The following is a 196315-nucleotide window of genomic DNA, read 5'->3' on the forward strand; positions in this document are numbered from 1 at the left end:
GCGCGGCGGCAACGCACAGCAGGGACAAGAGTCGGGGCAGGGGGTGCGGGCGGCTCATAGCTGTGACCTGATGGGAAGGATGAGGGTTTCGAACAGTTTCTCCCGCAGCGGCCGTGTACGCCAGCGCTGCAGTGAATAAGGCGTGGCCTTGGCCAGATCGCTCTCGTACAGCGCTGTCATGCGTTCGGCCAGCGCCGGGTCGTAGACGTTGAGGCTGGCTTCGTCGTTGAGCCGGAACGAGCGGATGTCGAAGTTGGTCGAGCCCACCGACACCAGCAGGCCATCGACGATCAGCAGCTTGGTGTGCAGCATCGTCGGCTGGCACTCGCTGATCTGGATGCCGGCTTCCAGCAGCGGCCCCCAGCTGGCCCGCGAGGCCAGCCGCACCGACAGCGAATCGATATGCGGGCCGGGCAGCAGCACACGGATGGCCACGCCGCGCGCCCGCGCCTCCAGCAGCGACCGGGTGATCAGCGCATCGGGAACGAAGTAGGCCGCGGCTAGGTCGATCGTGCGCGTGGCCGCGGCGATGGCCAGCAGATACATCAGATGCATGCTCTCGCTGCCGCCGGAAGGCGAGGCCAGGAACAGCTGCGCCGGACTCTCGCCGACGGGATCCAGCGGCGGGTAGAAGGCCTCGCCATCGAGCACCCGGCCGGTGGACTTGATCCAGTTGTCGTTGAAGGCGGTCTGCACCTGCGCCACCACCGGGCCTTCGATGCGGTAGTGGGTATCGCGCCAGTGCTCCGGATCCTGCGCCTGTCCCAGCCACTGGTCGGCCACGCCGACTCCGCCGGTGAAGCCGATGCGGCCATCGATCACCAGCAGCTTGCGATGGGTGCGGTTGTTGATGCGCTGCAGGTTATACCAGACCAGCGGGCGGTAGCGATGGACCTCCACGCCGGCCTGTTCCATCTCCTCCACCAGGCGCCGGTCCATCTTCAGGCTGCCGCCCCAGTCGATGGTCACCTTGACCTGCACGCCTTGCCGGGCGCGCTCGGCCAGCGCCTGACTGAACTCGCGTCCTATCCGGCCCGACCAGTAGATATAGGTCTCGAAGGTGATGGTCCGCCGGGCGCCGGCGATGGCGTCCAGCATCGCCGGGAAGATCTCGTGCCCGTTGTTGAGCACCTCGATGCGGTTGCCCGGGGTGATGGCCGGGCCGAGCAGCACGGACATCTCGCGCATGAACTGCGGATCGTCCACACCATGGCGATGCGGCGGCACGTGCTCGAGTTTTTTCTCCGGCGTGGCGAAGTTCAGCGCGAGCAGCACCACCACCAGCGTCAGCACCACCGCTGCCGCGATCATCCAGGTCATGCGACCGACATCCCCAATCCCCGCAGGCCGCCCTGGGCCCAATGCGGCGGGATTCTGGCAAAGCCGCCTTCACGCGTTGCGTGAAGGCGTTGGGACCTTCCGGGAGATCGAGGGCAGGCCTAGTAGAACCAGGCGATCAGGAACACCGCCAGCATGGCGAAGGCCAGGCCCACCTTGAGCACCACGCCCACCACTAGCCCGACCCAGGTCGCCAGCCCGACCTTGCCGGCCTGGCGCAGCTCGCGCCCGTGGATCAGCTCACCCACCAGCGCGCCGGCGAAGGGCCCGACCAGTAGTCCCAGCGGCATGAAGAACAGGCCCAACACGGTGCCGATCACCGAGCCGATGATGGCCAGGCGACTGGCGCCGACCCGCTGCGCGCCCATCGCGGTGGACAGCACGTCCACCACCAGAGACAGCGCGGTGAGCAGGCCCAGCACGGTCAGCGTGACCCAGCCGACCTGCTCGAATCCGCCGGCCCATGCCGCAAGCAGCATGCCGGCGAAGGCCAGTGGAAGTCCCGGAAGTACCGGCAGCACCACGCCGAGCACGCCGGCCAGGATCATCAGCGCCGCCAGGACGTACATCACCGTCTGTAATTCCACTTATTTTTCCTTTAGGAACATGGGGTTATGATTTTATGAACGTGCGTTGAAGGGCGTTGCTTTTTCATATTGGCCGCGCTACTGTCAAGCCGCTGCGTTTGCCAAGGTCACCGTGAATCGTGGCCTGATGCGGTAGATCCAAAGATCCGCTACATCGTCGTACCTCGGCTCCTCCTTGCAACCAGCCGCCCGACCCGGCGTACCCAACCCCTGTTCCAAGGAGATCCGCAATGGCAGACCGCGAAACCGGAACCGTGAAATGGTTCAACGATGCGAAGGGTTTTGGCTTCATCAGTCGTGAGAATGGCGAGGACGTGTTCGTGCACTTCCGTGCCATCCAGACGCAGGGCTTCAAGAGCCTCAAGGAAGGCCAGAAGGTGACCTTCACCGTCGTCCAGGGCCAGAAGGGCCTGCAGGCCGACGCTGTCCAGCCTGTCTGAGCCCGCGCGGGTCGTTCCCCCGCGACCAGGCGCAAACGAAAAAGCCCGGCGGAAGCCGGGCTTTTTCGTGCCTGCCATTCGGCTGCCGACAGGTCAGCGGATCACCACACGGCCATTGACCACGCGCACGTAGGTGTTCTCGGTCACGCCGCCCAGGTCGCGCTGGTTGATCACGATGGTGCGGCCATCGTCCATGCGCACGGTCACGTCGTAGGTATCGCCGGTGACGCGGTCCTGGATCGCGTTGCCGGCCAGCGCGCCGCCCACCGCACCGGCGACGGCGGCCACATTCTTGTTGCCCTTGCTGCCGCCGGTCTCCTTGGAGATCTCGCGGCCGGCGACCGCGCCGACGATGCCGCCCAGCACCGCACCGGTGCCGGTGGGCGCGCCGCGGTTGGAGGAGACCGGATCGATGCGGGTGACGATGCCGCAGTCGGCGCAGTAGCGCGACGAGGCGGGCGGATAGGAGGAGCCGCGGTAATCATCACGGTAGCCATAGTTCGGGCTGGTGGTGGCGCAGCCCGCCAGGGTCAGCGCGCCAGCGCTCATCAGGACGAGAGTTTTGAACTGCATCGGATGACTCCTTCGCCCCGCGGGCGTGCCAGGTGGGATGCGGCCAGCGCCGCGTGCCCGGCATCGTGTTGTCATCGCCATGAACGCGGCATCAATTGAAACCGCTTGCCACGGGCCCGCCCGAAGGCCTCATCAGACGCCGTTCATCCTTCGCCGCCGGTCAGTGCGCGAAGTCGTCGTGGCAGGCCTTGCAGGCCTCGCCGATGCGCGCGACCACGGCCTTGGTGTCCGGGCAGCCGACCGGCGGCGCCGACAGCGCGCCGTCCAGCGTCGCCCGCAGCTGACCGGCATGGGTCACGAACCTGGAGTCCTCGGCCAGATCGGGGAACGCCGTTTCCAGGTCGTTGCTGACCGCGCGCAGCGTCTGCAGCCGGGGCAGGGCGTCGCTGGCCGTGCAGCGGTTGGCGGCCAGGTTTGCCTTGAGCACATCGGTCTGCTTGGCCATCACGTGCATCACGCTGTGCGGGAACGGATCCTGCCGCGCCTGCAGCGCGCGCATGCCCATCACCGTGATCACCCCGCCGACCAGCAGGCCGAGCAGGAACAGGAACAGGAAACGGGATGCTTGGCTGGCCACGGGGCGTGCTCCTTGGGACGGTGTGATCGATGGTACGACGGCCGAAGCCGCGCTCCTACAATAGCGGCATGAACGCCGCCGCCTCGCCAACTGTCAGCCCTGTCACCACCCTGTGGAAGGAACGCTTCGCCGGCGTGGACCGCCTCTACGGCGTCGGCGCGGTCGAACGCCTGTCCCAGCGCGTGGTCGCGGTGATCGGCATGGGCGGGGTCGGCTCGTGGGTGGTCGAGGCGCTGGCACGCAGCGGCGTGGGCAGGCTGGTGCTGATCGATGCCGACGACATCTGCCTGTCCAATACCAACCGCCAGCTGCCGGCGCTGGACGGGCAGTACGGCCGCAACAAGGTCGTGGTGATGGCCGAACGCTGCCGCGCGATCAATCCGGAGATCCAGCTGGAGGTCGTCGAGTCGTTCCTGACCTCCTCCAACCTGGAGGCGCTGCTGGGACAGCCGCTGGATCTGGTGATCGATGCCTGCGACAGCTTCCGCACCAAGGTCGAGACCATCGCCTGGTGCCGCCGCCGCAAGCTGCCGATGATCACCGTGGGCTCGGCCGGCGGGCGGACCGACGCGACCCAGGTCCGCGTGCGCGATCTCTCGCGCACCGAGCACGATGCGATGCTGGCGCTGGTGCGCAAGAAGCTGCGCGCCGAGTTCAACTTTCCGCGCAATCCGCAGCGCTACTTCGGCGTGTCGGCGATCTACTCCCTGCAGAACGTCCAGTACCCGCAGGCCGATGGCAGCGTCTGCGGCCTGCGGCCGGTGCTGGGCGCCGAGGCGGCCTTGAAACTGGACTGCGGCGCCGGCCTGGGCGCGGCCACCCATGTCACCGGCACCTTCGCCTTCGCCGCCGCGGGCCGGGCCCTGGAGCTGCTGCTCAAGCCGCGCAAGGAAGCAGCGCCCGCGACGACGTAAGCGCATGCCGTCTTCGCCATCGATGGCCGGGACATCGTGGAGCTACGCGGGAACCGTGAGCCTTGGGCGCCGGCAGTTGGGACCCTAGGCAGGGCTCAGTCCCGAAGTCCGAACAGCCGCGTGGCGTTCTCGGAAGTCACCCGCGCGACCTCTTCATACGGCTGGTCGCGCAGCTCGGCGATCACCTCGCACACGCGCGCCAGGCGCGCCGGCTCGTTGCGCTGTCCGCGGTGTTCGGCATCGGGCTGATCGGGTGCATCGGTTTCCAGCAGCAGATGCTCCAGCGGCATGCGCGCGGCCAGGCGGCGCAGGCGCTGGGCGCGCTCGTATGTCACCGGTCCACCCAGGCCGATCATGAAGCCGTTGTCCCACAGCTGCCGGGCTTGCTCCTCGCTGCCGGCATAGCTGTGCACCACGCCACGCAGCCCGCCGACCTTGCGGATCGCTACGATCACAGCCTCCACCGCGCGCCGCGCGTGCACGATCAGGGGCAGGTCGAACTCCCGCGCCAGCGCCAGCTGGCCCTGGAAGTAAAGCTGCTGCATCTGGTGGTCCAATCCCTCGACGAAGAAATCCAGCCCGCACTCACCGATGGCCACAGGGCGCTCGCGCTCGATCCATTCGCGCAGCAGGTCCAGATGCTCCGGCGCGTGGGCCTGCAGGAACATCGGATGCAGGCCGTAAGCCGGGTACAGCCCCGCGTGCTGATTGCACAGCCTGCGCAGCGCCGGCCAGCCAGCCGCATCGATCGCCGGAACGACCTGGCGTTGCACGCCGGCCGCCAGGGCACGGGCGATGACTGCGTCGCGATCGGCGTCGAACTCTGCGGCGTCGAGGTGGCAGTGGCTGTCGGTCAGCACGCGATCAGCGTGCCGAGCGCGGCCGGGTGTCCAGCGACGGCTGTGCGCGGCGGTCCTTCCAGTTGGCCAGCAACAGCGTGCCCAAGCCCAGCAGGATCTCGTCGACGAAAGGAATGAAGTCCGGCACCGCCAGGTCCACCACGAACAGCAGCGCGGTGAGCTTGAACAGGGCGGGGTGGCGCAGCCGGCGCGCCCAGCGCAGCAGCGGGGAAACGAGAGGGCTTGGCATGACGGCCTCGCAGCGATCTGGATCTGGAAACGCTAACACGGCGCCGCTTGGCCCGGCGTTTAGCCGCTAGCGGGGTTCCGGCTGTGTCGTTCGGTGCCTTGTTCAGCTTCATGCGACAACAATCCAGGCCAACATAGTGCGGGCAAGGCCCGTGATGGAGAGGCGTCATGAAGAACACCACCACCCTGATCCTGGTCGGCGCTGGGGCGCTGCTGTTCGGCGGCGTTGCCACTGCGGCTTACATGAACCACCGGAGTTCGGCGGAGACCTTCGCCACCGCGCCGCAGGGCGAGCTGGCGGCGACCACGCCGCTGGAGAACGGCGATGCCTTGCCGGCCAGCGCGGTGCCCACGGGCACGCGGGTCGATTACGCCGATATCGTCAATGTCGTGCCGATCACGCAGAAGGGCACGCTGTACGCCACGGTGATCGGCACCGACCCGGTGCGCGAGACCACCACGACCACGACCCCGCGTGAGGTCTGTGAGGACGTGGTCGTCAACGACCGTCTGCCCGAGCGCGACGGCAATGTCGGCGGCACCGTCGTCGGTGCGCTGGTCGGCGGCCTGGTCGGCCACCAGATCGGCGGCGGTCATGGTCGCGACCTGGCGACCGCCGCCGGCGCCGTGGCCGGCGGCTTCGCCGGTAACCGCATCGACCGCAACCACGTCGGCGGCCGCGTCGTGCAGCGCACCGAGCGTCAGTGCCATACCGAGAACGCCACGTCCGAATCCTCGCGCGTGACCGGCTACAACGTGACCTATCGCAACCCAGATGGCACCACCGGCACCATGCGCATGGACCAGAAGCCCGGCAGCCGCATCGCCATGGGCAAGTCCAGCGAGGTCACCGGCTACAACGTGACCTACCGCTACGACGGCGCCGAGAAGACCGTGCGCCTGGACCGCAAGCCCGACTCGGACCGCCTGCCCGTGATCGACGGCCGCGTGGTCACCCAGACCGCCGCACTGGATTCCAGCCCGCGCGGCTGAGGTTCCCAGACAACAAGGGCGACAAGCAGGGCCGGCTCGAAAGAGCCGGCCCTTTTCGTATGGGGCAGGTCGGTCGCCCAGGGCCAGACGGTCCTACAATGAAGCGCGCGCCGTGGGGACGGCGCATCGGCGTCGGGATGATTCGGCGGCCTTGGGCGCACCAACAGGAACTGCCCGCCATGACGCGGGCCACGGGGAAGGGATGATTGGCAAGGTGTGGTTTGGCATGGCGCTGTGGCTGGCGGTCGCGGCGGCGGCAGGGGCGATCGATCGTCCGGACATGGCGGCAACGCCGGCCTGGGTCGCCGATGAACCGACGGAGACCGGTCATCCCGCACCGGCTGTGGGCAATCTCCGGTATGAGGTCGTGTCCGACCAGGTCGATCTGACTGGCGCGAAGCCGGTCTGGTATCGGCATATCGGATTCACCGTACTGCGCGAGCAAGGGCTGACCGACGGCGGAAACTTCAGCGTCGATTACCAGCCGGAGTACCAGCGCCTGGTGCTGAGCGAGATCGAGGTGCTGCGCGACGGCCGCCGCATCGACATGCGGGACCGCGCCAGCTATGCCCGTCTGCGTCGGGAGCAGCAGCTCGACTCGGGATTGCTGGATGGGCGGGTCACGCTGAACGTCACGGTGCCCGACCTGCGGGTCGGTGATCGGCTCGACTACAGCTTCATGGTGATCGGGCAGAACCCGATCTTCGGGTCCGCTTACTACGACGACTTCGGGGCGCGCTACAACGTGCCGGTCGGCTGGCGGCGCGTGCGGGTGCGCTACCCGCAGATCCAGCCGGTCTTCGGGCAAGTGAGTGTTCCGGGATTCGCGACCTCCAAGACCGGTGCTGGCGGTGTGGAGACGTTGGATATCACCGCGCGCAACCTGCCATCGGTGATCGAGCCGGAGCAAACGCCGGCAGGCTATGACAGCTTAGGCACCATCCGCTTGTCCACGGCCAGGAGCTGGGCCGACATCGTGGCCTGGGCGGCGCCCCTGTATCCACGCAGCTTCCGTGATCCGGCGGTGGCCGCCGCGATGGCCTCGCAGCTTAAGTTGGATTCGGCCCAGCCGGAGGCGTCGCTGCAGCGCGCCGTTGCGTTCGTGCAGGGCCAGATCCGTTACACGGGCCTGGACATGGGCGTCAATTCGCATGCGCCGCACGCGCCGGAGGCGACGCTCGCCGACCGTTTTGGCGACTGCAAGGACAAGACCACCCTGCTGGTCGCCCTGCTCGGGCTGGCCGGCGTGCGCGCCGAGCCGGTCCTGGTCAACACCCAGCCGGGGAAGGGACTGCGCGAAGCACAGCCATCTGCGAACCTGTTCGATCACGTGGTCGTGCGTGCGCATCTGCCTGGCGGCGAGGTGTGGATCGACGCCACGCGCGACCGCGAGTTCGGCGCCCTGGACGAGCGCCTGGCGCTGCCTTATCGCGTCGGCTTGCCGCTGGTGGCCGGTGGTGGTGCCCTGGTCGACATTCCATACCCTCTGCCGGCCAAGCCGCAGATCGAGGTCGCCGAACGGGTGCAGGTGCGCTCGACCGATGATGGTTACGAGGCCACGTTCGATCTGTCCACCCGCTACCGGCAGGGAGAGGGCGATTCGGTCGCGTCGGGGTATCGGCGCAACGGCGACCAGGCCACCGGCGAGCGCTATCTCAGGTACATGCAGGATTTTTACGAAGGCCTTTCAGCACTAGGCAAACCCGTCATGCAGGAGCCCGGCGAGGGCATGGTCGACATGCATGAGCGATATCGCCTGATGTGGAAACGCGTCGACGGGACCGTGCTCGATCTCTGGCTGTTCCAGCTCAACGACTGGATGACCAAGTTGCCCAATCAGGCGCGCAGCACGCCGTACGCGCTGGGCGGTCCCCGCTTCGCGGTGCAGACGATGGAAGTGCAGGCCGGGAACGGATTCGACATTCCGGATGCGCGCGAGGTTGTCGAAAACCCCTGGTTCCGCTTCGTGCGCAGCACGCGCGTGGAGGGCAAGACACTGCACATCACGGGGGAGTGGACGCGCCTGGCCAAGCAGATTCCCGCGAGCGGCATGGAGCGTGCGGCGCGGGACATGGCGCAGGCACGCGACCTGCTGGTGTTTCCGCTGGAACTGGAGTCCCGGCAGTCGCTGTGGGGGAGCTGGCGGGACTGGCGCTGGCCGTTTGCCGGCCTGCTGCTCGCCGGCCTGCTGGTCCTGGCCTGCTATCCGTTCCGCCGCGGCAGTCTGCCGATGTCGGTTCTGTTCGCCCCGCGTCATGCGGCCCTCGCGGTCCCGGCAAGGCCCTGGAGCATGGCCTGTGCCTGGCTCGCCTATTTCGGTCTGACCTACTTCGACATGGCGGCCGACAAGCTGGTTCCTGGCACGAAACTTCCGATCCAGGCGGTTGCGCTGGTGCTGATCTTTGCCGCCGTCATCGGCGGCTGGCTGCGGGCCGCGATCAGCGCTGGCCTGCTGCGGATGGCGCTCGGTTGGCTCCGGTGCAAGGCCGCGACATTCGACGGCATTTGCCAGGCGCTGGTGGTCGCAACGTTCTCGGCGCTGCCCTTCAGTCTGGGCGCACTGGTGGCGCTGCAGGGCCATGTCACCTGGCTGAACAGCGAGGCGGAGTTGGACAGCGCGCGATTCCCCGGCCTGATGTCGGCTGGCCTGCTCATGCTGTGTGGATGCGGATGGGGGATGGTTTCTGCGATCAACGCGGTCGCGGCGAGCGCCGCGACGTCGCGGCGGCGTGCGCTGGCGGGCATGGCCATCGCCGCAGGCATCGTGCTGTTATTGATCGGGGTCGTCGTCGGCATCGTGAGGCTGGCGCGCTGAAGGCGGGTAAGCCAGCGCGGGATTGATCACCTCGACGGTGGCTCAAAGCTCAGCCACCCAACCAGGCGGTGGATCCTGCCGGCACAATAGGTCCGGGCCGACCCATGGGGGCAGTGATGACGATCAAGGTGTATGGCATGTCCTCTTCGGGCAATTGCCACAAGGTGCGCATGGCGCTGACGCTGCTGCAGCGTCCGTGCGATTGGGTCGAGGTGGACAGTGCGGCCGGGCAGACGCGCACGCCGGAGTTCCTGGCCAAGAACGCCAATGGGCGCGTGCCGATCCTCGAGCGCGAGGACGGGCGGGTGCTGGCCGAGTCCAACGCGATCCTGTGCTGGCTGGCCGAGGGCAGTGCCCTGATGCCGGCCGATCCCTGGCAGCGGGCGCAGGTGCTGGCGTGGATGTTCTTCGAGCAGTACAGCCACGAGCCCTATGTGGCCGTGGCGCGCTTCATCTGTGGCTGGATCCCGCCGGACTCATCGCGCCACGCGGAGCTGCCGCGGCTGCGCGAGCGTGCCGCCGATGCGCTGGCGGTGATGGAGCGTCACCTGCAGGCGCAGGCCTGGTTCGGCGCGGAGACGATGTCGATCGCCGATCTGGCGCTGTTCGCCTACACGCACTGCGCCGACGATGGCGGTGTGTCGCTGGAGGCCTTCCCGCAGGTGCGCGCCTGGCTGGCCCGGATGCTGGCCGTCGATGGCATCACGCCGATGCCCAAGCCGCCGCTGCTCGCCCACGCCTGAGCGAGGGCGTCGCCTCAGCGCGCCAGGCCGTCGAGCAGGACGCGCTGGGCCAGGCGCTGGTCGCCGCTGTACAGGTCGGTGGCAGGGAGCTCCAGCGGCAGGATCGCCAGCACCGGGCCGGGGGCGCGATGGCTGGCGCAGACCACCTGGCCGACTTCGCGTTCGGCGTCCGCGACCGGCGCCCCCGCCTGCAGCAGGGTGTCGCTCTCCAGCAGCGCCAGACCGCGCTTGGCCTTGCCGAGGAAATGCGTGCGGGCCACGATCTCCTGGCCGGGATAGCAGCCCTTCTTGACGCTGAAGGCGCGCAGGCGCTCCAGTGAGAGCTGCTGTGGCGTCCATTGTTCGCGCTGGCTGGCCTCCAGGCGCGGCAGGCCGTGCGCCAGATCCAGGTCGCGCCAGCGCTCCAGCGCGGCTGCATCCGCTTCGCCCGCGGTCTTGGCCAGCAGCAGCGTGCGCGGCTGGTGGGTGCTGCCGACATCCATCGCGATGCCGGCGTCGTCGTGGGCGAGCAGGGCGCCTTGCGCGTCCGTCCAGGCGGCGAACATCCCCTGGGCATGCAGGTCGGCGGGCACGGAGACGACGACCTTCTTGCGGAACACGAAGCGCTTGAGCGCGGTGGCCAGTTCGATGGCCGGCACATCGGGCACGACCAGCACCAGTCGGTCCGTGGCCAGACGTAGCACGGCGAAAACGGCGATCACCCGGCCCTTGGGCGTCAGCCAGGCGTTCCACTGCCAGCGACCGTCCTCCAGCGCATGCAGATCGTTGGCGAACTGCGCCTGCGCGAACGCCACCGCATCCGGCCCCTCCAGACCGACCACGCCGTGGTCGGGGAGGGCAAAGGCCCGTTCACTGGGATTTGCGTGGTTGTCAGTCAAGATCGTGAGGATTAACATTTTGTGCGTTGCGAGACTCACATGATAGGCCAAACCCCTCCCACCCCCGTCCCCGAGCCTGAAACGCAGAAGCCCGAACAGGCTCCCGCGCAGAAGGAGATCGGTGGCCGCGACGGCCCCGAGCCGACTCGCTACGGGGACTGGGAAAAGAACGGGCGCTGCATCGACTTCTGAAAGTCGAATCCACGGCGCCTTCCAGCCAACGCGGCCTTTCCCGACCGCCCAGCCGAGACTAAGAGCCACTCCAATGGCGACACGTCAACGTCCGCTTTCCCCGCACCTGCAGGTGTATCGCTGGCAGATCCAGATGGCCACGTCCATCCTGCATCGCGCCACCGGCGTCATCCTGTCCCTCGGCGCACTGCTGATCGCCGCTGCGCTGGTCGCCCTGGCCTCCGGCCCCGATGCCTGGACCTGGATCTCCGCCCAGGCGAGCACCTGGTACGGGCTGGTCTTCCTGTTCCTGTGGACCTGGGCCTTCACCTACCACCTGCTCAACGGCATCCGCCACCTGGCGCAGGACGGCGGCCTGGGCTATGCGGTCTCGGCCTTCGTGCGCAACGGCTGGCTGGTCAGCGCCGGCAGCCTGGTCCTGGCGCTGCTGGTCTGGGGCGGCGTGCTGGCCAAGGGAGGTGTGGCATGAGCTTCCGCAACCCGCTCAAGCAGGCCAAGGGCCTGGGCTCGGCGCACGCCGGCCTGCATCACTGGGTGGTGCAGCGCTATACGGCCGTGGCCCTGATCTTCCTCGGGCTGTGGTTCGTCTATTTCGTGGTCGGCCTGATCCACGCCGACTACCTGGCCGCCACCGACGCCATCGCCCGGCCCTGGAACGCCACGCTGCTGGTGGCCTTCCTGGTGGCGATGTTCTGGCACGCGCAGCTGGGCCTGCAGGTGATCCTGGAGGATTACGTGCACACCCCGCTGACCGCCTTCGTGTCGCAGCTGCTGGTCCGCTTCGTCTGCTTCCTCGGTGCGCTGGCCAGCGTGTTCGCCGTGGTCCGCATCGCCTTGGGGAACTAACGCCACCATGTCTTCCGCATACAAGATCACCGAACACAAGTACGACATGGTCGTGGTCGGCGCCGGCGGCGCGGGCCTGCGCGCCACCTTCGGCCTGGCGGCCAAGGGCCTGTCCACGGTCTGCCTGACCAAGGTGTTCCCGACCCGCTCGCACACCGTGGCCGCGCAGGGCGGCATCTCCGCCGCGCTCGGCAACATGGGCGAGGACGACTGGCGCTACCACTTCTACGACACCATCAAGGGCTCGGACTGGCTGGGCGACCAGGACGCCATCGAGTACATGGTGCGCGAGGCGATCCCGGCGATCATCGAGCTGGAGCACTACGGCGTGCCGTTCTCGCGCACCGAGGCGGGCAAGATCTACCAGCGTCCGTTCGGCGGCATGACCACCAAGTACGGCGAAGGCCCGGCGGCGCAGCGCACCTGCGCGGCGGCCGACCGCACCGGCCACGCCATGCTGCACACGCTCTACCAGCAGTCGCTGGCGCACAACGCGCGCTTCATGATCGAGTACTTCGCGCTCGACCTGATCTTCGACGAGGAGGGCGTGTGCCGCGGCGTGCTGGCCCTGGACATGGCCGAGGGCACGCTGCACCTGTTCCGCGCCCATGGCGTGGTGCTGGCCACCGGCGGCTACGGCCGCGCCTACTTCAGCGCCACCTCGGCCCACACCTGCACCGGCGACGGCGGCGGTCTGGCTATGCGCGCTGGCCTGCCGATGCAGGACATGGAGTTCGTGCAGTTCCATCCGACCGGCATCTACGGCGCGGGCTGCCTGATCACCGAGGGCGTGCGCGGCGAAGGCGGCATCCTGCGCAATTCTAGCGGCGAGCGCTTCATGGAGCGCTATGCCCCGCACTACAAGGATCTGGCCTCGCGCGACGTCGTGGCGCGCTCGATGACCATCGAGATCCGCGAAGGCCGCGGCGTGGGCGAGCACAAGGACCACATCCTGCTCGACCTGACCCACCTGGGCCCGGAGGTCATCCACGAGAAGCTGCCCGGCATCGCCGAGAGCGCGCGCATCTTCGCCGGCGTGGACGTGTCCAAGGAGCCGATCCCGGTGCTGCCGACCGTGCACTACAACATGGGCGGCATCCCGACCAACTACCACGGCGAAGTGGTGCGCAAGGTCGGCGACGATCCGGATGCGGTGGTGCCCGGCCTGTACGCCATCGGCGAGGCGGCCTGCGTGTCGGTGCACGGCGCCAACCGTCTGGGTTCCAACTCGCTGCTGGACCTGGTGGTGTTCGGTCGCGCGGTGGCCAACCGCTGCGCCGAGACGATCCAGCCCAACCAGCCGCACAAGACCCTGCCGTCGGACGCCTGCGACAAGGCGCTGGGCCTGCTGGACAAGCTGCGCCACGCCAATGGCGACACGCCGACCTCCGTCATCCGTGACAACATGCAGCGCACGATGCAGGCCGACGCGGCCGTGTTCCGCACCAGCAAGACGCTGGCCGAGGGCTGCGAGAAGATGGCCAAGGTGTTCGACAGCTTCCAGGACGTGAAGGTCTCCGACCGTTCGCTGGTGTGGAACTCGGACCTGATCGAGACCTACGAGCTCAACAACCTGCTGCTCAACGCGGTGGCCACGATCAACTCGGCCGAACAGCGCCACGAGAGCCGCGGCGCGCATGCGCACGAGGACTACCCCGAGCGCGACGACGTCAACTGGCAGAAGCACACGCTGGTCAGCGTCGACGAGCAGGGCAAGTGCAGCTTCGACTACCGCCCGGTGCACATGTACACGCTCAGCAAGGATGTTGACGTGGTTCCGCCCAAGCCGCGCGTTTACTGACCAGAGCCGGGATTCGGGATTGGTGATTCGGGATTCGAAGACGCTTCGGATCCTGCTTTCAACCCATCCCCAATCCCTAATCCCCAATCCCGGATTTTAAAGCCATGGCTGAGTTTGCACTCCCCAAGAATTCCAAAATCGGCAAGGGCAAGCATTTCCCCGCCAAGGGCGCCAAGAACACGCGCACCTTCAAGATCTACCGCTGGAGTCCGGACGACGACCAGAACCCGCGCACCGACACCTACGAGGTGGATCTGGACAAGTGCGGCCCGATGGTTCTGGACGCGCTGATCAAGATCAAGAACGAGATCGATCCGACGCTGACCTTCCGCCGCTCCTGCCGCGAGGGCATCTGCGGCTCGTGCGCAATGAACATCAGCGGCACCAACACGCTGGCCTGCACCAAGGCCATCGAGGACTGCGGCCGCGGCGAGGTGCCGATCTATCCGCTGCCGCACATGGACGTGGTCAAGGACCTGGTGCCGGACCTGACCCACTTCTACGCCCAGTACGCCTCGATCAAGCCCTGGCTGCGCACGCAGAGCCCGGCGCCGGACCGCGAGCGGCTGCAGTCGCCCGAGGACCGCAAGAAGATCGACGGCCTGTACGAGTGCATCCTGTGCGCGTGCTGCTCGACCAGCTGCCCGAGCTACTGGTGGAACGGCGAGCGCTACCTGGGCCCGGCGATCCTGCTGCAGGCCTACCGCTGGATCATCGATTCGCGCGATGAGGACACCGGTGCGCGCCTTGACGATCTGGAAGATCCGTTCAAGCTCTACCGCTGCCACACCATCATGAACTGCGCGCGCACCTGCCCCAAGGGTCTGAACCCGGCCAAGGCGATCGCCGAGATCAAGAAGCTGATGCTGGCCCGCGCGGCCTGATCGCTTCGACTGCTGCACGCACGGCGCCCTCCGATGGAGGGCGTTTTGCTTTCCACGAACTGGACACGCCCATGAGCGATGCGAGCGACCCCACCTTCGACCCGGTGATCAAGCGCCTGCGCTGGCGCAGCCGACGCGGCATGCGCGAGCTGGACCAGCTGTTCGAGCGCTACCTGGACCACGCCTGGCAGGACGATTCCGAGGAACAGCGGGCGGTTTTCCTAGCGCTGCTCGAATGCGAGGACGATAAGCTCTGGCGCTGGTTCATGGGCTACGAGGAATGCCCCGATGCCGCGCTCGCCCAGCTCATGGAACGCATCCGCCAGCTGCCGGCTTGAGTGGCGCCCCTCGCGCCTGCTGGGCGCGACGCTGGCGCTCATCGGCGTGCTCGCGGTCTGCGCGGTGCTGGCCAGCGCCCTGCCGGGCTGGGGGATCGCGCTGCTGGGGCCGTGCAGCGCGGCGCAGGCGAGCGTGTCGTTGCGGCGCTATCTGCGGCGGCCATCGTGCCTGCTGGTCATCCCCGGCGGCGACGCCGCGCCCACGCTGGATGGCGTAACGCTGACGCGCTGCCAAGTGCAGTGGCGCGGACCGCTGGCGTTTTTGGCCTGGCGCGACGCCACCGGCCGGCGCGGTCACCTGGTCTGGTGGCCCGATACGCTGGAGGCGCGCGCACGACGTGAACTGCGTCTGGCCGCCGAGGGGCTGGCCGTTTCCGCGCGCGGCGCGGCGATGGCACCATAGCGCACCGCCAGGCCCGCGACGGCCTGGTTCACCTCACCGCAGGCCGCAATGTTCAAACCCATCCCGGTCGCCATCGGCCTGCGCTATCTGCGCGCCAAGCGACGCAACGGCTTCATCTCCTTCATCTCGATGGCCTCGATCATCGGCATCGCGCTGGGCGTGATGGTGCTGATCACCACGCTGTCGGTGATGAGCGGCTTCCAGCGCGAGATCCGCGACCGCCTGCTGCAGATGACCGCGCACGCGACCGTGTCCTCGACTGGCGAGCCCATGCGGGATTGGCAGACGGCGGTGAAGCTGGCGATGGAGGACCCGCGGGTGGCGGGGGCGGCGCCGTATGTGGATGGCGAGGGCCTGATCGCCGGCAACGCGACGCAGAACATGCCGGCGGTGGTGCGCGGCATCGTGCCCGACCAGGAAGCGCACGTTTCAGTCCTGGCCAAGAAGATGGACCAGGGCTCGGTCGATTCGCTGCAGCCGGGTAAGTTCAACATCCTGCTGGGCAGCGAGCTGGCGCAATGGTTGAACGTGCGCGTGGGCGACAAGGTCAACGTGCTGACCAGCGACGTGCAGAGCACGATCGTCGGCGCCCTGCCGCAGACCAAGCGCTTCACCGTCACCGGCATCTTCACCGTCGGCTACAACGACATCGACAAGGGCATGGCCTTCGTCGACATGCAGGACCTGCAGCGGCTCAAGCGCATGGGCGACGGCGTCACCGGCGTGCGTCTGATGCTGCACGACATGGACCAGGCGTCCGATGTGGCGCGCGACCTGGCCATGCGCCTGCAGCAAGTGAACCCCTATCCATACCGCATCAGCGACTGGACCAGCGACAACGCCAACCTCTACCAGTCGTTGAAGATGGAGAAGACGGTGATGGGCGTGCTGTTGTCGCTGATCATCCTCATGGGCGCCTTCACCCTGGTCAATTCGCAGGTGATGCTGGTGACCGACAAACAGGCCGACATCGCCATCCTGCGCACGCTGGGCCTGACCCCGCGCGGGGTGATGCAGGTGTTCATGGTGCAGGGCTCGCTGATCGGCGTGATCGGCACCGTGGTCGGCGTGATCAGCGGCATCGTGCTGACCATGAATCTGGAGCGCATCCTGGAGCTGATCGAGCACACCTTCCACGTGGTCCTGCTGCCCTCGGACGTGTACTACATCACCGGCCTGCCATACGTGCTCAACCCGCACGAGATCGTGGTGATCGCCCTGGTCGCGCTGACCATGAGTTTCCTGGCCACGCTGTATCCGGCCTGGCGCGCAGCGCGCACCGACCCGGCCGAGGCCCTGCGCTATGAGTAAGCCGATGCAAGACAGTAGCGTGATCCGCGCGCAGGCGCTGGCCAAGACCTATGCCGAAGGCAAGATGAAGACGCCGGTCTTCGACGGCTTGGATCTGGACGTGCAGGCCGGCGAGACCGTGGCCATCGTCGGTGCGTCCGGGGCCGGCAAGAGCACGCTGCTGCACCTGCTGGGCGGCCTGGACACGCCGACTTCGGGTGAGGTCTTCGTCGCCGGGCAGAAGATGTCGGGCCTGTCCAATGCGGCGCGCGGCAAGCTGCGCAACCGGGCGCTGGGCTTCGTCTACCAGTTCCATCACCTGCTGCCCGAGTTCACCGCGCTGGAGAACGTGATGATGCCGGTGGCGCTGGGTGGCGGCGATCTGAGCGAGGCGCGTCAGCGCGCGACCACGCTGCTCGAGCACGTCGGCCTGGGCCATCGCCTGGAACACAAGCCGGGCGAGCTCTCCGGCGGCGAGCGCCAGCGCGCGGCCGTGGCCCGGGCGCTGGTCAACAACCCCGGCTGCGTGCTGGGCGACGAGCCGACCGGCAACCTGGACGACAAGACCGCCGAGACCGTGTTCTCGCTGATGCTGGACCTCAACCGCGCCCAGCGCACCAGCCTGGTCCTGGTGACCCACGACCGTGGCCTGGCCGCCCGCCTGGACCGCACGCTGGAGTTGCACCAGGGCAAGCTGCGTCCGATCGCGCTCTGAGTCCAAGACGCGCGCAATAAAAAAGCCCGCCGATGGCGGGCTTTTTCTTGGAACTTGGTGGGCCAGGGTCTCCCGAATAATAGCCGCAACCCACTGTAATGCAAGAGGTTGTAGAGTTATAAGCTCGCCTGTTACCGCCATAGTTACCGTCAGGGTCATGCGGCTAGGCCCTGCGTGGCATCGCGTGTAGCTACTGCTGCTTCCATCCATGCGGCTACTTCGGTGGACATCCAGGCCGCGATGTTGCCACCGGGGAATTGTACTGGCTTCGGGAATTTGCCCGCAGCCGCCCAAGCATAGAGCGTGGACTTGCTTACGCCGACAGTCGCGATGACCTCGGGCAAGCGCATGAAGTGATACGGCAGCGTCGTCTGTGGTTGAGTTGTCATGGCTTCCTTGAAATGAGAAAGGCCCGCTGCGCGTGTGCGCAGAGAGCCTTGGGTAGGGAGACGCCTATCGCCGGAGTAGCCCCCATTCGATGGAGGGGCACGGGGACGGAGGGGTCTTTAGTTGTTTGAGTGAGGGGCGCGCAATTGCGCAGCAAAATTTGGTTCGACTCTCCACCAGCGAGGTGGCCGAGCCGAGCTAGTGCTCTCAGCTGTCCAGATGCAGTAGTTGCGCTGGGACAGCGGGTGGGTCAATTGGGACAAGATAGGCGTGGTGCAGGGCTGAGGCGAGCGAGCAGCTCCACGGATGCAAGTTGGTCAGTGGCATCCACTTCGTCGTTTGCCAGCATCTCTAGTGCTCTGGCGCGCACGGCTGGGGATGAGCCATCCACGAGTTTGACGATGTTGCGCGCGACCCTCTCCGCATCCCTGTCGAGCTTCTGCTGGTCAGAGCTGGGCAAGTTTGTCTGCCACGGGCTGTTGGCCTCCCGCACGTATCGCCATCTCGGCCAGCCAGTGCCAGGATCAATTGACAGTGAATTGAATTCCGTAGGAACCACGCGGGGCAGATAAGTCAGCATGCTGCTGACCGTGTTCTTGCTGATGCCAAATCGGCCTGCGACCGAGCGTAAGGACTCGCCCTTTGGAAGGTCGTTGGTGCCACGGTTCGTAAGGATGGCAAGGTACTGCCAAGCGGCATCGCGACACTGCTCTTTGTGAAGGGCAAGCGATCTGCCCGTGCAGTTCACCAGCTTCGAGACAGTAACGGCCGCGTGCCACTCCATCGGCAAGATGCTCGCGGGGATATCGTCTCGCCCTGCTTGCTTATAAGCAGTCAGGCGATGATGACCGTCAACAAGATATAAGCCTTCGGCTACCGGCGCAGGCTGCTCGATGAGTGCTATCCATACCGGATCAAGTTGCGTCTGTTCGGACGCTTCTAGCGCCAGTCGGAGGGTGGCGATGTGCTGCTCGCGGCTCTGCTCCACCCGGCCCTTGTCTCGAATTGGAACGATGCGGGCCACCCTGGGCTGCAAAGCGTCAGCGAGCCGAAGGTCGCTGGTGGGTAGAAGCTGTTGAGGGTTGCGCCTGAATTGCTCAAGCGCGGCGTCATAATTCATAGCTGGTCTCCAAATTGAGTCATGGGAGACGCGCATGGCTTGGGCTCGGCGGCATCACACCGCTGAGTTTGCTTCGTGTGCCTAGGGCAAGCGCGCCAAGAGGAGCGTTTCTCCCCTCCTAGGTGTACTGAAACGCACTGACTATATAAATCAGTCGTTTAGCGAGGTCAGTTGGAGGCTCTCAGGCCGGCTTGTCTTCGGAGGGGGAGGCTCCAGCAGAGAGGCAGGAGGTACCCCCAGCGCATCGGCGAGGCGGCAAATGTTCAATAGCGCGATGTTGCGCTGCCCGCGTTCAACCCCGCCCAGATAGCTGCGCGCAATCCCGCTCTCCAGCGCAAGGCGCTCTTGGGAGAACCCTCGGGCTCGTCTCAGCTCGGCAAGGCGGAGGCCGAACAGGGCTCGCGGATCAGTGGGCATCGCGTTATCCGGCATTTGAGAACGATGCCGGTGCAGCCTCTATCGGGCCACGCCCTATGAGTTCACCCTCTATGAGTGACAGTGGGGCAAGGTGGTCCTATCATTCGACTTGAGCGCGAGGGCTGGCTCACGGATAACGAATCTAGGACAAGGGGATCCACAGTGAAGTTGAAGCTTTGCAGCGCGGCCGGGGTCGTGCTTCTCCTCAGTGCGTGCGCCACTCACGCGGACTGGCTTGTTACCAAAGCGAGTCGCGCAGACGGCGTCGTCGCGCTTTCGTATGAGCGCAACGAGTTCCAGCGCCCCGACATGAGCGATCAGCAGGCAATCCAGCTTGCCGAGCAGAAGTGCAAAAACTGGGGATATAAGGGAGCGGAGCCGTTCGGATCGCAGAGCACGGAGTGCCTTTCACGCCGTGGCTTTGGCAACTGTGGATCAAGACGTGTCACAGTCGAGTTTCAGTGCACCGGTTCCCCAGGCCAGCAGTAGTCGCAAAACGATACAGATGCCGTCGACGCAGGAGGCGCAATGCTTGAGTTCGTGGGAACAGTCGCGATATGTGCGGCCTGTCTTTGGCTTGCGCGTTACCTCTGGAACTTCTGGAGGTTCCGCCAAAGCATCAATGCCGTTGAGGCGCTTGCTTCAGCGGTAAAGGCTAAAGCGGATTTTGTTGCTGCTAGTGCAGGGCATGATGCAGCAGAGAAGACCTATTTTATCGCAATATGCCTGAAGAGCCTCGCGAATTCTCTCAGTTATGGGAAGGTCGCAAACCCATTAATCGCTGGGACTCAGCTTGAGGTGCTGGATGGCATGATCGGATCCCCTGGCGATATGGCGTTCTACATGGATAGGCCGGTAGATTCACTTACGGATATGCGGCTGGGGCTTGTGCGTGCTCGTGAGTCATTCGTCTTGCTGCATCGTGCCATGGGAAGTAATCCTATTATTTAGGGGGGGCTTGTGTTTAATATTTTCCGTAGGAAGAGGCGGCCTGATAATGCGCTTGATGCGCTGATATTTGCAATGTATGGGAATCCCCCTCCGCCAAAGCGTGCGAATGTTGATCTTGCTGCCTCGCTAGCAGGTGACGATTTACTGGCGCGGACGATTGCTGCGAACAGCGTTCAAGAGCAGGCGCGAGCCCTAAATTCGGGGCCTGTGCCTTACTCAACTCAGGACTTGGCGCTTTCCGTCGCCCTGCATTTCTTTAAGCAGCCGCAGTTTATTCCGCATTTGAGTCACGCTCAAATTGGGGCGCGTTTAAAATCATTGCAGTGGCTGCAGCAGGGGCTAGTGGCGCCCCTGCTTGTTAAAGCATTCGAGGATGAGCTTTATTCAATTTATAAGCCGGATTGATTCATTTGTTGGCATGAGCTAAGCGGCAAGCTCTATCTTGGGCCCGTATTTGAGTGATTTGCTGTGCTTCAGCGAGTCTAGGTGATCCGCCCATTTTTGCATCATATTTTTGCGTTCATCAAGATACTGGGCTTGATTATATATTCCGCGCACGCCGGGCATTTTATGGGTTAGTGCCGACTCAATCGCATCCGGATTCCATCCGCCCATTTCATTGAGGAGAGTGCTTGCCATGTGTCGGAAGCCGTGAATGGTGCTCTCGTCCTTCTCGATGCCGCAGCGCCGTGCAGCTACAAGAATGGCGTTAGCTGACATGTGCTTGCGCGGGTCGCGCCCGCCAGGAAAAACGAACTCGCCGCGCCCGGTCAGGGGATGCAGTTCGCGCAGGATTTCAAGCGCTTGCGAGGAAAGGGCAGCGATGTGGGTGCGCTTAGTCTTGGTCACAAAATAGCGCCATTGGCCCGCATGCAGGTCCAACTCGCTCCATCGCATCCGAACAAGTTCGCCGGGTCGAGCGAAGAGTAATGGGGCTAGTCGCAGTGCGCTACGAACAACGGGTCTGCTGGTGCTGCTGTCGATTTTCTTAAGGAGGGCAGTTGCCGCTGTCGGAGTCGTTGCGGAGGCGAATGGCATAGGGCGCCACGGCGTCAGCGCTCCCTTTAGTGCTCCTGTTGGATCGCCGTCAGCTCGCCCGGTCCTCACGGCATAACGAAAGACCGCTCCGCAGGTCTGTAGAGCGCGGTGGGCAGTTTCGATGGCCCCTCGCTGCTCGATTCGCTCAAGGTGCTTCAGCAGCTCTGAGGCTGTGATGGCTCCGACTGGACGGGCACCGATCCAAGGGAAGATGTCGCTTTCCAAGCGTCGGATGATCTTGTCCGCATACTGGACGCTCCAATCTTTCTGCTGCTTGGCGAACCATTCGCGGGCTACGACCTCGAAGCTGTTCGCTGCTGCGGCCTCTCCGGCGGCTCGGATAGCCTTCCGCTGTTCGCCGGGATCGATCTTGGCCGCAAGTTGGCGGCGTGCTTCTGCAAGCCGTTCGCGCGCGTCTGCGAGGCTTACCTCTGGGTAGGTGCCGAACGAGAGCGTATTGCGCTTGCCGGTGATTGGGCGTCGGTAGTCATAGCGCCACCAGCGTGCGCCATCCGGGCGCAGCAGTAGATACAGGCCGTTGCCATCGCGCAGTTTCTGAGGCTTATCAGCTGGTTTGGTTTTGCGGATGGCGGTATCGGTGAGAGGCATTGGGCAGCTCCTTGACGGTAACAGGCTAAGGGAGTGCCCCGGCTACCGCCAAATCTACCGCCTCTTACCGCCGGATTTGGCTGGTCTAGGCTGGACTTCGCTGGATACAAAAAAGGCCGGGAAGCCCTTAGAATAAGGTCTTTCCAGCCTTGGTCGCACCGTCTAGGACGGAAATTTGGTGGAGCCAGGGAGGATCGAACTCCCGACCTCGTCATTGCGAACGACGCGCTCTCCCAGCTGAGCTATGGCCCCAAGGGGAGCGCCATTCTAGCGATGCGCCTGCGGATTGCCAACCGGTCTGCGTGCGATCGCCGGGCGATAGCGCGGAGGCGTTCCGGGGCGGACCGGACACGCGCCTTGCTGGCGCTCAGCCCTCCCGCGGCGGGTCCAGGGCGGGCAGGGGGCGCTCGCCCGGGGCGCGGATGGCCTTGGTGACCACGTAGGTGGAGTAGCGGGCGATGCCCAGGTCCTCGCGCAGCAGTTGCTCCATGAAGGCCTGGTACTGGGCGATGTCGCTGCACTCGATCATGGCGATGTAGTCGATGCCGCCGCCGGTGGCGTAGCAGAACGCCACTTCCGGGGCGTCGGCCATGCGCTGGGCGAAGGTGCGCATCGAGGCGGCGGTGTGCTGGCCCAGCACGATCTGCACCAGCACCTGGCTGGTCTTGAACAGGCGTTGCCAGTCGATCACCGCGCGGTAGCCGCGGATCAGGCCGGCGGCCTCGAGCTTGCGCACGCGCTCCCAGGTCGGCGTGATCGACAGGCCGATCTCGCTGGCCAGGGTGGACTTGGTCACGCGCGCCTGGCGCGAGAGGATCTGCAGGATCCTCAGGTCGTCCTGATCCAGGCGCAGGCCCGGATCGATGCGCAGCGGCCGGGCGGCCGCCTCGGGGGGGACATCGGAAGACATGCGGGGGATGCTAGCGTCGGCTTGCGCAAGGGCACGGCGGCGTCGAATCGACGCCGCCGTGTTGCATCACTTGATGCCGCTGACCACCGGCAGCAGCACCGAACTGGCCTGCGCGCCGCCCAGCTTCACGCTGATGGTGGCCTCGCGGTAGTCCTTGGGCTGGGCCAGGAAGATGTTGGGCACGAAGGTCTGCGGATTGAGGTCGTACAGCGGGAACCAGCTCGACTGGACCTGCACCATCACCCGGTGCCCGGGCAGGAAGGTGTGGTTGGCCACGGGCAGGTCGAAGCGGATCGGCACGGTGGTGTTGGACGGGATCGCGCTGGGGTGCTCCAGGCTCTCGCGATAGCGCCCGCGCAGGATGTCGGCCGAGACCATCAGCTGGTAGCCGCCCAGCTTGGGATCGTCCGGCACCACGTCCGGATAAACATCGACCAGCTTGACCACGAAGTCGCCGTCGCTGCCGGTCGTGGACAGGCGCAGGTCCACCTTGGGCGTGCCGCTGATGCGCAGCGGCGCGTCCAGCACCTCGGTGACGAAGGTCAGCACGTCCGGGCGGGCGGCGGCCTGGCGCTGGTCGCTGACCAGCCAGCTCGGCCACGGGTTGTCGTCGTAGCCGGTGGCCGGCAGCGGCCGGGGCAGGAAGGGCACGGGGTTGGACGGATCGGACACGTATTCGTCGCTGCCGGCGGTGGCCTGCGCATCGAACCCCGCGGTGCCGTTGTCCTTCAGATACAGCGGCTGCTCGGCGATGCGGCAGCCCGAGGCACAGCCCTGCGGCCAGGACTTCAGGTGCTCCCAATGGTTCTCGCCGGTGCGGTAGACGGTGACCGGCGAGACCTGCATCGGCGGCGCGTCGTCCATCAGATAGTGGTCCAGGAACGGGCGCAGCACCTCGCGGCGGAAGGTCGCTGCGGTGTCGGTGTCGAACTTGATCGCGCCCAGGTGGGTGCCGTCCTCGCGCTGGCCGCCATGGTTCCACGGGCCCATCACCAGGAACACCTTGTCGTTGCGCGTGTCCTTGGGTTCCAGCGCCGCGTACACGGCCATGTCGCCGTAGATGTCTTCCTGGTCCCACAGGCCGTGCACCAGCATCACCGGGATGCTGAGCGGCTCCTTGGCGAGCAGCTTGTCCACCGCCTGTTCCTGCCAGAAGGCGTCGTAGGACGGGTGCGCCAGCAGCTTGCGGAAGAAGCCGAGCTGGTCCATGCCGCGGCGCTTGCCGATCAGGCCGGCCGCGCCGCCCTTGAGGTAGAAGTCGTAGTCGTCGGCGTCGGTCTGGATCCAGTGGATGGTGTTGCCGCGCGTGGCCTCCTGCTCGTAGATGTAGGGCAGGTTGGTCTGGCGGAAGGCGCCGTTGTGGAACCAGTCGTCGCCGCGCCAGCCGTCGACCATCGGGTTCATCGGGATGGCCACCTTGAGCGCCGGATGCGGATGGAACAGCGCCATCAGGCTGGTGAAGCCGTCGTAGGAGATGCCCAGGATGCCGACCTTGCCGTTGGACTCGGGCACGTTCTTGGACAGCCAGTCCACCGTGTCCCAGGTGTCGGTGGAATGGTCGACGTTGCTGTCGTTGAGCGGGCCGATCTGCGGCCGGTTCATGACGTAGTCGCCCTCCGAGCCGTACTTGCCGCGGATGTCCTGGACCACGCGGATGTAGCCGTGCTTGTTGAACAGCTCGGGGAAGTTGTCGTAGCCCTGCAGCACGGCGGCCAGGCGGTTGCTCTTGGCCAGCGTGGTCATGCCATCGGCGTCGTAGGGCGTGCGGGTGAGCAGCATCGGCGCGCGATGGGCGCCCTTGGGCACCAGGATGACGGTATGCAGCTTGACCCCGTCGCGCATCGGGATCTCGACCTCGCGGCGGACGAAATCCGCCTCCGGGTCGTCGGGCACGACGAAGTGCGCGGGGCGATCGGGCTCGGGCTTCTGCTGCGCCAGCAGCGTCGGCATGGCCAGCAGCGCGGACAGCAACAGCGTGGTGCTGGCGAAGAACAAGGCAGGACGGTGCAACCGAGACATTAGCTTCTCCGAGGCGGGCGACGGGGCGTCCCGCGCCGGGCTCGCATTCGCAGCGCGAGGCCGCGCGTGCGAAGGACCGGTCCGGAGGACGTCGTAGCGTAGCGCCTGGCCTGCTGGCGCGATAGCGGGATTCGCGCTCTCGGACGGGCCTGCCGTCAGGCCCGTGGCGAGGCCAGCAACGGCGCCAGCACCGGTTCGAGCTGGGCGCGGCGCCAGCCTTCCAGCGCAGCCGGCCACTGGCCGTGCTCCATCAGCGCCTCCAGCCAGCGGCGCGAGGCGAGGATGCCGTCGGGCAGGCCGAGCGCGGCCGAGTGCGCGGTCACGGCGTCCTGCAGCTTCTTCAGGCGCTGCTTGTCCTGGTCGCCGTTCTTCGCCAGCGGGGCGTCGGCTTCGTCCGGCAGCGGCGTGGACAGGGCCTGCCAGAGCGCGTCGGCCAGTTTGCGCGGCGACTTGGGCTGGCGTTCGAGCCAGTCGATCAGCGCCTCGCGCGAGGCCATGGGCGTGCGCGCCAGGGTCACGGCCAGCTCGTTGTCCAGGATCCAGCTCTTGGGCCGGTCGCTGGCGCGCGCCTGCGCCTCGCGCCAGCGCAGCAGCCGCAGCAGGCGATGCTGCGCCGGCGCATCGAGGAACTGCGCGCTGCGCAGCGCCAGATGCGGCCAGCGCTCGCCGCCATCGTCCTCGCCCTGGGCGATCAGCCGTGCGCCATCGGCCTGCAGCCACTCCAGCCGGCCCAGCGCCTGCAGCTTCTCGGTCAGCGCCGCGTACAGCGCGCCAAGGTGGACCACATCGTCGGCCGCGTATTCCAGCTGCGCGGGACTGAGCGGGCGCTTGAGCCAGTCCGAGCGGGTCTCGCCCTTGGCCAGGGTGACCCCGGTGATCTGCGCCACCAGCTTCTGGTAGCCCATGCCGCCGCCGATGCCGGCCAGCGCCGCGGCGATCTGGGTGTCGAACAAGGGCGAGGGCAGCACGCCGCAGGCGCAGCGCAGCGCGATCAGGTCCTCGCTGGCGCTATGCATCACCTTGACCACGCCAGAATCGGACAGCAGCGGCGCCAGGGCCTGCGGCATGCCGGGCACCAGCGGGTCGACCAGCAGGATGGTGTCGCCGATGGCGATCTGGACCAGGGCCAGCTGCGGCCAGAAGGTCTTCTCGCGGATGAATTCGGTGTCCAGGCCCACCCAGGCGGGCAGCTGCTGCAGGTGCGCTCGCAGCGCGTCGGGGGTGTCGATCCAGAGGGGCACGCGGGTCTCGAGGTTGGGAACCAGGGGGGGCGCCCCGTCGCGCAGGCTTGCACACGCCTTGGCGCGGTTGGGGCGACAATAGCCTAACGTCCCCGGCCATCGGCCGCCTTTGGATCATGACGGGAGGAACCTTGCGGCGATTCGCCCCGGCGCTGCTGGCGCTGCTGCTGACAGCCTGCGACCGCGCGCCCGAGCCCGCCGCGCGGCCGGCCGCGCCCGTGGCCAGCCCGGCCCCCGCGTCCGGCCAGGCGCCGGCGCGCATGCCCAGCGTGACCATCAGCGACAGCAACGGCGATGCCGCGCTGAACTGGTCGCCGCCCGCGCTGGCGCTGGAGCCGGGCCAGGTGCGCCAGGCGCGCCGCGAGGCCGCCGCCGCGCTGCGCGCGGGCGACCTGTTCGAACAGCCGCGCGATGCCATCCCGCTGTACCTGGCGCTGCTGCGCCTGAATCCCAGCGACGCGGTCGCCAAGCGCGGCCTGGCCAACGCCGGCACCGCCCTGCTGGCCCAGGGCCGGCGCGCGGTCGCCGCCGCCCAGGACGATCCGGAGGCGCTGGCGCGCGCGGTGCGCATCGCCGCGGTGGTGCGCACCGTGCTGGCGCAGGATCCGCGCGCCGAACCGTATCTGGAGCAGGTCGATCTGGCCGAGCAGCTGGCCCGGCTCAACGCCACCGGCGAGAGCCAGCTGCGCCAGGGCCTGCTGGGCGAGGGGGGCAAGGATGGCGCGCTGAGCACCTTCCGCGCCGTGCTGGCGCAGGCGCCGGACCAGCCGCGCGCCCTGCAGGGCATGGCGGCCACGGAGAGCGCCTTCATCCGCCGCGCCGAGGACGCCGCGCGCGCCGGCGACTTCGACGAGGCCGCCCGCTGGATGGGCTTCGCCAACGGCGTGCGCGAGGACGCGCAGACGGTCAAGGACGGCTACGCGCGCATCGAAGCCGAGCGCACCCGCCAGATCGCCGCGCTGCGCGACGCCGGCGTGGACGATCTGGTCTCGCCGCTGGGCCTGAAGGACGCGCGGCAGAAGCTGGAAGCCGCCCTGCGCATCGCCCGGCCGGGCGATCCGGTGGCCGCCGACCTGCGCCAGCGCATCGATCTGGCCACGCACTACGGCCTGTTCCGGCCCGGCCAGTCCTTCACCGATGCCATGCGCGGCGGTGGCCGCACGCCGGTGATGGTGGTGGTGCCGCATGGCGCCTTCCGCATGGGCGCCGACGAGGACGAGCCGGGCGCGTCCGAGGCCGAGCAGCCGGCGCATTACGTGCGCTTCGACCGCGGCTTCGCCGTCTCGCGCACGGCGGTGACGGTGGGCCAGTACCGTCGCTTCGTGCAGGCCACGCAATACCGGTCGCGGGCGACGCGGCGCGGGCATTCGATCGTCTACGACGAGCGCAGCGGCAACTTCGTGCGCCGCAGCGGCGTGGACTGGCAGTCCGACTACGCCGGCGCCAAGGCGGCCGACGACATGCCGGTGCTGCACGTCAGCGTGCGCGACGCGGAGGCCTACGCCGACTGGCTGGCCGAGCAGACCGGGCACGCCTACCGCCTGGCCTCGGAGGCCGAGTTCGAATACATCCTGCGCGCCGGCAGCCAGGGGCGTTATTCGTGGGGCAACTCGACCCCGCCGCCGGCGGGCGTGGGCAACCTGACCGGCGGCAACGACGTCTCGCCCAGCGGTCGCCACTGGGGCAACGCCTTCGTCGGCTACGGCGATGGCTGGTGGGGCCCGGCGCCGGTGGCCACGTTCAAGCCGAATGCCTGGGGGCTGTACGACGTAGGGAGCAACATCAGCGAGTGGGTCGCCGACTGCTGGCACGCCAGCTTCCGGCGTGCGCCGGGCGACGGCGCGGCGTGGTTCAATCCCGGCTGCCGGGCCCGGGTGATCCGGGGAGGCGGGTGGGCTTCCTCGCCGCAGCAGGCGCGGGCGGCGTGGCGTGCCTCGCAGGACTCGGACATGACCAGTGCGCGGGTAGGCTTCCGCGTGGTGCGCGGCATCTGACAAGGATCAAGGCATGAATGCGGCTTATGGCAATGGGGGCATGCAGCGGCGGCGCGGATTCGGGATCCGCTGGTGGATCCTGTTGCTGTTCGCCGGCTATGCGGCGTTTCAGTGGATCTCCAGCCGCCAGACCGATCCTTACACCGGCCAGGACGCGCATTACGGCGCCACGCCCAGCGAGGAATCCGAGCTCGGCGTGCAGGCCTACCAGCAGGTGCTGGGCGAGGCGCGCCAGCAGGGCGCGCTGCTGCCGGCCAGCGACCCGACCAGCCAGGAAGTGGCGACCATCGCCCAGCGCCTGATCGCGCGCGTGCCGCAGGTGGCGGCCGACCTGGCCAAGCAGCACGACCAGCCGGCGCCGGACCTGTCCGGCTACGACTGGCAGGTCAGCGTGCTGCGCTCGGACGAGGCCAATGCGTTCTGCCTGCCGGGCGGCAAGATCGCCGTCTACACCGGGCTGTTCCCGATCGCGCAGACGCGCGATGCGCTGGCGGTGGTGATGGGGCACGAGATCGCCCACGCGCTGCTGCGCCACAGCTCCCAGCGCATGGCCCAGCAGAAGCTGGTGCAGATGGGGCAGGTGGCCGCCGGCATGTCCGGCATGGACCAGCAGACCATGGCCGCGCTGGGCGCCGGCGTGCAGTACGGCATGGTGCTGCCCTACGGCCGCAACCACGAATCGCAGGCCGACGAGGTCGGCCTGATGCTGGCCGCGGCGGCCTGCTACGACCCGCAGCAGGCGATCCCGCTGTGGGAGCGCATGTCCCAGCTGGGCGGCGGCGAGCGTCCGCCGGAGTTCGCCTCTACCCACCCCGACCCGTCCAACCGCATCGCTCGCCTGCAGCAGCTGATGCCCGAGGCCGAACAGTTCCGCGCCCGCTACTGCGGCGGCCAGCCGGCGAGCGACCAGCCGCTGTAGCGCGTCTTCAGAAGCCCATGTACAGCCCGCCGTTGACCGGCAGGTTGGCGCCGGTGATGTAACCGGCCGCGTCCTCGGCCAGGAAGCGCACCGCGCGGGCGATGTCCTCCGGCTCGCCCAGCCGGCCTACCGGCACCAGGCCCGTGGTGCGCTGCAGGACCTCGGCCGGCATGGCCGCCGTCATCGGTGTGCGCACATAGCCCGGGGACACGCTGTTGACCGTGACGCCCTTGGAGGCGACCTCGCGCGCCAGCGACATGGTCAGCCCATGCAGGCCGGCCTTGGCCGCCGCGTAGTTGGCCTGGCCGAAGTTGCCGGTCTGGCCGCTGACCGAGCTGATGTTGACGATGCGGCCATGGCCGCGCTCGACCATGCCGGCGACGGCGTGGTGGCACAGCTGGAAGGCGCTGGTCAGATTGACCTGCAGGACCGCGTTCCACTGCGCCAGGTCCATCTTGCGCAGGGTCGCATCGCGGGTGATGCCGGCATTGTTGACCAGGATGTCCAGCGCGCCGTGCGTGGCCTGGACGCGGGCGATCAGCTGCGCGCATTGCGCATCGTCGCCGACATCGGCCGGTTCGAAGGCCACGCGCCCGTCGGTGGCCGCCTGGAAGGCCTCAAGGCGCGCAGGCTCGGCCGGCAGGTCGGTGGCGATGACGGTGTGGCCGGCCTCGGTCAGGGCGCGGCAGATCGCCGTGCCCAGGCCGCCGATGCCGCCGGTCACCAATGCGATGCGTGGAGTCATGGATGCAGGATCGATGAAGGACAGCGCGCAAGGATACTCCGCAGGCTTGCGGCCCCGTCTGTGCGGGTCTTGTCTTAGTGATGCGGCAATCCATGCTGCGCAGCATGGCGCGGGGTAGAGCAATACCGAAGGCGTCGCCTTCCTGCCCTCAGTCGCATTCACCGCGAGGCCGCGATCAATGCGAGGCCTGCCTGATTAATCGCTGAGATTCGTACAGGCACCCTGAGCAGATAGCGCTTGCTGCGCGTGCCGCCTGGTTATTGCTTGAAGAAATCCGGCTCGCGAGCTCGGCGTTGCGGGAGTGCGCGACGCACGAATGACTTGAGCCGTATTGCCGGCGCCATCGCTGCCGGTCGGATCTGACGCCGCGGGCCAGGCCGGGGCGTCGGTCGGTCGAAGCGGATCGGCCGCTTCGCAGTGCGAAAAACGCCGCGCTTTTAGCGGCGCGTGGACTTGCTGGAGCTCTCGCGCGTCGTCGGGCCATCCTTCGCGCCGTTGCTGCCGCCCGTGCCGGTCGTGGAAGTCGGACGCGTGGGCCCACGGCTCAGGCCGCTGGTGAGATTGCGCTGGAAGTCCTGCCAGATCTCCAGGTTACGCTCGGTGAGCTGGTTCATCATCGCCCACGGCGTCTGACCCAGCAGGTTGCCCATCTGCTGGCGGAACTGCGCCTGCTGGTCCATGAACATCTGCATCGAGCGCTCCAGGTAGTTGCCCATGAAGCCCTGCAGCGAATCGCCGTAGAAACGGATGATCTGGCTGAGCAGCTGGGTGGACAGCAGCGGCTCGCCGTCCTGCTCCTGGTCGCTGATGATCTGCAGCAGCACCAGGCGGGTCAGGTCCTCACCGCTCTTGGCGTCGCGCACTTCGAACTCTTCGCCATCGACGATGAGCTGGCGCACGTCCTCGATGGTGATGTAGCTGGAGATTTCGGTGTCGTAGAGACGACGGTTGGGGTACTTCTTGATGATCCGGATCGCAGCCATGGAGCAGTCACCTCAATCAATGTGCGCGGAGCATGCGCCCGGGTTTTTTGCGGCGCAACCATACTTTGGGAGCGTTTGGGGTGTGGAGTGGCACTGTCGGGCGAGGCCGCCCGGGCACGCGCCGGGCACCCTGGTCGGACTCACCAGCCCATGTACTGACCACCGTTGGCCGACAGGTTGGCGCCGGTGATCCAGGCCGCCTCCTCGGCCACGAAAAAGGCCACCGCATAGGCGATGTCCTCGGGCGAACCCAGACGGCCGGTGGGGATCTGGGCCACGATCTTGTTGCGGATCTCCTCGGGCACGGCCATCACCATCTCGGTGGCGATGTAGCCGGGCGAGACGGTGTTGACGGTGACGCCGAACTGCGCGTTCTCCTGCGCCAGGGAGATGGTGAAGCCATGCATGCCGGCCTTGGCCGCGGCGTAGTTGGCCTGGCCGTACTGGCCCTTCTGGCCGTTGATCGAGCTGATCTGCACGATCCGGCCCCAGCGCCGGGCGCGCATGCCGGCGATCACCGGCCGGGTCATGTTGAACACCGAGGACAGGTTGGTGTCGATCACCTCGTTCCACTGCGCCGCGTCCATCTTGTGGAAGGTGGTGTCGCGGGTGATGCCGGCGTTGTTGATCAGGATGTCGACCGGCCCCAGCGTCGCGGTGACCTCATCGACCATGGCCTGCGCCTGCTCGGGATAACGCACGTCGCCCTGCACCAGGGCGATGTCCACGCCCTCGTCGGCCATGCGCTGCTGCCAGGTGCGGGCGCGCACCGGGTCGCGGTAGTTGGTGGCCACCCGATGGCCCAGACCCGCCAGCTTGCGGCAGATGGCCGTGCCGATGCCGCCGGTCCCGCCGGTAACCAGTGCAACGCGAGGAGTCATGGAGAAGTGCATCTAAGGAGGCAAGGGGCTGGCGATTCTAGTCAGCACCTGCAGCATTTTTGTTGTGCGGCGCAGCATGGATTCCCGCAGAAGCGGGCAGGCGCGCGGGGTCGAAGCCATGCTGCGCCGCATGCAGCAGCGTGTCCACCGTCTCGGCCCCCTCCAGCACGCTCGCCGCCTGGCCCAACTGGACCCAGGCCGAACGCAGCGCGGGCAGCAGGTTGTCGGCGTCCAGGGCCTGCGCGCCTTTGGATTTGGACAGCTTGTGCCCGTGGGCATCCAGCAGCACCGGCAGGTGCAGGTAGCGCGGCGTGGGCAGGCCCAGCGCCCGCTGCAGCAGGATCTGGCGCGGCGTGGAGTCCAGCAGGTCGGCGCCGCGCACGATATCGGTCATGCCCTGGTCCGCGTCGTCCACCACCACCGCCAGCTGGTAGGCCCAGGGCCCGTCGGCGCGGCGCAGGACGAAGTCGCCGACCACGCGCCCGACCTCCTGGCGCTGCGGGCCCTGCAGGCCGTCGTCGAAGGTGACAATGCAGTCACCGGGTACGCGCAGCCGGATGGCCGGATCGGGCCGCCGGGCCCGGGCGACGCACTGGTGATGGACCCCGCCGGTGGCAGCCAGGTCGGCGCGGCTGCAGTGGCATTCGAAGGCCAGCCCGCGCGACAGCAAGCGCTCGAGCGCGACAGCGTAGGCATCGCCGCGCGTGTGCTGCCAGCGCACCGGTCCATCGCTGCGCAGGCCGAGTTTTTCCAGCAATTGCAGCTGTGACTGCGCGGCGCCGGGGACTTCGCGCGGCGGGTCCAGGTCCTCGATCCGCACCCACCACTGCCCGCCGGCGTGGCGCGCCAGCAGCCAGCTGCCGAACGCGGCCAGCAGCGAGCCGGCGTGCAGCGGGCCGGTGGGCGAGGGCGCGAAGCGGCCGCGGTAGGAGCTTGATGACATTGACGAAATCGACGCGCAATCGCTGAACAACCGGTCAGCCGGCAGCTTGAAGTCAAACCGGGGCGTCCACAAGATTCATCTCGTTCCCCCTCATTCCTCTTTCCCTGGAGTCGACCGTGTTTACCCGCATCGCATTGTTCCTGCTGACCAACCTGGCCGTGTTGGCCCTGGCCAGCGTTGTGATGTCCCTGCTTGGGGTCAATTCGGCCAGCATGGCCGGCCTGCTGGTGATGGCCGCGCTGTTCGGCTTCGGCGGCTCGATCATCTCGCTGCTGATGTCCAAGTGGATGGCCAAGCGCGCCACCGGCGCGATGGTGATCGAAACCCCGCGCAACGAGGCCGAGCAGTGGCTGCTGGAGACCGTGCGCCGCCAGGCCCAGGCCGCCGGCATCGGCATGCCCGAGGTGGCCGTGTACGAGGCGCCGGAGATCAACGCCTTCGCCACCGGCGCCAACCGCAACAACGCGCTGGTGGCCGTGTCCACGGGCCTGCTGCGGCAGATGAGCCGCGACGAGGCCGAGGCCGTGCTGGGCCACGAGGTCAGCCACGTCGCCAACGGCGACATGGTGACCATGGCCCTGCTGCAGGGCGTGCTGAACACCTTCGTGATCGTGCTGGCGCGCGTGGTCGGCGGCGTGATCGACAGCTACCTGTCGGGCAACCGCGAAGGCAACAGCCGCGGCTTCGCCTATTACATCATCGTGTTCGCGCTGGAGATGGTGCTGGGCCTGTTCGCCACGATGATCGCGATGTGGTTCTCGCGTCGCCGCGAGTTCCGCGCCGACCACGGCGGCGCCACGCTGGCCGGCCGGCAGAAGATGATCGCCGCGCTGGAGCGCCTGCAGGCCAACCACAGCACCAGCACGCTGCCGGCGCAGGTGGAGGCCTTCGGCATCGCCGGTGGCATGGGGCAGGGCCTGAAGAAGCTGTTCCTCAGCCACCCGCCGCTGCCCGAGCGCATCGCCGCCCTGCGTGCCGCGCAGGTCCAGCAGCGCGCCGGCACGGTGATGTAAGCCGGCTGCCCGCCATGCTTGGCAACGAAAAGCCCGCCTTTCGGCGGGCTTTTCGCATCCTGCGGCGCCTTCGCTGTAGCCTTCAGGCGTTGAAGTCGAAGCTCATCTCCGGCATCGCGTTGGCGACGAACGAGCCTTCCACGTAGTCCAGCCCGGCGCCGAACAGCAGCGACATCGTCCCCGGGTCCTGCACGTGCTCGGCGATGGTGGTGATGCCGTCGCGCTGCGCGCGTGCGGTGATCTCGCGGATCTTGTCCTGGTTCTCGGCCACGCGGGTGTGGTCCTGGGTGAAGCTGCGGTCCAGCTTGAGGAAGGCCGGGGTGAAGTGCGCCAGTAGCTGGAACGAGTCCAGCCCGGTGCCGAACTGTTCCAGCCCGACCTTGCAGCCCAGGCGCGCCGCCGACTGCAGCAGCTCCTGCGCCGCGCGCAGGTGGGTGAAGACCTTGGCCTCGGTGGTCTCCAGCCAGAGCCGCTCGCCCGGCAGCCCGGTGGCGGCCAGTTCGTGGGCGATGGTCTCCACCAGGCGCGTATCGCCGAAGGAGGCCTGGCTGATCTTGACCATCATGCGCGTGGGGCGCCCGGCGCGTTCGCGCGCGGCCAGTGCGGCGATGGCCGCGCGCACCACCCAGCGGTCGATGTCGGCCAGCAGCCCGGCTTCCTCGGCGATGGCCAGGAAGGTCACCGGCTTGATCCGCTCGCCGCTGCCGTTGTCCAGGCGCAGGAAGCCTTCGTAGAAATCGCCCGGCGCGCCGAGCAGCGGGATGATCGGCTGGTAGTGCAGGGCGAAGCCGCTGCCGGTCAGCGCCTCGCGCACCAGGTCCAGGATGCGCTGGGCGTACTCGGCCTCGGCGCGGTCCACCGCGGCCGGGTCGAAGATCAGCACGCCGTTGCCGCCGACGCTGGCCACCGACTGCAGGTTCTCGCTGGCCCGCGCCAGCACCTGGCTGACGCTGGCGATCTTCTCGCCGATCTGCACGCCGCCCACGCTCAGGGTGGCGGTCACCGCGTGGCTGCCGATCTCGAACACATGCGCGGCGAAGCCGGCGCGCAGGCGCTCGGCTAGCGCCGCGGTGTCGGCATGGCTGCAGTGGCACAGCACGGCGAAGCCGTGTTCGCTGAAGCGGGCGGCGACCATGCCTTCGCCGATCAGGCTGGAGAAGCGCGCCGCCATCGCCGCGATCAGCGCATCGGCCGAGCCCAGCCCGATGTCCGGCAGCAGGCGCGCGTAGTGATCCGGTTCGACCAGCAGCAGGCCGTACTGCTGCTCGCCTTGCCCGACCTGGGCCACGGCATCCTCGAGCGCGTGCAGGAAGGTGGGGCGGTTGAGCAGGCCGGTGACCACGTCGCGCTGGCGCAGGTCCTCGACCTCGCGCGCCAGTTCGGTATCCAGCTCGCGGCGGCGGAACACCACCTGCACGCAGGCCTCGCCCTCGTAGGTGGCGGTGGCGAACTCCATCACCGCCGGGAAGGCCTCGCCGTCGAGCGTGCGCGCCTCGCACTCGTAGCGCGGCGGGGGCGGCTCGCCCTTGCCGATGCGCTTGAGCAGCTGCTTGAAGTCTTCCACATCCTTGGGCGCGATCAGGTCCAGCAACGACAGACCCTCGATGTCCTCGAAGGAGGCGAATCCGAACATGTCCAGATACGCATCGTTGGCGCGGATGTGCATGCCTTCGTGCACATAGGCGATGGGATCGCGCGAGGAGGCGATCAGCGCATCGCAGCGGCGCTCGGTCTCGCGCAGCTGGGCCTCCAGGCGGCGCAGGCCGCGGCGAGCCTCCAGGTCCTCCCATTCGGCGCGCAGCACGCTGAGCAGGTGATCGGGACGCGAGCGCACGGCGACCGCGCTGGCGCCGTTGATCAGGTCGTCCACGACCGAAGGCGTGCCGGAGGCATCGACCATCACCACCACCGGGATGTCCTTGCCGACGGCGGCGACCTGCTCCAGCACCGCGGAGACCGGGAGGGTGCGGGCGGTCTTGGCCACCAGGATTAGGTCGACCGGCTGGCTGGCCAGCTGCTGGACCAGTTCCTCCGCATCCAGCGGGCGCAACGGCCGCACGGCGATGCCGTCGTTGCGGAACGTGCTGACCACGCCCTCGGCCGCCTCACCGCTGTCGTCGATGATCATCAGCCGCACGGGCGTGTCTTTGCCGATCTGCATGGCGCTTCGTGCTGGGAGCGGGGGACGGCGTTTAATACAGCATGGTCACCGGAGCGTCCATCCTGACCATCGGCTGGCTTGCGGATTCGTGAAGGCCGTCCTGTGCTACGGCCGCGCGCGCTCAGCGCAGCGGGCGCTTGCCGGTGTCGCCCGGGATCTCGCGCACCAGGCGCGGCACCAGGTAGCCGGACAGGCGCGCGGCCAGCTCGGCATGCAGCGCCAGCGCGGTGGCGTCGTCCACCTCGAAGTGGGCCACGCCCTGCACACGGTCGAGCTGGTGCAGGTAGTAAGGCAGCACGCCGGCGGCGAAGCCGCGTTCGGACAGCGCAGCCAGCGCATCGACGCTGTCGTTGACGCCGCGCAGCAGCACCGCCTGGTTGAGCAGGGTCGCGCCGCTGCCGCGCAGCGCGGCCAGGGCCGCATCGACGCTGGCATCGAACTCGTTGGCGTGGTTGGCGTGCAGGACGAAGGCCACCGGCCAGGGCAGCGCGCCCAGCCACTGCAGCAGGGCGGCATCGACGCGCTCGGGCAGGACCACGGGCAGGCGGCTGTGGATGCGCAGGCGCTTGAGGTGCGGCACCTGGCGCAGGGCATCGGTCAGCTCGGCCAGCTTGGGCGTAGACAGCGACAGCGGGTCGCCGCCGGACAGGATCACCTCGTCGATGCTCGCATCCTCGCGCACCCGGGCGATGGCCTCGGCCCAGTGGTCGCGCGCGGCGGTCTCCTCGCCATACGGGAAGTGCCGGCGGAAGCAGTAGCGGCAGTGGATCGCGCAGCTGCCGGTGGCCACCATCAGGGCGCGGCCCTGGTACTTCTGGATCACGCCGGTGGCCGAGCGCGCGGCCGCGTCGCCGACCGCGTCCAGGCCGAAGCCGGGCAGCAGGCGCAGTTCCTGGTCCAGCGGCAGGACCTGGCGCAGCAGCGGGTCGTGCGGGTCGCCGTGGCGCATGCGCGCCACGAAGCCTTCGGGCGCCAGCAGCGGGAACTGCGCCGCGGCCTGCTGCGAAACCCCCAGCGCGGCCGCGTGCAGGCCCAGCCGCGTGAGCAGTTCGCCCGGATCGCGCACGGCCCGACGCAGCGCCTGCTGCCAGCCCGAAGGCTGCAGCGGCGCGGGGGCGGTGGCGCTGGCGGCGGGGGCCGGCTGTCTGGAAAGGGGTGCTGCAGGTATCATGAGCGTTTGAACGAAGCATGCGCTCGCCGGTTGCGGCGGGCGTCCCCATTGTATCCGGCCGCTCGCGCATGGCGGCGGGTCTGTCTTATCTCCAGGAGTTTGCCCATGGCCACCTACGGCATGAACGACGTCAAGAACGGGATGAAAATCCTGGTCAACAACGAACCCGCCATCATCACCGAGACCGACTACGTCAAGCCCGGCAAGGGCCAGGCGTTCACCCGCATGCGCTTCCGCCTGATCCGCTCGGGCCGCGTGCAGGAACTGACCCTCAAGAGCACCGACTCGATCGAGGCCGCCGACGTGGTCGATACCGACATGCAGTACCTGTACAACGATGGCGAGTACTGGCACTTCATGCAGCAGGAGACCTTCGAGCAGGTGCAGGCCGACGAGGCCGGCGTGGGCGATGCCAAGAAGTGGCTCAAGGGCGAGGAGGCCTGCGTGGTGACCCTGTTCAACGGCAACCCGATCCAGGTCACGCCGCCGAACTTCGTCGAGCTGAAGATCACCGAGACCGATCCGGGCGTGAAGGGCGACACCGCCGGCACCGGCGGCAAGCCGGCCACCCTGGAGACCGGGGCGGTGGTGCGCGTGCCGCTGTTCGTGGGCACCGACGAGATCATCAAGGTCGACACCCGCACCGGCGAGTACGTCAGCCGGGTGAAGTAACTCCCATCCAGCGCGCAGGGAGCGTCGCATGCAGGATCTTGGCTTGGTGCAGGAACAGCAGGGCGATGCCCCGGCGCGCGCGGATGTGTTTCCGCACGACCGGGTGGTGTTCTTCAGCGATGCGGTCTTCGCCATCGCCATCACCCTGCTGGCCATCGAGCTCAAGCTGCCCGACGCGGAAATGGTCGAGCGCCTGGGCGAGGGCGCGGCGAACGGCCATACGCTGGCGCTGTTCATCGCCTACTTCGTCAGCTTCCTGGTCACGGCCACCTTCTGGATGAGCCATATGCAGACCTGGCGCCACGTGCGCCATGTCAGCGGCCGGCTGGTGTGGGGCACGATCTGGCAGCTGATGTTCGTGGCGCTGATGCCGTTCGCCACGCGCGAGTACTCCGAGTCGGTCAGCAGCGCCTCGCCCGGGCGCTTCGCCTTCTACGCGGTGGTCTTGGCGACGATCTCCTTCTTCGGCTTTCTCACCCGGGTGTGGGTGGCGCGGCAGGAGTCGCTGGCCGAGCGCCTGGGCGCGGCCCAGGCGCGTTGGTTCGTGGTGCGCAGCACGGTGTCGATCGCGGTGTTCCTGCTGGCGATCCCGCTGGCCTACCTGTGGCCCAACCCGTACTCGGCGTTCTTCTTCATGCTGATCTGGCCCGCTTCGTTCCTGACCCGGCGCCTGATGCTGGGCAAGGCCGGCTGATCCTCTTTGGTAACCAAGGCACCCGTGAATCCGTCCGACGTTGAATCCTGCGACCTGTTGATCGAAGCCGGCTATGTGGTGCCGGTCGAACCGCACGCGATGGTGCTCGAGCAGCACGCCGTGGCCATCACCGACGGGGCGATCGTGGCCATCGCGCCGATCGCGCAGGCCCGCACGCGCTTTGCCGCCAAACAGGTCGTGCAGCGGCCCGAGGCTGCGCTGATCCCGGGCCTGGTGAACGCCCACACGCACAACCCGATGACCCTGCTGCGCGGCATCGCCGACGACCTGCCGCTCAAGGTCTGGCTGCAGCAGCACATCTGGCCGGTGGAAGGCGCGGTGATGGGGCCGGAGTTCATCGCCGACGGCATCACCCTGGCGATCGCCGAGATGCTGCGCGGCGGTACCACCTGCGTCAACGAGAACTACTTCTTCCCCGACGTGCAGGCGGCCACCTACAAGCACCATGGCTTCCGCGCGCGCATCGGCCTGCCGGTGATCGACTTCCCCACCGCCTGGGCCAGCAGCGACGACGAGTATTTCGACCGTGCCGGGCAGGTCCACGACCAGTGGCGCGACGATCCGCTGATCGCCACCGCGTTCGCGCCGCATGCGCCGTATACGGTCAACGACGCCAACTTCGAGCGGGTGCGCATGCTGTCCGACCAGCTCGACGTGCCGGTGCACCTGCATCTGCATGAGACGGCGCAGGAGGTGGAGCAGTCGCTCAAGGAATACGGCCAGCGCCCGATCGCGCGCCTGGACCGCATGGGCCTGATCAACGACCGCCTGATCGCCGTGCACATGACCCAGCTGACGGAAGGCGAGATCCACCTGTGCGCCGAACGCGGCGTGTCGGTGGTGCACTGCCCGGAATCCAACCTCAAGCTCGCCTCCGGCTTCTGCCCGGCCTGCGCGCTGGCCCGCGCCGGAGTGAACCTGGCCATCGGCACCGACGGCTGCGCCTCCAACAACGACCTGGACATGTTCGGCGAGACCCGCACCGCGGCGATCCTGTCCAAGGCCGTGGCCCAGGACGCGGTGGCGCTGGACGCCTTCGCCGCCCTGCGCGCGGCCACGCTGGGCGGGGCCAGGGCGATCGGCTTCGACCATCTGGTCGGCACGCTGGAGGTGGGCAAGCAGGCCGACATCGCCTGCGTGGACCTGTCCGCGCTGGAGACCCAGCCGCTGCACCACGTCGTCTCCCAGCTGGTCTACGCCACCGGCCGCCACCAGGTCACCGATGTGTGGATCGCCGGGCGCGAACGCCTGGTCGACCGCCAGCCGGTCGGGATCGACATGGCCGGCGTGGTCGCCAACGCGCGCCAGTGGCGCCAGCGCATCGCCGGCCTGCATCCGGCCTGACCCCTCACGCTCCCTGATGCGGCCCTTGCGCATGCTGGCCGCTGTTTCCCGCGGCCCCACGGCCGCGAGGCCTTCGAAAAGGAACGCGCCATGACCCCCGCATCCAACGCCAATTTTCACCAGGCCGAGCTGGACAAGTTCGGCGCCCTGGCCACCCGCTGGTGGGACCCGGACGGCCCGCAGAAGGCGCTGCACGCGCTCAACCCGGTGCGCCTGCAGTACGTCGCCAGCCGCCTGCCGCTGGCCGGCAAGCGCGTGCTGGACGTGGGCTGCGGCGGTGGCCTGCTGAGCGAGGCGCTGGCCGCGGCCGGCGCCCAGGTGGTCGCCATCGACCTGGCGCCCGAGCTGCTGAAAGTCGCGCGCCTGCACAAGCTCGAATCCGGCGTGGAGGTGGACTACCGGCAGATCGCCGTCGAGGCGCTGGCCGAGGAGAAGCCGGAAAGTTTCGATGCCATCACCTGCATGGAGATGCTCGAACACGTGCCCGATCCGGGCGCGGTGATCGACGCCTGCGCGCGCCTGCTTAAGCCCGGCGGCCAGCTGTTCATGTCCACGCTCAACCGCACCCCGGCCGCGTTCGCGCTGGCGGTGGTCGGGGCCGAGTACATCGCCAAGCTGCTGCCCAAGGGCACGCACCGCTATGCCGATTTCATCAAGCCGGCCGAACTGGCCGCCTGGGCGCGCGCCAGCGGCCTGCAGATGCGCGATGTCAGCGGCCTGGTCTACGAGCCCTGGCGCAGCGCCGCCCGCCTGAGCCGGCGCACCGAAGTGAACTACCTGGCGTGCGCGGCGAAGGCATGAGCGCCGGGACCGGGGACCGGGGACCGGGGACCCGGGAAAGCAGAGCGACCACTTCCGAAGGGAGCGGGCATGGTCCGACGCGGGGAACTGCGCTTTCCCCGGGTCCCCGGTCCCCGGTCCCCGGTCCCGGCTTTCCGCCTGTGGCGTTGTTCGACCTCGACGGCACGCTGCTGGACAGCGCGCCGGACATGCTGGCCACGGTCAACCGGATGCTGGCCGCGCGCGGCCGGGCGCCGATGGTGTTGGCCGACATCCGGCCCCACGTGTCCAAAGGCTCGAGGGCGATGTGCGGGGCGGCGTTTCCCGAACTATCGCCGCAGGCGCGCGAGGCGCTGGTGCCGGAGTTCCTGCAGGTCTATGCCGAGGAGCTGGGCCGGCATGGCGCCCCGTTCGACGACATCGAGACGATGCTGGCGGCGCTGGAGGCCCAAGGCAGCCGCTGGGGCATCGTCACCAACAAGCCCGAGGGCCTGGCTCGCGACCTGATGCCGCTGCTGGGCTGGCAGACGCGCTGTGCCGTGCTGATCGGCGGCGACACGCTGGCCGAGCGCAAGCCGCATCCGCTGCCGTTGCAGGAGGCCGCGCGCCTGCTCGGCGCGCGCATCGACGATTGCGTCTATGTGGGCGACGACGCGCGCGATATCCAGGCCGCGCGCGCCGCCGGCATGCCCGCGATCGCCGCGCTGTGGGGCTATCGGCTGGACGACGACGATCCGGTCAGCTGGCAGGCCGAGGTAATGCTCGACACGCCGGCGCAGCTGCTGGACCCCGCGCATTGGCCGCAGGTCGGCGGGCGCTGATGTCCACCGCCCTGGACAGCTTCCTGGACAAGTGGCGTGCCCGCTGGCCCGAGTGGCCGCTGGTGCAGGCCTTCGTGCCCGCCGCGCAGCGACCGCTGGCAGAGGCCTGGTTCGCGCTGCTGCAGGAGCTGTTCGATGCGATGAACATCGCCGGCGATCCGCTGCCTGCCGATGCCAAGCTGGCCTGGTGGGGCGAGGAGCTGCGCGACTGGTCGCGCAGGCGTTCGCGCCATCCACTCGGCCGCGTGCTGGAGCCGGTGCCGGCGCCGTGGGAGGTGCTGGCCGATGCGCTGCCAGGGCTGACCCTGATGCGCTCGTTGCCCGAATCGCCCGATGCTGCGCTGCCGCTGGTGATGCCGCTGGCCAATGCGATCCAGCAGGTTGAGGCGGCGCTGTTCCCCGGCGCGCGCAGGGTCAACGCACTCGAGCCGATGGCCGCGCAGCTGCTGTTCCTGCGCTGGATGGAAGTCCCGCCGCACGCCGATACCTTCGCCTGGCGCGATGCGCTGCTGGCCCGCTGGCCCGCGCGTGTGGACGGACCGCGCCCCCGGCGCCTGATCGCCGCGCTGCTGCGCCTGCGCCTGGCCAACCTGCATGCCGATGCGCAGGGCAGCACGCCGGCGAGGCCCGCCAGGCTGGTGTGGACTGCGTGGCGCGCGGCGCGTGGCGGTCACTGAAGCCGCGATTGCGGTAATCGCTGCCGCGCGACGCTCGGTACATCAGGTCAATCGAGAGAATTCGATTGTCGTTTCCGCGAAGGCGGGAACCGAGTGTCTTGGCTTCGGCTTGCGAAAAGTCCATGGATTCCCGCGTTCGCGGGAATGACGGACCTTTTTCTGATCGTTCGCGATACTGGCTTTTAGACAGTGGGTCGTTTGGGCGCAGACCGTGTCCGCGTCCATCGAGCGATAGAGGATCTGCACAGTGATCGCCTAAACCCGTCATTCCCGCGAACGCGAGAATCCATGGACGTTGCACCCCGGTCGTCAGGAGCACAGGCCTCCCCGCAACGCCTGCGGTCCGCGGTGCCAAGGTCGCCTCAATCCTTCCCCGGCAACAGGAAGTTGCCCGGTCGCGGCCCATCGCCCTCCAGCAGCACCGGCGTCTGGGCCTCGTCCTTGAGCTGCACGCCGGAGAGCTGGCGGCGCATCGCTTCGCCCATCAGATAGGCGAGCTTGTGCATGGCCGTGTCGTAGGACAGGCCGGCGGCGCGGATGTTGGAGATGCAGTTGCGCGCCGCATCGGTCAGGTCCACGCGCGGGGCGAAGGTCAGGTAGGCGCCCAGGCTGTCGGGCGAGCTCAGGCCCGGGCGCTCGCCGATCAGCGTCACGCACAGGCGCGCGCCGAGCCGTTCGGCGATCTCGTCGCCCACCGCCACGCGGCCCTGTTCGACCACGCAGATCGGGGCCAGCGACCAGGCCTGCGTGCGCGCGTGGTCGCGCAGGCGCTGCAGCATGGGCGCGGCATGGGTGTGCACGGCCAGGGCGGACAGCCCGTCGGCGACGACGATGCAGACATCGCAGCTGCGCGCCTTCAGCGCCGCGTGGGCGCGCAGGGCCTCGGCCGAGGCGTCGTCGAGGCGACGGCCCAGGTCCGGACGCTGCAGATAGGTCTCGCGGTCCGCGGCGGCGCTGTGCAGCAGCAGCACGTCCAGCGCCAGCGCGCCGGCGGCCTGTGCGAGCGCCGCGTTGTCCAGCGGCAGATGCACCGCATCGCGGGCCTGCGCATGGGCGAACTGGAACTCCAGCTGCGCGCGCGTCGGCAGGCTGGTGCCGGCGCGGCCCAGGGCGATGCGCGCCGGCGTAAGGCGGCGCAGCGCGGCCCAGGCATCGGGCGCGGTCGGCGAGGGTGGGTCGTCCTGCGCGCTCACAGTTGCGTCAGCGCCTTGCGGAACGGTGCGGGCACATCGCGCCCGAGTTCGAAACGTCCCTCGCGCAGGCGCAGGATCTGCATCTTCTCCAGCCAGGCCTCGAACTCGGGCGCGGCGCGCAGGCCCAGCACCTGGCGCGCGTAGAGCGCATCGTGGAACGAGGTGGTCTGGTAATTGAGCATCACATCGTCGCTGCCGGGGATGCCCATGATGAAGTTGATCCCCGCCGCGCCCAGCAGGGTCAGCAGCACGTCCATGTCGTCCTGGTCGGCCTGCGCATGGTTGGTGTAGCAGATGTCGCAGCCCATCGGCACGCCGAGCAGCTTGCCGCAGAAGTGATCCTCCAGCCCGGCGCGGATGATCTGCTTGCCGTCGAACAGATACTCCGGCCCGATGAAGCCCACCACCGTGTTGACCAGCAGCGGCTTGAACTGACGCGCCACCGCGTACGCCCGCGCCTCGCAGGTCTGCTGGTCCACGCCGTGATGCGCCTCGGCCGACAGCGCGCTGCCTTGCCCGGTCTCGAAATACATCACGTTGGCGCCGACGCTGCCGCGGCCCAGCGCCAGGCCGGCCTCGTGGCCTTCCTGCAGCAGCGCGAGGTTGACGCCGAAGCTGGCGTTGGCGCCTTCGGTGCCGGCGATCGACTGGAACACCAGGTCCACCGGCGCGCCGCGCTCGATCGCCTCCAGCGTGGTGGTGAGATGGGCCAGCACGCAGGACTGGGTGGGGATCTCGTAGCCGCCGATCACGCCGTCGAGCATCTTCAGCAGCTCGACGATGTCGCCGGTGCTGTCGCTGGCCGGGTTGATGCCGATCACCGCATCGCCGTTGCCGTACAGCAGGCCGTCCAGCACGCTGGCGGCGATGCCGGCCGCATCGTCGGTGGGATGGTTGGGCTGCAGGCGCGTGGACAGCCGCCCGCGCAGGCCCAGCGTATTGCGGAAGGCGGTGGTCACGCGCACCTTGGCCGCCACCAGCACCAGGTCCTGCACGCGCATCAGCTTGGATACCGCGGCGACCATCTCTGGGGTCAGCCCCGGCGCCAGTGCGGCCAGGCTGGCCTCGGTCGCGGCCTCGCCCAGCAGCCAGTCGCGGAAGTCGCCGACGGTCAGGTGCGCGACCGGCGCGAAGGCCGCGGCGTCGTGGCCATCCATGATCAGCCGGGTGACCTCGTCGTCCTCGTAGGGGATCACCGCCTCATCGAGGAAGTGCCGCAGCGGCAGCTCGGCCAAGGCCATCTGCGCGGCCACGCGCTCGCGGTCGGTCTGCGCCGCCACGCCGGCCAGGCGATCGCCCGAACGCGCCGGCGTCGCCCGCGCCAGCAGGGTCTTGAGATCGGCGAAGCGCCATTGCGCCCCGCCCACGCTGTGGACGAATCCGCTCATTCGGGCAGCATGCCGATGGGCGGATTCAGGCCGCGTCGACCGCGCGGTCCGGCTGCGGGCCGCCGCCGCGCAGGCTCAGCCGGCACACGCCCATGCCCAGTGCCATCAGCAGCACGAACACGCCGGCGATCTGCGGGTTGAACCACACCATCGCCACCAGGCAGACCACCGCCAGCAGCAGCGCGATGCCCGGCACCACGGGGTAGCCCGGCGCGATGAAGCTGCGCGCCAGCCCGGGTTCGCTGCGACGCAGCTTGAACAGGCTCAGCATGCTCATGATGTACATCACCACCGCGCCGAACACCGACATGGTGATCATCGCCGCGGTCAGGCTCATGCCCTGCAGGCTGACCAGCCCGTCGCTGTAGATCGCCGCCACGCCGATCAGACCGCCGGCTAGGATGGCCCGGTGCGGCGTGCGGAAGCGCGACAGCTTCGCCAGCCCGTGCGGCAGGAAGCCGGCCCGCGCCAACGCGAAGAACTGGCGCGAATAGCCCAGGATGATGCCGTGGAAGCTGGCGACCAGGCCGAACAGGCCGATCCACACCAGCATGTGCAGCCAGGTCGAGCTGTTGCCGACCACCGCCTTCATCGCCTGCGGCAGCGGATCGTTGATGTTGCTCAAGGCGCGCCAGTCGCCCACGCCGCCGGCGAACAGCATCACGCCGAACGCCAGCACCACCAGGGTCAGAATCCCGGCGATGTAGGCGCGCGGGATGGTGCGCCTTGGGTCCTTGGCCTCTTCCGCGGCCATGGCCGCCCCTTCGATCGCCAGGAAGAACCAGATCGCGAACGGGATCGCCGCGAAGATCCCGGCCAGCGCCGCGGCGCTGAAGCGGTCCGAGCCCGCCCAGCCACCGGCGGCGAAGTTGGCCAACGAGAAGCCCGGCGCGACCACGCCCATGAACACCAGCAACTCCAGCACCGCCAGCACGGTGACCACGACCTCGAAGGTGGCCGCGATGCTCACGCCCAGGATGTTCAAGCCCATGAACACCACATAGGCCCCGACCGCGGCCAGCTTGGGATCCAGCGCGGGGAACTGCACGTTGAGATAGGCGCCGATGGCCATCGAGATCGAGGGCGGGGCGAACACGAATTCGATCAGCGTGGCGATGCCGGCGACCATGCCGCCGGTGGCACCGAACGCGCGCCAGCTGTAGGCGAACGGACCGCCCGCGTGCGGGATGGCGGTGGTCAGCTCGGTGAAGCTGAAGATGAAGCAGGTATACATCGCGGCCACCAGCAGCGTGGTGACCAGGAAGCCCAGCGTGCCGGCCACGCCCCAGCCGTAGCTCCAGCCGAAGTACTCGCCGGAAATGACCAGCCCGACCGCGATGCCCCACAGGTGCAGCGTGCCCAGCGTGGGCTTGAGTTGCTCGTTGGACATCGCGCATCTCCAGGGGGGAAGGGCTGTGGCGCTGCGAGCGATGCGCCGCGCCGCAAGCTTGGGCGAGGTCGCAGCACCGCAGGCCACGCATCGCGACCCGGATCCACGCCACAAGGCCGCAGACGCCGGGCGCTGACGATCCGGTTATACCGGCAATGCCCGGCCGGTGGGCCGACAGCGAAGGGTAGGGGGTAGGCCGGCGCGCTATGACACCAGGCTTCGCCGCCGCTGTATTTGAATCTGTGGGAGCCGCCATGGCGGCGATAGGGCTTTACCAGTAGAGCCCCCATTGCCGCCATGGCGGCTCCCACACCTTGCTCGGCGGTCAGGAGGCCTCGCACGCCCGAGACGACAAGCCGCAGGCCTTACTTCCCGCGCTCCAGCACCAGCAGCGGATCGATGCGCACATCGAACCAGTTCATGCCCCAATGCAGATGCGGCCCGGTCGCGCGCCCGGTGGCGCCGACCGCGGCGATCACCTGGCCCTGCCGCACCACATCGCCCACCTTCACGTCGATGCGCGAGAGATGCAGGAAGTTGGAGCTCACACCGAAGCCATGGTTCAGCACCAGCGTGCCGCCGGTGAGGTACAGGTCGGGCGCGGCGAAGGTCACCACGCCGCCGGCCGGCGCCTTGACCGGCGTGCCGGTCGGCACGGCGATATCCATGCCCGAATGCCCGGCGGGCGAGGGCTGGCCGTTGTAGACCCGGGCATTGCCGAAGCGCCCGCTGATCCGCCCCTGCACCGGCCAGATGAAGGGCGTGGCGAAGTCGGTGCGGTCATCGTCGCGCGCGCGCACCGCCGTCACCGCGGCCTGTTCGCGCTCGATGCGCGCGGCGATCTGCGGCGGCGGGTTGACGGACTTGGGCGGGACGCCGTTGACGCGCTCGGTCGGCCAGTCGCGCGGCGTCACCGCGATCTCGACGGTCTGCGCAACCGCGCCCGGCGCGCTCACCTGCACGCGCAGCGGCCCGGTCTCGTTGCGGCCCACGCCGAACACCACCGTGCCATAGCCGCTCACCCGCAGCGTGCGTCCGCCGTAGCGCACCACGCTGCCTGGCGCGACCTTGCCGAACACCAGCGCGCCCTGCGACACCGACGCGGGGAAGGTCGCCGCTTCAGCCTGCTGCGCCTGCGCCTGCGAGGCGGGCCCGCCCATGACCGTGGCGCCGCCGGCCAGCGCCAGCAGCGCGGCCAGCCACAGCCGCCTCAACGCTCAAACTCCAGGCGCATGCCGCGCGGCGTACCGACCAGCTGCTCGCCGTTCCACACCATGCGCCCGTTGACCCAGGTCGCGTCGATCTTGTGGTGGAAGGTGGTGCCCTCGAACGGCGACCACTCGCACTTGGACAACACATCCTCGCGCCTGACGGTGAAGTCCTCGTCCTCCACCAGCACCAGATCGGCCCAGTAGCCCTCGCGCAGGAAGCCGCGCTCCTTGATGTCGAACAGCTGCGCCGGCGCATGGGCGAACTTCTGCACCACCTGGGCGATGCTGAGCTTCTTCTCGTGCACCAGCTCCAGCGCGGCCACCAGCGCGTACTGCACCAGCGGCAGGCCGCCGGGCGCCTTGGTGTAGTCGGTCTGGGACTTCTCGTCCAGAGTGTGCGGCGCATGGTCGGTGGCCAGCACGTCGATGACGTTCTCGGCCACGGCCTTGATCAGCGCGACGCGGTCGGCCGGGTCCTTGATCGCCGGATTGCACTTGATCAGGTTGCCCAGGCGCGCGTAGTCGGTGCGGTCGAAGCGCAGGAAGTGGATGCAGGTCTCGGCGGTGATCTGCTTCAGGCGCTTGCCGGCCTTGTCCACCAGCGGCCCGGCGCTGAACAGCGCCAGCTCGTCGGCGGTGGACAGGTGCAGCACGTGCAGGCGCGTGCCGTGCCGCTTGGCCAGCGACAGCGCCAGTCGCGTGGAGGCGATGCACGCCTGGCGCGAGCGGATGTCGGGATGGAACTCCACCGGGATCTCATCGCCGTACTGCGCGCGGTAGCGCGCCAGGTTGGCGTTGATGGTCGGGGTGTCCTCGCAGTGGGTGATGATCGGCACCGGCGCGTCGCGGAAGATCGCGTCCAGCGTGTCCGGATCGTCCACCAGCATGTTGCCGGTCGAGGCGCCCATGAACACCTTCACCCCGGGCGTGGCGCGCGGATCGACGCGCTGGATCTGCGCCAGGTTGTCGTTGCTGGCGCCCATGTAGAAGCCGTGGTTGCCCCAGGCCCGCCCCTTGGCCAGCGCGTACTTGGCCTCCAGCGCCTCGGCGGTGAGGGTGGGCGGGTTGGTGTTGGGCATGTCCATGAAGCTGGTCAGCCCGCCGGCCACGGCCGCGGCCGACTCGGTGGCCAGATCGCCCTTGTGGGTCAGGCCCGGCTCGCGGAAGTGCACCTGGTCGTCGATCATGCCGGGCAGCAGCCAGCGGCCGCCGGCCTCGATCACCGTCTGGCCGGCGTTGATCGCGATCTGCGGCGCGATGCGCGTGATGCGGCCGTTCTCGATGCTGAGATCACCTGTGGTCTCGCGCCCCTCGTTGACCATACGGGCGTTGACGATCACGGTGGCGGGCATCGGCAGGATCCTGAATGCGGTGAGGAGGCGTGGGGCGCGGGCGGCACCGGGTCGTCGCCGCCCGGATGCAGCGGATGGCAGCGGCCGATCCGGCGCAGCGCCATCCAGCCGCCGCGCAGCGGGCCGAAGCGCTCGATCGCCTGCATGGCGTAGACCGAGCAGGTCGGCTCGAAACGGCAGCGTGGGCCCAGCAGCGGGCTGATGAAGCGCTTGTAGCCGCGCAACAGGGCGATGAGTCCGCGTTGAAGCATGGTCCGATGATAAGCCATGGTTTTGCGCGCCTGTGATTGGTGCGGTTGCCGCACCTGTCCGGGTAGGCTATAAAGGCCCGCTTTTCCCGGCCCGGGAATGATTCAAGGACGCTGTTCGTGGCAGCCAAGAAACCCGCAAAAAAGGCCGTCAAGGCCGCCAAGACCGCTGTCGTCGCCAAGAAGGCGGCCGTCGCCAAGTCGCCGGCCAAGGGCGTGGTGGCCAAGAAGGCCGCGCCTGCGCCCGCCAAGAAGACGGCAGGCAAGACCGCACCCGTGAAGAAGGCCACGAACCCCAGCACCGCCGCCAAGACCACGGCGGCGAAGAAGCCGGCGCCCGCGCCGGCCAAGAAGGCCACGGCAGGGAAGGCCGCGCCGAAGACCGCTCCGCAGCCGGCTGCCAAGCCCGCTCCGGCTAAATCCGCTCCCGCCAAGGCGACCAGCCCCAGCAAGGCCCCCGCAGTGAAGACCGCCGCGACATCGGCCCCTGTAGCGTCGGCTGCCAAGGCTGCCCCTGCAAAGAACACAGTGCCCGCTTCCAAGACCCCTTCGAAAACCGAAAAACCCGCCGCCCAGGCCAAGCCCGCCGTTGCCCGCGTGACCGGCAAGATCGCCGTCGCGGTCACCGGACGCACCCCGGAACCCGCCCCCAAGGGCAAGGTCCGCAAGGTCGAGTACACCGTCGATGAGGCCACCGGCCGCCCCGTGCTGCCGGCCGGCTACAAGCCCAAGGCCGACGAGGAATACATGGGCCCGCTGCAGTTGGAGTACTTCCGCCAGCGCCTGCTGCAGTGGCGCGCCGACCTGGTCGAGGAATCCAAGCAGACCATCGAGAACCTCAAGGACGAAGTGCGCGACGTCGGCGACGAGGCCGAGCGCGCCACCCGCGAGACCGAGAACTCGCTGGAACTGCGCACCCGCGACCGCTACCGCAAGCTGATCGGCAAGATCGACAGCACGCTCAAGCGCCTGGACGCCGGCGACTACGGCTACTGCGTCGACACCGGCGAGGAAATCGGCCTGGAGCGCCTGGAGGCGCGCCTGACCGCCGAGCGCACCCTGGACGCGCAGGAGCGCTGGGAGCACCTGCAGAAACAGCAGGGCGACTGACGCCTGACCCGATTGTCATCAAGAAGCCCCGCTAACGCGGGGCTTTTTTTATCGATGAACGATGCGAGCTTTGTGGGAGCCGCCCTTGTGGCCTCTTTGGCCAATGGCGGCGATGAAGCTTTCCCAGCGAAGCTCCATCACCGCTACTCCGGGTCGTAATCCAGGTTCGAAGCCAGCCAGCGTTCTGCCTGGGCCAGATCCACGCCCTTGCGCCGGGCGTAGTCGGCGACTTGTTCCTTGGAGACGCGGCCGACGACGAAGTACTGCGCGCCGGGGTGGCTGAAGTAATAGCCGCTCACCGCCGCGGTGGGCAGCATGGCGAAACTCTCGGTCAGGGTCATGCCGGCGTTCCGGGGGGCGTCCAGCAGCTCGAACAGCAGGCCCTTCTCGCTGTGCTCCGGGCAGGCCGGATAGCCGGGGGCAGGGCGGATGCCGCGGTACTTCTCGGCGATCAGCGCGGCGTTGTCGAGCGCTTCGTCGGCCGCATAGCCCCAGAACTCGGTACGCACACGCTGGTGCAGGCGTTCGGCCAGGGCCTCGGCCAGGCGGTCGGCCAGGGCCTTGAGCAGGATCGCGTTGTAGTCGTCGTGGGCGGCCTCGAAGCGCGCCACGTGCGGCTCGATGCCGATGCCCGCGGTCACCGCGAACGCGCCGATCCAGTCCTGCTTGCCGCTGTCCTTGGGCGCGATGAAGTCGGCCAGGCAGAAGTCCGGACGATCGGCCGGCTTGTCGACCTGCTGGCGCAGGAAGCGCAGGAAGTGCCGGGATTGGGGATTCGGGATTGGGGATGGGGCTGGCTGCGTTGAATCTCCAATCTCCAATCCCGAATCCCGGTGGTCCCCCACGACCACCTCGACATCGTCGCCCACGCTGTTGGCCGGCCACAGGCCGAACACGGCCTTGGCGGTCAGCCATTTCTCCTCGACGATCTGCTTGAGCATGGCCTGCGCATCGCGGAACAGCTCGCTGGCCTGCGCGCCGACCACGGCGTCGGTCAGGATGGCCGGATACTTGCCGAACAGCTCCCAGGCGTTGAAGAACGGCGTCCAGTCGATGCAGTCCACCAGCTCGGCCAGCGGATAGTCGTCCAGCACGGTGATGCCCAGGCGCCTGGGCGCCGGCGGGGTGTAGTGATCCCAGCCGCCGTCGAACTTCTGCCCGCGCGCCTTGGCTAACGTGACCAGCCGCTTGGCGTTGCCGCGATTCTTGTGGCGCTCGCGGATCTCGGCGTAGTCGGCGTCGTTGGCGGCGACGAAGGCGCTGCGCATGTCGCGCGAGATCAGCGACTGGGCCACGCCCACCGCGCGCGAGGCGTCCTTGACCCAGATCGTCGGCGCGCTGTAGTGCGGGTCGATCTTCAGCGCGGTGTGCGCGCGCGAGGTGGTGGCGCCGCCGATCATCAGCGGCATCTCGAAGCCCTGGCGCTGCATCTCGCGCGCCACGTGGGTCATCTCCTCCAGCGAGGGGGTGATCAGGCCGGACAGGCCGATGATGTCGGCATTCTCGGCACGGGCGCGGTCCAGGATGGTCTGGGTCGGCACCATCACGCCCAGGTCGACCACGTCGAAGTTGTTGCAGGCCAGGACCACGCCGACGATGTTCTTGCCGATGTCGTGCACGTCGCCCTTGACCGTGGCCATGATGATCTTGCCGTTGGACTTGCCCACATCGCCGGTGCGCAGCTTCTCCTCTTCGATGAAGGGCAGCAGATAGGCCACCGCCTTCTTCATCACCCGCGCGGACTTCACCACCTGGGGCAGGAACATCTTGCCGGCGCCGAACAGGTCGCCGACCACGTTCATGCCGTCCATCAGCGGGCCTTCGATCACATCCAGCGGACGCGCGGCCTGGGCGCGCGCCTCCTCGGTGTCGGCCTCGACGTAGGCATCGATGCCGTTGACCAGCGCGTGGGCGAGGCGGTCGCGCACCGACTTCTCGCGCCAGGCCAGGTCCTCGACCCGCTTCTCGCCCTTCTTGCCCTTGTAGCGTTCGGCAATCTCCAACAGGCGCTCGGTGCCGTCCTTGCGGCGGTTGAGGATCACATCCTCCACGCGCTCGCGCAGCTCCGGGTCCAGGTCGTCGTAGATCGGCAGCGCGCCGGCGTTGACGATGCCCATGTCCATGCCGGCCCTGATGGCGTGGTACAGGAACACCGAGTGGATCGCCGCGCGCACCGTCTCGTTGCCGCGGAAGGAGAAGGACACGTTGGACACGCCGCCGGACACGTGGCAGTGCGGCAAGGTGTCCTTGATGATGCGCGTGGCCTCGATGAAGTCCACCGCGTAGTTGTCGTGCTCCTCGATGCCGGTGGCCACGGCGAAGATGTTGGGATCGAAGATGATGTCCTCGGGCGGGAAGCCGACCCGCTCGGTGAGGATGCGGTAGGCGCGCGTGCAGATCTCGACCTTGCGCGCGCAGGTGTCGGCCTGGCCGGTCTCGTCGAAGGCCATCACCACCGCGGCGGCGCCGTAGCGCAGCACCTTGCGCGCGTGTTCGATGAAGGCGTCCTCGCCTTCCTTCAGCGAGATCGAGTTGACCACGCCCTTGCCCTGCAGGCACTGCAGGCCGGCCTCGATCACGCTCCACTTGGAGCTGTCCACCATCACCGGGATGCGGGCGATGTCCGGCTCGGAGGCGATCAGGTTGAGAAAGCGCACCATCGCCTGCTCCGAGTCGATCAGGCCCTCGTCCATGTTGACGTCGAGGATCTGCGCGCCGTTCTCCACCTGCTGGCGGGCGACCTCCACCGCCTCCTCGTAGCGCTCCTCCTTGATCATCTTGCGGAACTGCGCGCTGCCGGTGACGTTGGTGCGTTCGCCGACATTGACGAACAGCAGCTGCGGGGTGATGACCAGCGGTTCCAGGCCGGACAGGCGGGTGTAGCGGGGCGAGGGTGCAGCAGTGGACATCACCAGACCTTGTAAATCTGTCCGGTCTGCACGCCCTCGATGCTGCGCTGGAAGGCCAGCGCCGCGCGGGCGGCGGGGACCGGCTCGAAACCGGGGAAGAAATCGGCGTAGGCGTCCCACGCCTCGGCCAGGACCGTGGGGCTGACCGCGTTGATGCGCAGGCCGCGCGGGAGTTCGCAGGCCGCCGCGCGCACGAAGCCCTCCACCGCCGCGTTCACCGCGGTGGCGTTGACGCCCTGGGCGATCGGCTGTTCGGCCAGGATGCCGGTGGTCAGCGTGATCGAGCCGCCGTCGTTGAGATGCCGCTGGCCCAGCAGCGCCAGGCGCACCTGGCCGAGCAGCTTGTCCTGCAGGCCGCTGTCGAACTGGGCCGCGGTCATCTGCGCCAGCGGGCCGAAATGCACGTTGCCGGTGGTGGAGACGATGGCGTCGAGGCGGCCCACGCGTTCGAACAGTGCCAGCACGCTGGCCTCGTCGCGCAGGTCGACCGGGTGGGTAGCGTCGTGGCGCGAGGCGGCGATCACCTCGTAGCGCGGCGCGAGCAGAGCCTGCACGGCACGACCGAGCGTGCCGCTGGCCCCGATGAGCAGGACCTTCTTCATGCCCATCTCAGGCCGCCTGCGCCAGGCGCTGCGGCAGCTGGCGCGGCGCGATGCCGGCCACGACCTCGGCGATGGCGCGGATGTGGTCCGGCGAGGTGCCGCAGCAGCCGCCGACCAGGTTGAGCAGGCCGGCGGTGGCGAACTCGTGCAGCGTCTCGGCCATTTCCTCCGGCGTCTCGTCGTACTCGCCGAAGGCGTTGGGCAGGCCGGCGTTGGGATGCGCGCTGACATAGCAGTCCGCCACGGTCGCCAGCGTCTCCACGTGCGGGCGCAGATCCTTGGCGCCCAGCGCGCAGTTCAGGCCGATCGACAGCGGGCGGGCATGCATCAGCGAGGTGTAGAACGCCTCGGCCGTCTGCCCGGACAGCGTGCGCCCGGAGGCATCGGTGATGGTGCCGGAGATCATCACCGGCAGCCGCGCGCCACGCCCGTCGAAGGCTTCCTCGATGGCGAACAGCGCGGCCTTGGCGTTGAGCGTGTCGAAGATGGTCTCGACCATCAGCGTGTCGGCGCCACCGTCGATCAGGCCTTCCACCGCCTCGCGATAGGTCTGGCGCAGGGCCTCGAAACTGGTGTTGCGAAACCCCGGGTCGTTGACGTCCGGGCTGATCGAAGCCGTGCGGCTGGTCGGCCCCAGCACGCCGATCACGAAGCGCGGCTTGTCCGGGGTTGTGGCCTCGATGGCGTCGCAGCACTGGCGGGCGATGCGCGCGCCTTCCTTGTTCAACTCGTAGACCAGGTGTTCCAGGTGATAGTCGGCCTGGCTGACGGCGGTGGCGTTGAAGGTGTTGGTCTCCAGCAGGTCGGCGCCGGCCTCCAGGTAGGCCGTGTGCACGCCGGCGATGACCTGCGGATTGCTGAGCAGCAGCAGATCGTTGTTGCCCTTGAGGTCGTGGCCATGGTCGCAACCCGGCCCATGCGCGTGATCCTGCGCCTGAAGGCTGTCGAAGCCGCCGGCGAAGCGCTCGCCGCGGTAGTCGGCCTCTTCCAGCCTGTGGCGCTGGATCATGGTGCCCATCGCGCCATCGATGATCAGGATGCGGCTGGCCAGCGCGTCCAGCAGCAGCTGGGTGCGGGCCGGGTTGAGCCAGGGCAGGGATTGGGTGGTACTCATGCGGCGCTCCTCACGGCTTGATGCCGGTCAGCGAGATGACTTCGAAATGCGGCGGGCGGCGTTCGCGCGTGACCACCTGCAGGCTGGCCACCTGCAGGCCGCTCTTCTCGGCGAACCGGCGCAGCTCGGCGTCGGTGAAGCCCAGATTGACGTGGCCGTAGGCGTTGACCACCGACTGGTGCTCGTGCCGGCCCAGGCTGGACAGCAGCAGCTTGCCGCCCGGGCGCAGCACGCGTGCGGCCTCGGCCACGGCCTTGGCCGGGCGCTGCGAATAGGTCAGCGCATGCATCAGCACCACCAGGTCGAAGGTGCCGGCCTGGAACGGCAGCGCATGCATGTCGCCCTCGCGCACCTCCACATTGGGGAAGCGGCGCAGGCGTTCGCCCGCGGCGGCGACCACACGCGCACTGGTATCCACGCAGACATAGCGGTGCGAATGCGGCGAGAGCAGCTCGGCCAGCACGCCGTCGCCGGAGGCGATGTCGAGCACGTCGCCGGTGTGCAGCAGCGGCAGGGCGGTGCGCGCCAGCGCCTCCCAGGTGCGGCCCGGCGAATAATGGCGCTCCATGTCGCCGGCCACGCTGTCGGCCCAGTTCTGCGTGGCGGCGCGTGCGGCCAGCACCTCGGCCACGCGCTCGGCGTCCTGGCGCAGCAGCGGGTCGTCGCTACCGGCGCGCAGGCTGCGCCACAGCTCGCGCTGGGCCGGATCCAGGTTGTCCTCGTCGAAGCGGTAATACGCCGACACGCCGGCGCGGCGGTCGCGCACCAGGCCCGAATCCTTGAGCTTGGCCAGATGCGTGGACACCCGCGGCTGGGCCAGCCGGGTGATGGCCGACAGCTCGGCCACGGTCAGCTCCTCGCCGGCCAGCAGGGCCAGCAGACGCACGCGGGTGGCGTCGGCGAAGACCTTCAGGCGCGCCGACCAGGCTTCCAGATCCATATTTATCTCTATATCAAGATATGGAGATATTTTGCCGGCGCTGCCGCCCCCGGTCAATTCCATACGCAACCGCATGGTGGTTCGCTACAATCGTTGCCATCACCCAATGGGAGGGGAACGACCGTGGATTTCGGATACACCGACGAGCAGCTGATGATCCAGGATGTGGCCCGCCGCATCGCCCAGGAAAAGATCGCGCCCAGCGCCGAGCACTTCGACAAGACCGGCGAGTTCCCGCTGGAGAACATCCAGCTGCTGGGCGAGAACGGCCTGATGGGCATCGAGGTGCCGGACGAGTACGGCGGCGCCGGCATGGACCCGATCAGCTACGTGCTGGCGATGATCGAGGTGGCGGCCGGCGACGGCGCGCACTCGACCATCATGTCGGTCAACAATTCGCTGTACTGCACGGGCCTTTTGAAGTTCGGCAGCGAGGAACAGAAGCAGACCTATGTGCGCGCCATCGCCGACGGCAGCCGGATCGGCGCCTTCGCCCTGACCGAGCCGCAGTCCGGCTCGGATGCCACGGCCATGCGCTGCCGCGCGGTGCGGCAGGCCGACGGCAGCTTCGTGATCAACGGCAAGAAGAGCTGGATCACCTCGGGGCCGGTGGCCAAGTACATCGTGCTGTTCGCCATGACCGACCCGGACAAGGGCGCGCGCGGCATCACCGCCTTCATCGTCGACACCGACAGGCCCGGCTTCCACCGCGGCAAGACCGAGCCCAAGCTCGGCATCCGCGCCTCGGCCACCTGCGAGATCGAGTTCGCCGACTACGTGGCCCAGCCGGCCGAGGTGATCGGCGAGGAAGGGCAGGGCTTCAAGATCGCCATGGGCGTGCTGGACGCCGGCCGCATCGGCATCGCCTCGCAGGCCATCGGCATCGCCCGCGCCGCCTACGAGAAGACCGTCGAGTACGTGAAGGAGCGCAAGGCCTTCGGCGCACCGATCGGCACCTTCCAGATGACCCAGGCCAAGATCGCCGACATGAAGTGCAAGCTGGACGCTTCGCTGCTGCTGACCCTCCGCGCCGCGTGGCTCAAGGGCCAGGGGAAGCCCTTCAGCAGCGAGGCGGCCATCGCCAAGCTCACCGCCTCGGAGGCGGCGATGTGGATCACCCACCAGGCCGTGCAGATCCATGGCGGCATGGGGTACTCCAAGGAGATGCCGCTTGAGCGCTACTTCCGCGACGCCAAGATCACTGAGATCTACGAGGGCACCAGCGAGATCCAGCGCCTGGTGATCGCGCGCGCGGAGACCGGATTGCGCTGAAAGCCGCGCGGGGTGCTGGCCGCCCCGGGCGTGCCGGCGGCTTTGCATTTGCAATCGGCACCAACGCTCCTACCGTCGTTCCCGCGCACGCGGGAACCCAGGGACTTTCGCGCGGACAAGCGCAAGGCACTGGATTCCCGCGTTCGCGGGAATGACGGGTCTGGTTGATGCTGGCTGATTCGAAATTCAGGAGTTACAAGCGGCGCCTTTCACAAGAGAGAGGCCGGGCGCTTGGCACCACCGTGGGAGCCGCCATCGCGGCGATGAAGCTTTCCCGGTAAAGCCCCTCGCCGCCATGGCGGCTCCCACCAAGCAAGACCGACCCCAAGCAACACCCGGCCCCAAACAAGAAGCCCCGGCATCACCGGGGCTTCTTGCGTTTCAGGACCTCAAGGCAGGCGGTCAGTGACTGCCGTGCCCCTGCGGTGCGTCCTGAAGCGGCGGCTGGCCGTCCTGCCCGCCGTCCTGGTGCGAGGCTAGGTATTCCTTGGAGGGCTCGTCCATCTTGTCGCCCAGCAGGCGCCGCACCACGATGAAGAACATCGGGATCAGCAGCAGGCCCAGCACGGTGGCGAACACCATGCCGCCGATCACGCCGGTGGAGATGGCGTGGCGGGCGTTGGCGCCGGCGCCGCTGGACAGGGCCATCGGCACCACGCCCATGATGAAGGCGAAGGAGGTCATCAGGATCGGGCGCATGCGCAGGTGCGCGGCGTTGACGATGGCGTCGTGCAGCGTGCGGCCCTGCGCGCGTTCCATCACCGCGAACTCCACGATCAGGATCGCGTTCTTCGCCGCCAGGCCGATCACGGTGATCAGGCCGATCTGGAAGAAGATGTCGTTGGACAGGCCGCGCAGCATGGTGAAGGCCAGCGCGCCCAAGGCGCCCAGCGGCACCACCAGCAGCACCGAGACCGGGATCGACCAGCTCTCGTACAGCGCCGCAAGGCACAGGAACACCACCACCAGCGACAGCACCAGCAGCAGGGTCTGGCTGTTGCCGGCCAGGATTTCCTGGTAGCTCATGCCCGACCAGTCGAAGCCGAAGCCGGCCGGCAGCTTGTCGCGCACGATGCCTTCCATGGTGGCCATGGCCTGGCCCGAGGAGCTGCCCGGCGCCGGCGAACCGTTGATGTTGACCGCCGAATAGCCGTTGTAGCGCGCCAGCGACGGCGGCAGCGAGGCCCAGCTGGTCGACACCACGTTGGACAGCGGGATCATCGACGGATTGCCCTGCGCATCGCTCTCGGTGCTGCTGGGCACGTAGAACTGCTCCAGCGACTCAGGACCGGTGCGGAAGGGCGCGTCGGCACGCATGTTCACGCGCTTGATGCGGCCACCGTAGAAGAAGTCGTTGACGTACACCGGCGCCAGCATCAGCTGGATCGAGGTGTAGATGTCGCTGACCGACAGGCCCATCGACTGCGCCTGCACGCGGTCGACCTTCAGCTGCAGCTGCGGGGCGTTCTCCAGCGTGTTGGGGCGCACCTGCATCAGCGACTTGTCCTGCGAGGCGATGCCCAGCAGCTGGTTGCGCGCGGCCATCAGCGCATCCTGGCCGGCGCCGGTGCGGTCCTGCAGCCACATGTCGAAGCCGCCGAACTGGCCCAGGCCCTGGATGGTCGGCAGGTTGACCACGAAGATCTGCGCGCCCTTGATGCCCTGCAGCGCGCCGTTGGCCTGGCCGATGAACTGCGTGGCCACCGGGCGATCGTCCCAGGGCTTGAGGCGGATGAAGGCCATGCCCACGTTCTCGCCCTGGCCCAGGAAGCTGAAGCCGGTGATCTGCATCATGCCTTCGAAGCCATCCAGCTTGCCCAGCGTGCCGCGGATCTGGTCCATGACCTCGTTGGTCTTCTGCATCGGCGTCCCCGGCGGGGTCTGCACGATGGCCAGTGCGTAGCCCTGGTCTTCCTCGGGGACGAAGCTGGTGGGGATGCGCGTGAACAGGAAGCCGGTCAGCACCACCAGCACGGCGAACAGCAGCATCCAGCGCGGCGCGTGGCGCACCTGCCGGCCGATCATCCCCACATAGCCCTTCTCGGTCTTGCCGTAGTACTTCTCGAAAGTGCGGAAGACGATGTTCTTCTTCTTCTCGTGGCTGTTCTCATCGTGCTGCTTGAGGAAGCTGGCGCACAGCGAAGGGGTGAAGCCCAGCGCCAGGAACGCCGAGAAGCCCATGGAGATGGCGATGGTCAGCGCGAACTGCTTGTAGATCTCGCCCGAGGCGCCGCCCTGCAGGGCCGACGGGATGAACACGGCCGCCAGCACCACGGTGATGGCCACCACCGCGCCGGTGATCTGCTCCATCGCCTTGATCGTGGCCTCGCGCGGCGGGAGCTTCTCCTCGGCCATGATGCGCTCGACGTTCTCGATCACCACGATCGCATCGTCCACCACGATGCCGATCGCCAGCACCATGGCGAACATGGTCAGCTGGTTGATGGTGAAGCCGATGATGTCCAGGCCCATGAAGGTGCCCAGCAGCGCCACCGGGATCACCAGGGTGGGGATGATCGTCGCGCGGAAGTTCTGCAGGAAGATCAGCATCACCAGGAAGACCAGGATGATGGCCTCGATCAGCGTGTGGACCACTTCCTCGATGGAGATCTTGACGAAGGTGGTGGTCTCGTACGGCGTGAACCAGGTGACGCCCGGCGGGAAGCTGGCCGCCAGGTCGTTCATCTTGGCCTCGACCGCCTCGTACACGCTCAGCGCGTTGGCGCCGGGCAGCAGCTGGATGGCGAAGGCGCCGACCGGCTTGCCGTTGTACTTGGTGTCAAAGCCGTAGTTCTGCGCGCCGAAGGCCACACGCGCCACGTCCTTCAGGCGCACGGTCGCACCGTCGTTGTCCGCGCGCAGGATGATGTTCTCGAACTGCTCGGGCTCGGTGAAGCGCCCCTCGGCCGAGACCGTGACCTGGAAGGCCTGCCCTTCCGGCGCCGGGTCCGAGCCCATCGAGCCGGCGGCGAACTGCACGTTCTGCGCCTTGACCGCCGCCAGCACCTGGCTGGCGGACATGTTGTAGCCCTGCAGCTTCAGCGGATCCAGCCAGATGTTCATGGCGTACTCGGAACCGAAGTGCTGGGTGCTGCCCACGCCCGGCACGCGCGAGATCTGGTCGAGCACGCGCGAGGCGATGATGTCGTTGAGGTGGTTGCGGTCGATCGAGGCGTTCTCGGACTGCACGCCGACCACCATCAGGAAGCCGGCGTTGGCCTTGGCCACCACCACGCCCTGCGCGGTCACCTCACTGGGCAGGCGCGGCTGGGCCAGCGACACCTTGTTCTGCACCTGCACCTGGGCGATGTCCGGATTGGTGCCGGTCTCGAAGGTCAGGGTGATCGTGGCGAGGCCCGAGGAGCTGGACGTCGAGCTGAAGTACAGCAGGTTGTCGATGCCGGTCAGCTGCTGCTCGATCACCTGGGTGACCGAACGTTCGGTGGTGCTCGCGCTGGCGCCGGGGTAGGTCGCCTGCACCGTGATCTGCGGCGGCGCCACGTTGGGGTAGGACTCGATACCCATATTGAGGATCGAGATCACGCCGGCCAGCGAGATCAGGATCGCGACGACCCAGGCGAAGACCGGGTGATTGATGAAGAACTTGGGCATGGGGGTGAATCCTTACTTGGCCTGGTCTTGCGCAGGCTGCTGGGTGTCGCCCTGCTTGGCGTCGGCGCCCGCGGCGGCGGGCTGCTGGGGCTTGCCGCCGGCCTGCTGCTGGCTGGCCGCCAGGGCCTGCGCGTAGGGCACGGCCTTGACCTGGCCGCCTTCCTTGGCCTTCTGCAGGCCGACGCCGATCACGCGGTCGCCGGTCTTCAGGCCGCCGGTGACGACCCACTTGTGGTCCACCGAGGTGGTTTCCATCTGCACGTCCTTGCGCACGACCTTGCCGTCGGCACCGACGACCAGGGCGTAGGCGCCATTGGTGTCGCGCTGGATGGCCTCCTGCGGCACCAGGTACACGCCGCTGCGCGTGCCCAGGTCGGCCTCGACGGTGACGAAGCTGCCGGGCAGCAGCGCCTTGTCGGGGTTGGGCACGGTGGCGCGCAGCGAGACCGTGCCGGTGGCCTGGTCGACCACCACGTCGGAGAAGCCCAGCGTGCCGACCTGGTCGTAGACCTGGCCGTTGGGGAGCTTGATCTTGACCTTGGTGTCCTTGGTGTCGGTCAGGCTGACGCTGCCCTGGCCCTGGGCCTGGCGCAGCGACTGCAGCTCGGAGGAACTCATGGTGAAGTTGACGTAGAGCGGATCGATCTGGTCCACGGTGGTCAGCAGGGTCACGCCCTCGGCGCCGACCAGCGCGCCCTCGGTGACCTGCTGCTTGCCGGCGCGGCCGGAGATCGGCGCGGTGACGTTGGCATAGCCCAGGTTGATCTGGGCGTTGGTCACCGCGGCCTTGGCCTGCTGCAGGGCGGCCGCGGCGCTGCGCTCGGCGGCCTCGGCGTCGTCCAGGTCGGACTGGGACACGTACTGCTGCGGGGCCAGCTTGCGGGCGCGCTCGGCGGCGATGTGCGCGTTGGTGTAGGTGGCCTGGGCCGAGGCCTGCTGGCCCTGGGCCGAGCTGAGGTCGGCCTGCAGCGGCGCCGGGTCGATCTTGAACAGCACCTGGCCTTCCTTCACGTCGGTGCCTTCCTCGTAGACGCGCTTGAGCAGCACGCCGGGCACGCGGGCACGCACGTCGGCGCTTCGCACCGGCGCCAGGCGACCGCTGAGCGCGCGGGTCAGCGGCACGCTGGTCGGCTGCACGTCGATCACGCCCACTTCCGGCGGCGGCGGAGCCTGCTGCTCCTCCTTCTTGCAGGCGGCCAGGGCCAGCATGAGAGCGAGGCTGAGCAGGAGCGGGCGGGTTGGGGCGGTCATGGGAGAGGGCTCCGGAAAAACTGAAGGGTGGTGAGGTGGCAGGAAGTGGGCGGCGCTAGCAGCGGCAGCGGGCGGCGTGTGCGTCGGGCGCGAAGGCGCGCAGGAAGGCGTCGACCGCGCGGCTCGCCCAGGCGCGGCGCGCGGCGGGCAACCGCTGCGGCTCGGCGAAGCGCACGCGCTCCAGGTCCAGGCCGAGCAGCATGCCGAACAGCAGTTCGGCCGACGCGTGCGGATCGTCATGCCTCAGCAGGCCGGCCTGCATGGCCTGGGACAGCCATTGGGCCAGATGCTGATGCAGGCGCTCGCCGCCATCGCGCCAGATGCCGCGGGCTTCGTCGGGGAACTGCGGCGACTCGGCGCTGAACAACCGGCAGGCCGCGACCACGTCGGGCTCGGCCAGCCGCTCGAGATATTCCTCGGCGAAGGCCAGCAGCGGCGCACGCACGCCATCCTCGAAACTTCCCAGCCGCGCGGTGGTCAGCTGCAACTGCTCGTGCATCAGATCCCGCAACAGCGCGTGCTTGCTGCCGAACTGCGAATACAGCGTCTGCTTGGAGCAGCCGGCGCGCTGGGCGAGCGCATCCATGCTCACGCGAAAACCTTGCTCGGCCATCAGGGCGCGCATGGCAGTAAAGACCCGCTGGCGTCGCTCGGCTGCGGTCGGAGTGGCGTCAGACAGGCTCATGGGGGCTGGACTATACCGTCCAGTTCAGAATTTGAATACCCCGAAAATGCAGTCGCGAGGCGGTTTATCCGCGCTTGTGAAGATCAAGTGATGAGGCGGTGACGGGATCGACATGCAATGACCGTTTATCCGCGCGTCGAGCAAACGCGTCAGCGCCTGACGCACGGCTTCCAAGGCTTGCAAACGCGCTGGAAGTGTGAGCAATCGGCATGCGCTCAAGTCGATCGATCATGATGCCGCGCAACACGAAGGTTTAAGAGAGCAGGCCTACAATGCGCGATTAACTTCCTCGATGTAAGCGACTGTATGAGCACCACCGGCAGCAGGCTCCGCAATAAATCCGCTTCGACCTCCAAGGCCGCCTCGGCCCCGCCCTCAGGCAAGTCCAGCAGCAAGCCCGCCAAGGCCATCGCGCCGTCGGCCAAGCCCGTTCCCGCAACCCCGCCCAAGCCGCGCGCTACGAAGGCCGGCGCGTCCACCCCAGCGTTCTCGCTGCAGCCCATCCACGACGCCTTGAAGACGCTGGTGCCCAGCGCCAAGCGCGAGCAGGCCAAGGTCTTCGCCGATGCCTTCTACCGGCGCATGGAGCAGGACGAGTTCCCGCACCACAGCGCGCAGGGCTGGGCCGCGATGGCGGTGGACATGCTGGAGTTCGCCCGCGTGCGCAAGCCCGGCACGGCCAATGTGCGCGTGTTCAACGCCAGCGCCAAGGCCAATGGCTGGGAGTCCTCGCACTCGGTGCTGCAGATCGTCAACGACGACATGCCCTTCCTGGTCGATTCGGTGAGCATGGCCCTGGCCGGCATGGGCGTGGGCGTACATGTGCTGGGCCATCCGGTGGTGCGTTTCGAGCGCGACAAGTCGGGCAAGGCCACGGCGGTGGGCGAGGGCAAGGCCGAGTCGCTGATGATGCTGGAGATCGACCGCCAGCCGGCCGAGGCGATGCCGCGCATCGAGGCCGAGATCCGCCGCGTGCTGGCCGAGGTGCGTCAGATCGTCGGCGACTGGAGCGCGATGCGCGAGAAGATGCTGGCCGTGGCCGAGGACCTGGCCACGCGCCGCATGCCGGTCTCCGATGGCATGCGCCGCGAGACGCAGGAATTCCTGCAGTGGGCCGCCAACGACCACTTCACCTTCTTCGGCTATCGCGAGTACCGCGTGCAGAAGCAGGGCGGCGAGGAAGTGCTGGTGCCGCAGGAGGACACCAGCCTGGGCCTGATGCGGGGCCATGCCTCGGGCAAGCCGCGCGCGGTGCGCTCGCTGGCCGCCAACCTGCTCAACGAGGCCGGCGAAGCCGAGGCGATGATCCTGACCAAGACCAATGCGCGCGCCACGGTGCATCGCAAGGGTTACATGGACTACATCGGCGTGCTGTCCTTCGACGCCAACGGCCGCATCACCGGCGAGCAGCGCTTCCTGGGCCTGTTCACCTCCAGCGCCTACAACCGCCGCCCGTGGGAGATCCCGCTGGTGCGCGAGCGCCACGAGCACGTCATGCGCCAGTCCGGCCTGTCGCCCAACAGCCATAGCGGCAAGGCGCTGCGCCATATCCTGGAGACGCTGCCGCGCGAGGAACTGTTCCAGTCGCGCCAGGACGAGCTGGCGCGCACCGCGATGGGCATCCTGGGCCTGCAGGAGCGCGTGCGCAGCAAGCTGTTCCTGCGCCGCGATCGCTACGGGCGTTTCTGGTCGGCGCTGGTCTACGTGCCGCGCGACCGCTTCAACACCCAGCTGCGCCTGCGCATCGAGACGCTGATGAAGGAGGCCTTGCACGGCGACGCGGTCGACACCACCGTGCAGCTGGGCGAATCGCCGCTGGCGCAGCTGCACCTGACCGTGCGCCCGCGCCCGGGCGAGGAGGTCAGCGTCGATGCGGCCGAGCTGGAGTCGCGCCTGTCGCATCTGCTGCGCAACTGGCAGGATGACCTGCGCGAGACGCTGATCCAGCGCCACGGCGAGGCGCGCGGACTGGCGCTGGCGTCCAGCTTCGGCCGGGCGCTGCCGCAGTACTACATCGAGAACGTGTCCACCGAGCTGGCCGCCGACGACGTCGAGCGCCTGGCCCAGCTCAAGGACGCCGACGACCTGCGCCTGAGCCTGTACCGCTCGCCGCGGCACCGCGCCGGCGAAGGCGCGCTGCGCCTGAATCTCTATCACCTGGGCATCGACATCCCGCTGTCCGACGCGCTGCCGCTGATGGAGAACATGGGCCTACGCGTGATCTCCGAGCATCCCTTCCGCCTCGATCTGGACGGGCGCGTGGCCTACATCCAGGAGTTCGAGGTCGAGCCGGCCGGCGGCGACATCGACGTGGCCGCGCGCGCGGAGGATTTCGACGAGGCCTTCGCCCGCGTCTGGCGTGGCGACGCCGAGAACGACCGCTTCAACCGCCTGGTGCTGCGTGCCGGCCTGAGCTGGCGCCAGGTCGCGGTGCTGCGCGGTTACACCAAGTACCTGCTGCAGACCGGCGTGCCCTTCACCCAGGCTTCGGTCGAGGACACGCTGGGCCGCTACCCGCTGCTGGCCGCGCTGCTGGTGCGGCTGTTCGAGGTGCGCTTCGACCCGACGCTGGACGGCAAGGCCAAGGCGCGCGACAGCAAGCGTGCGCAAGAAGCGGCGCAGGCGCTGCTGGCCCTGGCCGACACGGCCGACGAGGACACGCACAAGGCGCTGCAGGCCCTCGCACAGGCCGCCACCCAGTCGCGCGACGCGCAGACCGAGGCCGTGCATGCGGCCATGCTCAAGCTGCTCGACGGCGTCTCCAGCCTGGACGACGACCGCATCCTGCGCAGCCTGATGGGCACCATCGAGGCCACGCTGCGCACCAGCTACTACCAGGTCGACAAGGACGGCGCGCCGGCGCACACGATCAGCTTCAAGTTCGATTCGGCCAAGGTGCCCGACCTGCCCAAGCCGCGCCCGTACCGCGAGATCTTCGTCTGCGGCCCGCGCGTGGAAGGCGTGCACCTGCGCTTCGGCGCGGTGGCGCGCGGCGGCCTGCGCTGGTCCGACCGCCGCGACGACTTCCGCACCGAGGTGCTGGGCCTGGTCAAGGCGCAGATGGTGAAGAACACGGTGATCGTGCCGGTCGGCGCCAAGGGCGGCTTCTACGTCAAGCAGTCGCCGGCCAGCGGCGAGCGCGACGCGGTCATGGCCGAGGGCATCGCCTGCTACAAGATGTTCATCCAGGGCCTGCTGGACATCACCGACAACATCGTCGGCGGCAAGATCGTGCCGCCGGTGGACGTGGTGCGCCACGACGCCGACGACCCGTACCTGGTGGTCGCCGCCGACAAGGGCACGGCCACCTTCTCCGATATCGCCAATGGCCTGGCCATCGACCACGGCTTCTGGCTGGGCGATGCCTTCGCCTCGGGTGGCTCGGTGGGCTACGACCACAAGGGCATGGGCATCACCGCCAAGGGCGCGTGGGAATCGGTCAAGCGCCACTTCCGCGCCCTGGGCCGCGATTGCCAGACCCAGGACTTCACCGTGGTCGGCATCGGCGACATGTCCGGCGACGTGTTCGGCAATGGCATGCTGCTGTCCGAACACATCCGCCTGGTGGCCGCCTTCGATCACCGCCATATCTTCCTGGATCCCAATCCGGATGCGGCCAGGTCCTTCGCCGAGCGCGCGCGCATGTTCAAGCTGCCGCGCTCGTCCTGGGCCGACTACGACACCAAGCTGATCTCGGCCGGCGGCGGCGTGTTCCCGCGCACGCTCAAGACCATCCCGCTGAGCCCGCAGGTCAAGCAGGCGCTGGGGTTGGACGCGGGCATCGCCGCGCTGTCGCCGACCGAACTGCTCAGCGCCATCCTCAAGGCGCCTGTGGACCTGCTGTGGAACGGCGGCATCGGCACCTACGTCAAGTCCGCGCAGGAGAGCAATGCCGATGTCGGCGACCGCGCCAACAACGCGCTGCGCGTCAACGGCGGCCAGCTGCGCTGCAAGGTGGTGGGCGAGGGCGGCAACCTGGGCCTGACCCAGCTGGGCCGCATCGAGGCGGCGCAGAACGGCGTGCTGCTCAACACCGACTTCATCGACAACTCCGCCGGCGTGGACACCTCCGACCACGAGGTCAACATCAAGATCCTGCTCGACGGCGTGGTGCGGCAGAAGAAGCTCACCGAAGCGGCGCGCAACACCCTGCTGGCCAGCATGACCGACGAGGTGGGCCAGCTGGTGCTGACCGACAACTACCGCCAGAACCAGGCGCTGAGCCTGATGGAGCGCATGAGCGTCTCGCGCCTGGGCTCCAAGCAGCATTTCGTACAGGTGCTGGAGGCGCGCGGCCTGCTGGACCGGCAGATCGAATACCTGCCCAGCGACGCCGAGTTCGCCGACCGCAAGGCGCGTGGGCTGGGCCTGACCCGGCCGGAGCTGTCGGTGCTGCTGTCCTATTCCAAGCTGGTGGCCTTCGCCGAGCTGCTGCACACCGACATCCCCGAGGATCCGTACCTGTCCAAGGAGCTGCAGCGCTACTTCCCGCAGCCGCTGCAGAAGAAGTACGCCGCGCAGATGGAGCAGCACCGCCTCAAGCGCGAGATCATCGCCACCGCGGTGACCAACTCGACCATCAACCGCATGGGCGCCACCTTCCTGCTGCGCATGCAGGAGGACACCGGCCGCGACATCGGCGAGGTCGCCAAGGCCTACACCATCACCCGCGAGACACTGGACGCGCGGGCGCTGTGGGCGCAGATCGATGCCCTGGACGGCAAGGTGGCCGAGGCGGTGCAGATCGACGCCCTGCAGGTGATCTGGAAGCTGCAGCGCAGCTTCACCCGCTGGCTGCTGACCCGCACCGGACCGATTCCGGCCATCGCCACGGCGGTGGAGCGCTACCACGCCGGCTTCAACGACATCCGCGCGGCCGACGGCGTGCTGCCCGATTCGCTGCGGCCGGCCTACGAGGCCGCGCTGGCCGACTGGAAGGCCAAGGGCGTGCCCGATGCGCTGGCCGGCCAGCTGGCGGCCCTGCCGTACTTGGAGCCTTCGGCGGACATCATCGAACTGGCGCGCGCGCACAAGCTCTCGGCCGTGGCGGTGTCCAAGGTGTACTACCGCCTGGGCGATGCGCTGCACCTGCCTTGGCTGTTCGCGCAGATCGACGCGCTGCAGGTCGACGGCCGCTGGCATGCGGTGGCCCGTGGCGTGCTGCGCGACGAGCTCTCCGCCCATCTGCGCGCGATGACCGCGCAGGTGCTGGCCCTGCCCGGCGACAGCGCCGAGGCCAAGGTCGGGCGCTGGATGCAGCGCGACGATCCCACCCTGCGCTTCACCCGCTCCATGCTCGACGACATCGCCGCCCAGCGCACGCTGGACTACCCGACCGCCTCGGTCGCGGTGCAGCGCCTGTCGCAGCTGACCTGATCCAGGCCAGCCGAGAAAGGCATGCGGGGCCGGGTGGCGACACCTGGCCCCGCTTGTTTTGGGTCGGTTGAAAACGCAACACGCGCCGCGGGCGGGCGCCGGGTATCCTTCACCGCATGACCGCGCCGCGCCTTGCCTTCCTCGCCAGCCATACCGAAGCCGCACAGCAGGCCCTGGCCGAACTGAGCCAGCGCTACGGCCAGCATGCCCCCGACCAGGCCGACATCCTGGTTCCACTGGGCGGCGATGGCTTCATGCTGCAGACCCTCCACCGCCACGGCCTGCTCGGCAAGCCGGTGTTCGGCATGAAGCTGGGCACGGTCGGCTTCCTGATGAACCACCACCGCGACGACGATCTGCCGGCGCGCATCGCCGCGGCCGAGCCGACCAAGCTGCGCCCGCTGGAGATGCGCGCGCAGACCGAGTCTGGCATCGAGGTGACCTCGCTGGCCTACAACGAGGTCTCGCTGCTGCGCCAGACCCGGCAGGCCGCGCAGCTGCGCGTGGATCTCAACGGCCAGACCCGCATCGAGGAGATGACCGGCGACGGCGTGCTGGTGGCCACGCCGGCCGGCAGCACGGCCTACAACTATTCCGCGCATGGCCCGATCCTGCCGCTGGGCAGCCACACCATCGCCCTGACCCCGATCGCGCCCTACCGCCCGCGGCGCTGGCGCGGGGCCATCCTCAAGGCCGACACCGAGGTGCGCATCCAGGTGCTGGACCCGTACAAGCGCCCGGTCAGCGCCACCGCCGATTCGCACGAGTTCCGCAACGTCACCGAGGTGACCATCCACGAATCGCGCACGCACACCGTGACCCTGCTGTTCGACCCGGAGCACAACCTGGAAGAGCGGATCCTGAGCGAACAGTTTCTGGTTTGAGGCGGTGCCAGCGGCAAGGGCCCAGAGGCCAGAGCCCGCAAAAACACCGCGACCACTGGCAGCTCGACCATTCGCAGCCACCAACCAAATCCTTCTGATCCCTAATCTCTAATCCCAAATCCCGAATCCCTGCTAGATGCCCGACAACAGCCCCCGCCTGCTCACCGTCGCCGTCACCTCGCGCGCCCTGTTCGACCTGGAGGAGAGCCACGCCCTGTGGCAGGCCGAAGGGCTGGACGCGTACGCCGCCTACCAGCGTGCGCACGAGGACGACGTGCTGGGGCCGGGCGTGGCCTTTACCGTGGTGCGCAAGCTGCTGGCGCTCAACCAGGGCGCGCCGGCCGATACGCCGCGCGTTGAGGTGATCCTGCTGTCGCGCAACTCGGCCGACACCGGCCTGCGCATCTTCAACTCGATCCAGCACTATGGCCTGGACATCGTGCGGGCCACCTTTACCGCCGGCGAGCCGACCTGGCCTTACATCAAGCCGTTCGGCACCGATCTGTTCCTCTCGGCCAACCCCGACTCGGTGCGCAGCGCGCTCAGCCACGGCATCGCCGCTGCCACCATCCTGCCCAAGCCACCGGGCGAACGCGCCGAGGAGGCCGCCGCGGCGGCGGGGGAACTACCGGCGGGACGGCTGTCCAACCAGCTGCGCATCGCCTTCGACGGCGATGCGGTGATCTTCGGCGACGAGAGCGAACGCATCTCGCGCGAGCAGGGCGTGGAAGCCTTCGGCCGCCACGAGCAGGAGAAGGCGCGCGAACTGCTCTCCGGCGGCCCGTTCCGCGGCTTCCTCGCCGCGCTGCATCAGCTGCAGGCCGCCTTCCCGCCCGGCGAGCACGCGCCGATCCGCACGGCCCTGGTCACCGCACGCTCCGCGCCGGCGCATGAGCGCGTGATCCGCACCCTGCGCGAGTGGGGCGTGCGTCTGGACGAGGCGCTGTTCCTGGGCGGCCGGCACAAGGGCCCGTTCCTGGCCGCCTTCGGCGCCGACATCTTCTTCGACGACTCGCAACACAACATCGACAGCGCCCATCCGCACACCGCGGCGGGGCATGTGCCGCATGGGGTGGCGAACGAATAGGTGCGGAGCGTGATCGGTGACGGTCCATCGGCTTGAAATCTTCGCGGATTATTTCCAGTTCTACCTGCAGGACGAATGTTCGTCGGGCGACCTCTCGGCGGCTTGGGACCAGCAGTCGGTGGACAGGAAGTTGGCGGTGTCGTCTGGTGTCGTGGGCATCCGCACGGTCCGCAACGTGACCGTTCCGGTGGAACTGGAAATACTTGAATCCGAACCCCTACCGGGCCGCGATGGATTCGACCATGTCGTGCAGGGCACGCTGGTTCTTCAAAGTTCGCGGCTCATTGTGGCCGGCTGGGCCGATGATCTTGCCGATGCGCCACGCTTTGACGTCGCGCCAGACATCTATCGCGTGATGCTGTCTGCGTCAGGTCTGACCACATTGTCCCCGGACGGTCTAGAGGGCGAAGACCGCTATCTGGTTCAACTTTGGCCGGCCTCGCCGATTGATCCTTTCGTACTCAAGCAACACGCCTGACGTCGAGATCTGGCCCTATCCGGGGCGTTATAGAGGCAAGCGGATGTCCGTCAGCTTCCACACCAGGCCCTGGCGCTCGAACACCAAGGTGATCGGGGCGCCGCTGTCGGTGTGGGTGGTGGCGGTGAAACGCGAGAGCGACGCGTAGTGGTGCTCGGCACCCTTGAGCGGTTCGGCCGGCGCGGGCGGGCCGTAGGTATCGCCGTTGGCGGTGTCGCCGAGGGCGCGCTTCCAGACCGAGCGTCCCTGCAGGAGCGCGGCGATGCCGGTCGGGGTGACCATGGCATCGACGCCGACCCCTGCCGCGCCGCCGGCCAGCAAGAGCGCCAGCGCGCCAAGAAAGCTGGACTGCGCGTCCACGCCGGCGGCGCGGACCATGCGGTCCTGCAGCTGCGCGCGCAGATTGAAGCGCAGGGTGGGGAAGTCGACGTAGCGGTCCAGCTTGCCCGTGTCCTGCTCGGCCAGCGCGTCGCGGATGCCGTGGATGGCGATGTACGGCCCGGCCGCGACGAAGCCCGCCAGCAGCAGCAAGGCCAGCAGGGGCACAGCCAGCATCCACTTTCGCATCGCGTTACCCGGCGCTTGGAGTGAGTTGAAGAGTACAGAGCGCGGCAGGTGCGGCCGTCAAGGCGCGTGGCCCGAGGACCCGCCTCGGGCTTGTGATCGAAGGCGGCCGATGAAACCATGGGCCGGTTCCATGCGAACCCGGGGATCTGCATGTCGAAGATGGGGTGGGGACTGGTGCTGGCCTTGGCCTGCACCGGTGCGGCGACGGCGGCCGTGCCGGCTGGTCAACGGATCGAGGTCGTCGACCGCGATGTCGCACTGTTCTGGCAGGCCTACGATCAGGTCAAGGGTCTTCCGGACCGGGCGCAGCAGATCCAGGTGCTGCAGACGACCTATCTGGATCGCGGCAGCCAGGGGCTGGCGGCCTTCGCGCTCGCCAAGGACTACGACGCGGCGACCTATGTCGATGCGATCCGCGCCTATCCGCGCTATTGGGATTCGGTGCGGCCTCGCACCGCCCTGGCCGGGGCGGCGATGGACAAGGTGCAGCACCACCTGCGGCGCTTCGCGCAGCTGTATCCGGCGCTGAAGCCGGCCGGCATCTACTTCGAGGTCGGCGCGCTGCGCTCGGCCGGCACCACGCAGGAGGACAAGGTCCTGATCGGCGTGGAGATGGCCACCGGCGATGAGCGCGTGGACCTGTCGCAGATGCCCGAACGCCTGCAGCGCTTCTTTCGCGGCTACTTCGCCAGCCGGCCGCTGGAGAACCTGGACCTGCTGGTGATCCACGAGACCGTGCACACGCAGCAGCGCGGCGCACGCGCCAGCCTGCTGGCCCAGGCGGTCTATGAGGGCGTCGCGGACTTCGTGGCCGAACAGGTGACCGGCCGCCTGCCGGACCTGCCTTATGTCGCCTACGGGCCTGCGCATGACGCCGCGATTCGCGCGGCCTTCCGCAAGGACATGGGCGGCAACGACTACAGCGCCTGGCTCTACAACAACACCGACAACGGCTTCGGCACCCGCGACCTGGGCTATTACGTCGGCTATGCCATCTGCCAGGCGAACTATCGCCGCAGCGCGGACAAGGCCAAGGCGCTGGCCGAGATGATCGAGCTGGACTATGCCGACGCCGCGGCCGTCCAGCGCTTCGTCGATGCCTCGGGCTACTTCGCGCAGGATTCCTAGCGCGCCGGGACTTTCAGAACTCCAGGTCCAGCGCCGCGCACAGGTAGTCCATGAACGGGCCCAGCGCGGCCAGGTCCGCGGCCAGGGTCTGGCGCAGCCGCGGCCCGGTCATCGTCGCATCGTCCAGCGAGCGCCAGAACACGAAGTTCTTGTGCTTGAGATCGTCGATGAACTCGAACTCGGCCGGGAACCCGCGCGGCGCACGGCTGAGCATCTCCGATTCCTCGAACTCGAAGCGCTTGCGGAAGGCCGGCGCATGCGCGGCGGCCTTCCAGGTCATCGGGTTGTCGAAGATGAACTGCCGCAGCTTGCGCAAGGTGTCGGGCTCCGGATGCCACAGGCCGGCGCCGACGAAGCTCTCGCCCGGCTGCAGGTGCACATAGAACGAGGGCGCGGGCACCTGCTTGCGGCGCTCGTGGTACAGCCGCGCGCCCTGCCAGAGCTTGTAGGGCGACTTGTCGTTGGAGAAGCGCGCATCGCGATAGATGCGGAACAGCGAGCCGCCGACCGTCTTCGGATCGGAGCGGAACTTGTCGCTGACCGCGGCCAGATCCGGCTGCAGGTCGGTCAGCAGGCGCAGGAACGGCTGGCGGACATGATCCTCGTACTGCTGCTTGTGTGCGGCGAACCAGGTCTTGTCGTTGTGGCGCGCCAGCGCCTTGAGGAACTTGAAGCTGGCGTCGGAGAAATAGGGGCTCATGCAGCGAACGGGTCTCGGATCAGGTCGGCAGCGTGGCGGCCGGGCGGCTAAGGCGGCGTGCAGAGGTTACAGCCCGATCTGCAGTTCACGCCCCCAGACCTCCAGGCGGTCCAGCAGCACCTGCTTGGCGCCGTCGGTGGTGGGCTCGGCGCGCAGCTGCGCGATCTGCGCGAAATAGTCGGGCAGGCTCTGCTCGGCCAGTACCGTGCCCGGCGCCAGGCGGGCGTGGCGGTAGTCGTCCCAGCGTGCGCGTTCGGCGGCGTCGAGCGTGTCGGGCCAGTTGCGTGCGCGATAGCGGAACAGCAGCTCCTGCAGCCGCGCATCCTTGAAGCCGAAGTCGCGCGTGCCCAGCTGCGCCGGCGGGGTGCCGCGCACCTCGGCCAGCTTGCGCCGCTCGCCCTCGGCCAGGAAGCCGTGGTACAGCGAGGCATCGGCGTCCGGCGTCTCCTGCGCGCGCTCGCTGGCGAATACCTGGCGCACCTTCTCGGCCACCGCCGGCGCATGCGCGCGCAGCAGGTCGGCCTGGGCCTGCACGGCCTCGGGGACGATGCCCAAGCGCGCGAAGTCGTCCGCGCGCAGGTAGTGCCAGGGCACCAGGGCCGGGCAGCGGTTGAGGTGCACTTCCTTGAGCGGCACGCGGCGCACGTCCTCGGGCAGGTCGCCGCGCGGGGTATAGAGCCGGTCGGCGATGTCCTGCGCATCCAGGTCCAGCAGCGCCTGGGCATCGCCGTCCAGGTCGAGCACGATGACGCGGCTGTCGATGCGCGGATGGCGCGCCACCGGCAGTACCGGCGCGGCGCACAGGCGCTGGGCCGGATAGCGCTGCGAGACGTGCAGCAGTGGCGTCATCCCGACGGTGTCCATCAGGCCGGCGGCGAAGCGCTTGTTGCGCAGCTGCAGCGCGTAGTCCCACAGGCGCGGCTGCGCGCGGCGCATGGCGCGGGCGATGCCGAGCGTGGCGCGTACGTCGGACATGGCCTCGTGCGCCTCGCCGACGCGCACGTCGTTGGCCAGGGCCAGGTGTTCGAGCTTGAACGAGGTGCCCTTGCCGTCCTCGCGCTGCGGCCAGTGCACACCCTCCGGGCGCAGCGCATGGAACAGCCGCGCCACGTCCAGCAGGTCCCAGCGGCAGTTGCCGCCGCGCCACTCGCGCTCGTAGGGATCGAAGAAGTTGCGGAACAGCCCGTGACGCACGAACTCATCGTCGAAGCGCAGCGTGTTCCAGCCCAGCGTGCAGGTCTCCGGCCGCGCCATTTCCTCGAAGATGCGCGCCATCGCCTCGCACTCGCGCACCCCGTCGGCCAGCGCCTGCTGCGGGGTGATGCCGGTGATCAGCGTGGCGATGGGCGAGGGCAGCAGGTCGTCGGCCGGCTGCACGTAGAAGGTGACCGGGTCCTCGATCGGGTTCAGCGCCGCATCGGTGCGCTGGGCGGCGAACTGGGCGATGCGCGTGCGGCGCGGGTCCTGACCGAAGGTCTCCAGGTCGTAGAAGAAGAAACTCTCAGCCATTGCGGATACGGCACGACGAACGGCCGCACAGTATGCCGCCGGCGCACACCGGCGGCCGAGTGTCGCGCTTAGAGGCTGAGATCGAACCTCAGTCCCGCGACCCAGGCATTGGGCAGATCCTGCAGGCGGCCCGGCGCGTTGAACTGGTCCGGATGCATCACGTAGTGCAGGCTGGGCGCGATGCGCAGGTGCGGATTGACCGCAAAGCCATAGCTCAGCTCCATCATCGTCTGGCCGCTTTGCGGGGTGCCGACGCCGCCGGCCGCGGCGCGGGCCAGGCGCAGGTTCTCCAGCGCCGCGTCGCTGTACTGCTGGCGGGTGACCACCAGCGCGACATCGTCGTGCGGGCGGCTGGCGAAGGTGCCCTTGTGCACCAGGCCGGCCTGGGCGAACCAGTCCTCGATCAGCTGGCCCGAGGTGCCCTTGAGCACGGCGCCGAACAGCGTCAGCCCGTGCGTGGCGTCCGGCCCGCTGACCTGCTGCTCGAAGCGCGCGTACACGCCGGAGCGGCCATGCCGGCTGGCGTAGTCCGGGCCGCTCAGCACCGCCGGCGTGCCGGCGGCGTCGTACAGCGGATCGCGGTAGGGGGCGTTGTCCTGCCAGCCGCCCAGTTCGTACATCGCCTTGTGGCGCGCGTCGGCCGAGCTCTGCCAGCCGACCGCGTAGGGCACGATCCAGCCGGTCGCCTCGCGCGTGCTCCAGCGCAGGCCGTGCTCACCGTCCTCGGCCTGGCTGGGGTCCACCTGGTAGGCGCCGACGTGCACGTAGACCTGCGGCGTCACCCAGGCCTTGGCGTCGGCCATCCAGCTGGAGACCGGCCACCAGGTGAAGCTGCTGGTCCGGAACACGTAGGTCGGATTGCCGCAGGCCGAGTTGCCCTGGAAGTACTGGCACAGGTCCGAGCCCAGGAAGTGGATGTTGGCCACGCTGCGCCCTGCCTCGAGCACCAGGCGGTCGTCGAGCAGCTTCTGTTCCAGCGTCAGGTTGGCCAGGCGCGTGCCCTGGCCGCCGTAGATCTCCTGCACCGAAGTGCTGTTGCCCAGGCTGCTGTTGACCAGGTTGGTGCCATGCCGGTTGATCACATAGGCCTTGAGCGTGGCGCCGGACCAGCCGAAGGCCTTGTCCAGATCGACATCCACACCGGCCATCGCTTGGCCCGCATAGGCGCTGCCCGAACCCTCGCCGCCGCCGAGCATCGCGGCGGCCTCGCCGGTGTAGGACAGTTTGGGCGTCACCGCCTCCTGGGCATGGGCCAGGGAAGCGAGAGCCAGGGTGAGCGCGGCCGGCAGCACGCGATGGAGGAGGGTGGACATGCGTCGGGTTCCTGATCAGGAGAACGGCGTGGGTGAGGACGCGCGGCTGCGGCGCCGCGCGAGGCAGTCGAAGCGAAGCGGGTCGGCGCGGGCGGGTCAGCCCTTGGCCACGACCGGCTTCTTGAACAGGCGCAGGGCCACGGCCGTGACGACCACGCCCACGACCAGGGCCAGCAGATAGGTGCCCAGGTGGGTCACCGCGTTGGGGATCGGCAGGACGAACACGCCGCCATGGGGCACCTTGAGTTCGGCCCCGGCCGCCATCGAGATCGCGCCGGCCACGGCCGAGCCGAGCACCAGCGCGGGGATGGTGCGCAGCGGATCGCGCGCGGCGTAGGGGATGGCGCCCTCGGTGACGAAGGCCAGGCCGAGCACGCCGGCCGCACCGGCGGTGCCGCGCTCCTCGGCGGTGAAGCGATTGCGGAACAGCCAGGTCGCCAGCGCGATGCCCAGCGGCGGGGTCATGCCGCCGATCATGGTCGCGGCCATCGGCGTATAGACCTGGCTGGAGATCAACGCGGTCGAGAACGCGTAGGAGGCCTTGTTGACCGGCCCGCCCATGTCCACCGCCATCATCCCGCCCAGCAGCAGACCCAGCAGGATGGCGCTGGTGCCCTGCATGCTGCGCAGCCACTCGGTTAGCCAGGTCAGCAGGTGCGCCACCGGCGTGCCGATCACGTACATCATCAGCAGGCCGACCAGCAGCGTGCCCAGCACCGGCAGGATCAGGACCGGCTTGAGGCCCTGCAGGCTGCGCGGCAGGCGCAGCACGCGGTTGATCCACGCCACGCCGTAGCCGGCGACGAAGCCGGCCAGGATGCCGCCGATGAAGCCGGCGCCCATGTTCGCCGCGACCACGCCACCGATCATGCCCGGCGCGATGCCCGGCCGGTCGGCGATGGAGTAGGCGATATAGCCGGCCAGCGCCGGCACCATCAGCAGGAAGCCGCCCTTGGCGCCGATCTGCAGCAGGCTCCAGGCCAGCGTGCCGCGATTGGCGTCGTCGCCGGCGTAGATGCCGCCGATGGCGAAGGCCAGCGCGATCAGCAGGCCGCCGGCGGTGACGAAGGGCAGCATGAACGACACGCCCGTCATCAGGTGCTTGTACGGGCCGGCGCTCTTGGTCTTCTCGCTCGGCGCGGCCTGCTCGGCGCCGCCGGCCTGCATGCTGGCCTGCATGCTGGCCTCGGCCAGCGCCTTGCGGATCAGCGCCTGGCCATCGTTGATGGCCGGCTTGGTGCCGCTCTTGAACACGCGCTTGCCACCGAAGCGCGACAGCTCCACCTCGCGGTCGGCCGCGATCAGGACCACGTCGGCCTGGGCGATCTCCTCCGCGGTGAGCGTGTCCTGCGCGCCGACCGAGCCCTGGGTCTCCACGCGCAGGTGGTAGCCCAGCGCCGCAGCGGCCTGCTGCAGGCCCTCGGCGGCCATGAAGGTATGCGCGATGCCGGTCGGGCAGGAGGTGATGGCGACGATGTGCTTGCTGGCCTGCGCCGCCGGCGCGGCGGCGGCCGCGCCGACCCAGCCGGCCAGCACGCCTTCGGGGTCGTCCAGCACCGCATCCAGGCCGACCTCGGTGATCGCGGCCTGGCCGAAGCGCGCGCGCTCGGCATCGCCGTCGCCGACCAGCAGCACGGCGCTGGCGCCGGCGCACTGCCCGGGCGGCAGCGCCCCGGTGATGCCCTGGTCGCTGCGGATCTCCACGGCCGGCTCCAGGCCGCGCTGACGCGCCGCCCGGCGCAGCGCCTCGGCGGCGAGGACCGCCTCGGTGCTGCGCGCACCGGCAGCGATGACCACGATGGAAGCTTGCATGGGAAAACTCCTGGGACTCTGGGATGTGCCGGGCCGCGAAGGGTCAGGCCACGCGTTCGATCCGGACCTCGCCGGCCCAGGCGCGGACCTGGGCCGGATCGAGCCGGCGGGCATCGCCGCTGTGCAGGCGGCTCATGGAAAAGGCGGTGGCCCGCTGCGCGCAGCCGGCCAGGTCGAAGGACGGCTCCAGCAGCGACGCGGCGATGCCGGCCACCATCGCGTCGCCCGCGCCGACGGTGCTGCCATCGGCCAGGCGCGGCGGCCGGGCGAGCAGGGCGCCGCTGCGGTCGAGGAACAGGGCCCCGTCGCTGCCCATGGAGATGGCGACCAGCGACACCCCGCGCGCCAGCAGGGCGCGGCCGGCGTCCAGCACCGCGTCGCGATCGTCCAGGGACTGGCCGGTCCAGGCTTCCAGCTCGTGGCGGTTGGGCTTGACCGCGAACGGCACCGATTCGCCGTCCAGCGCGGCCACCAGCGCCGGGCCGCTGCTGTCCAGCAGCACGCGCGCACCGGCCGCGTGGACCTGGGCCTGCAGCTGCGCCCAGGCGGTGGGCGGCAGGCCGGCCGGCAGGCTGCCGGACAGGACCACCGGCATCTGCGGCGTCAGCAGCGCCGCCAGGCGCTGGCCGACGGCGTTCAGGGCACCGGCGTCCAGGCACAGGCCGGGCAGGTTGATGTCGGTGGTGCGGCCGTCCCGCTCGACCAGCTTGATGTTGGTGCGGGTCAACCCCGGCACGCGCAGGCAGGCATCGGCAATGCCGCGCAGCTCGAACAGGCCGCGGAACACCGCCTCGTTGTCCACGCCGATCACGCCCAGCGCCGTGGTCGGCACGCCCCAGTCGGCCAGGCAGGCGGCCACGTTGATGCCCTTGCCGCCGGCGTCGTCCCGGCTGCGCCCGGCGCGGTGCACGTGGCCCGGCTCCAGCGTATCCAGACGCACGGTCTGGTCGATCGCCGGATTCAGGGTGACGGTCAGCACGCGTGGGCTCATGCGCCGGCTCCCTCGAGCGCGCGCACCTGGGTGGCGTCGGCGCAGGCCAGGGCCTGTTGCGCCAGCGCCTGCAGATCGGCCAGCGCCGCGGCGCGCAGGCGCGCCTTGACCGCCGGGATGTCGTTGGGCGTCATCGACAGCTCGTCCACGCCCAGGCCGGCCAGCAGGCAGGCGCCGAACGGATCGCCGGCCAGGCCGCCGCACACGCCGACCCAGCGCCCGTGGGCGCGGGCGCCTTCGACCGTGCTGTGGATGGCGCGCAGCACGGCCGGATGCAGGCTGTCGGCCTCGGCGGCCAGCTCGGGGTTCTGGCGGTCGATCGCCAGCACGTACTGGGTCAGGTCGTTGGTGCCGATGGAGAAGAAGTCGGCGTGCTGGGCCAGCAGATCGGCCTGGGCGGCCGCGGCCGGCACCTCGATCATGATGCCGATCGGCACCTGCGGGGCGTCCAGCTCGGCGCGCAGCCGCTCGCAAATGCCGCGCAGGGCGACCAGCTCGGGCACCGAGGTGATCATCGGGAACATGATCGACAGGCGCGCGCCTTGGGCGGCGGCGCGATACAGCGCGCGCAGCTGCGGTTCGAGCAGGTCGGGACGGCGCAGCAGCGCGCCGCGCACGCCCAGGAACGGATTCTCCTCGTGCGGCAGCTCCAGGTGCGCCACCTGCTTGTCGCCGCCGATGTCCAGGGCACGCACGATCAGCGCGCGCCCGTCCAGCGCAGCGGCCATGGCCACATAGGTCTGGAACTGCTCTTCCTCGTCCGGCGTGCTGCTGCGCTCCAGGAACAGGAACTCGGTGCGCATCAGGCCCACGCCCTCGGCGCCCTGTTCCAGCGCCAGCGGCACCTGGTCGGGCAGGTTGACGTTGGCGCCGATGTCGATGCGATGGCCATCGGTGGTCTGCGCCGGCTGTGCCCGCTGCTGGGCCTCGCGTTCGCGCACCTGGCGCTGCTCGTCGATCCAGGCGCGCGCGGCGGCCAGGTCGTTGGCCGAGGGCGACAGGTACAGGCGCCCGCTATTGCCGTCGAGGATGGCCTCGGTGCCCGGCGCCACGGCCAGCAGGTCGGCGCCGCCGGCCACCAGCGCCGGCACGCCGAGCGTGCGCGAGAGGATGGCGGTATGCGAGGTCGGGCCGCCCTGCGCGGTGGCCAGGCCGAGCACGCGCTGCGGATCCAGGTTGGCCGTGTCCGACGGCGACAGGTCGGCCGCCAGCAGGATGCAGGGATGGTCGGGCAGGTCGGCCAGGCCGCCGCCGGCGGCGCTGGGATCGAGCTGGGCCAGCACGCGCCGGCCGACATCGCGCAGGTCCGCGGCGCGTCCGGCCAGCACCGGGTTGCCCAGCGCCGCCAGGCCAGAGGCGGTCTGTTCGATGGCCTGATGCCAGGACCAGGCCACGCCATGGCCTTCGACCATCAGCTGGCAGGCACGGGTGATGAGATCAGTGTCGTCCAGCAGCGCGCCCTGGGCCTTGAAGATCGCCGCGTCCGCCGCGCCCAGCCGGCGCTGGGTGTCGTCCTCCAGCGCCCGCAGCTGCTGGCGGGTGCGGCTGAGCGCCTGATGCAGCCGCGCGCCGCCTTCGCCCAGCGGCGTGGGGCGGTCGGCCACCTCGGTCTGCGCGCCGGCCAGCACATGCACCGGCGCGATCGCCAGGCCGGGGCTGGCGCCGATGCCGACGATGGCCGCCTGCGCCTCGGGCGGGGTCCAGCCGTTGACCGGCGCGGCGCGGCGCTGGGCGGCGCGCTCGGCGTCGGCCTTCTCCTGCAGGATCAGCCCGTCCATCGCCTTGCGCAGGGCGGCCAGGGCGGGCTCGGCGTCCTGACCCTCGGCCGAGACCACGATCGCATCGCCCTGGCGCAGGCCCAGCTGCAGCAGCGCCACCAGGCTCTTGGCGTCGGCCGCCTGGTCGCCGGCGCGGACCTGCAGGCGCGCCACGAAGCGGCGCGCGGCCTCGGCCCAGCGCGTGGCGGGGCGCGCATGCAGCCCGTTGGGGTAAGCGATGGTCCAGTCGAAGCGATGCTCCAGGTCGCTGACCGGCGCGGCCGGCTGGCTGGCCGTCTCGCCGGACAGCGCGGCGACGATCTGGTCCGCCTCGGCGGTGGTGAACAGGCGCTGCAGCGTCGCCTCGTCCTGGATCAGCCGCGTCAGCCGGCGCAGCAGGGTGATGTGCGTGTCGGACTGGGCGGCGATGCCGACCACCAGATGGGTGATCTGGCCCGGATTCCATTCCACGCCCTGCGGCAGCTGCAGCACGGCGATGCCGTCGCGGCGCACCAGGTGACGGTCCTCGCCCAGGCCGTGGGGGATGGCCACGCCGTGCCCGAGGAAGGTGTTCGCCAGCTCCTCGCGACGGGACATGCTGGCCTGGTAGCCCTCGGCCACGCAGCCGCCCGCGGTGAGCAGCTGGGCGACCTGGGCGATGGCATCGGCCTTGTCGCGCGCCTGGGCATTGAGGCGAACGAGTTCCAGCGCGACCGGTGCGGGGGAGGGTTGTGGCGACACGAGGAACTCCAAGCAGATCTCTTGGGAAGCAATTGGGAACGTTCCCAGCCGAAATTTCAATGTGCACTGCACAAAAGCGAAAGGCCACGGCCGCGCTACGCTGTGACCGGGCCACGGCAGCCGGAACCGGCGAGGAAGCGAGGGAAACGATCCCAGTGAGCATCAGCATCAACGACGTGGCCCGGGTGGCGGGCGTGTCCAAGTCCACGGTCTCGCGCGTGATCGGCGGCGGCGCGGTCAGCGCCGAGGTGCGCGCACGGGTGGAGGCGGCCATCGCCCAGACCGGCTACCGGCTCAACCTGCAGGCCCGGCGCCTGCGCTCGCGCCACAGCGGCATCGTCGGGGTGATCGTGGCCGACATCCGCAATCCCTTCTTCACCGCCCTGATCCGCGCGGTGGAGGCGGTGGCCTATCAGCAGGGGCTGCGCGTCATGCTGTGCAACACCGACGAGGATCCATCGCGCGAAGCGCTGTACCTGCAGATGATGCAGGAGGAGCGCATCAGCGGCCTGATCTTCGCGCCCACCCGCACCACCGTGGGCCGGCTCGAGCGCATGCAATGGGACTATCCCACCGTCCTGGTCGACCGCGCGCCGGCCAGCGGACGGCACGACAGCGTGGTGATCGACAACGCCGCGGCCATGACCGAGCTGGTCGGGCATCTGCTGGCGCAGGGCTATCGCCGCATCGGCGGCCTGTTCGGCAGCACCAGCACCACCGCGACCGAGCGCCGCGACGGCTATCTGGCCGCGATGCAGGCCCACGGCCTGGCGCCGGACTACCGCGAGATCGAGCCCACGGCGGAGGCCGCCATCGCCGAGGTCGGCCCGTGGCTGGCGCAGCCGGACCGGCCGCGGGCGCTGGTGACCAGTAACAACCTGCTGCTGATGGGCGCGCTGCGCGCCGCGCGCGCGGCGGCGCTGTCCATTCCCGATCAGCTGGCCCTGGCCGGCTTCGACAACGAGCGCTGGACCGAGCTGGTCGAGCCCGGCATCAGCGTGGTCGAACAACCCGTTGAGGAGATGGGCCGGGCCGCCATGTCGCTGCTGCTGGAGCGGATGAAGTCGCCCGAGCTGCCCGTGCGCCGGCTGGTGATGGCCACGCGCTGCGTGCTGCGCGGTTCGACCGGCCCGACGCCATAAGCCTGCACCTTGTGCTTCAGGCGCTGTCGGTCAGCACGCTCAGGCGCGCCCGCACCTGCGCGTCCACCCAGTCCCAGTCCACCTGCGCCAGCGCGCGCCTGCCGGCGGTGGCCTCGATCAGCAGCTGGCGCTGGAGCTCGCTGCGTTCCAGCGCCACCGCGTAGGGGATGCGCATGAAGGTGACCATCGTGTAGTGCGGCACGAAGCGGTCCGGGTGGCGCTGCTGCAGCGCCTGCTCGAGCTGGCGCTGCAGCAGGAAGTCCGCATCGTCCACGCGGTCGCGCATCTCGATGTAGTTCTCCAGGGCCATGGCCTGGATCGCCGCGGCATTGGGCTTGCGCTGGGCCTCGAAGGCCGCATAGGCCTGCGCCAGCGAATCGGCCCGGTCCAGCTGCTCGGCCAGCGCCACGCAGTCCTCGAAGGCGCAGTTCATGCCCTGGCCGTGGAAGGGCACCATCGCGTGCGCCGCATCGCCCAGCAGCACCGCGCGTCCACCCAGGTGCCAGCGGTCCAGATAGAGCGTGCCGAGCAGGCCGGGCGGATGCGCCTCCCAGTCGTGGACCAGGTCGGGGATCAGGGGCAGGGCGTCGGGGAAGTCGCGTTCGAACAGGGCGCGGGCCTGCGCGCCGCTGGCCACCGTGGCGAAGCTCGTCGGCCCCTCGTTGGGCAGGAACAGGGTGACGGTGAAGGTGCCCTCGTCGTTGGGCAGGGCGATGCACATGTAGTCGCCGCGCGGCCACAGATGCAGCGCGTTGGGCTCGATGCGGAAGCCGCCGTCCTCGGCCGGCGGGATCTCCAGTTCCTTGTAGGAATGCCCCAGGAACTCGGTGCGCGCGCCCAACGGACAGGCGCGGTCCATCGCCGCGCGCAGCGCCGAGCCGGCGCCGTCGGCGCCGATCAGCGTGTCGAAGCGGATGTCGTGCGGCGAGTCGTCGCGATCGTCGATGAAGCGCGCATAGCCGGCGGGGAAATCGACCGTGTGCAGGCGCCGGTAGAACTGGATCTTCGCCCCGGCCGCCTCGGCCAGGTCGAGCAGGGCGATGTTGAGGTCGGCGCGGTGGATGGACCAGATCACCTCGCTGTCGTCGCGACCGTAGCGCTGCAGCTGCGGCGCTTCGCCGAGCGCATGCACCATGCGCCCGCGCATCATCACCGCGCGTGACATCACCGCGTCCTCGGCACCGGCCTGGCGTAGGGCATGGCGGCCGCGTTCGGCCAGGGCCAGGTTGATCGACCGGCCCGACTCGTAGCCCTTGATGCGCGGATCGCCGCGTCGCTCGAACAGGGTCACCTGCCAGCCGCGCTGCGACAGCAGGATCGCCAGCAGGCTGCCGGCCAGGCCGGCGCCGATCAGGGTGATGGGGCGTGCCGAGACGTTCAACGCATGGCGCCCGCGGTGGCGACCGGGCTCATACGCCGCGCCACAGTTCCACTTCCTCGACGAAGCGATAGACGTCCTTGAAGCTGTTGTACAGCGGCACCGGCGAGATGCGGATCACGTCCGGCTCGCGCCAGTCGCCCAGCACCCCCACAGAGACCAGGTAGTCGAACAGCTCGCGGCCGCGCTCGCGCCCGCCGGCCACGCGCAGCGAGAGCTGGCAGCCGCGGCGCTCGGGCTCGGCCGGGGTGATGATCTCCAGCGTGTCCAGCACGCGCGCCTCGATCAGCTCCTCCAGGAAACCGGTCAGCTGCTCGGACTTTTCGCGCAGCGCCGCCATGCCGCCGGCGCGATCGACCAGCGCCAGCGAGGCCAGCAGCGGGGCCATCGCCAGCACCGGCGGATTGCTCAGCTGCCAGCCTTCCGCGCCCGGCGTCGGCGTGAACTGCGGCGCCATCAGGAAGCGGGTCTGCTTCTCGTGTCCCCACCAGCCGGCGAAGCGCGGCCGGTCGGTGTGCGCATGGCGCGCATGCACGAAGGCGCCGGCCACCGCGCCCGGCCCGGCGTTGAGGTACTTGTAATGGCACCACACGGCGAAGTCCGCATCCGCATCGTGCAGCGCCAGCGGCAGGTTGCCGACCGCATGGGCCAGGTCGAAGCCGGCCACCGCCCCGGCCGCGTGCGCCAGCCGCGCCACCTCGGCCAGGTCGAAGGCCTGCCCGGTGCGGTACTGGATGCCGGGCCACAGCACCAGCGCCAGGCGATGGCCGTGCATGGCGATGGCCGCCTCCAGCGCCGCCATCGAGATGGTGCCTTCGGCCTCGTCCGGCTCCAGCTCGATCAGGTCGGTGGCCGGGTCGAAGCCATGGAAGCGGATCTGCGACTCGACCGCATGCCGGTCGGAGGGAAACGCGCCGGCCTCGATCAGGATCGCCGGGCGCTCGCGCGTGGGCCGGTAGAAGCTGACCATCATGAAGTGCAGGTTGGCGGTGAGGGTGTTCATCGCCACCACCTCGCTGGGCAGCGCGCCGACCACGCGCGCCAGCGGCTCGCGCACCTGCTCGTGGTAGGTCATCCACTGGCCCTGGCCGCGGAAGTGGCCCTCCACCGCCTCGTGCGCCCACTTGTCCAGCACCTGTTCGACCGCCTTGCGCGCGCCCTTGGGCTGCAGGCCGAGCGAGTTGCCGCAGAAGTACACCTGTTCGGTGTGCTTGTGCCGGGGGATCAGGAATTCCTGGCGGAAGCCGCGCAGCGGATCTGCGGCGTCCAGGGCGATGGCGTGCGTGCGGGCGTCGGACATGGAAGCTTGGGAACTTGAGCGAATCGAGGAAGCACCGGCGTCCGACAGCCTCGGAGCGCGCGGCGAAGCCTCGGAGTCTACCCGGGCGCGCCGCCCGCCGCCGCGACCGGGGCCGCAGAAGACCGGGCATGGCGGCGGCGCAGCAGGTGGGTGACGGTATCGACGCTGTCGGCGATGCGGTCGGCCGCATCGAGCAGGGCGAAGGCAGTCTCCTGCTCGTGCGGCACCGCCTCGGCCAGGCGGCGCTCGTCCGGGCGCAGGGTGGGGATCTCGGAGAACTTGCCGGTCTGGCGCAGATAGCGCACCTGGGCGCCCAGGGCCGCGTCCAGCGCCTGGGCGAAGGCGCCAAGCTCAGGCAGATCGGGCAGCGCGGCGCCCTCGCGCAGCTGGGCCTCCAGCGTCAGCGGCGCGCGCATCAGGCGCGTGGCGTTGGCCAGCAGCGATTCGGCCAGCTGCGCCTCGTCGCGGTTGCCGTGGCGGCGCGGCTCGGCGCGCAGCCGGTCGATGGAGGCCTGCACATTGGTGCGCGCCGCGCGCGCGGCCACGCGGGTGTCGTCCAGCACGTCCACGCGCCCGGCCAGCAGCGCGCTGAGGTGCCGCTGGTCGGCCTCCAGCAGCGTCGCCAGTGCGGTGCGGGTGCGCTTGCCTTCCCAGGTGGGCCACAGCGCATAGGTCAGCATCGCCAGCGCGCTGCCGATCAGCGTGGCGACCACGCGCGCGCTCAGCGCCTCGCCCGGCGCATAGCCCTCGAAGGACAGCAGCATCACCAGCATGCCGGTCAGCAGGGCCACGCCCAGGCCGTAGTTCATCTGCGTGGTCAGGCGGAAGCCGAAACAGAACAGCCACAGCAGCAACAGGCGCACCACCGTGCCGTCCATCGCGTAGTGGATCAGCGCCGTGCCGACCACCAGCCCGGCCAGGGTGCCGACCACGCGCCCGGCGCCGAAGCTCAGCGTGCCGCCGAAATCGGGCTTGAGCACGATCGCGGTGGTCATCGGGATCCAGGTCCCGTGCGGCAGCTTCAGCGTCTTCTCCAGCACCAGCGCGACCATCAGCGCGGTGGCGCAGCGCAGCGCGTGGCGGAACGCGGCCGAGGACAGCGTCAGGTTGGCGCGCAGCGTCACCCAGGGCGAATCGGGCCGCATCGACGGCGGCAGCCGCGCCTCGACCTGCTGGGCGTTGATCTGGCCCTGGCTGCTGGCCCAGTAGCCGTTGCGCACCAGCGCACGCAGCTGTCCGGCCAGTCCCGCGGCGCGGCCGCTGGCCAGGCGCAGCAGGCGCTGATCGCGGGTCGTGGCGGCCTGCTTGCGCGCGGCCTCGACCGCCGGCACCAGCGCCTGCAGCCGGGCCACGTCGCCCTCGGCGCGCTGCGGCGAGGCGGCCTCGCGCAGCGCCGCGGCCAGATGGTCGAGCACCAGGGCGGCCTGCTTGAGCACGGTCTCGAGCAGCTCGCGCGCCTTGGCGTCCTCCAGGCGCGCATGCACATCGGCCAGCGCCAGCAGGTCGATGCGGGTGCGCTCGCACAGCTCGGCCATGATGCGGAACGACTGCAGCGCCACCCCGCGCGTGTGGTGCTGGCCGTGCAGCAACAGCAGCGTGTCCTGCGCCGCCTGCAGGGTGGGCGAGGGCTGGCTGGCGTCGGGACGGGTGCGCGCGGTGATGGCCAACTGCTGCAGGATGGTCGCCAGGGCGAAGCGCTCGGGCCGGTAGCGCTGCAGCGGCCAGGCCGCCACCGCCATCACCATCTGCAGCAGACCGCCGGCGAAGATCAGCAAGGCCACGCCCGGCGCCTGCGCGGGCGACAGGCCCATGTTGGCGCAGACCATCAGCAGGATCATGCTGGCCAGGCCGTTGCGCGCGGCCAGCGGCCCCAGCGCCACCACCAGGCCGCCGGCGAAGCCCACCGCGAACACCGCCACCGCCAGCAGCGCCAGGTGCTGGCCGACCAGGATGCCGACCGCCGCCGACAGGCCGGCGATCGAGGCGGTCATCAGCATGCGCCGCATGCGCAGCCCGTAGGCGCCGGGCTGGTCGGCGAACATGGTCTGCAGCGCGCCGATCGCCATGCCGAGGCCGATCGCCGGCTCGCCGGCCCACACCCCGCCGGCCAGCGAAGCGAACACGGCGAAGGAGTTGCGCAGCGCCACCCGCACCGGGATATCGCGGGGCTTGAGGCGGATCAGGCTGCGCAGGAACGGGGACATGGTGGGGCGAGGCGTGAGCGCGAAGGCGTGAGGAGTGAGTAAAGCGAAGGCAAGCGCGCGAGGCCTAAGCCGCTACCGCTCACTCCTCGCCGCACCACCCACTCCTGCTCACGTATCCGGCATCACATAGCGCGTCGGCGCCGGGTTGAGGTGACCGCAGGCCTGGCAGGTACGGTGCTCGCGCGAGGCGTAGAAGCGGTCGAACACCGGCGGGAAGTCGGTCTCGATGTTGCGCAGGGGGAAATACTCTTCATAGAGCTTGTGGTTGCAGCGCTCGCAGAACCACAGCAGCCCGTCCTGCTCATCCGGCAGACGGCGGCGCTCGATCACCAGCCCGACCGAGTGTTCCATGCGCTGCGGCGAATGCGGCACGCGCGGCGGCAGCAGGAAGATCTCGCCGGCGCCGATCGGGATATCGCGCGGCGCGCCGTCCTCCTGGATGCGCAGCACCATCTGCCCCTCGAGCTGGTAGAACCACTCCGGCCCCTCGTCGTAGTGGTAGTCGGTGCGCGCGTTCGGCCCGCCGACCACCATCACGATGAAGTCGCCTGCGTAGATCACCTTGTTGCCGACCGGCGGCCTGAGCAGGTGGCGGTGTTCCTCGATCCAGGCCTGCAGGTTGAGCGGGGCGGGCAGCATGGCGGACTCCTGGGAACGAGGCGGGGCAGGCTAGGCGTCGCGCTTGCCGGTGGTCGGCATCGCCGCCAGGGCGCGCGCGTAGGCCGGCTGCAGATCGTCGGGGCCGGCCACGTCCATGCCCAGCTCGCGCACGCGGCCGTCGGACAGGCTGTAGCACCAGCCGTGCACGGCCACCTGCTGGCCGCGCGCCCAGGCATCCTGCAGGATCGTGGTGTGGCACACGTTGGCGACCTGTTCGATCACGTTGAGCTCGCACAGGCGCGCGTGGCGCAGGGCCTCGTTCTCCACCCGCTCCAGGCGCGCCGCGTGCTTGCCCGCCACGTCGCCCACATGCCGCAGCCAGTTGTCCACCAGGCCCATCCGCGCCCCGGTCATGCTGGCATGCACGCCACCGCAGCCGTAGTGGCCGACGATCAGGATGTGCTCGACCTTGAGCACATCGACCGAGAACTGCACCGCCGAGAGGCAGTTGAGGTCGCTGTGCACCACCACGTTGGCCACGTTGCGGTGGACGAACACCTCGCCCGGGTCCAGCCCCAGGATCTGGTTGGCGGGCACGCGCGAATCGGAGCAGCCGATCCACAGATAGCGCGGCGACTGCTGCTTGGACAGACGTTCGAAGAAGCCCGGATCGTCCTTGCGGACCCTGTCGGCCCAGTCCAGGTTGTTGCGCAGCAGGTCTTTGAGATCGCTCATGCCCGCGATTATCGCAGAAGCCCCCGCGAAGACGGTATGGAAGCCCCTGCTCAGGCGCTTGTTGGGAACTTAGTGGGAACTTGGTGAGCTTGGTGGGAGCCGCCATGGCGGCGATGGGCTTTACCGGTAAAGCTTCATCGCCGCCATGGCGGCTCCCACCTGTAGAGCGGAGCTTGCTCCGCTCGGGCCTTACCCACGAACCGAACAAAGAGCAGCGGAGTCCCCAAAAGGGGATAGCCAAAAGCTCCGCGCTACAGGTAGGCCACTGCGAGATGTGAGGAGACAGTTGCCCTCACCCACAGCAACACAAGGCTACCGCTGGCAGTGCGCGCAGTCGTACAGCCGCCGTCCCGCCAGCTCGCGGCGGCGGATCAGCGTGCCGCAGTCCAGGCACGGCTCGCCCGCGCGGTCGAAGACCTTTAAGGCGAAGCCATCGGGCGTATCGGTCAGGTAGTCGGCACGCATGCCCGCCGCCTTGCGGATGCCGCGGCTACGGTAGCTGCGGCGCGGCACATCCAACAGCGCCCTGGCCAGCAGCCGGCGCTCGTCCGGGTTCAAGCCCGCCGCGGCGCGCGTGGGCGCGATGCCGGCCTCGAACAGCACCTCCGAGCGCAGGTAGTTGCCCATCCCGGCCAGGAAGCCCTGGTCCAGCAGCAGCGCGGCCAGCGACATGCGCATGAAGCGCGGCTCCTGCAGCCGCCGCTCCACCGCCGCCGCGGTCAGGCGCTTGTCCAGCACGTCCGGCCCGAGCTTGGACAGGAAGGGATGGCGGGCTAGGTCCGCGTTCTTCCACAGCGCGATGTCCGAGGCCGAGTACAGCAGGATGGCCTTGTCGGCCGTCTCCAGCGCCGCGCGCAGGCTGCGGGTAGTCTCCGGCCGCTCGCCGGCCTCGGCGATCCGCCACACCCCATAGAGCTGGTTGTGCGTGTACAGCGTGGTGCCGTTGTCGAAGCGCGTCAGCATCGCCTTGCCATGCGTCTCGATGGCGGTAATGCGCGCGCCGATCAGCCCGCGCTGCTTGGATTTGAGCGAAGGCGGGTAGAACCACACCTGCTCCAGGGGCTGGTTGCCGACCGCCTCGAACAGGCGATCGGCGGCGCGACGGATCTCGGGACCTTCAGGCATGGGCGGATTCGATCAGGGCAAGGGTCGCGGCCGCGTGCAGGCGCTAGATCGACTGCAGGCGGCCGCCGTCCACGGCCAGGCTGACGCCGGTGATGTAGCCGGCGGCGGGGCTGGCGAGGAAGGCGATGGCCGCGGCGATGTCGGCCGCCTCGCCGATGCGGCGCACGGGCACGCCCTGCGCGATGCCGTCCAGGATCTGCTCGGCGCTCTGGCCGCTGGCCTGCATCCGGTCCTGGACGATGTGATCCATGCGCGCGGTGCGGGTGAAGCCGGGCAGCACGTTGTTGATGGTGATGCCATCGGGCCCCAGCTCGCGCGAGAGCGTCTTGGCCCAGCCGGCCACCGAGGCGCGGATGGTGTTGGACACGCCCAGGTTGGGGATCGGCTCGTACACCGAGGTCGAGACCACGTTGACGATGCGGCCCCAGCCGGCGGCGCGCATGCCCGGCAGCACCGCCTGCACGCGCACATGGTTGGCCAGGGTGTGGTGGCGGAAGGCGGTGAGGTAGGCGTCCAGATCCGCGTCGATGGCGCGCCCGCCCGGCGGCCCGCCGCCGTTGTTGATCAGCACGTGCACCGGCTTGCGCGCGGCCAGGCCGACCACATCGGTGGAGAGCATCTCGGTCTTGCCGTCGTCGCCGAACAGCCAGCCATGCGTCTGGCCTTCCTGCACGACAGGCAGCTCGGCCACCAGCTGCTGCAGCATGGCCTGGCGCCTGGCCAGCACGGTGACATCGCAGCCCAGCAGCGCCAGTTCGATCGCGGCGGCCCGGCCGATGCCTTCCGAGGCGCCACAGACCAGCGCATGGCGGCCGGAAAGGTTCAGGTCCATCGCAGTGCTCCGATTCGGATCGCGGGGCGTTACTGTGACGCCAAGCGTGTTATGGTGTCGCGTTCTGCCTGGTGGAAGCAACGGCGCTCACATCAAGCCGCAACCTCCTTGTAGAGCGGAGCTTGCTCCGCTGCGGCTTGCCGACGATCCGGCCGAAAGGCAGCGGAGCAAGCTCCGCTCTACGGCTTGCCGACGATCCAGCCGAAAGGCGGCGGAGCAAGCTCCGCTCTACATATGGGCGCCGCTCCGTCAGTCTGCGGTATCGGTCAGGCCCGCATCGCCACGCATCAGCGCGGCAACCTCGCGCGCCCCCGGATCGGCACGCGCGGCCAGATCCTCGATCACCGCCTGCTGATTGGCGCGCGGATGGTTCTGACTGAGCTTGAACTTCAGCTCGGCCCGCTCGACCACCAGCCGAAAGCCGACGATGCCGGCCAGCTGCCGGGTCAGGCGCGGGTCGTCGTGCTCGAAGCGCCAGTCGCGGCCGACACTGGCCTCGTAATGCGCGCTGAGCCGGTCGACCAGGTCGGCCAGGGCATCGGTGTCCTCGATGCGTTCGAGCACCCCGTGCAGATGGGCGACGGCGTAGTTCCAGGTCGGCACCCGCGCGGCCTGCGCCTTGTCCGGATACGCCGAAGGCGAGACATAGGCATGCGGGCCGTGGACGATGGCCAGGGCCTTGCCCGCGTGGCGCGCCTGCGGGTTGGGCTTGGCCCAATGGCCTTCCAGCACGATGCGCGCGCCGTCGCGGGCGTAGAGCACCGGCAGATGGCTGACCTCGGGCGTGCCGTCTTCGTGCTGCGTGATCAGGGTGATGAAGGCATCGCGCGCGATCAGCCCATCCAGCCGCGCCAGGTCGGTCTGCGCGAAGGCGCGCGGGGTGTACATGCCGCCCTCGCTCAGGCGTGCCCGCCGCCCAGCCGCTGCACCATCAACGGCTTGAGCGCGGCATCGTCGTCGGCGTGCGGCGGGACGACCTCGCGCAGGGAAAAGCCACGCAGCAGCGCGTCTTCCTCGTCCAGGCCGTCGTAGGCGACGAATTCGGCGTCGAACAGCGCCCCGCGGGCGCTGTCCTCGCTGTCGTAGGCCAGCGTATTGCCGTCGCTGTCCAGCACCTCGGCGGTGCCGGCCTCCTTGATCCGCAGCCGGGCCCAGATCAGGGTCTGGCCCAGGGTGGCCAGCCACCACTGGACGCGTGTCGTCTCGCTCATTTCACTACCTCGTAGGCCAGCCACAGCAGCCCGGCCATGGCCAGGCCGCACACGATCACCAGCGCGGCGATGCGCGCCGGGGTGGCCAGGCCGTTCAGTGCGCCGTCCCGGCGCTGCAAGTAAGTGCCGCGCAGCAGCCAGGCCAGCGCGGCGGGTTTCATGAAGGCGCCCGGACCCAGTTCCTCGGCCACCTGCGGATGGCGGTCGCGCACGTGGATCAGGGTCAGCGGCCAGAAGATCACGAAGGCGCAGAACCCGGCGATCGCCGTGGCCACGAACAGCAGGGCGAAGAACAGGATCACGCCAGCACCAGTCGGGCCAGCGAGGGCAGCGCCACCGAGCACACGGCCAGCACCGTGGCCCACAGCAGCGGCGCGCGCAGGCCCTGCATCGCCGCGCGCACCTGCGGGTCGGCCTTGGTGGCGCGCACGTCCAGCCCCTGTTCCTGCTTGGCCATCAGCAGCTTCTGCAGGCGCAGGCTGCGGGCGATGCCGACCAGGCCGAAGCCGAAGGCCGCGAACCCGGCGATGAACGTCGCCACCTGCACCACCAGCTGCGCATGCATGGCGCTCAGAACTCCGCGTTGCCCGGCGCGCGCGGGTAGGGGATCGCGTCGCGGATGTTGGACAGGCCGCAGACGTAGACCACCAGGCGCTCGAAGCCCAGGCCGAAGCCGGCGTGCGGCACCGTGCCGTAGCGGCGGAAGTCGCGGTACCAGCCGTAATGCGACGGATCCAGGCCGAACTGCGCCATGCGCGCGTCCAGCACGTCCAGGCGCTCCTCGCGCTGGCTGCCGCCGATGATCTCGCCGATGCCGGGCGCCAGCACGTCCATCGCCGCGACAGTCCGGCCGTCGTCGTTCAGGCGCATGTAGAAGGCCTTGATGTGCTCGGGGTAGTTGGTCACCACCACCGGGCGGCCGACGTGTTCCTCGGTCAGCCAGCGCTCGTGCTCGGTCTGCAGGTCCAGGCCCCATTCGACCGGGAAGTCGAACTTCTTGCCGGACTTGCGCAGCAGCTCGATGGCATCGGTGTAGTCGATGCGTTCGAACGGCGCGTTGATGAACGCCTCCAGCTTGCTGATCGCGGTCTTGTCCACGCGCTCGGCGATGAAGCTCAGATCGTCCATGCGCTCGTCGAGCACGGCCTTGAACAGGTATTTGAGGAACTCCTCGGCCAGACGCGCGTCCTCGGCCAGGTCGGCGAAGGCGATCTCCGGCTCGATCATCCAGAACTCGGCCAGGTGCCGGGTGGTGTTGGAGTTCTCGGCGCGGAAGGTCGGGCCGAAGGTGTAGACCTTGCTCAGGGCCAGGCAGTAGGCCTCGACGTTGAGCTGGCCCGACACGGTCAGGAAGGTCTCCTTGCCGAAGAAGTCGCGGCCGAAGTCCACCTCGCCGGCGGCGTTGCGCGGCAGGTTGGTCAGGTCCAGTGTGGAGACGCGGAACATCTGCCCGGCGCCCTCGGCGTCGGAGGTGGTGATGATCGGCGTGGAGATCCAGTTGAAGCCGTTCTCATGGAAGAAGCGGTGCACCGCTTGGGCCAGGCAGTTGCGGATGCGGGTGACCGCGCCGAACAGGTTGGTGCGCGGGCGCAGGTGCGCGACCTCGCGCAGGAACTCCAGCGAGTGCGCCTTGGGCTGGATCGGATAGGTCTCCGGATCCTCGACCCAACCGACCACCTCGACCGATTCGGCCTGGATCTCGAAGCGCTGGCCCTGGCCCTGCGAAGCCACCAGGGTGCCGGTGGCGATCACCGCGCAACCGGCGGTCAGGTGCTTCACCTCGGACTCGTAGTTGGGCAGGGTGTTGGGCGCCACGACCTGAATGGGGGCGAAGCACGAACCGTCGCTGACGTTGACGAAGGACAGGCCGGCCTTGGAGTCGCGCCGCGTGCGCACCCAGCCGCGTACCGTCACCTCGCCGCCGGCCGGGAGCTTGCCCGCCAGCGCATGTTCGACGCTCACCACCGTCATGTCTTGAATCCCGGCCCGTTCGGCTCGATCTGAATGAACGCGCAAGTCTACCGGTTGGCGCACGCGGCGGGCACGCTCCGTTCGCTCCGTGGCGCCACCGGCGGCGCACCCACACCTTATAATTCCGGTCCGCAACATCGCAGGCATCGTCATGGCCATCACTCTCACGCCGCTCGCCCACCAGCGCGTCCAGCGCTTCGTCCAGTCCACGCCCGGCGCGCTGGGCCTGCGCTTCGGCGTGACCCGCACCGGCTGCTCGGGCTGGGGCCATGTGACCGACCTGGCCCGCGAGCAGCGCGAAGACGACACCGTGTTCGAGCAGGACGGCGTGCGCATCTATGTCGATGCCGACAGCCTGCCGCTGGTGGACGGCACCCGGATCGACTTCGGCAAGCGCGGTCTGGGCGAGGAGTTCCTGTTCGCCAACCCCAATGCGACGGCCGAATGCGGCTGCGGCGAGAGCTTCACCACCGACGCCAACGCGGCCTGAGGCATCAGGGAGCGGCAAGCGGGGCAGGGGGCAAGCGCGTCGCTGACGCCGCCTGCGCAGCCTTGGTGCTAGCTCCGGGTTACGGGCCGGTAGCCGCCCGAATCGCGCCCAATCCCCGCGCGATTGCACGCAACCCCTTGACCTGACATAATTTCCTGCTCCCTGCTGGCCGCCAGGCCGTCGGGGCTCTTGCTCCACCGCATCGGCGGGGGGCTGTCCGGCCGGCGGCATCGCGCCTTCGGCCATCATCCGAAAGGGAACGACAATGCGTTTTTACGAAATCGTGTTCCTGGTCCACCCGGACCAGAGCGAGCAGGTGCCGGCCATGGTCGAGCGCTACAAGGTCATCATCGAGAACGGCAACGGCAAGATCGTGCGTCTGGAAGACTGGGGCCGCCGCCAGCTGGCCTATCCGATCCAGAACCTGGTCAAGGCCCACTACGTGCTGATGAACGTCGAAGTCGACCAGGCCACCCTGACCGAGCTGACCGAGACCTTCCGCTTCAATGACGCCATCCTGCGTCACCTGATCATGAAGCGCGACGGCGACGTGGCCGACACCGAGATGTCGATCATCATGAAGAGCAAGGACGAGAAGGGCGACAAGCCCGAGCGCGGCGAGCGCCGCCGTCGCGACGACGAAGGCGACAACGCCAAGTCCGACGACGATTCCGACTCCGCCGAAGCCGCCTAAGGAACCCTGACCATGTCCAAGTTCTTCCGTCGCCGCAAGTTCTGCAAGTTCACGGCCGAAGGTGTCAAGGAGATCGACTACAAGGATCTCAACACCCTGCGCCAGTACCTGACCGAGACCGGCAAGATCGTCCCCAGCCGCGTCACCGGCACCAAGGCGCGCTACCAGCGCCAGCTGCAGACGGCCGTCAAGCGCGCCCGTTTCCTGGCCCTGATCCCGTACACCGACAACCACGACGTCTGAGTGCGGAAGTGAGTGGCGGCTAGCGCCGCAGGGAGTGCGTAGTGAGCAAAGCTTCGGCTGTCGCTCGCTCCTCGCTCCTCTCCACTCACCCCTGCTTCAACGACACCCGTCCTATTCGGACAGCAACCGTTGCGGCGCTCCTGCGCCGCTAACGAATAACGGAGCAAAGAAATGGATCTGATCCTCCTGCAGAAAGTGACCAACCTGGGCGTCCTGGGCGACAAGGTCAGCGTCAAGCCGGGCTACGGCCGCAACTACCTGGTGCCGCAGGGCAAGGCCGTGCCGGCGACCGCCGCCAACGTGGCCGAGTTCGAGGCCAAGCGCGCCGAGTACGAAGCCAAGGCCAAGGCCATCCACGACGAGGCCTCCGGCCGCGCCGGCAAGTTCGAAGGCGCCAGCGTCACCGTCAAGGCCAACGCCTCGACCGAAGGCAAGCTGTTCGGCTCGGTCGGCCCGCGCGACATCGCCGAGGCCTTCACCGCCGCCGGCCTGCCGCTGGAGAAGAGCGAAGTGGTCATGGGCGAAGGCCCGCTGCGCAACATCGGCGAGTACGACGTGCTGCTGAAGCTGCACGCCGACGTGGAAACCACCGTCAAGGTGGTGGTCGAAGCCGAAGCCTGATCCTTCAGGCAACGCGGTTCGATACGACGGGCGCCGCGAGGCGCCCGTTTTCGTTGGGGTCTTCTTCGCAAGGTTGGTTGATCGCGACGTGCGTGCGTGGGACTTCGGAAGGGGCAGCGGTCCGGCGGGCGGTGGCCGCTTATCCCTCGATCAGGGCATCCTGACCTGCCTTAAGGCGCTCGGCATCCTGCCTCGCTAGGCGCGGCCACCGCCCGCCGGCCCGCTGCCTCGCGCGTTGAAGTGCTCGGCTTCGTTCTAGAAGAAGTCCCGATCTACGGCCGCATTGCTTCGACTCGACCGGGCGCAGCGCTCTTAATCTCCAGCCCTCCAAGACCAACGCACTCCGGTTTGGGAAAGATCGACCACACCGCTTGCTCCAGTGGCTCTTGGGTGCTGTGGCTTCGGTTGGGAGCAACTGTCTCCTCAAATCTTAGCGGCCTGCCTGTAGAGCGGAGCTTGCTCCGCTGCTTTTCGGCCGGATCATGGGAAGGCCCCAGCGGAGCAAGCTCCGCTCTACAGGTGGGGGCCGCCATGGCGGCGATGCGGCTCTACCGGCAATGCCTGAGCCGCGATGAAGCTTTGCCGGGAAGGCCCCGTCGCCGCCATGGCGGCTCCCACGGTCGTGGGGCCGGACAAGCAATGTTGCCCTCAGCATCTTCAGCATTTCAGGCGGGGCTGAGGCCCGGCGGCCGATGGATCGTGACTTCTGTCGAATCGAAGCCTTGAATCTCAACGCGGCCCACCCGAAGTCAGGACGCCGACACACGCAGATTCGATAGAGAGCTATCTCGACCTGCACCGCGCGCTCGCAGCCGATGAGACGGGCAGCGCACATCTTCTCCACCACTTGTCCACAGGCTTATGCATACCGGTCGAGCGGCCGGCTGACTAACATGGGCGCGCGCGTTGGCGCGTTCGCCCTTCGAGACCTCACACCCATGGCTGCACCCCGTCGCGATCGCGAATTCCGCAACGATCCCACCGATACGCGCATCGAACAGCTGCGCATGCCCCCGCACTCGATCGAGGCCGAGCAGGCCGTCCTGGGCGGGCTGATGCTGGTGCCCGATGCCTACGACCGGGTCAACGACAAGCTCACCCCGAACGACTTCTACCGCCGCGACCACCAGCTGATCTACCGCGCCATCAGCGAGCTGGCCGAGCGCAGCCGCCCGTTCGACGCGGTGACCCTGGGCGAATGGTTCGAAGGGCAGGGCCAGTCGGACCTGATCGCCGGCGGCGCCTACCTGATCGAACTGGCCAGCTCCACGCCCTCGGCCGCCAACATCACCGCCTACGCCGAGATCGTGCGCGACAAGGCGGTGATGCGCCAGTTGATCGACGTGGGCACCGAGATCGTCAACAACGGCTTCCAGCCCGAAGGCCGCGAGAGCGCCGAACTGCTGGCCGCGGCCGAGCAGAAGGTGTTCGCCATCGCCGAGGCCGGCGCGCGCGGGCGCAGCGACTTCGTGGCCATGCCCAACGCGTTGAAGGACGCGTTCTCGGTGCTGCAGGACCGCTACAACAACGGCGGCACCATCACCGGCCTGCCCACCGGCTATACCGAGTTCGACGGCATGACCGCCGGCCTGCAGCCGACCGACCTGATCATCCTGGCCGCGCGTCCGGCCATGGGCAAGACCACCTTCGCGCTGAACATCGCCGAGTACGCGGCGATCAAGTCGAAGAAGGCCGTGGCCGTGTTCTCGATGGAAATGTCCTCGGCGCAGCTGGCCCTGCGCCTGATCTCCTCCAACGGGCGAATCAACGCCCAGCGCCTGCGCAACGGCCAGCTGGAGGACGAGGACTGGAGCCGCGTCACCGCGGCCATCCGCATGCTCAAGGAGACCAAGATCTTCATCGACGACACCCCGGGCCTGTCGCCCGAGGTGCTGCGCTCCAAGTGCCGCCGCCTCAAGCGCGAGCACGAGCTGGGCCTGATCGTGATCGACTACCTGCAGCTGATGAGCGTGCCGGGCAACAGCGAGAACCGCGCCACCGAGATCTCCGAGATCAGCCGCTCGCTCAAGGGCCTGGCCAAGGAACTCAACGTGCCGGTGATCGCCCTGTCCCAGCTCAACCGCTCGCTGGAAACGCGTACCGACAAGCGCCCGGTGATGGCCGACCTGCGCGAATCCGGCGCCATCGAGCAGGACGCGGACATGATCGTGTTCATCTACCGCGACGACTACTACAACAAGGAAAATTCGCCGGACAAGGGCCTGGCCGAGATCATCATCGGCAAGCACCGCGGCGGCCCGACCGGTTCGTGCAAGCTGAAGTTCTTCGGCGAGTACACCCGCTTCGACAATCTGGCGCACGATTCGGTGGGCAGCTTCGAGTAAGCCCGTCGGCGCGCGGCTTCACCGCCCCGCGCCGGCCGGGCGTGCACCATCGCGGGCGTCTCCTTCCGCCCCAAGGCCCGCATGCCCGTCGCACTGGTCTGGTTCCGCAACGATCTGCGCCTGGCCGACAATCCGGCCCTGCACATGGCGCTGGAGGCCGGCTTCGATCCGATCCCGGTCTACATCCACGCCCCGCACGAGGAAGGCCGCTGGGCGCCCGGCGCGGCGTCCAACGCCTGGCGCCACCGCTCGCTCAAGGCGCTGAGTGCCGATCTGCACGCACGCGGCTCGCGCCTGGTCGTGCGCCAGGGCGACAGCAGCCGCGTGCTGGAGGCGCTGATCGCGCAGAGCGGGGCACAGGCGCTGTTCTGGAACCGCAAGTACGAGCCGACCACCCAGGCGCGCGATGCCACGATCAAGCAGGCGCTGAAGGACCAGGGCTTCGATGCGCGCAGCTGCAACGCCGCGCTGCTGGCCGAGCCCTGGGACGTGACCACCAAGAGCGGCGGGCCGTACAGGGTGTTCACGCCTTACTACCGCAGCGTGCTGGCCGCGCTGCCGCAGCGTGCGCTGCACGACGCCCCGCGCACGCTGCCGTCGGTGCCCGCGCGCATCGGCAGCGACGGCGTCGATTCGCTCGGCCTCAAGCCTCGGCTGGGCTGGGATGCGGGCTTCTGGGCGCATCACCAGCCCGGCGAAGCCGGCGCGCACGAGGCGCTGGAGGTCTTCGTCGACGGTGCGCTGTCGGGCTACCTGGACCAGCGCGACCTGCCGGACCGGACCGGCACCTCGCAGCTGTCGCCGCATCTGCACTTCGGCGAGATCGCACCCTGGCGGGTGATCGCGCGGCTGGAGCAGGTGCGCAGCGCCAAACTGGAGCGCGACATCGACGGCTTCATCCGCCAGCTGGTGTGGCGCGAGTTCGCCTATCACCTGATGCACCACTTCCCGCACACGATCGAGGACAACCTCAACCCGCGCTTCGACGGCTTCCAGTGGGCCAGGGCCGATGCCAGCCGGATGCAGGCGTGGCAGCGCGGTCGCACCGGCGTGCCCATCGTCGATGCGGGCATGCGTCAGCTGTGGCACACCGGCGTAATGCACAACCGCGTGCGCCTGCTCGTGGCCAGCTATCTGACCAAGCACCTGCGCGTGCACTGGCTGGAAGGGGCGCGCTGGTTCTGGGACACGCTGGTCGATGCGGACCTGGCCAACAACACGCTGGGCTGGCAATGGGTGGCCGGCACCGGCGCCGACGCCTCGCCGTACTTCCGCATCTTCAATCCGGTAACCCAGGCGCAGAAGTTCGATCCGAAGGCGCACTACATCACCCGCTGGGTGCCCGAACTAGAAGCGTTGCCGCTGCAGGCGCGCTTCGCGCCATGGGAGTCGCCCGACCTGCTTGAGCGCCTGGCGCCCGAGTATCCGCGCCGGCCCCTGGTGGATCTGTCCGAAGGGCGCGAGGCCGCGCTGGCCGCGTATGCGGCGACGCGTTGAACCTGACAGGACTACGCGCCGCTGAACCTCTCCAGGCTCGGCACTGCGCGATTCATCGGAATTTGTCGCGGTGGGCGTTAGCGTGCGCACACCGCAACACACCCGGATCCACCCCCGGAAAGGTTCTCTCACCATGAACACCTCCAAGCTGCTCTCCCGCACCCTGCTGTGCGGCGTCCTCTCCGCGACCGTGCTGGCCGGCTGCGCCACCTACACCGGCCAGACCAGCGACCCGAACGATCCCAACCGCACCCGCAACAACGCGCTGATCGGCGCCGGAATCGGCGCGGCGGTGGGCCTGCTCAGCGGCCACGATGCGACCTCGCGTCGCCAGCACGCGCTGATCGGCGCCGGCGTCGGCGGCCTGACCGGCGGCGCGATCGGCGTCTATCAGGATCGCCAGGAGGCGCAGCTGCGTCGCCAGACCGCCGGCACCGGCATCGACGTCAGCCGCGACGGCGATGTCATCAAGCTCAACCTGCCGGACGGGGTGACCTTCGACTTCGGCAAGTCCGCGCTCAAGCCGCAGTTCTATCCGGCGCTCAACAACGTGGCCGCCACGCTGAAGGAGTTCAACCAGACCATCGTGGAAGTCAGCGGCCACACCGACAGCGTGGGCAGCGATGCGGTCAACCAGACCCTGTCCGAGGCGCGCGCCAATTCGGTCGCCGACTACCTGATCGGCCAGGGCCTGATGCGTCAGCGCTTCGAGGTGATCGGCATGGGCAAGCGCTATCCCATCGCCAGCAACGACACCGAGGCCGGCCGCGCGCAGAACCGCCGCGTCGAGATCCGCGTGCTGCCGGTCGAGCAGGGCGGCTGACGAACCGCAAGTTCCACACGTCGCACGACACAACGGGCCGCATCGCGGCCCGTTGCTTTTGTGACAGCGCGCCCGCGATGGTCTCCCGCGACACCGCGCGCCGTGGAAAGCTGCGTGTGATCAGGTCGATGTTGCGGCGCGTCATAATGCACGGCCTTCCGCATCCGCCAGGCATCCCCCATGGCCACTGCGCCCACGCCCGTCACCGCGCCGGCCGCGCCCGTTTCCCGCCGCGTCTATGTGCTGATCCTCTTCGCCCTGTCGATGGGCGGTTTCGCGATCGGCGTGGGCGAGTTCGCCTCCATGGGGTTGATGCCCCATATCGCCCGCGGGCTGTCGATCAGCGAGCCGCAGGTCGGCCATCTGATCAGCGCCTACGCGCTGGGCGTAGTCGTGGGCGCGCCGGTACTGGCGATCCTGGGCGCGCGCCTGCCGAGGCGCACGCTGCTGCTGCTCCTGATGGGGTTCTATGCGCTGGGCAACCTGGCCAGCGCGCTGGCGCCGAACTACGGCGTGGGGCTGGTATTCCGCTTCATCGCCGGGCTGCCGCACGGCGCCTACTTCGGCGTGGCCGCGCTGGTGGCCGCTTCGATGAGCCCGCCCGACCGCCGCGCCGCCGCGGTCAGCCGGGTCATGCTCGGCCTGACGGTGGCGATGCTGATCGGCAATCCGCTGGCGACCTGGCTGGGCCAGGTGCTGAGCTGGCGCTATGCCTACGGGCTGGTCGGGGCGCTCGCGCTGCTGACCGTGGCGCTGGTGGCCGCCTTCCTCAAGCCGAACCCGAACGAGCCGCGCCAGGATCCGCTGCGCGAACTGCGCGACTTCCACCGCCCGCAGGTCTGGTACGCGCTGGCCATCGGCGCGATCGGCTTCGCCGGCATGTTCTGCGTGTTCTCCTACCTGGCGCCGACGCTGCTCGAGGTCACCCGCCTGGACGAGCGCTGGGTGCCGGCGGCGATGGTGGCCTTCGGCGTCGGCGGCATCCTGGGCAACGTGGGCGGCGGCTGGCTGTTCGACCGACTGCAGTTCCGCGCCACGCCGGTGGTGCTGACCTGGTCGACGCTGGTGCTGCTGGCGTTCCCCGCCAGCGCCCATTCGGTGTGGACGCTGCTGCCGGCGGTGATCGCGGTCGGCACCATGGTCAGCCTGGCGCCGGTGCTGCAGACCCGGCTGATGGACGTGGCTTCCAGCGCGCAGACCCTGGCGGCCGCGTCCAACCACGCCGCCTTCAACGTGGCCAACGCGCTGGGGCCGTGGCTCGGCGGACTGGCGATCAGCGCGGGGCTGGGCTGGACGGTCACCGGCTATGTCGGCGCGGCCACCGCCGCGGCGGGCCTGGCGCTCTACGGTCTGGCGCGCCGCGCCGAGCGGCGCGAGGCGGGCGAGGGCGCGGCCGAAGCGGCAGGCTGAGTCGGGTCGGGCGAGTGGCGCGCACCTTGCGCGTCACCTAGGCTGGCGGCTCCGACCGGCTTTCGCGCGCCTTGGTGCTGCGCTGCGGGATGCAATCCAATGCGCGGTATGCGAAATTTCAATCGATCTAAATCGGTTGAACACGGCCAAATGGCGATTCAGTCTCACCTCCCGCGCGCCCCTGCCGCGCCGTGTGCGCCAGCGCTGGCTCCCGCGCGCATGGCCGCACTGCAAGTCCGTCTCTTCCCGCTCTCTTCTGCGAATTCCCAGCATGCCGCATGACGCTGCGCCCGGCCGCCCGGCCTCTCTAGTCTGCTTCGGCGAAGTGCTGATCGACCTGCTGGCCCAACCGCCGGTCGAAGGCCAGGCCCGCGCCTTCGAGCAGTACGCCGGCGGCGCGCCGGCCAATGTCGCGGTGGCCGCCGCGCGCCTGGGCGCGGACAGCCAGTTCGTGGGGATGCTGGGGCAGGACATGTTCGGCGACTTCCTGCATGAGGCGCTGGCTGGCTTCGGCGTCGGCGTCGGCCATACCGTGCGTACCGCGCAAGCCAAGACCGCGCTGGCGTTCGTGGCCCTGGACGAGGCGGGCGAGCGCAGCTTCAGCTTCTATCGCCCGCCTGCGGCCGACCTGCTGTTCCGGGCCGAGCATTTCGACGCCGACTGTCTGGCGCGCGCCGATGTCTTCCATTTCTGCTCCAACAGCCTGACCGACACGGACTGCGCGCAGGCCACCTTCACCGGCGCGCAGCGCGCGGGCCAGGCCGGTGCCGTGGTGAGCTTCGACCTCAACCTGCGCCCGGCGCTGTGGCCGGAGGGCGTCGATCCGACGCCCACGCTGTGGCAAGGCCTGGCGCTGGCGCAGGTCGTCAAGCTCTCTCGCGAGGAGCTGCAGTTCCTCGCCGGCCACGATGCGCAGGCCGAGGCCGGCGTCATCGCCCGCCTGCTGGCCGGGCGCACCGAACTTCTGGTGATCACCGACGGGCCCGGCGAGGTGGTGTGGACCACACGCCAGGCGCAAGGACAGGTGTCGGGCTTCGCCGTGCAGGTGCGCGACACCACCGCCGCGGGCGATGCCTTCGTCGGCGGGCTGCTGGTCCGGCTGGTCGAACTGGGCGGGGCGGGCGCGGGCTTCAGCGCGTTCTGCGCCGACCCGGCCCGCGTGGAAGAAGCCGTGCGCTTCGGCACCGCCACCGGCGCGCTGGCGGTCACGCGCAAGGGCGCGTTCGCGGCCATGCCGACCCGTGCCGAAGTCCTGTCTCTGCTGTGATCAATCCGATGGACGCTGCCCCGATGCCCAACTTCCGCTCCACCGACTTCCTGCGCGAGCACATCGCGCAGACGATGGCCTTCTACCACCCGCGCGCGATCGATCCGGCCGGCGGCTTCTTCCAGTACTTCAAGGACGACGGCACCGTCTACGACGCCGGCCACCGTCACCTGGTCAGCAGCACGCGCTTCGTCTTCAACTACGCCATGGCCTGGCGCGAGTTCGAGCGTCCCGAATACCGCGAGGCGATGCTGCACGGCCTGCGCTACCTGCGCCAGGTGCACCGCAACCCGGCCAACGGCGGCTATGTCTGGACCCTGCGCGATGGCGTGCCGGAGGACACCACCAACCACTGCTACGGGGTGGCCTTCGTGCTGTTGGCCTACGCCTGCGGGCTGAAGGCCGGCGTGGAAGAAGCGCGCGGCTGGATGGACGAGACCTGGAACCTGCTCGAGCAGCGCTTCTGGGAGGCCGGCCCCGGCCTGTACCGCGACGAGGCCGACGCCGACTGGAACTTCAGCACCTACCGCGGCCAGAACGCCAACATGCACATGTGCGAGGCCATGCTCGCGGCCTGGCAGGCCAGCGGCGAGCGCCGCTACCTGGACCGCGCCCTGCTGCTGGCCGACCACATGACCCGCCGTCAGGCGGCCAAGGCCGGCGGCCTGGTCTGGGAGCATTACGACACCGACTGGAACGTGGACTGGGAATACAACAAGGACAATCCCAAGCACCTGTTCCGCCCCTGGGGCTTCCAGCCCGGCCACCAGACCGAATGGGCCAAGCTGCTGCTGATTTTGGACCGCGAGCTGGACGGCGGCATCGACTGGCTGGTGCCGACCGCGCGCCACCTATTCGACACCGCCGTGGCGCGCAGCTGGGACGAGAAGCGCGGTGGGCTGTATTACGGATTCGCACCGCTGGTGACGCCACTGCCCGCCGACGGCGGCGACATCGCGCAGCAGCCCACCCAGGTCTGCGACGACGACAAGTACTTCTGGGTGCAGGCCGAAAGCCTGGCCGCCGCCGCTTTGATCGCCCTGCGCACCGGCGATGCCAGCTATTGGGACTGGTACGACCGCCTGTGGCAGTTCTCGTGGGCGCACATGATCGACCACACCTACGGCGCCTGGTACCGCATCCTGGATGCGGACAACCGCAAGTACAGCGACGAGAAGAGCCCGGCCGGCAAGACCGACTACCACACCATGGGCGCCTGCTACGAAGTGATGGATCAGCTGCGCGCGCACGGCGCAGGTTAGTCAGCGGCTGGGTCGCTTCCCTAGCGGTCGCGGAAGCCGGTCGGACGCCAGTCGCCGCCCGGGACGAGGGCCGGCGCACCTTGCGGCGCCAGAATGAGGACCAGGTTGCGGCGGCCATGCGGCGCGGCCTGCGGATGCGGGCCCGCGGTCACGATGTAGGTCCGCCCCGCGGCGAGCACCCGTCGATCGGTCGGCGTTTCAATGTGATGGCCCGGAAACGAAGAAGGCCGCCCTCGCAGGCGGCCCGACTCGTTGAATCCCTTCAAGTGTTTGGTGGAGGTGGGGGGAATTGAACCCCCGTCCGAAGGCACTCCATGCCCGGTACTACATGCTTAGCTCACCGTTGGATCTCGCCCCGGAGCAGCACGGCGTGCGAAGCGCACCCCAGGACCAGCCTGTTTTGGTTAAGCGATGACTGACAGGCAGCCGTCAACGCCGGTTCCGTGATAATGACCCTACACCTACGAGCACGGGCACAAGTAGGTTCGGGGGTTCGCCTTAGGCGGCTTTAGAACTACAACTCAACGCTGCTTTTAGGCGGCGAGAGCGAAGTCCGAACCGTAGTTGTCGTCGTTGGCAACTATGATTTTGCCGCTGGATTTACGAGGAAAGCTGCCCCCTCGGCATGCACCAGACAATTTCGCAACCCCCGTCGAAGCCAGTGCACCCCCGGTTCGAACTGGGTCGGAAGATCGTTCCGATGCAGTCAGTGTAGGGGCGCAGGACACCGGTCACAAGGCGTGCGACGCGGCCCGGTTAGCCTGCAGTGGCCTGACCGCACCGGCTAAGGGCCGGCGTTGGCACGGATATCCATCGCCAGGAGATGCGCATGGCCAGCAAGCCACCGGCCCGCGGGGCCACCCCGTCCAAGTCCAGGTCCCCCGGGCGCAAGGCCGGCGGCACGCCCAAGGCCACGGCCGCGCCGGAGACCCCGCTGGCGCGCAGCGGCTACATGGCCGGCGCCCAGGGCAAGGCGATGACCGTGGTCTACATCCACGGCATCGGCAACAAGCCGCCGGCCGAGGTGCTGCGCTGCCAATGGGACCAGGCGCTGTTCGGCCGGGCCATGGGCGAGCGCACGCGCATGGCCTACTGGTGGACCGCAAGCGCTATCCGGTGTCCGAGGCCGGCACCTGCAGCGATCGCGACGAAGGCCCGACCATCAGCCAGGCCGAGCAGCGCGTGCTATCTGCCTTCGGCCTGCCGCCCGCCGGGGGCGATCTGCATGCGCTGGTCGATGCGCTGGCGCGCAGACCCCGCAGCAGCGTGCCCAGCTGGAAGCGGTGCTGGATCAGGTCCAGAACGGTGCGGCGCTCGAGGCGGCCGCCGGCCCCGGCGCGCGCGGCCTGTGGTCGGGTCTGAACGAGATCCTGCTGCGGCTGGTCTCGGCCGCGCTGCTGCAGGATGTGCACGATTTCTTCTTCGTCCCGGCGCGGCGCGCGGCGATGGAAGACAGCCTGCGCGAGCGGCTGATGTCCGGCGGCGGGCCGTTCGTGGTGGTGGCCCACAGCCAGGGCTCGATGATCGCCTACGAGGTGCTGCGCAAGCTCAAGGCCAGCCAGTGCGATGTCGCGCTGCTGCTGACCATCGGCTCGCCGCTGGGGCTGCCGGCGGTGCGCAGCATGTTCAAGCAGGACATCAAGCAGAAGAAGCTGCCGTTCCCGCCGTGCGTGCGCGCCTGGTTCAATGTCGCCGACCGCCGCGATCCGGTCGCGCTGGATGCCGACCTGTCCGACGACATCGCCGGCGCCGACGGCCGCTTCAGCAACTACGCCGCGCCGGGCATCAATCCGGACGGGCCGCGCAATCCGCATTCGGGCTCGGGCTATCTGTCCATCGCGCAGGTGCGCAGCCGGGTCCGCGACGTGGTCGGGGCCGGCTTCGACCAGCCGGTGACCAGCACGGTGGTGCTCAAGGACCTGTCCGACCGGATGGAGGCGATGGGCGGGGCGACGCGGCACGAGGCGCTGATCGAGCTGGACCAGCTGCCCTCCGGCCTGCGCCCGGCCGAGGTCAAGGCGGACCTGGTGGCGCGGATCCGGGCGCTTGCCGCGCCGCAGACCGGGCTATCGGGGCCGGCGCTGGATGAGGCGATCGTGCTTGAGGACACGCTGGACCGCTTCGTGTCGGCGCAGCTGACGCGTTTCGAGATCGAATCGCTGCGCAACGACTTCAAGGCGCTGAGCTTCAAGCGGCTGTGGCGCGACGCGGGCAAGCGCGCCCTGCTGGACCGCTCGCGCAGCGTGATCCAGGCCGACGCCGCGCAGAGCGCCTATCATGCGTTGGGGCAGGGCATCGGCTGGGCGGTGCTGGACACCGGCATCGCCGCCGGCCATCCGCACTTCTACCAGGCCGGCAAGCGCGACCTGGTGCCGGCGCAGTGGGACTGCACGGTGCGCGGCGCGCCGAAGCTGCTGCGACGCGCCGACGGGCGCGCCTTCACCCACATGGACCGCAGCGGCCACGGCACGCACGTGGCCGGCATCATCGCCGGGCAGTGCAGTGCGCCGTATCCGGGGCAGGACGGTGGAGCGAAGGTCGCATTCACCGCGATCGCGCCGCAGGCCCAGCTGTACGGCTTCAAGGTGCTCGACGATGAAGGCCGCGGGCGCGACTCGTGGATCATCAAGGCGATCCAGCAGGTTGCCAGGATCAACGACGAGGCCGGGCAGCTGGTGATCCACGGCGTCAACCTGAGCCTGGGCGGCTGGTTCGACGCCGAGAGCTATGGCTGCGGCTTCACCCCGCTGTGCAACGAGCTGCGCCGGCTGTGGCGGCAGGGCGTGGTAGTGGTACTGGCGGCCGGCAACGAGGGCCTGGCCTGGCTGGTCCAGCAGGACGGCGTGCCGCTGGCGGCCAACATGGACATGACCATCGGCGATCCGGCCAACCTGCAGGAGGCCATCGCGGTGGGATCGGTGCACAAGACCAACCCGCACAGCTATGGCGTGTCCTACTTCTCCTCCAAGGGCCCGACGGCCGACGGACGCTGCAAGCCGGACGTGGTGGCCCCGGGCGAGAAGATCATCTCGGCGCACTACGACTACCGCCTGCGCGAGCCGTCCACCTGGATGCTGGAAATGAGCGGCACCAGCATGGCCGCCCCGCACGTGTCCGGGCTGGTGGCCGGCTTCCTGTCGGTGCGGCGCGAGTTCATCGGCGCGCCCGACCGGATCAAGGCGTTGCTGATGGCGCACTGCACCGACATCGGCCGCGATCGCTACATGCAGGGCTGCGGCGTGCCCAACCTGGTCAAGATGCTGGCGGCGACCTAGCGTTTGGAGATCTGCGCGATCAAGGCGTTCTTGTTCACAATCTGTCGCGATGCATGCGCAGCAGGCACGACGACTGCAGGTAGAGCAGCAGCTGGGCGGCGTTGAACGCGGCGCCGGCCAGGGCGTCGGCGACCGGGCCATGCAGCAGCCGCGGCCCGCCGATGGCCAGCAGGCCGAGCAGCACGGGATTGGACGTCAACGCGAACCAGCGCGGATAGGCGCTGCGCCCGCTCGCCACGGCCAGCGAGAAGACCAGCAGGCCCAGCGCGGTGCAGGCCACCGATGGCACATAGACCAGCAGCAGCGCGTGGCGGAACTCGGCCGCCAGCGCCAGCAGCGGCAGGTGGCTGGCGGCGGGGCTCTGCAGGAGCGTCTGGTAGACCGCGCCGACAAAGTAGAACGCCGCATGCGCCAGCGGCGACCAGGCATAGCCGAGGGCCAGCAGCACCGTCGCCGGTAGCGCCCATCGCGGTCCGGCCGGACGCAGGCCACGCCACAGGTGCCAGGCGCCGAGCAGATACAGCGGCATCGCGAACACCGCCACCAGCGCGCCGGCGAGCAGCCGCCCGCGCGGCACATCGACCAGGCGTTCGGCCATCTCCGGATCGACGCTGCCGGCGTAGACCTCGAACATCAGCGGAAATTCGTCGCGGGCCGCGACATGGCCGACGATCAGCACGTCGCCGACGATCCAGCCCAGGGCGCCGAGCACGCCGGCCCAACCGGCCCACCATACCCAGTCGGGCCCATCGGCGCTCGCCTTCATCGCCGCGGTCTCGCCGCGTCGCGGCGCGCGCGACGCATCCGCCAGCCGCAGCCTGCCCCGACCAGCAGCGGTAATGCGGTCATCGCGAAGCCGACCCTGTCCCAGGCGCCCTCGGCCAGCAGCATGCCGACGATGCCGCCGATCGCGACCAGCGCCAGCGCCAGGACGAGGCAGAGCGCGCGTGCGCCGGTCATCGTCTGTCTCCCGGCGTCCACGGCCCGCTCATGATCGGGCCTCCTGCCGACGCCGGCGACGCCGGTTCCACCACAGCCAGGCGCCGTTGGCGGTCACGAACAGCGTCAGCCAGGCGCACAGCGTCCACAGGATCTTCAACGGCAGGCCGCCGTAGTCGCCGAAATGCAGCGGCTGGGACAGCACGATCGCCTTGATGTAGCCCGGCAGCTCGGCCACCACCGGCACCTGGCCGCTGACGGCGTCCACCAGGACGACCCGGAACAGGCGCTGGTCCAGGCCCTGGCCGCCGACCAGCACGGTGTAGTGGCGGTTGGTGGAGAAATCCGTGTCCGGGAAGATGATCGAGAGCACGTGCCAGCCGGCCGGCATGGCCGCCAGCGCCGCGTCGTGGGCGCGGTCGACGTCCAGCGGCGGCCGTATGCGATCGACCGGCGCGCCCGCGTACTGCCGCTGCAGCGCGCTGAGTTCGGTCTTCTGCCACAGGCCCTGCGCCAGCGTGCCGAACCCGAGCAGGAAGCCCGTCATGCTGACCACCAGCGCCCAGCCCAGCACCACCGCGCCGATGGTGTTGTGCAGGTCGAGTTGCCGCAGGCGCGGCCCGCGCCCGCGCCGCAGCAGGCCGAAGGCGACCTTCTTCACGTGCGGCCAGTACACCACCACGCCCGACAGCAGCGAGATCAGCACCAGCCCGGCGATCAGCGCGCCAAGCAGTTCGCCGGGCATGCCGAGGAACCAGTGCGCATGCAGTTCCAGCAGGAAGCCGGTCAGGGTCGAGGTCGCGCGCGTCGGCGCATCGGCCACCGGCTGCGCATCGGCCAAGCGGGTATAGCGCAGCCGATAGTGGTCGAACCCGCGTTCTGCCTTAGGCGCGGTCAGCAGCAGCGCCACGCCGGGATGCCCCTGCGCATCGATGCCGACGCTGAGCACGCGCTCGTCGGGGAAGGCCGCCAGCATGTGCTCGACCGACTCGCGCAGCGGCCGCTGCGACGCCAGCTCCGCGCGCTGCGCGGTGGGCACGGTTCCCAGCGCCGCGTCGATCTCTTCATGGAAGATCAGCACCGTGCCGGTCAGGCACAGGATCAGGAAGGGCAGGGTGGCCACCAGGCTGCACCAGTGATGCAGCCACAGGTTGCCTCGATACCAGCGCGACATGCGCGCGTTTCCAGGATCAGCCATCATGCGCTGGTCCACTGCGATATGCGCTGGTGGCGAGGCCAGCGCCGTCGAACCGTGCTTCCCCGCGCATCAGCGGAAGTCCACCCGCACGCCGGCGTACCAGGTGCGCGGTTCGGGCATCGTGCCGGTGTTGTAGGCCGAATACGCGCCGGTGTTGGCATAGACATAGATCGTCAGCGGATCGCGATGGTCGAACAGGTTGTTCACGCCGGCGAACACATACGCGCTGCCGAGGTGGTAGCCGCCATTGATCCGCCCCATCCAGTACGGGTCGATGTGCGCCATCGGCGTGTTCTGCACATCGGAGTAGTACGACCCGCTGTAGTGCGCATCGAAGTTCAGCTCCACGCCGCCGGCGCCGCGCCAGCTCGCGCCCAGGCCGCCGGTGAGCTTGGGCGCATCGGAGAAGTCATGGCCTTGCGTGCCCCAGCCGGCATCGTCGGTGATGCGCGTGCGCAGCACCCCGAGGCTGGCGTGGACGTCGAGCTCGGGGCTGGCCCGCCAGCGCAGGCCAAGCTCGGCGCCGGTGTTGTAGGCACGGTTCGCGTTGCGGATCACGAATTGGTAGTACGGCTCCATGCTGGTCAGGAAGGGCAGCTGCAGGCCCTTGTAGTCGCCGTAGAACAGATTGCCGTTGAGCTGCAGCCGGCCGTCGGCCAGCTCCGCGCGGAAGTAGGCCTCGTAGTCGCGCACGTACTCGGGGTCGTAGGTATAGATCGTCGCGCTCGGGAAGCCGAGCGTCACGCCGCCGCCGCCGGCGTTGTAGCCGCGCTGGGCGAGCAGGCCGAAGGTCCAGGCCGCGTTCGGATGCCAGGCCAGGTCGAGCTTGGGCAGGAAGGTGTGCCAGGTCTTGTCCAGGTCCAGGGCGATGTAGCGGTAGGCATCGCCGCCGTCGCGGCGGTGGCGCTCGCGCTCGTAGCGCGCGCCCAGGGTCAGGTCCCATTGCTCGCTCAGCGCCAGCGTGCCTTGCGCGTAGAGCGCTTCGGTGTCCACGCGGTCGTGGAAGCGCTCGTCGAAGGGATAGTCGATGGTCTCGTCCTGGCGCGACCGGAACAGATAGAGCCCGGCGATCCCGCTGAACGCCGAGTCGCCGCGGTCCAGCACCAGGTTCGGCTCGAGCGTGTACTGCCTGGCGTCGATATGCGCGATGCCCGAGCCGGGCAGCGCGTAGCGGTCGACATTCAGATCGGTCGCGGTGAACAGATTGCGCAACTGCAGCCGCTCGCCGCGCCGCCACTGCGTGTCGGACACCAGTGCGTTCGCGCGGGTCTCGAACACCGGCATCTGCGGCGTGCTCGCCTCGTGGGAGGTGTACGGATAGTGGGTGGTCTCGGACTGCGGGGCGAGCGAATCGGTGTGCTGCAGCGTGATCAGTTGGCGGAAATCGGGATAGGCCTTGGGCGTGTAGAGCAGCTTGGCGCGGACGTTGCGAGTCTCGAACCGGCCTGGATTCTTCGCGCCCGGGACGCCGGTGTAATCGAGGAAGCTGTCGTGATGCTGCAGATCGGCGGCGACGCGGAACGCCAGTTCGTCGTCCACCAGCGGCGCGGAGAAGTAGAACGCGCCCTGATAGTGATCGTAGTTGCCGGCCGACAGCAGCGCGCCGCCCTCGGTGCTGAAGGTCGGGTCGTTGGTCTTGATCGCCAGGGTGCCGGCGATCGCGTTGCGCCCCTGCAGCAGGCTCTGCGCGCCGCGCAGCAGCTCGCTCTGGGCCACGTCCCACAGGGCCGTGTCGGCGAACACGATCTCGTTGAAGCTCAGCGGCCGCCCATCCAGGGTGATGCCCAGGCGCGCGCGCGAACCGGCGAAGTAGGCATCGACGCCGACCGCCGCGCCGGAGCCGTCGATGCCGCGAATGGCCGGCGCCGCATTGTCCTGGCCGAGGTAGGTGACGTTGGCCGCGCCGGTGAAGACATCGCGGCTGCCGGTAAAACCGCGCTGGTCGATGTCCTGGCCGCTCAGCACCGCAGTGCTGGTTGCGGTGTCGTGCTGGGAGCGTCCCTGCTTCTCGGCCGTCACCACGATGCGCTCCAGAGTCGCCGTGCGCGGGTCGGTCTGCTGGTCCTCGTCGGCGGGGCGCGCGGCGGCAGCGGTGCAGGCCAGGCCGGCGGCCAGCGCGCAGCCCAGCGGCGCCACGCGCAAAGCGCGAGGATGAAGAAAGGGAAGTCGCGCGCGCGCAACGGACATGAAAGACCTCATCGGAAGCGGGGACACTGGCTCGCGACGAGGGGCGCTGGCTGATCCGATCAGGTTACCGGCAAGACGCCGGCGCGCGGTTTCGCGCGACGCAGCTTGGGTTTCGCGACACGCAATTCCTGCTGAGGCCCGCTCACTGCGCTGGCGGCAGGCCGCGCCTGGCGGTCATCGGCGGATGCCCGAAGCGCCGCCTGTAGGCCGTGGCGAAGGCCGCCGGACTGGAGAATCCCACCCGGCGCCCAATCTCGGCCGCGCCCTGGCCGCTCTCCTGGAGCAGGACGCGCGCCATCAGCAAGCGCTGCTCGCGGACATGGCCGAACAGGGTGGTCCCGTACACGCGCTTGAACTCGGCCTGCAGCGTGGTGACGTTGACGCCCACCTGTCGCGCCAGTTCCAGGGTGGAAGGCGGCGAGGCCATCCGCGCATCGAGGATGGCGCGCGCCAGGGCGATCTGGTCGTAGCGACGTTTCGCCATGCCGGGGACGCGCGTGCGCTCCTGCCCGATCAGTGCGGCCACTTCGACCACCAGGGCCAGGGCGCTGCTCTCCAGGAACAGCCGCCCCAGGTCGCCGTTATAGGGGCAGGCCAGGATGCTGCCGGCGATGCCGAGCAGGCGCGGCGAACGCGCCAGCGTCGTGGCGCGATAGTCCGCGCGGGCGAACTCGCGCAGCAGGCACAGGCCGTCGTCGGCCACGTCCTCGCCGAAGCGATCGAAGAACGCCGGCTTGAGCATGAAGCCGGCATCGCAGCTCCGATACGGGGCCTCGATTTCCGGCCGCTCGACCCGCACCCGCCGGCCGTAGCCGATCAGGACCGGGCGCTCCAGGCACTTGGAGACGTAATCGTGCCGGTCGATCCGCATCCGGTCCGGGCGGCCGGCGAGCAGCACGCTGCAGCACAGGGCCGGATCGGATTCCAGCAGCGTGCTCGGGTTCTTGAAATGCGTCATGTCGCTGGCCGTGACGACCAGACCGGGCTGCACCTCGTGCATGAGCAGCCGGCCGGAGGAGAACGGCGTCTTCATCGCGTGCGCCGAGGTCTCGACGGGCACGACATGCAGAGCCAGTTCGGCGGCCCTGCGCAGCACACGCTCGGCGGTGAAGCGCTCCTGCGTGTCCCACAGCCCCGTCTCCATCCTTCCACCAGCGGTTGCCGCGTTCGCGCCAAATGATACCCGCTCTCATTTGCGCGGCAAGAAAGGCCGGGGCGAGGGATCACTGGCTCGGCATCCGACCGCCGCCGGGACCTTCAGTAAAGCCGTCTGCCCGGCGGCCGTAGCCGACATTGCGAGCGCGCTGCAGGCATCGCGGGCCCAGGGGCGATCAGGCGTCGCGGTTGTGCCGGCGCATCACGCGCTGCTTGTCGCGCGCCCACTCGCGGTCCTTCTCCGAGGCGCGCTTGTCGTGGGTCTGCTTGCCCTTGGCCAGCGCCAGCTCCAGTTTGACCTTGTTGCCCTTCCAGTACATCGCGGTAGGGATCAGGGTGTAGCCGTCGCGCTCGACCTTGCCGATCAGCGAGTCGATCTCGCGCCGGTGCAGCAGCAGCTTGCGGGTGCGGCGGTCGTCGGCCACCACGTGGGTGGAGGCCTGGATCAGCGGGGTGAACTGCGCGCCGAACAGGAACAGCTCGCCCTGGCGCACCACCGCGTAGCTCTCGCCGATGTTGGCGCGGCCGGCGCGGATCGACTTCAGCTCCCAGCCCTGCAGGGACAATCCGGCCTCCATGCGCTGCTCGAGGTGGTACTCGTGGCGCGCGCGCTTGTTCAGCGCGATGGTGCCCGTGCTGTTTGCTTTATCCTTGTCCGACTTCTTTGCCATCCGTCCATTATCGCCGATGGAGCCGGTCGGGGCGAGCCCGCCCTGTTTTCCCGCTCACTCGCACCTCACACACGATGCCCACCATCCGCCGCAGCGCCCTGGTCGAACACCCGGCCGAGTACATGTTCGATCTGGTCAACGACGTCCGCGCGTATCCGCGCCGCTTCAGCTGGTGCGACAGGGCCGAGGTGATTTCCGCCGACGAGGCGCACATGGTGGCGCGGCTGGACCTGGGCCTGGGCGCGCTGCGCACCTGGTTCACCACCGAGAACACGCTCGAGCGCCCGCGGCGCATCGACATGCAGCTCAAGGACGGCCCGTTCCGCAAGCTGCACGGGCTGTGGGAGTTCCAGGCACTGGGCGAGGGCACCAGCAAGGTCAGCCTGACGCTGGACTTCGAACCGTCCAGCCGGCTGCTGGGGCCGGCGTTCACGCTGGGCTTCCAGACGCTGGCCGACCGCATGGTGGACGATTTCGTGCGCACCGCCGACCGCGGCGACTAAAGGCGATGAAGGTCGAGGTGGTGCTGGCCTGGCCGCGGCATTACCGCGCCGCGACGCTGGAACTGCCCGAGGGCGCCAGCGTGGCCGATGCACTGCGCCAGGCGCGGCTGGAAGGTCAGGATCAGGCCACGGGCGTGGCGGTGTTCGGCGTGCAGGCCACGCCGCAGACGCTGTTGCACGAGGGCGATCGGGTGGAGCTGCTGCGTCCGCTGCAGGTCGATCCGAAGGATGCCCGCCGGCGCCGCGCGGCGACGCCGTAAGGCGTCGCGCTCAGGCGCGGATCAGCCGCCGCCTTTCTTCTTCTTGTCCTTGGCCAGGTTGGGGCCGAACTGGCGGACGCTGTTGCGGGCCAGTTCCTCGTCCTGGTTGGGGAAGTAGTCGCCTTCCCACTTGCTGACTGCATCGCCATTGAAGAACACGGTGAAGTTCTTCATCTGGGTGTGGCCCAGGCGGTCGGTGCGCTCGGTGGCGGTGTAGTCCCAGCGCTGGGCATGGAACGGGTCGGCCACCGACGGGGTGCCCAGCAGGGCGAGCACCTGCTGCTTGCTCTGGCCGACGGCGAGCTTGTCCACGTCCTGCTGACGCAGCAGGTTGCCCTGGTAGATCGGCTGCTTGTAGATGATGCCGCAACCGGAAGTGGCCAGGCCAAGGGCGGCGATAAGCAGGAATTTGCGCATGAAGGACGGGTCTGCAAAGGTCGGGAACAAGCCCGTCGATGATACACTGCGCCGCGTCGCCGCGACCCAACCGCAAGGCAGCTGGCGTTAAACCGCCAATGAATGGGAGCCCCCCGATGGAATCGCTCGATCTGCGCAAGGTCGGTTTGAAGGTCACGCATCCGCGCCTGCGCATCCTGGCGCTGCTGGAAGAAGCCAAGCCCCGGCACATGACCGCCGAAGACATCTACCGCGCGCTGATGGGCGTGGGCGATGAGATCGGCCTGGCAACGGTCTACCGCGTGCTGACCCAGTTCGAGGCCGCCGGCCTGGTGCTGAAGCACAACTTCGAGGGCGGCCAGGCCGTCTACGAGCTGGACCGCGGCGAACACCACGACCATATGGTCGACATCGACACCGGCAAGGTCATCGAGTTCTCCAGCGACGAGATCGAGGCGCTGCAGGAGAAGATCGCCGCCGAGCATGGCTACGAGATCGAGGAACACTCGCTGGTGCTTTACGTGCGCAAGAAGCGCAAGTAAGCCGTCTTACTGGATGTGGGGGAAAAGGCCGGGAAATCCCGGCCTTTTTTCCGCCCCCCTATTTATTGAAGGGCGCGGAGCGTGAGCGCTTTGGCTTCGGGGGGCAGCGGTCCGGCGGGCCGCTGCCCCGCACGTCGTGTGGGAGGCTTCGGGCCGGCAGAAGTCCTGATCCATGCGCGGTGGGAGCAGCTCTCTCTTCCGATCACCTCGCGGCTTACCTGTAGAGCGGAGCTCGCTCCGCTGCTCTTCGTTCGGTTCGTGGGGAAGGCCCCAGCGGAGCAAGCTCCGCTCTACAGGGCGGCGTCACGCGCGGTCGGTGCTTTCCCATCCAACAGGACGGGGCGGCGTCAGTCCACCGCTTCTAGGAGCTTGCCGGCGGCGGCGCGGGCCTCGGCGCTGACCTGGACGCCGCCGAGCATGCGGGCGAGCTCTTCGCGGCGGGCGGCGGCGTCGAGGGACTCGACCGAGGACTGGGTCATGCCGTCCACCGGCGCCTTGCTGACGCGGTAGTGGGCATGGCCCTGGGCGGCGACCTGCGGCTGGTGGGTCACGCACAGCACCTGGCGCGCGCGGCCCAGGTCGCGCAGCTTCTTGCCGACGATGTCGGCCACCGCGCCGCCGATGCCCGAGTCGACCTCGTCGAACACCATGGTCGGCACCGCGTCCGAGCCCAGCGCGGCCACCTCGATGGCCAGCGAGATGCGCGAAAGCTCACCACCGGAGGCGACCTTGCGCAGTGGCCGCGGCGGCTGGCCGGCGTTGGCCGCCACCAGCAGCTCGACCCGCTCGGCGCCCTGGGCGTCGGGGCGTTCGGTGTCGATGGGTTCGAGCTGGACCTCCAGCTTGCCGCCGCCCATGCCCAGCTCGCCGATCAGGGTGCTGGTCTGCTTGGCCAGGCTGGTGGCGGCCTTGGTGCGGACCTTGGTCAAGGCCGCCGCGGTGGCCTTCCAGGCCTGGCGGGCGGCCTCGATCTCGGTATTCAGCCCGGCCAGGCGCTCGCCGGCGCCGCGCAGGCCGTCCAGCTCCTGTTCGATGCGGGTGGCGACCTCGTCGAGCTGTTCGGGTGCGACGCGATGCTTGCGCGCCAGGTCGTGCAGGCGGCCCAGGCGGCGCTCGGCGCGCTCGAACTGGGCCGGATCCACGTCCAGATCGTCGCGGACCTGGTTGAGCAGGGCCAGGGCCTCCTGCAGCTGGATCTGGGCGCTGTCGAGCAGGCTGTCGACCTCGCCCAGGCGCGGTTCGTGGCTGAGCACGCGCGCCAGTTCGGCGCGGGTCTGCAGCAGCAGCCGGCTGGCCGAGGGACCTTCGTCGCCGGACAGGCGGGTCAGGCCGTCCTCGCAGGCCTGGATCAGGCTGGAGGCGTGGGCCTGGCGGCGATGCTGCTGGGACAGGGCCTCGATGGCGTCGGGGCTGAGGTCCTCGGCGCGCAGCTCGTCGAGCTGGTGCTGCAGATAGTTGAGCCGGTCGGAGACATCGCCCTGCGCGGTCAGGCGCTCGCGCTCGGCCAGCAGCGCCGACCAGGCGGCCGCGGCCTGGCGCACCTTGGCCAGCTGCGGCGCGCTGCCGGCGAAGGCGTCCAGCAGATCCAGCTGGCGCGGCTTGGACAGCAGCGCCTGGTGCTCGTGCTGGCCGTGGATCTCCACCAGCAGGCCGGCCAGTTCGGCCAGCTGCGAGACCGGCACGGCGCGGCCGTTGATCCAGGCGCGCGAGCCGCCGTCGGCGCGCAGCACGCGGCGCAGCTGGCAGGCGCCGGCCTCGTCCAGGGCGTGCTCGGCCAGCCAGGCCAGGGCAGGGGCGGCCGGCGCGAGCTCGAACTCGGCCGACAGCTCGGCGCGCTGGGCGCCGTGGCGCACCACGCCGGCATCGGCGCGCGCGCCGGACAGAAAGCCCAGCGCGTCGACCAGCAGCGACTTGCCGGCGCCGGTCTCGCCGGAGATCACCGTCATGCCGGGGCCGAATTCCAGGTCCGTGGCGCGCACCACGGCGAAGTCCTTGATGGTCAGGTGTCGGAGCATAGTGGCCGGCATTGTAGGGGCAGCCGGCGCAGCGGTTGAGACAGGCGCGGCCCGGTTGCAAGGGCGGCGGCGGGACGCTATCTAAAGCGTCATGAAACCCTCAAGTCCGGACCTCGATGCGCGCTCGCGGCAGCTGCTGCGCACCCTGATCGCCCGCTACATCCAGGATGGCGAGCCGGTCGGTTCGCGCACGCTGGCCCAGCACGCCGGCCTGGACGTCAGCCCGGCGACGATCCGCAACATCCTGGCCGACCTGGAGGACGCCGGGCTGCTGGCCTCGCCGCATACCTCGGCCGGGCGCATTCCCACCCCGCAGGGCTACCGGGTGTTCGTCGACAGCCTGGTGCAGATGCAGCCGCTGGCCGAGCGCGAGGTCGCGCGCCTGCGTGCCGAGCTGCCGGCCGGCACCGGGACCCAGGCGCTGCTGGGCAACGCCTCCGAGCTGCTGTCGGCCATGACCCGCTTCGTCGGCGTGGTCGGCGCGCCGCGGCGCGAGCAGTTCGCCTTCCGCCACATCGACTTCGTGCCGCTGGACGGGCGCCGGGTGCTGGCGATCGTGGTGTTCGCCGACAGCGAGGTGCAGAACCGGGTGATCGAGCCGCGCCGCAACTTCGACCCCTCCGAGCTGGAGCGCGCGGCCAACTACCTCAACCACCATTTCGCCGGCCGCCCGATCGCCGACATCCGCGCCACGCTGCTGCGCGAACTGCGCGCGGCGCGCTCGGAGATGGAAGGCCTGCTGGCCCACGCGGTCGAGCTGGCCGACCACGCGCTGACCCCTTCGGACGATGACATGGTGCTGGCCGGGCAGACTCGGCTGATGGGCGTGCAGGACCTGTCCGACCTGGACCGGCTGCGCGAGCTGTTCGAGGCCTTCGCCCGCAAGCGCGAGATCCTGCAGCTGCTGGAGCGCACCATGAACGCGCCGGGCGTGCGCATCTTCATCGGCGAGGAAACCGGCCTGGCGCCGCTGGACGGGATGTCGCTGGTCGCCGCGCCGTACCGGGCCCAGGCCAGCGGCCAGGTGCTGGGCGTGCTGGGCGTGATCGGGCCCTCGCGCATGGCCTACCAGACCGTGATTCCGGTGGTGCAGGCGGCGGCCGATGCGCTCGGCGCGGCAATGCTGCGTCCCGGCTATGACTTGAATCCGTCCGCGCCGACCCCATAGGTGGGGCTTGCGGCGGACATCCGACCGCCAGGACGGAAACCACAGACATGACTTCTAACGAACATCCGGGCGGCGAGCAGGCCGCCGCGCACCCCGACGCCCAGGCTTCCACCGAGGCGCTGCTGCAGGCCGAACTGCAGACCCTGCGCAACGAACTGGACCAGCTGCGCGCCTCGGTCCTGCTCGAACGCGCCGACCTTGAGAATCAGCGCAAGCGCGTGGCCCGCGACGTGGACAATGCCCGCAAGTTCGCCAACGAAAAGCTGCTGGGCCAGCTGCTGCCCGTGTTCGACAGCCTGGACGCCGGCCTGACCGCCGCCGGCGCCGAGCGCAGCCCGCTGCGCGATGGCCTGGAGCTGACCCAGAAGCAGCTGCTCAAGGTCGCCGACGACAACGGCCTGACCGTGCTCGACCCGGTCGGCAAGCCCTTCGATCCCGAACACCACCAGGCCATCAGTCAGGCCGACGCCAACGGCGCCGCGCCGGGCAGCGTCGTGCAGGTGTTCCAGAAGGGCTATCTGCTGGGCGGCCGGCTGCTGCGTCCGGCGCTGGTGGTTGTGGCCCGCCACGACTGAACGCGTCCGGCGGACCTGTCCGGATCGAGATTTTGTGTTCCACGGGCGCTTGAAGCCCACCATCACATCCCTATATCGGGTTCATCGGCAGGCGCGATCCGCCCGCCACACCCCGACAACCACGCTTCCTAACGGAGTCACATCATGGGCAAGATCATCGGCATCGACCTCGGCACGACCAACTCGTGCGTGGCGATCATGGAGGGCGGCAAGGCCCGCGTCATCGAGAATTCCGAGGGCGACCGCACCACGCCTTCGATCGTGGCCTACACCAAGGACGGCGAAGTCCTGGTCGGCGCCTCGGCCAAGCGTCAGGCGGTCACCAACCCCAAGAACACCTTCTATGCGGTCAAGCGCCTGATCGGCCGCAAGTTCACCGACGCCGAAGTCAAGAAGGACCTGGACCTGGTGCCGTACACCATCCTGGCCCACGACAACGGCGATGCCTGGGTGGCCACCGCCGACGGCAAGAAGATGGCCCCGCAGGAAATCTCCGCCCGCGTGCTGGAGAAGATGAAGAAGACCGCCGAGGACTTCCTGGGCGAGAAAGTCACCGAGGCCGTGATCACCGTGCCGGCCTACTTCAACGACAGCCAGCGCCAGGCGACCAAGGACGCCGGCCGCATCGCCGGGCTGGACGTCAAGCGCATCATCAACGAGCCCACCGCCGCGGCCCTGGCCTACGGCCTGGACAAGGGCGACACCAAGGACCGCAAGGTCGCCGTGTACGACCTGGGCGGCGGCACCTTCGACGTGTCGATCATCGAGATCGCCAACGTGGACGGTGAGAAGCAGTTCGAAGTACTGGCTACCAACGGCGACACCTTCCTGGGTGGCGAGGACTTCGACGCGCGCGTCATCGACTACCTGGTGGACGAGTTCAACAAGGACCAGGGCATCGACCTGCGCAAGGACCCGCTGGCCCTGCAGCGCCTGAAGGACGCCGCCGAGCGCGCCAAGATCGAGCTGTCCTCCTCGCAGCAGACCGAGGTCAACCTGCCGTACGTCACCGCCGACGCCTCCGGTCCCAAGCACCTGAACATCAAGCTGACCCGCGCCAAGCTCGAGGCCCTGGTCGACGACCTGATCAAGAAGTCGATCGAACCGTGCCGCACCGCGCTCAACGACGCCGGCCTGCGCGCCAGCGACATCAGCGAAGTGATCCTGGTCGGCGGTCAGACCCGCATGCCCAAGGTGCAGTCGGCCGTGGCCGAGTTCTTCGGCAAGGAGCCGCGCAAGGACGTCAACCCCGACGAGGCCGTGGCGCTGGGCGCCGCGATCCAGGGCGGCGTGCTGGCCGGCGACGTCAAGGACGTGCTGCTGCTGGACGTGACCCCGCTGTCGCTGGGCATCGAGACCCTGGGCGGCGTGTTCACCAAGATCATCGAGAAGAACACCACCATCCCGACCAAGGCCTCGCAGACCTTCTCCACCGCCGAGGACAACCAGTCGGCCGTGACCGTGCACGTGCTGCAGGGTGAGCGCGAGCAGGCCCGCTTCAACAAGTCGCTGGCCCGCTTCGACCTGTCCGGCATCGAGCCGGCCCCGCGCGGCCTGCCGCAGGTGGAGGTGTCCTTCGACATCGACGCCAACGGCATCCTGCACGTGTCGGCCAAGGACAAGAAGACCAACAAGGAGCAGAAGGTCGAGATCAAGGCCGGTTCGGGCCTGTCGGACGAGGAGATCCAGCGCATGGTCGCCGATGCCGAGGCGCATCGCGACGAGGACAAGAAGTTCCAGGAACTGGTCGGCGCCCGCAACCAGGCCGACGCGCTGATCCACTCGACCCGCACGGCGATCACCGAGCACGGCGCCAAGGTCGGCGGCGATGTGATCGGCAAGGTCGAGGCCGCGCTGGCCGACCTGGAGACGGCGATGAAGGGCGACGACAAGGCCCAGATCGAGGCGCGCTCCAAGGTGCTGGAAGAGGCCGGCCAGTCGCTGTACGCCGCCGCCGCGGCGGGCGAACAGGGCGGTCCGGGTGCGGACGCCGGCGCCCAGCAGGCGCGCGGTGCGGCCGACGACGTGGTCGACGCCGAGTTCACCGAGGTCAAGGACGATAAGAAGTAAGCAGGGATTCGGGATTGGGGATTGGGGATTCGCAAAGGCCTTGGCCTGCGGATCCTCGATCCCGATCCTTGTCCCTTCCTTAGGTGCAATAGGAGCGGAAGAGACAGGATCTCTCCGCTTTTGCCTTGAACGAATCCCGATTCCCGAATCCCCAATCCCCGCCTATGAGTAAGCGTGACTATTACGAAGTCCTGGGCGTGGCCCGCAACGCCAGCGACGAGGAGCTGAAGAAGGCCTATCGCCGTTGCGCGATGAAGTATCACCCCGACCGCAATCCCGGCGACCACACCGCCGAGGTGATGTTCAAGGAGTGCAAGGAGGCCTACGAGGTGCTGTCCGACGGCGGCAAGCGCCGCCTGTACGACCAGCACGGCCATGCGGCCTTCGAGCACGGCATGGGCGGCGGCGGTGCCGGCTTCGGCGGGCCGGACATGGGCGATATCTTCGGCAACATCTTCGGTGGCGCCGGCGGCGCGCGGCAGGCCCGTCGCGGTGCCGACATCGGCTATGTGATGGAGCTGGACCTGGAAGAGGCCGTGGCCGGGGTCGAGAAGCGCATCGAGATCCCGACCATGGCCGTGTGCGAGCCCTGCCACGGCAGCGGTTCGGAAGATGGCAAGGTCGAGACCTGCACCACCTGCGGCGGTCGCGGCCAGGTGCGCATGCAGCGCGGCATCTTCACCATGCAGCAGGCCTGCGCGCACTGCGACGGGCGCGGCCAGATCATCCGCAACCCCTGCCGCGTCTGCCATGGCGCCGGGCGCGTGGAGGAAGAGCGCGTGCTGTCGGTCAAGATCCCGGCCGGCGTGGACACCGGCGATCGCATCCGCCTGGCCGGCGAGGGCGAGGCCGGCCCAACCGGCACCCCGCCGGGCGACCTGTATGTGGAGGTGCGCGTGCGCGAGCACGCCATCTTCCAGCGCGACGGCGACGATCTGCATTGCGATGTGCCGATCCGTATCTCGCAGGCCGCGCTGGGCGACACCGTGCGCGTGCCGACCCTGGGTGGCGAGGCCGAGATCCGCGTCCCGGCCGAGACCCAGACCGGCAAGCTGTTCCGCCTGCGCGGCAAGGGCGTCAAGTCGGTGCGCAGCCGCGCCACCGGCGATCTGTTCTGCAAGGTCGTGGTCGAGACGCCGGTCAACCTGACCCAGCAGCAGCGCGAACTGCTCGAGCAGTTCGAGGCCACCTTCGTCGGCGAGGACGCGCGCAAGCATTCGCCCAAGTCGGCCACGTTCCTGGATGGCGTCAAGGGCTTCTGGGACCGCATGACGTCGTGAGCCTGGGGTCCTGAGTCGGCTCGCCGACTCAGAACCTCCGCGCCATACCCGCAATCCACAGAAACTCGCAAAGCACCCTGATCCGCCCCCTCCCTTGCGCCCAGCGTAGGGGAGGGCCGGCGAGGGGTGCTTTTGCTTTTGGCGTTGCTCGCAAGCAGCGACAGCAACAACAAAAGCAAAAGCAAAAGCGAACCCCTCCCCCTCAGTCGCTAGCCGCGACTTCGAGCTCCCCTGCGCTGCGCGCAAGGGAGGGGGCAGGAGCGGGGACGCTTTAATCCCCAATCCCCAATCCCCAATCCCCGCCCCACCATCCACTTACAATGCGCGCATGACCCAAAACACGCGCGAAAGCCATCTCGTCCACGGTCGACGCCAGCGCCCGGAAGGGCCGGCGCCGGTCGATGTCCTGACCGTGCAGTCGCAGCTGGTCTATGGCCATGCCGGCAACAGTGCCGCCGCGCCGCCGCTGCGCGCGCTCGGCCTGCGGGTGGCCGAGGTGCCGACCACGCTGCTCAGCAACACGCCCTTCTATCCGACCCTGCGCGGCCACATCCTGCCGGCGCAGTGGTTGGCCGATCTGCTGCTCGGCGCCAGCGAGCGCGGCCTGCCGCAGCGCGCCCGCGCCCTGGTCTCGGGCTACTTCGGCAGCCTGGCCAACGGTGAGGCCTTCGCCGACTGGCTGGCGCGCACCCAGGCGCAGGCCCCGGCGCTGCGCTACGTACTCGACCCGGTGATCGGCGACACCCATACCGGCCCTTATGTCGAGCCGGCGCTGGAGACGGTCTTCGTCGAGCGTCTGTTGCCGCGCGCGTGGATGGTCACGCCCAACGCGTTCGAGCTGGGCCGCCTTACCGGGCTGCCCAGCCTGGCCCAGGACGATGCGCTGGCCGCGGCGCGGCAGCTGCTGGCGCGTGGGCCGCAGTGGGCGCTGGTGCACAGCGTCGAAGGCGCACCGGGCGAACTGGTCACGCTGCTGGTCGGGCGCGAGGCGGTGTATCGCTGGGCCACGCCGTGGCTGCCGGTGGACGTGGCCGGCACCGGCGATGTGCTGGTCGCGCTGATCCTGGGCCTGCATCTGCGCGGTGAGCCGCTCGAGAGTGCCATCGGCAGCGCCCTGGCCGGCGTGCATGCCGCGCTGGAGGCCACCCTGGCCGCGGGTGTGGAGGAACTGGACGTGCACGCCGCCGCGCCCGCGGCGCTGGCCACCCCGGCGCGCTTCCCCGCGCAGCGGCTGGCATAAGCCCCGTGTCCTGCGTCGGCATCGTCGGCAGCGCCGGCGCCTATGGCCGCTGGCTGGGCGCCTTTCTCGAGCGGCACCTGGGCGTGCGCGTCATCGGCCAGGATCCGGCCGATCCCGCTTCGCACACGCCGCAGGCGTTGATCGAACAGGCCCAGGTGCTGGTGTTCAGCGCGCCGATCCGCATCACCGAGCAGGTGATCGGCGACTACGTGCGCCTGGCGGCCGGGCGCGAGGCCGGGCAGCTGTGGATCGACCTGACCTCGATCAAGACCGGCCCGGTCGCCGCGATGCTCGCCTCGCAGGCCGAAGTCGTCGGCCTGCATCCGATGACCGCGCCGCCCAAGTCGCCCACGCTCAAGGGCCGGCCGATGGTGGTGTGCGAGGCGCGCCTGGACGCCTGGCGGCCCTGGCTGCAGCGGCTGCTCGACGCGCTGCAGGCCCAGTGCGTGCGCACCACGCCCGAGCACCACGATCAGGTCATGGCGCTGGTGCAGGCGCTGGTCCATGCCACCCATCTGGCCCAGGCCGGCGTGCTGCGCCGCCATGCCGAACACGTCGGGTCGCTGGTCGAGCTGTTCCCGTATCGCTCGGCGTCCTTCGAGATGGACGGCGCGATGATCGCCCGAATTCTTGCGCTCAATCCGGCCATCTACGAGGACATCCAGTTCGGCAATCCGCATGTGCCGCAGGTGCTGGACACGCTGGTCGAGGAGGTCACGCGGTTGCGCGATCTGGTCGGGCAGGGCGATGAGGCGGCGCGCGGCGGGTTCCGCCAGGACGTGCTGGCCGCCAACAAGGCCGCCATCGGCGCCACGGCGCTGGCCGAGGGCAACTACCGCTTCGAGCGCATCGGCTACCTGCTGGCCGACCTGGCCGAGACGCGCAGCCTGTCGGTGCATCTGCCGCTGGATCAGCCCGGCTCGCTGCGGGCGCTGCTGCACGTGTTCGAGCGGCACGGGGTGAGCATCGCCTCGCTGCATTCGCTGCGCAATCCAGCGGGCGAGCTGCACTTCCGGCTTGGGTTCGATGCGGATGTCGACCTGGGCGCGCTGGCGCGGGCGGCGGCCGAGGTCGATGCCAGCGGCATCGGCCGCGTGCTCGACGGGGCCTCGTCGATGGCCGCGCTGTCGCCGGCGCGGCGCCTGGCCGCCTCGCTGCAGCGGCGCGCGGCCACGCCGGACGACGTACCGGCGCTGCTGGCCCTGCGCGAGGCGACCATGCGCGAGCACATGCGCAATTCCGGGGTGGATACCTCGCCCGGCAGCATGCTGGCCCGCCTGTTGAACGGCTACCAGCATGCGCAGGTGCTGCTGCGCGAGGAGCGTATCGTCGGCCTGCTCAAGCTCGATCGCAGCGGGCCGGACCATGTGGTGATGCAGATCCAGGTCGCCCCCGAGCTGCAGGGGCAGGGCCTGGGCCGGGCGCTGCTGGAGGAGTACATCGAGCAGGCGCGCGACGCGGGCAAGGACGTCACCCTGCACGTGCTCAAGGCCAACCCAGCGCGCGGCCTGTACGAGCGGCTGGGCTTCGTGGTCGAAGGCGAGGATGCGCACGAGTTCCACATGCGCCTGTCGCATCGCTGAGGTTTTCCACACCGCCTGTGGATGACCGGCGGCACAACCCTGTGGACAACCCGGCGGCAGGCGCGCCGGACAAGGCCCGTTTCCGCATTGGTGGATTTTTCGCCAGCAGGACGGCCAGCGCCCACTCAGGCCTTCCGCGTCGCAGCGCGATGCGGCACCGGCGCGCGCGGTATCCTTGGCGGCATGAGCACCCAGATCACCCTGTCCCAGCGCGCCCTGGCCCTGACCAGCTCGGCGATCCGCGAAATCCTCAAAGTGACCGAGCGCCCGGAGGTCATCTCCTTCGCCGGCGGCCTGCCGGCCGCCTCGACCTTCCCGGTCGAGCGCATGCGCGCAGCCACCGACAAGGTGCTCACCGAGGCGCCGCAAGCCGCGCTGCAGTACGGTCCGACAGAGGGCTACGGCCCGCTGCGCGAGTGGGTGGCGCAGCGTCTGGCCGCCGCCGGCGCGCCGGTGCCTGCCAGCCGCGTGCTGATCGTGACCGGCTCGCAGCAGGGCCTGGACCTGCTGGGCAAGACGCTGATCGACGAGGGCAGCAAGGTGCTGGTGGAGACGCCGAGCTACCTGGGCGCACTGCAGTCCTTCTCGCTGTTCGCGCCGGCCTTCGCCGGCATGCCGTCGGACGAGGACGGCATCGATGTCGACGCGCTCACGCCCGCGCTGCTGGACGGCGCGCGCTTCATGTACTGCCTGCCCAACTTCCAGAATCCCACCGGCAAGCGCCTGCCGCTGGCCCGGCGCAAGGCGCTGGTCGCCACCGCGCTGGCCGCCGGCGTGCCAGTGGTCGAGGACGATCCCTACGGCGAGCTGAGCTACGGCGGCGAACACCTGCCCAGCCTGCTCTCGCTCAACCCCGAGGGCGGGATCTACATGGGCTCGTTCTCCAAGGTGCTGGCCCCGGGCCTGCGCCTGGGCTATGTGGTCGCGCCCGAGCCGCTGTTCTCCAAGCTGGTCCAGGCCAAGCAGGCCGCCGACCTGCATACGCCGTCCTTCAGCCAGCGCATCGTCTACGAGACCGTGCGCGACGGCTTCCTGGACGAGCACATCCCGACCATCCGCGACCTCTACGCGCGCCAGTGCCAGCTGATGCTCGATGCGCTCGAGCGCTACTTCCCAGCGCAGGCGCACTGGACGCGGCCGCAGGGTGGCATGTTCGTCTGGGTGACCCTGCCGCACGGCATCGACACCACCGCGCTGTTGGCCAAGGCGATCGCGCGCAACGTGGCCTTCGTGCCGGGCGCGCCGTTCTACGCCACCGATCCGCAGATCAACACGCTGCGCCTGTCGTTCGTGACCGTGCCGGGCGAGAAGATCGAGGCCGGCATGAAGATCCTGGGCGAACTGGTGTCCGAGGCCATCGCCGCCCTGCCAGCCGCCGCGGCCGCATGACGGTGAAGGGCGACCGCACGAGCCCGCCGCTGCGGGTGCTGATTCACGGTGCCTCGGGCCGCATGGGCCAGGCGCTGCTGCGCCTGGCGGTCGGCGAGCCTGCGCTGCAGGTCGTGGCCGCGGTGACCCATCGCCCGCCGGCCACGCGCGTGGTCGATGGCGTGGCGTATTTCGCCGCCAGCGAGCTGCCTGGCGCGCCGGTGTTCGACGTGGCCATCGACTTCAGCCTGCCGGAAGGGTTCGACCCGATCCTGGCGCTGTGCCTGCAGCGCAAGGCCGCGCTGGTCTCCGGCACCACCGGGCTGTCCGAGGCCCAGCGCGCCGCGCTGCAGCGGGCAGGCGGCGACATCCCCGTGGTGTGGGCCTCCAACTTCAGCCTGGGCGTGGCCGTGCTGGCCGAGCTGGTCGAACGCGCGGCCGCCGCGCTGCCCGGCTGGGACTGCGACATCATCGAGTCCCACCACATCCACAAGCAGGACGCCCCGTCCGGCACTGCCCTGACCCTGGGGCAGGGCGTCGAACTGGCCGGCGCCACGCCGCGTTACGCCAGCCTGCGCGCCGGCGACATCGTCGGCGAGCATCTGGTCCAGTTCACCGGCCTGGGCGAGCGGGTGGAACTGACCCACCGCGCCACCAACCGCGACATCTTCGCACGCGGCGCGCTGCATGCCGCACAGAGGCTCACGGACCGGCCGCCGGGCCTGTATCGCGTGCGCGATCTGCTGGACTGAAGCGGTACCGCGGCCGCGGCGTCGCTCAGTTGTTCATCGCGATCATGCCGAAGCACGCCGCCGCCAGCAGGAGAGTCAGGCCGCCGATCGTGGCCAGGATGCCGATGATGACCTTGGCCCAGACCGGCAGGCCGCCGCGCTGCGGCTCGGGTGCGGGCGGCAGTTCAGGCGGCTGTGCCTGCGATGGCGAGGTGTCGTCTTGGTCCGCGGTGTTCATGCCGTTGCGTCCTTGAGCGGGGTGCCGTCGACCCAGGCGCGCAGCGCTTGCAGCTGCTGACGCCGGTCGTCGCGGTAGAACAGGTTGAAGGTGTCGAACGGCACGATCGTGCCATCGGGCTGGGCGATGTGGACGCAACTCTTCTTCACCGAGCGCAGGTCGAAGCCCTCGGCGTCGATGAAGGCCATGATCAGCACGCGGAACACGTTGCGGTAGTCCAGCCCCTGCGGGGCCTGCACCTGCGGCAGGCAGCAGAGCAGGTCGGACAGTGAGCAGGCCTGCGACTGCGGCGAATGGTTGGTGGCGAACAGCTTGAACACGGCCTCGCGCAGCTGATCGTCCTTCTCCACCACGATGCTGTTGCGGCCGCCCTCGATCAGCACCTCCGGCGGGATCAGACCGGTCAGCGGCACGACGCGGTCCTCCAGCTTCAGCGCGTAGGCCATCGCCAGCGCATCGGGATGGCAGGGGACCGGGATCAGGTCCTCGGGCCGGAACAGCGCGCTCTGCTCGAGGATGCCGCGCCGCACCTCGGTCAGCGTCAGACGGTCGCGCGCCGGGTCGTAGCCCTCGGTGCGGCCTGCGTGCTGGATCGGCTGGAAGGTGACCCCGCGCACGCAGGGCTGGCGCCGGGCGAAGTCGATGATCTCGCCCAGCTCGCCATCGTTGAGGCCCTTCTTGACCGTGACCACCAGCGTGGTCGAGATGCCGAGCCGGTTGAGCGCCTCCAGCGCCCGGCGCCGGACCTCCACCAGGCGCGCCCCGCGCAGCTCCTGGTGGACCTCGTCGCGCAAGGAATCGAACTGCAGGTACAGCTCGAAGCCGGGCATGTAACCGGCCAGGCGCTCGACGAACGCCGGGTCCTTGGCGATCCGCAGCCCGTTGGTGTTGACCATCAGATGGCGGATGGGACGGGCCTTGGCCGCATCGAGGATCTCGAAGAACTGCGGGTGCAGGGTCGGTTCGCCGCCGGAGATCTGCACCACGTCCGGCTCGCCCTCGTTGGCGACCACCGCATCGAGCATGCGCTCGATCGTGGCCAGATCGCGAAAGCCGGGGCGATGCGGGCCCGAATCGGCATAGCAGATCGGGCAGCGCAGATTGCAGTGATCGGTGACCTCGATCAGGGTCAGGCAGCTGTGCTGCATGTGCTCGGGGCACAGCCCGCAGTCGTAGGGGCAGCCCCAGCGTCGCTCGGTGTTGAAGCGCTGCGGCAATTCGGGCGGCTTGATGAAGCGCTCGCGGCACAGCCGGTAGTACGCGATGTCGTCGGCCACCAGCACGCGCTCGCGGCCATGCTGCGGGCACCACTTCTCCAGGTAGACGCCGCCGTCCTTGAACAGGATGGTCGCCTCCACCCGGCGCAGGCAGGTCGAGCACACCGACACCGCGGTGTCGTAGAACAGGTAAGGCCTTACTTTTGCCGCCATGCAGGGGTCCATGCGATGCGTGGGAGGTCGCGCACATGGTAGGCCACGCCCAGGACGCACAGCAGCTGCAGGCCGGACAGCACACCGAAGTAGTGCAGCGGGATCGGCCGGATCGACTCGACCGCCAGGCGGTAGAGCAGGTAGCCGACCAGGAACAGCTTGAAGCGGTCGCCCGGGCGCGGCAGGCGCCCGCCATAGCGGGTCAACAGCCCGCCCCACAGTGCGACGAAGACGATCTCGTAAAGCTGGGTCGGGTGGCGCGCGATGCCATCGCCGAAGTCAACGCCCCAGGGCAGGGTGGTGGGGTTGCCGTAGGTATGGTCCGCCAGCCCGCCCAGGAAACAGCCGATGCGCCCGATGATCATGCCCACCGTCAGCGGCAGGACGAAGGCATCGCCGGTCGAGCCGCGGATCCCCGCCAGGCGCTTGGCGAGCTCGACGCCGGCCCAGCCACCCAGCAGCGCACCGATGATGGACTTGCCTTCCAGCAGGCGACGGAACGAGGGGAAGTCGGCGAGGGCATACGCAGGATCGTAGAGCCAGTAGGCGATCTTGCTGCCGACGGCCGCGCCCAGCACGGTGCCGGCCACCAGCAGCAGCGCCTGGACCCGGTCGGTCTGCCCGGGATAAGGCAGGCGGCGGCGCTCGCGCAGATAGAGCTGGAAGCCCACCGAATAGGCGGCCGCCTCCATGAGGGTATGAAGCCAGTAGGCGTTCAGTGTCATCAAGGCCAGTGTAGCCGCCGGCGTGGCGTGTCGAGCTCCCGATCGCCGCGTGAAGCACGCCACATCCTGCGGCCTTGCGTGGCAGGCGAGGAGGTTGCTCGTCCCGCCACAACCTTGAGCGAATTTCGTCAGGCCAGGGCACCGTGCGAAAAAAGCGGCTGGCGCGGGGGGCGCCGGGTCCGTACAATTCGCACTCGCCTGTTAACCCACATCGCCTCGGACCGGAGAAGCGCCGCGTCCGCGGTTTCTTGCAGCCGCAAGTTGGACGTGGGCGCAGGGTTCCTCCCATCCCCAAGGCGAACCTGCAGTGACCCAACCCGCAATCCTGGTCCTCGAAGACGGCACCGTATTCGAGGGTGAATCGGTCGGCGCGAACGGCCTGTCCGTCGGCGAAGTGGTGTTCAACACCGCCATGACCGGCTATCAGGAGATCGTCACCGATCCGTCCTACGCCCGTCAGCTCGTCACGCTGACCTATCCCCATATCGGCAACACCGGCTGCACCGACCAGGACGACGAGGCCGCCAAGGTCTGGTCGGCCGGCCTGATCGTGCGCGACGTGCCGCGCCGTCCCAGCAACTGGCGCAGCCAGATCTCGCTGCAGGACTGGCTGGCCGCGCGCGGCGTGGTCGCCATCGCCGGCATCGACACCCGCAAGCTCACGCGCATCCTGCGCGAGAAGGGCGCGCAGAACGGCGCGCTGATGGCCGGGCAGATCGATGTCGAGCAGGCACTGGAAGCCGCGCGCAAGTTCCCCGGCCTCAAGGGCATGGACCTGGCCAAGGTGGTCTCCACCGACAAGACCTATCCGTGGACCGAGGGCCAGCTTGACCTCGACACGGGCAAGCCGGTCCAGGCCGCGGCCAAGTTCAAGGTCGTGGCCTACGACTACGGCGTCAAGCTCAACATCCTGCGCATGCTGGCCGAACGCGGCTGCGAGGTGACCGTGGTGCCGGCGCAGACGCCTGCGGCGCAGGTGCTGGCGCTCAATCCCGACGGCGTGTTCCTGTCCAACGGCCCCGGCGATCCGGAGCCGTGCGACTACGCCATCGAAGCGATCAAGGAATTCGTCGCCAGGAAGGTGCCGACCTTCGGCATCTGCCTGGGCCATCAGCTGCTGGCGCTGGCCGCCGGGGCGAAGACGGTGAAGATGGGGCACGGCCACCACGGCGCCAACCATCCGGTCATCGACCTGGACTCGGGCCGGGTGATGATCACCTCGCAGAACCACGGCTTCGCGGTCGACGAGGCCAGCGTGCCGGCCAATGTGCGCGTGACGCACCGCTCGCTGTTCGACGGCACCAACCAGGGCATCGCGCTGACCGATGCGCCGGCGTTCTCCTTCCAGGGACATCCGGAAGCCTCGCCCGGCCCGCATGACGTGTCGCCGCTGTTCGACCGGTTCGTCGAGCTGATGGAAACCCAGGCGCGCGGCTGAGTCCGCGCATCTGATCGCCTTGTCGGCATGGCCGCGGCCATGCCTTCCGATTCCAGCGTCGCCGCCGCCTGCGCGACGCCAACACGAGTAGCGAAATGCCAAAGCGCACCGACCTCAAGACCATCCTCATCATCGGCGCCGGCCCGATCGTCATCGGCCAGGCCTGCGAGTTCGACTACTCCGGCGCACAGGCCTGCAAGGCGCTGCGCGACGAGGGCTACCGCGTGGTGCTGGTCAACTCCAACCCGGCCACGATCATGACCGACCCGGAGATGGCCGACGCGGTCTACATCGAGCCGATCAACTGGCAGACGGTCGAGAAGATCATCGCCAAGGAGCGCCCCGACGCGCTGCTGCCGACCATGGGCGGCCAGACCGCGCTGAACTGCGCGCTGGACCTGGCCGATCACGGCGTGCTGGAGAAGTACGACGTCGAGCTGATCGGCGCCAAGCGCGACGCCATCCGCATGGCCGAGGACCGCGAGCTGTTCCGCGTGGCCATGGGCGAGATCGGCCTGGAATGCCCCAAGGCCGAGGTGGCGCGCAGCTTCGAGCAGGCCGTCGAGATCCAGGCCAAGGTCGGCTACCCGACCATCATCCGGCCGTCCTTCACGTTGGGCGGCACCGGCGGCGGCATCGCCTACAACAAGGAAGAGTTCGAGGAGATCATCAAGCGCGGCCTGGAACTCTCGCCGGTGCACGAAGTGCTGGTGGAAGAGTCGGTGCTGGGCTGGAAGGAGTTCGAGATGGAAGTGGTCCGCGACACCGCGGACAACTGCATCATCGTCTGCTCGATCGAGAACCTGGACCCGATGGGCGTGCACACCGGCGACTCGATCACCGTCGCCCCGGCCCAGACCCTGACCGACAAGGAATACCAGCGCCTGCGCGATGCCTCCATCGCGGTGCTGCGCAAGATCGGCGTGGACACCGGCGGCTCGAACGTGCAGTTCGGCATCAGCCCGACCACCGGCCGGGTGGTGGTGATCGAGATGAACCCGCGCGTGTCGCGCTCCTCGGCGCTGGCCTCCAAGGCCACCGGCTTCCCGATCGCCAAGGTCGCGGCCAAGCTGGCGGTGGGCTATACGCTGGATGAGCTGAAGAACGAGATCACCGGCGGCCTGACCCCGGCCTCGTTCGAGCCCTCGATCGACTATGTGGTCACCAAGATCCCGCGCTTTGCCTTCGAGAAGTTCCCGCAGGCCGATGCGCGCCTGACCACGCAGATGAAATCGGTGGGCGAGGTGATGGCCATGGGCCGCACCTTCCAGGAATCGGTGCAGAAGGCGCTGCGCGGCCTGGAGACCGGCAAGGTCGGCTTCGACCCCACCGGCCTGGACCTGAGCAGCGAGGACGATCTGGCCACGCTGCGCCGCGAGCTCAAGGCCCCCGGCCCGGAGCGTCTGTTCTACGTGGGCGATGCGTTCCGCGCCGGCATGAGCGTGGAGGAGATCTACGCGCTGTCCTTCATCGATCCGTGGTTCCTGGACCAGATCGAGGAGATCATCGCCGAGGAGCAGCGCGTGGCCGCCGAAGGCCTGGGCTCGCTGGACAAGGCGCGCATGCGCAGGCTCAAGCGCGCCGGCTTCTCCGATGCGCGCCTGGCCCAGCTGGCCGGCACCGACGAGGGCGCCGTGCGCGTGCTGCGCAAGGCGCTGGGCGTCAAGCCGGTCTACAAGCGCGTGGACTCGTGCGCGGCCGAGTTCGCCACCAGCACCGCCTACCTGTACTCGACCTACGAGGACGAGTGCGAGGCCCAGCCGACCCAGCGCGACAAGATCATGATCCTCGGCGGCGGCCCCAACCGCATCGGCCAGGGCATCGAGTTCGACTACTGCTGCGTGCATGCGGCGCTGGCGCTGCGCGAGGACGGGTTCGAGACCATCATGGTCAACTGCAACCCGGAGACCGTCTCGACCGACTACGACACCTCCGACCGCCTGTACTTCGAGCCGCTGACGCTGGAAGACGTGCTGGCCATCGTCGAGCTGGAGCAGCCCAAGGGCGTGATCGTCCAGTACGGCGGCCAGACCCCGCTGAAGCTGGCGCGTGCGCTGGAAGCCAACGGCGTGCCGGTGATCGGCACCTCGCCCGATTCGATCGACCTGGCCGAGGACCGCGAGCGCTTCCAGCAGCTGGTCGACAAGCTCGGCCTGAAGCAGCCGCCCAACCGCATCGCCCGCAACGACCAGGAAGCGCTGCTGCTGGCGCGCGAGATCGGTTATCCGCTGGTGGTGCGCCCGAGCTACGTGCTCGGCGGCCGCGCCATGGAAATCGTCTATGGCGAGTCGGACCTGGCGCGCTACGTTCGCGATGCGGTCAAGGTGTCCAACGATTCGCCGGTGCTGCTGGACCGCTTCCTGGACAACGCGGTCGAGTGCGATGTGGACATCATCGCCGACAAGGATGGTGAGGTCCTGATCGGCGGCGTGATGGAGCACATCGAGGAAGCCGGCGTGCACTCGGGCGACTCCTCGTGCTCGCTGCCGCCGTACTCGCTCTCCGCCCAGACCCAGGCCGAGCTGCGCCGCCAGGTGGTGGAGCTGGCCAAGGCCCTGAACGTGGTCGGCCTGATGAACACCCAGTTCGCCATCCAGACCGGCGACGACGGCCAGGACGTGGTCTACCTGCTGGAAGTCAATCCGCGCGCCTCGCGCACGGTGCCGTTCGTGTCCAAGGCCACCGGTGTGGCGCTGGCCAAGATCGCCGCACGCTGCATGGCCGGCAAGACGCTGGCCGAGCAGGGCGCCACGGTCGAGGTCGTGCCGGACTACTACTCGGTGAAGGAGGCGATCTTCCCGTTCGCCAAGTTCCAGGGCGTCGATCCGATCCTGGGGCCGGAGATGCGTTCGACCGGCGAGGTGATGGGCGTGGGCCGCAGCTTCGGCGCAGCGATGGCGCGCGCGCAGGAGGCCGGCGGCATCAAGGCCCCGCAGCCGGGCAAGGCCTTCGTCTCGGTGCGCGACCCGGACAAGCAGCGCGTGCTGCCGGTGGCCCAGGCGCTGGTCGAGCGTGGATTCACGTTGGTGGCCACGGTCGGTACGGCACAATGGCTGCGCGCGCACGGCTTCGAATGCGCGCAGGTCAACAAGGTCACCGACGGCCGCCCGCATATCGTGGACCTGATCAAGAATGGCGAGATCGTCTACATCGTCAACACGACCGAGGGCCGTCGCGCGATCTCCGACTCGTTCTCCATCCGTCGTGAAGCGCTGCAGCAGCGCCTCACGTATTCGACCACCATCGCCGGCGCGCGCGCGCTGGTGAATTCGCTGGAGTTCCGCGGCACCGGCCCCGTGCTGGCGCTGCAGGAGCTGCACAAGGAGTTGCAAGCATGAGAGCCCCCATCACCAAACAGGGCGCCCAGCGCCTGCGTGACGAGCTCGACCACCTCAAGTCGGTCAAGCGTCCGGAAGTGATCGCCGCCATCGCCGAGGCGCGTGCGCACGGCGACCTGAAGGAAAACGCCGAGTACCACGCCGCCCGCGAGCAGCAGGGCTTCATCGAAGGCCGCATCAACCAGCTGGAGAGCGAGCTGTCCACCGCCGAGGTGATCGACGTGGCCGCGCTCAACGCCGGGACGCGCGTGGTATTCGGCGCCACCGTGGTGCTGGCCGACGTCGACACCGACGAGGAGAAGAAGTACCAGATCGTGGGTGACCTGGAGGCGGACATCAAGCAGTCGCTGATCGCCATCTCCTCGCCGATCGCGCGCGCGCTGATCGGCAAGAACGAGGGCGACAGCGTCACCATCCAGGCGCCCGCGGGCGAGCACGAGTACGAGATCGTCAGCGTCTCCTACGGCGCCTGAGCGCGTGGGCGTGCCGATGCGCGGCGTTGATCGCCTGCGGTGCGATGGCGCGATCGCGCGGCATGGCTTCGGCCGGGTGTTGAAGCACGCCGCGCGTCTTCGCTCGATGCGTCACGTGCGCCTCGACCTTGGTCCGTCGCACTAGCATGGCGTCCGCGACCTTGCTGCTGCCGGCGCGTGCCCAGCTCGCCGGCGAGCTGCCGCCCCAGGCCGGCAAGGCCCTGGCCCGCGCCGACCGCGACCAGGGCGAGGTGGGCGAACGCGCCCAGCTGCGCCGGCATTTCCGGCTGGTGCCCGATCACTGGCCGGTCGCGGCGCTGACCCGGCAGCTCGACGCCGGCGATGCCGCCCAGGCGCGCTGGCTGCGCGCAGATCCCGCCTTTCTGGCGCTGGACATGACCGGCGCGCGCCTGCTCGCGCATGGACCCGCGCTGGGCCTGGAACAGGCCGACGTCGATGCGCTGATGCCGGCGCTCAAGCCGCTGTTCGGCGATGCCGGCTTCCTGCTGGACGCGCCGACGCCCTCGCGCTGGTATCTGCGCCTGCTGAGCGACACGCCGCTGCCCGAATTCGCCGCGCCCGAGCAGGTGCTGGGCGACGACCTGTTCGGCCATCTGCCGCATGGCGATGCCGGGCGCCGCTGGCGCGCGCTGTTCACCGAAGCCCAGGTGCTGCTGCACCAGCACCCCTGGAACGCCCAGCGCGCCGCGCAGGGCAAGCCGGCGGTCAACGCGCTGTGGTTCTGGGGCCCCGGCGTGCTGCCGCAGGCGGTTACCACGCCGTATCGGCAGGTGCGCAGCCGCGACGAGCTGCTGCTGGCGCTGGCGCGACAGGCCGGCACCTCCGATGCCCTCGAACAGGGCGTCGACGCGCTGGTCGACCTGCGCCATCTCAAGTCGCCGGCGATGTTCACCGACCAGGTGCTGGCGCCGCTGCTGGCCGAACTGCGCCGCGGGGAGCTGGCGCGCGTGGTGCTGGACTTCCAGGACGGCGCGCGCTTCACGCTCACCGCCGGCCAGCGCTGGCGTCTGCTGCGCCGCGCGCTGACACGCCTGGACGCATGAGGCCGGCTACCCGCATCACCCGACGCAGCGTCGCCGCCGGCGGCCCGTGGTCGGACGCCGTGCCGCCGCTGTTGCAGCGGATCTACGCCGGGCGCGGCGCCCTGGCCGAAGCCCAGGCGCGCCCGCGCCTGGCCCAGCTGCATCCACCGGAGCTGCTCGGCGGCATGGACGCGGCAGTGGCGCTGCTGGCCGAGGCCATCGCGCAGGACCGGCACATCGTCGTGGTCGGCGACTTCGACTGCGATGGCGCCACGGCCTGCGCGGTCGCCGTGCGCGGGCTGATCCTGCTCGGCGCGCGCCACGTCACCCCCGCGGTGCCCAATCGCGTGACCCACGGCTACGGTCTCTCGCCCTCGCTGGTGTCCGAGCTGGCCGCGCTCAAGCCCGACCTGCTGGTCACCGTCGACCACGGCATCGCCTGCCATGCCGGCATCGCGCAGGCGCGTGCCCTGGGCTGGCAGGTGCTGGTCACCGACCACCATCTGCCCGGCGCCGCGCTGCCGCCCGCGCACGCCATCGTCAATCCCAACCTGGCCGGCGACGGCTTCCCCAGCAAGGCCCTGGCCGGGGTCGGGGTGATGTTCTACGTGCTGCTGGCGCTGCGCCGCAGGCTTTATGGCGATCATCCCTCGAGCGAGTCGAGGCCAGGCGCTGATCGCGAGCATCAGACGGCGGACCTCCATGGCCGCGTTCCTCCGAAAAACCGGCCCGATCTGACTGCACTGCTAGACCTGGTCGCCGTCGGCACCATCGCCGACCTGGTGCCGCTGGATGCCAACAACCGTGCGCTGGTCGCCGCCGGCCTGCGCCGGCTGCGGGCGGGGCAGGGTTGCGCCGGCCTGCGGGCGCTGATCGAGGTCTGCGGCCGCCGCGCCGAGACGCTCAGCGCCGCCGATGTCGGCTTCGCCGTCGCACCGCGTCTGAACGCCGCCGGCCGGCTGGAGGACATGGCGCTGGGCATCGCCTGCCTGCTGTGCGACGAGGACGGCCCGGCGCGCGAGATGGCCGGCGTGCTGCATGCGATCAACGCCGAACGCCGCGGCGTGCAGCAGCAGATGACCGATGCGGCCGAGGCCGCGCTGTCCAAGGTCGCCGCACTCGATGGCGAGGTGCCGATCGCGGTGTGCCTGTTCGATGCCGACTGGCATCCGGGCGTGGTCGGCCTGGTCGCCTCGAAGATGAAGGATCGCGTGCATCGCCCGGTGATCGCCTTCGCCCCGGCCGAGCCCGGCAGCGACGCGCTGCGCGGGTCGGCGCGCTCGATCCCCGGCTTCCACATCCGCGATGCGCTGGCGGCGGTCGATGCCCAGCATCCGGGGCTGATGCAGAAGTTCGGCGGTCATGCGATGGCCGCCGGCCTGAGCCTGGAGCGCGCGCAGCTGCCGGCGTTCGAGGCCGCCTTCCGCGCGTACGCCGCCGCCACGCTCGATGCCGCGCTGCTGCAGGCCGAACTGCTCAGCGACGGCGAGCTGCTGCCGCACGAGTTCGACCGCGCCCACGCCGAGGCCCTGCGCGACGGCGGGCCATGGGGACAGGGCTTCGCCGAACCGCTGTTCGACGGCGTATTCGACGTGATCGACTGGCGGCCGATCGGCGAGCGCCATCGCAAGCTGGTGCTGCGCTGCCCGCAGCGCAGCAAGCCGCTGGACGCGATCCACTTCAACGGCCTCACCCGCGAACCGCCACCGCCCCGGCTGCACATCGCCTATCGTCTGGCCCCGGACGACTATCGCGGCGGCGAGGCGATCCAGCTGATCGTCGAGCACTGCGTTCCAGCCTGAACCAGGCCGCGCTCCCGCGCCGCTCAACCGAACCGCGGCTTGACGCCCCAGATCTGCGGCCAGATCGGCGGGATGTCGCGGCAGACGAAGATCGCGTAGCCGTTCGCCGACTCCTCGTTGGCTACGCCCTCGCGGTTGCGGAAGACGCCGTGTGAGGTGCATCTGGCGACGCTGCCGCGCTGATCCTCTTCGGTATTGCCCAGTTCGATGATCACGCTCGGCGGCGGGTTGCCATAGCCGCGGTACCAGGCCGAGTTGGTCCGGCTGATCACCGGCGGCAGGCCGAGCGCCGGGCCGTACAGGGCCATGGCGCCGGCTTCTCCATAGTTGTTGGCCAGGATGGCGGTGTGGGCCCGCTCGGCCTCGGGCAAAGCGCGGTAGACCGTGGCCACGCGCTGGGCCAGTTCCTGCCAGCCCACCTGCTCGGCATAGTCGCCGTGCAGGCCCCGGTTGAAGTGCCAGAGCGGGGAGTTGATCGGCGCGATCGGCAGATGCAGCGATGCGCCCAGCGGCAGGCCGGCCGCCAGCAGGGCGGCCACGGCGATGCGCAGTCCACGCGCGCGGCCCGCCGGCATGGAGGCGCACCAGCGCTCGATGGCCACATAGCCGGCGGCCAGCAGCATCGGATAGCCCGGTGCCATGTAGTAGCCACGGCCTCGCGAGAGCGCGAACAGCAGCAACGGCACCGCATACATCCAGGCCAGCACGCGGTACCGGCGCATCGAACCGGCCAGCGTCAGGAACCCCAGTCCCGCCAGCCAGATCGGCAGGGTCAGCGCGCTGGCATTGGCATACAGTTGCTCGGGAAAGAACAGATCCGTGCGGCCGATGGCCACATCGCGCGCATGGATGTGGGCGACGAAGTCCAGGTAGACGAAGTTGTGTCGTACCTGCCAGATCAGATTGGGCAGGAAGACCGCGAAGGCCACACCCACGCCCAGCCAGGGCCAGCGCGTGCGCAGCTGCGCGCGCATCGGTCCGGCCAGCACGCCCGCGGCCAGGCCGATGGCCCAGTACACGATGGTGTAGCGCGTCATCAGCCCAAGGCCGAAGACCGCGCCAAGCGCAAGCCACAGGCGCAGATCGCTGCCCTTGGCCAGGCGCAGCACCAGCCACGCGGCCGCCACCACCCACAGCAGGTCCGGGCCGCAGTACATGAGGATGCTGCTGTTGACCAGGCCGAACGGCATGCACGCCGTGGCCAGCGCCGCGCAGACCTGGGCGAAGCGCCGGCCGCCGAGCTCGGCGGCGATCAGTCCCGCCAGCACCATCGCACCGCACTGGGCGAGCACGGCCACGATGCGGAAGCCGATGAGCGAGGTCCCGAACACGGCCAGCTCCAGCCGCGCCAGCCATGGCACCAGCGGCGGGTAGGGCACATAGCCCCAGTCCAGGTGCCGAGCGTCGTCCAGCACCTGCAGTTCGTCCCGGTGGAAGCCATAGGCGCCGTTGAGCCACAGATGGACGATCAAGCGCACCAGCCCCAGCGCAAGCAGCAGCATCAGATCGGCACGGCGGTCACGCGCACTGACCGGAGTAGCCGCAGACAGCTCGGAGCCATCGGGGTGGTGATCGGAGAGAGGAGCAGGCAAGGGCGTGGTCATGGCAGAGCGTCGGCCGGGATGTTGCTCAGTGTTTCCCCTGCGTCCTGGCCGGACCAGCCGAAAGTGACAACACCCCGCGGGTTTGGGACCAACCGCGGGTCTGCGGGGACGGGCCTGCTGCGCCTGACCAACGCAAAGCTGGCGCCGTGCGGCACCAAGTGGCCGCAGGGGCGGGAGCACCTGGCCTGCCGACCTGGGCAGGACGACGATCATGGCGTTCAGGCTACGCCAGCGTGCGTGGCGCAACGACGGGCCGTGGCACGGGGGTGTTCTTCCATTTGAGCCCGAACAGCGGACGCAGCAGGGGCACGCGACGGATGACTTCGTAGCCGCCGAAGCACAGCGCAAAGGTCAGCAGCACCAGTAGCGGGCCTTCCAGCAGCGGCGGCAGGTTCAACGGCTTGGCATCGTGCGCCAGCACCACCAGGATGGTCTGGTGCCGGATGTAGACCGGGAACACCGCTGGCGCCAGGTAGCGCAGCGCCGCGTTGTCGGCGCCGCGCAGCCGCCAGGCGAACCCGAACGCCGCGGCGATCGCGCACCACTGATTCGCCGCCCAGGCCACGCGCAGCGCCAGGCCGCAGGGCCTGCGGGATCGGGTGGGCATCGTCGTAGCCGGAGAAGTACCAGACCTTGACCATCAGCGCGTAGCCGACCGCCGCGACCGTCAGCGCGATCCACGGGCGGCGGTGCACACCCTCCCAGAAGCCGTCGGCGAAGGCGAGCAGGAAACCGAGCAGGAACATCGGCAGATACTGCGCATGGTTGTACCAGTCGTCGACCAGCGCGTGGGTCTGATCGAAGCGGTCGACCAGCGCCAACCGCGCCACCGCGAGCAGCAGCACGGGCCAGCCCAGCACGCCCCAGCCGGAACACGCGCGGGCGGTCACGGCGCGCAGGCGCCTCCAGAAGGCGGCCGGCAGCAGGCGCCAGGCCAGCCAAAGCACGAGCGTGTAGACCCACACGTAGACCAGGAACCACAGATGATTCCAGGTCGGCAGCGCCAGGCAGCCGCCGTCGCGGCCGCAGAAGCCGTGGTAGCCGCTCAGGTACCGCGTGTAGAACTGCAGGTAGGACGCGTGATAGCCGCCCGGCAGCTGCTCCACCACTTGGTAGTACGACTGCGGCGGCACCACCACCAGCATGCCGAAGATCAGCGGCACCAGCAGTCGCCACGAGCGCTGAGCGAAGAACCCGCGTGGCCGGCGCTGCAGCAGGAAGGCGGTCGCGACCCCGGAGATGACGAACAGCAGGGACATGCGCCACGGACTGCTGAGCAGCATGAGCGGCTCCAGCGTCGCGCTGGCATACGCGCTTTTGACGTGGTAGCCCCAGGTCACGTAGTACATGCCCACGTGGTAGAAGACCAGCAGGCCGAAGGCGAGAACCCGGACCCAGTCGATGTCATGGCGGCGTTGCATGGGAAGCCTTGCATGGCGAAGGAGGCTTCAGCGTCGACCGCCGGCGCAGTGCCGGCGACCGCGAAGTGACCATCCGCCGGACATCCGGGACCAATCGCCTGTGCGTTGGGACGAACCAAGCCGGGTGGCCCGCTAGAATGGCCGGATGTCTGCAGCACCCGCACCGACCGCCTACGAACGCTTCCTGCCGTGGAAGCGCTGGTTCGAGATCGGCTTCTGGGTGCTCAACGCGGTGGTGGGGGCGACCTTCAGCAGCGTCACCGTGATCATGGACATCCACAAGGTCGGGCTGCACTTCGCCGACTGGGAGCCGGTGGTCTGGGAATGCTCGAGTCACCTGATGTGGCTGGCGATGGTCTTGCCGATCGCCTGGTTCTCCCGCCGCTATCCGTTCCACTGGGACACCTGGCGCAGGCAGCTGCCGCGGCATCTGTTGTTCAGCGTGGCGGTCTCGGTGACGCACGTGTCGGGCATGGTCGCCCTGCGCACGCTGGCCTACTGGTGGATGGGCGGTCACTACGACTTCGGCGACTGGCCCAAGGGCCTGTTCTACGAGTATCTCAAGGACGTGCGCGGCTACTTCTGGTGGGTGCTGCTGATCGAGCTCTATCGGCTGGCCATGCGCCGGCTGCAGGGCGAGGCCAGCCTGCTGGCCCCGCCGGACGAGGGCCAGCCGCTGGAGCCGGTGGACCGGCCCGAGCGCTTCCTGGTGCGCAAGCTCGGGCGCGACTTCCTGGTCGCCACCGATGAGGTCGAATGGGTCCGTGCGGCGGGCAACTACGTCAACCTGCGCGTGCGCGGCCACGACTACCCGCTGCGCAGCACGATGACCGAGATCGCCGCCAGACTGGACCCGGACCGCTTCGTGCGCATCCAGCGCAGCTACATCGTCAACCTGGCCCAGGTGGCCTCGATCGAACCCATCGACGGGGGCGAGGCCCGCCTGCATCTGAAGGACGGCACCACGCTGCCGTGCAGCCGCACCTACCGCGCCGCGCTGCGCGAGAAGCTGGGCGTGGGCGAGGGCTGAGCAGCGGCACCGGTCCTGCGCGCCTGCGCGTGCAGGGGAGGGGCTTTCAGCCCCACGCTCAGCCGTGTCGCTTGCGTGTAGCGAGTTGAGATATTTGAGCCCGAAATTTGAGATAAATGGGTCAGGGGTCAAATTGCATCAGGCGCAAGGAAATTACGCCACGCGCAACTAAAAAGGCGTCACGGCAGCGAGCCGGACGCCTTTTTCGGCCCCACGATGGGCTCATTCGATCACGTTGCGGCGCTGTCTTCGGGGTCCAGCAGGGCCATCGCGTGACGCACGGCCAGCGCGTCGGTCAGGTCGCGGGCGAAGGCCTCCACCGCCGCCACACCGATGGGGTGACCCTGCTCCTGGAGCCAGGCCGCGTTCTCCACGTTGCGTTTCCAGCCGCCCGCCAGCAGGCGCGCGGCCAGGCCGCGCTGGAGCTTGGGCGGAAGCCTGCGCCAATCGCGGTCGGCCTTGTTGCGCAGGGGGCGACGCGTGGTGGGCCGGATGCCGGCGGCCTTCATCAGCTGCTGGCCATAGGCGGCCACCACGGACTTGCCGATGGGATGGCCTTGGCTGGTCAGCCAACGGGCGATCACCACGTAGTTGGAGTAGCGGTTGAACCGGATGAGGTTGTCCAGCTGCTCGCGCAGGGGATCAGGTAGCAGGTCGATCCTGGATCGCGGCGGCATCGGGCGCTCCTGGCGGCTCGGCTCGGGCGAGCGCGTCAGTGACTGGCTTCACGTACGGCGGCACGCCGCAGCAGGGCGCGCAGGCCCTGCTGGGACATGCCGTACTCCCTGGCCAGCGCCGCCACGGACGTGCCGCTCCGGTGCGCGTCCAGGATGGCGCGCTCGCGGGGGGACAGTCTCTTGCCCACGCAGTTGGGCACGTAGATGTTCTGGCCGCCCCAGTGCTCCATCAGGTGATCGGCCAGCGACTCGCCCAGCTGCTCGGCGCGGTCGGTCGGAAGCCCAAGGTCTTTGCCCAGGTTCGCGGCGGTGGCCGCCACGTCGTCGAACAACTCGTTACGCAGGGCTTTCATGGAGCACATGGGGGAACCTCGCGGGCTGGGATGACGCGGGCCAGGCCGCCCGAGGCCTGGCCCGCGAGGCGTCAGGACGCCCGGAAGCGAGCGCCAGGCCCGATGCCCTGCGGCGCGTCGGTCTCACTGGCAGCGGCCGCCAGGCCGCGCGCCGTGGCCACCACGTGCCAGCCGGCGGTGTCATCGCGACGCGCCAGGCCCTCGGCGACCAGGTGTTCGGCTGCCCGGCGCATTTCGGCGGCGGTGACATCGGCATAGAGCGCCTGCGCCAAGCTGATCAGAAGGACTTCGCCGAGGCCGAGCGGCGCGGCGGCCTGGAGGCCGCGCAGGGCGATCCAGGCCAGCGCCTGGACGCGCGTGGCGGCCAGGTCGAGCGCGCCGGGCACGCTGGGTGCGGCCGGGGCGTGGGTGGAGCGCGGGAAGGAGAACAGGCCGGCCGGGAAACGGGCGGCAGACGGGGCAACGGCGGCAATCGCGGTCATGGTGCGGTCCTCGGAAGTTGAGTGACCGCCACCTCGCTTCCAAACGAGGTGGCGGACGGTACGCGGTTGGAAGACCGGCCGAGGACCGGCGGTCCTTTCGGACCCCGCGCACCGCCCGCCGTTGACTCGGCTGGCTGCGTGCCCAGCACGGTGCCAGGCATGAAAAAAGCGCCTGACATCGAGCGATGGGCGCTTGTGCGCCTCGGTTTCGGGCTTCCACACCCGGTCGCCGATTTGGCGGCGACGGGCCCAGTATGCGACGGCCGCGCGGCCGCCGCAACCTGGGTGAAGGAATGGGCGGTCACCACGTAGGACGGCTCTTCATCCCCGCAGCCAGAGCGCGGTAAAGAGGCGCCAGACGGCGCATGAACGTGGCCCGCCCTGCGGTCGTTGTTCGGGCTTGCGCCCACGGACACGCACCGCTTGTCCGCTATGGCAGTGGGGGAGCGCTGGATCATCGTGCGCGGTAGCTGACTTCGCCGGTGAGAGGATCGACGTGCTTGTTCATCGATACGCCGTTGACCCGAACCACTTCATCGGGTTGCCGACTCGTCATGGCCAGCCAGCGCTTGTGCTCAAGCTCACTCTCGGCTCTCACTTTTTCCAGCCATGCAGCATGGTCCACCACCGTATCCACCTGGATGACGCGCTTGGGCAGGGACAGGCCGATGGCGCTGGCCTGCCGGTTGATCGCGTTCAGCTCCTCGGCGATGGACGTGATTTCGGCGTCGATCTGCGCCAGCCGCGTGAGGGTATCTTTCAGCGGCTGTGCGTCCGGCCACGGCCACGGCTCGATGCTGTTGATGACCTCAGCCACGGCCACCTGCATCGCATCGAGATTGAAGAACAGGGCGGCGAGCTGCGGCAGCGGGTCACGGTCGTGGTCACCACCGAACACATTGCGCAGGTCGCCAGGCAGCACGTTGTTGCTGACCGACTTCCCAGCGCTGACGTCCAGCGCCTTGGCGACCGTCGCGGCGAACGGCGGCGCTTCCATGCTGTTGGTGCGGCCTCGCATGGATCGCTCGAAATTGGACTTCAGCTGCGCCGCATAGCTGTCGGCCTTGCGCTCCATCTCGGCCCACAGGATCGTTATGTAGTCCGCGCGCGGCAACGGGCTGGAAATGATGCTCGCACGCTCGCGGGAGAGTTCATCCAGGCGTGCGTGCTTCTCCTGCACTACGCTGTTGATGCGAGTGGAGAGTTCGGACACCTGCGAGGCGGCATCGCCCAGGCTGGAAAGCAGTTCGTCGGTCATGAGATTTATCGGGCCAAGTGGAGGGCGCGTTGCGCCATAGCGGCGGCCTGGATCAGGCCGAGCGAAGGAATCGCACGCCGCAACTCGTGCGCGTGCGCATACAGGTCGAGCGCATCCGGATCGCAACGCCAGCCGCCAGGTGGCAGCGCGAAGTCAACCGCGCGCGCCGCTGGCGCTTCGGCGAAGGCCAGCGGTTGCATCTGCTTGACGGCAGGCGGGAATGCACCGAGGAACCCGACATGCCGCAGGGCATGCCGACCAGGCGTCGGATTGCCGTCCGAGTCCGGGCGATAGATGGAAGAGGACACGTGCTTGTAGCGACCGGCGCGCACGGCATCCACCAAGGCATCGCTCACATCGGCGAAGGCGTACAGGCCTTCGCCATGCGCGACGACGGCTTGCACTTCACCGAAGCTGTCGCGGTCGCTTTCGGGGTGGCCCAGCACCAACTTGGCCGGATGCTTCGCACGGTCGTAGCCGTTGGCGATCTCGCTCAGATGGCCAGGCGTGAACGACAAGGTTCGGCCGTCCACGGCGGTGTGGGTGCCTGCACGGAAGATCTGGAAGGCGCGCACGGTCACGGCGCGACCTGTCGGCGCGCCCGCCGCAACGCGCGGCGGATGGTGGCTTCGCTGACGCCGTGCTGACGCGCCAGTGCGCGCAGATTGCGCCCGTTGTAGGCGGCCAGGATCAGCGCGTCGCGGGCCATGCGCCGCGCCTGCGTGCCCATCGGCATGTAGATGACCTGACCACCCCAGTAGCAGGACAGCGCATCGGTCAGGTGATGGCCCAGCCGATCCGCATCGGCGGCGGCGATGCCCTGCTCGCTGAGGGTGCGCACGATGACGCGCTCCATCTCTTCCAGCACACCGGACTCGGCCGGCATCGCCGCCGCTTGCGCTACCGGTTCGCGCTCGCCAGGCGCTCGGCGCGCGCAGCCTCGCGCATCCGCTTGAGGATGCGATTGACCATCTGCACGCTGATCTGGTGCTGCCGCGCCAACTGTGCGCTGGGCACGCCGCGCTGGTGCGCGGCGAACATCGCAGCATTGCGCTGCTGGATGAGGCGTCCGTCCGCCTTGGGCACATACAGCTGCTGGCCGCCCAGGTAATGGGTGATCGTCTCGGTCACGCCGTGCGCCAGCTCGGAGGCTTCCTTCTCCGGCAATCCGCGCTTGCGTTGGAAGTGATCGACCAGACACCCGTGAAGCTCCTGCATCAGCTGGCCGCGCAAATCGTGTTGATTGCGGAGAGGGGCCGTTGTGTGCAAGGACCTTTGCATTCCGGATAGAAACCTTTCCATGAAAGAAGTTTTATAGAGGCGCTGCCCGCCGCGACATCGAGCGATGCGTGTGCTGGCTTACCTGATCAGGCGTTCTAAGAGGACGGTTCCGGCGGGAATCTGCTTCGACCGCCTGTAGCGCGCTCTGCGCGCCGTTATGTGTCGCAGTGGTGCGTGGGCTCGCGAACGCGATGCGTGCCGCGTTATAACGCTCCCCAGGTGGCTTACCGCACGCGCGGAAGCTGGTCGGTCGGCGTCGCAAAGTAGGCTGGCGGCCAGGATCATCAATTGATCCCCAGCAGTTGCTTGAGCGTCTCGGTGTTGCGCCCGGCGTGGAACAGGAAGGATTCCTCGCCGACCTCGCTCTTGAGCGCGGCGGGAATGCGGTTGGGATCGTCCACCACCACCAGGCGCAGGCGCTGGTTGAGGCTGGAGGAACCGCCGCCCTTGGGCATGCCATCGGCGCCATAGCGCGGCGCGGGTGCGTCGTAGATGGGTGCAGCGCCGGCGACCAGGCCGCCGTTGGCGTAGCCGCGCCAGTCCTCCAAAGCCCGCATGCCCCGGCGGTTGAAGTCCCACAGGAAGGGCAACGCGCCAGGCTGACGCACCACCTCGCGGCGGTGAACGAATTCATCGGCATGCACGAAGCCGGCGACCTGGTACTTACTGCCCGGTCCGGTCCAGCCGCCCGAGGCGTAGCCGGTCGCGCTGCCTGCGACGTTGGCCACCAGCATCGCCTGCGCGGCCTGCCACAGCTGCAGGGCGGCCTGGATGACCGCCGAGGCGCCGGGCGACAACCCACCGGCAGCGGCAGCCAGCTGCACGGCGCTCTGGCCAATCGCGGTTGCGCCCGTGTTGATCGAGTCGCCCGCGCCCTGCATGGCGGCTGCACCGGTCGCCAGGCTATCGCCGCTGCCGCCCTGCCAGCCGGGTTGCGGCGCGAACGCGCCCCAGCTCGCGCCCGACGCGCCGCCGCCGGCATTGGCGGCCGAGATCGCACCGGCCACAGTGTTGCCCGCCGTCACGATAGCCTGCGCGGCGCTGGTGCCTGCGTTGGTGATCGCCGCCGCACCGGTGGCGCCGTCCTCCTTCGCATCGCCGCCGAAGAAGTCGCCGAACTTGCCTTTCGCCCAGCTGCCGACCTTCTGCGACAAGTCAGATGCTGCCCACTGCGCCATGCCCTTGATCAGCGTGACCAGGAACGACTGCACCGCCTTGTCCAGCGTGATGGTGCCCTCGATCAAGCCATCCAGCGTGCTGTTGAGCGACTGTTGGAACGTGGTGCCGAACGCCTGTTGGATCGCGTTCGTCGTGGTCTCCATCTCGCGCAGCTTGACCTCGATCTGATCGAGGGTGCTGAGCGCCTCCTTGCCGATCACGCCGGGGGTCGTGGCGACCTGACGCAGCTGAGGCAACAGGTCGCTCAACACACGTTGCCAATTGCGATAGATGTCCACGACGCGCTGCTGCGCGTCGGCGTCGGTGATCAGGCCGGCCTGTTGCTCTACCTGGACACGCTGCAAGTCCAGACCCATCTGGCCCATCGTGTCGTTGTAGACCTGCTGGAGCTTGCGCAGATTGCTCTGCGCATCCAGCAGGCCCAATGCCTTGCTCACATCCGCCGCTTCGTCGGGATGGTTCGTCTGCGCCAGCAGGGCGCGATACTGTTCAAGCTCCGAACGCAGCTTGGCCTCTTGCTTGGCGTCGCTGCCACCTTCGAGCTGGGTGATCAGCTGGCGGACCTCCACCATCTTGCGCTGGGCCTCGGCGCGCGCGTTTGACGCATCGGCGAGCTTGGCTTCGTCGCGCAGTTGCTGCTTGTACGACGCGTCAGCCGCTTTCGCTGCGCCCTCGGTGATCTCGGCCTCGATGCGGGCCGCCTGCGTGGCCTTGGTGCGCCCATCGGTCAGCGAGTCCTGGACCATGATCATCTGCTTGAGATTGGCCAGCTCGCGCTGCGCCGCCTCATTCGCCTTTTCCCGCTCGGTCTGCGGTCCCTTGGCGGCCTTGGGCAGGCTTTCCAGATAGCGGGCACGCGCCTGCGCCACCTGCTCATCGATGGTCGCTTGATCCTTGCCTGCGGCCAGGCCGACCTGGCGGATCTGCTTGATCTCTTCTTCGAGCTTGGCCTGCTTGGACAGGTTGGCGTTGTGCAGCTGTGCCGCATCGCCTGCTTGTACTGCGCGTCGGAGATGCCGTTCGCGCCGGTGGTGGCCGGCGTCTTGGCTGCCTCCTGGCTCTGCTGCTTGCGTGCCCGCACGTTGCGCTCGCGGGCCTTGGTCTCGCGCTCGGTCGCCTGCGCCGTCTTGTCCGCCGCTGCGGCCTCCTTGGTGCCGGAGTTGGCGGAGGCGTCGGCGGCTTGGGCGGCTTCCTTGGCCGCTGCCGCCGCCTTCTTGGTCTTGGCGGCTTTGCGATCCGAGGCAGCGGCAGCGGCGTCCAGCGCCTGGCCCTCGGCCTTGGCGGCGGACGCGCCGTCGCTCAACGCCTTTTCGAGATCATCCAGCGCCTTGGACGCATCGGCCACGTCGGCGCGGATGCGCAGGGCGAAGTCAAGATTCCGGGTCGTCATCGCCGCGCCCCTCGATCAGCATTCGCCTTTCGGCGGCGCTTCGCTGGCATGGTGGAATGCCAGGTAATCGGTCAATCGGCGTGGCAGCGGGGTGGGTACGGCGAGCAACGCTTCCAGCTCGGCAAAGCCATCGCGGGTGTCTTGTGCCACAAGCGCGAGCGCTTGCTTGATTTCGTGGTCGCGATCTGGATCGGGCTGCATGCCGGACCTACCCTGAAACTGATTCCTTGTAATGAGTTTCTGCCGCGCGCCCCGGCTTTTCGCCTTGCATCGGTCTTAGGAAAATGCAAATGTGGCGACATCGACGTATTTGCATGGGGGAAGCTCGCATCAAAATGGACATAAAGTCCCTTTTGATCCGGGGACGACGGCCGCGAGCGGCAACGCGACACGTTGTCGCTTTTGCTCCGGCGTGCTGGCGGCAAGAGGCGCAAATTCCTCGACGTCGAGCAATTTGACCCGGTCGCACCCGCCAAATGTTGCGACGTCGCAACGTTTGGGCCAGGTGTGCGGGCCTCAAATGTCGCGACGTCGCGACATTTTGATTTCCTATAGCGCAATAGCATTGCGGCAGGGGAAACCAAATCGTTCGCGCGCGAACGATTTGACAGCGCCATTATTCATCGCCTCGCCAGCGCATCACGGCCGGTCAAATCGTGCGACGTCGCACGATTTGATTGCACCTAATGCAAAGGCATTGCGTATGGGGAAACAAAATCGGTCGACGTCGACCGATTTGACAGGGCCATGACTCACCGCCTCGCAGGCGCATCACGGCCTAAAATGTTTCGACGTCGAAACATTTGACGGGCCATGCGCTCCCCTCTCAAATTCCTCGCGGGCGAGGAATTCAATGCGTTCGGGAGGGTGCAGGCGCTAACTTGGCCGACGCCGTGCCCCGGGAAATTCTTGGGCATATACGTCGCGTGCGACGCATTTTGTTTCCCTAGCGCAATCACTTTGCACTGTGCGCAATCAAATCGGTCGCGCGCGACCGATTTGGCTACCCTTAGGCTAGGTGCGCAAATGTTGCGCGGGCGCAACATTTTGTTTCCCCTAGTGCAATCACTTTGCACTGTGCGCAATCAAATCGGTCGCGCGCGACCGATTTGGCTACCCTTAGGCTAGGTGCGCAAATGTTGCGCGGGCGCAACATTTTGTTTCCCCTAGTGCAATCACTTTACATTGTGCGCAATCAAATCATTCGACGTCGCATGATTTGACTACCCTCAGGCTAGGTCGAGGCGGCCCGCCGCCGCAGCCGAGCGCTCACATCGCCCCGCTTCTGTCCTGGCCGCAGCCACGCATTGGGGCGCCTGCTTTGGTAGCATCCACCCGCGCGGTAGTTTCCTAGTGGAAAGGTTGGGGCGGCCGGAGGCCGCGTCATTATCCGGTTCGAGTCCGGCGCCGCGTTCCTACTTTGGCCTCGCAACCGTGGCGCGGGTCTGCCCGGCGGCGGCGCACGGGTTGCGTACCTTCCGCCTTGACATGGCGACGCTGTGCCCTAGGCCCTCCCTCGGGTCGCCAGCTTGCTGAACTTACCCCCGCTGGGGACCAGCTCAAGTTCCTCGAATCCAAGGAGTTTGTCAGCCCTCACGCCCGGCGGTTCGGCTCCGTCATTGAGCAGGCGTGCTGGCACCCGGTGACCTTGCACTCGCGATTGCGCCCAGCGCAACGCCATTGCATCCGCCATCCGCCACGTTCCCCGGACGGACGATATCTTCCGGCGTTTATCTCAACTCCGCCCCCTGATTTATCTCACCCCTGTACACTTGCGTGCCGCCTCGAACGCGGCCAGCTGCTCGGCCGTGGCCTCGGGCTGGTGCCTGGCCTTCCATTCGGCGAAGGGCATGCCGTAGACCGCCTCGCGGGCCTGGTCCTTGGTCATCGGCGTGCCGGCGGCCTCGGCCGCCTCGCGGTACCAGTCCGACAGGCAGTTGCGGCAAAAGCCGGCCAGGATCATCAGGTCGATGTTCTGCACGTCCGGCCGCTCGACGTTGAGATGCTGCAGCAGGCGGCGGAAGGCGGCCGCTTCGAGGTGCGTGGTGTCGGTCATGGTGCCAATCGGGGACAATAGGGGGCCTGCACTCTATACCGCGCCTTCGATGACCGCTTCCGCCCCCGCCCGCATCCTCGACGGCCGTCGCATCGCCGAGGACCTCCTGGACCAGCTCAAGCAGCGGGTCGACGCGCGCGTGGCCGCCGGCAAGGGCGCGCCGGGCCTGGCCGTGGTGCTGGTGGGCGGCGACCCGGCCAGCACGGTCTACGTGCGCAACAAGCGTCGCGCGGCCGAGAAAGTCGGCATCGTCGCCCACGACTACGATCTGCCGGCCGGCACCACGGAAGGCCAGCTGCTGGCCCTGATCGACCAGCTCAACGCCGACCCGAAGATCCACGGCATCCTGGTACAGCTGCCGCTGCCGGGCATTCCCGACGCGCGCCGGCTGATCCACCGCATCGACCCGCGCAAGGACGTGGACGGCTTCCACCCGGAGAACGTGGGCCACCTGGCCCTGCGCGAATTCGGCCTGCGCCCCTGCACCCCGCGCGGCATCGTCACCCTGCTGGGCCACACCGACCAGCCGGTGCGCGGGCGCAACGCCACCATCGTCGGCGTGTCCAACCACGTGGGCCGGCCGATGGCGCTGGAACTGCTGATCGCCGGTTGCACGGTGACCTGCTGCCACAAGTTCACCCCGGCCGATGTGCTCGAAGCCAGCGTGCGCAACGCCGACATCCTGGTGGTCGCGGTCGGCCGGCCGCAGCTGATCCCGGGCGAGTGGGTCAAGCCCGGCGCGGTGGTGATCGACGTGGGCATCAACCGGCTCGAGGACGGCCGCCTCACCGGCGATGTGGGCTTCGAGGCCGCAGCCCAGCGCGCCAGCTGGATCACCCCGGTCCCCGGCGGCGTGGGCCCGATGACCGTGGCCACGCTGATGCAGAACACGATCGAGGCTGCTGATGCGGCGGGGATTGGGGATTCGGGATTCGGGATTGGTTGAAAGCGAGGGCAAAAGGCATGCGTTGGCCGATTCCGTTTGCGTCCGGGATCGGACGGCAGCGGGACGCTTTGTTGTGGCCAATCCCCAATCCCGAATCCCCAATCCCCGCCCCAATACGTTAAAATGTCGCGCTTCCCTAGAACCGGTTAGGTGAGCCGATGCTCCGCATCCTGGCTGAAGCACTGACGTACGACGACGTTTCCCTGGTCCCCGCGCACTCGACCGTCCTGCCCAAGGACGTGAACCTGGAAACGCGCCTGACCCGCGACCTCAAGCTCAAGCTGCCGCTGCTGTCGGCGGCCATGGACACGGTGACCGAGCATCGTCTGGCCGTGACCATGGCCCAGCTGGGCGGCATCGGCATCATCCACAAGAACCTCACCGTCGAGGCCCAGGCCGCCGAAGTGGCCAAGGTCAAGACCTTCGAGGCCGGCGTGATCACCGAGCCGTTCACCGTCGGCCCGGACACCACCATCGCCGAGGTGCTCAAGCTCACCCGCGCGCGCAACATCTCCGGCGTGCCGGTGGTCGACGGCCACCAGCTGGTCGGCATCGTCACCAGCCGCGACATGCGCTTCGAGAAGAAGCTCGACGATCCGGTCCGCCACATCATGACCAAGAAGGATCGCCTGATCACCGTGCGCGAAGGCGCCAGCGACGAGGAAGTGCTCGAGCTGCTTCACAAGCACCGCATCGAGAAGGTCCTGGTGGTCAACGACGCCTTCGCCCTGCGCGGGCTGATCACGGTCAAGGACATCCAGAAGAAGTCCGACAGTCCCAACGCCGCCAAGGACCGCGACAGCCGCCTGCTGGTGGGCGCCGCGGTCGGCGTCGGCGGCGACACCGAGCAGCGCGTCGAGGCGCTGGCCGCCGCCGGCGTGGACGTGATCATCGTCGACACCGCGCACGGCCATTCGCAGGGCGTGCTGGATCGCGTGGCCTGGGTCAAGACGACCTATCCGCAGCTGCAGGTGATCGGCGGCAACATCGTCACCGGCGACGCCGCGCTGGCGCTGATGGACGCCGGCGCCGATGCGGTCAAGGTCGGCGTGGGCCCGGGTTCGATCTGCACCACGCGCGTGGTGGCGGGCGTGGGCGTGCCCCAGATCACCGCGGTCAACATGGTCGCCGAGGCGCTGGCCGACCGCATCCCGCTGATCGCCGACGGCGGCATCCGCTACTCGGGCGACATCGGCAAGGCGCTGGCCGCCGGTGCCTCCACGGTGATGGCCGGTGGCCTGTTCGCCGGCACCGAGGAAGCCCCGGGCGAGGTCGAGCTGTTCCAGGGCCGCAGCTACAAGAGCTACCGCGGCATGGGCTCGCTGGGCGCGATGGAGAAGGGCTCCAAGGACCGCTACTTCCAGGACGCCTCCGACGCCGACAAGCTGGTGCCCGAAGGCATCGAAGGCCGCGTGCCGTACCGCGGCCCGCTGAGCGCGATCATCCACCAGCTGATCGGCGGCCTGCGCGCCACGATGGGCTACGTGGGCTGCGCGACCATCGAGGAGATGCGCACCAAGCCGCAGTTCGTGCACATCACCGGCGCCGGCCAGCGCGAGAGCCACGTCCACGACGTGCAGATCACCAAGGAACCGCCGAACTACCGCGCAGGCTGATGCTTGCCCGGGAATGGGGAATCGGGAGTCGGGAATCGATGAACCAGCGCCTTCACCGCTTTACCCATTCCCGATTCTCCATTCCCGATTCCCGGCCCCGATGACCAACATCCACACCGACAAGATCCTGATCCTCGATTTCGGCGCGCAGTACACCCAGCTGATCGCCCGCCGCATCCGTGAGATCGGCGTGTACTGCGAGATCTGGGCCTGGGATCACGACCCGGCCGAGATCGCCGCGTTCCAGCCCAAGGGCATCATCCTCTCCGGTGGTCCGGAATCGACCACGCTGCCGGGCGCGCCGGCCGCGCCGCAGGAAGTGTTCGATTCGGGCCTGCCGATCTTCGGCATCTGCTATGGCATGCAGACCCTGGCGGCGCAGCTGGGCGGGGCGACCGAAGCGGCCGATCAGCGCGAGTTCGGCCATGCCGAAGTCAACGTGATCCACGCCGATGCGCTGTTCAAGGGCCTGAGCGACCACGGCGGGGAGCCGCGACTGAATGTCTGGATGAGCCATGGCGACCATGTGTCGGTCGCGCCGCCGGGCTTCACCATCACCGCCACCACCGACCGCATCCCCGTGGCCGCCATGGCCAACGAGGACAAGCGCTGGTACGGCGTGCAGTTCCATCCGGAGGTCACCCACACCCTGCAGGGCCAGACCCTGCTGCGCCGCTTCGTGGTCGACATCTGCGGCTGCCAGACCCTGTGGACCGCGGCCAACATCATCGAGGACCAGATCGCCCGCGTGCGCGCCCGGGTCGGCGAGGACGAGGTGATCCTGGGCCTGTCCGGCGGCGTGGATTCGTCGGTGGTCGCCGCGCTGCTGCACAAGGCGATCGGCGACAAGCTGACCTGCGTATTCGTCGACACCGGCCTGCTGCGCTGGCAGGAAGGCGACCAGGTGATGGCGATGTTCGCCGAGCACATGGGCGTCAAGGTGGTCCGGGTCAACGCCGCGCAGCGCTACTTCAAGGCGCTGGAAGGCGTCAGCGATCCGGAAGCCAAGCGCAAGATCATCGGCAACCTGTTCGTTGAGATCTTCGACGAGGAGTCCAACAAGCTCAGCAACGCCAAGTGGCTGGCCCAGGGCACCATCTACCCGGACGTGATCGAATCGGCCGGCAGCAAGACCGGCAAGGCCCATGTCATCAAGAGCCACCACAACGTCGGCGGGCTGCCCGAGCACATGAAGCTGGGCCTGGTCGAACCGCTGCGCGAGCTGTTCAAGGACGAGGTGCGCCGACTGGGCGTCGAGCTCGGCCTGCCGCGCACCATGGTCTACCGCCATCCGTTCCCCGGCCCCGGCCTGGGCGTGCGCATCCTTGGCGAGGTCAAGCCCGAGTACGCCGAACTGCTGGCCAAGGCCGATGCCATCTTCATCGACGAGCTGCGCAAGGCCGACCTGTACGACAGGACCAGCCAGGCCTTCGCCGTGTTCCTGCCGGTGAAATCGGTCGGCGTGGTCGGCGACGCCCGCGCCTACGAATGGGTGATCGCCTTGCGCGCGGTGGAGACCATCGACTTCATGACCGCCCACTGGGCGCACCTGCCGTACGACTTCCTCGGCACCGTCAGCAACCGCATCATCAACGAGCTGCGCGGCGTCTCGCGCGTGGTCTACGACATCTCCGGCAAGCCGCCGGCGACGATCGAGTGGGAGTGAAATCGAGTCCTTCGGGGACTATCGCCAGTTATCGAGAATCTGACGTAACGTGTTGATTTAAAAGGAAATACGTCACGTAAGCTATCGGTGGCTATCGCCGGCCAGCAAAACCGGTTGACGGTAGAGCTGACGGTAAGAACCGGAGGTCCGATCAAGACCCTCCCGTTTACTATTGAGACCAAACCGGTCTTTGACGGTAAAACACTCCCCTGGAAAGCTTGTTTCATGCGGCTTTCCGGGCATCGACGGGTCTCCTGACCCCTGACGGTAAAAGCCGTCACGAAACAGGAGGAAAACCTCGATGCTTACCGACACAGCACTGCGCAACTTGAAGCCTAAGTCCTTGACTTATAAGGCTTCTGACCGGGATGGGATGTACGTGACGGTATCGCCCGCCGGTACCGTCACCTTCCGCTACGATTACCGTCTCAACGGGCGCCGTGAGACCCTGACCATCGGTCGCTATGGCCCTGGCGGCATCTCCTTGGCTCTGGCCCGCGAAAAGCTGCTCGACGCCAAGAAGGCCGTCGCTGCTGGCCGTTCCCCGGCACTGGAGAAGCAGCGCGAGAAGCGCCGGCTGACCGCAGCCAAGAACTTTGGTGATGTCGCGCTTAAATGGCTGGCGGACGCCAAGATGGCCGACAGCACGCGCGCGATGCGCAAGCATGTCGTCGACCGCGACATCCTGCCGGTGTTCAAGAGCCGGCTGCTCAATGAAATCACCGCTGATGACCTGCGTGCCTTGTGTAACAAGGTGAAGGCGCGGGGCGCTCCTGCCACTGCGGTGCATGTCCGCGACATCGTGAAGCAGGTCTATGCCTTTGCCATCCTGCATGGGGAGAGGGTGGACAACCCGGCCAACGACGTGGCGGCCGCCTCGATCGCCACCTTTGTACCGAAGGATCGAGCACTGTCGCCGGGTGAGATCCGGCTGGCGTTCCATCAGTTGGAGTCCATCGCGACCTACCCGACGATCCGCCTGGCGCTGCGCATGGTCCTGCTGACCATGGTGCGCAAGAGCGAACTGATCGAAGCCACCTGGAGCGAGATCGACTTCGAGCACGCGACCTGGACGATTCCGAAGCAGCGCATGAAGGGGCGCAATCCGCACGTGGTCTATCTGTCGCGGCAGGCCATGGACATCCTGGTGGCGTTGCATACCTGCGCGGCGGGCTCGAAGTTCGTGTTGCCATCGCGCTACGAGCCGACCCGTTGCATGTCGCATGCGACCTTGAACCGCGTGACCCAGCTCATCGTGTCGCGAGCCCAGGCCGCAGGCCTGCCGTTGGAGCCTTTCACAGTGCATGACCTTCGCCGCACGGGCTCGACGCTGCTCAACGAAGTGGGCTTCAACGGCGACTGGATCGAGAAGTGCCTGGCGCACGAGGAAGGGCGCTCCTCGCGCTCGATCTACAACAAGGCCGAATACGCCGAGCAGCGGCGGCACATGCTGCAGGAGTGGGCGGACATGGTCGATGCCTGGATCGACGGGCGCACCCATGTGCCGAAGCTGCTGCCGGAGAACACATCGGTTCCGGTTCTCAGCGCGGCTTTGTGAAGGGAGGGCCGCATGATGACCGTATCGAGACTCTCTGTCGGCGACGAGTGCAAGGTTTGCTGGCATGGCAAAAAGATCACTCTGAGTGATCCTTTGTGGCCCTTGTCAAACTGGCCTATCTTGGCGAAGGTTTATAAATCTGTTATTTTGAGCACTATGGATGCTCAAAACTCAGGAAAGCTGAACCGTTTGCTGGCCGAGCTTGGCGATACCCGCCTAGTGTCCAGCCGCTGGCTCCGGGCGCACGGCTACTCCAATAGCCTTGTGGCGCGCTATGTGGGCAGCGGCTGGCTGGTGTCGCCAGCGCGTGGTGTCTACATGCGCAGAGGCGGGCGGCTGCAATGGGATGGTGTGGTCCGCAGCCTGCAGGTCGGCGAGGGCATGCCGCTGCACGTCGGGGGACGCTTCGCGCTCGGCCTGCAGGGCCACGAGCACTACCTGCGCCTGGGGGATGCTGGCACGATCACGCTGTACGGGCCACAGCAGCCACCCGGCTGGTTGGGCAAGCTGTCACTGGAGCAACGCTTCGAGTACCAGGGCAAGGGTCCGCTCGATCTCCCGGCCGTGCCTGTCACTGCGGAAGTCTCCGAGAAGGCGTTGTCGGAAGCGGGCCTGGCTTGGCATTCAGCAGCACCTGGGACCGATGCGCTGGTCTGCTCGACGCCCGAGCGGGCCATGCTGGAACTGTGCGACAGCGTGTCGGATGCGGCAGGGGTCTACGAGGCCGATGCGCTGATGCAGGCCATGACCACGCTACGGCCGCAGCGGGTCGGACTGCTGTTGCGCCACTGTCGCAGCATCAAGGCGAAGCGGCTGTTCCTGGCCCTGGCCGAGCGCCATCGGCACGCGTGGCTGTCGCACGTGCCCCTGGAGGGCGTTGATCTCGGCCGTGGCAAACGCGCGCTGGTGCCCGGCGGGCGCCTGCATCCGACCTACCAGATCACCTTGCCGGGAGACCTCGATGAGCACCTGGCTTGACCATTGGGACGGGCGCTACACGGACAGGGTGCGGCTGCTGGTCGAGATCCTGCCGGTGTTGGCCTCGGAGCCGGGCTTTGCACTCAAGGGCGGCACGGCCATCAACCTCTTCGAGCACGATCTGCCACGCCTGTCGGTGGACATCGATCTGGCCTGGTTGCCGGTGCACGACTACGTGGAAGATGCGAAGCTGATCGCCGAATCGCTCGGGCGGTTGGCCGATACGCTGCGCGCCCGGCCTTTGCAATTGCAGGTCCAGACCTCGGCGGGCGAGGGCGGGGTGGTCACCCGGCTGGTGGCCAGTCGCGGTCGTGCGCGCGTGCAGATTGAGACGACGCCCGTCATGCGTGGCACGGTGCATCCGGTGCGAGCCATGGTCGTGCGGCCACGGGTGGAGGAAGCGTTCGGCTTTGCCGAGGTGCAGGTGCTGGCGTTCGCCGACCTCTATGCCGGCAAGCTGGCGGCGGCGCTATCGCGCCAGCACCCGCGCGATCTTTTCGACGTGGGTCTGCTGCTGCAAGATGAACGAGCGGACGAAGTGCTCTGGCGCACCTTCCTCGTGTACCTGACGTGCAGCCCCAAGCCAGCCTGGGAGATGCTGGCGCCGCGCGTCCCGGGGGATTTCGAGGCCACCTTCGAGGCCCATTTCAATGGCATGACGTCCAAGCCTATCAGCGTGGCGTCATTGCTTGAAAGCCGCGAGCGCCTGCTGGCGCGCGTAGCGCATTGGCTGGATGGGCCGTCGCGCGCCTTTCTGCAATCCGTCGAGGATGAGAAGCCGGATTTCAGTTTGATCGGGTTGGCCCATGCGGCCGAGTTACCTGGAGTGCGACGCAAGCTTCACAACCTGGCGCAGCGCACGGCCGCCAAGCGTGCGGCAGATCGTCAGCAGCTTGACGAAACGCTCGCGCGGATCGCCGGTGCCAGATGACGAAGGAGGCTGACGCGATGGTTCACGATTTCACACTGGTCTATGCGCTGGATTCGGGCATGGGATCGCAGGAGGATGTCCTTCGCCAGTTGGCGGGCAGCGATTGCGCCGATGCCACGGTCGGCTGGGGACGGCCGGGTCATGTCGGCCTGGCTTTCAGCAGGGAGGCGAGCGACCGCGATGCTGCGGTCAAGCTTGCAACGGTGCAGATGGCGCAGGCGCTGCCCGGGGCGGTACTGGTCCGGGTGGATGCCGCGTAGCCGCTACAGCCATTTGATGGTGACGTCATCCTCGAACAGGGCGGTGCCGGCGCAGCCTCACGTCCGGTCCGCCGGATGAGTTGGCCTTCGCTGATCGAGAGGCTTGCTTGCGGTCTTCGATCCAGGCTTCGACTTCCTCCAGGTCCCAGACGACGCAACGGGCGGTGAGACGGAAGCGGCGCGGGAACTCGCCGCGCTGTTCCATTTCGTAGATCGTTGTTTCCGCGAGAGGCACGATCTGATGCAGCTCGTGACGGCGGATGGTACGGCGGAAAGGCAAGGGCGCCTTCATCGGGAACTGGGGGACGTCGTCGTAGCCAGGCATGCCCGGATGGGGCAAGGATGAAAGTCTGTCCGGGGCGGGAAGCGAAGAGGGCGGCATGGCAGTGACCGTGATCGGATGCGTTGGTGCCCATGGTGGCTATCGCGGGTGATCGGTACAACCTGTTGGGGCGAAGCCGGTCGTGTTCTGCGATGCCTATTCGCTCTGCTGGCCTTATTTGCTGTGCAGTGAATCTCCGCGGCGTTCCGCCGCTAGGTCCGCGGGCGTGCATCACGCTTTGAGCCCTGACGGCTCCGCAACATGGCCGTTGCGCGCTACGCTTGGTCAGGAAACGGATGTTGGCAATGACCCCAGAAGAACACGAGTCGTTTTTGAGAGAAGCATTCGATGCCTATCTTTCGGTGCGCAGCCAACCTGGCTGCATCCCGTGCCGACCCTATCTCCCTTATGGCGCAGTCGACTTGAAAGGCCTGCGATGGCCCACCATGGGCGACATGCTGATCGAGGACGAGCTTCGAGAGCTGACCAACAACCTGAATGCGTGGCTCGGGGCGCTGCGGCGTTGGCACGCCTGGCAAATAGTCATGGGCGACTACTCGGAGGATGAGCGCTGGGAACTGGAACATGAGTTCGTCACGCCGCTGGCCACCTACTGCCTGTTCCAACCGAGCGCACTGCGCGACGCGATCACCTTCGTGGTCACGAACGGCATGCATCAGGTTCTACGGTCTGTCGACCGTTCCTATCCGGACCGTCTGCCGCTCGACCAGGCGCCGTGGGAGAAGCCAAGCTATCCCACGCGCCGCAGGAAGGAGGCGCAATTTGCGCACATCGTCGCCAGATGGCCGGAAGGGATGCTTCTTCTGACCGCACTGAGGAAACTGGACGATCAATCCAATCGTCATGCGACGTTGGATTTCCGCAATCGTGCCAGCCACAGCATCGCACCGAGGTTCTCAAGGGGGATCACCCGGGCGGTGACACGGACTGTCGTACAGAGAACCCGTCTGGAGCCTAGGGAAGACGGCTACGTGAACGACGTTCCGGTACCCGGTGAGGTCTCCATCGGCTACAGCTTCGGTGGAACGGATCCGCTTGACTTGAACCAGGTGCGAGAGGTCAACGTCCAACAGTTCGAAGTGGCAGTGGCCTGCTTTGATCACTACGTCACCCTCTTGAAAACAACGACTGGATAGGCAGGCACTGAAGGGGATGGTGCAGCCTGTCATGAGGACGACATGCATGTTCCCAATCATTCAGGGATGTAGCCGTTCTCAAAAAGAGGTTGGGCGCGCGGGTGCTGAATCATGCTGGACTGGACAGTGATGGTGATTCAGGGGAAGCCGGTATTCCGGTGGCCCAGTACGTTCGCATGTCCACCGAACACCAGAAGTACTCGACGGAGAACCAGGCCGAAAGGATTTCGGAGTACGCAACCCGCCACGGCATGCGGATCGTCCGGACCTACACGGACTCCGGCAAGAGTGGCCTGAACCTCAAGGGTCGCGGCGGCCTGCAGTCGCTTCTGCGCGACGTCAAGCAGCCCAACCCTGGGTTCAGCGCCGTGCTGGTGTACGACGTGAGCCGATGGGGGCGTTTCCCCGACCCCGACGAGGCGGCGGTCTATGAGCATGCGTGCAAGAGCCGCGGCATCCGCGTGATCTATTGCGCCGAGCCGTTCAACAACGACGGCTCTCTGCCTTCGACGGTGTTCATCGGCATCAAGCGCAGCATGGCGGCGGAGTACAGCCGAGAGTTGTCGGTCAAGGTGTTCGCCGGGGCCTGCAACATCGTTCAGCACGGCTATCGGCAGGGAGGCGCGCCCGGCTACGGGCTGCGACGGCAGTTGATCGACGAGCAGCACAACGTCAAAGGGCTGCTGTCGCGCGGTGAGAAGAAGAGCATCCAGACCGACCGCGTGGTGCTGGTGCCCGGTCCGCCCGAAGAGATCGCCGTAGTGCTCCGCATCTACCGGCTCTTCCTGGAGGAAGGCATGCCCGAGCGCGTCATCGCCTCGGTCCTGAATCGCGAGGGCATCCTGTCGGATGCCGGCACGCTCTGGTCGCGCGGCTCGATTCACCAGATCCTGACTAACGAGAAGTACATCGGGAACAACGTCTACAACCGCACGTCGTTCAAGCTCAAGGTCAAGCACGTGCGCAACCCGCCGGACAAGTGGATCCGACGGGATGGTGCATTCGAGGCGATCGTTCCCGTGCACCTGTTCCTGCAGGCCCAGACGATCATCATGGCCCGCTCCCGCCACCTGGATGACGCGCAGTTGCTGGACCTGCTACGCCAGACGCTGGAGAAGCACGGTGCGTTGTCGGGCATGGTCATCGACGAGGACGACGATGCCCCTTCCAGCTCGGCCTACCGAAGCCGGTTCGGTAGCCTGCTGCGGGCCTACAGCCTCATCGGCTACACGCCTAGGCGTGACTACGCCTACCTGGAGATCAACCGTTCGCTGCGCCGGCGCCATCCGGAACTGATTGAAGAAATGGCGGCCAGCATCCAGACCGCGGGTGGCTGGACGGTGCGCGATCCCGGCACCGACCTGCTCACCGTCAACGGCGAGTTCACGGTCTCGCTGGTCATCGCACGGTGCAAGCCAACGCCTGCTGGGTCGCACCGCTGGCGCATCCGGTTCGATGCCAGCCTCCGGCCCGACATCACGGTGGTGGCGCGCATGGACCCTGGGAATCAGCGAGCCTTCGACTACTACGTGTTTCCGGCCATCGACTTCTCGGCCGAGGCGTTGCCGACGCTGGAGGACAACGGCTTCACGCTGGATGCGTACCGCACTGATTCCCTGGATTTCTTCTTTCAGCTGGCGGGGCGTGTTTCCCTGCAGGAGGCCGCATGACGTCATCTTCCGCACGCATCGAGATGATCCCGATCAGCGACATCGCGGTGGCGAACCCGCGCGTGCGCAACGCGAAGATCCACAAGACGATCACCGACAGCATCGACCAGGTGGGGCTCAAGCGGCCTATTACGGTGCGCCGTGTTTCGTCAGGGGAGGGGACCACGCCCTACGCACTCATCTGCGGACAAGGGCGGCTGGAATCCTGCAAGATGCTCGGGCAGACCGAGATTGCCGCGCTGGTCGTTGACGTGGACGAAGAGACAGGCCACGTCATGAGCATCGTGGAAAACGTCGCGCGGCGAACGCCCCGGGCGGTGGAGACGTTGGAGCAGGTTCGCGTGCTGAAGCAGCGCGGCTACACGGACAGCGAGGTCGCGGGCAAGCTCGGCTGCACCGCGTCCTGGGTCAACAACGTGGCCAATCTGCTGGAACGCGGGGAGAAACGCCTGCTGGCGGCAACGGAGGCCGGCCACATCCCACTGCACCTGGCGGTCAGCATCTCGCGGGCCAGCGGCAGCGAGGCTCAGCAGCTTCTGCTGGATGCCTACGAGAGTGGCGAACTGAAGGGCCGCAAGGTCACTGTCGTTCGCAAGATCCTGGAACAGCGGGAGCGCAGCGGAAAGAAGGGCAACAACTCTTTCGCCAAAGGGCCCTCCCGGCGACAGATGAGTCCGGAGGAACTCACGAAGCTCTATCAGCGTGACGTGGACATGCATCGTCGTATCCAGAAGAAGGCAGAGTACACGCAGAAATCACTGCTGCTGGCGCGGCAGATCTTCAAGGAGCTTTTCGCCAGCAAGGACTTCTGCGCCCTGTTGAAGGCGGAGAAGCTGGGTAGCGTTCCGCAACCACTGGCGGAACTGGCGCCACGCGGAGGGTTCGCGCGATGAGCAAGAAGCCGCCGAAGTCGGTGCGGCTCGGGTTCGAGCGCGACTGCATGGAGATCGCACTGGACCTGCTCCATGTGGAGATACCGCTGCCGACCGGAATCAAGGAGACCGTCAAGTACAAGCAGGTGTGCACCTCAGTGCAGACCATTGGCTTGGTTGAGCCGATCGTCGTTGCCCACAGCCGGCAGAGCGTCGGCTCGTTCATCGTGCTGGATGGCCGCATGCGGCTGGAGGCATTGCGAGACCGGGGTGCGCAGAAGGCGCTGTGCCTGATTTCGACGGACGACGAGGGCTATACCTACAACAAGCGCGTCAACCGTCTCTCGGTGGTGCAGGAGCACCGGATGATCGTCCGGGCCGCCGAGCGGGGCGTGTCGGTGCAGCAGTTGGCCGACGTTCTGGATGTGACGCCTGGTGCCATCCGCCAGCAGTTCAAGCTGCTGGACGGCATCTGCAGCGAAGCTGTGGCGCTGCTGGCGGACAAGCCGGCCACCTATGCCGTGTTCCGCGCGTTGAAGCAGATGAAGCCGTTCCGGCAGATCGACGTGGCACAGGCCATGATCAATCTTGGCAACTATTCCGCGAAGCTGGCACTGGCGATGCTGCAGGCGACGTCGCCCGACCAGTTGACCGAGGAGGCGTCCGCCAAAGCGCAGCGGGGAGGGCCGACGGAGGCGCTCCAGCGCCTGGAGCGGGAGTTGGCGGCCGTGCAGGCGGACACCCGGTTGCTGGAAGAGGGCTACGGCCCGGCCAACCTGCAGCTTGAGATCATCAAGACGTACATCGGAAAGACGCTTCTGGAGAACGCCGCCGTGGTCCGATGGCTGGCAAAGACCCATTCCGAGTACCTGCAGCAACTGCAGTTCATCGCGGAAATCAAGCAGTTGCCATCGCAGTAGCCAGGTTCGGGCCTCCCCGGCGATGCCGGGCCGCGCTGTCCGTGCTGTGCATCGAGCTTCCTGCGTCGTCTCGCCCCTTCGGCTCCCATCACTGATGCCTTCGCGGCGTTGCCGATGCGCGCTGCGCTTGCCCGTGCAATGCGGGCGTGGTGGTGGGCTGGCTTGCTGTTCCCTTCATCCTTGCACACCGTTCTCGCAGTCAAGGTCTGCGCGCACTCCTGCGCTTGCGGCCTGGCGGCCGTCGTTGAACCTGTGACAGCTGCGCTGCGGCGTGCCGGTTCCGGTCTCGGGCAATCCCGCCCGATCACCGGAGTTCGTCATGTCGCACGATCTGTTCTCTTCCCTCGATTCCTTCGCTGCCGTTCCTTCTGCTGCTGGTTCACTGCTCGTTCGTGATGTTGCGGGTGAGTACTGCTCGGTCGCCCCTGCGGAAGTGCTGCAGGCGGCGTTGCGGGTGCTGGCGGGCCAGTTGCGCGGGACCGAGTTGCTGTCGTCGCCGCAGGCGGTGCGCGACTTCCTGCGCATCAAGCTGGGCACGCTGGAGCACGAGGTGTTTGCGGTGATCCACCTGGATGCGCAGCACCGGGTCATCGAGTACGTGGAGATGTTCCGCGGCACGGTGAGCCAGACGTCGGTGTACCCGCGCGAGATCGTCAAGGAAGCCCTGGCGCGCAATTCGGCGGCGCTGATCCTGGTGCACAACCATCCACCGGGGGTGGCCGAGCCGTCGCGGGCGGACGAGATGCTGACGCAGACGCTCAAGAGCGCGCTGTCGCTGGTGGACGTGCGGGTCATCGATCACCTGATCGTGGCCGGGCCGACGATCCTGTCCTTTGCCGAGCGCGGGCTGATCTGAACCCGCGCAACCGGGAACCGCATAGGCTCCCGGTTTTTCCTGTTCCGTGAACAGCGTGCCATGGCATGGCACGAGGCCGTTGCAGGACGGAGGTGGGGCTGGCTTGCTGTTGCACCCAGCGTGCCACGTCGTTCTCGCCGTCAAGGTCGGCGCGCATCGGCGATGCGCTGGCGGCCTGGGCGGCCGTCTTCGAACCTTGACCGCTGCGCTGCGCCGTGACCCAGAGGCTGCGGGCAATCCCGCCCGGCATTTCTTCTGGAGTTCACCATGAACGTACTCATCACCGACGCGCAACGCGTGCTGCTGCTGGCCAACGGCCGCGAATCGCTGCAGGACGCCGACTTCGATCCGGCGCCCGTGGTCAAGCTGTTCACGCCCGATGCGGGCGCGACCTGGCTGCTGACCGAGATCGATCCCGACGACCATGACCATGCCTTCGGTCTTTGCGACCTGGGTCTGGGTGCCCCGGAGCTGGGCTGGGTCAGTCTGCAGGAACTGGCAACCGTGCGGGGGCGGCTGGGCTTGCCGGTCGAGCGTGATCTGCACTTTCGCGCGGAGAAGCGCTTGAGCGCCTACGCGCGTGATGCGCGGCTGGCCGGGCGGCTCATCGTCTGACCCACCATCAGGGCGTCATCGACGCCCTGACTTTCAGGGCTTGAGCAGATCGGGCAGGCAGTCGGCAAATGCCGGCTGGATCTTACTCATCGGCTTGGTGATGGCTTCATCGCCGGTGAGGATGGCCATCGTCATGGCGGTCATGGTGCTCAGCCCGTTCGAGTTGCGCAGCACCTGCAGGGCCAGGTGCACCGGGAAGCCATCGGCGTTGCGCCGCAGGGGATGGATGCCGCCGTGCACGAACGAGTTCATGGCGTTCCAGGAGATGTCCTTGAAATGGACCAGCATCTGGTGGGCTGCTGCCGGCGCATCCTGTCCGACGCGCTTGCCGATCTGATCGATCATCTCCTTCGCGCTGGGCAGGTTCTTGGCGGCCTGTTCGGCCTCCAGCGTGAGCGGGGCCGAAAGCTTCTCGATCGCTGTGTCGGGGGCCGCATAGATGAGCCACATCGCGCGGGTCAGCGCTTCGAACTGCAGCCGCATCAGGCTGACGGCCGAGGTCGGCATGCGTAGCGCCATCAAGGCATGCAAGGCCGTGGCGTGTTCCATGGCGACCAGGCACATGCCCAGAGCTGCTTCGCCGCGTGGAGAGCCGTCAAATTCGGCGTCGTCCAGCAGTTCGTTGAATCGTTCGTGCAGGGCCTCCGAGCGCCGGAGCATGTGTTCCAGGGGGTCGTCGGAACCGGCGTGTTCTGTCTCGGGCATGGCGTCATCGTAAAGGCCACTTTGCGTTCGGGCGTCCCCAGCCACCTGGGAGATGGCCGGTCGCGCTGTCGTGCTTCGCATCGAGTCGCCTGCGGCGTCTCGCCCCTTCGGGCTCCCATCGTTCCCTCGCTCCGCTCGGCTGACGCCTCCGGCCCGGCTTCCAGCTTCGGGCCTGCGCGCTTCGCTTGCCGTGCGGTCGGCGTGCTGCAGGGCCGTTGCCTTGTCCAGCCGTCTTTCCTGACTCCATCACCTTGTCCGCGAATGTGGCCCGCGGCCGTGTGCCGTCAAGGCGCGCAGGGCCGTGTCCTCGCTGCGCTGCGGGCCGCACCAACCCCGCGCTTGTTTCCTTGACGGCCCCCGTCCACGGGCTCCCGTTCGTCGCGGGCGATGAACTCAGGAAAGACGGTGGCAACAGGGCCAACCGGGTTCCTCGTGCCGACCGCACCAAACAGCCGAGAGGCTGGGCTCCGAATCTAGGAATTCGGTGTGCGGTGTGAACAGCAAACCTATTTTTTTTTTATCAGGAGAAATGCCATGCAACTCGCTTCCCGCTTCGCTTCCAGTTCCCCGGTGCTGCGTTCGGAACGTCCCTTGTCCGATGACCAAATCCGGGCCGTGGCCCCGTCCATCTTTGCAGAGGCTCCACACGAAAGCCGGTCAGAGCGGTACAGCTACATCCCCACCGCCACCGTGCTGCAAAAACTGCGCGGGGAAGGCTTCGAGCCTTTCATGGTGACGCAGACCCGCGTACGCCACGACGACCGCCGCGACTACACCAAGCACATGATCCGGCTGCGCCACGCCAGCCAGATCAACGGCCGCGAGGCCAACGAAATCATCCTGCTGAACTCCCATGACGGCACCAGCAGCTACCAGATGCTGGCCGGGATGTTCCGCTTCGTTTGCAGCAATGGCCTTGTCTGCGGCGACACCGTGACCGACGTGCGCGTGCCGCACAAGGGCGACGTAGCCGGGCACGTCATCGAAGGCGCTTACGAAGTCCTGCACGGCTTCGACCGAGCGCAGGAATCGCGCGATGCCATGCGCGCGATCACGCTGGACGTCGGGGAATCGGAAGTGTTCGCCCGCGCTGCGCTGGTGTTGAAGTACGACGAGGACAAGCCCGCGCCCATCACGGAATCGCAAATCCTGATGCCGCGCCGCCATGACGACGACCGCCGCGACCTGTGGAGCGTGTTCAACCGCACGCAGGAGAACTTGACCAAAGGCGGCCTGTCCGCCCGCGCCGCGAATGGCCGCCGCCAGACCACCCGGCCCGTGCAGGGCATCGACCAAAGCGTTCGCCTGAACCGCGCCCTGTGGCTGCTGGCCGATGGCCTGCGCCAGTTGAAAGCCTGAATCCCCACGCGGCAGGGGCAGGCAGCAGCCCTTGCCGCTTCTCTCGCTGCTGCATCCCTGAACCGATAGGAGTTATCACCATGAACGCCGTACTCAAAACCGAAGCCGTCGCCATCGAAGCCGCCGGCCCGCTAGAAATGGCCGACCCGTCCAAGAACCTGATTCTGGTTCCGCTCTCGCAGTTGCTGCCGCGCCGCTCCAAGCGCAACGCCCGCAAGATGCCGCGCCTGTCCATCCCTGAACTGGCCGCGAGCATTGCCCGCATCGGCCTGCTGCAAAACCTTATCGTCATCCTTTCCGCCGATGGCCAGACTTACGCGGTAGTGGCCGGTGATCGCCGCCTGACCGCCTTGAAGCTGCTGGCGAAGAAGAAGCGCATCCCCGCCGACTACGAAGTGCCGTGCCTGCTGGTGCCCGATGCTTCGGCCCGCACTGTCAGCCTCGCGGAAAACCTGATGCGCGAGCAGATGCACCCCGCCGACCAGTTCGAGGCGTTCGCCGCGCTGGTCAAGGACGGCCGGCCCATCGAGGACATTGCCGCCGACTTCGGCGTGTCCCCGCTGGTGGTGCAGCGCCGCTTGAAGCTCGCCCACATCGCGCCGCGCCTGATGGCCGACTACCGCGCCGGAACCGTCACGCTGGAACAGTTGATGGCCTTGACTATCACCGACGACCACGCCGCGCAGGAAGCCGCATTCTATGGTGCGCCGGAATGGCAGCGCAGCCCGTCCAAGCTGCGCGAGCGCCTGACCGAGCGCGAAATCGACGCCACGCACGCGCTGGTGCGCTTCGTCGGGCTGGACACCTACCGGCAGGCAGGCGGCGGCACCCGAGTAGCCGCCGCACGCGCCGCAGTGCAGGGCGCTGGCATGTGGATTGTTGACCACGTTGGCGCCATGGCCGGCGAGGATGACGAGCCTGGCGAAGCCGGTGGTGAGCGACATGGCCTTGAGCACGCGGGTGGCCATGGTCAGTCGCGTCTCGAGGTCGAGACTGCTGGCCGGATGCGGTGGGGGATCGTTCGACGCGCGATGCCGCGTCAGCGCTAGCCCGTCGCGCAGCAGCTTGGCGACGTAGACCGGGCCCGTGGCCTCGACGAAGGCGAAGGAGGAAATCACGGCCAGCTTGAAGCGGCCCCAGGCGCGCTTGGTCCGCGCCTTGATGCGAGCGCGCAGGTCCGCAGCGGTCAGCGCAGGTGTGGCCTCCCCGGAGCGGGTGAAGACAGCCGGCGCCAGCAGCACGGGCAGCCGCGCCTCGACCACGTCCGAGGCGAAACGCCGATGGCCGATCCCCAGCCCGAAGAAGCCGGCGAACCCGAGCGTCTGGATGCCGGGATCCAGGCTTTCCAGCGCACGGCGGAACACCTCCGAGCGCACGTCGATGCAGAAGGCCATCTGCAGCTGCGCACGGCCAGCGGGCGGACGCGCCGGGGATGCGTCTGCAAGCAGGGCGCCGAGCCGCCGCTGCGCCGCGCACTCGGCCGCCTCCTGCAGAAGACTGTCGACGAGGTCCCCCGACGTCGCGGACACCGGCGCGGCGTAAGCGCAGAGGGCCATCTGCCATCGGGACGCCAGCTGTGCGCCGAACTTGCGCAGCAATGCCACCTCCCAGGCCATGCGGATGGCGAGCAGGTCGATGACGGACGCATCGTGGCCTCCGTTCAACTCCGCTTGCCACAGTCGATACCGGGCCAGCTGAGCCCAGCCGCCGAGCGTGCTCAGCAGCCGGTGGAAGTAGCTCTCCAGCGCGTCCTGGGAGAGCCCGAGGCTGACAGCGCCTTCGACGATCGCGTCCTCGGCGCTGACGGGCATCTGCGCCATGTGCCGCGCGAATCCCGTCAGGCCGGCGACCTCCGGGCTCAGGTCGTGGGTCGCGATGACGCGCCACGCGGCATAGGCGCCGCCGGATGGCCCAGCGCTCCACAGCGCCTGGCCCTGATCGAAGTAGCTCGATGCCCAGTGCCCGATGCGCTCGTTGACGATGCCCGGCCAGTCGATGGTCGCGACCTGGCGTGCCAGATCGGCCACGGTCGGGATCGCCTGCGGTGCGCCGCGCGCGCCTTGCATCGCGTGCTTGAGAGTGGACAGGCTGGGTGGGCACGGCGCAGCCGGAGCGCGTTGCAAGGCCGCCTGCAGGTCCGCCTCGGCGATCTCGCCGGCGTGCCAGCGCTGCGCATACCAGGCCCGCGGCATGGTCAATGCGATGCCGGCCGTGCGCCGCAGGCGTGCCGCCGCGGTCGCCAGCGGCTCACCCGTCTGGCCGAGGAAGGGATTGACCGCAACGCTCGAGGCCAGCGGCCAGAGCGGGGGGATCGCGCGCGCCGCGCGATGCGCTGCCTCGATGATCCCGTCGTGGGACAGGCGCGGCGATTCGGTCGAGGTCATCGGCATGAGCAGTGTCCTGTCGCTTGTGGGGTCACGAGGCCTTGGAGACCGACCAGCCGCCGAGCAGGCGGTCGAGCGCGGCGTTGACGTACAGGCCATTGGAGAGGTGGACGCGCAGTCCGGCGGTCGCCGGATGCGAGGCCCACAGCGGGAACAGCGCCTGCGCCACGGCGACCAACCCGAAGCTCAGCACCGCCAGCGCCAGGAGCGTCCACTCCAGTCGACCCGGCGCCGGCGTGGCGGGCAGAACGCCCGCGGTCAGCCACTCGGCGACACTCTGCAGCGCGAAGTAGCCGACCGCCGCGGCGCAGGCGTAGAGCGCCGTCCTGCGCGTCAGCGCGCGCGGCGCCGCGTCGGCCAGGCCCTGGGCCAGCAGATAGGCCACCCCGAAGATCAGGATCGCGCCCAGCGCCAGCGCCTGGGGCGACTTGTGCCCGAAGCCGAACGTGAGCCCGAAGACCGCGCCGATCCCGACATAGATCGCCAGCGCGATCAGGAAGGCCCGACCGACCGCCGACACGCTGGGGACCGCGACCGGCCCAGGCCGGCGCGTGGCCGCCACCTGCTCGACCGCGTCGCCGGAGGCGAGAAAGGCATGGGCCTTGTAGAGCGAGTGCGCCACGATATGCAGCAGCGCCAGCGGAAACAGCGCAAGGCCGCACTGCAGGATCATGAAGCCCATCTGCGCGACCGTGGACCAGGCCAGCGAGGTCTTGACCGCGGGCTGGGTCAGCATCACCAGCGCGCCGAACAGCGCGGTGAAGCCGCCCAGCATGGCCAGCACGGCGAGCACGCCGGGGCTGAGCAGCATCAGGTCTGCGAACCGGATCAGCAGGAAGCCGCCGCCGTTGACCACACCGGCGTGCAGCAGCGCCGACACCGGCGTGGGCGCCTCCATCATCTCGGTCAGCCAGCCATGGGTCGGGAACTGGGCGGACTTCAGCACCGCGGCCAGCGCGAGCAGGGCGGCCGCCACGACCAGGATCCAGGCGTGCGCTCCCGCGCGGGCCATCGCATTGATCGTGGCGATGTCGGTGGTGCCCTGGCGCATCCAGATGAGGGCGGCCGCGCCGATCAGCGCGACGGCGCCGAGCGTGGAGAACAGCCGCTTCTTGCGTGCCGCACGCCGCGCGGCCACGCGCTCGGGATAGAACAGCAGCAGGCGACGCAGGGCGAGGCTGGTCGCGATCCAGGCGACCACCAGCTGGACCAGATTGCCGGCCTGGACGAGCAGCAGGACCGCCGCGAGCGCGGCGCAGAGCCAGCCGATGAAGTAGCCCTGACGCGCCTCGCCGTCCAGATAAGTGCGGGCATAGCGCACCACGATCCAGCCGACGAAGGCCACCAGCAGGAGCATCGTCGCGCTGACCGCATCCAGCCGCACGGACAGGCCGATGCCGCCCCAGCCCAGCAAGGCGCTGGTGCCAGCGCCTTGCACGATCAGCAGCGCAAGCGAGGCCAGCGCGATGAGCAGGGCGCCAAGCGCCGCGCCTTCGGCGACCAGGGGCAGCAGGGGCGGGCGTCGACCGCTGCGGAGGCCGCCAAGACCGGCGGCAAGAAGTAGGAGGAGCGGGGCAGAGAGCGGCAGCAGATAGAGCGACAAGGCGGTCCCCTGGATCGAGCGCGGTGGCAGGCGGGCGCCACGATAGGGATCGACGGGGACGAAAAAAATTCATTGTGTTCGCCACTTCGTTCGCTAATATCGAACGATATGGCCGCGTTGAACTACAACCACCTGCGCTACTTCTGGGCGGTCGCGCACGACGGCAACCTCACCCGTACCGCGGAGCGGCTGCACCTGACCCAGTCGGCCCTGTCGGTGCAGATCCGCAAGCTCGAGGAGCGTCTGGGGCATGCGCTGTTCGAGCGGCGAGGGCGGCAGCTGCATCTAACCGAGGCCGGGCAGATCGTGCTCGACCACGCCGACGCGATCTTCGCCACCGGCGACGAGCTGCTGGGCACGCTGCGGCAGACCGGTGCGGCACGGCAGGCGCTGCGCGTGGGTTCGCTTGCCACGCTGTCGCGCAATTTCCAGATGGAGTTCCTGCGCCCGGTGCTTGGCCGCACGGACATCGATCTGATCCTGCGCTCTGGCAGTGCGGGCGAACTGCTGCGGGCGCTGGAGGCGCTCAACCTGGACGTCGTGCTGCTCAATCAGGCGCCGCCCGGCGACGCGCTGACGCCCTTCGTGACCCACCGGCTGGCACAGCGCCCGGTCAGCCTGGTGGGCACGCCGGACCGACTTGGCCATGCCGCGAGCCTCGCCGAGCGCCTGCGAGACCACCCCATCATCCTGCCGACCGTGGACAGCAGCGTGCGCACCGGCTTCGACGCCCTGGCCGATCGCCTGGGCGTACGGCCGCAGATCGTGGCGGAAGTGGAGGACATGGCGATGATGCGTCTGCTCGCGCGCGAGGACATCGGCCTGGCGGTCCTGCCGCCCATCGTCGTCAAGGACGAGATCGCCGCCGGCGTGCTGGTCGAAGGCGATCAGCTGCCCGACATCGTGGAGACCTTCCTCGCCGTCACCATGTCGAGACGCTTCCCCAATCCGCTGGTGCGGCTGCTGCTGCTGCCTGCGGACGCGTCGGCGGAGCGCTAGCGAAAATCTTTCAGGGCCGACTGCTGGCGGTCCTGGCGAGTCGCCCGTTCCGCCAGCCTTGCGTCAACGCCTGATCCCGTTCGTCAATGCGCTGGATCGGACGCTAGCCGTTCGCTGGTTGGAGCACGTAAGGCCTACGCGCCGCGGGATGGTTGCGGCGCGCGCTGGTGGAGCCTTTATTGCGCGTAGCGGGCCAGGTCGAGATCGGCGAGCAGCGTCGGCCCCGTCGGATGCCAGTGCAGCCGCGCCTGGGTGAGGGCACTGGAGGCCGGCATGTCCTGCGCGGCGAAGTGCATCAGCCAGCCGAAGTAGGCCGGGGCCTCTTTCGGCGCGACCGACACCACCGGCAGCTTCAGCCCGCGACCGAGCGATTCGGCGATGTCGCGGCTGCTGACGCCTTCCTCGCCGACCGCGTGATAGCGCGCCCCGCGAACGGCCGCCTCCACGGCAAGCCGGTACAGGCGCACCACATCGGCAAGATGCCCGGCCGACCAGCGATTGCGGCCCTCGCCGACATAGGCGACGTAGCCCTTGTCGCGGGCAACGGCGATCAGCGGCGAGACCAGGCCCTGCCGGAGCGGATCGTGGACCTGCGGCAGCCGCACCACCGACACATTCACGCCAGCCTCCAGCAGGGCATTGCCGGCCAGCTCGGAGGCGACGCGCGGATTGGGATGATCGGGATTGAAAACGTCCTCGCTCGCCAGTTCGCCGTCCCGGGCGATGCCGAATCCCGTTCCCGAGGTGATGACCAGCGGACGGTCGGAGCCCTTGAGCGCCTCGCCGAGCGCGGCGATGACGCGCCCGTCCTTCTGGCAGTTCTCGACGAAGCGCGAGAAGTCGTGATCGAACGCGGTATGGATCACGCCGTCCGCCTGGGCGGCGCCGGCACGCAGGCCTTCGGGATCTTCGAGCGTGCCGCGATAGACCTCGGCGCCCGCGGCGCGCAGCGCCTGGGCACCCGCGTCGGAGCGGGTGACGCCGATGACCTGGTGGCCTGCGCCGATGAGTTCGGGGACGAGGGCCGAGCCGATGAAGCCGGTCGCGCCGGTAAGAAAGATGCGCATGGTGCGGTGTCCTGAGCGTGGAGCTGCGCACTATCTGGCAGATCTCCATACCGGTAAATTAGTGATCTCATCCTAGTAAAGCGACTAACAGGCTCCGCATGCCCGTCGGCACGGCCAAATCCCTGGGCGATTTCCTGAGAAGCCGCCGCACGCGCCTGGACCCGGCCAGCTTCGGCTTCACCGGGCGCAGGCGAACGCCCGGGCTGCGCCGGGAAGAGGTCGCGCAACGCGCCCATATCAGCCCGACCTGGTACACCTGGCTCGAACAGGGCCGCGGCGGCGCGCCATCGGCTGAGGTCCTGGACCGCGTGGCCAGCGCGCTCATGCTCACCGAGGCCGAGCGCGAACATCTGTTCATGCTCGGCCTGGGGCGGCCGCCCGAGGTCCGCTACAAGGCGGTGGACAGCGTCAGCCCCCGCCTGCAGCGGTTGCTCGATCTGCTCGACGCGAGCCCGGCGATCATCCGCACGGCCACCTGGGAGATCGTGGCCTGGAACCGGGCCGCCACCGTCGTGTTGACCGACTACGGCGCGCTGCCGGTGGGCCAGCGCAACATCCTCTACTTCCTGTTCCGCGATCCGGCCGCGCGCGCCAAGCAGCACGACTGGGACAGCGTGGCCCGCTTCGTGGTGGGCGGCTTCCGCGCCGACGTGGCGCGCGCCGGCCTGGCCTCCGAAGTCGGTGAGCTGGTGGACGAGCTCTGCAGGCTCAGCCCGGAGTTCGAAGCGCTGTGGCATGACAACGAAGTGCTCGACGCGGGCGGCGGCGAACACCTCAAGCGCCTGCTGCATCCGGAGCTGGGGCCCATCGCACTGGAATACTCGGCCTTCGCCGTCGACGGTCGGCCGGACCTGAGCATGATCGTCTACAACCCGACCGATCCCGAAGTCGCGCAGCGCATCAGGGCGCTTGCCAACGCGTCCGGCTGACGCGGACCGAAAGCCGGATCGGGCAGGCCCACTACAAGAGGGCAGGGCAACCGCCCCGGACGCCCGGCCTCACCCGGCCAGCACCTCGGCGAACAGCGGCGCATCCACATTGCCGCCGGTGAGCGCCACGCCGATGCGCTGCCCCGCCCAGAACCTGCGCTGCTGCATGGCCGCCGCCAGCGCGGCGGCGGCGGCGCCCTCGGCCACGTTGTGGGTGGCGGTGTAGAGCAGGCGCATCGCGGCGGCCACCTCATCGTCGGTGACCGCGACCACGTCCTCGGCCTCGGCACGCACCACCGCCATCGCCTCGGCCACCGGCAAGCGGCAGGCCATGCCGTCGGCGAGACGGGTGTTGGCGGGCGACTCCACCAGCATGCCGCTGCGCCAGGACTGCAGGCTGGCATCGGCATGCGCCGAGACCACGCCGACCAGCCGCGTGCTCACGCCGCAGTAGGCGCGCGCAGCAGTCGCGCCGGCGAAGCCCGAGCCCAGGCCGATGGGCACGAACAGCACATCCGGCGCCCCGCCAGCGGCCTTGGTCGCCTCGAAGAACTCCACATAGGCCGTGGCCACGCCGCGCACCAGCTCGCGATGGAAGGAGGGGATGCGGTGCAGGCCATGCGCGCTCGCCAGCGCGGCGGCGTGGTCCGACGCGGCCTGGAAGTCCTCGCCATGCTCGACCAGCTCCACGCCCAGCGCCCGCATGGCCGCGTTCTTCTCCACCGAGTTGCCATGCGGCACCACGATGGTCGCCTGCAGGCCGTGGCGGCGCGCGGCAAAGCCGACCGACTGCCCATGGTTGCCGCGGGTGGCGCTGATCACCTGCCGCACCTCCGGCTGGGCGCGGCGCAGCTCCTCGAAATAGGTCAGCCCGCCGCGCACCTTGAAGGCGCCCACGGGCGTGTGGTTCTCATGCTTGATCCAGACCTCGGCGCCCAGCGCCTGTTCGATCTGCGGCCAGCGGTACTGCGGCGTCGGCGGCAGGGCGGCGCGCACGGTGGCAAGCGCTGCGGCGATCTCGTCGGAAGAGAAACGCATGGCGGACCAAGGAAACGGGCAGGTAGGAGAACTCGAAGGATATCGACGAAATCAGCGGAATGGAGCGCGCGGCCGAGCAGGATGCGGGCGCCGAGGGGAAGTCTTTCGGATCGTGCAGCCTGGCCGAGGCAGGCTCGGCATGCGCGAGCGCGCGGCTCAGGAAGATGCGGCAGCGCGCCGCCGGCCGCGCCGATCGCTTGGCGCAGGCGGACTGCACTCGGCCTGCGGAAACACACGCGCGCACAGGAAGTCGACCAGGGCCCGGAACTTTGGGGGGAGGGATGCTTGCCTGCCGGCCACAGCACGTGGAATACCCCAGTGCGCTCCACATGCTCGCTGAGGATCGACTTGAGTCGCCCCTCTGCCAACAGCGCATGGATGGCGAAATCCGGCAGGTGGGCGATTCCCAGGCCCCGCAGGGCGAAACACAGGCGCGCCTCGATGTTGTTGCAGATCATCGAGGTGGGCAGCTGCAGCTCGGGCTCGCCCGGGGCCGGCCGCAGCGCCCAGGTCTCCAGCTTGCCGCTGTTGGGATAGCGATAGTGCAGGCAGGTGTGCCCACGCAGATCGGCGCGCGTCATCGGCGTGCCGCGGCGCGCCAGATAGTCCGGCGAGGCCACCAGCCGCATCTGGAAGCTGCCCAGGCGCCGGGCCGACAGGCGCGAGTCGGCCGGCTGGCCCGTGCGCACGACGGCATCGAAGCCTTCCTCGACCAAATCGACCATCCGGTCGGTGAAGTCCAGGTCCAGCTCGATCTCGGGATACGCGCGCATGAAATCGCCCAGGACCGGCAGCACCAGCGAGCTGACCAGGGGCAGGCTCACCCGCAGACGGCCGCGCGGCGCGGCCGACGCCTGCGACAGCTCCAGCTCGGCCGCCTCGATCTCGGCCAGGATGCGGCGGCTGCGCTCCAGGAACAGCAGGCCCTCGGCGGTCAAGGTGACGCTGCGCGTGCTGCGATGGAACAGGCGCACCTCGAGCTTGTCTTCCAGCCGCGCCACGCGCTTGCCGACGGCCGAGGCCGACACGCCCAGCAGCCGGCCGGCGGCGACGAAGCTGCGCGTCTCGGCGACCTGCATGAACACCGCAAAGCCCGTCAGGCTTTCCACGTTCGGCTCTCCTCGAGGATTGCGGACATTTGATTCCGCACATCGAGGAACTGTAGCCCGCTTTTTCTCCAATCAAGGGATTCCTATCGTCGCGGCATTGCCCACCCGATCAAGGCCCTGCCATGACGCGTTCCGTACTCCTTCAACCCCAGGATGCTCCACCTGCGCATCTGCCCGAGGGTCTTCAGGCCGTCAGCAAGCCGGCGTGCGCCGCCGCATGCCGGGCGCTGTCCGCACGCCAGTGCCAGGCGCGGCCATGATCGGCACCCGGCCCTTGTTCTTCATCGCGCTGGGCCTGTTCGGCCTCTATGTGGTCGAGTTCGGCGTGGTCGGCATCCTGCCGGCCGTGGTCCAGCGCTACGGTGTCGGCGTGGCCCAGACCGGCGGGCTGGTGGCGCTGTTCGCGACCGTGGTCGCGGTGTGCGGGCCGGCCATGGTGCTGTGGCTCTCGCGCCTGGACCGGCGCAAGGTGCTGGCCGCCTGCCTGCTGGTCTTCAGCCTGTGCAGCCTGTTGTCGGCCTGGGCGCCCAGCTTCGGCGCGCTGATGGCGCTGCGGGTGCCCTCGGCGCTGCTGCATCCGGTGTTCTTCTCGGTGGCCTTCGCTGCGGCCGTGTCGCTGTACCCGCCGCAGCGCGCCGCGCACGCCACCTCGATGGCCTTTCTCGGCACCACGCTGGGGCTGGTGCTGGGCGTGCCGCTGGCGACCTGGATCGAGGTCACGCTGTCCTACGAGGCCTCGTTCTACTTCTGCGCCGCGGTGAGCCTGGTGGCCGCCGTCGGGGTGTGGAGCATGCTGCCACCCAGGCATGAGGCCAGGCCCCAGGCCCCGGGGACGGTGCTGGCGGTTCTGCGCAGGCCGGCGGTCTGGCTGTCGGTCGCCGCGACGGTGTGCGTGTTCGCCGCGATGTTCTCGGTCTACAGCTACGCCGCCGAATACCTGGCGCGACGGGCGCACCTGGGCGGTGAGGCGATCGGCCTGCTGCTGGGCGTGTTCGGAGTGGGCGGCGTGCTGGGCAACCTGCTGGCCGGACGCGCGCTGGGCCGTCGACTGGCCGGGACCGTCTTGCTCTATCCCGTGGTCCTGGCGGCCGCCTATGGCGTGCTGCTGACGTACGCATCGGCCTCGTTGGCGATCATGCTGCCGCTCTGCCTGCTGTGGGGCGCCGCGCATACCAGCGGCCTGATCGTCAGCCAGCTCTGGATGACCTCGTCGGCGCCGGACGCGCCCGAGTTCGTCACCAGCCTCTTCGTCTCCGCCGCCAACCTGGGTGTGGTGCTGGGCGCGGCCGTTGGCGGCGGTTTCATCGATGCGTTCGGGATGCAGGGGACGGTCTGGAGCGGCTGGCTGTTCGCGGCGTTGGCCGCTTTCGCAGTGCTGGCGCGGAGGCCCTGGCGGATAAGCCAGCCCTGAGTGCGGCGCTCCGGGAACGCGGACGTGGCGGGGAGTCGGTTGGGCAGGGCAGGCGACACCGAACCTGCACCGCCAGCGCCATTGCCGAGCCATGCCCGACAAGGAGACGGAACGCAGGACGGCCGGGTCGCCGTGCACGCTGTCCAGACACCGCCAGTCCCTACGATGTGCGCCCCCACACCCTGGATCACCGCCATGGCCGAACCGGTCGCGGAGCTGGACAATGTCCGCGAGGAAGAGCTCGAGGAACGCGCGCCGTCCAAGGCGGCCGCGGTGCACGAGCGCATCAGCCGACAGGGCGAGAAGGAGCTGGCGCGCGACTTCTTCGCGCTGTTCTGGTCGGCCATCGCCGCCGGCATGACGATGAGCATGTCCTTCCTGGGCCGGGCGCTGCTGCAGGCGTATCTGCCGGATGCGCCGGCCGCGTTCCTGATCGAGGCCGCGGCTATGCGCTGGGCTTCGTGTTCGTCATCAGCGCCGGGCAGCAGCTGTTCACCGAGAACACCATCACCCCGGTCCTGCCGGTGATGCGCAACTTCAGCCTGTACAGCCTGGGCCGACTGCTGCGGCTGTGGGGCATCGTGCTGCTGGGCAATCTGGTGGGTGGCTTCATCGCCGCGGCGGTGTTCGCCTGGCTGCCGATGTTCACGCCCGAGGTGGACAAGGCGCTGCTGGAGATCGGCCTGCACCTGGGCCAGGTGCCGCTGGCCACGACCTTCGGCACCGCAGTGTTGGCCGGCTGGCTGATCGCCACGCTGGTGTGGATGCTGCACGCGATCGAGCAGAACAAGCTGGCGATGATCGTGATCGTGACCTGGCTGATGGGCGTGGCCGGCGTGGCCCACGTGGTGGTGGGCACGATCGAGGTGATGTATGTGATCCTGCTCGGCCAGGCGCAGGTCTGGCCCTCGCTCGTCGGCGTGGTGCTGCCGGCCCTGGTCGGCAACGTGCTCGGCGGCACCTTCATCTTCGCGCTGATGAGCCACGCGCAGGTCAAGGCGGACGTGGAATAGCGAGCCGCCTGGCGGGTGCCGGACGCGACCAGGCCGCGTCCCGCAACACGCGATGGAAGCGGTGGGCGCGCCATCGCAGCGCGTCCGCCGCAACAACTCAGCCCTGCCTGGCGGCCTGGTAGCGGCGCGCCACCTCGTTCCAGTCGACCACCTTGTAGAAGGCCTCGATGTATTCGGGCCGGCGGTTCTGGTACTTGAGGTAGTAGGCGTGTTCCCACACGTCCAGGCCCAGGATGGGCGTGAGGCCCTGCATCAGCGGGCTGTCCTGGTTGGCGCTGTTCTCCACGCTGAGCTTGCCGGCCTTGTCCACGCACAGCCAGGCCCAGCCGCTGCCGAAGCGGGTGATCGCTGCCTGGGTGAAGGCCTTCTTGAACGCCTCGAAGCCGCCCAGCTCGGCGTCGATCGCCGTAGCCAGTTCGCCGCTGGGCTCGCCGCCGCCCTGGGGCGACATCACCGTCCAGAACAGCGAATGGTTGGCGTGGCCGCCGCCATGGTTGGTAACCGGGCCCTTGAGCTTGTCGGGCAGCTCGCCGATGCGCGCCACCAGTTCCTCGACCGGCAGCTCGGCCCACGGCGTGCCTTCCACCGCCGCGTTGAGCGAGTTGACGTAGGTCTGGTGGTGCTTGCTGTGGTGGATCTCCATCGTCTTGGCGTCGATGTTGGGTTCCAGCGCGTCGTAGGCGTAGGGGAGATCGGGCAGGGTGTAGCTCATGGTGCCTCCATGGGGTGGATGAACGGGAGGGCAGGCCGGATCGAGCGCGCCGGGCCACGACCGGCTGCCAGACGCAGTGCAGGACTTGCCTGGAGAACCGGGGTCGAAGGAGTGAGCTGATCGATCATGACGCTGCGCTAGAGGGGCCGCGCGTGGGCGGCATTCGCGTTGCGTCTGCGGCGGGGTCGTTGGCCCGGGGCCGCACGTCAGCGGTGCTGGTGCAGGTTGAATTGTCGCCGCATCCGGGTAGCGCGGCGTGAACGGCGCCGGGGCGCCGCGTAGAATCGCGCCCTTGTCCCCCTCAAGAGACCGTGTCGTCATGGATCCCGCCGCCGAGGCCATCGCCCGCGCGCCCGATGCCCAGGACGAAGCCTGGATGCGTCAGGCCTTCGCCGTGGCCGATATGGCCCAGCACGAGCTGGACGAGATCCCGGTCGGCGCGGTGCTCATCGATGCCGACGGCCACTGCATCGGCCAGGGCGGCAACCGCAACCGCTGCGACCACGACCCGAGCGCGCACGCCGAGATCGTCGCCATGCGCCAGGGCGGGGCGCACCTGCGCAACCATCGGCTGGTGGGCTGCACGCTCTACGTCACGCTCGAACCCTGCGCGATGTGCGCCATGGCCATGGTCCATGCCCGGCTGGCGCGCGTGGTCTATGCCGCCTCCGATCCCAAGACCGGCGCGGCCGGCAGTGTGTTCGACCTGCTCGCAGACCCGCGCCACAACCATCGCGTGCAGGTCACCGGCGGGGTGCTGGGCGAGGAGGCGGGCCGCCGCCTGACCAACTACTTCCGCGCCAAACGCGGCAGGCCGCTGCTGGACTGACCGGCAGACCGGCCGCGGCGCCGATCCGCGCCCTCAGCCTGCCGGGACGGAGTGCGATGCGCCCAGCCGGCGGGTTACCCAGCGCCGCGCAGGTGTCTCGATCGCCCGATTGACCAGCGCGGCCAGCGCCACGCTCGCCAGGACGCAGCCGATGCCGGCGACCCAGGGATTGATCCGGCCGAACAGGCCCAGCGCCTGCATCGCGTCCAGCACCGGCATGTGCAGCAGGTAGAGCGAGAAGCTGATGCGCCCCAGCTCGCGCACCGCGGCATTGGCCAGCAAGGCGTCCGACACGCGGGTGCGGAAGGAGAAGGCCAGCACCGCCAGGGCCGCCATCAGCGTGCGCGCCAGATCGGAGTAGTACCAGTGCTCATGCTCCGCGACCTCGCCGGCCGGGAACAGCGGCAGCAGCATGTGCTGATAGGGGATCAGCAGCAGCACCACGCCCAGGCAGGCCAGCAGCTGCAGGCCGCCGATGGTCGCAGGCCGCAACAGCGCCTGGCGCTGCAGCAGACGCCAACGCAGCATGGCCACTGCCACGCCGGCAAGGAAGATATGCAGCTTGGTCACGAACAGCACGCCGGGCAGGGCAGGCGAGGTGACGTAGCTGGCTACGACGAACAGCCCCAGCGCGCACAGCGCCAGGGTCCGCGGCGTGCCCCGCAGCAGCGCCAGCCCCCAGAGCAGCACGAAGAAGCCATAGAACTGGAACTCCGGCCCCACCGACCAGAACACCCCGACCGAACCGACGAAGGCCAGATGCCGCACCAGCTGCGCCGCATCCATCTGGTAGTGGAAGCCCTGGTGGACGAAGTGCGAGACCAGGAACGACAGCACCACCACCAGGTAGTACAGCGGCACGATGCGCGCCACCCGCGCCACGCAGAAGCGGCGCACCGTCTGCGCGTTGAAGGCCTGGTGCAGGTGCAGGTAGGCCATCAGAAAGCCGCTGAGCGCGAAGAACAGCAGCACCCCGCACGCACCGAAGTTCACCCGATCCCAGGCCGCCGACTTGCCCGGAAGATGCGAGACCACCACCGCCAGCGCCGCCAGCCCGCGCACGCCATCCAGCGCCGGCATGTGCTCCTTGCCGACGCTCGCAACGCGCCGTTCCGCTTCCGTGGGAGCCGCCACGGCGGCGATGAGGCTTTCCCGATACAGCCCTGTCGCCGCCGTGGCGGCTCCCACATTCCCACCATCGCGCTGATGCGTCGCTGCGGGGATAGGACTTGTGGACAATGCACCGGCGTCCGCCGCGGGCTGCAAGTAAGGCGGGTTGCGCACGCCGGGCTCCGTAATGGCTGATCTGCATCGTCCATAACGCGAGCGCGTCCCTGCACCGGACAGCCGGCGCCGACGGCCGCGCAGAGGCGCTGCGCTATGATGAACGACTGTTCCGCTCACTTCTTCGCCATGACCACAGCCCTCAACGCCAGCCACCTGATCTGGATCGATCTTGAGATGACAGGACTGGACACGGACCGCGATTCGATCCTGGAAATCGCCACGGTCGTGACCGATTCCCAGCTCAACATCCTGGCCGAGGGACCCGAGTTCGCCATCGCCCATCCGCTCGACGCGCTGGAGCGCATGGACGAATGGAACCGCAACCAGCACCGGCGCTCCGGGCTGTGGGACCGGGTGGTGTCCAGCACCGTGACGCCGGGCCAGGCCGAGGCGGCGACCGTGGAGTTCCTGGCGCGCTGGGTGCCGGCCAACGCCTCGCCGATGTGCGGCAACTCGATCTGCCAGGACCGCCGCTTCCTGCACCGGCTGATGCCGCGCCTGGAGCGCTACTTCCACTACCGCAACCTGGACGTGAGTACGCTCAAGGAACTGGCGCGGCGCTGGGCGCCGCAGGTGCTGGAAGGCGTCAAGAAGCAGTCCTCGCACACGGCGCTGAGCGACGTGCACGACTCGATCGCCGAGCTGCGCCACTACCGCCGCTACCTGGCGCAGCTGGCGCTGCCAGAGCAGGGCTGAGCACGCTGCAATCTCGCGGCGAACTTAGCTCGGTGGGAGCCGCCATGGCGGCGATGAGGCTCTACTAGGAAAGCCCCGTCGCCTCCATGGCGGCTCACACAAGGGCGGTGACTGACAGACGCCAGCCACTTCCTACCGTCATTCCCGCGAAGGCGGGAATCCAGGGACTTTCGCGCGGTGGATCAAGACGCCGGTTTCCAGCGTTCGCGGGAACGACGGTGGGTTTCCTCAGGAAGGGAAGGCTAAGGTCTAGGTGCAGCTAGGGGGCCGAGAAACCGGGGAAAGCCCGTCGCCGCCACGGGCGGCTCCCACCTGTAGAGCGGAGCTTGCTCCGCTGATCTTCGTTCAGTTCGCGGGAAAGCCCCAGCGGAGCAAGCTCCGCTCTACAGGCGGACCGCCTCAAGATTTGAGGAGACACCTGCTCCCACCCAGCTACAGATAGCAGGAAGGCGGCCTTGGCCGCCTTATTGCTGTTCAACTCACACGATGAAGCCGCGCGCTAATTGCCCTTGGCCGCACCAGGCCCCGCGCCCGTGTCGCCATCGTCGGTCACCGCCTTGGTCAGCACCTCGGCCAGCGGCCGCCCGTCGGCGTCGTGGTGATAGACATGCAGATCGCGCTGCGGGTAGGGGATGGACAGGCCCTGCTCCAGCAGCTGGTTGCGGATGGCCTCGATCACCGTGCTCTTGGCGCTGCCGAAATCGCCGTTGCTGGCATAGGCGAACAGCATCAGGTCCACGCTGCTCTCGCCCAGGTTGGTGACCTGCACGAACGGCTTGGGGTCCTTCAGCACCAGCGGATTCTGCTCGGCGATCTCCAGCAGGATGCGCTGGGCCTGCTTGAGGTCGTCGTCGTAGCCTACGCCCACCGTGATCTCCAGCCGGCGCGTGGGCAGGGTGGAGTAGTTGATGATCGGCGCGGTGGTGATGGTGCTGTTGGGCAGGGTGATCACGCGCTGGTCGAAGGCGCGGATGCGCGTCTGGAACACGCGGATCTCATCGACGATGCCCTCCTGGCCGGCCGCGACCACGTGGTCGCCGTCGCGCATCGGCCGCAGCACGATCAGCATCACGCCCGAGGCGATGTTGGACAGCGAGTCCTTCAGCGCAAGGCCGACGGCCAGGCCGGCGGCGCCCAGCACGGTGGCCAGCGAGGTCGCCGGCACGCCGATCTTGGTCAGCGCGCTGACGAACACCAGCACCAGCAGCACCGCATAGGACACGTTGCGCAGGAAGCTGCTGAGCGTGCTCTCCACGCGGGCGCGGGTCAGGGCACGCTCCAGCGCCAGGCTCAGGCGCTTGGACAGCCACATGCCCACCACCACGATGACCAGCGCGATCCCCCAGTTGAGGAGGATCCCGGCCCAGTCCACCGTGCTCCAGTCGAACGCCGGTGCGCCGGCCGCCCTGGCCGGTGCCGGCGAGGCGGTCGTCGCGGCCAGCAGCGCGTGCATCGCCCCCATCATGCGGCCTTGGTCTTGGCCAGCGCCAGCCAGGTATCGACCACGGTGTCGGGATTGAGCGAGACCGACTCGATGCCTTCCTTCATCAGCCACTCGGCCAGGTCGGGGTGGTCCGAGGGGCCCTGACCGCAGATGCCCACGTATTTGCCCTTGGCCCGCGCGGCCTTGATCGCCATCGACAGCAGCTTCTTGACCGCCGGATTCCGCTCGTCGAACAGGTGCGCGACGATCGACGAGTCGCGGTCCAGGCCCAGGGTGAGCTGGGTCAGGTCGTTGGAGCCGATCGAGAAGCCGTCGAAGATCTCCAGGAACTCCTCGGCCAGCAGCGCGTTGGACGGCACCTCGCACATCATGATGATCTTCAGGCCGTTCTCGCCCTGCTTCAGGCCATTGTCCTCCAGCACCTCGACCACCTTGCGGCCTTCCTCCAGCGTGCGCACGAACGGGATCATGACCCAGAGGTTGTCCAGGCCCATCTCGTTGCGCACCTTCAACACCGCACGGCACTCCAGCGCGAAGGCATCGGTGAACGAGGGATCGACGTAACGGCTGGCGCCGCGGAAGCCGATCATCGGGTTCTCTTCCTCCGGCTCGTAGCGCGTGCCGCCGATCAGGTTGGCGTACTCGTTGGACTTGAAGTCCGACAGGCGCACGATCACCGGATTGGGCGCGACCGAGGCGGTCAGCGTGGCGATGCCCTCCGCCAGGCGGTTGACGTAGAAGTCCACCGGCGCGCCGTAACCGGCGATCTTGGCGTCGATCTTCTTCCTGGTCGCCGCGTCCTGCTGGTCGTACTCGAGCAGCGCCTTGGGATGGATGCCGATATGGCTGGCGATGATCATTTCCAGGCGCGCCAGGCCGATGCCGGCGTTGGGCAGCTGGCCGAAGTCGAACGCGCGCTCGGGGTTGGCGACGTTCATCATGATCTTCAGCGGCGCCGGCGGCATATTGCCCAGGTCCGTGGTGGTGCGCTCGAACTCCAGCACGCCGTCGTAGATGAAGCCGGTGTCGCCCTCGGCGCAGCTGACGGTGACTTCCTGGCCGTCCTGGACCAGCTCGGTCGCATTGCCCGAGCCGACCACGGCCGGCACGCCGAGCTCGCGCGCGATGATCGCGGCATGGCAGGTGCGGCCGCCGCGGTTGGTGACGATGGCGCTGGCGCGCTTCATCACCGGCTCCCAGTCCGGATCGGTCATGTCGGCGAACAGCACATCGCCCGGCTGCACGCGGTCCATGTCCTCAAGCGAGCGCACCACGCGCGCCACGCCGGCACCGATCTTGGCGCCCACCGCGCGGCCCTCGGCCAGCACCTTGGCGCCCTTGGCCGAGAGCGCGAAGCGCTCGATCTGGGTCGCATGGCTGCGCGACTTCACCGTCTCCGGGCGCGCCTGCACGATGAACAGCTTGCCGCTGACCCCGTCCTTGGCCCATTCGATATCCATCGGGCGCTTGTAGTGCTTCTCGATGATCAGCGCCTGCTTGGACAGCTCCTGCACATCCTCATCGCTGATGGAGAAGGTGTTGCGCAGCTCGCCGGGCGTGTCCTCGATGCGCACGCGCTCGCCCGGCACATCCGAATAGACCATGCGCACCTGCTTGCTGCCCAGCGAGCGGCGCAGGATCGCCGGCTTGCCGGCGCTGAGCGTGGGCTTGTAGACGTAGAACTCGTCCGGGTTGACCGCGCCCTGCACGACCATCTCGCCCAGGCCGAAGGAGGAGGTGACGAACACCACGTCGCGGAAGCCGGACTCGGTGTCCAGCGTGAACAGCACGCCCGATGCGCCCACATCCGAGCGCACCATCAGCTGCACGCCGGCCGAGAGGAACACGTCCTCGTGCTTGAAGCCATGGTGCACGCGGTAGGCGATCGCGCGGTCGTTGTAGAGCGAGGCGAAGACTTCCTTGACCTTGTGCACGACATCGTCGGCACCGGTGACGTTGAGGAAGGTCTCCTGCTGTCCGGCGAAGGACGCATCGGGCAGGTCCTCGGCGGTGGCCGACGAACGCACGGCCACGGCCACATCGCCGCCGCCGTTCTCGGCGGACAGCTGCGCATAGGCGCTGCGGATGTCCTTGTCCAGCTCGGGCTGCAGCGGGGCATCGATGACCCAGCTGCGGATCTCCTTGCCGGCCGCGGTCAGCGCGCCGACGTCCTCGACATCCAGCGTCTCCAGCTTGTCGAAGATGCGCTTGGACAGATCGTTGTGCGCGATGAAGTCCTTGAACGCCTCGGCCGTGGTGGCGTAGCCGCCAGGTACCGACACGCCCAGCTGGGCCAGGTTGCCGATCATCTCGCCCAGCGAGGAATTCTTGCCGCCCACGCGGGCCAAATCCGACAAGCCAAGCTCATGCAGCCACAGGATGTTCTGGTTCAAGCGCTACGCTCCGATAGCAGCCGTTGCCACACCCGGTGGGGTTGCAGCGTCGGGCCGCGTCCTAGGGGGAAAGGCGGTTATGATGCAGTGCCAAAACAAGCATCACAAGCTTGAATTGGCGGGGTTTTCAGTTTCAACAGACAGGATGAAGGCAATGTCGAGTGTCCGGCCGGTGTTCTATGTCTCGGATGGAACCGGTATCACCGTTGAAACCATTGGGCATAGCCTGCTCACGCAGTTCTCCGGGTTCTCCTTCATCACCGACCGGATTCCGTTCGTCGACGATCCGGAAAAAGCCAGCGATGCGATCGAACGCATCCGCGAAGCGGGCCTGCGCCACGATGCGCGCCCGATCGTGATCCACTCGATCGTCGATCCTTCCATCGCCCAGGCGCTGGCCTCCAGCGGTGCGCTGATGCTCGATGTCTTCGCGCCCTTCATCGATCCGATGGAGCGCGAGCTGGGCGCGGTACGCCAGTCGCGCGTGGGCCAGGCGCACGGCATCGTCAATTTCGAGGCCTATCACCGCCGCATCAACGCGATGAACTTCGCGCTGACCCACGACGATGGCGTGGCGATCAACTACGACGAGGCCGACCTGATCCTGGTCGCGGTGTCGCGCGCGGGCAAGACGCCCACCTGCGTCTATCTGGCGCTGCATTACGGGGTTAAGGCGGCAAATTACCCGCTCACCGACCAGGATCTGGAAACCGACCGGCTGCCCGCCAGGCTGCGCCCGTACCGCAAGAAGCTCTTCGGCCTGACCATCGACCCGGACAGGCTGTGCCAGATCCGCCAGGAGCGCCGGCCCAACTCGAGCTACGCCAAGTTCGAGACCTGCAAACGCGAGGTCGCCGCGGCGGAGGACATGTTCCGCACCGAGCGGCTGCCCACGCTGAGCACCACGCACACTTCGATCGAGGAAATCGCCAGCAAGGTGATGTCCACCCTGGGCCTGCAGCGCGAAATGCTCTGAAGCCGCTGGCATCTGCCCGGCTTTACGGCGCTGGAAACGGTGCCGGCCCGGCGGTTGGAAAAGCGCGGGCGGACCTCCACGTTAGGTGCACAACCCACCGGGCGTCAATGCTGCCGCATGCGCCTGCCAGCGTGTAGGATCACCCCCATGGCATTGACGCTCTCCCGCGCCGCGCACCTCCCCAAGCTGGGCCGCTTCGGCTGGCTGATGGGGCTGTACGCGGAAAACTACGGCCGGTTGGCACGGCTATTCGCTCCGATCGACCTGGCGCCGGGCCAGTACGTGTCCAGCATCGGCGATGGCCTGGATCTGCGCGTGGACGTGATCGAGACCCACCGCTACACGGTCGAGCTGCGCCTGACCTACGGCCTCATCGACCCGCAGACCGGCGAGCCGGATCCGTCGGCGTTCGTGCGGGTGTACCGCGATGCGCGCCAGGCCGAGGCCACGCACTGCTACGTGGGGCGCCGCTGGCAGGACGTGATCGGGCTGTTCCCGCCGCCGGCCGAGCTGATCAGCCACCGCATGCGCATGAACACCTTCCTGGGCAAGTGGCTGGAGTATCTGTCCGAGCGCGGCCACGGGGTGGCCACGCTGCGCCGCGTCGACGCGGTCGATGCCGAGGCGTCCGCGCTCGCCTGAGGCGGGCGCTTACCAGAAGTCGGGCAGGGGGCGCTTGACGATCGCGTCGGCGCAGTCGATCTGCGACTCCACATGCATGCGCGCCAGCGCCAGATAGTTGGCCTTCGGGCCGCTGCCGCTGCCGGCCACTTCGACCAGATACTCGCTGCCCGCCCACACGCGGCCGATCCACTCGGCCTTGTCTTCGCCGATGGTCATGGTGATGGTGTAGCGCAGCCGGCGCCCCTGCTTGTCGGTGCACAGATACACCGTGGGGAACTGCATGGCGAAGTGGTGCTCGGTGCTGAGCTTGCTCAGAAACACGCGGGTCTGCTCCACCAGCTCCGCACGCTGCTGCGCATCCAGATGCTCGGTCTCGCCCTTGAAGTAGGGCGAGTCGTTCAAGAAGTACTCGACAGCCTCCGCGGGCGCATAGCCGTTGCGCCGGATCCAGCTGGCGAAAGCGGTTTCATGGCGGGCGAACAGGGCACTGGCTGGCTTCGACATCGAGACTCCTAGGGATCGGCAGGCGGAACGCGGGGCGACATCGCAAGCACGGCGTTGCGCCTGTTTATTTTGATGAAACCGGGGTGGTCTGGGCATGAAGATCCGGGCGCGTTCGCCTTCATGCGGGGCTAATGCTTGCCGACCTCGCGCGCTCGCGACTTGCAAGCTGAACTTGCATCCCGCGCTTGTGCGGTGAGCGCTATGGCCCCGACTTTGAGCGCTATGGCTTCGGAAGGGCATCGGTCCGGAGGGCGGCGTCCGCTTTTCCCTCGGTCAGGGCATCCTGCCCTGACTCGGGCGCTCGGCATCCTGCCTCGCTAGGCGCGGCCACCGCCCGCGGCCCGCTGCCGCGCGCGTCAGGTCACAAGGCTTCGGTTCGCGGGGTGTTCGAACCCCAGCCTTGCGCGCACTGCGATCAGTGTCAGGAGACCATCGACTTGAGGCCCCCTCCCTTTCGCCATAGGCGAAGGGGAGGGATGGGGAGGGGTCGGGGCTTTCCCGATCAAGCCACCGAAAGCGAAGAGCAAAAGCCCCCTCAGTCGCTGGTTCGCGACTTCGAGCTCTCCTCCGCCTGCGGCGAAAGGGAGGGGGCAGAGCATGTGCTCGATGCCTTCGAGTCGAAAGAAGTCCTGATCCATCAGCCGCAGCGCATCGACCCGTGCTCATGACCTCGACACTCTCACGCACCGCAGCGTGGCAAAAAAAAGCGCAGCGGGTGAGCGCTGCGCTTCTCGTAAAACTGGCGTCCCCACGGGGATTCGAACCCCGGTCGCTACCGTGAAAGGGTAATGTCCTAGGCCTCTAGACGATGGGGACGCGTCTGGAACATCTGACGCGAACGGGTCGGTCTTCCGACCCGCGCGTCTTGGATGCGGCGATGAAGTGGTGGAGCCAGGCGGGATCGAACCGCCGACCTCCTGCATGCCATGCAGGCGCTCTCCCAGCTGAGCTATGGCCCCGAACTTCAAGAAAAAGCGCAGCCGGACAACGCTGCGCTCTTCGTACAACTTGGCGTCCCCACGGGGATTCGAACCCCGGTCGCTACCGTGAAAGGGTAATGTCCTAGGCCTCTAGACGATGGGGACGCGGTGAAACCTGTGTTGCTTCGCAGACGGGCCTAACGACTGCGATTGAAACGTGGTGGAGCCAGGCGGGATCGAACCGCCGACCTCCTGCATGCCATGCAGGCGCTCTCCCAGCTGAGCTATGGCCCCGGTGTCTTGGGAGCCCGGCATTCTAATGACGCCCCGGGCCTTCCGCAAGCATCACGCGAAGGAAATCGCACAGGGCATTGCCGGGCTTGGCATCTGCCGCGCGAACCCGCTCGCGCGCTTCCCAGGACGACGCCGCTGCACCAGAGCCGTCGCGACAGATCTCGCGAAACGATCAGGCCGCCGGAGCGGACACGTTCCAGCGCAGGATCACCGGCACGTTCGCGTGGCGGGCGTCCAGATCGAGCACGCACAGCGTGGCCGGATCCAGGATCAGATGCTGGCCCAGGTCGACCGGCCGCTGCAGCCAACGCGCGGTCAGCACACGCCCGAAGTGGCCGTGGCTGAAGACCGCCACATCGCCCGGCAGCGCACGCAGACGCGCGACGAGCCGGTCGGCGCGCGCGGACACGGCCGCCGGCGATTCGCCGCCGGGGCAGCCATCGCGCCAGATGTCCCAGTCGGGTCGCGCGGCCTGGATCTCGGTCGAGCGCAGGCCTTCGTAGTCGCCGTAGTCCCACTCGGCCAGATCCGGCTCGATCTGCGCATCGCGCCCCAGACCAGCGAGCCGGCAGGTGTCCTGGGCGCGCTGGCGAGGGCTGACCAGCAAGCTGACGAAGTGCACACCGGCCAGCAGCGGCGCAAGCGCGCGCGCCATCTGCGCGCCGTGTTCGGTCAGCGGGAGATCGGTGCTGCCAGTGTGGCGGCCGGATCGCGACCATTCGGTCTCGCCATGCCGGATGAGATAGATCGCCAAGGCCGTCTTTCCTGGAAGGGGGACGGCATCGTAGACAGTTCCACGCGAGGCGTGCACGCAATGCGGATGACCCGTCTTCTAGCCGCCGCCAGCCACGGATGCGGACAGGGCAGGGTAGTCGGTCAGGCCATGCGCCCCGCCGCCGAACAGCGTGTCCGGATCGTGCGCGTTGAGCGGCGCGCCGGTGCGCAGACGCTCGGGAAGATCGGGGTTGGCCACGAAGGGCCGGCCGAACGCGATCAGATCGGCCCAGCCTTCCTCCAGCGCGGCACGCGCACGCTCGGCGGTGTACTTGCCCGCGTAGATGAGCGCACCGGGGAAGGCCGCGCGCAGCTGCTGCTTGAACGCGAGCGGCATATGCGGCGCATCCTCCCAGTCGGCCTCGGCGATATGCAGGTAGGCAACGCCGATCTCGCCCAGCCGCTTGGCGGCGGCCAGGTAGGTGACCTGCGGCTGCGCGTCCGAGCAGCCGTTGAGCGTGGTCAGCGGGGCCAGGCGGATGCCGACGCGGCGCCTGTCCCCAGTGCCTTCGACCAGCGCCGTGGCCACTTCGTCCAGGAAGCGCAGCCGGTTCTCCAGCGAGCCGCCGTAGGCATCGGTGCGGTCGTTGGCGTTGGAGTCGATAAACTGGTTGACCAGGTAGCCGTTGGCCGCGTGCAGCTCGACGCCGTCGAAACCGGTGGCCATCGCATGGCGCGCCGCCTGGCGGAACTCGTCGACGATGCCGGGGATTTCCCCGGTGGTCAGCGCACGCGGCATCGAGGCCTGGACGAAGCCGGGCTTCCCGTGGCGCTCGGCCACGAACACGTTGACGCCTTCGGCCTGGATGGCCGAGGACGACACCGGCGAGCGCCCGTCGAGCAGGCTGGTGTGGCTAAGCCGACCGACGTGCCAGAGCTGGGCGAAGATCCGCCCGCCGGCGGCGTGCACGGCCTCGGTCACCTGGCGCCAGCCTTCCACCTGCGCGGGACTGTGGATGCCGGGCGTCCAGGCATAGCCCTTGCCCAGCGGCGCGATCCAGGTGCCTTCGCTGACGATCAGCCCGGCGCCGGCGCGCTGGGCGTAGTACGCAGCCATCAGCGCGTTCGGCACATCGCCCGGCTGGCTGGCGCGCGAGCGCGTCATCGGCGGCATCACGACGCGGTTCTGCGTAACGCTCAGCCTGGCGGTATTCGTGGACATAGGCTGCACCGACAATGCCAGGCGGGCGTACACGAGCAGGGCAGGTCAGGAAGAGATCAAGGCGATCACCGACCCTGTAGACGAAGGAGTAATTAGGGCAGCATCGAGGACTGCGGCTGCGCTTCACGGTCTTCATGTTACGAGACGGTAGCGGGCCGCTGACTCCGCCACACGCTGGCGCTGAGGCTGTGCCAGCGGCCCCGATCGGGACTGTGGCATCGAGTGCTTGCTTCATGCCAAGCGCAGATGCAAGGAGGCCGGGAAGTGGATCGACAGACGGTTGGCAGGGAGCCTGCGATTGAGGTCGATCGCCAGAGAGGTACTGAGACACAGCCATGGAGACCAGGGCGTTGAACGATACGCCCATCGACCTGGCTGCAGCTTCGGCCTGGCTCTTGATCGGATCGACCAAGCGAACATTGGGGCTGGTCTTGCGGGTGGTAGCCTGGGGAGCGCTCATGCGGTCCTCCAGGTGCGTCTACGGACCTTTTGGCCCGTGTTACTGCTCGGGCCAACCGCACGTGGTGTGCGGACTGCATCGCTACGAAGAGCGGTGGCGATCTTGTTGACCGGCCACAGCGGTGAAAAGTCCCCAGATGTGTCGACACTCTGCCGACACACCTGGGTCTCCCTAGACTGTACCAACGCGGCTGGAGCTCGACAATGCGAGAGCATGGCAGCGGCTAGAGGCTGGACATGGCGGCCAGTGGCCACTGCGCGCTGGTGGCGATACTCCTGGGCTTGAAGAACCATCAGGGACCACCAGGCGAGGTCTGAGGCATGCAGCTCACGACCTTCGGGTGTGCACAGCCGGGAGCCACGAATCGAGAACCCAGACCACTCAGGACCTAGCAGCTTGGATCCACGCAGGACACGCATGAGCTTGTACGACGCGTAGGGGATGCGAACCTTGCCAGCTTCCCAGTTGGAGACTGTCCGCGGACTGACGCGGAGAAGCTCAGCGCAGGCTGGAATAGTAAGTCGGAGGGTCAGGCGTTCGACACGGAAGCGGTCAGCCTGATCCCGCACGCGCCGCCGACCAGCGGCACGTGCAACTTCGCAATCTTGGTATATATCTATAGTGTTGCGTGGTCAGAAGGTGCGCAATTACTACATCTCCTGCAAAATCAGGCGTATCCATCGTTGCATCGCAAGTCCAACCGGAATCGTTGCGAGCCAAGACGGCGGTGGGCGCAACACGTAACGCGAATCCCGCCAGCCCTGTTGCCCAGCAGTGTTGCGTTGCAAGGTAGCAATTTACGTTAGCGCACTGCACGAGGGGAAATCCTCGCACCCAGCCATGAACATCTCAAGCCATAGTCCTGCGGGGCCAAGGCAAGGGAGCTTCTCACTCCAAGAATGAGTTGACAAATCGAGAAATCGGCTCAATTATTGACTTGACAAAACCGGTTCTGGGAACAGACAAGTGGAAAAACTGGCAAGCCCCGCAGAAGTCTCCGCCGAGTTGGCCCCAGAGCGGTTGAGCATCATTGCTCACCTCATGCTCGAGGTCCTCCACAAGGCACTCCTCGACACTAGTACTGAACACTACTGTGCTTACACCCGGGCACCCTCCCGTGGGGCCGCATTCGTAACGCACTGACGCAACTGGCTGGATCGCGACGCTACCCATGGTTGACCATCAAGCATGCCGGTAACGATCTACTGATCGGCATCGGCCCGCACCCGGTGCGCTTCTTTTTGGATGACCACCTTAATCCTCGCAAGCTCCGCGTGCTGAATCCGACTGATAGCGAGATGCAGCAGTTGGAACTGTTGCCCGCGACCGGTGACAAGTCGGTGGACCTCTGGCGCTTCATCGTGGAGCGCGCACTCACGGAAGACGACGAGCACAGCGTCTATTTTGTGGGTTACAACCGGGTGCGTGAGGTTGTCGCGCAGTGGCAGTACAGCGACTCGGCTCGCACCTTCTTCGCCGTGGACGACTACATCCCGGCCGCGGCTGAACTCCCACCGATTGATCTGACTCCAATTTACGACGACGCGGCTGCGTCCGGTGACACCTATGAGCCCAACCCACACGCCACCGCAGGCGGTGACCGAGACGTTTAACGGGGGACAGCTTCGACTCGCACGTCACTTTTGGGGCAAAACACTCAACGACGTAGCGGTCGATATCGACAGAACCCGGCAGTACGTCTCCCAACTAGAAACCGGAAAAGCAAAACCCCGATCAGATGACCCGATAGTTCTTTCGTTAGCGGATTCGCTCCAGGTCATGCCGGCATTCTTCTACAAGTCTGCCGGTACTGTATTGTCCGAGGACCAGGCGCACTTCAGGAAATTGGCCACCACCAAGACCAGCACGCGGCAACGGGTGCTGGCGATGGGCACCATCTTCGACCAACTCGTGGAGTTCTTCGACACGAAGGTGAGGTTGCCGAATGTCGATTTTCCGGATGAGTCCGGCGCTCACACGGCGGAAGAGATCGAGCTTGCGGCGGAAAGAGTGCGTCGCCATTGGTCGCTGGGCGTAGGCCCAATCGCCCATATGGTGCGCGTGGTGGAGAGTGCAGGCGCCGTTGTGGCGTTCTTCAAGGACGCCTCGACCGAGGTTGATGCGCTCTCGATCACGTCGCGGCGCCCGGTCATCGTCCGCAACGACGCCAAAGCCAGCCCCTTTCGGATGCGTTTCGACATAGCCCACGAGCTGGGGCACTTGGTCTTGCACGAAGGGCATGTAACCGGGGATCGTAAGACCGAATCGGAAGCCAATCGATTCGCTTCGGCGTTCCTCCTTCCCCGATCAACATTCCTGAAGGTTTTCCCCAAACGCGGAACCCGCATCGACTGGGCCGGTATTCGTGCGCTGAAACTAGAGTTCCAGGTCAGCAAAGCGGCGATCTTGTATCGGGCCAAATCCTTGGAACTGCTCGACGACGATCAGTACCGAGGCGCTGTAATCACCCTGAAGAACCGCGGCGAGGCGATTCAGGAGGCCGAAGACGCGTTCTGCCAGAAGGAAGAAGCGGAGATCGTAACCAAAGCGTTGGAGGTCCTTCGCGTCCATCACAAGCTCAGTCGTGAGGCGGTAGCCAAGCAGCTGGACGTTAAACCTGCGCTACTCGCTCAAATTTTGCCCGTTAGCCCGGAGATTGCCGAACCACCGCGGGCGAAACCCGTGTTGCAGCTAGTGAAGTAAACCCACCAGGAGCATCGCAATGAGCAAAGGCCGAGACAGAACCGTATACCGCCGCGACGATGGTTCGTGGGCGAACAAGCGCAACGACGCAGACCGTGCGTCTAGTGTCCACTCCACCCAGAAAGCGGCGGAAGATGCGGCTCGGGGGATGCTTAACAGGCAAGGTGGCGGCGAACTCACAACCAAGGGCCGCGATGGCTTGATCCGGAGCAAGGACACCATTTCGCCAGGGCGCGATCCGATCCCGCCAAGGGATCGCGAGCATTGAGACGGCCAGAAAGAAATAACAGCCGGTCTATCGGCTGATGAGCTGGAACAGAGCCACAGAATGCCAGTGGACGCACCGGTCAGCCGTCGCGGAGACGAGCGGACGCCTTGTCGATGAAGAGTGACATCTCCAACCGGGAGGACAATGCCCCGGGCGGGACTTCTGTAGCTAGCTTTTGGGCTAGCACCGACGCCAGAGCCATCTGGGCATCAGTTGGTGCCTTGATGTCCCAGTCCAAGGCTTCAGACAGTGCGCTGGTCACGTGTTTGCCAAGCCTGACGTTGAATCGCTCACGCGCAGCAGTCTCTCGCAACCGGGCCCATTGACGAACGAGGGCGCGCTCGTCCGACTCCGAGATTGGGACCTCGAGGGTTACGCCGTGCTCAGGTGCGACCAGATAGAGGCCCATGGAACAGTTGCATCCTTGAAGACTTGACCGAAAACTAAGGATATCTTAGTGTGAAAGCATAGACGCTTGCACCATCCTATGGTTCCAACCGTAGGGGGCCCAGTGTCCGATACCACGCGTCCAATCTTTGCCCAGAGACTGGCCGAAGCCCGTAGTCGTGCGGGCCTTTCTCAAGCTCAGCTTGGCGTTCTGGCCGGTATGGAGCCTGAAGTGGCGAGCCCTCGCGTCAACCAGTACGAACGCGGCGTGCATGAGCCCCGCGCCGAGATGGCGAAGAGGCTTGCGGAAGCCTTGAATGTCCCTGCCGCGTTCTTGTATACGGAGGACGAGATGCTGGCTAAATTGCTCATGCGCTGGAACGACCTCAGCAAGACGCAGAAGCGCGATCTGGTTAAGCAGATCGAGCAGTCAACTGCTACAAGCAAGTGACGCCCGAACTGACGGTGCGCGCGCCGTCTATTCGGACGGTAGCTCGGGAGATGTGAATGCGTGACGTCCGGAACGAATCCGTGAGCGTCGCCTTTACGTCCGAGGAGAAGCGCAAGCTCGTCGAGTCCGCCCGCGTAGAAGGCAGATCACTCGCTGACTACATCCGCGAACGGGTCCTTGCGGAATGCCGAGTAGAGGACGAGATGTTTCATCTGCTGCTAGACGACCTGGCTGGCGCAGCGGCGCCGCTGCAAGGTGCTGGAATCGGCCAGCCAGACCCAGAAGACGCTAGTACGCCACTAGAGCTGCCGGAGCAGCAGCGCGCCCGCATAGCCAAGGAAGTGCGGGCTTCATTGTCTGGCGAGCAGATCGAAGCCTTGTCCCAGTTCTTGAGTCCTGCGTTCGAGCGAGGGCTTTGGCCTGGCCCCATGCCGCGAAATGAGCGGGTGGAAGATGATGCGCCAGGGGCTGATTGACGCCGTGTCCGATGCGTCCAATGAGCTTCATCTTCATCCGGTAGACGGTGGTCGTTGGGTCGGGGTTATATACCTGAAAGATGCCAAGCGGATCGAAATTGCGCCGCTGTCAAATATCGACGCCGGCAGGTCCGAGATTGCCAAGCGCGTTGAGGGTCAGCTGAAGAACGTCATGTGGGCACAAGATGGTGGGATGATCCTGAGTGAGGACTGGTGTCGGAAAGATCGTTGTTGATCCGCGGCGTTCCTAGCAATCAGGTGCTCATCGCCGTCGGCCAGCCCAAAGAAAACGCGTACGTCGAGCTTGTGTTGGACAGCAGACCTGCTTGCTGCGGCCAATTTATCGCTTCGGCCATCTCCCAGATGCTGCAACCATGCGCGATCAGGGAAGTTTATCGATGGCGGGGAAGGGTCGCTACCGACCCAAAGCGGACGATGTGTCGTGGCCCTCTGCAATTCTGTCGGGACGCCCACGGAGACGTGACTCACGCCAACGAGCCTCCGGGAATCCCGGGGCGATTCAGGCTTACGCTACACCGGTCCAAGGAACTGCGGTCAAGACAGGAGGGCCTCCGCGCTGGGAAGAACTCCCAGGCGTATCGTGCGCACAGCTACCATACGAAAGTCCCACCCGAGGCTATTGAGAAACTCATTCGTCATCACACGAATGAGGGGTCGCACGTAGGGCTGTGTGACCCCCATCCTGCAGCGTGAGCTGATTGGGTCAAGGCCGAGTTGTCATGCAGGCAGTTTGGCTGCAAGAAGTTCGACCTTTGGACCGGCCAGCCTTTCGTAGACATCCGGTTGCCATAATTGATGGCAATGACCGAGGTGTTTATGGGCAACAGCAAGCAGTACACGGATGAGTTCCAGGCCGAAGCGGTGAAGCAGGTGATCGAGC

At 68.2% G+C, this 196315-nt stretch carries 182 protein-coding genes, 5 tRNA genes, 1 other RNA gene and 5 pseudogenes (1 of these 193 only partly in view); 94 read left to right on the plus strand and 99 right to left on the minus strand.

Annotated elements, in window-relative coordinates; genetic code table 11:
* The 3 genes from EAT51_RS11335 to EAT51_RS11345 form a co-directional block, all read right to left on the minus strand.
* Positions 1 to 58 carry the 5' end (the start) of a phospholipase A gene (locus EAT51_RS11335; protein WP_130561634.1) on the minus strand. The gene continues 1079 nt to the left of window position 1, outside the view, so 58 of the gene's 1137 nt are visible here — the first part of the coding sequence; the start codon lies at positions 56 to 58; the stop codon falls past the left edge of the window.
* Positions 55 to 1320: a phospholipase D-like domain-containing protein gene (locus EAT51_RS11340; RefSeq protein WP_165422707.1), complete on the minus strand. Its 1266-nt coding sequence runs from the start codon at positions 1318 to 1320 to the stop codon at positions 55 to 57. Before EAT51_RS11340 ends, EAT51_RS11335 begins: the two co-directional genes overlap by 4 nt.
* A gap of 119 nt (positions 1321 to 1439) precedes the next feature.
* The gene (locus tag EAT51_RS11345) at positions 1440 to 1925 is read right to left on the minus strand and encodes a DUF456 domain-containing protein (RefSeq protein ID WP_165422708.1); all 486 of its coding nucleotides are present in this window, start codon (positions 1923 to 1925) and stop codon (positions 1440 to 1442) included.
* A gap of 230 nt (positions 1926 to 2155) precedes the next feature.
* Here EAT51_RS11345 and EAT51_RS11350 point away from each other — a divergent pair, with 230 nt between their 5' ends.
* Entirely contained in the window at positions 2156 to 2365 is a 210-nt protein-coding gene (locus EAT51_RS11350; RefSeq protein WP_130518035.1) for a cold-shock protein, read from the plus strand.
* A 93-nt stretch (positions 2366 to 2458) separates the two neighbouring features.
* On the opposite strand, the gene EAT51_RS11355 is transcribed toward EAT51_RS11350, so the two are convergent.
* Together EAT51_RS11355 and EAT51_RS11360 are read right to left on the minus strand one after the other, a co-directional pair.
* Positions 2459 to 2938, minus strand: a complete 480-nt coding sequence (locus EAT51_RS11355) for a glycine zipper 2TM domain-containing protein (protein WP_130561635.1) — start codon at positions 2936 to 2938, stop codon at positions 2459 to 2461.
* Positions 2939 to 3098: 160 nt separating this feature from the next.
* Positions 3099 to 3515: a hypothetical protein gene (locus tag EAT51_RS11360; protein WP_130518039.1), complete on the minus strand. Its 417-nt coding sequence runs from the start codon at positions 3513 to 3515 to the stop codon at positions 3099 to 3101.
* A 68-nt stretch (positions 3516 to 3583) separates the two neighbouring features.
* On the opposite strand from EAT51_RS11360, the gene EAT51_RS11365 reads away from it, so the two are divergent.
* Positions 3584 to 4429 carry a tRNA threonylcarbamoyladenosine dehydratase gene (locus tag EAT51_RS11365; RefSeq protein WP_130561636.1) on the plus strand — a complete coding sequence of 282 codons (846 nt, stop codon included), beginning with the start codon at positions 3584 to 3586 and terminating at the stop codon, positions 4427 to 4429.
* 95 nt (positions 4430 to 4524) lie between these two features.
* On the opposite strand, the gene EAT51_RS11370 is transcribed toward EAT51_RS11365, so the two are convergent.
* Positions 4525 to 5286, minus strand: a complete 762-nt coding sequence (locus EAT51_RS11370; protein ID WP_130561697.1) for a TatD family hydrolase — start codon at positions 5284 to 5286, stop codon at positions 4525 to 4527.
* Positions 5287 to 5293: 7 nt separating this feature from the next.
* A complete protein-coding gene (locus tag EAT51_RS11375; protein WP_130561637.1) occupies positions 5294 to 5518 on the minus strand; it encodes a DUF6116 family protein in 225 nt (74 codons plus the stop codon).
* Positions 5519 to 5685: 167 nt separating this feature from the next.
* Between EAT51_RS11375 and EAT51_RS11380 the strand changes: the two genes are divergently transcribed.
* The 3 genes from EAT51_RS11380 (at position 5686) to EAT51_RS11390 (ending at position 10068) form a co-directional block, all read left to right on the plus strand.
* On the plus strand, positions 5686 to 6510 hold the full coding sequence (locus EAT51_RS11380; RefSeq protein WP_130561638.1) for a glycine zipper 2TM domain-containing protein: 825 nt from the start codon (positions 5686 to 5688) through the stop codon (positions 6508 to 6510).
* Between the two features lie 226 nt (positions 6511 to 6736).
* Positions 6737 to 9325, plus strand: coding sequence for a DUF3857 domain-containing protein (locus EAT51_RS11385; RefSeq protein ID WP_165422709.1), 2589 nt, complete (start codon positions 6737 to 6739; stop codon positions 9323 to 9325).
* A 116-nt stretch (positions 9326 to 9441) separates the two neighbouring features.
* Positions 9442 to 10068: a glutathione S-transferase family protein gene (locus EAT51_RS11390; protein WP_425478187.1), complete on the plus strand. Its 627-nt coding sequence runs from the start codon at positions 9442 to 9444 to the stop codon at positions 10066 to 10068.
* Between the two features lie 14 nt (positions 10069 to 10082).
* On the opposite strand, the gene ygfZ is transcribed toward EAT51_RS11390, so the two are convergent.
* A complete protein-coding gene (gene ygfZ, locus EAT51_RS11395) occupies positions 10083 to 10946 on the minus strand; it encodes a CAF17-like 4Fe-4S cluster assembly/insertion protein YgfZ (protein WP_228257899.1) in 864 nt (287 codons plus the stop codon).
* A 39-nt stretch (positions 10947 to 10985) separates the two neighbouring features.
* Between ygfZ and EAT51_RS11400 the strand changes: the two genes are divergently transcribed.
* From EAT51_RS11400 to lolD, 9 genes are all read left to right on the plus strand, one after another.
* The gene (locus tag EAT51_RS11400; RefSeq protein WP_130518053.1) at positions 10986 to 11138 is read left to right on the plus strand and encodes a DUF1674 domain-containing protein; all 153 of its coding nucleotides are present in this window, start codon (positions 10986 to 10988) and stop codon (positions 11136 to 11138) included.
* A 73-nt stretch (positions 11139 to 11211) separates the two neighbouring features.
* Positions 11212 to 11607 (plus strand): succinate dehydrogenase, cytochrome b556 subunit, encoded by a 396-nt coding sequence (gene sdhC / locus EAT51_RS11405; RefSeq protein ID WP_130518055.1) that lies wholly within the window; start codon positions 11212 to 11214, stop codon positions 11605 to 11607.
* The gene (gene sdhD, locus EAT51_RS11410) at positions 11604 to 11984 is read left to right on the plus strand and encodes a succinate dehydrogenase, hydrophobic membrane anchor protein (RefSeq protein WP_130518057.1); all 381 of its coding nucleotides are present in this window, start codon (positions 11604 to 11606) and stop codon (positions 11982 to 11984) included. The genes sdhC and sdhD overlap by 4 nt, the downstream gene beginning before the upstream one ends.
* A 7-nt stretch (positions 11985 to 11991) precedes the next feature.
* Positions 11992 to 13785 carry a succinate dehydrogenase flavoprotein subunit gene (gene sdhA, locus EAT51_RS11415; protein WP_130532072.1) on the plus strand — a complete coding sequence of 598 codons (1794 nt, stop codon included), beginning with the start codon at positions 11992 to 11994 and terminating at the stop codon, positions 13783 to 13785.
* Positions 13786 to 13889: 104 nt separating this feature from the next.
* Positions 13890 to 14669, plus strand: a complete 780-nt coding sequence (locus tag EAT51_RS11420) for a succinate dehydrogenase iron-sulfur subunit (protein WP_130518061.1) — start codon at positions 13890 to 13892, stop codon at positions 14667 to 14669.
* Between the two features lie 71 nt (positions 14670 to 14740).
* A complete protein-coding gene (locus EAT51_RS11425; protein WP_130518063.1) occupies positions 14741 to 15007 on the plus strand; it encodes an FAD assembly factor SdhE in 267 nt (88 codons plus the stop codon).
* On the plus strand, positions 14958 to 15410 hold the full coding sequence (locus EAT51_RS11430; RefSeq protein WP_130518065.1) for a hypothetical protein: 453 nt from the start codon (positions 14958 to 14960) through the stop codon (positions 15408 to 15410). Before EAT51_RS11425 ends, EAT51_RS11430 begins: the two co-directional genes overlap by 50 nt.
* A gap of 48 nt (positions 15411 to 15458) precedes the next feature.
* Positions 15459 to 16721: a lipoprotein-releasing ABC transporter permease subunit gene (locus EAT51_RS11435; RefSeq protein ID WP_130518067.1), complete on the plus strand. Its 1263-nt coding sequence runs from the start codon at positions 15459 to 15461 to the stop codon at positions 16719 to 16721.
* On the plus strand, positions 16714 to 17415 hold the full coding sequence (gene lolD / locus EAT51_RS11440) for a lipoprotein-releasing ABC transporter ATP-binding protein LolD (protein ID WP_130518069.1): 702 nt from the start codon (positions 16714 to 16716) through the stop codon (positions 17413 to 17415). Before EAT51_RS11435 ends, lolD begins: the two co-directional genes overlap by 8 nt.
* 155 nt (positions 17416 to 17570) lie before the next feature.
* On the opposite strand, the gene EAT51_RS11445 is transcribed toward lolD, so the two are convergent.
* The 3 genes from EAT51_RS11445 to EAT51_RS11455 form a co-directional block, all read right to left on the minus strand.
* On the minus strand, positions 17571 to 17804 hold the full coding sequence (locus tag EAT51_RS11445) for a helix-turn-helix transcriptional regulator (RefSeq protein ID WP_228257900.1): 234 nt from the start codon (positions 17802 to 17804) through the stop codon (positions 17571 to 17573).
* A gap of 248 nt (positions 17805 to 18052) precedes the next feature.
* Positions 18053 to 18922 carry a ParB N-terminal domain-containing protein gene (locus EAT51_RS11450; protein ID WP_228257901.1) on the minus strand — a complete coding sequence of 290 codons (870 nt, stop codon included), beginning with the start codon at positions 18920 to 18922 and terminating at the stop codon, positions 18053 to 18055.
* A gap of 150 nt (positions 18923 to 19072) precedes the next feature.
* Positions 19073 to 19354: a helix-turn-helix domain-containing protein gene (locus tag EAT51_RS11455; protein ID WP_425478189.1), complete on the minus strand. Its 282-nt coding sequence runs from the start codon at positions 19352 to 19354 to the stop codon at positions 19073 to 19075.
* A gap of 180 nt (positions 19355 to 19534) precedes the next feature.
* On the opposite strand from EAT51_RS11455, the gene yecR reads away from it, so the two are divergent.
* Genes yecR through EAT51_RS11470 form a run of 3 tightly spaced genes read left to right on the plus strand, consistent with a single transcriptional unit; the run spans position 19535 to position 20695 of the window.
* Positions 19535 to 19828 carry a YecR family lipoprotein gene (gene yecR, locus EAT51_RS20905; protein ID WP_425478211.1) on the plus strand — a complete coding sequence of 98 codons (294 nt, stop codon included), beginning with the start codon at positions 19535 to 19537 and terminating at the stop codon, positions 19826 to 19828.
* Positions 19829 to 19867: 39 nt separating this feature from the next.
* Entirely contained in the window at positions 19868 to 20290 is a 423-nt protein-coding gene (locus EAT51_RS11465) for a hypothetical protein (protein ID WP_130518075.1), read from the plus strand.
* 9 nt (positions 20291 to 20299) lie between these two features.
* Positions 20300 to 20695, plus strand: a complete 396-nt coding sequence (locus tag EAT51_RS11470; protein ID WP_130518077.1) for a hypothetical protein — start codon at positions 20300 to 20302, stop codon at positions 20693 to 20695.
* 18 nt (positions 20696 to 20713) lie between these two features.
* Here EAT51_RS11470 and EAT51_RS11475 read toward each other — a convergent pair whose 3' ends face one another.
* The 5 genes from EAT51_RS11475 to rnd all read right to left on the minus strand — a co-directional run bounded on the left by EAT51_RS11475 (position 20714) and on the right by rnd (position 26107).
* Positions 20714 to 21937 carry a tyrosine-type recombinase/integrase gene (locus EAT51_RS11475; protein WP_130518079.1) on the minus strand — a complete coding sequence of 408 codons (1224 nt, stop codon included), beginning with the start codon at positions 21935 to 21937 and terminating at the stop codon, positions 20714 to 20716.
* Positions 21938 to 22113: 176 nt separating this feature from the next.
* Positions 22114 to 22189, minus strand: a tRNA-Ala gene (locus EAT51_RS11480).
* A gap of 115 nt (positions 22190 to 22304) precedes the next feature.
* Positions 22305 to 22847: an Lrp/AsnC family transcriptional regulator gene (locus tag EAT51_RS11485; protein ID WP_130561640.1), complete on the minus strand. Its 543-nt coding sequence runs from the start codon at positions 22845 to 22847 to the stop codon at positions 22305 to 22307.
* Between the two features lie 66 nt (positions 22848 to 22913).
* Positions 22914 to 24866 carry a CocE/NonD family hydrolase gene (locus tag EAT51_RS11490; protein WP_130561641.1) on the minus strand — a complete coding sequence of 651 codons (1953 nt, stop codon included), beginning with the start codon at positions 24864 to 24866 and terminating at the stop codon, positions 22914 to 22916.
* Positions 24867 to 25021: 155 nt separating this feature from the next.
* Positions 25022 to 26107: a ribonuclease D gene (gene rnd / locus EAT51_RS11495; protein ID WP_130561642.1), complete on the minus strand. Its 1086-nt coding sequence runs from the start codon at positions 26105 to 26107 to the stop codon at positions 25022 to 25024.
* Positions 26108 to 26223: 116 nt separating this feature from the next.
* Between rnd and EAT51_RS11500 the strand changes: the two genes are divergently transcribed.
* Complete coding sequence (locus tag EAT51_RS11500) at positions 26224 to 28101, plus strand: formylglycine-generating enzyme family protein (RefSeq protein ID WP_130561643.1); 1878 nt, start codon at positions 26224 to 26226, stop codon at positions 28099 to 28101.
* Between the two features lie 13 nt (positions 28102 to 28114).
* Positions 28115 to 29020, plus strand: a complete 906-nt coding sequence (locus EAT51_RS11505) for a M48 family metallopeptidase (protein WP_130561644.1) — start codon at positions 28115 to 28117, stop codon at positions 29018 to 29020.
* Positions 29021 to 29027: 7 nt separating this feature from the next.
* On the opposite strand, the gene phbB (EAT51_RS11510) is transcribed toward EAT51_RS11505, so the two are convergent.
* The 4 genes from phbB (EAT51_RS11510) to gluQRS all read right to left on the minus strand — a co-directional run bounded on the left by phbB (EAT51_RS11510) (position 29028) and on the right by gluQRS (position 32572).
* Positions 29028 to 29765, minus strand: a complete 738-nt coding sequence (phbB, locus tag EAT51_RS11510; RefSeq protein WP_130561645.1) for an acetoacetyl-CoA reductase — start codon at positions 29763 to 29765, stop codon at positions 29028 to 29030.
* 437 nt (positions 29766 to 30202) lie between these two features.
* Positions 30203 to 30748: a polyhydroxyalkanoate synthesis repressor PhaR gene (gene phaR, locus EAT51_RS11515; protein ID WP_130561646.1), complete on the minus strand. Its 546-nt coding sequence runs from the start codon at positions 30746 to 30748 to the stop codon at positions 30203 to 30205.
* Between the two features lie 140 nt (positions 30749 to 30888).
* A complete protein-coding gene (gene phbB / locus EAT51_RS11520; protein WP_130518095.1) occupies positions 30889 to 31629 on the minus strand; it encodes an acetoacetyl-CoA reductase in 741 nt (246 codons plus the stop codon).
* 37 nt (positions 31630 to 31666) lie between these two features.
* Complete coding sequence (gluQRS, locus tag EAT51_RS11525) at positions 31667 to 32572, minus strand: tRNA glutamyl-Q(34) synthetase GluQRS (protein ID WP_130561647.1); 906 nt, start codon at positions 32570 to 32572, stop codon at positions 31667 to 31669.
* A 116-nt stretch (positions 32573 to 32688) separates the two neighbouring features.
* Here gluQRS and htpX point away from each other — a divergent pair, with 116 nt between their 5' ends.
* On the plus strand, positions 32689 to 33585 hold the full coding sequence (htpX, locus tag EAT51_RS11530) for a protease HtpX (RefSeq protein ID WP_130532063.1): 897 nt from the start codon (positions 32689 to 32691) through the stop codon (positions 33583 to 33585).
* A gap of 82 nt (positions 33586 to 33667) precedes the next feature.
* On the opposite strand, the gene EAT51_RS11535 is transcribed toward htpX, so the two are convergent.
* Positions 33668 to 35746, minus strand: coding sequence for a GGDEF/EAL domain-containing response regulator (locus tag EAT51_RS11535; RefSeq protein WP_130532062.1), 2079 nt, complete (start codon positions 35744 to 35746; stop codon positions 33668 to 33670).
* A gap of 121 nt (positions 35747 to 35867) precedes the next feature.
* Positions 35868 to 36917 carry an EF-P beta-lysylation protein EpmB gene (epmB, locus tag EAT51_RS11540; RefSeq protein WP_130561648.1) on the minus strand — a complete coding sequence of 350 codons (1050 nt, stop codon included), beginning with the start codon at positions 36915 to 36917 and terminating at the stop codon, positions 35868 to 35870.
* Positions 36918 to 37022: 105 nt separating this feature from the next.
* Here epmB and efp point away from each other — a divergent pair, with 105 nt between their 5' ends.
* From efp to EAT51_RS11570, 6 genes are all read left to right on the plus strand, one after another.
* Complete coding sequence (gene efp / locus EAT51_RS11545; RefSeq protein ID WP_130518105.1) at positions 37023 to 37589, plus strand: elongation factor P; 567 nt, start codon at positions 37023 to 37025, stop codon at positions 37587 to 37589.
* Positions 37590 to 37617: 28 nt separating this feature from the next.
* Entirely contained in the window at positions 37618 to 38283 is a 666-nt protein-coding gene (locus tag EAT51_RS11550; protein WP_130518107.1) for a TMEM175 family protein, read from the plus strand.
* A gap of 24 nt (positions 38284 to 38307) precedes the next feature.
* Positions 38308 to 39648 carry a TRZ/ATZ family hydrolase gene (locus tag EAT51_RS11555; RefSeq protein WP_130561649.1) on the plus strand — a complete coding sequence of 447 codons (1341 nt, stop codon included), beginning with the start codon at positions 38308 to 38310 and terminating at the stop codon, positions 39646 to 39648.
* Between the two features lie 90 nt (positions 39649 to 39738).
* Positions 39739 to 40449 (plus strand): bifunctional 2-polyprenyl-6-hydroxyphenol methylase/3-demethylubiquinol 3-O-methyltransferase UbiG, encoded by a 711-nt coding sequence (ubiG, locus tag EAT51_RS11560; RefSeq protein ID WP_130561650.1) that lies wholly within the window; start codon positions 39739 to 39741, stop codon positions 40447 to 40449.
* A 140-nt stretch (positions 40450 to 40589) separates the two neighbouring features.
* Entirely contained in the window at positions 40590 to 41249 is a 660-nt protein-coding gene (locus EAT51_RS11565) for a phosphoglycolate phosphatase (protein WP_228257903.1), read from the plus strand.
* Complete coding sequence (locus tag EAT51_RS11570) at positions 41249 to 41926, plus strand: phytoene/squalene synthase family protein (RefSeq protein ID WP_130533188.1); 678 nt, start codon at positions 41249 to 41251, stop codon at positions 41924 to 41926. Before EAT51_RS11565 ends, EAT51_RS11570 begins: the two co-directional genes overlap by 1 nt.
* Before the next feature lie 362 nt (positions 41927 to 42288).
* Here the strand turns inward: EAT51_RS11570 and eutC are convergent, their stop codons facing one another.
* The 6 genes from eutC to yidD all read right to left on the minus strand — a co-directional run bounded on the left by eutC (position 42289) and on the right by yidD (position 48729).
* Complete coding sequence (gene eutC / locus EAT51_RS11575) at positions 42289 to 43119, minus strand: ethanolamine ammonia-lyase subunit EutC (RefSeq protein WP_130561652.1); 831 nt, start codon at positions 43117 to 43119, stop codon at positions 42289 to 42291.
* Positions 43116 to 44507, minus strand: a complete 1392-nt coding sequence (locus EAT51_RS11580; protein ID WP_130561653.1) for an ethanolamine ammonia-lyase subunit EutB — start codon at positions 44505 to 44507, stop codon at positions 43116 to 43118. Before EAT51_RS11580 ends, eutC begins: the two co-directional genes overlap by 4 nt.
* Positions 44508 to 44532: 25 nt before the next feature.
* On the minus strand, positions 44533 to 45897 hold the full coding sequence (gene eat / locus EAT51_RS11585; protein ID WP_130561654.1) for an ethanolamine permease: 1365 nt from the start codon (positions 45895 to 45897) through the stop codon (positions 44533 to 44535).
* Positions 45898 to 46262: 365 nt separating this feature from the next.
* Complete coding sequence (locus EAT51_RS11590; RefSeq protein ID WP_130561655.1) at positions 46263 to 47111, minus strand: M23 family metallopeptidase; 849 nt, start codon at positions 47109 to 47111, stop codon at positions 46263 to 46265.
* Positions 47108 to 48460, minus strand: a complete 1353-nt coding sequence (locus EAT51_RS11595) for a dihydroorotase (RefSeq protein ID WP_130522677.1) — start codon at positions 48458 to 48460, stop codon at positions 47108 to 47110. Before EAT51_RS11595 ends, EAT51_RS11590 begins: the two co-directional genes overlap by 4 nt.
* A complete protein-coding gene (gene yidD / locus EAT51_RS11600; protein WP_130518129.1) occupies positions 48445 to 48729 on the minus strand; it encodes a membrane protein insertion efficiency factor YidD in 285 nt (94 codons plus the stop codon). Before yidD ends, EAT51_RS11595 begins: the two co-directional genes overlap by 16 nt.
* Before the next feature lie 99 nt (positions 48730 to 48828).
* On the opposite strand from yidD, the gene dksA reads away from it, so the two are divergent.
* Positions 48829 to 49818 (plus strand): RNA polymerase-binding protein DksA, encoded by a 990-nt coding sequence (gene dksA, locus EAT51_RS11605; protein WP_130518131.1) that lies wholly within the window; start codon positions 48829 to 48831, stop codon positions 49816 to 49818.
* Between the two features lie 143 nt (positions 49819 to 49961).
* Here dksA and metH read toward each other — a convergent pair whose 3' ends face one another.
* Genes metH through EAT51_RS11625 form a run of 4 tightly spaced genes read right to left on the minus strand, consistent with a single transcriptional unit; the run spans position 49962 to position 55383 of the window.
* Positions 49962 to 52727: a methionine synthase gene (metH, locus tag EAT51_RS11610; RefSeq protein ID WP_130561656.1), complete on the minus strand. Its 2766-nt coding sequence runs from the start codon at positions 52725 to 52727 to the stop codon at positions 49962 to 49964.
* A complete protein-coding gene (locus EAT51_RS11615) occupies positions 52727 to 53329 on the minus strand; it encodes a short chain dehydrogenase (RefSeq protein ID WP_130518135.1) in 603 nt (200 codons plus the stop codon). The genes metH and EAT51_RS11615 overlap by 1 nt, the downstream gene beginning before the upstream one ends.
* A 7-nt stretch (positions 53330 to 53336) precedes the next feature.
* Positions 53337 to 54443: a homocysteine S-methyltransferase family protein gene (locus tag EAT51_RS11620; protein WP_130561657.1), complete on the minus strand. Its 1107-nt coding sequence runs from the start codon at positions 54441 to 54443 to the stop codon at positions 53337 to 53339.
* Between the two features lie 10 nt (positions 54444 to 54453).
* A complete protein-coding gene (locus EAT51_RS11625; protein WP_130561658.1) occupies positions 54454 to 55383 on the minus strand; it encodes an ArsR/SmtB family transcription factor in 930 nt (309 codons plus the stop codon).
* 123 nt (positions 55384 to 55506) lie between these two features.
* Here EAT51_RS11625 and EAT51_RS11630 point away from each other — a divergent pair, with 123 nt between their 5' ends.
* Positions 55507 to 56655 carry an acyl-CoA dehydrogenase family protein gene (locus tag EAT51_RS11630; protein WP_130532046.1) on the plus strand — a complete coding sequence of 383 codons (1149 nt, stop codon included), beginning with the start codon at positions 55507 to 55509 and terminating at the stop codon, positions 56653 to 56655.
* A 402-nt stretch (positions 56656 to 57057) separates the two neighbouring features.
* On the opposite strand, the gene EAT51_RS11635 is transcribed toward EAT51_RS11630, so the two are convergent.
* The 3 genes from EAT51_RS11635 to EAT51_RS11645 are packed head-to-tail and all read right to left on the minus strand — an operon-like array spanning position 57058 to position 62197.
* Positions 57058 to 60267, minus strand: coding sequence for a multidrug efflux RND transporter permease subunit (locus EAT51_RS11635; protein ID WP_130561659.1), 3210 nt, complete (start codon positions 60265 to 60267; stop codon positions 57058 to 57060).
* A 12-nt stretch (positions 60268 to 60279) separates the two neighbouring features.
* A complete protein-coding gene (locus tag EAT51_RS11640; RefSeq protein WP_130518146.1) occupies positions 60280 to 61518 on the minus strand; it encodes an efflux RND transporter periplasmic adaptor subunit in 1239 nt (412 codons plus the stop codon).
* Between the two features lie 55 nt (positions 61519 to 61573).
* Positions 61574 to 62197, minus strand: coding sequence for a TetR/AcrR family transcriptional regulator (locus EAT51_RS11645; RefSeq protein WP_425480324.1), 624 nt, complete (start codon positions 62195 to 62197; stop codon positions 61574 to 61576).
* Positions 62198 to 62509: 312 nt separating this feature from the next.
* On the opposite strand from EAT51_RS11645, the gene EAT51_RS11650 reads away from it, so the two are divergent.
* The 4 genes from EAT51_RS11650 (at position 62510) to EAT51_RS11665 (ending at position 70028) form a co-directional block, all read left to right on the plus strand.
* A complete protein-coding gene (locus tag EAT51_RS11650) occupies positions 62510 to 67579 on the plus strand; it encodes an NAD-glutamate dehydrogenase (RefSeq protein ID WP_130522668.1) in 5070 nt (1689 codons plus the stop codon).
* 116 nt (positions 67580 to 67695) lie between these two features.
* Entirely contained in the window at positions 67696 to 68463 is a 768-nt protein-coding gene (locus EAT51_RS11655) for an NAD kinase (protein WP_130518151.1), read from the plus strand.
* A 136-nt stretch (positions 68464 to 68599) separates the two neighbouring features.
* The gene (locus EAT51_RS11660) at positions 68600 to 69550 is read left to right on the plus strand and encodes a 5'-nucleotidase (protein WP_130518153.1); all 951 of its coding nucleotides are present in this window, start codon (positions 68600 to 68602) and stop codon (positions 69548 to 69550) included.
* Between the two features lie 16 nt (positions 69551 to 69566).
* Entirely contained in the window at positions 69567 to 70028 is a 462-nt protein-coding gene (locus EAT51_RS11665; RefSeq protein ID WP_130518155.1) for a hypothetical protein, read from the plus strand.
* A 27-nt stretch (positions 70029 to 70055) separates the two neighbouring features.
* Here the strand turns inward: EAT51_RS11665 and EAT51_RS11670 are convergent, their stop codons facing one another.
* The gene (locus tag EAT51_RS11670) at positions 70056 to 70595 is read right to left on the minus strand and encodes a DUF2939 domain-containing protein (protein ID WP_130518157.1); all 540 of its coding nucleotides are present in this window, start codon (positions 70593 to 70595) and stop codon (positions 70056 to 70058) included.
* A 150-nt stretch (positions 70596 to 70745) separates the two neighbouring features.
* On the opposite strand from EAT51_RS11670, the gene EAT51_RS11675 reads away from it, so the two are divergent.
* Positions 70746 to 71723, plus strand: a complete 978-nt coding sequence (locus EAT51_RS11675; protein ID WP_228257904.1) for a DUF2268 domain-containing putative Zn-dependent protease — start codon at positions 70746 to 70748, stop codon at positions 71721 to 71723.
* A gap of 13 nt (positions 71724 to 71736) precedes the next feature.
* On the opposite strand, the gene EAT51_RS11680 is transcribed toward EAT51_RS11675, so the two are convergent.
* The 6 genes from EAT51_RS11680 to ptsP all read right to left on the minus strand — a co-directional run bounded on the left by EAT51_RS11680 (position 71737) and on the right by ptsP (position 80546).
* Complete coding sequence (locus tag EAT51_RS11680) at positions 71737 to 72423, minus strand: DUF2461 domain-containing protein (protein WP_130518159.1); 687 nt, start codon at positions 72421 to 72423, stop codon at positions 71737 to 71739.
* 66 nt (positions 72424 to 72489) lie between these two features.
* Positions 72490 to 73932 carry an exodeoxyribonuclease I gene (sbcB, locus tag EAT51_RS11685; protein WP_130518161.1) on the minus strand — a complete coding sequence of 481 codons (1443 nt, stop codon included), beginning with the start codon at positions 73930 to 73932 and terminating at the stop codon, positions 72490 to 72492.
* Between the two features lie 68 nt (positions 73933 to 74000).
* Positions 74001 to 75245 (minus strand): carbohydrate porin, encoded by a 1245-nt coding sequence (locus EAT51_RS11690; protein ID WP_130518163.1) that lies wholly within the window; start codon positions 75243 to 75245, stop codon positions 74001 to 74003.
* 96 nt (positions 75246 to 75341) lie between these two features.
* On the minus strand, positions 75342 to 77057 hold the full coding sequence (locus EAT51_RS11695; RefSeq protein WP_130561660.1) for a PTS fructose transporter subunit IIC: 1716 nt from the start codon (positions 77055 to 77057) through the stop codon (positions 75342 to 75344).
* 43 nt (positions 77058 to 77100) lie between these two features.
* The gene (gene pfkB / locus EAT51_RS11700) at positions 77101 to 78048 is read right to left on the minus strand and encodes a 1-phosphofructokinase (RefSeq protein WP_130561661.1); all 948 of its coding nucleotides are present in this window, start codon (positions 78046 to 78048) and stop codon (positions 77101 to 77103) included.
* Positions 78045 to 80546 carry a phosphoenolpyruvate--protein phosphotransferase gene (gene ptsP, locus EAT51_RS11705; RefSeq protein ID WP_130561662.1) on the minus strand — a complete coding sequence of 834 codons (2502 nt, stop codon included), beginning with the start codon at positions 80544 to 80546 and terminating at the stop codon, positions 78045 to 78047. The genes pfkB and ptsP overlap by 4 nt, the downstream gene beginning before the upstream one ends.
* A 155-nt stretch (positions 80547 to 80701) precedes the next feature.
* On the opposite strand from ptsP, the gene EAT51_RS11710 reads away from it, so the two are divergent.
* Positions 80702 to 81688, plus strand: a complete 987-nt coding sequence (locus EAT51_RS11710) for a LacI family DNA-binding transcriptional regulator (RefSeq protein WP_130518171.1) — start codon at positions 80702 to 80704, stop codon at positions 81686 to 81688.
* 16 nt (positions 81689 to 81704) lie between these two features.
* Here EAT51_RS11710 and EAT51_RS11715 read toward each other — a convergent pair whose 3' ends face one another.
* The 12 genes from EAT51_RS11715 to asnS form a co-directional block, all read right to left on the minus strand.
* The gene (locus EAT51_RS11715) at positions 81705 to 83069 is read right to left on the minus strand and encodes an FAD-dependent oxidoreductase (RefSeq protein WP_228257905.1); all 1365 of its coding nucleotides are present in this window, start codon (positions 83067 to 83069) and stop codon (positions 81705 to 81707) included.
* A gap of 28 nt (positions 83070 to 83097) precedes the next feature.
* Positions 83098 to 84366: a kynureninase gene (gene kynU, locus EAT51_RS11720; RefSeq protein ID WP_130518173.1), complete on the minus strand. Its 1269-nt coding sequence runs from the start codon at positions 84364 to 84366 to the stop codon at positions 83098 to 83100.
* A gap of 77 nt (positions 84367 to 84443) precedes the next feature.
* On the minus strand, positions 84444 to 86570 hold the full coding sequence (locus EAT51_RS11725; RefSeq protein ID WP_130518175.1) for an FUSC family protein: 2127 nt from the start codon (positions 86568 to 86570) through the stop codon (positions 84444 to 84446).
* Positions 86571 to 86678: 108 nt separating this feature from the next.
* Positions 86679 to 87209, minus strand: coding sequence for a 3-hydroxyanthranilate 3,4-dioxygenase (locus EAT51_RS11730; protein ID WP_130518177.1), 531 nt, complete (start codon positions 87207 to 87209; stop codon positions 86679 to 86681).
* A 30-nt stretch (positions 87210 to 87239) separates the two neighbouring features.
* On the minus strand, positions 87240 to 87905 hold the full coding sequence (gene can / locus EAT51_RS11735) for a carbonate dehydratase (protein WP_130518179.1): 666 nt from the start codon (positions 87903 to 87905) through the stop codon (positions 87240 to 87242).
* Positions 87906 to 88217: 312 nt separating this feature from the next.
* Complete coding sequence (nei, locus tag EAT51_RS11740) at positions 88218 to 89030, minus strand: endonuclease VIII (protein ID WP_130561663.1); 813 nt, start codon at positions 89028 to 89030, stop codon at positions 88218 to 88220.
* Positions 89031 to 89073: 43 nt separating this feature from the next.
* Entirely contained in the window at positions 89074 to 89862 is a 789-nt protein-coding gene (locus EAT51_RS11745; protein ID WP_130518183.1) for an SDR family oxidoreductase, read from the minus strand.
* Positions 89863 to 90111: 249 nt separating this feature from the next.
* Entirely contained in the window at positions 90112 to 90750 is a 639-nt protein-coding gene (locus EAT51_RS11750; RefSeq protein WP_130518185.1) for an FMN-binding negative transcriptional regulator, read from the minus strand.
* A gap of 11 nt (positions 90751 to 90761) precedes the next feature.
* On the minus strand, positions 90762 to 91073 hold the full coding sequence (locus tag EAT51_RS11755) for a hypothetical protein (protein WP_130518187.1): 312 nt from the start codon (positions 91071 to 91073) through the stop codon (positions 90762 to 90764).
* The gene (locus tag EAT51_RS11760) at positions 91070 to 91375 is read right to left on the minus strand and encodes a hypothetical protein (protein ID WP_130518189.1); all 306 of its coding nucleotides are present in this window, start codon (positions 91373 to 91375) and stop codon (positions 91070 to 91072) included. The genes EAT51_RS11755 and EAT51_RS11760 overlap by 4 nt, the downstream gene beginning before the upstream one ends.
* Positions 91372 to 91638 carry a hypothetical protein gene (locus EAT51_RS11765; RefSeq protein ID WP_130518191.1) on the minus strand — a complete coding sequence of 89 codons (267 nt, stop codon included), beginning with the start codon at positions 91636 to 91638 and terminating at the stop codon, positions 91372 to 91374. Before EAT51_RS11765 ends, EAT51_RS11760 begins: the two co-directional genes overlap by 4 nt.
* A 5-nt stretch (positions 91639 to 91643) precedes the next feature.
* Positions 91644 to 93044 carry an asparagine--tRNA ligase gene (gene asnS, locus EAT51_RS11770; protein WP_130518193.1) on the minus strand — a complete coding sequence of 467 codons (1401 nt, stop codon included), beginning with the start codon at positions 93042 to 93044 and terminating at the stop codon, positions 91644 to 91646.
* A gap of 151 nt (positions 93045 to 93195) precedes the next feature.
* Here asnS and EAT51_RS11775 point away from each other — a divergent pair, with 151 nt between their 5' ends.
* The 10 genes from EAT51_RS11775 to EAT51_RS11820 all read left to right on the plus strand — a co-directional run bounded on the left by EAT51_RS11775 (position 93196) and on the right by EAT51_RS11820 (position 103696).
* Positions 93196 to 93534, plus strand: a complete 339-nt coding sequence (locus EAT51_RS11775) for a HesB/IscA family protein (RefSeq protein WP_130518194.1) — start codon at positions 93196 to 93198, stop codon at positions 93532 to 93534.
* Between the two features lie 265 nt (positions 93535 to 93799).
* Positions 93800 to 94228 carry a 30S ribosomal protein S6 gene (rpsF, locus tag EAT51_RS11780; protein WP_130518195.1) on the plus strand — a complete coding sequence of 143 codons (429 nt, stop codon included), beginning with the start codon at positions 93800 to 93802 and terminating at the stop codon, positions 94226 to 94228.
* A 12-nt stretch (positions 94229 to 94240) separates the two neighbouring features.
* Complete coding sequence (gene rpsR / locus EAT51_RS11785) at positions 94241 to 94471, plus strand: 30S ribosomal protein S18 (RefSeq protein ID WP_093137332.1); 231 nt, start codon at positions 94241 to 94243, stop codon at positions 94469 to 94471.
* Between the two features lie 171 nt (positions 94472 to 94642).
* On the plus strand, positions 94643 to 95092 hold the full coding sequence (gene rplI, locus EAT51_RS11790) for a 50S ribosomal protein L9 (protein ID WP_130518196.1): 450 nt from the start codon (positions 94643 to 94645) through the stop codon (positions 95090 to 95092).
* Positions 95093 to 96030: 938 nt separating this feature from the next.
* Positions 96031 to 97437 carry a replicative DNA helicase gene (locus EAT51_RS11795; protein ID WP_165394507.1) on the plus strand — a complete coding sequence of 469 codons (1407 nt, stop codon included), beginning with the start codon at positions 96031 to 96033 and terminating at the stop codon, positions 97435 to 97437.
* Positions 97438 to 97518: 81 nt separating this feature from the next.
* Complete coding sequence (locus EAT51_RS11800) at positions 97519 to 98934, plus strand: cryptochrome/photolyase family protein (RefSeq protein ID WP_130561664.1); 1416 nt, start codon at positions 97519 to 97521, stop codon at positions 98932 to 98934.
* A gap of 133 nt (positions 98935 to 99067) precedes the next feature.
* Complete coding sequence (locus EAT51_RS11805) at positions 99068 to 99757, plus strand: YiaD family glycine zipper/OmpA-like lipoprotein (protein WP_130561665.1); 690 nt, start codon at positions 99068 to 99070, stop codon at positions 99755 to 99757.
* Positions 99758 to 99937: 180 nt separating this feature from the next.
* Positions 99938 to 101167 carry an MFS transporter gene (locus EAT51_RS11810; protein WP_130531552.1) on the plus strand — a complete coding sequence of 410 codons (1230 nt, stop codon included), beginning with the start codon at positions 99938 to 99940 and terminating at the stop codon, positions 101165 to 101167.
* 271 nt (positions 101168 to 101438) lie between these two features.
* Complete coding sequence (locus EAT51_RS11815) at positions 101439 to 102434, plus strand: carbohydrate kinase family protein (protein ID WP_130561666.1); 996 nt, start codon at positions 101439 to 101441, stop codon at positions 102432 to 102434.
* A gap of 8 nt (positions 102435 to 102442) precedes the next feature.
* On the plus strand, positions 102443 to 103696 hold the full coding sequence (locus EAT51_RS11820) for an AGE family epimerase/isomerase (RefSeq protein ID WP_425478191.1): 1254 nt from the start codon (positions 102443 to 102445) through the stop codon (positions 103694 to 103696).
* A 20-nt stretch (positions 103697 to 103716) separates the two neighbouring features.
* On the opposite strand, the gene EAT51_RS11825 is transcribed toward EAT51_RS11820, so the two are convergent.
* Together EAT51_RS11825 and ssrA are read right to left on the minus strand one after the other, a co-directional pair.
* Positions 103717 to 103962 carry a hypothetical protein gene (locus EAT51_RS11825; RefSeq protein ID WP_130518208.1) on the minus strand — a complete coding sequence of 82 codons (246 nt, stop codon included), beginning with the start codon at positions 103960 to 103962 and terminating at the stop codon, positions 103717 to 103719.
* 5 nt (positions 103963 to 103967) lie between these two features.
* Positions 103968 to 104367: a transfer-messenger RNA gene (gene ssrA / locus EAT51_RS11830) on the minus strand.
* A 158-nt stretch (positions 104368 to 104525) separates the two neighbouring features.
* Here ssrA and EAT51_RS11840 point away from each other — a divergent pair.
* Positions 104526 to 106971, plus strand: a pseudogene (locus EAT51_RS11840) (S8 family peptidase).
* 34 nt (positions 106972 to 107005) lie between these two features.
* Here EAT51_RS11840 and EAT51_RS11845 read toward each other — a convergent pair.
* From EAT51_RS11845 to smpB, 6 genes are all read right to left on the minus strand, one after another.
* The gene (locus EAT51_RS11845) at positions 107006 to 107737 is read right to left on the minus strand and encodes a DUF6796 family protein (protein WP_130518212.1); all 732 of its coding nucleotides are present in this window, start codon (positions 107735 to 107737) and stop codon (positions 107006 to 107008) included.
* The gene (locus EAT51_RS11850; RefSeq protein WP_130518213.1) at positions 107734 to 107931 is read right to left on the minus strand and encodes a hypothetical protein; all 198 of its coding nucleotides are present in this window, start codon (positions 107929 to 107931) and stop codon (positions 107734 to 107736) included. Before EAT51_RS11850 ends, EAT51_RS11845 begins: the two co-directional genes overlap by 4 nt.
* Positions 107932 to 107959: 28 nt before the next feature.
* Positions 107960 to 109084, minus strand: a complete 1125-nt coding sequence (locus tag EAT51_RS11855; protein ID WP_205953544.1) for a PepSY-associated TM helix domain-containing protein — start codon at positions 109082 to 109084, stop codon at positions 107960 to 107962.
* A gap of 93 nt (positions 109085 to 109177) precedes the next feature.
* Positions 109178 to 111244 (minus strand): TonB-dependent receptor, encoded by a 2067-nt coding sequence (locus tag EAT51_RS11860; RefSeq protein ID WP_165421925.1) that lies wholly within the window; start codon positions 111242 to 111244, stop codon positions 109178 to 109180.
* 193 nt (positions 111245 to 111437) lie between these two features.
* Positions 111438 to 112439 (minus strand): helix-turn-helix transcriptional regulator, encoded by a 1002-nt coding sequence (locus tag EAT51_RS11865; RefSeq protein ID WP_130518219.1) that lies wholly within the window; start codon positions 112437 to 112439, stop codon positions 111438 to 111440.
* 187 nt (positions 112440 to 112626) lie between these two features.
* A complete protein-coding gene (smpB, locus tag EAT51_RS11870; protein WP_130518223.1) occupies positions 112627 to 113121 on the minus strand; it encodes an SsrA-binding protein SmpB in 495 nt (164 codons plus the stop codon).
* 74 nt (positions 113122 to 113195) lie between these two features.
* On the opposite strand from smpB, the gene EAT51_RS11875 reads away from it, so the two are divergent.
* Both EAT51_RS11875 and EAT51_RS11880 read left to right on the plus strand, forming a co-directional pair.
* A complete protein-coding gene (locus EAT51_RS11875) occupies positions 113196 to 113624 on the plus strand; it encodes a type II toxin-antitoxin system RatA family toxin (protein ID WP_130518224.1) in 429 nt (142 codons plus the stop codon).
* 5 nt (positions 113625 to 113629) lie between these two features.
* Positions 113630 to 113884 carry an RnfH family protein gene (locus tag EAT51_RS11880; RefSeq protein WP_130518226.1) on the plus strand — a complete coding sequence of 85 codons (255 nt, stop codon included), beginning with the start codon at positions 113630 to 113632 and terminating at the stop codon, positions 113882 to 113884.
* A gap of 21 nt (positions 113885 to 113905) precedes the next feature.
* Here EAT51_RS11880 and EAT51_RS11885 read toward each other — a convergent pair whose 3' ends face one another.
* On the minus strand, positions 113906 to 114301 hold the full coding sequence (locus EAT51_RS11885) for an outer membrane protein assembly factor BamE (protein WP_130518228.1): 396 nt from the start codon (positions 114299 to 114301) through the stop codon (positions 113906 to 113908).
* Positions 114302 to 114417: 116 nt separating this feature from the next.
* On the opposite strand from EAT51_RS11885, the gene fur reads away from it, so the two are divergent.
* The gene (gene fur / locus EAT51_RS11890; protein ID WP_130522640.1) at positions 114418 to 114822 is read left to right on the plus strand and encodes a ferric iron uptake transcriptional regulator; all 405 of its coding nucleotides are present in this window, start codon (positions 114418 to 114420) and stop codon (positions 114820 to 114822) included.
* A 347-nt stretch (positions 114823 to 115169) separates the two neighbouring features.
* On the opposite strand, the gene recN is transcribed toward fur, so the two are convergent.
* The gene (gene recN / locus EAT51_RS11895; protein WP_130518232.1) at positions 115170 to 116837 is read right to left on the minus strand and encodes a DNA repair protein RecN; all 1668 of its coding nucleotides are present in this window, start codon (positions 116835 to 116837) and stop codon (positions 115170 to 115172) included.
* Positions 116838 to 116928: 91 nt separating this feature from the next.
* Between recN and hrcA the strand changes: the two genes are divergently transcribed.
* The 9 genes and pseudogenes from hrcA (at position 116929) to dapB (ending at position 126873) form a co-directional block, all read left to right on the plus strand.
* Positions 116929 to 118005: a heat-inducible transcriptional repressor HrcA gene (gene hrcA, locus EAT51_RS11900; RefSeq protein ID WP_130518234.1), complete on the plus strand. Its 1077-nt coding sequence runs from the start codon at positions 116929 to 116931 to the stop codon at positions 118003 to 118005.
* A gap of 47 nt (positions 118006 to 118052) precedes the next feature.
* A complete protein-coding gene (gene grpE, locus EAT51_RS11905; RefSeq protein WP_130561667.1) occupies positions 118053 to 118580 on the plus strand; it encodes a nucleotide exchange factor GrpE in 528 nt (175 codons plus the stop codon).
* A 144-nt stretch (positions 118581 to 118724) separates the two neighbouring features.
* Entirely contained in the window at positions 118725 to 120650 is a 1926-nt protein-coding gene (dnaK, locus tag EAT51_RS11910; RefSeq protein ID WP_130518238.1) for a molecular chaperone DnaK, read from the plus strand.
* A 164-nt stretch (positions 120651 to 120814) separates the two neighbouring features.
* Positions 120815 to 121930: a molecular chaperone DnaJ gene (dnaJ, locus tag EAT51_RS11915; RefSeq protein WP_130561668.1), complete on the plus strand. Its 1116-nt coding sequence runs from the start codon at positions 120815 to 120817 to the stop codon at positions 121928 to 121930.
* A gap of 328 nt (positions 121931 to 122258) precedes the next feature.
* Complete coding sequence (gene pdxY, locus EAT51_RS11920) at positions 122259 to 123170, plus strand: pyridoxal kinase (RefSeq protein ID WP_130518242.1); 912 nt, start codon at positions 122259 to 122261, stop codon at positions 123168 to 123170.
* A pseudogene (locus EAT51_RS11925) lies at positions 123167 to 124270 on the plus strand (prephenate dehydrogenase); the annotation flags it as partial. The gene pdxY and the pseudogene EAT51_RS11925, both read left to right, overlap by 4 nt.
* A gap of 165 nt (positions 124271 to 124435) precedes the next feature.
* Positions 124436 to 124753: a GNAT family N-acetyltransferase gene (locus EAT51_RS20630; RefSeq protein ID WP_228257920.1), complete on the plus strand. Its 318-nt coding sequence runs from the start codon at positions 124436 to 124438 to the stop codon at positions 124751 to 124753.
* Positions 124754 to 124936: 183 nt separating this feature from the next.
* Positions 124937 to 126142, plus strand: a complete 1206-nt coding sequence (locus tag EAT51_RS11930) for an aminotransferase-like domain-containing protein (protein ID WP_130518246.1) — start codon at positions 124937 to 124939, stop codon at positions 126140 to 126142.
* Positions 126139 to 126873, plus strand: a complete 735-nt coding sequence (gene dapB / locus EAT51_RS11935) for a 4-hydroxy-tetrahydrodipicolinate reductase (protein WP_130518248.1) — start codon at positions 126139 to 126141, stop codon at positions 126871 to 126873. Before EAT51_RS11930 ends, dapB begins: the two co-directional genes overlap by 4 nt.
* Positions 126874 to 126898: 25 nt before the next feature.
* Here dapB and EAT51_RS11940 read toward each other — a convergent pair whose 3' ends face one another.
* The 3 genes from EAT51_RS11940 to EAT51_RS11950 are packed head-to-tail and all read right to left on the minus strand — an operon-like array spanning position 126899 to position 129245.
* Positions 126899 to 127090 (minus strand): hypothetical protein, encoded by a 192-nt coding sequence (locus EAT51_RS11940; RefSeq protein ID WP_130518249.1) that lies wholly within the window; start codon positions 127088 to 127090, stop codon positions 126899 to 126901.
* The gene (locus tag EAT51_RS11945) at positions 127087 to 128520 is read right to left on the minus strand and encodes a radical SAM protein (protein ID WP_130518251.1); all 1434 of its coding nucleotides are present in this window, start codon (positions 128518 to 128520) and stop codon (positions 127087 to 127089) included. Before EAT51_RS11945 ends, EAT51_RS11940 begins: the two co-directional genes overlap by 4 nt.
* Positions 128505 to 129245, minus strand: coding sequence for a prolipoprotein diacylglyceryl transferase (locus EAT51_RS11950; protein WP_130518253.1), 741 nt, complete (start codon positions 129243 to 129245; stop codon positions 128505 to 128507). Before EAT51_RS11950 ends, EAT51_RS11945 begins: the two co-directional genes overlap by 16 nt.
* 307 nt (positions 129246 to 129552) lie before the next feature.
* On the opposite strand from EAT51_RS11950, the gene carA reads away from it, so the two are divergent.
* The 5 genes from carA (at position 129553) to recJ (ending at position 137339) form a co-directional block, all read left to right on the plus strand.
* Entirely contained in the window at positions 129553 to 130683 is a 1131-nt protein-coding gene (gene carA, locus EAT51_RS11955; RefSeq protein WP_130518255.1) for a glutamine-hydrolyzing carbamoyl-phosphate synthase small subunit, read from the plus strand.
* 95 nt (positions 130684 to 130778) lie between these two features.
* Entirely contained in the window at positions 130779 to 134021 is a 3243-nt protein-coding gene (gene carB / locus EAT51_RS11960) for a carbamoyl-phosphate synthase large subunit (RefSeq protein ID WP_130518257.1), read from the plus strand.
* Positions 134018 to 134494: a transcription elongation factor GreA gene (greA, locus tag EAT51_RS11965; protein ID WP_130518259.1), complete on the plus strand. Its 477-nt coding sequence runs from the start codon at positions 134018 to 134020 to the stop codon at positions 134492 to 134494. Before carB ends, greA begins: the two co-directional genes overlap by 4 nt.
* 146 nt (positions 134495 to 134640) lie before the next feature.
* Positions 134641 to 135558: a phosphoglycerate mutase gene (locus tag EAT51_RS11970; RefSeq protein WP_130518261.1), complete on the plus strand. Its 918-nt coding sequence runs from the start codon at positions 134641 to 134643 to the stop codon at positions 135556 to 135558.
* Complete coding sequence (gene recJ / locus EAT51_RS11975) at positions 135555 to 137339, plus strand: single-stranded-DNA-specific exonuclease RecJ (RefSeq protein WP_130561669.1); 1785 nt, start codon at positions 135555 to 135557, stop codon at positions 137337 to 137339. The genes EAT51_RS11970 and recJ overlap by 4 nt, the downstream gene beginning before the upstream one ends.
* Positions 137340 to 137362: 23 nt before the next feature.
* On the opposite strand, the gene EAT51_RS11980 is transcribed toward recJ, so the two are convergent.
* Both EAT51_RS11980 and EAT51_RS11985 read right to left on the minus strand, forming a co-directional pair.
* Entirely contained in the window at positions 137363 to 138943 is a 1581-nt protein-coding gene (locus tag EAT51_RS11980) for a glycosyltransferase family 39 protein (RefSeq protein WP_165422509.1), read from the minus strand.
* A 218-nt stretch (positions 138944 to 139161) separates the two neighbouring features.
* The gene (locus EAT51_RS11985; protein WP_228257906.1) at positions 139162 to 140364 is read right to left on the minus strand and encodes an acyltransferase family protein; all 1203 of its coding nucleotides are present in this window, start codon (positions 140362 to 140364) and stop codon (positions 139162 to 139164) included.
* Positions 140365 to 140509: 145 nt separating this feature from the next.
* Between EAT51_RS11985 and EAT51_RS11990 the strand changes: the two genes are divergently transcribed.
* Positions 140510 to 141394 (plus strand): LytTR family DNA-binding domain-containing protein, encoded by an 885-nt coding sequence (locus EAT51_RS11990; RefSeq protein ID WP_130561670.1) that lies wholly within the window; start codon positions 140510 to 140512, stop codon positions 141392 to 141394.
* Positions 141395 to 141624: 230 nt separating this feature from the next.
* Here EAT51_RS11990 and EAT51_RS11995 read toward each other — a convergent pair whose 3' ends face one another.
* From EAT51_RS11995 to EAT51_RS12045, 10 genes are all read right to left on the minus strand, one after another.
* A complete protein-coding gene (locus EAT51_RS11995) occupies positions 141625 to 142071 on the minus strand; it encodes a phage protein Gp27 family protein (RefSeq protein WP_130561671.1) in 447 nt (148 codons plus the stop codon).
* A 35-nt stretch (positions 142072 to 142106) separates the two neighbouring features.
* A complete protein-coding gene (locus EAT51_RS12000) occupies positions 142107 to 142424 on the minus strand; it encodes a Mor transcription activator family protein (protein ID WP_165422710.1) in 318 nt (105 codons plus the stop codon).
* Between the two features lie 71 nt (positions 142425 to 142495).
* Positions 142496 to 142906: a hypothetical protein gene (locus tag EAT51_RS12005; protein WP_130561673.1), complete on the minus strand. Its 411-nt coding sequence runs from the start codon at positions 142904 to 142906 to the stop codon at positions 142496 to 142498.
* A 454-nt stretch (positions 142907 to 143360) separates the two neighbouring features.
* Positions 143361 to 144164: a hypothetical protein gene (locus EAT51_RS12010; RefSeq protein ID WP_130561674.1), complete on the minus strand. Its 804-nt coding sequence runs from the start codon at positions 144162 to 144164 to the stop codon at positions 143361 to 143363.
* Positions 144165 to 144169: 5 nt separating this feature from the next.
* Positions 144170 to 144745 (minus strand): hypothetical protein, encoded by a 576-nt coding sequence (locus EAT51_RS12015; protein WP_130561675.1) that lies wholly within the window; start codon positions 144743 to 144745, stop codon positions 144170 to 144172.
* Positions 144742 to 145050 (minus strand): Mor transcription activator family protein, encoded by a 309-nt coding sequence (locus EAT51_RS12020; RefSeq protein ID WP_130561676.1) that lies wholly within the window; start codon positions 145048 to 145050, stop codon positions 144742 to 144744. The genes EAT51_RS12015 and EAT51_RS12020 overlap by 4 nt, the downstream gene beginning before the upstream one ends.
* A 14-nt stretch (positions 145051 to 145064) precedes the next feature.
* The gene (locus EAT51_RS12025) at positions 145065 to 145397 is read right to left on the minus strand and encodes a Mor transcription activator family protein (RefSeq protein ID WP_165422711.1); all 333 of its coding nucleotides are present in this window, start codon (positions 145395 to 145397) and stop codon (positions 145065 to 145067) included.
* A 332-nt stretch (positions 145398 to 145729) separates the two neighbouring features.
* Entirely contained in the window at positions 145730 to 147493 is a 1764-nt protein-coding gene (locus EAT51_RS12030; RefSeq protein WP_165422712.1) for a hypothetical protein, read from the minus strand.
* A gap of 536 nt (positions 147494 to 148029) precedes the next feature.
* Complete coding sequence (locus tag EAT51_RS12040) at positions 148030 to 148215, minus strand: hypothetical protein (protein ID WP_130561680.1); 186 nt, start codon at positions 148213 to 148215, stop codon at positions 148030 to 148032.
* Positions 148216 to 149767: 1552 nt separating this feature from the next.
* A complete protein-coding gene (locus EAT51_RS12045; RefSeq protein WP_130561681.1) occupies positions 149768 to 150070 on the minus strand; it encodes a DUF1244 domain-containing protein in 303 nt (100 codons plus the stop codon).
* Here EAT51_RS12045 and folD point away from each other — a divergent pair.
* The 7 genes from folD (at position 150069) to EAT51_RS12085 (ending at position 158025) form a co-directional block, all read left to right on the plus strand.
* Entirely contained in the window at positions 150069 to 151016 is a 948-nt protein-coding gene (gene folD, locus EAT51_RS12050; protein WP_379655391.1) for a bifunctional methylenetetrahydrofolate dehydrogenase/methenyltetrahydrofolate cyclohydrolase FolD, read from the plus strand. The two genes, EAT51_RS12045 and folD, sit on opposite strands and share 2 nt — an antisense overlap.
* Before the next feature lie 158 nt (positions 151017 to 151174).
* Entirely contained in the window at positions 151175 to 152632 is a 1458-nt protein-coding gene (gene guaB / locus EAT51_RS12055; protein ID WP_130561683.1) for an IMP dehydrogenase, read from the plus strand.
* 100 nt (positions 152633 to 152732) lie between these two features.
* Positions 152733 to 154298 (plus strand): glutamine-hydrolyzing GMP synthase, encoded by a 1566-nt coding sequence (guaA, locus tag EAT51_RS12065; RefSeq protein ID WP_130561684.1) that lies wholly within the window; start codon positions 152733 to 152735, stop codon positions 154296 to 154298.
* Between the two features lie 301 nt (positions 154299 to 154599).
* Complete coding sequence (locus EAT51_RS12070; protein ID WP_130518365.1) at positions 154600 to 155856, plus strand: tyrosine-type recombinase/integrase; 1257 nt, start codon at positions 154600 to 154602, stop codon at positions 155854 to 155856.
* Between the two features lie 156 nt (positions 155857 to 156012).
* Entirely contained in the window at positions 156013 to 156834 is an 822-nt protein-coding gene (locus EAT51_RS12075) for a type IV toxin-antitoxin system AbiEi family antitoxin domain-containing protein (protein WP_130518791.1), read from the plus strand.
* A complete protein-coding gene (locus EAT51_RS12080; protein ID WP_130561685.1) occupies positions 156818 to 157765 on the plus strand; it encodes a nucleotidyl transferase AbiEii/AbiGii toxin family protein in 948 nt (315 codons plus the stop codon). The genes EAT51_RS12075 and EAT51_RS12080 overlap by 17 nt, the downstream gene beginning before the upstream one ends.
* 17 nt (positions 157766 to 157782) lie before the next feature.
* Positions 157783 to 158025: a transcriptional regulator gene (locus EAT51_RS12085; RefSeq protein ID WP_130518369.1), complete on the plus strand. Its 243-nt coding sequence runs from the start codon at positions 157783 to 157785 to the stop codon at positions 158023 to 158025.
* A 25-nt stretch (positions 158026 to 158050) separates the two neighbouring features.
* Here EAT51_RS12085 and EAT51_RS12090 read toward each other — a convergent pair whose 3' ends face one another.
* Positions 158051 to 158350 (minus strand): helix-turn-helix transcriptional regulator, encoded by a 300-nt coding sequence (locus tag EAT51_RS12090; RefSeq protein ID WP_228257908.1) that lies wholly within the window; start codon positions 158348 to 158350, stop codon positions 158051 to 158053.
* Between the two features lie 302 nt (positions 158351 to 158652).
* On the opposite strand from EAT51_RS12090, the gene EAT51_RS12095 reads away from it, so the two are divergent.
* The 6 genes from EAT51_RS12095 to EAT51_RS12120 all read left to right on the plus strand — a co-directional run bounded on the left by EAT51_RS12095 (position 158653) and on the right by EAT51_RS12120 (position 164437).
* Positions 158653 to 159504: a hypothetical protein gene (locus EAT51_RS12095; RefSeq protein ID WP_130518373.1), complete on the plus strand. Its 852-nt coding sequence runs from the start codon at positions 158653 to 158655 to the stop codon at positions 159502 to 159504.
* Positions 159505 to 159662: 158 nt separating this feature from the next.
* On the plus strand, positions 159663 to 161174 hold the full coding sequence (locus EAT51_RS12100; RefSeq protein ID WP_265937029.1) for a recombinase family protein: 1512 nt from the start codon (positions 159663 to 159665) through the stop codon (positions 161172 to 161174).
* Positions 161171 to 162067 (plus strand): plasmid partitioning protein RepB C-terminal domain-containing protein, encoded by an 897-nt coding sequence (locus EAT51_RS12105; protein ID WP_130518377.1) that lies wholly within the window; start codon positions 161171 to 161173, stop codon positions 162065 to 162067. Before EAT51_RS12100 ends, EAT51_RS12105 begins: the two co-directional genes overlap by 4 nt.
* Positions 162064 to 162966: a plasmid partitioning protein RepB C-terminal domain-containing protein gene (locus tag EAT51_RS12110; protein ID WP_130518378.1), complete on the plus strand. Its 903-nt coding sequence runs from the start codon at positions 162064 to 162066 to the stop codon at positions 162964 to 162966. Before EAT51_RS12105 ends, EAT51_RS12110 begins: the two co-directional genes overlap by 4 nt.
* A 319-nt stretch (positions 162967 to 163285) precedes the next feature.
* Entirely contained in the window at positions 163286 to 163822 is a 537-nt protein-coding gene (gene radC, locus EAT51_RS12115) for a RadC family protein (RefSeq protein WP_130518380.1), read from the plus strand.
* A 267-nt stretch (positions 163823 to 164089) separates the two neighbouring features.
* Positions 164090 to 164437: a DUF2958 domain-containing protein gene (locus EAT51_RS12120; protein ID WP_130518382.1), complete on the plus strand. Its 348-nt coding sequence runs from the start codon at positions 164090 to 164092 to the stop codon at positions 164435 to 164437.
* Between the two features lie 33 nt (positions 164438 to 164470).
* Here EAT51_RS12120 and EAT51_RS12125 read toward each other — a convergent pair whose 3' ends face one another.
* A complete protein-coding gene (locus EAT51_RS12125) occupies positions 164471 to 165142 on the minus strand; it encodes a DUF6988 family protein (RefSeq protein ID WP_130518384.1) in 672 nt (223 codons plus the stop codon).
* Positions 165143 to 165676: 534 nt separating this feature from the next.
* Here EAT51_RS12125 and EAT51_RS12130 point away from each other — a divergent pair.
* Positions 165677 to 166501 carry a DUF932 domain-containing protein gene (locus EAT51_RS12130; RefSeq protein WP_130518386.1) on the plus strand — a complete coding sequence of 275 codons (825 nt, stop codon included), beginning with the start codon at positions 165677 to 165679 and terminating at the stop codon, positions 166499 to 166501.
* A gap of 218 nt (positions 166502 to 166719) precedes the next feature.
* Positions 166720 to 166896: pseudogene (locus tag EAT51_RS20910) on the plus strand (ParB/Srx family N-terminal domain-containing protein); the annotation flags it as partial.
* A gap of 432 nt (positions 166897 to 167328) precedes the next feature.
* On the opposite strand, the pseudogene EAT51_RS12140 reads toward EAT51_RS20910, so the two are convergent.
* Together EAT51_RS12140 and EAT51_RS12145 are read right to left on the minus strand one after the other, a co-directional pair.
* Positions 167329 to 168891, minus strand: a pseudogene (locus EAT51_RS12140) (putative inorganic carbon transporter subunit DabA); the annotation flags it as partial.
* A gap of 25 nt (positions 168892 to 168916) precedes the next feature.
* Positions 168917 to 170323, minus strand: a complete 1407-nt coding sequence (locus tag EAT51_RS12145; RefSeq protein WP_425478197.1) for a proton-conducting transporter transmembrane domain-containing protein — start codon at positions 170321 to 170323, stop codon at positions 168917 to 168919.
* On the opposite strand from EAT51_RS12145, the gene EAT51_RS20785 reads away from it, so the two are divergent.
* Together EAT51_RS20785 and EAT51_RS12150 are read left to right on the plus strand one after the other, a co-directional pair.
* Positions 170318 to 170449 (plus strand): hypothetical protein, encoded by a 132-nt coding sequence (locus tag EAT51_RS20785; RefSeq protein WP_265937030.1) that lies wholly within the window; start codon positions 170318 to 170320, stop codon positions 170447 to 170449. The genes EAT51_RS12145 and EAT51_RS20785 overlap by 6 nt on opposite strands.
* 147 nt (positions 170450 to 170596) lie before the next feature.
* Positions 170597 to 171487: a LysR family transcriptional regulator gene (locus tag EAT51_RS12150; protein WP_130518390.1), complete on the plus strand. Its 891-nt coding sequence runs from the start codon at positions 170597 to 170599 to the stop codon at positions 171485 to 171487.
* Positions 171488 to 171663: 176 nt separating this feature from the next.
* On the opposite strand, the gene EAT51_RS12155 is transcribed toward EAT51_RS12150, so the two are convergent.
* Positions 171664 to 172554, minus strand: a complete 891-nt coding sequence (locus EAT51_RS12155) for an SDR family oxidoreductase (RefSeq protein WP_130518392.1) — start codon at positions 172552 to 172554, stop codon at positions 171664 to 171666.
* Between the two features lie 98 nt (positions 172555 to 172652).
* Here EAT51_RS12155 and EAT51_RS12160 point away from each other — a divergent pair, with 98 nt between their 5' ends.
* Entirely contained in the window at positions 172653 to 173483 is an 831-nt protein-coding gene (locus EAT51_RS12160) for a helix-turn-helix transcriptional regulator (protein WP_130518394.1), read from the plus strand.
* Positions 173484 to 173552: 69 nt separating this feature from the next.
* Here EAT51_RS12160 and EAT51_RS12165 read toward each other — a convergent pair whose 3' ends face one another.
* Together EAT51_RS12165 and EAT51_RS12170 are read right to left on the minus strand one after the other, a co-directional pair.
* Complete coding sequence (locus tag EAT51_RS12165; protein WP_235872367.1) at positions 173553 to 174479, minus strand: threonine dehydratase; 927 nt, start codon at positions 174477 to 174479, stop codon at positions 173553 to 173555.
* Positions 174480 to 174677: 198 nt separating this feature from the next.
* Positions 174678 to 175600 (minus strand): annotated as a pseudogene (locus EAT51_RS12170) (LysR family transcriptional regulator).
* Between the two features lie 286 nt (positions 175601 to 175886).
* Here EAT51_RS12170 and EAT51_RS12175 point away from each other — a divergent pair.
* From EAT51_RS12175 to EAT51_RS12180, 3 genes are all read left to right on the plus strand, one after another.
* The gene (locus EAT51_RS12175; protein ID WP_130518398.1) at positions 175887 to 177041 is read left to right on the plus strand and encodes an MFS transporter; all 1155 of its coding nucleotides are present in this window, start codon (positions 175887 to 175889) and stop codon (positions 177039 to 177041) included.
* A 195-nt stretch (positions 177042 to 177236) separates the two neighbouring features.
* The gene (locus EAT51_RS20435; protein ID WP_205953546.1) at positions 177237 to 177569 is read left to right on the plus strand and encodes a hypothetical protein; all 333 of its coding nucleotides are present in this window, start codon (positions 177237 to 177239) and stop codon (positions 177567 to 177569) included.
* Positions 177503 to 178054, plus strand: a complete 552-nt coding sequence (locus EAT51_RS12180) for a formate/nitrite transporter family protein (protein WP_205953547.1) — start codon at positions 177503 to 177505, stop codon at positions 178052 to 178054. The genes EAT51_RS20435 and EAT51_RS12180 overlap by 67 nt, the downstream gene beginning before the upstream one ends.
* A 97-nt stretch (positions 178055 to 178151) precedes the next feature.
* Here the strand turns inward: EAT51_RS12180 and EAT51_RS12185 are convergent, their stop codons facing one another.
* Positions 178152 to 178766, minus strand: coding sequence for a superoxide dismutase (locus tag EAT51_RS12185; protein WP_130518400.1), 615 nt, complete (start codon positions 178764 to 178766; stop codon positions 178152 to 178154).
* A 319-nt stretch (positions 178767 to 179085) separates the two neighbouring features.
* Here EAT51_RS12185 and tadA point away from each other — a divergent pair, with 319 nt between their 5' ends.
* The gene (gene tadA, locus EAT51_RS12190; protein WP_130518402.1) at positions 179086 to 179595 is read left to right on the plus strand and encodes a tRNA adenosine(34) deaminase TadA; all 510 of its coding nucleotides are present in this window, start codon (positions 179086 to 179088) and stop codon (positions 179593 to 179595) included.
* Positions 179596 to 179628: 33 nt separating this feature from the next.
* Here the strand turns inward: tadA and EAT51_RS12195 are convergent, their stop codons facing one another.
* Complete coding sequence (locus EAT51_RS12195; RefSeq protein ID WP_130518404.1) at positions 179629 to 180675, minus strand: acyltransferase family protein; 1047 nt, start codon at positions 180673 to 180675, stop codon at positions 179629 to 179631.
* 333 nt (positions 180676 to 181008) lie between these two features.
* Here EAT51_RS12195 and orn point away from each other — a divergent pair, with 333 nt between their 5' ends.
* A complete protein-coding gene (gene orn / locus EAT51_RS12200; RefSeq protein WP_130518406.1) occupies positions 181009 to 181578 on the plus strand; it encodes an oligoribonuclease in 570 nt (189 codons plus the stop codon).
* A gap of 499 nt (positions 181579 to 182077) precedes the next feature.
* Here orn and EAT51_RS12205 read toward each other — a convergent pair whose 3' ends face one another.
* Together EAT51_RS12205 and ppsA are read right to left on the minus strand one after the other, a co-directional pair.
* Positions 182078 to 183040 carry a mechanosensitive ion channel family protein gene (locus tag EAT51_RS12205; protein ID WP_165422713.1) on the minus strand — a complete coding sequence of 321 codons (963 nt, stop codon included), beginning with the start codon at positions 183038 to 183040 and terminating at the stop codon, positions 182078 to 182080.
* Entirely contained in the window at positions 183040 to 185415 is a 2376-nt protein-coding gene (ppsA, locus tag EAT51_RS12210; RefSeq protein ID WP_130561687.1) for a phosphoenolpyruvate synthase, read from the minus strand. Before ppsA ends, EAT51_RS12205 begins: the two co-directional genes overlap by 1 nt.
* A 154-nt stretch (positions 185416 to 185569) precedes the next feature.
* On the opposite strand from ppsA, the gene ppsR reads away from it, so the two are divergent.
* Entirely contained in the window at positions 185570 to 186391 is an 822-nt protein-coding gene (gene ppsR, locus EAT51_RS12215) for a posphoenolpyruvate synthetase regulatory kinase/phosphorylase PpsR (RefSeq protein WP_130518795.1), read from the plus strand.
* Between the two features lie 147 nt (positions 186392 to 186538).
* A complete protein-coding gene (locus EAT51_RS12220; protein ID WP_130518411.1) occupies positions 186539 to 187033 on the plus strand; it encodes a DUF1249 domain-containing protein in 495 nt (164 codons plus the stop codon).
* A 9-nt stretch (positions 187034 to 187042) separates the two neighbouring features.
* On the opposite strand, the gene EAT51_RS12225 is transcribed toward EAT51_RS12220, so the two are convergent.
* The 8 genes from EAT51_RS12225 to EAT51_RS12260 all read right to left on the minus strand — a co-directional run bounded on the left by EAT51_RS12225 (position 187043) and on the right by EAT51_RS12260 (position 191698).
* Positions 187043 to 187519: a hypothetical protein gene (locus tag EAT51_RS12225; RefSeq protein ID WP_130561688.1), complete on the minus strand. Its 477-nt coding sequence runs from the start codon at positions 187517 to 187519 to the stop codon at positions 187043 to 187045.
* A 740-nt stretch (positions 187520 to 188259) separates the two neighbouring features.
* Positions 188260 to 188335, minus strand: a tRNA-Glu gene (locus EAT51_RS12230).
* Between the two features lie 67 nt (positions 188336 to 188402).
* Positions 188403 to 188478: transfer RNA gene (locus tag EAT51_RS12235), tRNA-Ala, on the minus strand.
* A 50-nt stretch (positions 188479 to 188528) separates the two neighbouring features.
* A tRNA-Glu gene (locus EAT51_RS12240) sits at positions 188529 to 188604 on the minus strand.
* Positions 188605 to 188657: 53 nt separating this feature from the next.
* Positions 188658 to 188733 (minus strand) — tRNA-Ala (locus tag EAT51_RS12245).
* Positions 188734 to 188905: 172 nt separating this feature from the next.
* Entirely contained in the window at positions 188906 to 189487 is a 582-nt protein-coding gene (locus EAT51_RS12250; RefSeq protein WP_130561689.1) for a histidine phosphatase family protein, read from the minus strand.
* 78 nt (positions 189488 to 189565) lie between these two features.
* Positions 189566 to 190669: an alkene reductase gene (locus tag EAT51_RS12255; RefSeq protein ID WP_130561690.1), complete on the minus strand. Its 1104-nt coding sequence runs from the start codon at positions 190667 to 190669 to the stop codon at positions 189566 to 189568.
* Between the two features lie 456 nt (positions 190670 to 191125).
* On the minus strand, positions 191126 to 191698 hold the full coding sequence (locus EAT51_RS12260) for a VC1465 family Xer recombination activation factor (RefSeq protein ID WP_228257910.1): 573 nt from the start codon (positions 191696 to 191698) through the stop codon (positions 191126 to 191128).
* 606 nt (positions 191699 to 192304) lie between these two features.
* Between EAT51_RS12260 and EAT51_RS12265 the strand changes: the two genes are divergently transcribed.
* The 3 genes from EAT51_RS12265 to EAT51_RS12275 are packed head-to-tail and all read left to right on the plus strand — an operon-like array spanning position 192305 to position 194100.
* Entirely contained in the window at positions 192305 to 192742 is a 438-nt protein-coding gene (locus EAT51_RS12265) for a hypothetical protein (protein ID WP_130561691.1), read from the plus strand.
* Complete coding sequence (locus EAT51_RS12270) at positions 192696 to 193832, plus strand: helix-turn-helix domain-containing protein (RefSeq protein ID WP_228257911.1); 1137 nt, start codon at positions 192696 to 192698, stop codon at positions 193830 to 193832. The genes EAT51_RS12265 and EAT51_RS12270 overlap by 47 nt, the downstream gene beginning before the upstream one ends.
* 19 nt (positions 193833 to 193851) lie before the next feature.
* Positions 193852 to 194100 carry a DUF2188 domain-containing protein gene (locus tag EAT51_RS12275; protein WP_130518421.1) on the plus strand — a complete coding sequence of 83 codons (249 nt, stop codon included), beginning with the start codon at positions 193852 to 193854 and terminating at the stop codon, positions 194098 to 194100.
* Positions 194101 to 194179: 79 nt separating this feature from the next.
* Here the strand turns inward: EAT51_RS12275 and EAT51_RS12280 are convergent, their stop codons facing one another.
* Positions 194180 to 194509, minus strand: a complete 330-nt coding sequence (locus tag EAT51_RS12280; RefSeq protein WP_130518423.1) for a hypothetical protein — start codon at positions 194507 to 194509, stop codon at positions 194180 to 194182.
* A gap of 102 nt (positions 194510 to 194611) precedes the next feature.
* Here EAT51_RS12280 and EAT51_RS12285 point away from each other — a divergent pair, with 102 nt between their 5' ends.
* From EAT51_RS12285 to EAT51_RS12295, 3 genes are all read left to right on the plus strand, one after another.
* A complete protein-coding gene (locus EAT51_RS12285; RefSeq protein WP_228257912.1) occupies positions 194612 to 194938 on the plus strand; it encodes a helix-turn-helix domain-containing protein in 327 nt (108 codons plus the stop codon).
* Between the two features lie 80 nt (positions 194939 to 195018).
* Positions 195019 to 195414: a hypothetical protein gene (locus EAT51_RS12290; protein ID WP_130518427.1), complete on the plus strand. Its 396-nt coding sequence runs from the start codon at positions 195019 to 195021 to the stop codon at positions 195412 to 195414.
* A 4-nt stretch (positions 195415 to 195418) separates the two neighbouring features.
* Positions 195419 to 195649: a hypothetical protein gene (locus EAT51_RS12295; RefSeq protein ID WP_130553992.1), complete on the plus strand. Its 231-nt coding sequence runs from the start codon at positions 195419 to 195421 to the stop codon at positions 195647 to 195649.
* Positions 195650 to 196315 lie beyond the last annotated feature (666 nt).

This window comes from Pseudoxanthomonas winnipegensis (genome assembly GCF_004283755.1).
Lineage (GTDB): Bacteria > Pseudomonadota > Gammaproteobacteria > Xanthomonadales > Xanthomonadaceae > Pseudoxanthomonas_A > Pseudoxanthomonas_A winnipegensis.

Coding starts and splice junctions, on each gene's coding strand:
- efp (WP_130518105.1), top strand. CDS start 37,023: ATGGCCACCTACGGCATGAACGACGTCAAGAACGGGATGAAAATCCTG.
- EAT51_RS11550 (WP_130518107.1), top strand. CDS start 37,618: ATGCAGGATCTTGGCTTGGTGCAGGAACAGCAGGGCGATGCCCCGGCG.
- EAT51_RS11970 (WP_130518261.1), top strand. CDS start 134,641: ATGGCGTCCGCGACCTTGCTGCTGCCGGCGCGTGCCCAGCTCGCCGGC.
- phbB (WP_130561645.1), bottom strand. CDS start 29,765: ATGACTCCACGCATCGCATTGGTGACCGGCGGCATCGGCGGCCTGGGC.
- EAT51_RS12000 (WP_165422710.1), bottom strand. CDS start 142,424: ATGAAAGCCCTGCGTAACGAGTTGTTCGACGACGTGGCGGCCACCGCC.
- EAT51_RS12040 (WP_130561680.1), bottom strand. CDS start 148,215: ATGCAGCCCGATCCAGATCGCGACCACGAAATCAAGCAAGCGCTCGCG.
- ubiG (WP_130561650.1), top strand. CDS start 39,739: ATGACCCCCGCATCCAACGCCAATTTTCACCAGGCCGAGCTGGACAAG.
- EAT51_RS12090 (WP_228257908.1), bottom strand. CDS start 158,350: ATGCCTGGCTACGACGACGTCCCCCAGTTCCCGATGAAGGCGCCCTTG.
- ppsR (WP_130518795.1), top strand. CDS start 185,570: ATGTCGAGTGTCCGGCCGGTGTTCTATGTCTCGGATGGAACCGGTATC.
- smpB (WP_130518223.1), bottom strand. CDS start 113,121: ATGGCAAAGAAGTCGGACAAGGATAAAGCAAACAGCACGGGCACCATC.
- EAT51_RS11875 (WP_130518224.1), top strand. CDS start 113,196: ATGCCCACCATCCGCCGCAGCGCCCTGGTCGAACACCCGGCCGAGTAC.
- EAT51_RS11485 (WP_130561640.1), bottom strand. CDS start 22,847: ATGTCTTCCGATGTCCCCCCCGAGGCGGCCGCCCGGCCGCTGCGCATC.
- EAT51_RS11750 (WP_130518185.1), bottom strand. CDS start 90,750: ATGTACACCCCGCGCGCCTTCGCGCAGACCGACCTGGCGCGGCTGGAT.
- EAT51_RS11430 (WP_130518065.1), top strand. CDS start 14,958: ATGCCGCGCTCGCCCAGCTCATGGAACGCATCCGCCAGCTGCCGGCTT.
- EAT51_RS12175 (WP_130518398.1), top strand. CDS start 175,887: ATGATCGGCACCCGGCCCTTGTTCTTCATCGCGCTGGGCCTGTTCGGC.
- EAT51_RS11980 (WP_165422509.1), bottom strand. CDS start 138,943: ATGACCACGCCCTTGCCTGCTCCTCTCTCCGATCACCACCCCGATGGC.
- EAT51_RS12205 (WP_165422713.1), bottom strand. CDS start 183,040: ATGGGGGCGATGCACGCGCTGCTGGCCGCGACGACCGCCTCGCCGGCA.
- EAT51_RS11940 (WP_130518249.1), bottom strand. CDS start 127,090: ATGAACACCGCGGACCAAGACGACACCTCGCCATCGCAGGCACAGCCG.
- sdhC (WP_130518055.1), top strand. CDS start 11,212: ATGGCGACACGTCAACGTCCGCTTTCCCCGCACCTGCAGGTGTATCGC.
- EAT51_RS11580 (WP_130561653.1), bottom strand. CDS start 44,507: ATGAGCGGATTCGTCCACAGCGTGGGCGGGGCGCAATGGCGCTTCGCC.
- EAT51_RS11455 (WP_425478189.1), bottom strand. CDS start 19,354: ATGCCGGATAACGCGATGCCCACTGATCCGCGAGCCCTGTTCGGCCTC.
- EAT51_RS11380 (WP_130561638.1), top strand. CDS start 5,686: ATGAAGAACACCACCACCCTGATCCTGGTCGGCGCTGGGGCGCTGCTG.
- EAT51_RS11950 (WP_130518253.1), bottom strand. CDS start 129,245: ATGACACTGAACGCCTACTGGCTTCATACCCTCATGGAGGCGGCCGCC.
- EAT51_RS12120 (WP_130518382.1), top strand. CDS start 164,090: ATGAACGTACTCATCACCGACGCGCAACGCGTGCTGCTGCTGGCCAAC.
- EAT51_RS11675 (WP_228257904.1), top strand. CDS start 70,746: ATGTCGAAGATGGGGTGGGGACTGGTGCTGGCCTTGGCCTGCACCGGT.
- EAT51_RS12220 (WP_130518411.1), top strand. CDS start 186,539: ATGGCATTGACGCTCTCCCGCGCCGCGCACCTCCCCAAGCTGGGCCGC.
- sdhA (WP_130532072.1), top strand. CDS start 11,992: ATGTCTTCCGCATACAAGATCACCGAACACAAGTACGACATGGTCGTG.
- dapB (WP_130518248.1), top strand. CDS start 126,139: ATGACGGTGAAGGGCGACCGCACGAGCCCGCCGCTGCGGGTGCTGATT.
- asnS (WP_130518193.1), bottom strand. CDS start 93,044: ATGACGGTGGTGAGCGTCGAACATGCGCTGGCGGGCAAGCTCCCGGCC.
- EAT51_RS12020 (WP_130561676.1), bottom strand. CDS start 145,050: ATGCCGGCCGAGTCCGGTGTGCTGGAAGAGATGGAGCGCGTCATCGTG.
- lolD (WP_130518069.1), top strand. CDS start 16,714: ATGAGTAAGCCGATGCAAGACAGTAGCGTGATCCGCGCGCAGGCGCTG.
- EAT51_RS12185 (WP_130518400.1), bottom strand. CDS start 178,766: ATGAGCTACACCCTGCCCGATCTCCCCTACGCCTACGACGCGCTGGAA.
- can (WP_130518179.1), bottom strand. CDS start 87,905: ATGAGCGATCTCAAAGACCTGCTGCGCAACAACCTGGACTGGGCCGAC.
- EAT51_RS11800 (WP_130561664.1), top strand. CDS start 97,519: ATGCCCGTCGCACTGGTCTGGTTCCGCAACGATCTGCGCCTGGCCGAC.
- EAT51_RS11425 (WP_130518063.1), top strand. CDS start 14,741: ATGAGCGATGCGAGCGACCCCACCTTCGACCCGGTGATCAAGCGCCTG.
- EAT51_RS11350 (WP_130518035.1), top strand. CDS start 2,156: ATGGCAGACCGCGAAACCGGAACCGTGAAATGGTTCAACGATGCGAAG.
- EAT51_RS12125 (WP_130518384.1), bottom strand. CDS start 165,142: ATGCCCGAGACAGAACACGCCGGTTCCGACGACCCCCTGGAACACATG.
- EAT51_RS12225 (WP_130561688.1), bottom strand. CDS start 187,519: ATGTCGAAGCCAGCCAGTGCCCTGTTCGCCCGCCATGAAACCGCTTTC.
- EAT51_RS12005 (WP_130561673.1), bottom strand. CDS start 142,906: ATGACCGCGATTGCCGCCGTTGCCCCGTCTGCCGCCCGTTTCCCGGCC.
- pfkB (WP_130561661.1), bottom strand. CDS start 78,048: ATGAGCCCACGCGTGCTGACCGTCACCCTGAATCCGGCGATCGACCAG.
- EAT51_RS11650 (WP_130522668.1), top strand. CDS start 62,510: ATGAGCACCACCGGCAGCAGGCTCCGCAATAAATCCGCTTCGACCTCC.
- epmB (WP_130561648.1), bottom strand. CDS start 36,917: ATGATACCTGCAGCACCCCTTTCCAGACAGCCGGCCCCCGCCGCCAGC.
- EAT51_RS11570 (WP_130533188.1), top strand. CDS start 41,249: ATGTCCACCGCCCTGGACAGCTTCCTGGACAAGTGGCGTGCCCGCTGG.
- EAT51_RS11880 (WP_130518226.1), top strand. CDS start 113,630: ATGAAGGTCGAGGTGGTGCTGGCCTGGCCGCGGCATTACCGCGCCGCG.
- EAT51_RS11990 (WP_130561670.1), top strand. CDS start 140,510: ATGTCTGCAGCACCCGCACCGACCGCCTACGAACGCTTCCTGCCGTGG.
- carB (WP_130518257.1), top strand. CDS start 130,779: ATGCCAAAGCGCACCGACCTCAAGACCATCCTCATCATCGGCGCCGGC.
- radC (WP_130518380.1), top strand. CDS start 163,286: ATGTCGCACGATCTGTTCTCTTCCCTCGATTCCTTCGCTGCCGTTCCT.
- EAT51_RS11775 (WP_130518194.1), top strand. CDS start 93,196: ATGGCCATCACTCTCACGCCGCTCGCCCACCAGCGCGTCCAGCGCTTC.
- EAT51_RS11765 (WP_130518191.1), bottom strand. CDS start 91,638: ATGCATGCGCAGCTGGTGGTGCAGGTGGCGACGTTCATCGCCGGGTTC.
- EAT51_RS12105 (WP_130518377.1), top strand. CDS start 161,171: ATGACGTCATCTTCCGCACGCATCGAGATGATCCCGATCAGCGACATC.
- metH (WP_130561656.1), bottom strand. CDS start 52,727: ATGTCCACTGCTGCACCCTCGCCCCGCTACACCCGCCTGTCCGGCCTG.
- EAT51_RS11625 (WP_130561658.1), bottom strand. CDS start 55,383: ATGGATCTGGAAGCCTGGTCGGCGCGCCTGAAGGTCTTCGCCGACGCC.
- dnaJ (WP_130561668.1), top strand. CDS start 120,815: ATGAGTAAGCGTGACTATTACGAAGTCCTGGGCGTGGCCCGCAACGCC.
- guaB (WP_130561683.1), top strand. CDS start 151,175: ATGCTCCGCATCCTGGCTGAAGCACTGACGTACGACGACGTTTCCCTG.
- EAT51_RS11490 (WP_130561641.1), bottom strand. CDS start 24,866: ATGTCTCGGTTGCACCGTCCTGCCTTGTTCTTCGCCAGCACCACGCTG.
- EAT51_RS11755 (WP_130518187.1), bottom strand. CDS start 91,073: ATGAGCGAGACGACACGCGTCCAGTGGTGGCTGGCCACCCTGGGCCAG.
- EAT51_RS11795 (WP_165394507.1), top strand. CDS start 96,031: ATGGCTGCACCCCGTCGCGATCGCGAATTCCGCAACGATCCCACCGAT.
- EAT51_RS11640 (WP_130518146.1), bottom strand. CDS start 61,518: ATGACCGCCCCAACCCGCCCGCTCCTGCTCAGCCTCGCTCTCATGCTG.
- EAT51_RS12255 (WP_130561690.1), bottom strand. CDS start 190,669: ATGTCCACGAATACCGCCAGGCTGAGCGTTACGCAGAACCGCGTCGTG.
- EAT51_RS11985 (WP_228257906.1), bottom strand. CDS start 140,364: ATGCAACGCCGCCATGACATCGACTGGGTCCGGGTTCTCGCCTTCGGC.
- EAT51_RS11375 (WP_130561637.1), bottom strand. CDS start 5,518: ATGCCAAGCCCTCTCGTTTCCCCGCTGCTGCGCTGGGCGCGCCGGCTG.
- EAT51_RS12275 (WP_130518421.1), top strand. CDS start 193,852: ATGAGCAAAGGCCGAGACAGAACCGTATACCGCCGCGACGATGGTTCG.
- EAT51_RS12080 (WP_130561685.1), top strand. CDS start 156,818: ATGAGCACCTGGCTTGACCATTGGGACGGGCGCTACACGGACAGGGTG.
- EAT51_RS11865 (WP_130518219.1), bottom strand. CDS start 112,439: ATGGAGACGGGGCTGTGGGACACGCAGGAGCGCTTCACCGCCGAGCGT.
- EAT51_RS12010 (WP_130561674.1), bottom strand. CDS start 144,164: ATGACCGACGAACTGCTTTCCAGCCTGGGCGATGCCGCCTCGCAGGTG.
- EAT51_RS11475 (WP_130518079.1), bottom strand. CDS start 21,937: ATGCCTCTCACCGATACCGCCATCCGCAAAACCAAACCAGCTGATAAG.
- EAT51_RS11420 (WP_130518061.1), top strand. CDS start 13,890: ATGGCTGAGTTTGCACTCCCCAAGAATTCCAAAATCGGCAAGGGCAAG.
- EAT51_RS11620 (WP_130561657.1), bottom strand. CDS start 54,443: ATGAGTACCACCCAATCCCTGCCCTGGCTCAACCCGGCCCGCACCCAG.
- recN (WP_130518232.1), bottom strand. CDS start 116,837: ATGCTCCGACACCTGACCATCAAGGACTTCGCCGTGGTGCGCGCCACG.
- kynU (WP_130518173.1), bottom strand. CDS start 84,366: ATGTCCGACGCCCGCACGCACGCCATCGCCCTGGACGCCGCAGATCCG.
- EAT51_RS11390 (WP_425478187.1), top strand. CDS start 9,442: ATGACGATCAAGGTGTATGGCATGTCCTCTTCGGGCAATTGCCACAAG.
- EAT51_RS11820 (WP_425478191.1), top strand. CDS start 102,443: ATGGACGCTGCCCCGATGCCCAACTTCCGCTCCACCGACTTCCTGCGC.
- phaR (WP_130561646.1), bottom strand. CDS start 30,748: ATGGCTGCGATCCGGATCATCAAGAAGTACCCCAACCGTCGTCTCTAC.
- EAT51_RS11635 (WP_130561659.1), bottom strand. CDS start 60,267: ATGCCCAAGTTCTTCATCAATCACCCGGTCTTCGCCTGGGTCGTCGCG.
- grpE (WP_130561667.1), top strand. CDS start 118,053: ATGACTTCTAACGAACATCCGGGCGGCGAGCAGGCCGCCGCGCACCCC.
- EAT51_RS12150 (WP_130518390.1), top strand. CDS start 170,597: ATGGCCGCGTTGAACTACAACCACCTGCGCTACTTCTGGGCGGTCGCG.
- EAT51_RS12045 (WP_130561681.1), bottom strand. CDS start 150,070: ATGACCGACACCACGCACCTCGAAGCGGCCGCCTTCCGCCGCCTGCTG.
- EAT51_RS12085 (WP_130518369.1), top strand. CDS start 157,783: ATGGTTCACGATTTCACACTGGTCTATGCGCTGGATTCGGGCATGGGA.
- EAT51_RS11850 (WP_130518213.1), bottom strand. CDS start 107,931: ATGACCGGCGCACGCGCGCTCTGCCTCGTCCTGGCGCTGGCGCTGGTC.
- EAT51_RS11655 (WP_130518151.1), top strand. CDS start 67,696: ATGACCGCGCCGCGCCTTGCCTTCCTCGCCAGCCATACCGAAGCCGCA.
- fur (WP_130522640.1), top strand. CDS start 114,418: ATGGAATCGCTCGATCTGCGCAAGGTCGGTTTGAAGGTCACGCATCCG.
- EAT51_RS11435 (WP_130518067.1), top strand. CDS start 15,459: ATGTTCAAACCCATCCCGGTCGCCATCGGCCTGCGCTATCTGCGCGCC.
- EAT51_RS12155 (WP_130518392.1), bottom strand. CDS start 172,554: ATGCGCATCTTTCTTACCGGCGCGACCGGCTTCATCGGCTCGGCCCTC.
- EAT51_RS12160 (WP_130518394.1), top strand. CDS start 172,653: ATGCCCGTCGGCACGGCCAAATCCCTGGGCGATTTCCTGAGAAGCCGC.
- EAT51_RS11535 (WP_130532062.1), bottom strand. CDS start 35,746: ATGCAGATCGGCAAAGACACGCCCGTGCGGCTGATGATCATCGACGAC.
- EAT51_RS11505 (WP_130561644.1), top strand. CDS start 28,115: ATGAATGCGGCTTATGGCAATGGGGGCATGCAGCGGCGGCGCGGATTC.
- EAT51_RS12070 (WP_130518365.1), top strand. CDS start 154,600: ATGCTTACCGACACAGCACTGCGCAACTTGAAGCCTAAGTCCTTGACT.
- EAT51_RS11930 (WP_130518246.1), top strand. CDS start 124,937: ATGAGCACCCAGATCACCCTGTCCCAGCGCGCCCTGGCCCTGACCAGC.
- EAT51_RS20630 (WP_228257920.1), top strand. CDS start 124,436: ATGCTGGCCCGCCTGTTGAACGGCTACCAGCATGCGCAGGTGCTGCTG.
- EAT51_RS12075 (WP_130518791.1), top strand. CDS start 156,013: ATGGATGCTCAAAACTCAGGAAAGCTGAACCGTTTGCTGGCCGAGCTT.
- EAT51_RS11445 (WP_228257900.1), bottom strand. CDS start 17,804: ATGACAACTCAACCACAGACGACGCTGCCGTATCACTTCATGCGCTTG.
- EAT51_RS11855 (WP_205953544.1), bottom strand. CDS start 109,084: ATGTCGCGCTGGTATCGAGGCAACCTGTGGCTGCATCACTGGTGCAGC.
- EAT51_RS12195 (WP_130518404.1), bottom strand. CDS start 180,675: ATGCCGGCGCTGGATGGCGTGCGCGGGCTGGCGGCGCTGGCGGTGGTG.
- orn (WP_130518406.1), top strand. CDS start 181,009: ATGACCACAGCCCTCAACGCCAGCCACCTGATCTGGATCGATCTTGAG.
- yidD (WP_130518129.1), bottom strand. CDS start 48,729: ATGGCTTATCATCGGACCATGCTTCAACGCGGACTCATCGCCCTGTTG.
- EAT51_RS11815 (WP_130561666.1), top strand. CDS start 101,439: ATGCCGCATGACGCTGCGCCCGGCCGCCCGGCCTCTCTAGTCTGCTTC.
- phbB (WP_130518095.1), bottom strand. CDS start 31,629: ATGACTCCTCGCGTTGCACTGGTTACCGGCGGGACCGGCGGCATCGGC.
- EAT51_RS11885 (WP_130518228.1), bottom strand. CDS start 114,301: ATGCGCAAATTCCTGCTTATCGCCGCCCTTGGCCTGGCCACTTCCGGT.
- eat (WP_130561654.1), bottom strand. CDS start 45,897: ATGTCCAACGAGCAACTCAAGCCCACGCTGGGCACGCTGCACCTGTGG.
- EAT51_RS12270 (WP_228257911.1), top strand. CDS start 192,696: ATGAGCCCAACCCACACGCCACCGCAGGCGGTGACCGAGACGTTTAAC.
- EAT51_RS12095 (WP_130518373.1), top strand. CDS start 158,653: ATGACCCCAGAAGAACACGAGTCGTTTTTGAGAGAAGCATTCGATGCC.
- hrcA (WP_130518234.1), top strand. CDS start 116,929: ATGAAACCCTCAAGTCCGGACCTCGATGCGCGCTCGCGGCAGCTGCTG.
- EAT51_RS11680 (WP_130518159.1), bottom strand. CDS start 72,423: ATGAGCCCCTATTTCTCCGACGCCAGCTTCAAGTTCCTCAAGGCGCTG.
- EAT51_RS11725 (WP_130518175.1), bottom strand. CDS start 86,570: ATGTCCCCGTTCCTGCGCAGCCTGATCCGCCTCAAGCCCCGCGATATC.
- rpsF (WP_130518195.1), top strand. CDS start 93,800: ATGCGTTTTTACGAAATCGTGTTCCTGGTCCACCCGGACCAGAGCGAG.
- sbcB (WP_130518161.1), bottom strand. CDS start 73,932: ATGGCTGAGAGTTTCTTCTTCTACGACCTGGAGACCTTCGGTCAGGAC.
- rpsR (WP_093137332.1), top strand. CDS start 94,241: ATGTCCAAGTTCTTCCGTCGCCGCAAGTTCTGCAAGTTCACGGCCGAA.
- EAT51_RS12130 (WP_130518386.1), top strand. CDS start 165,677: ATGCAACTCGCTTCCCGCTTCGCTTCCAGTTCCCCGGTGCTGCGTTCG.
- folD (WP_379655391.1), top strand. CDS start 150,069: ATGGTGCCAATCGGGGACAATAGGGGGCCTGCACTCTATACCGCGCCT.
- EAT51_RS11745 (WP_130518183.1), bottom strand. CDS start 89,862: ATGGACCTGAACCTTTCCGGCCGCCATGCGCTGGTCTGTGGCGCCTCG.
- EAT51_RS11365 (WP_130561636.1), top strand. CDS start 3,584: ATGAACGCCGCCGCCTCGCCAACTGTCAGCCCTGTCACCACCCTGTGG.
- EAT51_RS11595 (WP_130522677.1), bottom strand. CDS start 48,460: ATGCCCGCCACCGTGATCGTCAACGCCCGTATGGTCAACGAGGGGCGC.
- EAT51_RS11810 (WP_130531552.1), top strand. CDS start 99,938: ATGGCCACTGCGCCCACGCCCGTCACCGCGCCGGCCGCGCCCGTTTCC.
- EAT51_RS11945 (WP_130518251.1), bottom strand. CDS start 128,520: ATGGCGGCAAAAGTAAGGCCTTACCTGTTCTACGACACCGCGGTGTCG.
- EAT51_RS11845 (WP_130518212.1), bottom strand. CDS start 107,737: ATGAAGGCGAGCGCCGATGGGCCCGACTGGGTATGGTGGGCCGGTTGG.
- EAT51_RS11660 (WP_130518153.1), top strand. CDS start 68,600: ATGCCCGACAACAGCCCCCGCCTGCTCACCGTCGCCGTCACCTCGCGC.
- EAT51_RS11400 (WP_130518053.1), top strand. CDS start 10,986: ATGATAGGCCAAACCCCTCCCACCCCCGTCCCCGAGCCTGAAACGCAG.
- rplI (WP_130518196.1), top strand. CDS start 94,643: ATGGATCTGATCCTCCTGCAGAAAGTGACCAACCTGGGCGTCCTGGGC.
- EAT51_RS12280 (WP_130518423.1), bottom strand. CDS start 194,509: ATGGGCCTCTATCTGGTCGCACCTGAGCACGGCGTAACCCTCGAGGTC.
- EAT51_RS11615 (WP_130518135.1), bottom strand. CDS start 53,329: ATGAAGAAGGTCCTGCTCATCGGGGCCAGCGGCACGCTCGGTCGTGCC.
- EAT51_RS11670 (WP_130518157.1), bottom strand. CDS start 70,595: ATGCGAAAGTGGATGCTGGCTGTGCCCCTGCTGGCCTTGCTGCTGCTG.
- EAT51_RS11340 (WP_165422707.1), bottom strand. CDS start 1,320: ATGACCTGGATGATCGCGGCAGCGGTGGTGCTGACGCTGGTGGTGGTG.
- recJ (WP_130561669.1), top strand. CDS start 135,555: ATGAGGCCGGCTACCCGCATCACCCGACGCAGCGTCGCCGCCGGCGGC.
- EAT51_RS11805 (WP_130561665.1), top strand. CDS start 99,068: ATGAACACCTCCAAGCTGCTCTCCCGCACCCTGCTGTGCGGCGTCCTC.
- EAT51_RS11500 (WP_130561643.1), top strand. CDS start 26,224: ATGACGGGAGGAACCTTGCGGCGATTCGCCCCGGCGCTGCTGGCGCTG.
- nei (WP_130561663.1), bottom strand. CDS start 89,030: ATGCCTGAAGGTCCCGAGATCCGTCGCGCCGCCGATCGCCTGTTCGAG.
- EAT51_RS11690 (WP_130518163.1), bottom strand. CDS start 75,245: ATGTCCACCCTCCTCCATCGCGTGCTGCCGGCCGCGCTCACCCTGGCT.
- EAT51_RS11730 (WP_130518177.1), bottom strand. CDS start 87,209: ATGCTGCCCGCCCCGCTCAACCTGCAGGCCTGGATCGAGGAACACCGC.
- EAT51_RS12110 (WP_130518378.1), top strand. CDS start 162,064: ATGAGCAAGAAGCCGCCGAAGTCGGTGCGGCTCGGGTTCGAGCGCGAC.
- pdxY (WP_130518242.1), top strand. CDS start 122,259: ATGACCCAAAACACGCGCGAAAGCCATCTCGTCCACGGTCGACGCCAG.
- EAT51_RS11385 (WP_165422709.1), top strand. CDS start 6,737: ATGGCGCTGTGGCTGGCGGTCGCGGCGGCGGCAGGGGCGATCGATCGT.
- dnaK (WP_130518238.1), top strand. CDS start 118,725: ATGGGCAAGATCATCGGCATCGACCTCGGCACGACCAACTCGTGCGTG.
- gluQRS (WP_130561647.1), bottom strand. CDS start 32,572: ATGTCATCAAGCTCCTACCGCGGCCGCTTCGCGCCCTCGCCCACCGGC.
- EAT51_RS11995 (WP_130561671.1), bottom strand. CDS start 142,071: ATGCCGCCGCGATCCAGGATCGACCTGCTACCTGATCCCCTGCGCGAG.
- EAT51_RS20435 (WP_205953546.1), top strand. CDS start 177,237: ATGGCCGAACCGGTCGCGGAGCTGGACAATGTCCGCGAGGAAGAGCTC.
- EAT51_RS11450 (WP_228257901.1), bottom strand. CDS start 18,922: ATGAATTATGACGCCGCGCTTGAGCAATTCAGGCGCAACCCTCAACAG.
- EAT51_RS11465 (WP_130518075.1), top strand. CDS start 19,868: ATGCTTGAGTTCGTGGGAACAGTCGCGATATGTGCGGCCTGTCTTTGG.
- tadA (WP_130518402.1), top strand. CDS start 179,086: ATGGATCCCGCCGCCGAGGCCATCGCCCGCGCGCCCGATGCCCAGGAC.
- EAT51_RS11695 (WP_130561660.1), bottom strand. CDS start 77,057: ATGCAAGCTTCCATCGTGGTCATCGCTGCCGGTGCGCGCAGCACCGAG.
- greA (WP_130518259.1), top strand. CDS start 134,018: ATGAGAGCCCCCATCACCAAACAGGGCGCCCAGCGCCTGCGTGACGAG.
- guaA (WP_130561684.1), top strand. CDS start 152,733: ATGACCAACATCCACACCGACAAGATCCTGATCCTCGATTTCGGCGCG.
- EAT51_RS11355 (WP_130561635.1), bottom strand. CDS start 2,938: ATGCAGTTCAAAACTCTCGTCCTGATGAGCGCTGGCGCGCTGACCCTG.
- sdhD (WP_130518057.1), top strand. CDS start 11,604: ATGAGCTTCCGCAACCCGCTCAAGCAGGCCAAGGGCCTGGGCTCGGCG.